Origin of the sequence: Anabaena azotica SJ-1 (assembly GCF_047275885.1) — a bacterium.
Classification (GTDB): Bacteria; Cyanobacteriota; Cyanobacteriia; order Cyanobacteriales; family Nostocaceae; genus Trichormus_B; species Trichormus_B azotica_A.
The window spans coordinates 2,478,703-2,709,388 of sequence record NZ_CP178454.1 but is presented as its reverse complement, the minus strand read 5'-3'; the positions used below and the strand labels follow the sequence as shown (position 1 = coordinate 2,709,388).

General features: G+C 38.3%; 200 protein-coding genes, 1 tRNA gene and 3 pseudogenes (1 of these 204 cut by a window edge). 102 read left to right on the top strand and 102 right to left on the bottom strand.

The genetic code is table 11. From position 1 onward, the window contains the following. The 12 genes from ACLLO5_RS11930 to rpmB form a co-directional block, all read right to left on the bottom strand. On the bottom strand, positions 1 to 352 hold the 5' portion of the coding sequence (locus tag ACLLO5_RS11930; RefSeq protein ID WP_413175660.1) for an HpsJ family protein. 485 nt of this gene lie to the left of the window's left edge; 352 of the gene's 837 nt are visible here — the first part of the coding sequence; its start codon is at positions 350 to 352; its stop codon lies beyond the left edge, outside the window. A 376-nt stretch (positions 353 to 728) separates the two neighbouring features. Continuing rightward, entirely contained in the window at positions 729 to 1,370 is a 642-nt protein-coding gene (locus tag ACLLO5_RS11925; protein ID WP_413175659.1) for a TIGR04282 family arsenosugar biosynthesis glycosyltransferase, read from the bottom strand. 8 nt (positions 1,371 to 1,378) lie between these two features. Then, a complete protein-coding gene (locus ACLLO5_RS11920) occupies positions 1,379 to 1,921 on the bottom strand; it encodes a Tfp pilus assembly protein FimT/FimU (RefSeq protein WP_413175658.1) in 543 nt (180 codons plus the stop codon). A gap of 136 nt (positions 1,922 to 2,057) precedes the next feature. Next, on the bottom strand, positions 2,058 to 3,080 hold the full coding sequence (hpsC, locus tag ACLLO5_RS11915; protein ID WP_413175657.1) for a hormogonium polysaccharide secretion pseudopilin HpsC: 1,023 nt from the start codon (positions 3,078 to 3,080) through the stop codon (positions 2,058 to 2,060). Between the two features lie 50 nt (positions 3,081 to 3,130). After that, the gene (gene hpsB / locus ACLLO5_RS11910; protein ID WP_413175656.1) at positions 3,131 to 3,838 is read right to left on the bottom strand and encodes a hormogonium polysaccharide secretion pseudopilin HpsB; all 708 of its coding nucleotides are present in this window, start codon (positions 3,836 to 3,838) and stop codon (positions 3,131 to 3,133) included. A 4-nt stretch (positions 3,839 to 3,842) separates the two neighbouring features. Then, the gene (gene hpsA, locus ACLLO5_RS11905) at positions 3,843 to 8,327 is read right to left on the bottom strand and encodes a hormogonium polysaccharide biosynthesis protein HpsA (RefSeq protein WP_413175655.1); all 4,485 of its coding nucleotides are present in this window, start codon (positions 8,325 to 8,327) and stop codon (positions 3,843 to 3,845) included. 431 nt (positions 8,328 to 8,758) lie between these two features. Beyond that, the gene (locus ACLLO5_RS11900; protein ID WP_413175654.1) at positions 8,759 to 9,487 is read right to left on the bottom strand and encodes a type II secretion system protein J; all 729 of its coding nucleotides are present in this window, start codon (positions 9,485 to 9,487) and stop codon (positions 8,759 to 8,761) included. 55 nt (positions 9,488 to 9,542) lie between these two features. Continuing rightward, a complete protein-coding gene (locus tag ACLLO5_RS11895; RefSeq protein WP_413175653.1) occupies positions 9,543 to 10,043 on the bottom strand; it encodes a Tfp pilus assembly protein FimT/FimU in 501 nt (166 codons plus the stop codon). Continuing rightward, a complete protein-coding gene (locus tag ACLLO5_RS11890) occupies positions 10,018 to 10,794 on the bottom strand; it encodes a type IV pilus modification PilV family protein (protein WP_413175651.1) in 777 nt (258 codons plus the stop codon). Before ACLLO5_RS11890 ends, ACLLO5_RS11895 begins: the two co-directional genes overlap by 26 nt. A 40-nt stretch (positions 10,795 to 10,834) precedes the next feature. Then, on the bottom strand, positions 10,835 to 12,337 hold the full coding sequence (locus tag ACLLO5_RS11885) for a hypothetical protein (RefSeq protein ID WP_413175650.1): 1,503 nt from the start codon (positions 12,335 to 12,337) through the stop codon (positions 10,835 to 10,837). A gap of 708 nt (positions 12,338 to 13,045) precedes the next feature. Next, positions 13,046 to 13,717, bottom strand: a complete 672-nt coding sequence (locus tag ACLLO5_RS11880) for a hypothetical protein (protein ID WP_413175649.1) — start codon at positions 13,715 to 13,717, stop codon at positions 13,046 to 13,048. A 505-nt stretch (positions 13,718 to 14,222) separates the two neighbouring features. Next, a complete protein-coding gene (gene rpmB, locus ACLLO5_RS11875) occupies positions 14,223 to 14,459 on the bottom strand; it encodes a 50S ribosomal protein L28 (protein WP_200326366.1) in 237 nt (78 codons plus the stop codon). 229 nt (positions 14,460 to 14,688) lie between these two features. Here rpmB and ACLLO5_RS11870 point away from each other — a divergent pair, with 229 nt between their 5' ends. Beyond that, complete coding sequence (locus tag ACLLO5_RS11870; protein ID WP_413176074.1) at positions 14,689 to 15,510, top strand: alpha/beta hydrolase; 822 nt, start codon at positions 14,689 to 14,691, stop codon at positions 15,508 to 15,510. 399 nt (positions 15,511 to 15,909) lie between these two features. Here ACLLO5_RS11870 and ACLLO5_RS11865 read toward each other — a convergent pair whose 3' ends face one another. Both ACLLO5_RS11865 and ACLLO5_RS11860 read right to left on the bottom strand, forming a co-directional pair. Next, positions 15,910 to 16,968, bottom strand: coding sequence for a molecular chaperone DnaJ (locus ACLLO5_RS11865; RefSeq protein WP_413175648.1), 1,059 nt, complete (start codon positions 16,966 to 16,968; stop codon positions 15,910 to 15,912). A 272-nt stretch (positions 16,969 to 17,240) separates the two neighbouring features. Continuing rightward, positions 17,241 to 18,635 carry a carotenoid oxygenase family protein gene (locus ACLLO5_RS11860; protein ID WP_413175647.1) on the bottom strand — a complete coding sequence of 465 codons (1,395 nt, stop codon included), beginning with the start codon at positions 18,633 to 18,635 and terminating at the stop codon, positions 17,241 to 17,243. Positions 18,636 to 18,847: 212 nt separating this feature from the next. On the opposite strand from ACLLO5_RS11860, the gene era reads away from it, so the two are divergent. Then, a complete protein-coding gene (gene era, locus ACLLO5_RS11855) occupies positions 18,848 to 19,822 on the top strand; it encodes a GTPase Era (protein ID WP_413175646.1) in 975 nt (324 codons plus the stop codon). A gap of 6 nt (positions 19,823 to 19,828) precedes the next feature. Here the strand turns inward: era and ACLLO5_RS11850 are convergent, their stop codons facing one another. Next, positions 19,829 to 20,425, bottom strand: a complete 597-nt coding sequence (locus ACLLO5_RS11850; RefSeq protein ID WP_413175645.1) for a DUF3611 family protein — start codon at positions 20,423 to 20,425, stop codon at positions 19,829 to 19,831. Between the two features lie 350 nt (positions 20,426 to 20,775). Between ACLLO5_RS11850 and ACLLO5_RS11845 the strand changes: the two genes are divergently transcribed. The 7 genes from ACLLO5_RS11845 to ACLLO5_RS11815 all read left to right on the top strand — a co-directional run bounded on the left by ACLLO5_RS11845 (position 20,776) and on the right by ACLLO5_RS11815 (position 27,437). Next, positions 20,776 to 21,249, top strand: a complete 474-nt coding sequence (locus tag ACLLO5_RS11845; protein ID WP_413175644.1) for a TspO/MBR family protein — start codon at positions 20,776 to 20,778, stop codon at positions 21,247 to 21,249. A gap of 976 nt (positions 21,250 to 22,225) precedes the next feature. Then, positions 22,226 to 22,564, top strand: a complete 339-nt coding sequence (locus ACLLO5_RS11840) for a Mo-dependent nitrogenase C-terminal domain-containing protein (RefSeq protein WP_413175642.1) — start codon at positions 22,226 to 22,228, stop codon at positions 22,562 to 22,564. Positions 22,565 to 22,585: 21 nt separating this feature from the next. After that, a complete protein-coding gene (locus ACLLO5_RS11835; RefSeq protein WP_413175641.1) occupies positions 22,586 to 22,858 on the top strand; it encodes a cupin domain-containing protein in 273 nt (90 codons plus the stop codon). 312 nt (positions 22,859 to 23,170) lie between these two features. After that, positions 23,171 to 23,917: a creatininase family protein gene (locus ACLLO5_RS11830; protein ID WP_413175640.1), complete on the top strand. Its 747-nt coding sequence runs from the start codon at positions 23,171 to 23,173 to the stop codon at positions 23,915 to 23,917. Positions 23,918 to 24,075: 158 nt separating this feature from the next. After that, positions 24,076 to 25,191 carry a DUF262 domain-containing protein gene (locus ACLLO5_RS11825; protein WP_413175639.1) on the top strand — a complete coding sequence of 372 codons (1,116 nt, stop codon included), beginning with the start codon at positions 24,076 to 24,078 and terminating at the stop codon, positions 25,189 to 25,191. Between the two features lie 2 nt (positions 25,192 to 25,193). Then, positions 25,194 to 26,576 carry a DUF3696 domain-containing protein gene (locus ACLLO5_RS11820; RefSeq protein WP_413175638.1) on the top strand — a complete coding sequence of 461 codons (1,383 nt, stop codon included), beginning with the start codon at positions 25,194 to 25,196 and terminating at the stop codon, positions 26,574 to 26,576. Between the two features lie 3 nt (positions 26,577 to 26,579). Beyond that, positions 26,580 to 27,437: a hypothetical protein gene (locus ACLLO5_RS11815; protein ID WP_413175636.1), complete on the top strand. Its 858-nt coding sequence runs from the start codon at positions 26,580 to 26,582 to the stop codon at positions 27,435 to 27,437. Between the two features lie 239 nt (positions 27,438 to 27,676). Here the strand turns inward: ACLLO5_RS11815 and ACLLO5_RS11810 are convergent, their stop codons facing one another. From ACLLO5_RS11810 to ACLLO5_RS11795, 4 genes are all read right to left on the bottom strand, one after another. Beyond that, positions 27,677 to 28,144 carry a hypothetical protein gene (locus ACLLO5_RS11810; RefSeq protein WP_413175635.1) on the bottom strand — a complete coding sequence of 156 codons (468 nt, stop codon included), beginning with the start codon at positions 28,142 to 28,144 and terminating at the stop codon, positions 27,677 to 27,679. Between the two features lie 87 nt (positions 28,145 to 28,231). Continuing rightward, a complete protein-coding gene (locus ACLLO5_RS11805; protein WP_413175634.1) occupies positions 28,232 to 29,623 on the bottom strand; it encodes a malic enzyme-like NAD(P)-binding protein in 1,392 nt (463 codons plus the stop codon). Positions 29,624 to 29,977: 354 nt separating this feature from the next. Continuing rightward, positions 29,978 to 30,784 (bottom strand): Uma2 family endonuclease, encoded by an 807-nt coding sequence (locus ACLLO5_RS11800; protein WP_413175633.1) that lies wholly within the window; start codon positions 30,782 to 30,784, stop codon positions 29,978 to 29,980. 518 nt (positions 30,785 to 31,302) lie between these two features. Continuing rightward, positions 31,303 to 33,891, bottom strand: a complete 2,589-nt coding sequence (locus ACLLO5_RS11795; protein ID WP_413175631.1) for a beta strand repeat-containing protein — start codon at positions 33,889 to 33,891, stop codon at positions 31,303 to 31,305. A 145-nt stretch (positions 33,892 to 34,036) separates the two neighbouring features. On the opposite strand from ACLLO5_RS11795, the gene ACLLO5_RS11790 reads away from it, so the two are divergent. Continuing rightward, entirely contained in the window at positions 34,037 to 35,746 is a 1,710-nt protein-coding gene (locus ACLLO5_RS11790; RefSeq protein WP_413172145.1) for an IS66 family transposase, read from the top strand. On the opposite strand, the gene ACLLO5_RS11785 is transcribed toward ACLLO5_RS11790, so the two are convergent. Beyond that, positions 35,670 to 35,990 (bottom strand): hypothetical protein, encoded by a 321-nt coding sequence (locus ACLLO5_RS11785; RefSeq protein ID WP_413175630.1) that lies wholly within the window; start codon positions 35,988 to 35,990, stop codon positions 35,670 to 35,672. The two genes, ACLLO5_RS11790 and ACLLO5_RS11785, sit on opposite strands and share 77 nt — an antisense overlap. 231 nt (positions 35,991 to 36,221) lie before the next feature. On the opposite strand from ACLLO5_RS11785, the gene ACLLO5_RS11780 reads away from it, so the two are divergent. Next, a complete protein-coding gene (locus tag ACLLO5_RS11780; protein WP_413175629.1) occupies positions 36,222 to 36,509 on the top strand; it encodes a BrnT family toxin in 288 nt (95 codons plus the stop codon). Then, positions 36,490 to 36,711, top strand: a complete 222-nt coding sequence (locus ACLLO5_RS11775; RefSeq protein WP_413175628.1) for a hypothetical protein — start codon at positions 36,490 to 36,492, stop codon at positions 36,709 to 36,711. The genes ACLLO5_RS11780 and ACLLO5_RS11775 overlap by 20 nt, the downstream gene beginning before the upstream one ends. 14 nt (positions 36,712 to 36,725) lie before the next feature. Here ACLLO5_RS11775 and ACLLO5_RS11770 read toward each other — a convergent pair whose 3' ends face one another. The 3 genes from ACLLO5_RS11770 to pyrE form a co-directional block, all read right to left on the bottom strand. Beyond that, positions 36,726 to 36,995: a UPF0175 family protein gene (locus tag ACLLO5_RS11770; RefSeq protein WP_413175627.1), complete on the bottom strand. Its 270-nt coding sequence runs from the start codon at positions 36,993 to 36,995 to the stop codon at positions 36,726 to 36,728. A gap of 112 nt (positions 36,996 to 37,107) precedes the next feature. After that, positions 37,108 to 38,190, bottom strand: coding sequence for a photosystem II q(b) protein (psbA, locus tag ACLLO5_RS11765; protein WP_413173917.1), 1,083 nt, complete (start codon positions 38,188 to 38,190; stop codon positions 37,108 to 37,110). A gap of 302 nt (positions 38,191 to 38,492) precedes the next feature. Further along, positions 38,493 to 39,119 (bottom strand): orotate phosphoribosyltransferase, encoded by a 627-nt coding sequence (gene pyrE, locus ACLLO5_RS11760; RefSeq protein ID WP_413175626.1) that lies wholly within the window; start codon positions 39,117 to 39,119, stop codon positions 38,493 to 38,495. Positions 39,120 to 39,220: 101 nt separating this feature from the next. Here pyrE and ACLLO5_RS11755 point away from each other — a divergent pair, with 101 nt between their 5' ends. Next, on the top strand, positions 39,221 to 39,655 hold the full coding sequence (locus ACLLO5_RS11755; RefSeq protein ID WP_413175625.1) for a hypothetical protein: 435 nt from the start codon (positions 39,221 to 39,223) through the stop codon (positions 39,653 to 39,655). A 139-nt stretch (positions 39,656 to 39,794) separates the two neighbouring features. On the opposite strand, the gene ACLLO5_RS11750 is transcribed toward ACLLO5_RS11755, so the two are convergent. Both ACLLO5_RS11750 and ACLLO5_RS11745 read right to left on the bottom strand, forming a co-directional pair. Continuing rightward, entirely contained in the window at positions 39,795 to 40,298 is a 504-nt protein-coding gene (locus ACLLO5_RS11750) for an N-acetyltransferase family protein (RefSeq protein WP_413175624.1), read from the bottom strand. A 105-nt stretch (positions 40,299 to 40,403) separates the two neighbouring features. After that, positions 40,404 to 40,526, bottom strand: a complete 123-nt coding sequence (locus ACLLO5_RS11745; RefSeq protein ID WP_413175623.1) for a hypothetical protein — start codon at positions 40,524 to 40,526, stop codon at positions 40,404 to 40,406. A gap of 10 nt (positions 40,527 to 40,536) precedes the next feature. On the opposite strand from ACLLO5_RS11745, the pseudogene ACLLO5_RS11740 reads away from it, so the two are divergent. Next, a pseudogene (locus ACLLO5_RS11740) lies at positions 40,537 to 41,073 on the top strand (penicillin-binding transpeptidase domain-containing protein); the annotation flags it as partial. 16 nt (positions 41,074 to 41,089) lie between these two features. On the opposite strand, the gene ACLLO5_RS11735 reads toward ACLLO5_RS11740, so the two are convergent. Then, complete coding sequence (locus ACLLO5_RS11735; protein WP_413175622.1) at positions 41,090 to 41,809, bottom strand: class I SAM-dependent methyltransferase; 720 nt, start codon at positions 41,807 to 41,809, stop codon at positions 41,090 to 41,092. A 74-nt stretch (positions 41,810 to 41,883) separates the two neighbouring features. After that, positions 41,884 to 43,527 (bottom strand): dipeptide ABC transporter ATP-binding protein, encoded by a 1,644-nt coding sequence (locus ACLLO5_RS11730; protein WP_413175620.1) that lies wholly within the window; start codon positions 43,525 to 43,527, stop codon positions 41,884 to 41,886. A 385-nt stretch (positions 43,528 to 43,912) separates the two neighbouring features. Between ACLLO5_RS11730 and mtnA the strand changes: the two genes are divergently transcribed. The 4 genes from mtnA to ACLLO5_RS11710 all read left to right on the top strand — a co-directional run bounded on the left by mtnA (position 43,913) and on the right by ACLLO5_RS11710 (position 47,306). Further along, entirely contained in the window at positions 43,913 to 44,953 is a 1,041-nt protein-coding gene (mtnA, locus tag ACLLO5_RS11725; RefSeq protein WP_413175619.1) for an S-methyl-5-thioribose-1-phosphate isomerase, read from the top strand. A gap of 109 nt (positions 44,954 to 45,062) precedes the next feature. Then, on the top strand, positions 45,063 to 45,506 hold the full coding sequence (locus ACLLO5_RS11720; RefSeq protein WP_413175617.1) for a GNAT family N-acetyltransferase: 444 nt from the start codon (positions 45,063 to 45,065) through the stop codon (positions 45,504 to 45,506). A gap of 117 nt (positions 45,507 to 45,623) precedes the next feature. Next, positions 45,624 to 46,523, top strand: a complete 900-nt coding sequence (locus ACLLO5_RS11715) for a hypothetical protein (protein WP_413175616.1) — start codon at positions 45,624 to 45,626, stop codon at positions 46,521 to 46,523. A 249-nt stretch (positions 46,524 to 46,772) separates the two neighbouring features. Then, complete coding sequence (locus ACLLO5_RS11710; RefSeq protein WP_413175615.1) at positions 46,773 to 47,306, top strand: DUF4330 domain-containing protein; 534 nt, start codon at positions 46,773 to 46,775, stop codon at positions 47,304 to 47,306. A 122-nt stretch (positions 47,307 to 47,428) separates the two neighbouring features. Here ACLLO5_RS11710 and ACLLO5_RS11705 read toward each other — a convergent pair whose 3' ends face one another. Continuing rightward, positions 47,429 to 48,325, bottom strand: a complete 897-nt coding sequence (locus tag ACLLO5_RS11705) for an alpha/beta fold hydrolase (RefSeq protein WP_413175614.1) — start codon at positions 48,323 to 48,325, stop codon at positions 47,429 to 47,431. 441 nt (positions 48,326 to 48,766) lie between these two features. Here ACLLO5_RS11705 and ACLLO5_RS11700 point away from each other — a divergent pair, with 441 nt between their 5' ends. Both ACLLO5_RS11700 and ACLLO5_RS11695 read left to right on the top strand, forming a co-directional pair. Further along, complete coding sequence (locus tag ACLLO5_RS11700) at positions 48,767 to 49,357, top strand: hypothetical protein (protein WP_413175613.1); 591 nt, start codon at positions 48,767 to 48,769, stop codon at positions 49,355 to 49,357. Between the two features lie 285 nt (positions 49,358 to 49,642). Beyond that, on the top strand, positions 49,643 to 50,359 hold the full coding sequence (locus ACLLO5_RS11695) for an armadillo-type fold-containing protein (RefSeq protein ID WP_413175612.1): 717 nt from the start codon (positions 49,643 to 49,645) through the stop codon (positions 50,357 to 50,359). A 61-nt stretch (positions 50,360 to 50,420) separates the two neighbouring features. Here the strand turns inward: ACLLO5_RS11695 and tkt are convergent, their stop codons facing one another. The 3 genes from tkt to acpP form a co-directional block, all read right to left on the bottom strand. After that, positions 50,421 to 52,433 carry a transketolase gene (gene tkt, locus ACLLO5_RS11690; RefSeq protein WP_413175611.1) on the bottom strand — a complete coding sequence of 671 codons (2,013 nt, stop codon included), beginning with the start codon at positions 52,431 to 52,433 and terminating at the stop codon, positions 50,421 to 50,423. Positions 52,434 to 52,756: 323 nt separating this feature from the next. Continuing rightward, entirely contained in the window at positions 52,757 to 54,004 is a 1,248-nt protein-coding gene (fabF, locus tag ACLLO5_RS11685) for a beta-ketoacyl-ACP synthase II (RefSeq protein WP_413175610.1), read from the bottom strand. 167 nt (positions 54,005 to 54,171) lie between these two features. Beyond that, positions 54,172 to 54,426 (bottom strand): acyl carrier protein, encoded by a 255-nt coding sequence (gene acpP, locus ACLLO5_RS11680; protein ID WP_413175609.1) that lies wholly within the window; start codon positions 54,424 to 54,426, stop codon positions 54,172 to 54,174. Between the two features lie 209 nt (positions 54,427 to 54,635). Between acpP and ACLLO5_RS11675 the strand changes: the two genes are divergently transcribed. Continuing rightward, positions 54,636 to 55,541, top strand: coding sequence for a CoB--CoM heterodisulfide reductase iron-sulfur subunit B family protein (locus tag ACLLO5_RS11675; protein WP_413175608.1), 906 nt, complete (start codon positions 54,636 to 54,638; stop codon positions 55,539 to 55,541). A 180-nt stretch (positions 55,542 to 55,721) separates the two neighbouring features. Then, positions 55,722 to 57,011 (top strand): phosphopyruvate hydratase, encoded by a 1,290-nt coding sequence (eno, locus tag ACLLO5_RS11670; protein WP_413175607.1) that lies wholly within the window; start codon positions 55,722 to 55,724, stop codon positions 57,009 to 57,011. Between the two features lie 107 nt (positions 57,012 to 57,118). On the opposite strand, the gene argC is transcribed toward eno, so the two are convergent. Continuing rightward, entirely contained in the window at positions 57,119 to 58,177 is a 1,059-nt protein-coding gene (gene argC, locus ACLLO5_RS11665) for an N-acetyl-gamma-glutamyl-phosphate reductase (RefSeq protein ID WP_413175606.1), read from the bottom strand. Between the two features lie 211 nt (positions 58,178 to 58,388). On the opposite strand from argC, the gene ACLLO5_RS11660 reads away from it, so the two are divergent. From ACLLO5_RS11660 to ACLLO5_RS11645, 4 genes and pseudogenes are all read left to right on the top strand, one after another. Further along, on the top strand, positions 58,389 to 58,610 hold the full coding sequence (locus ACLLO5_RS11660; protein ID WP_413175605.1) for a helix-turn-helix domain-containing protein: 222 nt from the start codon (positions 58,389 to 58,391) through the stop codon (positions 58,608 to 58,610). Further along, positions 58,611 to 59,033 carry a ScaI family restriction endonuclease gene (locus tag ACLLO5_RS11655; RefSeq protein ID WP_413175604.1) on the top strand — a complete coding sequence of 141 codons (423 nt, stop codon included), beginning with the start codon at positions 58,611 to 58,613 and terminating at the stop codon, positions 59,031 to 59,033. It abuts the gene before it with no gap. Next, positions 59,015 to 59,089, top strand: a pseudogene (locus ACLLO5_RS11650) (hypothetical protein); the annotation flags it as partial. The gene ACLLO5_RS11655 and the pseudogene ACLLO5_RS11650, both read left to right, overlap by 19 nt. Continuing rightward, entirely contained in the window at positions 59,086 to 59,235 is a 150-nt protein-coding gene (locus tag ACLLO5_RS11645) for a ScaI family restriction endonuclease (RefSeq protein ID WP_413175603.1), read from the top strand. The pseudogene ACLLO5_RS11650 and the gene ACLLO5_RS11645, both read left to right, overlap by 4 nt. A gap of 61 nt (positions 59,236 to 59,296) precedes the next feature. On the opposite strand, the gene ACLLO5_RS11640 is transcribed toward ACLLO5_RS11645, so the two are convergent. Beyond that, entirely contained in the window at positions 59,297 to 59,458 is a 162-nt protein-coding gene (locus ACLLO5_RS11640) for a DNA methyltransferase (protein WP_413175602.1), read from the bottom strand. Between the two features lie 264 nt (positions 59,459 to 59,722). Here ACLLO5_RS11640 and ribBA point away from each other — a divergent pair, with 264 nt between their 5' ends. From ribBA to ACLLO5_RS11625, 3 genes and pseudogenes are all read left to right on the top strand, one after another. After that, positions 59,723 to 61,396, top strand: a complete 1,674-nt coding sequence (gene ribBA, locus ACLLO5_RS11635; RefSeq protein ID WP_413175601.1) for a bifunctional 3,4-dihydroxy-2-butanone-4-phosphate synthase/GTP cyclohydrolase II — start codon at positions 59,723 to 59,725, stop codon at positions 61,394 to 61,396. 221 nt (positions 61,397 to 61,617) lie between these two features. Then, positions 61,618 to 62,934, top strand: a complete 1,317-nt coding sequence (locus ACLLO5_RS11630; protein ID WP_413175600.1) for an AAA family ATPase — start codon at positions 61,618 to 61,620, stop codon at positions 62,932 to 62,934. Positions 62,935 to 63,050: 116 nt separating this feature from the next. Continuing rightward, positions 63,051 to 63,617 (top strand): annotated as a pseudogene (locus tag ACLLO5_RS11625) (RloB family protein); the annotation flags it as partial. Between the two features lie 14 nt (positions 63,618 to 63,631). Here ACLLO5_RS11625 and ACLLO5_RS11620 read toward each other — a convergent pair. Further along, complete coding sequence (locus ACLLO5_RS11620; protein WP_413176073.1) at positions 63,632 to 64,513, bottom strand: peptidoglycan recognition family protein; 882 nt, start codon at positions 64,511 to 64,513, stop codon at positions 63,632 to 63,634. Positions 64,514 to 64,843: 330 nt separating this feature from the next. On the opposite strand from ACLLO5_RS11620, the gene metH reads away from it, so the two are divergent. The 12 genes from metH to ACLLO5_RS11560 all read left to right on the top strand — a co-directional run bounded on the left by metH (position 64,844) and on the right by ACLLO5_RS11560 (position 84,605). After that, positions 64,844 to 68,374, top strand: a complete 3,531-nt coding sequence (gene metH, locus ACLLO5_RS11615) for a methionine synthase (protein WP_413175599.1) — start codon at positions 64,844 to 64,846, stop codon at positions 68,372 to 68,374. 808 nt (positions 68,375 to 69,182) lie between these two features. Next, complete coding sequence (locus ACLLO5_RS11610; RefSeq protein WP_413175598.1) at positions 69,183 to 69,521, top strand: hypothetical protein; 339 nt, start codon at positions 69,183 to 69,185, stop codon at positions 69,519 to 69,521. Next, positions 69,508 to 71,490 (top strand): ATP-binding protein, encoded by a 1,983-nt coding sequence (locus tag ACLLO5_RS11605; protein WP_413175597.1) that lies wholly within the window; start codon positions 69,508 to 69,510, stop codon positions 71,488 to 71,490. The genes ACLLO5_RS11610 and ACLLO5_RS11605 overlap by 14 nt, the downstream gene beginning before the upstream one ends. A 62-nt stretch (positions 71,491 to 71,552) precedes the next feature. Beyond that, positions 71,553 to 74,510 carry an ATP-binding protein gene (locus ACLLO5_RS11600; RefSeq protein ID WP_413175596.1) on the top strand — a complete coding sequence of 986 codons (2,958 nt, stop codon included), beginning with the start codon at positions 71,553 to 71,555 and terminating at the stop codon, positions 74,508 to 74,510. A gap of 94 nt (positions 74,511 to 74,604) precedes the next feature. Beyond that, positions 74,605 to 74,994 carry a response regulator transcription factor gene (locus tag ACLLO5_RS11595; protein WP_413175595.1) on the top strand — a complete coding sequence of 130 codons (390 nt, stop codon included), beginning with the start codon at positions 74,605 to 74,607 and terminating at the stop codon, positions 74,992 to 74,994. A 231-nt stretch (positions 74,995 to 75,225) separates the two neighbouring features. After that, positions 75,226 to 76,626: a hypothetical protein gene (locus tag ACLLO5_RS11590; protein WP_413175594.1), complete on the top strand. Its 1,401-nt coding sequence runs from the start codon at positions 75,226 to 75,228 to the stop codon at positions 76,624 to 76,626. 264 nt (positions 76,627 to 76,890) lie between these two features. Continuing rightward, entirely contained in the window at positions 76,891 to 78,360 is a 1,470-nt protein-coding gene (gene glcD / locus ACLLO5_RS11585; RefSeq protein WP_413175593.1) for a glycolate oxidase subunit GlcD, read from the top strand. 189 nt (positions 78,361 to 78,549) lie between these two features. Beyond that, positions 78,550 to 79,815, top strand: coding sequence for a glycoside hydrolase family 10 protein (locus ACLLO5_RS11580; protein WP_413175592.1), 1,266 nt, complete (start codon positions 78,550 to 78,552; stop codon positions 79,813 to 79,815). Next, positions 79,815 to 80,399, top strand: coding sequence for a hypothetical protein (locus tag ACLLO5_RS11575; protein WP_413175591.1), 585 nt, complete (start codon positions 79,815 to 79,817; stop codon positions 80,397 to 80,399). Before ACLLO5_RS11580 ends, ACLLO5_RS11575 begins: the two co-directional genes overlap by 1 nt. A 369-nt stretch (positions 80,400 to 80,768) precedes the next feature. Beyond that, positions 80,769 to 83,030, top strand: coding sequence for a GAF domain-containing protein (locus ACLLO5_RS11570; protein WP_413175590.1), 2,262 nt, complete (start codon positions 80,769 to 80,771; stop codon positions 83,028 to 83,030). A gap of 50 nt (positions 83,031 to 83,080) precedes the next feature. Further along, positions 83,081 to 83,152 (top strand) — tRNA-Lys (locus ACLLO5_RS11565). A gap of 355 nt (positions 83,153 to 83,507) precedes the next feature. Next, on the top strand, positions 83,508 to 84,605 hold the full coding sequence (locus ACLLO5_RS11560; RefSeq protein WP_413175589.1) for a glycosyltransferase family 1 protein: 1,098 nt from the start codon (positions 83,508 to 83,510) through the stop codon (positions 84,603 to 84,605). Between the two features lie 75 nt (positions 84,606 to 84,680). Here the strand turns inward: ACLLO5_RS11560 and ACLLO5_RS11555 are convergent, their stop codons facing one another. After that, positions 84,681 to 85,352 (bottom strand): ABC transporter ATP-binding protein, encoded by a 672-nt coding sequence (locus ACLLO5_RS11555; RefSeq protein ID WP_413175588.1) that lies wholly within the window; start codon positions 85,350 to 85,352, stop codon positions 84,681 to 84,683. Positions 85,353 to 85,652: 300 nt separating this feature from the next. Here ACLLO5_RS11555 and ACLLO5_RS11550 point away from each other — a divergent pair, with 300 nt between their 5' ends. The 4 genes from ACLLO5_RS11550 to ACLLO5_RS11535 all read left to right on the top strand — a co-directional run bounded on the left by ACLLO5_RS11550 (position 85,653) and on the right by ACLLO5_RS11535 (position 88,230). Next, entirely contained in the window at positions 85,653 to 86,585 is a 933-nt protein-coding gene (locus ACLLO5_RS11550; RefSeq protein ID WP_413175587.1) for a Sll0314/Alr1548 family TPR repeat-containing protein, read from the top strand. Positions 86,586 to 86,692: 107 nt separating this feature from the next. Then, positions 86,693 to 87,145 carry a DUF3531 family protein gene (locus ACLLO5_RS11545; RefSeq protein WP_413175585.1) on the top strand — a complete coding sequence of 151 codons (453 nt, stop codon included), beginning with the start codon at positions 86,693 to 86,695 and terminating at the stop codon, positions 87,143 to 87,145. An 18-nt stretch (positions 87,146 to 87,163) separates the two neighbouring features. Further along, entirely contained in the window at positions 87,164 to 87,595 is a 432-nt protein-coding gene (locus ACLLO5_RS11540) for an NUDIX hydrolase (RefSeq protein ID WP_413175584.1), read from the top strand. Between the two features lie 74 nt (positions 87,596 to 87,669). After that, positions 87,670 to 88,230, top strand: a complete 561-nt coding sequence (locus ACLLO5_RS11535) for a Uma2 family endonuclease (protein ID WP_413175583.1) — start codon at positions 87,670 to 87,672, stop codon at positions 88,228 to 88,230. Between the two features lie 23 nt (positions 88,231 to 88,253). Here ACLLO5_RS11535 and ACLLO5_RS11530 read toward each other — a convergent pair whose 3' ends face one another. Both ACLLO5_RS11530 and ACLLO5_RS11525 read right to left on the bottom strand, forming a co-directional pair. Further along, on the bottom strand, positions 88,254 to 88,586 hold the full coding sequence (locus tag ACLLO5_RS11530) for a hypothetical protein (RefSeq protein WP_413175582.1): 333 nt from the start codon (positions 88,584 to 88,586) through the stop codon (positions 88,254 to 88,256). Next, positions 88,586 to 88,975, bottom strand: a complete 390-nt coding sequence (locus ACLLO5_RS11525) for a hypothetical protein (protein WP_413175581.1) — start codon at positions 88,973 to 88,975, stop codon at positions 88,586 to 88,588. Before ACLLO5_RS11525 ends, ACLLO5_RS11530 begins: the two co-directional genes overlap by 1 nt. Before the next feature lie 162 nt (positions 88,976 to 89,137). Between ACLLO5_RS11525 and ACLLO5_RS11520 the strand changes: the two genes are divergently transcribed. Next, positions 89,138 to 90,583: a DUF3370 domain-containing protein gene (locus ACLLO5_RS11520; protein WP_413175580.1), complete on the top strand. Its 1,446-nt coding sequence runs from the start codon at positions 89,138 to 89,140 to the stop codon at positions 90,581 to 90,583. A 129-nt stretch (positions 90,584 to 90,712) separates the two neighbouring features. Here the strand turns inward: ACLLO5_RS11520 and ACLLO5_RS11515 are convergent, their stop codons facing one another. Continuing rightward, entirely contained in the window at positions 90,713 to 91,018 is a 306-nt protein-coding gene (locus ACLLO5_RS11515) for a DUF4090 family protein (protein ID WP_413175579.1), read from the bottom strand. A 278-nt stretch (positions 91,019 to 91,296) separates the two neighbouring features. Between ACLLO5_RS11515 and ACLLO5_RS11510 the strand changes: the two genes are divergently transcribed. Further along, positions 91,297 to 91,680 (top strand): hypothetical protein, encoded by a 384-nt coding sequence (locus ACLLO5_RS11510; RefSeq protein WP_413175578.1) that lies wholly within the window; start codon positions 91,297 to 91,299, stop codon positions 91,678 to 91,680. Between the two features lie 78 nt (positions 91,681 to 91,758). Here ACLLO5_RS11510 and ACLLO5_RS11505 read toward each other — a convergent pair whose 3' ends face one another. The 3 genes from ACLLO5_RS11505 to ACLLO5_RS11495 form a co-directional block, all read right to left on the bottom strand. After that, entirely contained in the window at positions 91,759 to 92,019 is a 261-nt protein-coding gene (locus ACLLO5_RS11505; RefSeq protein ID WP_413175577.1) for a hypothetical protein, read from the bottom strand. 137 nt (positions 92,020 to 92,156) lie between these two features. Next, the gene (gene ppc, locus ACLLO5_RS11500) at positions 92,157 to 95,210 is read right to left on the bottom strand and encodes a phosphoenolpyruvate carboxylase (protein ID WP_413175576.1); all 3,054 of its coding nucleotides are present in this window, start codon (positions 95,208 to 95,210) and stop codon (positions 92,157 to 92,159) included. A 104-nt stretch (positions 95,211 to 95,314) separates the two neighbouring features. Then, positions 95,315 to 95,560: a hypothetical protein gene (locus tag ACLLO5_RS11495; RefSeq protein WP_413175575.1), complete on the bottom strand. Its 246-nt coding sequence runs from the start codon at positions 95,558 to 95,560 to the stop codon at positions 95,315 to 95,317. A gap of 354 nt (positions 95,561 to 95,914) precedes the next feature. Here ACLLO5_RS11495 and ACLLO5_RS11490 point away from each other — a divergent pair, with 354 nt between their 5' ends. From ACLLO5_RS11490 to ACLLO5_RS11480, 3 genes are all read left to right on the top strand, one after another. Continuing rightward, a complete protein-coding gene (locus ACLLO5_RS11490; protein WP_413175574.1) occupies positions 95,915 to 98,941 on the top strand; it encodes a DUF1574 domain-containing protein in 3,027 nt (1,008 codons plus the stop codon). A 69-nt stretch (positions 98,942 to 99,010) separates the two neighbouring features. After that, a complete protein-coding gene (locus tag ACLLO5_RS11485) occupies positions 99,011 to 100,510 on the top strand; it encodes an MBOAT family O-acyltransferase (RefSeq protein WP_413175573.1) in 1,500 nt (499 codons plus the stop codon). 109 nt (positions 100,511 to 100,619) lie between these two features. Next, entirely contained in the window at positions 100,620 to 101,336 is a 717-nt protein-coding gene (locus ACLLO5_RS11480) for a pirin family protein (protein ID WP_413175572.1), read from the top strand. Between the two features lie 82 nt (positions 101,337 to 101,418). Here the strand turns inward: ACLLO5_RS11480 and ACLLO5_RS11475 are convergent, their stop codons facing one another. The 3 genes from ACLLO5_RS11475 to petB all read right to left on the bottom strand — a co-directional run bounded on the left by ACLLO5_RS11475 (position 101,419) and on the right by petB (position 103,656). Further along, complete coding sequence (locus ACLLO5_RS11475) at positions 101,419 to 101,862, bottom strand: ATP-binding protein (RefSeq protein ID WP_413175571.1); 444 nt, start codon at positions 101,860 to 101,862, stop codon at positions 101,419 to 101,421. 280 nt (positions 101,863 to 102,142) lie between these two features. Continuing rightward, positions 102,143 to 102,625, bottom strand: coding sequence for a cytochrome b6-f complex subunit IV (gene petD, locus ACLLO5_RS11470; RefSeq protein WP_413175570.1), 483 nt, complete (start codon positions 102,623 to 102,625; stop codon positions 102,143 to 102,145). A 383-nt stretch (positions 102,626 to 103,008) separates the two neighbouring features. Then, positions 103,009 to 103,656: a cytochrome b6 gene (gene petB / locus ACLLO5_RS11465; protein WP_013190871.1), complete on the bottom strand. Its 648-nt coding sequence runs from the start codon at positions 103,654 to 103,656 to the stop codon at positions 103,009 to 103,011. A gap of 350 nt (positions 103,657 to 104,006) precedes the next feature. On the opposite strand from petB, the gene ctpA reads away from it, so the two are divergent. Continuing rightward, positions 104,007 to 105,248, top strand: a complete 1,242-nt coding sequence (ctpA, locus tag ACLLO5_RS11460; RefSeq protein ID WP_413175569.1) for a carboxyl-terminal processing protease CtpA — start codon at positions 104,007 to 104,009, stop codon at positions 105,246 to 105,248. Here the strand turns inward: ctpA and ACLLO5_RS11455 are convergent, their stop codons facing one another. Then, positions 105,249 to 106,040: an MBL fold metallo-hydrolase gene (locus ACLLO5_RS11455; protein WP_413175568.1), complete on the bottom strand. Its 792-nt coding sequence runs from the start codon at positions 106,038 to 106,040 to the stop codon at positions 105,249 to 105,251. It abuts the gene before it with no gap. A 266-nt stretch (positions 106,041 to 106,306) separates the two neighbouring features. On the opposite strand from ACLLO5_RS11455, the gene ACLLO5_RS11450 reads away from it, so the two are divergent. Beyond that, a complete protein-coding gene (locus ACLLO5_RS11450) occupies positions 106,307 to 107,782 on the top strand; it encodes a site-2 protease family protein (RefSeq protein ID WP_413175567.1) in 1,476 nt (491 codons plus the stop codon). Between the two features lie 178 nt (positions 107,783 to 107,960). Here the strand turns inward: ACLLO5_RS11450 and ACLLO5_RS11445 are convergent, their stop codons facing one another. Continuing rightward, positions 107,961 to 108,536: a phycobiliprotein lyase gene (locus ACLLO5_RS11445; RefSeq protein WP_413175566.1), complete on the bottom strand. Its 576-nt coding sequence runs from the start codon at positions 108,534 to 108,536 to the stop codon at positions 107,961 to 107,963. Positions 108,537 to 108,611: 75 nt separating this feature from the next. After that, positions 108,612 to 109,292, bottom strand: coding sequence for a HEAT repeat domain-containing protein (locus tag ACLLO5_RS11440; protein WP_413175565.1), 681 nt, complete (start codon positions 109,290 to 109,292; stop codon positions 108,612 to 108,614). Between the two features lie 235 nt (positions 109,293 to 109,527). Between ACLLO5_RS11440 and ACLLO5_RS11435 the strand changes: the two genes are divergently transcribed. Then, entirely contained in the window at positions 109,528 to 110,079 is a 552-nt protein-coding gene (locus tag ACLLO5_RS11435; protein ID WP_413175564.1) for a ferritin-like domain-containing protein, read from the top strand. 229 nt (positions 110,080 to 110,308) lie between these two features. On the opposite strand, the gene ACLLO5_RS11430 is transcribed toward ACLLO5_RS11435, so the two are convergent. From ACLLO5_RS11430 to ACLLO5_RS11420, 3 genes are all read right to left on the bottom strand, one after another. Further along, on the bottom strand, positions 110,309 to 111,154 hold the full coding sequence (locus ACLLO5_RS11430) for a fasciclin domain-containing protein (protein WP_413175563.1): 846 nt from the start codon (positions 111,152 to 111,154) through the stop codon (positions 110,309 to 110,311). Positions 111,155 to 111,452: 298 nt separating this feature from the next. Then, positions 111,453 to 114,017, bottom strand: a complete 2,565-nt coding sequence (gene glgP, locus ACLLO5_RS11425; protein ID WP_413175562.1) for an alpha-glucan family phosphorylase — start codon at positions 114,015 to 114,017, stop codon at positions 111,453 to 111,455. A gap of 564 nt (positions 114,018 to 114,581) precedes the next feature. Beyond that, complete coding sequence (locus ACLLO5_RS11420) at positions 114,582 to 114,905, bottom strand: hypothetical protein (RefSeq protein WP_413175561.1); 324 nt, start codon at positions 114,903 to 114,905, stop codon at positions 114,582 to 114,584. Between the two features lie 442 nt (positions 114,906 to 115,347). Here ACLLO5_RS11420 and ACLLO5_RS11415 point away from each other — a divergent pair, with 442 nt between their 5' ends. From ACLLO5_RS11415 to ACLLO5_RS11400, 4 genes are all read left to right on the top strand, one after another. Further along, positions 115,348 to 115,476 carry a hypothetical protein gene (locus ACLLO5_RS11415; protein ID WP_413175560.1) on the top strand — a complete coding sequence of 43 codons (129 nt, stop codon included), beginning with the start codon at positions 115,348 to 115,350 and terminating at the stop codon, positions 115,474 to 115,476. An 883-nt stretch (positions 115,477 to 116,359) separates the two neighbouring features. After that, positions 116,360 to 117,058 carry an acyltransferase gene (locus ACLLO5_RS11410; RefSeq protein WP_413175559.1) on the top strand — a complete coding sequence of 233 codons (699 nt, stop codon included), beginning with the start codon at positions 116,360 to 116,362 and terminating at the stop codon, positions 117,056 to 117,058. 167 nt (positions 117,059 to 117,225) lie between these two features. Beyond that, positions 117,226 to 117,342 (top strand): photosystem II reaction center protein I, encoded by a 117-nt coding sequence (locus ACLLO5_RS11405; protein WP_013190888.1) that lies wholly within the window; start codon positions 117,226 to 117,228, stop codon positions 117,340 to 117,342. A 306-nt stretch (positions 117,343 to 117,648) separates the two neighbouring features. Further along, entirely contained in the window at positions 117,649 to 120,150 is a 2,502-nt protein-coding gene (locus ACLLO5_RS11400) for a DUF3769 domain-containing protein (RefSeq protein WP_413175558.1), read from the top strand. 23 nt (positions 120,151 to 120,173) lie between these two features. Here ACLLO5_RS11400 and ACLLO5_RS11395 read toward each other — a convergent pair whose 3' ends face one another. Then, positions 120,174 to 121,679: an ATP-binding protein gene (locus ACLLO5_RS11395; protein ID WP_413175557.1), complete on the bottom strand. Its 1,506-nt coding sequence runs from the start codon at positions 121,677 to 121,679 to the stop codon at positions 120,174 to 120,176. Then, a complete protein-coding gene (locus ACLLO5_RS11390) occupies positions 121,666 to 124,107 on the bottom strand; it encodes a GAF domain-containing protein (RefSeq protein ID WP_413175556.1) in 2,442 nt (813 codons plus the stop codon). Before ACLLO5_RS11390 ends, ACLLO5_RS11395 begins: the two co-directional genes overlap by 14 nt. 165 nt (positions 124,108 to 124,272) lie before the next feature. On the opposite strand from ACLLO5_RS11390, the gene ACLLO5_RS11385 reads away from it, so the two are divergent. Next, the gene (locus ACLLO5_RS11385; protein WP_413175555.1) at positions 124,273 to 125,880 is read left to right on the top strand and encodes an alkaline phosphatase D family protein; all 1,608 of its coding nucleotides are present in this window, start codon (positions 124,273 to 124,275) and stop codon (positions 125,878 to 125,880) included. 104 nt (positions 125,881 to 125,984) lie between these two features. On the opposite strand, the gene ACLLO5_RS11380 is transcribed toward ACLLO5_RS11385, so the two are convergent. Then, entirely contained in the window at positions 125,985 to 127,517 is a 1,533-nt protein-coding gene (locus ACLLO5_RS11380) for a SagB/ThcOx family dehydrogenase (RefSeq protein ID WP_413176072.1), read from the bottom strand. 196 nt (positions 127,518 to 127,713) lie between these two features. On the opposite strand from ACLLO5_RS11380, the gene ACLLO5_RS11375 reads away from it, so the two are divergent. The 4 genes from ACLLO5_RS11375 to ACLLO5_RS11360 all read left to right on the top strand — a co-directional run bounded on the left by ACLLO5_RS11375 (position 127,714) and on the right by ACLLO5_RS11360 (position 131,623). Continuing rightward, positions 127,714 to 128,517 carry an alpha/beta fold hydrolase gene (locus ACLLO5_RS11375; protein WP_413175553.1) on the top strand — a complete coding sequence of 268 codons (804 nt, stop codon included), beginning with the start codon at positions 127,714 to 127,716 and terminating at the stop codon, positions 128,515 to 128,517. 64 nt (positions 128,518 to 128,581) lie between these two features. Beyond that, complete coding sequence (locus tag ACLLO5_RS11370; RefSeq protein ID WP_413175551.1) at positions 128,582 to 130,291, top strand: protein kinase domain-containing protein; 1,710 nt, start codon at positions 128,582 to 128,584, stop codon at positions 130,289 to 130,291. Positions 130,292 to 130,331: 40 nt separating this feature from the next. Continuing rightward, a complete protein-coding gene (locus tag ACLLO5_RS11365) occupies positions 130,332 to 131,198 on the top strand; it encodes an Rpn family recombination-promoting nuclease/putative transposase (protein WP_413175550.1) in 867 nt (288 codons plus the stop codon). A 155-nt stretch (positions 131,199 to 131,353) separates the two neighbouring features. After that, positions 131,354 to 131,623: a hypothetical protein gene (locus ACLLO5_RS11360; RefSeq protein ID WP_413175549.1), complete on the top strand. Its 270-nt coding sequence runs from the start codon at positions 131,354 to 131,356 to the stop codon at positions 131,621 to 131,623. Between the two features lie 30 nt (positions 131,624 to 131,653). On the opposite strand, the gene ACLLO5_RS11355 is transcribed toward ACLLO5_RS11360, so the two are convergent. The 4 genes from ACLLO5_RS11355 to ACLLO5_RS11340 form a co-directional block, all read right to left on the bottom strand. Continuing rightward, positions 131,654 to 132,442, bottom strand: coding sequence for an ABC transporter permease (locus tag ACLLO5_RS11355; RefSeq protein ID WP_413175547.1), 789 nt, complete (start codon positions 132,440 to 132,442; stop codon positions 131,654 to 131,656). Between the two features lie 23 nt (positions 132,443 to 132,465). Then, positions 132,466 to 133,446, bottom strand: coding sequence for an ATP-binding cassette domain-containing protein (locus ACLLO5_RS11350; RefSeq protein WP_413175546.1), 981 nt, complete (start codon positions 133,444 to 133,446; stop codon positions 132,466 to 132,468). 6 nt (positions 133,447 to 133,452) lie between these two features. Next, positions 133,453 to 135,096 carry an ABC1 kinase family protein gene (locus tag ACLLO5_RS11345; RefSeq protein ID WP_413175545.1) on the bottom strand — a complete coding sequence of 548 codons (1,644 nt, stop codon included), beginning with the start codon at positions 135,094 to 135,096 and terminating at the stop codon, positions 133,453 to 133,455. 260 nt (positions 135,097 to 135,356) lie between these two features. Continuing rightward, complete coding sequence (locus ACLLO5_RS11340) at positions 135,357 to 136,421, bottom strand: mannose-1-phosphate guanylyltransferase (RefSeq protein WP_413175544.1); 1,065 nt, start codon at positions 136,419 to 136,421, stop codon at positions 135,357 to 135,359. 216 nt (positions 136,422 to 136,637) lie between these two features. Between ACLLO5_RS11340 and ACLLO5_RS11335 the strand changes: the two genes are divergently transcribed. Together ACLLO5_RS11335 and ACLLO5_RS11330 are read left to right on the top strand one after the other, a co-directional pair. Next, positions 136,638 to 138,143 (top strand): LCP family protein, encoded by a 1,506-nt coding sequence (locus tag ACLLO5_RS11335; protein WP_413175543.1) that lies wholly within the window; start codon positions 136,638 to 136,640, stop codon positions 138,141 to 138,143. Between the two features lie 172 nt (positions 138,144 to 138,315). After that, positions 138,316 to 138,822 carry a pentapeptide repeat-containing protein gene (locus tag ACLLO5_RS11330; RefSeq protein ID WP_413175542.1) on the top strand — a complete coding sequence of 169 codons (507 nt, stop codon included), beginning with the start codon at positions 138,316 to 138,318 and terminating at the stop codon, positions 138,820 to 138,822. 115 nt (positions 138,823 to 138,937) lie between these two features. On the opposite strand, the gene ACLLO5_RS11325 is transcribed toward ACLLO5_RS11330, so the two are convergent. Next, positions 138,938 to 139,078, bottom strand: coding sequence for a hypothetical protein (locus tag ACLLO5_RS11325; protein ID WP_413175541.1), 141 nt, complete (start codon positions 139,076 to 139,078; stop codon positions 138,938 to 138,940). 511 nt (positions 139,079 to 139,589) lie between these two features. On the opposite strand from ACLLO5_RS11325, the gene murJ reads away from it, so the two are divergent. Then, positions 139,590 to 141,197, top strand: a complete 1,608-nt coding sequence (murJ, locus tag ACLLO5_RS11320) for a murein biosynthesis integral membrane protein MurJ (protein WP_413175540.1) — start codon at positions 139,590 to 139,592, stop codon at positions 141,195 to 141,197. Between the two features lie 233 nt (positions 141,198 to 141,430). Here murJ and ACLLO5_RS11315 read toward each other — a convergent pair whose 3' ends face one another. After that, a complete protein-coding gene (locus ACLLO5_RS11315) occupies positions 141,431 to 141,700 on the bottom strand; it encodes a hypothetical protein (protein WP_413175539.1) in 270 nt (89 codons plus the stop codon). Continuing rightward, the gene (locus tag ACLLO5_RS11310; RefSeq protein ID WP_413175538.1) at positions 141,697 to 141,915 is read right to left on the bottom strand and encodes a hypothetical protein; all 219 of its coding nucleotides are present in this window, start codon (positions 141,913 to 141,915) and stop codon (positions 141,697 to 141,699) included. Before ACLLO5_RS11310 ends, ACLLO5_RS11315 begins: the two co-directional genes overlap by 4 nt. Positions 141,916 to 142,110: 195 nt before the next feature. On the opposite strand from ACLLO5_RS11310, the gene ACLLO5_RS11305 reads away from it, so the two are divergent. After that, positions 142,111 to 142,362, top strand: a complete 252-nt coding sequence (locus ACLLO5_RS11305; RefSeq protein WP_413175537.1) for a hypothetical protein — start codon at positions 142,111 to 142,113, stop codon at positions 142,360 to 142,362. A gap of 65 nt (positions 142,363 to 142,427) precedes the next feature. On the opposite strand, the gene ACLLO5_RS11300 is transcribed toward ACLLO5_RS11305, so the two are convergent. The 6 genes from ACLLO5_RS11300 to ACLLO5_RS11275 all read right to left on the bottom strand — a co-directional run bounded on the left by ACLLO5_RS11300 (position 142,428) and on the right by ACLLO5_RS11275 (position 146,401). Beyond that, entirely contained in the window at positions 142,428 to 142,715 is a 288-nt protein-coding gene (locus ACLLO5_RS11300) for a hypothetical protein (protein ID WP_413175536.1), read from the bottom strand. Between the two features lie 17 nt (positions 142,716 to 142,732). Then, the gene (locus ACLLO5_RS11295) at positions 142,733 to 143,065 is read right to left on the bottom strand and encodes a DUF5615 family PIN-like protein (RefSeq protein ID WP_413175535.1); all 333 of its coding nucleotides are present in this window, start codon (positions 143,063 to 143,065) and stop codon (positions 142,733 to 142,735) included. Then, a complete protein-coding gene (locus tag ACLLO5_RS11290; RefSeq protein WP_413175533.1) occupies positions 143,062 to 143,286 on the bottom strand; it encodes a DUF433 domain-containing protein in 225 nt (74 codons plus the stop codon). The genes ACLLO5_RS11295 and ACLLO5_RS11290 overlap by 4 nt, the downstream gene beginning before the upstream one ends. A 352-nt stretch (positions 143,287 to 143,638) precedes the next feature. Further along, the gene (locus ACLLO5_RS11285; protein WP_413175532.1) at positions 143,639 to 144,316 is read right to left on the bottom strand and encodes a Uma2 family endonuclease; all 678 of its coding nucleotides are present in this window, start codon (positions 144,314 to 144,316) and stop codon (positions 143,639 to 143,641) included. Between the two features lie 173 nt (positions 144,317 to 144,489). Beyond that, positions 144,490 to 144,759 carry a LapA family protein gene (locus tag ACLLO5_RS11280; RefSeq protein WP_413175531.1) on the bottom strand — a complete coding sequence of 90 codons (270 nt, stop codon included), beginning with the start codon at positions 144,757 to 144,759 and terminating at the stop codon, positions 144,490 to 144,492. 214 nt (positions 144,760 to 144,973) lie between these two features. Beyond that, positions 144,974 to 146,401 (bottom strand): phosphoglucomutase/phosphomannomutase family protein, encoded by a 1,428-nt coding sequence (locus ACLLO5_RS11275; protein ID WP_413175530.1) that lies wholly within the window; start codon positions 146,399 to 146,401, stop codon positions 144,974 to 144,976. A 116-nt stretch (positions 146,402 to 146,517) separates the two neighbouring features. Between ACLLO5_RS11275 and ACLLO5_RS11270 the strand changes: the two genes are divergently transcribed. After that, entirely contained in the window at positions 146,518 to 147,372 is an 855-nt protein-coding gene (locus ACLLO5_RS11270) for a PD-(D/E)XK nuclease family protein (RefSeq protein ID WP_413175529.1), read from the top strand. A gap of 24 nt (positions 147,373 to 147,396) precedes the next feature. Here the strand turns inward: ACLLO5_RS11270 and ACLLO5_RS11265 are convergent, their stop codons facing one another. Further along, positions 147,397 to 148,758, bottom strand: a complete 1,362-nt coding sequence (locus tag ACLLO5_RS11265; RefSeq protein ID WP_413175528.1) for a hypothetical protein — start codon at positions 148,756 to 148,758, stop codon at positions 147,397 to 147,399. 334 nt (positions 148,759 to 149,092) lie between these two features. Beyond that, positions 149,093 to 150,763 (bottom strand): transglutaminase domain-containing protein, encoded by a 1,671-nt coding sequence (locus ACLLO5_RS11260; RefSeq protein WP_413175526.1) that lies wholly within the window; start codon positions 150,761 to 150,763, stop codon positions 149,093 to 149,095. Positions 150,764 to 150,977: 214 nt separating this feature from the next. On the opposite strand from ACLLO5_RS11260, the gene ACLLO5_RS11255 reads away from it, so the two are divergent. The 3 genes from ACLLO5_RS11255 to ACLLO5_RS11245 all read left to right on the top strand — a co-directional run bounded on the left by ACLLO5_RS11255 (position 150,978) and on the right by ACLLO5_RS11245 (position 155,652). Next, positions 150,978 to 153,839, top strand: a complete 2,862-nt coding sequence (locus ACLLO5_RS11255; protein WP_413175525.1) for a cation-translocating P-type ATPase — start codon at positions 150,978 to 150,980, stop codon at positions 153,837 to 153,839. Between the two features lie 180 nt (positions 153,840 to 154,019). Continuing rightward, complete coding sequence (recF, locus tag ACLLO5_RS11250) at positions 154,020 to 155,135, top strand: DNA replication/repair protein RecF (protein ID WP_413175524.1); 1,116 nt, start codon at positions 154,020 to 154,022, stop codon at positions 155,133 to 155,135. A 106-nt stretch (positions 155,136 to 155,241) separates the two neighbouring features. Beyond that, positions 155,242 to 155,652, top strand: a complete 411-nt coding sequence (locus ACLLO5_RS11245; protein WP_413175523.1) for a hypothetical protein — start codon at positions 155,242 to 155,244, stop codon at positions 155,650 to 155,652. Between the two features lie 193 nt (positions 155,653 to 155,845). Here ACLLO5_RS11245 and ACLLO5_RS11240 read toward each other — a convergent pair whose 3' ends face one another. Then, entirely contained in the window at positions 155,846 to 156,304 is a 459-nt protein-coding gene (locus ACLLO5_RS11240) for an MgtC/SapB family protein (protein WP_413175522.1), read from the bottom strand. A 276-nt stretch (positions 156,305 to 156,580) separates the two neighbouring features. Here ACLLO5_RS11240 and ACLLO5_RS11235 point away from each other — a divergent pair, with 276 nt between their 5' ends. Continuing rightward, the gene (locus ACLLO5_RS11235; RefSeq protein WP_413175521.1) at positions 156,581 to 158,923 is read left to right on the top strand and encodes a putative PEP-binding protein; all 2,343 of its coding nucleotides are present in this window, start codon (positions 156,581 to 156,583) and stop codon (positions 158,921 to 158,923) included. A gap of 87 nt (positions 158,924 to 159,010) precedes the next feature. On the opposite strand, the gene ACLLO5_RS11230 is transcribed toward ACLLO5_RS11235, so the two are convergent. The 8 genes from ACLLO5_RS11230 to ACLLO5_RS11195 form a co-directional block, all read right to left on the bottom strand. Continuing rightward, complete coding sequence (locus ACLLO5_RS11230; protein WP_413175520.1) at positions 159,011 to 160,180, bottom strand: hypothetical protein; 1,170 nt, start codon at positions 160,178 to 160,180, stop codon at positions 159,011 to 159,013. A 122-nt stretch (positions 160,181 to 160,302) separates the two neighbouring features. Then, on the bottom strand, positions 160,303 to 160,956 hold the full coding sequence (locus ACLLO5_RS11225) for a DUF1361 domain-containing protein (RefSeq protein WP_413175519.1): 654 nt from the start codon (positions 160,954 to 160,956) through the stop codon (positions 160,303 to 160,305). A gap of 152 nt (positions 160,957 to 161,108) precedes the next feature. Further along, the gene (locus ACLLO5_RS11220; protein WP_413175518.1) at positions 161,109 to 161,528 is read right to left on the bottom strand and encodes a hypothetical protein; all 420 of its coding nucleotides are present in this window, start codon (positions 161,526 to 161,528) and stop codon (positions 161,109 to 161,111) included. 228 nt (positions 161,529 to 161,756) lie between these two features. Next, on the bottom strand, positions 161,757 to 162,521 hold the full coding sequence (locus tag ACLLO5_RS11215) for an energy-coupling factor ABC transporter ATP-binding protein (protein ID WP_413175517.1): 765 nt from the start codon (positions 162,519 to 162,521) through the stop codon (positions 161,757 to 161,759). Positions 162,522 to 162,601: 80 nt separating this feature from the next. Further along, positions 162,602 to 163,252 (bottom strand): energy-coupling factor transporter transmembrane component T family protein, encoded by a 651-nt coding sequence (locus ACLLO5_RS11210; protein WP_413175515.1) that lies wholly within the window; start codon positions 163,250 to 163,252, stop codon positions 162,602 to 162,604. Beyond that, a complete protein-coding gene (locus tag ACLLO5_RS11205; protein WP_413175514.1) occupies positions 163,245 to 164,168 on the bottom strand; it encodes an energy-coupling factor ABC transporter permease in 924 nt (307 codons plus the stop codon). Before ACLLO5_RS11205 ends, ACLLO5_RS11210 begins: the two co-directional genes overlap by 8 nt. A 308-nt stretch (positions 164,169 to 164,476) precedes the next feature. Beyond that, the gene (locus ACLLO5_RS11200; protein WP_413175513.1) at positions 164,477 to 165,625 is read right to left on the bottom strand and encodes a hypothetical protein; all 1,149 of its coding nucleotides are present in this window, start codon (positions 165,623 to 165,625) and stop codon (positions 164,477 to 164,479) included. Positions 165,626 to 165,878: 253 nt separating this feature from the next. Then, positions 165,879 to 166,070, bottom strand: coding sequence for a CbtB domain-containing protein (locus tag ACLLO5_RS11195; protein ID WP_413175512.1), 192 nt, complete (start codon positions 166,068 to 166,070; stop codon positions 165,879 to 165,881). Between the two features lie 339 nt (positions 166,071 to 166,409). On the opposite strand from ACLLO5_RS11195, the gene ACLLO5_RS11190 reads away from it, so the two are divergent. From ACLLO5_RS11190 to ACLLO5_RS11170, 5 genes are all read left to right on the top strand, one after another. Next, positions 166,410 to 167,435: a multicopper oxidase domain-containing protein gene (locus tag ACLLO5_RS11190; RefSeq protein WP_413175511.1), complete on the top strand. Its 1,026-nt coding sequence runs from the start codon at positions 166,410 to 166,412 to the stop codon at positions 167,433 to 167,435. 145 nt (positions 167,436 to 167,580) lie between these two features. After that, positions 167,581 to 168,024: a transposase family protein gene (locus ACLLO5_RS11185; RefSeq protein ID WP_413175510.1), complete on the top strand. Its 444-nt coding sequence runs from the start codon at positions 167,581 to 167,583 to the stop codon at positions 168,022 to 168,024. Between the two features lie 201 nt (positions 168,025 to 168,225). Next, positions 168,226 to 169,254: a ComEA family DNA-binding protein gene (locus ACLLO5_RS11180; protein WP_413175509.1), complete on the top strand. Its 1,029-nt coding sequence runs from the start codon at positions 168,226 to 168,228 to the stop codon at positions 169,252 to 169,254. Between the two features lie 180 nt (positions 169,255 to 169,434). Next, positions 169,435 to 169,869, top strand: a complete 435-nt coding sequence (locus tag ACLLO5_RS11175) for a ferritin-like domain-containing protein (RefSeq protein ID WP_413175508.1) — start codon at positions 169,435 to 169,437, stop codon at positions 169,867 to 169,869. Positions 169,870 to 169,945: 76 nt separating this feature from the next. Then, the gene (locus tag ACLLO5_RS11170; RefSeq protein WP_413175507.1) at positions 169,946 to 170,893 is read left to right on the top strand and encodes an FTR1 family iron permease; all 948 of its coding nucleotides are present in this window, start codon (positions 169,946 to 169,948) and stop codon (positions 170,891 to 170,893) included. 99 nt (positions 170,894 to 170,992) lie between these two features. Here ACLLO5_RS11170 and ACLLO5_RS11165 read toward each other — a convergent pair whose 3' ends face one another. Further along, positions 170,993 to 171,862 carry an ABC transporter substrate-binding protein gene (locus tag ACLLO5_RS11165; RefSeq protein WP_413175506.1) on the bottom strand — a complete coding sequence of 290 codons (870 nt, stop codon included), beginning with the start codon at positions 171,860 to 171,862 and terminating at the stop codon, positions 170,993 to 170,995. Positions 171,863 to 171,947: 85 nt separating this feature from the next. Beyond that, positions 171,948 to 172,532, bottom strand: a complete 585-nt coding sequence (locus ACLLO5_RS11160; RefSeq protein WP_413175505.1) for a molybdenum cofactor guanylyltransferase — start codon at positions 172,530 to 172,532, stop codon at positions 171,948 to 171,950. 336 nt (positions 172,533 to 172,868) lie between these two features. On the opposite strand from ACLLO5_RS11160, the gene ACLLO5_RS11155 reads away from it, so the two are divergent. Further along, positions 172,869 to 173,225, top strand: coding sequence for a tetratricopeptide repeat protein (locus tag ACLLO5_RS11155; RefSeq protein WP_413175504.1), 357 nt, complete (start codon positions 172,869 to 172,871; stop codon positions 173,223 to 173,225). 113 nt (positions 173,226 to 173,338) lie between these two features. Here the strand turns inward: ACLLO5_RS11155 and ACLLO5_RS11150 are convergent, their stop codons facing one another. Together ACLLO5_RS11150 and ACLLO5_RS11145 are read right to left on the bottom strand one after the other, a co-directional pair. Continuing rightward, the gene (locus ACLLO5_RS11150; protein WP_413175503.1) at positions 173,339 to 175,396 is read right to left on the bottom strand and encodes a thioredoxin domain-containing protein; all 2,058 of its coding nucleotides are present in this window, start codon (positions 175,394 to 175,396) and stop codon (positions 173,339 to 173,341) included. Between the two features lie 188 nt (positions 175,397 to 175,584). Then, positions 175,585 to 175,740 carry a hypothetical protein gene (locus ACLLO5_RS11145; RefSeq protein ID WP_413175502.1) on the bottom strand — a complete coding sequence of 52 codons (156 nt, stop codon included), beginning with the start codon at positions 175,738 to 175,740 and terminating at the stop codon, positions 175,585 to 175,587. Between the two features lie 732 nt (positions 175,741 to 176,472). On the opposite strand from ACLLO5_RS11145, the gene clpP reads away from it, so the two are divergent. Further along, a complete protein-coding gene (gene clpP, locus ACLLO5_RS11140) occupies positions 176,473 to 177,078 on the top strand; it encodes an ATP-dependent Clp endopeptidase proteolytic subunit ClpP (RefSeq protein ID WP_413175501.1) in 606 nt (201 codons plus the stop codon). A gap of 156 nt (positions 177,079 to 177,234) precedes the next feature. Here clpP and ACLLO5_RS11135 read toward each other — a convergent pair whose 3' ends face one another. Beyond that, on the bottom strand, positions 177,235 to 178,053 hold the full coding sequence (locus ACLLO5_RS11135; protein ID WP_413176071.1) for a hypothetical protein: 819 nt from the start codon (positions 178,051 to 178,053) through the stop codon (positions 177,235 to 177,237). A gap of 739 nt (positions 178,054 to 178,792) precedes the next feature. Between ACLLO5_RS11135 and ACLLO5_RS11130 the strand changes: the two genes are divergently transcribed. From ACLLO5_RS11130 to ACLLO5_RS11120, 3 genes are all read left to right on the top strand, one after another. Then, positions 178,793 to 181,147: a ribonuclease R family protein gene (locus ACLLO5_RS11130; protein WP_413175500.1), complete on the top strand. Its 2,355-nt coding sequence runs from the start codon at positions 178,793 to 178,795 to the stop codon at positions 181,145 to 181,147. Positions 181,148 to 181,168: 21 nt separating this feature from the next. Continuing rightward, on the top strand, positions 181,169 to 181,789 hold the full coding sequence (locus tag ACLLO5_RS11125) for a flavin prenyltransferase UbiX (protein ID WP_413175499.1): 621 nt from the start codon (positions 181,169 to 181,171) through the stop codon (positions 181,787 to 181,789). A gap of 107 nt (positions 181,790 to 181,896) precedes the next feature. After that, positions 181,897 to 182,559 (top strand): LapA family protein, encoded by a 663-nt coding sequence (locus ACLLO5_RS11120; protein WP_413175498.1) that lies wholly within the window; start codon positions 181,897 to 181,899, stop codon positions 182,557 to 182,559. Between the two features lie 60 nt (positions 182,560 to 182,619). Here ACLLO5_RS11120 and ACLLO5_RS11115 read toward each other — a convergent pair whose 3' ends face one another. After that, positions 182,620 to 182,841 carry a hypothetical protein gene (locus tag ACLLO5_RS11115; protein WP_413175497.1) on the bottom strand — a complete coding sequence of 74 codons (222 nt, stop codon included), beginning with the start codon at positions 182,839 to 182,841 and terminating at the stop codon, positions 182,620 to 182,622. 278 nt (positions 182,842 to 183,119) lie between these two features. Here ACLLO5_RS11115 and ACLLO5_RS11110 point away from each other — a divergent pair, with 278 nt between their 5' ends. The 5 genes from ACLLO5_RS11110 (at position 183,120) to ACLLO5_RS11090 (ending at position 187,991) form a co-directional block, all read left to right on the top strand. After that, positions 183,120 to 184,712 (top strand): NB-ARC domain-containing protein, encoded by a 1,593-nt coding sequence (locus ACLLO5_RS11110; protein ID WP_413175496.1) that lies wholly within the window; start codon positions 183,120 to 183,122, stop codon positions 184,710 to 184,712. A gap of 71 nt (positions 184,713 to 184,783) precedes the next feature. After that, positions 184,784 to 185,329 carry a shikimate kinase gene (locus ACLLO5_RS11105; protein ID WP_413175495.1) on the top strand — a complete coding sequence of 182 codons (546 nt, stop codon included), beginning with the start codon at positions 184,784 to 184,786 and terminating at the stop codon, positions 185,327 to 185,329. 83 nt (positions 185,330 to 185,412) lie between these two features. After that, complete coding sequence (gene argB, locus ACLLO5_RS11100; protein ID WP_413175494.1) at positions 185,413 to 186,303, top strand: acetylglutamate kinase; 891 nt, start codon at positions 185,413 to 185,415, stop codon at positions 186,301 to 186,303. 238 nt (positions 186,304 to 186,541) lie between these two features. Continuing rightward, complete coding sequence (locus ACLLO5_RS11095) at positions 186,542 to 187,063, top strand: hypothetical protein (protein WP_413175493.1); 522 nt, start codon at positions 186,542 to 186,544, stop codon at positions 187,061 to 187,063. 103 nt (positions 187,064 to 187,166) lie between these two features. Continuing rightward, positions 187,167 to 187,991, top strand: coding sequence for a DUF3153 domain-containing protein (locus tag ACLLO5_RS11090; protein WP_413175492.1), 825 nt, complete (start codon positions 187,167 to 187,169; stop codon positions 187,989 to 187,991). A gap of 805 nt (positions 187,992 to 188,796) precedes the next feature. Here the strand turns inward: ACLLO5_RS11090 and pdxH are convergent. Continuing rightward, complete coding sequence (gene pdxH, locus ACLLO5_RS11085) at positions 188,797 to 189,441, bottom strand: pyridoxamine 5'-phosphate oxidase (RefSeq protein WP_413175491.1); 645 nt, start codon at positions 189,439 to 189,441, stop codon at positions 188,797 to 188,799. Between the two features lie 231 nt (positions 189,442 to 189,672). Between pdxH and ACLLO5_RS11080 the strand changes: the two genes are divergently transcribed. From ACLLO5_RS11080 to ACLLO5_RS11070, 3 genes are all read left to right on the top strand, one after another. Continuing rightward, positions 189,673 to 190,770, top strand: coding sequence for an AI-2E family transporter (locus ACLLO5_RS11080; protein WP_413175489.1), 1,098 nt, complete (start codon positions 189,673 to 189,675; stop codon positions 190,768 to 190,770). 88 nt (positions 190,771 to 190,858) lie between these two features. After that, positions 190,859 to 191,659, top strand: coding sequence for a segregation/condensation protein A (locus ACLLO5_RS11075; RefSeq protein ID WP_413175488.1), 801 nt, complete (start codon positions 190,859 to 190,861; stop codon positions 191,657 to 191,659). A gap of 299 nt (positions 191,660 to 191,958) precedes the next feature. Beyond that, positions 191,959 to 193,128: a sugar phosphate nucleotidyltransferase gene (locus ACLLO5_RS11070; protein WP_413175487.1), complete on the top strand. Its 1,170-nt coding sequence runs from the start codon at positions 191,959 to 191,961 to the stop codon at positions 193,126 to 193,128. 67 nt (positions 193,129 to 193,195) lie between these two features. Here the strand turns inward: ACLLO5_RS11070 and speA are convergent, their stop codons facing one another. After that, a complete protein-coding gene (speA, locus tag ACLLO5_RS11065) occupies positions 193,196 to 195,208 on the bottom strand; it encodes a biosynthetic arginine decarboxylase (RefSeq protein ID WP_413175486.1) in 2,013 nt (670 codons plus the stop codon). Between the two features lie 292 nt (positions 195,209 to 195,500). On the opposite strand from speA, the gene ndk reads away from it, so the two are divergent. Further along, complete coding sequence (ndk, locus tag ACLLO5_RS11060) at positions 195,501 to 195,950, top strand: nucleoside-diphosphate kinase (protein WP_413175485.1); 450 nt, start codon at positions 195,501 to 195,503, stop codon at positions 195,948 to 195,950. 158 nt (positions 195,951 to 196,108) lie between these two features. Here ndk and ACLLO5_RS11055 read toward each other — a convergent pair whose 3' ends face one another. Next, positions 196,109 to 196,840, bottom strand: a complete 732-nt coding sequence (locus ACLLO5_RS11055; RefSeq protein WP_413175484.1) for a TerC family protein — start codon at positions 196,838 to 196,840, stop codon at positions 196,109 to 196,111. Positions 196,841 to 196,947: 107 nt separating this feature from the next. Here ACLLO5_RS11055 and ACLLO5_RS11050 point away from each other — a divergent pair, with 107 nt between their 5' ends. The 11 genes from ACLLO5_RS11050 to ACLLO5_RS11000 all read left to right on the top strand — a co-directional run bounded on the left by ACLLO5_RS11050 (position 196,948) and on the right by ACLLO5_RS11000 (position 213,604). Next, the gene (locus ACLLO5_RS11050) at positions 196,948 to 197,718 is read left to right on the top strand and encodes a COP23 domain-containing protein (protein WP_413175483.1); all 771 of its coding nucleotides are present in this window, start codon (positions 196,948 to 196,950) and stop codon (positions 197,716 to 197,718) included. 303 nt (positions 197,719 to 198,021) lie between these two features. After that, entirely contained in the window at positions 198,022 to 199,998 is a 1,977-nt protein-coding gene (locus ACLLO5_RS11045; protein WP_413175482.1) for an FG-GAP-like repeat-containing protein, read from the top strand. Positions 199,999 to 200,499: 501 nt separating this feature from the next. Then, positions 200,500 to 201,231, top strand: coding sequence for a peptidylprolyl isomerase (locus ACLLO5_RS11040; RefSeq protein ID WP_413175481.1), 732 nt, complete (start codon positions 200,500 to 200,502; stop codon positions 201,229 to 201,231). Between the two features lie 303 nt (positions 201,232 to 201,534). Then, entirely contained in the window at positions 201,535 to 204,540 is a 3,006-nt protein-coding gene (locus ACLLO5_RS11035) for a peptidase domain-containing ABC transporter (protein WP_413175480.1), read from the top strand. A 203-nt stretch (positions 204,541 to 204,743) separates the two neighbouring features. Next, the gene (locus tag ACLLO5_RS11030; protein ID WP_413175479.1) at positions 204,744 to 206,312 is read left to right on the top strand and encodes an HlyD family efflux transporter periplasmic adaptor subunit; all 1,569 of its coding nucleotides are present in this window, start codon (positions 204,744 to 204,746) and stop codon (positions 206,310 to 206,312) included. A 155-nt stretch (positions 206,313 to 206,467) separates the two neighbouring features. Next, positions 206,468 to 207,316 carry a glycine-rich domain-containing protein gene (locus ACLLO5_RS11025; protein WP_413175477.1) on the top strand — a complete coding sequence of 283 codons (849 nt, stop codon included), beginning with the start codon at positions 206,468 to 206,470 and terminating at the stop codon, positions 207,314 to 207,316. 122 nt (positions 207,317 to 207,438) lie between these two features. Next, positions 207,439 to 208,191: a DUF2207 domain-containing protein gene (locus ACLLO5_RS11020; RefSeq protein ID WP_413175475.1), complete on the top strand. Its 753-nt coding sequence runs from the start codon at positions 207,439 to 207,441 to the stop codon at positions 208,189 to 208,191. A gap of 100 nt (positions 208,192 to 208,291) precedes the next feature. Then, positions 208,292 to 209,131 carry a tetratricopeptide repeat protein gene (locus tag ACLLO5_RS11015; protein WP_413175474.1) on the top strand — a complete coding sequence of 280 codons (840 nt, stop codon included), beginning with the start codon at positions 208,292 to 208,294 and terminating at the stop codon, positions 209,129 to 209,131. 162 nt (positions 209,132 to 209,293) lie between these two features. Then, positions 209,294 to 209,962, top strand: coding sequence for a sigma-70 family RNA polymerase sigma factor (locus ACLLO5_RS11010; protein ID WP_413175473.1), 669 nt, complete (start codon positions 209,294 to 209,296; stop codon positions 209,960 to 209,962). A gap of 3 nt (positions 209,963 to 209,965) precedes the next feature. Then, positions 209,966 to 211,135: a DUF1822 family protein gene (locus tag ACLLO5_RS11005; RefSeq protein ID WP_413175472.1), complete on the top strand. Its 1,170-nt coding sequence runs from the start codon at positions 209,966 to 209,968 to the stop codon at positions 211,133 to 211,135. 27 nt (positions 211,136 to 211,162) lie between these two features. After that, positions 211,163 to 213,604: an ABC transporter substrate-binding protein gene (locus tag ACLLO5_RS11000; RefSeq protein WP_413175471.1), complete on the top strand. Its 2,442-nt coding sequence runs from the start codon at positions 211,163 to 211,165 to the stop codon at positions 213,602 to 213,604. A 169-nt stretch (positions 213,605 to 213,773) separates the two neighbouring features. Here the strand turns inward: ACLLO5_RS11000 and ACLLO5_RS10995 are convergent, their stop codons facing one another. From ACLLO5_RS10995 to ACLLO5_RS10920, 16 genes are all read right to left on the bottom strand, one after another. Beyond that, positions 213,774 to 217,319, bottom strand: coding sequence for a tetratricopeptide repeat protein (locus tag ACLLO5_RS10995; protein ID WP_413175470.1), 3,546 nt, complete (start codon positions 217,317 to 217,319; stop codon positions 213,774 to 213,776). A gap of 79 nt (positions 217,320 to 217,398) precedes the next feature. Then, a complete protein-coding gene (locus tag ACLLO5_RS10990; RefSeq protein ID WP_413175469.1) occupies positions 217,399 to 217,797 on the bottom strand; it encodes a hypothetical protein in 399 nt (132 codons plus the stop codon). 425 nt (positions 217,798 to 218,222) lie between these two features. Then, complete coding sequence (locus ACLLO5_RS10985; protein WP_413175468.1) at positions 218,223 to 219,227, bottom strand: transaldolase; 1,005 nt, start codon at positions 219,225 to 219,227, stop codon at positions 218,223 to 218,225. A 165-nt stretch (positions 219,228 to 219,392) separates the two neighbouring features. Continuing rightward, complete coding sequence (gene pyk, locus ACLLO5_RS10980; protein ID WP_413175466.1) at positions 219,393 to 220,823, bottom strand: pyruvate kinase; 1,431 nt, start codon at positions 220,821 to 220,823, stop codon at positions 219,393 to 219,395. A gap of 190 nt (positions 220,824 to 221,013) precedes the next feature. Continuing rightward, positions 221,014 to 222,030 (bottom strand): type I glyceraldehyde-3-phosphate dehydrogenase, encoded by a 1,017-nt coding sequence (gap, locus tag ACLLO5_RS10975; RefSeq protein WP_413175464.1) that lies wholly within the window; start codon positions 222,028 to 222,030, stop codon positions 221,014 to 221,016. A gap of 213 nt (positions 222,031 to 222,243) precedes the next feature. After that, entirely contained in the window at positions 222,244 to 222,762 is a 519-nt protein-coding gene (locus ACLLO5_RS10970) for a DUF29 family protein (protein WP_413176070.1), read from the bottom strand. A 13-nt stretch (positions 222,763 to 222,775) separates the two neighbouring features. Beyond that, positions 222,776 to 223,294 (bottom strand): DUF29 family protein, encoded by a 519-nt coding sequence (locus ACLLO5_RS10965; RefSeq protein ID WP_413175463.1) that lies wholly within the window; start codon positions 223,292 to 223,294, stop codon positions 222,776 to 222,778. A 142-nt stretch (positions 223,295 to 223,436) separates the two neighbouring features. After that, on the bottom strand, positions 223,437 to 225,818 hold the full coding sequence (locus ACLLO5_RS10960; RefSeq protein WP_413175462.1) for a phosphoketolase: 2,382 nt from the start codon (positions 225,816 to 225,818) through the stop codon (positions 223,437 to 223,439). Positions 225,819 to 226,103: 285 nt separating this feature from the next. Beyond that, positions 226,104 to 226,553 carry a helix-turn-helix domain-containing protein gene (locus tag ACLLO5_RS10955; protein WP_413175461.1) on the bottom strand — a complete coding sequence of 150 codons (450 nt, stop codon included), beginning with the start codon at positions 226,551 to 226,553 and terminating at the stop codon, positions 226,104 to 226,106. Continuing rightward, a complete protein-coding gene (locus ACLLO5_RS10950) occupies positions 226,513 to 226,617 on the bottom strand; it encodes a type II toxin-antitoxin system HigB family toxin (protein ID WP_413176069.1) in 105 nt (34 codons plus the stop codon). Before ACLLO5_RS10950 ends, ACLLO5_RS10955 begins: the two co-directional genes overlap by 41 nt. Positions 226,618 to 226,763: 146 nt before the next feature. Next, complete coding sequence (gene brnA, locus ACLLO5_RS10945) at positions 226,764 to 226,889, bottom strand: type II toxin-antitoxin system BrnA family antitoxin (RefSeq protein ID WP_413175460.1); 126 nt, start codon at positions 226,887 to 226,889, stop codon at positions 226,764 to 226,766. A gap of 94 nt (positions 226,890 to 226,983) precedes the next feature. Beyond that, positions 226,984 to 227,313 (bottom strand): helix-turn-helix domain-containing protein, encoded by a 330-nt coding sequence (locus tag ACLLO5_RS10940; protein ID WP_413175458.1) that lies wholly within the window; start codon positions 227,311 to 227,313, stop codon positions 226,984 to 226,986. A gap of 16 nt (positions 227,314 to 227,329) precedes the next feature. Continuing rightward, positions 227,330 to 227,455, bottom strand: a complete 126-nt coding sequence (locus tag ACLLO5_RS10935) for a type II toxin-antitoxin system RelE/ParE family toxin (RefSeq protein ID WP_413176068.1) — start codon at positions 227,453 to 227,455, stop codon at positions 227,330 to 227,332. Between the two features lie 23 nt (positions 227,456 to 227,478). Next, entirely contained in the window at positions 227,479 to 227,835 is a 357-nt protein-coding gene (locus ACLLO5_RS10930; RefSeq protein ID WP_413175457.1) for a hypothetical protein, read from the bottom strand. Continuing rightward, complete coding sequence (locus tag ACLLO5_RS10925; protein ID WP_413175456.1) at positions 227,816 to 228,100, bottom strand: BrnT family toxin; 285 nt, start codon at positions 228,098 to 228,100, stop codon at positions 227,816 to 227,818. Before ACLLO5_RS10925 ends, ACLLO5_RS10930 begins: the two co-directional genes overlap by 20 nt. 114 nt (positions 228,101 to 228,214) lie before the next feature. Continuing rightward, on the bottom strand, positions 228,215 to 229,726 hold the full coding sequence (locus ACLLO5_RS10920) for a tetratricopeptide repeat protein (RefSeq protein WP_413175455.1): 1,512 nt from the start codon (positions 229,724 to 229,726) through the stop codon (positions 228,215 to 228,217). A gap of 165 nt (positions 229,727 to 229,891) precedes the next feature. Here ACLLO5_RS10920 and ACLLO5_RS10915 point away from each other — a divergent pair, with 165 nt between their 5' ends. Next, complete coding sequence (locus ACLLO5_RS10915; protein ID WP_413175454.1) at positions 229,892 to 230,632, top strand: dienelactone hydrolase family protein; 741 nt, start codon at positions 229,892 to 229,894, stop codon at positions 230,630 to 230,632. The last annotated feature ends 54 nt before the right edge of the window (positions 230,633 to 230,686 follow it).

Here is a 230,686-nt window from a genome sequence, read left to right as displayed (position 1 = left end):
TAACTCTTTGGGTGCTGGCTTGGCGTACATTATTCAGGTGTAGAGGAAACATCAGCAGGAACATCAACCCAAAAACGCTGGCAAGAATTAAGGCTGGTAATCTTAAATCTAAACCTTGGGGGCGATCTTCAGCACTATTCATCCAAGAGCTAGCAAATATTGCACCTATTCCCAATAGCGGGACTATTCCTCGATCAACTATGGCTGTCACCAAACCAATTTGTAATTGTTTATTAGTAGGGCTGAAATCCAGTAACAAAACCCCAAAATCCACGAAAAAAGATAAAATGCAGACTATACCAATGACCTTCAGTACAAGGGCAGTATTTGAGGAAGCAACACGGTTAACCATATTTTTGTAAATTAGTTGTGAATAAAACAGATTGCCATTTATAAAGTTACAACTCTTGGAGCATAAAACTCATTCGATTGAGAGAAGTTGGGAAAAGGGTAATAGACAAAGGAGAAGGGGCAAAAATTTGCCTTTACCATTGAATTTTTCAGTTTTTCCCCATACTGGCAAGAGTACCGTATGCAATATTGTCTGCTTTTAACTTTATTTGTTTGTGTCTGAGCATCAAACTTCATTAATAGCCAACCTAGAATCATTTTGACAGTCTCTTGGTTTTAAAATATACCATATAAATAACTGTAGTGTATGTTATTTTCGTAAAATACTGAACTATGATATCAGTAGTTATCTGTAAAAATTCAGTTTTTTCTTTTACTTACCCTACACCCTTCCATGTTTGTTGCCAAACTGGTAAATCTTCAGGGCGGTCAACGTCAGCTAAAGTAGTTAAGTACACCGATGATAAATTAATTTTCTGAGCAATTTCTACAGTTTGTGAAAATACTTGAGCCGTTCCCCACTGGATTTGATAGAACAACTCTGGTATTAGTTTTCGTAAACCGATCAAGTAATAACCACCATCAAGGGCGGGTCCTAGAACCAAGTCAAAACTCTGTATTTGCTCGAAAGCTGTGGTTAAGATTTGCGAATTCAAGCCAGGACAGTCTGTGCCAATTATAATGACATCTTCTGCACTATTGTCAAAAGCATCAGCAAGCGATCGCATCATCCGTTCACCCAAATCCCCTTCCCCTTGAGTTTTATACACAAAATCCAGACCCAACCAATTTTGCATTAGTTCCCCATTCCCACCAGCAAACCGAACTTCTACGGTTATAGCAGATGTCTTTTGTAATTTATTTACCTGCAAAATAGTATGCTCTGTCATCTGTTTTTGCAGATTAGCAGCACCAATATCACCCAACGCAGGTATCAATCTAGTCTTTGTTTTCCCTGCTGCTGGATAGCGGGTAAAAATAATTAAATGCTGTTTCCGAATTTTCTGCAATTTCAACACACCCAATCTTAATAACAATACCTACCATTATCTGCTGTTGGACGCTCTTTTGCAGTTCGCATTGCCCCTAAAATTGTGGAAACAAACACACAACGTTTTGCTTTACCACCAGATTTACTGGATAGGGTAATCCTCCCTAACGGTGGTTGTCTAACACTACCCAAATAATCAAACTGGATACTTCTAACTCCATCAGACTCCTGTAAAGTTGTCTCTTCATCTAAACGGACAGTAGAATCTAAATTATTCCATACAGCATTAGTGACAATAACTGTAGCTGGATGAACAGCCCATTGGACTATACCATTTTGTTCCCGAAAACTAATTTGCCAAGCCAATTTCTCCTTTTTAGCCTGGCTTTGTACTTGACGCATAGCTTGATAAACCTCACTTTGAGCAGCATTAAGACGACGATTATTAATAAAAGTCAACCAACTAGGAATTAGAATTGCTGCTAATATCCCTATCATTAAAAGAATAACTAAATTTTCCAATAAAGTGAATCCGCTACTAGATTTATCAAAAGATAATTGGCTCTTTGTTTTTTTCATGATCAATAATATGAGAATTTTAATTTTACTAATTACGAATTACAGCAGATTGCAGATCAATCAGGTACAGAATCTAAATTGAAACCTAGACAGCAAGAGAGTTTTACTTTTGACTCCTGACTCCTGCTGTAACGATTTACTTATACAAATAACCGCGACCTTGTACTTTAATACTTCCAGTAGGAAAATAAGATTTGCGTTCAGAACTATAATTGATACCTGCATTATTATTGATCCGAGCCAGTGCATTACCTCGAATAAATACCTGTGCTATCGTATTTACTCTATCAACACAAACATAAAATCCTGTCATTTTACCAGTATTAATATTATTAAAGCTGGGTGGTGGTACTTTTGACCAAGTAATTAAATTTTGAGTAGAATCATCAGGATTTTGCACATTTTCAGGACAAGTAGCTGGCGGTATATTCGTAATAGTTTGATCAATATAATCTATCAATACTACAATATCATTTGTATAAGCTACTGTATTTTTTATCCATCTATTCATCTTTTGTTCTAAAGTACCGTGTTGAGTTATATCAAAAAGACTAAAACCTGGACTTGGACAATAATTTCTGACATACTTGCTGCCAGGATATCCAGTACAATCTACACCAGTAGAATCATTACTACTAGTGGTTACACCATCTTTAATTTGCCACCTGCCAATACGAGCAGCTTTAGACCAAGTAGAACTACTATCCTTAATTAAATAATATGCAACTAAAGAGTACACAAAAGTATCATCTCTGACCGCATCTGCCACTAATTCTCGCTTCCAAAAAACCATCACAGGGACTCTATCTCTAGCAGATGAACTAGGCAATTGAGTTCTAATAGCATCTATTCCAGCAGCATCATAAATATAGACTGCTTCCTGTAAATCACGGGAAATATAATCTAAAGCTGCTTGAATTTCTTGTTCAGATATTGCCTTGGCTTGCTCATTTTTTTCTGTATTCATCACACTGATCATAAATCCTAACAAAGAGGAGATGATAATAGCTGCCATTCCCAAACCAACTAAAATTTCAATGAGAGTAAACCCAGGGCTATTTTGTTCAGAATGACGATTTTCAATGTTTTTTCTAAATTGGGATGCTCGCCATAAACGCAGATAAACGCAGATTAAGACGGATAAATCAATTAATTTCATTATTCTGTGGAGCCTCACATAAAATTAGTATGAGTCATTAAAAATCATGTTTATTGACAAACTACTGGTGTGGGTGTCGCTGTTGGTTCTGGTGTAACTAATGGAGTACCTAACCTCTGACATAAAGCCTGAAATGTAGTGCTACTATTAGCTATATCAGTGGTGATTTCTATTAATGGTGCTTGTTTATCACCCAATCTTCCATTGATAGTTGATGTAGTTTGTTTAATAGTTGAATCTGTATTGATTTTTACGGGTTTAGTAAAATCTATATCTGCTCTATAAACTCTGATTGCTAAACGATAACCATCATTTATTTCGTTGGTTTGAACAATTCGACCCGCTTGAATGTAAAACCGATTATTGACACAACTTGTAGCACTAATAATACCATTTTCTAAATAGCAATACATACCAGTTGCTGATGAAGGTGCTGGCATTTCTGTAGCATTGATAAAATAATCATCAGGACTGCTAGAAATATTTCTAGGTGAAGCAATAGTAGCAACAGAGAGTTGAGATATTATTTCTGGTGCTGTAATTGAACCGACTCTCACACCATCAATAAATGTTCTAGCTGCTTGCGATGCAATTTCCACTCGTCTAGCTTGAACTCTGATGGCTGTTGACATAACTAATATCGGTGCTATGGCAGCTAATAAAAGACAAGCGACAAGCATTCCTACCAGTGATTCAAGAATTGAAAAACCACCATTATCTAGAAATATAATTTTTTGCTGTTTTTTTGATTTCATCATTTACTTATGATTGACAAATAGCCGGACGTTGATTTTTATCAATAGCATAATTATTTGTTGTTATTTCTGCACATAATAAACGTTCTATCCATTTATCATCTCGTCCAACTTCTCGAAAATACTCATCTGGTAGTTCAGCAGGTATTTTTAGTAATTTTTGGGAAAATAGGTCAGATGATTGAGATAAAAGTCCGACATCATAATTCCATTGTTTCGCTGGAGGAATATAGCCGGAAGACATACCAGAATTGAGGCTAATTTTATATTTAAAATCACTGGTTTGATTGATTATAGATGTGGCATAACTCGCGGTTGAATATGCACTTTTTTTCATTTGCATAAACGCACCACTAATTTTAACGGCAACAGGACTACGGCTAGGACTCCAGTTTTCCATAAAGCGAACAAAGTTTTCTAAACCCCCGTTATCTTCCGTGGGACGACTGGGATTATCACCCGCAGCGATGACCAAGTTAAATGTAGTTTGTGTAGCTATTTGTAACCAATTATTGTGGTTTTCAGGACTAATATTAACTGTGTTATTGGGGTCTGTAGGTGTGGCAAAGGGTTGGTTAATTTGCAGAACAGGTTGCCAAATTCCGTTGTTGTCAGGTATTAACCAAGGGATAAAAAAGGGGTTGTTCTGTTTATCTTTTGCTAATCTAGGTAATGTTATTCCTGATATTGGAAATGCCTGTATTTTATTGTCATCATCTACACCGTAAACGGAAGTAGGAGTTGTTAATTCACCAGTTGTAATATCTCGTTTAAAAGCTATTCTTTTGGGTAAATTTGGGTCATCCCAATTATTTGATGGAGGGTTAGCAGAACCCAATGAACCGGTTTTGATCGCACTCATTGGTAGCCCTTCAATATTACCACCTCCATTGCGCCAATTATTCTGTCCTTGTCCGTTGTATGCGTTATAAGGAACATTAGTAATTACCCATTTTTTGGGGTCACTATTACACACATTAATATCAGTTACATAACAAACTTCAAATACATATTCTCTGGCTCGTATTTGTTTGACAATTGGTGTCACAAAGTTGTGAAAATAAGAACTTCCCTGAAATCCATCCACATTGGAGTCAAGGTCTATATTGGGGATACCATTACTGTCATAATTTGTTGTTACTGTTGGGGCGTAGGTATTATATTTGAAGTAGGTGGGACGGCTGTTGAGTGAGGTGGCATCACCTGAATTATTATTCCAGTCATAATCTCCTTCGCTGCGGAAACCAAATCGAAAGTTGTTAGAAAGTAAGGTAACGGAATCTGCTAAAATTACCGCAGGTCGCCATTCATCACCTGTTGTACAATTTGAAAATTTTGGATCACCAGGACGACAAGCAAAATTGGTATTTATGTTGCTGCGAGTGTAGAAGTTATCCCAATTAGATGATAATGATGTTGAAAATTCTTCTTGGGTGTGTGGATTAAAGTCGCCTTTAATATAAACAGGTAAATTGGTAGCAAGAATTAAACCTTTTTCTCTTTCTCTGAAGGTATTGCTTGTACCACGAAATATTTTTGTGGGACTGTTGCTACTCATGACCATAATCCCGTTAGGACGACGGGTAGAATCTAGTTTAAAATCTACCGGACTTTCTAGTTTGGCTGCTTCTGTAATACCTGCACTAGCATCAGGTAGGGCATCATCACGAGTAGCGTAGATAATGCCGCTATTTGGTAGTAAATATTCTTGTGTTGGTGTTGTTCCACCAATTGTAGTTGTCCGTAATTGATTTAAGTCTAATACGGTGGCGCGAATTTCTAAGGGTTGTCTGTCTTGGAGTGGTAAATTGTAGGATAAATCAGAATCTAAAGTATTTGTTTGATTGGCTTTAATTTGTCGAGAATCCAAAAATGCAATTTCTCTAATTGCACCATGAGGAATAGCTGGACTGGTCGTAACTGGTGCAATGCTACCATCCATAATTTGTAGAGCGCATAAAGCTGCATCAATGGCTGATTTTTCTGAGAGTGTGAGTTGTGTTTTTCCTAATGCATTTCTGAGTGGTTCATTTACCCAGCGTCCATTGGGATACTGTAAATCTTTTTGATAATTCAGTAAGTTTGTGTAATTGCTGATGGTTTTGGTTGGTGGTGGATAAACTATACCGTTGTTAGATATGCCGTTAGTATCTTTTTCTATGCCTACAGCATTTGGTAATGTATTAATATTTTTGGCTGTGGTGCTATTTGTAGGTATGTAAAAGCTACTGATACAAGCTATAGGTGCAGGATTGTTTTGATTATAATTAGCTGATTTGTAGTGATAAACAACTGTAGCCCTCATTTTTAAATAAGGGGTAGTTATGTCACTTTCAAGCAGCTTAGGTAAATGAAATTGTAGTGATGGGTCATAAATTGAATATGATTGTATAGTTGGTGCTGGTGCTGGGGCTTGTGGTATTGGCAACATATCCGACCAAATTTGTACAGATGCATCAGTAAAGTCTGTAGTTGCACCATCTGCATTTCTGGGTAAATAAATACCTGCACCTGTGACTACTCTTAAGCCACCAATGGGTGTTTGTGGATTTTCTGGTATTTGTGCTGCTGCATATTCCCAGTCTCCATCTCTATCTGTGGCTGCTAAATCTGCTAGTGTTTGGATGGTGGAACGACGGGTTCTTGTTCCAGTTCCCAAATCCCAATTAATGCCTGTAATATTTTGGGTATCATCCAAATTTGCACCGACAAACCGATTTTTATTGCTATCCCACCACAGTTCTGGTAAGTTGTTACCAACTAAAGTCCTGTCTCCTAAAAATTGCTCTACACCAACTAATTCTTTTTGTAGTTTCTTAATTGGTTCTGTAGCACTGGGTTTTAATAAATTGCCACTAATATTAAGTGTCAGTTGACTATAACCTGTTTCTGTTTTCCCATCACTGGGGTCAAAAGGATAAACCCACGCATCTATGGGGCGGAGATTATCACCGCTACTACCAGTTTGGAAGGGATTTGTTACCCCATTTACATCTGTTTGTTCATTTCCAAAGGCAACTTCTTTAAAAGGTACGCGACGGGTACGTTTTTTAAAATAAAGTTCTAATTGTTTACGGCGAATCCCATCATATCTATCTGTGCTGTATGCTGTATCAAGCTGTCTTTGTTGTTTAATAATTCCGTCTTTTACTTCTTGAGGATCTGTACTAATCGCATTAGCAAATTGAGTATTAACTAATTTATTTATACGTTTAATATAAGCTAGGTTATTGTAAGCTAATTCACTGGGTGCATCTGTAACTGATTTGTTAGTTTTGACTTGAGGGTTATAACCAGTCACACCTTCTGGATTGGTTCTTTTGTCTTTGTATAAATCTACTGTAGTTGCTGTGGCTAAATCATCATCATCTATAAATCTTCCTGCACCTAAATTACCACCAACTATAATTTTGGCATTTTCATCTTCATAAAAGCAGGAGTTGGGACTGCTAACTTGATAAAAACGAACTGTAGAACTTTCTGATCCAGTGAGTAAGTTACTGTTAGTAAAAATTCGTCCATTGATTTTGAAGTCGCTGTCTGGAGTAATTTCTAAGTCGTCTTCATAAATGATGACATGATTAGTAGGTGGTATTTGTACACGGTCTTGTTGATATTCTAACGCCGAAAAACCTTTAGAACCTCTGTATATTTCATACTTAGTTTGAATATCAGTAGGAATAGTATTCGTTGTAGTGATAGGAACTATAGCAGTGTAGACAAAAAAGGACTTTTTCAATTTACCGCCAACTTGAAACCAACCATTAATATCTACGAGACTGGCATTTATATTGAATATACTTTTACAAGCTTCACTCAGTTGACCAGAATTCATGGGTGGAGTTCTAGCTTCTAAGGGAGTTCTAGCACGAATGTATCTATTATTATTTACCGGAGGATTTCTAAAGTAAATACCATATAAGTTATAACTATCAAATTTACCATTGTTATCTGTGTCTAGTGGAAATCTCCAAGCAGTTTCTAGGGTTTCATATTCTTCTATTGGTGTATTGTTGTTTGGTTCTTCGATGCTACCATTACCATTAATGTCAAACTTTATTTTTAATAAGGATTCATCACCAAAGGTATATTCATTGATGTTATTTACTAAGTTAGTATATAATTCCTGATCTAATGGGGAATTCTTTGGTAATCTTTTATCTTGAAATAGTTTGTTAATTTTTGCTCTAGCTCGGTCAATTGCTGGTGTAGCTGCATTAATTACTATCTGATTAACACGGACGTTATTTGCGTGTTTAGCCCGTTCAAATGAGCGAAACATAATAGCCAGGGTTAATAATACAACTACCATAGAAACCATTGCTACTGTTGGCAATACGAACCCAGTATTGATGGATATTCGCTTTTTTTGACGGCTAAAAATAGCTCTTAATAGTCGAGTTATTATTTTTTGTACTGCATACAGAAATTTGAGGATTATCTTTTGGAAAATCCTGGTTTTAGCCTTAATAGGCTGATATTTTTTGGACATAGATGCTACCCTGTCAAGTAATTGGCAGGTATGGATAATGTTCTTATTGACCTCTGTAGAGACTCTGATATGAATGTCTTTACAGGGGTTTAGAGATAGTAGTTATTTTTATATATTTGAAATGCTTTATATAGCGTATTTATACGTATTTTTTATTTTTGAATATTTACTTAAATTAAGTATTTAATCGTAAGCATTTAGCTAATTCCTATAGCTTGTGTGACGACGTAGGAGTAATACAGAACGCTACGCGTTAACGTAGTTCCTCTGAAAGAGGCAGAGTGGTCAGCAGTCAGATGAAACCGAGTTTTAAACTGATTTTAGGGGTTTTGAATCGGGGAGACTTTAATCAGGAAACAAAAATCAGAATACTTATCTGTTCTTTCTTTTGCTGATAGCTGACGGCTGAATGCTTACATTTAATGACTTTATTAATTGGTTCTGGTAAATACTGTACTTTTGACTTCATAAGTTCTTGTATCAGTTGAAGCATTTGATAATGTGCCATACAAGTAAAGGTCAACTTTTTTTGCAGCCGGAGAGATAGTAGGATCTGGATATATACAAGCATAAAAACCATTACCTCCTGAGCGTGTACCACCACTTGAACAAGTAGGGAGGGTAGATGGAGCTTTAATACCATCAACTAAAAAATAACTGTCATTAGGACTAGGAGAAGGCACTGAAGTTACAGTAGCAGGAGTAGGAGTAGGAGTAACAGGAACAGGAATAGGAACGTTTGAATAGCGGTTAATTGAACTAGGATTTTTCCAACCGTTAGAACTAGTGGATGTATAATATACAACTGTATATGTTCGAGTAATATTACCTATAGTGTAAGGAATTGTTAACCGCAAAACCCCTGTACCTGAAGGTATAGTTGTTGATGGAATTGTAGTGGGAGTTGGAGATGGAGTAGCAACGTGTATTGTTCTTGCCATTCTAACTTCATTAGCAATATAATCTAAGGCACGATTTAAGTTAGTACGCCTCTGGCTTTCAAATTCTGCTTTACGGTTTTGTTGCAGTATTCCTACAAAAGCAGTTCCCGCTAGAGCAACAACAACTGACATAATTGCTGCTGCTACTATGACTTCTATTAAAGTAAATCCTTGGTCAATATCAAAATTAGATCTAATTTTTTTTGTCAAGTATTTCATTTTTTCACCTAAACCTAAATAATCACTACCATTTTGTCTCAAATAAGCTATGTTTTTATGAGTTACATCTGCTAGAGTCCGTTAAAGCAGCAGTGCCAGTGTAGTTACCAGTTCTGATTAATCCTAGTGGTTGAGATAAAACCAGACATCTTTTCAGATTAGTATTTGTAGTATGAGTTACAACAACTGTGACACTAGTTAAGGCATTTCCTGAAAAATCAATGTTTAGTGATGTGGGTGATGCTTCCAAAGTTACACCGGTTAGTTCACGACTACCTGTCACAAGACAGTTACCACTGGTAGTGCTTCTAACTTGTGGAGGTGAAGAAGCTGCATCAAATGTTACATTGCAAGTGCGTGATTGAGCGATCGCCTGTCTTTGCGCTTCTTTTATCGCTCCCTCAATGCTAGAGATTGCAGAATCTACTTTCTTTCTCTGAGACCATGCTAAGTAACTGGGAGCAGAAAAAGCGAAAATGATACCAACAATTACTACTACTATCAATGCTTCTAAAATTGTAAATCCATGATCATCTGATACATTGTAAGGACGCATAGGGTATGACCTCGCTGGAAAGTTTGGCTATAACGTTGTTAGATGGAGTGTTGTTATTATCTGTGACAACTACATAATCTATCCTTAAAACATCATAAGGCTCAACAGAACCAGTAAAGTTATAACTGTCATTTCGCATGAGCCAAATTTTATTCCGTGTATTTGTTAAGGTAAAAGGATTACCAACAACGGGTTTGTAGGTGATACTTGAAATACTGACTGTTGGTGAACTGTTTACAGTACTTTGTATGCTGTTGAGCAAATCGTTACCCAGTCCTATATCTGCATTTGCGAGTTTAGCACTGCATGATGTTTTACTGACAACTGTATTACCAATTGCTGGCCTTGGTGATACCGTCATCGCAGGTGATATTATAATAGTCGGGGTATTTGAGGGGATTGGGTTAGGTGTTTGGATGGTATAAATTTGCGGGAATCCATCAAACTGGATCTTATCCCCTGCGTTTAATCCGTTGCCAGATGACAATACTAAACTAGTTGCAGATGGACTAGGAGTAGGAGAAGCGAGTGTAGGAAATCTATATTGATCAGCTAAATTCCTAACATTTTCCAAGTCTGCTTCTATTAAAGTAGTTGCTGTGGTGTACTGTTTAGCTTTAGATTTAAAAGCAGCAGAAATTACCATCATTTGCATTGCCACTGTGGTAAAAAAAGTTACTATCAAAATCGCAACTAAAACTTCGAGTAAACTAAAGCCTGTGTCTGGATTACATTTTAGCTTTTTCATCATTAGCTATATTGGGAGCTGTTATTTAGAACTGTGATTTAATTTAATTCACATTTTGCCGTTTCCATTCACGTATAGGAGAAAGGGGTGGCTGAAGATTCCTTGGTGTTAAATCACCCAAGTCATTCCATGATCCGGTTTGTTGCACAGCGAGGTTACTGGTATTGGAATCACAACTCTCAGAAGTTGTATCAGTATTAGGATTTCTCCAAATTTTTGCCCAAACATTACCTCTTATTGCCGGATTGGCTGCTGCTCCAGCAACCCCTACTGAGTAGGTAGGAGCTAAAATAAAAGCTTCAAGAGTTCTGTTACCATTAATACATATACTACCAGAAGATCCAGTGCCAAAAATTTTGAAATTCAAAGGGTTACAACCAGCGGCACGAGTACCAGTCGTCTTATCAGTACAATAATCTATGTTGGTATTCTTATAGATACTTCCTGACATGAAGATAACTACTTTATATCGGGGGTCAATAGTTAAGTCTATGTTACCACCACCACTACTACCTATATCTCCTACTGAATATACATAAGTGTCATTAATTCCTCCCATAAAACTTGTAGGCGTATCTGTGGGATTATTTATGTTTGTACCCGGAACTTTGCCAACTGAGGGCTGGGTGAGGCGGGGGAGAGTGGTGTCGCTAGTTATGTTGCCTAATTGAATAGTTCCGTTAGTTATAACATTAGTAGTATTTCCACTGACAGAAGTTGTTCGATCAGCAGGCATTGCCGGAACATTTGGCATCCCCATATCTGTGTAATTAGCAGAATAATTTGCGGAAGTCCTTACATTTAGAGTGCTAAGATCGAGATTACAATTATTGACTAATACATCAGCTGCAATTTCATTGCGACCTGTAGCATCAGGATCTTCAGCATTAGAACCACCAATCCATACTCCTGGGATGGGAATATTGTCAATCGCAGGTTTTCTGACAGGAATATCTGCTTGTACCCTACTAATAGATTTATTCGTATTACTATTTCCCTGTGGATTAATCCGACCCTCAACGGTTAATCTTCCAGTTCCTAAAAATACAGTATCAGAACGAGAAATATACTGGTAAGAAACTAGTCTAAATTGTCCTTGGCTGTTGTCACTGGAATTTACGTTTTGCCAATCTGTTGAAGCATAAACACTCTCTATATTACCTGTACTGGTGGTTCTGCTACAAGCTGATGCAATTTCAGGAATCTTGGATGCATTTGACCAACTCATTTGACTTACAGCAGTGGGATTTGCTGGATCACTACAGGCTTGACCTGCTCTAGTGCGTGTTGTTCTACAATCTGGATATGTAGACAATAGTCGATTGGAGTTGATAAATGCTTGATAATAGGTAACACCCTTCTCCGCAGCCGCTAATGCTCTCTCGGTGTTTTTTTGCGTTGAGGATGCTACTTGATCTTCTTGAGACCTCATTGTCATGGTTAACCCTACCAAGATCATAATTAACCCTAGTGATATAGCAATTACTAGAGCAAATCCTGATTCGCCAGAGTGGAGAAGCAATGCCATTTTAAATCTAGTATTCATAACCTTGTGTTCAAGTGACGGTTAATTATTTGACGATAGCAGATATATAAATCAATGCCTGATGGCTTACGAGTCAGTTGCTACTTTTATACTGAATTTAATAAAATTGTTGGAAATGAATGATTGCTTCATAAAACATTTTATCCAAGTATCGAGGGAGCTTTAGTGATCGAAGGCTCTATAAAACTGTGATCACAGAACAAAGCCGGAAGTGTTAATTTATTCCTAGTGTACCCTATATTATTGTTAGTTGTTGCAGTGATTATATTGAATTTTGAAGTTTAAGTAAAGATTGAAGAATACATTTTCTCAATAATTTTACTGTGTTGTGTTATTAGCGTTAAATGATCCAAAAAAGTAAAATTCCCTGTAGCTTGCGAGATTATATTGACACTTCCGCAATACCTTGTCCATTTTCTGTAGGTTGGGTTAAGCGACAGCACAACTCAACCGATTTGTTGGGTTTCATGCTTCAACCCTCGCTACAAATCAAGGCTTTTTCCAATTTGGACAAGGTATTGTTCCGAGAACTTCTTTCAGAAGTCGAATATCTAAATGGATGGTTATTTACACACAAAAAAACAGCAGAACCCTAAATGAATGCCCTACCGTTTTTCACAGAAAAATGTCTTTCATTTTTCCAAAATTTTATTTATAGTCACTGTCCTTTGCTTCTCATATTAGGAGCAATTGCGTGAGATAATAAACTTATGCTTTTTTTACTAGCTTTAATTTACGCTGACAAGCTAAGAAGCCAGCAGTTGCTAGTACACCAAACATAGCAGAAGGTTCGGGAACACTTCTACCGTTGAGAGATCCTATCACAGCAAGAGACGGAACTGTTTGAAGAGGGGTTTTATTATCTAGCCCAATAATTAAATCATATATGAAACCGCCTGAAGCGATTCCAAAATCATCCAAGTTTATAGTAGCTACGTTGATAATATCATCATCTACACCCCCAGTAGAATATCCAGTATCAGCAGTTGAGTAAATCTTTTGAACATTATTTATTGTTACACTGAATGCATCAGCAATACCTAAATCAAATAATGCTAAGTCATCTCCTAAAGCATTTATTACTCCATTGCTAAAACCCAATTTAACAAATGCACCTGGAGTGAATGAATAGGCATAAGTAGCGACATCTTGATCTAGCAGTACACTTTGTAATGTTCCACCTGATGTAGTGAAGTTGCCATAGGTTGCTAGTAACTGATCCGCTGTCTCATTTAATTCATACCCTGCTATCGTAACAGCACTTGCAGGTTTAGCAAAAGCACCCAATCCCAGCATAATGCTACTTACCGCCACACCTGCACTCAAGGAGCGTAAAGCTTTTTGAGAGAATAATTGACCTAACTTGTTGAATGTACTCATCTGAATTCTTCCTAATTCTATAGTGGGGTTGTTTTCGCTTGATTGATGTGTTGTGATGTAGCTATACAATGAGCAGTACCAGTATTATCATAAACACTAACCAATAAGCTGGTGCATCAGTGCAAATACTATAAAAATGCACTTGTGTACTAGTATAAACAATAATAATTCCACTTATGTAAACATCGTCATGATTAGGGCTAAACTTCATGAAATCTTTACAGAAAAAAGCCTGGTTACTGCGTTAGGAAGAATATTCTGGCTGAAATTAATGCTGACTTGGAAAGCTCTACTTTGTTTGGATTACTTATGGACGCTGTATAATTAAATTATCTCAGGCTTTTTTAAAGCACGGTTTTTACAATATATTTTGTTTGCAAAGATAGCTGAAAATATATCTTTGGGTAGATGTAATATGGTGTTACATCTGCATTGTCGTGAATAATGGATTTAACTGTGAGTAGAGGGAGCATACAATCAAACTCCCTCTTCACCTTAGCTGAATTTAGTAATGATTCAGATTGATACCTGCTTCTTTAGCCATTGCTTCTAAACCTTTAGTTTCCAAGGTTTTGATAGCTTTTGTGGAAAGTTTTAGTCTTACCCAGCGATTACCGCCTGCCCACCAAACGCGCTTGCTTTGCAGATTAGCGTGTTGTAAACGCTTGGTGCGACGGTGGGAGTGAGAAACAGCCATTGCATTATTGGCTTTTTTACCGGTGAGTTCACAACGACGGGACATTATTAGTTATCTCCAAAAGTCTATATCATACAACCTTTCCATTGTATAGGCATAAAAGCCTTGGTGATGGTCATTGGATTTTGGGTTTTGGACGTTCGCAAACCTCTGTCGAAGGATTTTGCGATTGATTACACTGATTTTGGGGTCTGATAGAAGCATATCACTTGGGGTGAAAGCGCGATATGGTTAATACTTTAGATTCAGCAAAGCCCAACTTTTCATGTCAATCATGGATAAACAACGTCTCAAAAAACTGCTCATCGGTGATTTTACTTGGAAACGGATGATCAACTCCGTGGTTTTCATCTATGTCTTATTTGCAGCCTACGTATATTTTCGGGCTGATAGCATGATTTTTCTGCCTCAACCGTCCAGCTATCAAGATACTAAAGACACTATTAAACTGAAAACTACGGAAAATCAACTGCTTTCCGCAATTTATTTGCCAAATCCGACGGCTAAGTACACAATTATGTATATTCACGGAAATGCGGAAGACTTGGGCGATATTCAGGAAATATTAAAACAACTACAAAATTTAGGCTTTAGCGTCTTTGCTTACGATTATCGCGGTTATGGTACGAGTCAGGGAACACCTACAGAGAAGTATGCTTATAAAGATATTGATACCGCTTACAATTATTTAACTGAGAATTTAAATATTAAACCAGAGCAGATAATAGTTTATGGGCGTTCCGTTGGGGGTGGTTCAGCAGTAGATTTAGCTTCCCGGAAACCGGTAGCTGGTTTAATTATTGAAAGTGCTTTTACTTCAGCTTTTCGGGTAGTTGTACCTTTTCCGATTTTACCTTTTGATAAATTTAATAACTTGGATAAAATCAAAAAGGTAAAATGTCCTGTTTTAGTGATGCACGGTAAATTAGATGATATTATCCCTTTTGAGCATGGTGAAAAGTTGTTTGCGGTTATAAATTCACCTAAGCTTTCTCTGTGGGTAGAGGATGCAAATCATAATGATTTATCTTCTGTTGCAGGAAAAAACTATGGAAAAATTTTGCGCGAGTTTGCTGATTTAGTATCGCGAAATTAGAGGATATATCAGAGGGTGTTTGAAAACTTTTTTTGGTGGGATATAATACTTGTATTATCCCCCTAAATCCCCCTTAAAAAGGGGGACTTTGATGGATTTATACCCTATCTGAATTTGGCAATGTTCAGAAATCAAATATGATTGCTATATATATTATTTAGGGTTTGCTGAAAAAGTTATCTGTGAGGGCTAGGAGTTCAGGAGTTCAGGAGTATGGCTAACGCCACGCTTCGCTATCAGGAGTTCAGGAGAATTTAGAAGCAGTTAGGAGTAGTATCGAGCCTGGAAAAGTGGTCGGTTTTTGATGCTATCATCCTTTTTTCCTTGCACTTTATTCGTATTTTATCCCCCTGTATCCCTTGATTTATCTAGGTTTTACATTTATTCAGCAAGCCCTATTTAAAAAATAATTACACCCCCAAATTCTTCCATCATTTCTTCTAGTAATTCTTCCATCATTTCTTCTCTCATGGAGCGCAAACTGGGTGGACCGGCAAGAAAGTCTTTGATTGTAATTTTTTGTTCACGAAAATCTTTGATAAAATCACGAATGTCAGCAATAATATTAATCTGAGATTCGAGTTGTTTCAACATTATACCAGTAGAATCAATTCCTTGTTTGGCAGCTTTACGAGAATCAGAAACCATTGCACCTTCGGGAGTATTTTTAGCTAGACGTAGTTCCTGTTTTAATTTTTCATATTGAGTTTTGAGAATTTCATTTTGTTTTTCTAGATTTGTACATCTGCGAGTTACATCATCTTCACTACTATTATCAATTGTTTCACCTAGCTGATGCTGTCGCTCGATTTCTAGAAGTCTGGCTAAATCCCCTTCTTGATAGGCTTTATTTATTTCTTTCATGATTTCTGTATGAGACTTATGGGTTTCACTGTCTTGTACTTTATCTGGATGAAAGATTTCTGCTAATTTCAAAAATGTCTGGCGAATTTTTCTAGAATCTTCTGTTCTACTAGCGGAAGTGGATTGTATTTCCTGTTGTGAGTCCCAATATTGATGACGGTTTCTATTGGTTTCATTTTCTTCTGCTTCTGGGTTTTCAAATAATTCGTCTAGTTCTGAATCTTCTTCATCTTCTTCATGAGCAGATTTTGGACTAATTATTCCTGTCATTTGCAGGTTCAAGTAAAGTGATTCTATACTTTTTTTTGTTTGTTTACCAAATTTTCTAGTAGTGAAAATTTCATTGAACAGAGCATGAATTTCTTGATCTAGGTCTGCCATTTTTTTAAAGCTGGGAGTGGCTTTCTGAAATATTTCTGTGGCTAGAGAACGCATTTGTTCGACAAAGTTATTTAACTCTGTCCGTTTTCTCTTAATTTGTTTGAGGAGTGACTGGTGTTCTTTTTCTAGAGCCGATAAATGTATATGCAGATCGGAAAGTGCTAATGTTGTGCTGGAGGATGTTGGTGATGCAGACTTGGTTTTTTTAGGCATGACAAAGGTAAGTAAGTTTAAGGTTTACAAGATATCAGTAAGTAGACAGATGTAATTATTATGATTTAGTAAATTGATATTTTTATTTTACTATTTTTTGAGTAGGTATTTATGTTAAATAAATTTAATCTATCTAGTGGTCTATTTCATATCTTGGAGTGTAAGAATTCAGGAGTCAGGAATCAGAATATTTGAGAAATTGGTTGATTTGTGGATGGGCGTTGCCCACCCTACTTTATTGTGAATTGAGCAAGATTTCAATATTTGATGAATTAGAGAATATTGCTCAATTGTACTTCTGATATCCAAGTACCGTGGAAACCATAGGGTACTCTTTGGGGAATAATTACTCGTGCAGTAGGTTCACTGGTAACATCTTGAGCATTTATAACTACTAATTCAGAAGTTTCTAAATTTTGATCATGAACAAAGGTGATCAGCCAGCCATCATCTTCTGTTGTTGCACCAAAACGAGGCGCAAACACGGCTTCACCTCCGTAACGCCGTTGCCCAAATTCATGGGTTTGGGATTTGCCACTGATGAAATTATATTTAATTATGCCGTCAAATAATGGCAGAGAACCTTTGGCCATTTTAGCTGCGTAGCCGTATTGGGTTTTTCTTCCCAGCAGGTTTTCGTTAATACGGGGAAATTCCGCTGGTACGTCGTTTAGCATTTCTTCTGTGACTGCACCTGTGCTGAGGTTAAATCGCCAACGATGTAATAGGGGAATATCGGCTGTGGGATCTGTTGATGACCCACTCTCTAATACGGTAGTGGAACTCATGCGACAAGCAATGAGTATTACTTCTTCTCCTTCTTCGTAGGCGTTAAGGGTGTGGAAGACGTAGCAGGAAGGACTTTCAAACCAACGGATGTTGCTGTTGTCTCCATGACGTGGGACAATACCAAAACGACTGGGGCGATCGCTCTCAAACATCATCATCGGTTCTCCCCTTTGCATCCTTTCTGGGCTGAATGTCAGGGGTAAATCCATGAAAATGGTGTAATTTTCCGTAATGGCAAAATCATGCATCATTACGGCCATTGGTATTTCAATGGGTACAGTTCGCAATAATTCACCTTGAGAGGAAACTACCCCATATTGTACGTAAGGTGGTGCGAAGGAGTAGCCAAAGAAGATCATTTCCCCGGTGACTGGATCTACTTTAGGATGGGCGGTAAAAGGGGAAGTTAGTTTGTTGTTGAAGCTGTATTCACCAATGGTTTTTAATTCAGGAAGTCTTATATTGTGGGGCGCTCCTCCTTCCCACAGTGCTAAAAATTGTCCGGCGTGCCATACTAAGGCAGTATTGGCGGTGTTTTTACCTGGGCCGTATGGGTTGTCAGGTTGAGGTGGTTCTAAAAGTCCACTCCAAACCGCTTTACCTGTTTCGTGTTCAATATTCCAGCCTCTAGTGCGGACGTAACGGTTGCGATAGATGGCTTGACCGTTGTTAATTTCAACGCCATGTAACATTCCATCACCATCAAACCAGTGATACTGACCAATGGGTGAATGTTGGGGGTTTGGTCCATTGCGGACAAACATTCCGGAAAGGTCGGGGGGTAGTTCACCAATAACTTTGAGGGTTTCTGTAGAGATTTCTTGGTTAACTGGGGAAAAGTTGCCATCAAGATATGGATTTACTGCGGTTGTTACCATTGTTATTGTTGAGTTTTATGACCGTACTTTCTTTAATATAGCGATACCAGATTATCTACTTAGATCCCCAAATAGCAAAATTGAACTGAAATTTTTGAATGCTGAATTTGCAATTTCTTGTTGGGTTATTGCTGATCTTGTTTTGAGAATATAAGAAAATCTATTCAGTAATAGATTAAACTAATAATAAGAATTTATCCTAACTGTGAAATATGAAGGTGGAGTCTAAGGTGAGTAGTAGTGATAATTATAGCTTCTCGTTTTCAGGAGAAGTAACAATTCCCCAAGCTCCTCCTGAGTTTAAATCTGGTTTTATCGGCATTATTGGCCGTCCCAATGTCGGTAAATCTACTTTGATGAATAAATTAGTAGGACAAAAAATTGCTATTACATCTCCCATAGCTCAAACTACTAGAAATCGGTTACGGGGGATTTTAACTACAGATAAAGCGCAGTTAATTTTTGTTGATACACCAGGTATTCATAAACCTCATCATCAATTAGGAGAAGTCCTGGTAAAAAATGCCAGAATTGCAATTGATTCGGTAGATGTGATTTTGTTTGTAGTTGATGGAACAGCGGCTTGTGGTGGAGGCGATCGCTTTATTACTGAGTTACTTACTCGTAGTCAAACACCAGTAATATTGGGAATTAACAAAATTGATGAACAACCATTAGATGCTGGAAAACTGGATGATACTTATATTCAGTTGGCTAAAGAACATCAATGGCAAACTATCAAGTTTTCGGCTGTAACTGGTGTCGGATTACCAGAACTGCAAGAATTATTAATTGAAAATTTAGAACCTGGGCCTTTTTATTATCCACCAGATTTAGTTACAGACCAGCCAGAACGGTTTATTATGGGGGAATTAATCCGGGAACAGATTTTGTTGTTAACCCGTGAAGAAGTACCTCATTCCGTAGCGATCGCTATTGATTTAGTAGAAGAAACTCCAAGCATTACCCGTGTACTCGCAACTATCCACGTCGAAAGAGATTCCCAAAAAGGAATTTTAATCGGTAAAGGTGGCGCAATGCTGAAAGCTATTGGTAGTGCCGCTCGTGAACAAATCCAAAAACTGATTGCTGGTAAAGTTTACCTAGAATTATTTGTAAAAGTGCAACCCAAATGGCGACATTCGCGAGTGAGGTTAGCAGAATTAGGATATCGAGTGGAAGAATAATTCAAATTAAACGTGATGGACTTTTTCTAGCAACCACAGAGAAGCCACAGTACCCAGAAAATGAGCCACGATTCCATTAATATTCGCAACTTCCACAAATACATCCATAGCACGAATGATTCTATAAGGGTCAGTAATTGCCACTCCTGGGGGTTGGGAGACAGATTTGGCTACTAGCACCCCTACCGTCGCACCTGCACCCAAGATGCTGATTAAAATGCCCACCAAACCCACCATTATTCCCAGTCGAATAGCTCTAACGGTTTCTGCCTTACTGGGGTGTAAAGTTGGATTGGGGTTTGCTAGGCGTTTACTCAAGCGTGTGTAGCGAAAATTCCAATAAACACTAAATAACAACACTAAAATTCCGCACACACCCCAAAATATGCCAACTCCTAGACCTGTATTTTGTTGTTGAGCAAAATCACGACCAGTTGCAGCAAACAACAATGCCAAGCAGCTGACTATCACTAGTGCCAATTGTACCCAGACAGTGATCCAACCAGTAAAATTAATAGTTTTAGCGATATCTTGTAGCTTGGGTGCAAGCGATGGCTGATCATGGTGATGCGATCGCACTTCCGATTCAGTGTGCATATTCATTGACTGATTACTTGTTATATCCCCCACCTGCAAAGCTTAGTTCCATCAACTGACTATATACACCCACCTCCAGACATATAGCAGGAGGCAGAAGGCAGGAGGCAGAGGACAGAGGGCAGGAGGCAGGAGGCAGGAGGCAGAAGGCAGAAGGCAGGAGGCAGAGGACAGAGGGCAGGAAGCAGGAGGATAAAGCCTTGTTCCAAATATTCAGGATTAGATCAAGCTTGGAGATAGGAAAAGAATAAATCTCTTCCCAGGATTCAATTCCTGATATGTAAAATTAACACATGATTTACTGATAGAATTACTGTGTTATTCTTCAGGAAAGTCAGCACCAAGGATAGGAAACTATGATTAAATCTTGGATGGTAATTGGAGGTGTGGCTTTCCTAGTAGCCTTTGTGAGTACCAGGATTACACCAAGCGATCGCCAGTGGTTCAGGCACTTACAAAGACCCAGATGGCTGACTTTTGAAGGCGCAATTCCGTTAATCTGGACAGCAATCTTTATTTGTGGCGCTTGGTCAGCTTATATAATCTGGGAACACAATCCTGGTAGTGGTACAACCTGGTTAATGATGGGTTTATACCTGCTGCTAGAAATATTTACCATTGCTTACACACCCGTCATGTTTAGGTTACGTAGTCTCAAAGTAGGCACAATTCTTGGTGGAACAGGTTTTATCATCTGTCTTTTAGTCACTTTCGCAGTTTTATCTGTTTCCATTTGGGCAGCATTATTGCTAGTTCCTTATTTATTGTGGAGTCCCATTGGCACATATACAACTTGGGAAATGATTCACCTCAACCGACAAAATATTTGACTGAATAATTACATGATTTCTGGTTTTATGAAGCACGTGCTGATTTTAAAAAAGAAACAGATCCTGTCAACATTCAAATCAGCGTTCAATTTGAAAGTCCAGGCATACTGTTAATTCGAGATATTGAATTATTACAAGCTCCTGTAAAAGCCAAATAATAAAATATTATATATAACCATTATATCATATTTGTGAGGCAAAAGAATAGGTAATAAGAAATAGATATTTCTCAAATTATTTATAACTGCTATGGAATTTTTATTTAATCTTTGTGAAGCTCAGTAGACTGTTTTTTTTCTTTTTTGTTCCCCTGCTGATGATGCCTTCTAGGCTACGGCGAAACCGCCTACATGAAAACCAACGACCGCAGTGGCTACCCTGTTCACTTTTCCTTACCTCTATGAATAATTTTAGGCATCTAACTATATTCCTATATTCAGTTCTTATCAGCTAATTTTACAAATTAGTTAATTTGTACTTATCAGAGGCATACTTGTTACTAGTTAAATAATATTTAGGTTGGCTTATGTAATATATACAACATTCTTATCAAGATAATCCGTTTTACAATTGAGTTATAGAATGGGCAAACATTTGGCAAACCTTGATACTGCTCAGATGCAGCTATATTTTAAGTTTTACATTTACGCTTTGTAGCACCATATACTTTTCTTACCAAGCTTTTGGGATTGATATATGGGATCGCAATATTCGATATCAGTAATTAATAAGTTAAGGTAATACCATTTTTATTATTTCTTTGTTATTTTGTATTTAACGGGACAGTTCTTCAACATCCGGTGAGTTTAAATAGCAATTAGTTGAATGATGTCTCTGCTGATTCCATGTAAGATATCTAAATCAGAATTGTCTTCACCATAATTACCAAGACAACGCAGATTTATGCAACAAATTGCATGGACAACAGTTAAATTTGTAAAATTTCATCCATCTAAAGACAACAGGATTTAGAACTATGATCACCACAAATAGTCAACCGATTATTCTTCCTACTTTAATTAGCCCTCTTGGAGAAAATCATCAAACAAGTAATAAATCTGATTTACTGCAACCAATCCGTCAATGGTTAGATGAAATTGAAATTCACAACCGTAAACTCGCTAAATTTATAGCCAAACTGATTCCTGCTCAATGCCCTTTTGAACGTGATATCATGTTCTTAGGTCACAAAGTCGCTCACATCCCTCCAATGTGCAAGCTAAATCCACTGTATGATCAATTAGTTGGCTTGCGTTTTCGCGCATTATGTTATTTAGTAGATCAATGTGGAGAGGATATCCAATCCTACTGCTAAATGTAACTAGATTTAATACAGATGGAAATTAAGATCGAGCATCAACCTAGTCAAGAGAGCCTCAACCAATTAGGTGTATACAAATGGGCAATTTGGCAAAAAGAAGCATCCAAATTCCCGTGGACTTATGATTCTCAAGAAACTTGCTACTTTTTAGAAGGTAATGTAATTGTGACTCCTGATGGCGGACAAGCAGTGGAAATGGGTAAAGGAGATTTAGTAACTTTTCCTGCTGGTATGTCTTGTATATGGGAAATTACCCAAGACGTAAAAAAACATTATTGCTTTGATTAATTCGACACCAAGAGTAAACACTGATTATCTTTTTGTCCTGGTATAATTAACAATCCAGAAAACAAACATCTCATCATTTACTTGGAGTAGGTTTTGTTTGGAGGTTCGCAACAAGTATCATTAACTAAAGTTGTAGTATCGGTAAATTGTTTAAATCTGTAGGGTTCAAAACTTGTTGCGACTCCATCCCCATCAATTAAAAATTTAAAATTTTAAAATTTAATTAAAACCAGATTTTAGGATTATATTGTTCCTAAATTATATAGAATTACTTTAAAATAAAATTTTGTAAGATTTTGATATATACATAAAATGCTATTACATCTCAGCACCTGGCCAGAAGTCGAAACGTATTTACAAAAATCGCAAGGAATTATTCTTCCTCTTGGTTCTACAGAACAACATGGTCCTACTGGTTTAATTGGAACTGATGCTATTTGTGCAGAAGTTATATCCCGTGGTGTTGGAGAAGCAACTCAAGCAATGGTTGCACCAACAATCAATGTCGGCATGGCATTACATCATACTGCTTTTCCAGGGACAATTAGTTTACGTCCAAGTACCTTAATTCAAGTAGTGCGAGATTATATAACTTGTTTAGCGAAAGCAGGTTTTACCAAGTTTTATTTTATTAATGGACACGGTGGAAATATTGCTACGTTCAAAGCTGCATTTTCCGAGACATACTCTCATTTAGAAGATTTGCAAATTCCTATTGCGTCAAAGGTACAATGTCAAATTGCGAATTGGTTTATGTGCGGTTCTGTGTACAGACTTGCCAAAGAATTATATGGTGAACAAGAAGGTTCTCATGCTACTCCTAGTGAAGTAGCTGTGACTCAATATGTTTATCCAGAAGCAATAAAAAAAGCCTATCTGTCTCCAGAAGTTGCTTCTGGACATAGAATTTATGGTGCTGTTGATTTTCGTTCACATTATCCAGATGGCCGCATGGGTTCAAATCCTGATTTAGCTACTCCTGAACATGGGAAGCAGTTTTATGATTTGGCTGTTGAGGAATTAAGTAAAGGTTATTTGGAGTTTGTAAGTCAGGAATAAATCCTGTAGAGATGATTCACGAATCGTCTCTATATTCAAATAAATCAAAGTTGCTGTATAATAAATTTATTTATAATTAGCAAAAACTAATTTTCTTTTTTAAGAAGATGTCATAATTAAATTTTTCAGCATTTTAGACAATAAAAGGAGTATAAAATATGTCTGCTCAATTAGAAGATAGCGATGTAATTGAGAAAGATGAAGATACTGCTGAAGAAGAAAGAGATGATAACGGAGGGTTATATCCTTATGATCCCACTAAAGCAGATATTGATATTAGAGAAGAACCGCAAACAGTTTTCGAGTTAATGAGAAAATATGATAATGGTAAACTGATTATTGATCCTGATTTCCAACGTAATCTAGTTTGGAAACCAGAACAAAAAAGTAAATTTATTGAATCAGTTATTCTTAACTTTCCCTTACCTCCTTGGTATGTTAATCAAACCGTAGAAGGTAAATATATTATTGTAGATGGTTTACAACGAACATCAACTTTACATGAGTTTGTTAATGATGAATTTAAACTAAAAAGTTTAGAAGCTTTAACTGATTTGAATGGATATAATTTTTCAGGACTCAAAAAACTCCCTGGTGACTATCAAACCAGAATAGAAGATAAAAAACTTAATCTATATTTGATCAGACCTTCTGTACCAGCTAAAGTTGTCTATGATATTTTTAATAGAATCAATACTGGTGGTACAAAACTTGAACGTCAAGAAGTTAGAAATTGTATATTTTCGGGAAAATCTACTCAATTACTCAAAGAATTATCAGAAACAGACTATTTCAAAAGAGCTATTGATTATGGAATATCTGCTACAAGAATGAAAGATAGAGAAGTTATTTTGCGCTATTTAGCGTTTAGAATTTTTGATTATGAAAAAGAATATCAGAATGATTTAAGTGATTTTGTTGAAAATGCAATGAAAAAGATTAATTTAATGTCAAACGAAGAAATGGATGCTTTAAAAAATGATTTTAAGAGAGTTATGAATTTGACTTTTGAGTTTTTTGGTAATAAAAATTTTCGTTTACCCGCAGGAAAAAGCAGAGGAAAAATAAATATAGCTATTTTTGAATCTGTTTCTTATTTCTTTTCTATTAATAACAATAATTTCTTAGAAGACAATAAAAAATCTATTCAAGATAATTTTTACAACTTACTAGAAAATCCAGAATATATTGATGCAGTAAAATATGCGACAAATAGTAGAAAGAAAGTTATTATTAGATTTAAATTAGCACAAGAAATTTTAGGGACTGTATAGATATGCTAACTCAAATTGAATTAGAAAATTTTAAATGCTTTAAAGAAAGAACAGCTTTTCCTCTAGGACAATTAACACTGCTTACAGGAATAAATGGTTGTGGTAAGTCAACTTTGCTTCAGTCTTTGCTTTTAATGAGACAATCTATAGAGCATAATGAAAATACTGATAAAATTTTGCTAAATGGTAATTGTGTAAGTTTAAATAGTTTTAATGATATTAGAAATATAAATAATTCAAGAAATGAAGACATTATTTTTCAATATTGTTACAATAAATTAGTTAAAATTTATGATACAAGAAATCCTAATAAATATACTAAATTCAACATAAGTGGATATGCTAAATACTTTTTGAGTGAAAATTCAGAAGATGACATGGTAGGGAAAATTCAGAAAATTCAATTTTACGATGAATTAGAATTAAATTTTTTGCAAGGTGAGCATATTAATAAAAGTGATTTATATAAAATAATTTCTGTTTATGAACCTCGGTTAAGTAATTTTTTAAACAAATTTATAGTTCATTATAATATTAACATTATAGATAAAAATAATAATACAAATTCATATAGTGGAGGTACTCTTATAAATAATTTAATACCTGAACAACATTATCTTATGGTTGATTATATTGATAATATATATCAGAAAATAGCATCAGAGTGGTTACATAAATCTTTAAACTTTAGTCACATTCACTACATTTCCGCAGACCGTTTAGGACCTCAAGAATATTATTTAAAATCTACCATCAACAAATTTCCTAACGTGGGTGCAAAAGGTGAATTTACAGTTAACGTACTTTATAAAAAAAGAGATGACTTAGTTAATGATAAATTATGCTTAGGTGAAGATGCAAAAACACTAGCTACCCAAACCGAAGAATGGCTTAACGAAATATTTAATGGTGCAAAAGTTGAAGTTCCCAGTTCTCAAAGTAATATACTCGAACTTTTATTTAATACTAGCACATCAAAAGACCGATTTAAACCAGCTAATGTGGGATTTGGATATAGTTACATTTTACCTATTGTTGTTTCAGGTTTGATTGCTAAGGAAGGAGAAATATTAATAGTAGAAAATCCTGAAGCACATTTACATCCAAAAGCACAATCACGACTAGCTAAATTTTTAGCTAAAGTGAGTAGTTGTGGTGTACAAGTTTTTATTGAATCCCATAGTGATCATATTTTAAATGCCTTGCGAATCGCTGTTCTTGATGATATTATTACTCACGAAGACTTAAGTATATTATATTTTCAACAAGATCCAGAACAGCCAGTTGTGCAAATTCCTGTTCAACCTAATGGGGGAATTGAAGAATGGCCAGAAGGATTTTTTGACCAAATGGATAAAGATTTTGCACGACTTTTCGGGATGTAAGAAATGGAAATATTTATCAATGAGGTGTCTCTAGAGGGTCAGTATCTTAACGAAGCAGAATTTCGAGATGCAGTAAAAACGTTCACTGCTATTTTTGTGTTAATTAATGCGAAAATTCAAGAAAAGAAGCTTTACAAAGAAGAAAGTGATAGAATTAAAATCTATGAGGCAATTAGAGATTCTAATTTTCCTACCAGTCTTAATCAAATTAAAGACAAATCTTTAAAAACAGCTTTTATTAACATAGTTTTTAATAAATCAAATCCCCAAGAATGGCGTACAGAAAAACTACATTCTTCAGAAGATTTATTTGATTGTTTCATTGGTTCTGATAATTATAAAGATGTGAGTGATACTTCATTAGCTGAAGTTACAGAACGAAAATTACAAAATCCTGATAGTGAATATTTACTGATTAATTTTCCAAATTCTAGTTTTAAAATAGCGCATCCTGATATCAGGAATATTTGTTTAATTACGATTATTAAAAATAATGATGAAATCAATTTGATATGTTTAGATGGTATAGACAGTAAATTATCACTAGAATGTTGGTTAGAAAATAAGTTAAATTTAAGTCAATTAGAATATTCATTAGATAGTAAAGAACCTCCAAGGGATGAACAAACAATTTTAAGAGACAGCATAAGATTTAAAAAAACATCGAGTAGGTGTCAAGAAAGAGTTATTTACTGTGAATTGACTACAGGACGTTATTGGTATGTAGATAATTTGCATAATGGCAAAGCGGCTCATTTAGAAGTCTTTGATAAAACAGGTAAAAATCACCTTGGAGAAGCCGATTTAAATGGAAATATTAATTATTCTGAAAGCGATTCAAATAAAACTATAGATGTTTAGTCAATAAATTTACGATACCAGTAGTGTGTTCATGATAAAGGATTCTCAAAAAGTAATTTATAACCAGATGCTGTATTTTTATCTATAAAAGCAAATTGCCCAGACAGCATCTGGGGAATTCAGTTTTTCACTTTAGCTGCAAAGTTTCATTATTTGTATTTCTATAAACTAGATACCCAACTTCTGATATTTATCATATATTTACAAAATCAACCAAAAAGTCGGGTATCTACATGAAATTAATTCTTGAAATTGCGTTTTCCTTTATAACCAGATATCTGAGATAAGGTTTCTAAAGATTGTCTTCCTGGATAGAATTTACCTTTTATTTCCCAAGTTGGAAAACCTGTGATTTTAGCTTTTTGACATAAATCAGGACGGGGATTTGTGCCTTTAGGATCACATTCAATATATGTAATTGTTGTCCATGCTTGTTTCCCAAAAAGTTCTTTTTGGTGGTGACAATGTGAACACCAAAACGCACCATACATTTTTGCTTTAATGCTTTTGAGATGTTGTGCTAAAGAGATTTCTGCTGCTCCTGATGAGTTCTTGAGAGGTGGACTTTTTTGATTCTTTAATATTTTATTGGTGATGGAATTTTGGGAATTAGGAGAAAATGCTAATGGTGCTTCTTTTGCTGTAGCAATGCTGGTAGATAAAGTCAAACTTACGGCTAGTAAACCTGTAATAATTGAGTATTTCATGGGTGAATTGGGATTTAGTAAAAAACAATGATATTGCTAAGGTAAAGATGAAAATTGCAAACCCACATTAGTGGGTTTTTAGTATGATTAACTCTGAGCAATTCCTTCTTCCCGTGCGGCCTGTTGTACAGCAGCAGCAACAGCAGTAGCTACACGACTATCAAAAACGGAAGGAATAATATGTTCTCGATTTAAGTCGGAGGGTTTAACTAAAGATGCGATCGCACTGGCAGCTTCTAAACACATGGTGGTAGTAATCGTACTAGCCCGACAATCTAATGCCCCACGAAACACCCCTGGAAACGCCAAGACGTTATTAATTTGGTTGGGGTAATCACTCCTACCTGTAGCCATAACTGCCACGTTTTTAGGGGCTAATTCGGGTTGGATTTCGGGGATGGGATTAGCCATTGCAAATACAATTGCATCCTTTGTCATTCCTTGTACCATTTCTGGTGTCAAAACTCCGGGGGCGCTGACACCGATAAATACATCTGCACCTTGGGTTGCACCTGCTAAAGTACCTTGGGCTTTAACGGCAAATTCCAGTTTTTCTTCGTTCAAATCTGTGCGATTAGTGGATATAATGCCTTTGGAGTCGCACATCAAGATGGTTTCAGCCCCGGCTTTGCGGAGTAAACGTGCGATCGCTACCCCAGCGGCACCAGCACCATTAATGACAATGCGGATATCTGCAATTGATTTATTGACTAATTTTAAAGCATTAAACAATGCTGCTAAGGTGACAATGGCTGTACCATGCTGGTCATCGTGAAACACTGGTATATCTAATGCTTGGCGCAGTCTTTTTTCAATTTCAAAACAGCGTGGTGCAGCAATATCTTCTAGATTCACACCACCAAATACAGGGGCGATATTTTTCACTGCTTTAACAATTTCATCTGTATCTTGGGTAGCAAGACAGATAGGGAACGCATCAAGCCCTGCAAATTCTTTAAATAACATGGCTTTACCTTCCATCACGGGTAAAGCAGCACCAGGACCCAAATTTCCCAAACCTAATACAGCACTACCATCGGTGACGATCGCGACAGTGTTTTGTTTGATAGTAAGATTGTATACTTCCTCTGGATTTTGGGCGATCGCAGTACAAATTCTCCCTACTCCTGGAGTATAAGCCATTGCTAAATCAGAAACACTTTTGAGAGGAATTCTACTAGCAATGCTGATTTTGCCACCACGATGTAAATTAAAAGTCCGGTCGTAAACACTGATCACCTTGATATCAGGTAATGCTTTTACAGACTGGACAATAGTTTCTGCGTGTTCGGTACTAGCAGCATCAACTGTAATATCACGGACGGATTCTTTGCGAGTTTGTTCAATTAAATCAATTTGTCCTAGATTACCACCACTGAGTGCGATCGCCTGTGTTACAGAAGCCAACATCCCCACCCGGTTGGGAATCTGCAAGCGTAGAGTCACACTGAAACTAGAATTAGGAGTTAGATTTGCCATTGTGCTTTGCGCGATTTTAAATTTTAGATTCTATAGTGAATTGCTTATAAAAATTCCATTTTGATCAGAAAAATATGACATTTAATGTATAGACATCAGTATTTTAACTTATCAAGTAGTTAAATTATGTTTTAAATTACACTATTGTGAATCAGGATTTACAGTATGCCGATGATTAATGATACACCATTAAATAGAGCTAAATAGAGCGATCGCACTTAAAACGATCAGATTACATAATCAAAACCAGAAACATCAGATTAAGAAACTCTGGTAAAACTACTAATTTAAGATTTTCCCAACAAATATCAATCCCCAACTTGTTGAAAAAGTCGGGGATATTATTGCGAGTTATTAGCTTTTAGGTAAATTATTGATATCAATACCTTGGGAAACTAAATAAGCTATTAATCTCTCCTTTTCTTGTCGTTCCTGTTCTGCACGTTGTCGTTCCTGTTCTGCACGCTGTCGTTCCTGTTCTGCAACTTCTTTTTCCTTAGCAATTTGTTCTAGACCCCAAGGTAACAAATTACCATTTTTATCCCACCATCTTAACCAATAACCGGATCTACCTTCTTTTTCACCTTGCCAAGTTCCTAAAAATAACCCCATTTTTTCAATCCAATTACGACCATTTTCATCTGGTAATTGCAATTGATATCGGTCATTTTTTAATTCATAAAATTCCAACAAACCCCCATTAGGTTCAAAAATAACATAAATAGGAACTTGTAAAACCTGTTCATAAAAAAACCATTTTCCAGGAGGATAACTACGTTTAACAGAATATTCTCCACCATCATTATGAGATAAAAATTCCATCACTATTAATGGTAATTCACCTTCTAAGTATGATGTATAACTTCTACGTTCTTGTAAAACCTCTTTCACAGTTGGTATATATAACCAATCTGGTGCTTTGACAATAATTTCATCATTAACTGTCGCACAAAGTCCAAAATTAGAAACTATTAGCATTTCTGGTTTAATAAAACCTGCTATTTCTAAACTTTCCCGTAATGCACCTGCTAAAAGTGGTTGTCCTGTATTTTCCACTGGTTCATCCTCTAACTGAAAATCATCGGGTAAAGCTTCCCAAGAGATTACCAGTTCTTTTACTGTTTTGGGTGCAGTTTTTGGTTCACTAAGTTGGGTTGCCATTTAGATTACCTCTGGTCGATTTATTTTTATTGTATAGCAGGATTTCAGGATTTACAGGATGTGATTATTTGTAGGTTGGGTTGACGCTAGGAAACCCAACATTATTTGTCAGAATCAGGATATCCAGGATTTTAGGATGTACAGGATGTATTTTATCAGTTGTTTTTTGGTGTTTAAGATTTTTATTTTTCTGAATCAGGATGTACAGGATATATAATTTATCAGTTGTTTTTTGGTGTTTAATGTTTTTATTTGTCTGAATCAGGATGTTCAGGATTATAGGATTTACAGGATATAATTTATCAGTTTTTTTTGGTGTTTAATGTTTTATTTGTCTGATATATTATTGATATTTTTGTATAATATGAAAATTTAGAAATTAGTAAAATTACATCTTACTTAATTTTTAAAATTGACAAAAACCAACATCTGTAAATCCTTAAATCCCAAAAATCAAAATTCCCACAAAAAAATCATATCCTGTAAATCCTATAATCCTGGATATCCTGATTCTGACTTTAAGCAACCAAAATAAAATCTCCAGCGGTCAAATTTGTAGGTATGTTAAATAAATTAGCAAAAGCTGCACCAGTTCCTAAACCATCAGTAATACCATTCTGGTTATAGAACAAATTCCCACTGCTACTACTATAGACAATTACAGCCCCTTGAGTAGCTACCAAACTATCATCACCGACAACAGCAAAATTACTAGACTGACTAAAACCATTTCCCACCACACTGGTAATAGCGGTAAACGTAGCTTTACTTAAAACGATTTTGTCACTTCCTACAGTAAAATCAAAAATCGTATCTGTACCCAAATCAGTAGTAACAAAAGCCTTACCACTGCTGTAAATAAACTGGTCATTCCCAGCATCACCTGAGAGAATGTCATTACCTGCACCACCAGTCAAACTATCAGCACCGTCACCACCGCGCAGAGTGTCATTACCCAATCCTCCCGTCAGGCTATTACTAATAACGTTACCAGTAAAGTTGTCAGCACCATTTCCACCGATAATATTTTCAATCACGTTATTAGCGGAAAGCGTCAGACTCAGATTAGTAGTAACAACGGTTTGAGTAGTAGTCAGTCCTAAATTTAAAGTTGCAGCCGCAGTTGTTCCTGTAAAATCAATGATATCAATTCCACCAGTTGCGGTTTCTTGGATAGTATCACTACCTAAAACAGAAGTAGCAGTAAAGCGATAAGTATCGCTACCATCACTACCAGCCAGGATATTATTAGCACTATTACCAGTAAGGATATTGCTATCTGTATTACCAGTTCCATTAATAGCCGCAGTACCTGTGAGTTGGAGATTTTCCACACCAGCAGGTAAGGTAACGGTTGTAATACTTTGGCGTGTATCAGTAATAGTAATGATAGCAGTTGTATTACTCAGCGCCACACCTACAGGATTAGATAATACCAAATTAAATGTTTCGTTGGCTTCGTTGGTAGTGTTATTGATGATGGGGATAGAAACAGTACCAGTTAGGGTATTAGCAGGAATGGTTAAAGTGCCACTCACAGGAGTATAATCACTGTTGGCTGCGGCTGTTCCGGCTGTGGTGGTGTAGTTGACGCTTACGGCTTGATTAAGAAGACCACTGAGAGTAAAAGTAACAATTGCGTTGTTATCAAGTCCTTCCACGACTGTCACATTATTAACCGTCAAAGTGGGAATTTCATCATTAGTAATTGTGCCAATTCCTTCTCCATCGGCTATGGTGGCATTAGTAGGAGTATTCAAAGTAACTCTAAAAGTTTCGTCACTTTCAGTTACCGTATCTCCATTAATTACCACGCTGACAGTTTTACTGGTTTCACCGGGATTAAATGTGATTGTTCCGGTTTGGGCAATATAATCAGAACCAGCAGTTGCAGTTATATTACCAGTTTGATAAGCGACGGTAATTGTTTGGGTGCTGGGGTTGGAAAGTGTGACAGCAAAGTTAGCGGTTTTTGTACCACTGTTGCCTTCGGTTAAAGTAACATCATTAATGCTTATTCGCGGTTGAGTTTCATTATCGGCGATAGTAATTGTGCTGCTATTGCTTGCGCCTACAGTATAACCTGTACCTGTCAACAGATTTAGGGTTGCGGTTTCGTTACCTTCAAAAATTATGTCTTCAGTGGGATTGACAAAAATAATTGCTGTACTACTGCCTATGGCAAAGTTAGCGATACCATTTAATGCAGCGTAATCTGTTCCGTTGGTTGCCGTTCCTGATAAGCTGTAGTTAATGTTGAGAGCTTTACTTGTGCTACCAGTGCGGTTGAGTTGGAAAATACCGGGAACTCCTGACTCGGTGGCTTGGGTATAGATGGAAGTAATGGTTACACTTGGTAAGTCATCATTTCTAATAATGCCGATACCTTCATTTTTAACTAAGGTGGCGTTAACAGCATTACTCAAGAGAACATTAAAGGCTTCGTTAATTTCACCGACTGTATCACCATTAATGGTAATGGGTAGGGTTTGGGTTGTTTGTCCGGGGGTGAAAGTAATAGTTCCGGTTTTTGCTACATAGTCATTATTCGCGGTGGTAGCATCATCATCAACGGTTTGGTAATTGACGGTAACAGTTCTGGTGCTGGGGTTGGAGAGGGTGAGAATAAAGTTAGCATTTCTTGTCCCGCTATTGCCTTCGGTGATGGTGACATCGTTTATGGAGAGTTGTGGAATAGCGTCGTTATCTGCAATGATGACTGTGGCAGTTTTCGCAGTTCCCAGATTATAACCAGTACCATTGGTAAGGGTGAGAATTACAGTTTCGTTTCCTTCAAAGATGAAGTCGTCGGTAGGTGTGACGGTGATGGTGGTGGTGGTGCTTCCTGGTGCAAAGGTAGCAGTACCGGTTAATTGTAGATAGTCTGTACCGTTGGCTGCTGTGCCGGTGATGGTATAGTTTACGGTGGGGTTGACATCGCTGGCAGTGCGGGTGAAGGTAAAAACGCCTGGGTTGGGAGTACCTGTTATGGTTTCTGCGGCGTTTGCATCTGTGGCAGTTACGGTGATGGTGGGTAGGGTTCTAGGTGGTAGGGTGGCTTGATAAATTTCCTTGGAATTCCAATCATATCCACCAGTCCAAACCACATTGTTTCCAGAGATTCGGGGATCATCATCTCTGTAACTATTATTGGTTAGTTGAATTGTACTTGTACCGTATCCGCTCAATAAGTAGGGGTAGGAGAAAAAAATAAAGTTAGCGAGGGACACGCAATATAATAAAATATGACACATGACGCAAAAACTAGATTCGAGTAAGAAATCAGGAGAAGAGATACTGCAAACCATAGAGCCAAAAGGGATTGCAGACGAATCAATGCGTCGGACAGTAGAAATATTACTGAACTTAATAGAACAATTACAAGCAGAAGTTAAAGAATTACGAGCAGAAAATCAACAGTTAAAAGATGAAAACAACCTTCTCAAAGGAGAAAAAGGTAAGCCAGACATCAAAGCCAACAAGAAAGGGTTCACCAACAATCACTCATCCGAAAAAGAGCGAAAAATCCCAAAAAAGCACAGCAAAGGCAGTAAGAACGAGACTATAAAAATAGATAGAGAAGAAATAGTAAAATACCCCCAAGATAAACTGCCAGCAGACGCAGAGTTTAAAGGGTATCAAGAAGTAATCATCCAAGACATCACCCTTGCAACTGACAACATACTATTCCGAAAAGAGAAATACTACTCACCCTCAGCAGGAAAAACCTATTTAGCCGAACTGCCTTGTGGTTACGAAGGAGAATTCGGTCCAGGAATAAAAGCCTTAGTAATTAGCCTATACTACGGGGGCAACATGACCCAAGGCAAATTATTAGAGTTTTTAGAAGATATTGGGATATCCATATCAGCCGGATATCTATCGAACCTACTAATTAAAAACCAAGTTGAGTTTGAAACAGAGAAAAATGAAGTATATGCGTCAGGACTAGAGAGCAGTCCTTGGCAACACTTCGACCAAACTGGTGCGCGGGTGGGTGGAGTGAACTACACCACTAATGTAGTCTGCAACCCTTTATATACAATCTACTTAACCACTGCCAAAAAAGACAGATTGAGTGTAGTCAAAGTATTGCAAAATGCCACAGAACTGGAGTTGATTCTCAATCAACTTACAGACAATTTACTGGAGACTTTCCAAATTCCCACTAAATGGAAAAATGCGCTGAAACTATTACCTCAAGAAACTGTGTTGAGTGAAGCAGAGTTTAATGCCCTACTTGATACATATCTACCACTACTGGGTTCTCAACACCGGACTCGGATTATAGAAGCAGCAGCGATTGCGTTCTATCATCAACAAACTGATTGGCCAGTAGTGCAAACCCTGGTTTGTGATGATGCTCCTCAGTTCAAATTACTGACTGAGAATATTACTTTGTGTTGGGTGCATGAGGGAAGACATTATAAGAAGTTGACTCCTTATGTTGCTTGTCACCAAAAAGCTCTTGATAAATTCCTGGGTGATTTCTGGGATTACTACCGAGACTTGCTGGCTTACAAAGATGCACCCAGTCAACAAACCGCAGAAAAACTCCGGTCTGAGTTTTGGAAACTTTTTGATACTAAAAGCGGTTATCAACAGTTGGATGAGCGCAAACAATTAACGTTGCTGAAAATTTCGGAGTTGCTTTTAGTCTTGGAGCATCCTGAATTGCCTTTGCATAATAATCCTGCTGAGTTAGCTGCTAGGACGATGGTGCAGCGACGTAATATTAGTTATGCTACTCAAACTCAAGAAGGTACTCAGGCTTGGGATACTTTTATGTCCCTTGTTGCTACTACTCGTAAGTTAGGAATTAGCTTTTTTGAGTATGTTCGTGACCGTATTTCTCATCTTGGGAATATTCCCTCTTTGGCAACTATTATTCGTGAGCAGTCTTCTCTTCATTCCTTTGGTTATTCATTGATGCCAGAATCACTCCTGACCCCGATATATTGAGGGGATACGTATTATTTGTAGCTGCAAAAGCACCAAAAGCACCGTTTATTTGACTAGAAGCAATAATTTCTAAGTTTGGTAATGTGCCAAATTTTCCTGCTAACCAAGCCTGTTGGAGTTCACCAGTTTGAATATCAGCGCCAAATACTTGTTTGAGAGAGGTGTCAAAATCAGCACGACGGGCAAATTTACGCAGTTTAGCCAGTGCAGATTTCAGGATGGGTTGCCAAGTATTGTTAAGCATGATGGTAGACACCTGATACGTTGTTAATATCCTATGCTGGTATCTACTAATTTGGCAAGCTGTATATTTACTGATAAACATCTGAATCAGGATATCCAGGATTTAAGGATTTATGGCTTTAGCTTGCGTGACGAGGTAGGGATACAGGATTTTTCTTGAAGTGTGATAATTAATTTATGGAACTCTCATGAAATACAATTTTAATTATAGTAATTTTAAAAATAGGTTTTTATGAGGATAGAATTTGAATGGGATGAAAATAAAGCACAAATAAACTTAGATAAACATGGAGTAAGTTTTGAGGAATCAAAATCTGTATTTTATGATCCTTTTGCTTTGATATTTGATGATTTAGCTCATTCTTTCGGTGAAAAAAGAGAGATTATTATTGGTTATTCAAATCAACATCACTTACTTTTAGTTTGTTTTACCGAAAGAAAAAGTAATTTAATTCGTATTTTTAGTTCTCGTTTAGCTACTAAAAAAGAAAGACAAGATTATGAACAAAACACCAATTAATCAACAAGACAATTTTGATGCAGATGATTTATTACCTGAGTATAATTTTGATTATACTAAAGCTCGTCCTAATCGTTTTGCTACTACCTCAGAAAATAGAATTACTGTAATTCTTGATCCTGATGTTGCTCAAGTTTTTCAAACATCAGAAGCAGTGAATCGTGCTTTGCGTTGTTTATTATCTGCTATTCCTGAAAAATAAAGTAATTACATCATTTAATATGGTTGATATTCTGTTAAAGATGCAATTTCTTCGGCTAATTCTTCAGCAGTATATTGAAATGGAGAAACTTTGTAACGAATGAGAATATTCATAAATTCTATTCTGTTTAACCCTGCTATTTCTGCGGCTTTACCTTGAGATATTTCTCCCAATTCATACCATTTGACAGCAGCAGCTATTTTCATTTCTCTAACTAATTCATCGGGTTCTTTCCCCAGTGTGGAAAAAACACTGTCTGGTAATTCTATAGATATAGTTGTCATCTTCAGATACCTTGAAAAAGACCACTCATTTATTTTAACCCAAAACAAAAATACCCCCCATTTCTGGAGGGCATTTTTCATTTAACTAAGCTTATTAAACCCAGTTGAAATATTAGCCGTTGATTGCAGGAGCAGTCAAAGCAACAGGAGCAACTTCACCAGCAGCTAAGTCTAAGGGGAAGTTGTGAGCGTTACGCTCGTGCATTACTTCCATACCCAAGTTAGCGCGGTTGATTACATCAGCCCAAGTACCGATGACACGACCTTGAGAATCAATGATGGATTGGTTGAAGTTGAAACCGTTCAAGTTGAACGCCATTGTGCTTACACCCAAAGCGGTAAACCAAATACCGATTACAGGCCAAGCAGCTAGGAAGAAGTGAAGTGAACGGCTGTTGTTGAAGGAAGCGTATTGGAAAATCAAGCGACCGAAGTAACCGTGTGCTGCAACAATGTTGTAGGTTTCTTCTTCTTGACCGAATTTGTAACCGTAGTTTTGAGATTCGGTTTCGGTTGTTTCACGAACCAAAGAGGAAGTTACCAAAGAACCGTGCATTGCAGAGAACAAGGAACCACCGAATACACCAGCTACACCCAACATGTGGAAGGGGTGCATCAAGATGTTGTGTTCAGCTTGGAACACGATCATGAAGTTGAATGTTCCGGAGATACCCAAAGGCATACCATCGGAGAATGAACCTTGACCAATTGGGTAGATCAAGAATACTGCTGTAGCAGATGCCAAAGGTGCAGAGTAAGCTACGCAGATCCAAGGACGCATACCTAAGCGGTAAGACAATTCCCACTGACGACCTAAGTAGCAAGCGCAACCGATCAAGAAGTGGAAAATTACCAATTGGTAAGGACCGCCGTTGTACAACCACTCATCTAAGGAAGCTGCTTCCCAGATTGGGTAGAAGTGCAAACCAATAGCGTTAGAAGAAGGAACAACCGCACCGGAGATGATGTTGTTTCCGTAGATTAAAGAACCTGCAACTGGCTCACGGATACCGTCGATGTCAACGGGAGGCGCAGCGATGAAGGCGATGATGAAGCAGGTGGTAGCAGCTAACAGGGTAGGAATCATCAATACGCCGAACCAACCGATGTAGATACGGTTTTCGGTGCTGGTGATCCACTCGCAGAAGCGATCCCATACGTTAGCGGTTGAACGCTGTTGTAAGGTTGTGGTCATTTTATAAGTGCTTTATTTTTTTATGATGTTGATAGGTTTTTTTGCCTACCTTCCCTCCAACATTAAAATATAAGTTGATTTTTGTAAAGATAAATAAAATAAGTATTAGTTATATGAGGTATATGTTTTGATAATATATTGAGATTGACAGAATTTGAAGTCAGGAGTCAGGAGTCAGGAGTCAGGAGTCAGGAGTCAGGAGTCAGGAGTCAGGAGTCAGGAGTCAGGAGTCAGGTTGCACAGGAGAAGATTTTTCCCCTTGCTCCCTGCTTGCTATCTAAACCTCACGCCCCATCCTAACGTCACCTGTCACTTACTATTTTGCGATACTCTTGTTGAAGATCCTGAATTGAAAACAGCGCATCAAACTGCAAGCCAGCAGATTTATATAACTCTGCGCCCCCTTGTAGTCTGTCTATCAAAGAAATTACTCTATCTACGGTATAACCTGCTGCTTGCAGACGTTCAACCGCTTTCAATGCAGACTGCCCAGTGGTAACAACATCTTCTAGTACCACTACTTTTGCACCTGCTGGTAAGGTTGGTCCTTCAATATAAGCCATTGTTCCATGACCTTTAGCTTCTTTACGAATTATCAACGCGGGTATGGGTCGATTTTCATAAACAGAAACTACGCTGACTGCGGAAACGATGGGATCAGCACCCAGTGTTAGACCTGCTACAGCTTCTGTATCTATTGGGAGGAGATGTAACAGCAATCGTCCTACGGACAAAGCACCTTGAGGATGGAGTGTTACCTGTTTTCCATTAATATAGTAAGAACTACGTTGTCCAGAAGATAGAACAAAATCACCTTCTTGATAAGCAAGTCGGCAAAATAAATCTAGTAACTTCTGACGCAAGCTGGTTAAATCCGTAGTAGTTGCCCAAATGTCTGATTGATTAGATGTTTCAGTAGAATAAGACATTACAAATCATTAAAAGTTGTGCTACACCAAAGGTTGAACTCATGAGAGTTCTGAAATTAAGCATAAATTAAGATTCGCCCAAAAATTGAGGAGTCGTGAACATGAGTATAAATTGGCAAGGCTTGAGTGGGTTATTGGTGCTGCTAGTTAGTAGTGCAAGTTTTCCTATGGTTGCAGTTGCTCAGATGCAAGCAGAAAATTATGAAACAATTACTGATGCTGTAGAAAGAGCTTATTTTCGCTATGACCCTAATTTTTATAACAATGGCAGTTTAAAGCGTCAGGTAGATTCTTTATTCGGTCCTGGGGGTAAGTTCGGAACAACTTTCCCTGATAATGAAATCGCTAAAGATGCTGAGTTGGTAAATACTGTTTATCATGATGTTCTTACCCAACAAGCTATGAATGATCCTTATCTTCGTACTCCTGATTTACCAAATCCTTACGATTCTTCTTTATTGATGTCTCCTCGCTATAATGCTAATAAGCTAAAAGTCGGTATTGAATACCACTTTGACAGTTTAACATCTCGTTAATGTGGGTATTGAATGCATTAGGTTTGAGAGACGTTCCGTGGAACGTCTCTATAATAGTAGAAGTTTAATTTTTGTGTTTCATGGGGCTGATAAATTCTGGATTTTGGATGCTTTAATTTGTTGATTGTTAATTTTTTGATTATGAATTTAGTGTTCCAACTCGCAATCCCATAATAATTAAATCTCTTTCTACACTATCTAAATCGGCTATTTTGGGCAAATGTCCCCAATGTTGAAAACCAAATTTTTCAAAGAGTTTTAAACTGGGGTGATTATGGGCAAAAATGAAGCTGACTAAAGTTTTTAAACCTAAATTTGGACTTTCGGTAATTGCTTTAGTTAACAGTTGTTTTCCTAAACCTTGGTGTTGAAAATCTGGGGAAATGTAAATACTAATTTCGGCTGTGGAATGATAGGCGGGTCTGCCATAAAATGATTGAAAACTCAACCACCCGCCAATTACACCATCTACCTCAATTATCCATAGAGGACGTTGTGAGGGTACTCGTCCTTGAAACCAAGCCATGCGACTTTCCACAGACACAGGTTCTAAATCGGCGGTGGCCATGCGGCTAGGCACCGCAGCGTTATAAATTTCTACAATTGTTGGTAAGTCTGTTTCGGTGGCATGGCGGATGATCATTGCGGCTTTCTGGGCAAATTCTTGGTAAAATATTTACAAATAATACACTTTGACATACTCACCGACCTGAAGGCAAGGTGATTCTTGACGCTTCACCGACTGACGCTAACTGTTGCTAGTCTGATTCTGTCTCTGCGTCCGTTTAGAGTCGTGGCAATGCCCTATCCCGACTTTATTGATATTTTTTGCGGCGTTCTCATCTCGGTCGTGTTCAGTCCCACAATTCAAGCATCGAACTGACCTGGCTGTTCTGACTTGGGATGGAATTTATCGAGATTTTGAAGGTTGGAATCAGGACACAAATTTGCGTCAAGGGTTCAAAAATTCAACTGTTTGGTTTTACCAAGTTTTAGCACGCAAAATTGGATATGTACGAATGCAGCAATGGATTGATAAAGTCGGTTATGGCAACCGTCAAATTGGTACGTCCACAGATATTGATCGTTTTTGGTTGCAAAGACCATTAAAAATTACACCCAAAGCGCAAATTGATTTTTTGCAACGTTTGTATCAAGGTAATTTACCGTTTTCAAAACGGACAATGGATGTTGTTAAAGATATTATGGTGCGTGAACAAACTCCAGATTACACACTGCGGGCTAAAACGAGATGGTTAAGTAGTAATAAACCGCAAATAGGTTGGTTTGTTGGTTATTTGGAAAGAAACAACAATGTCTACTTTTTTGCTACAAATATTGATATCAATAAACCAGATGATTTACCTGCCCGAATCGAGATTACACGCAGCATTTTAAAGTATTTGGGTTTATCATAATGTTATGAATTTGTGTTCAAAATCGGATTTTGTATAACTCGAATAATTCTCCTAATTGACGTTTTACTATTTTAGCACCTGCGGTTTTAATAGTTTTTTCCCATTCAGATACAGGTTCTAGAAATACTTCAGCACCTAAATAAGTTTCCAAAACTGCCCAATCTTCGGCTAAAGGTTGTGCTGAATTCAGAATGTCAAATACAAAATGTCCTCCAGGTTTTAATACCCGTTTAACTTCTAGTAATACAAGACTCCAATATTCTAGGGGAAAATAACAACTAAATCCGGTAGCTATTACTAAATCAAATTGTTCGGCAGGATGGTTTAAGTGGTGTGCTGTCCCTAATTCTACACCTTTGAAAAGTTTTGAGTTCAATTGTGAACCGCGGGAATTGAGAGTATCACGTGCTATGTTGCTAATTTCTTGCCCATAGAAATATGCTTGCCAATCTCGCCAAGGATATATTAAAAAACTGACACCGCAACCGATATCTAAGCAGTATTGGTTTTTTTGAGGTTGGGCAATTTCCCAGAATGGTGAAACAATTCTACTATTTAATATGCCTGTATTCCATTCTTGAAATATTGGCATTGCTTTTACTTCATCTGGTACTTCAAAGGGTTGATTTTGATATTGTTTATTGAAGCGATATGCTACTTGGGTTATTATTTCTTGCCATTTATCGGAGTGGTTTATATTCGTTGTGTAAGGTTTTGATGTGGAATTTTTAGACATTATTTAATTTGGTAATGGGTAATGGGTAATGGGTAATGGGTAATGGATGAGAATTTTACCTATGACTAATGATATTAAACCTTGGCTAATAAAGGTGCAGCAGCTAGGAGGGTTTTTGTGTAGGGATGTTGGGGATTGGCGAAAATTTCTTTGGTGCGACCTAGTTCAACTATTTTACCACCATTCATAACGGCGATGCGATCGCACAAAAATCTCGCTAACCATAAGTCATGGGTGATAAACAAGTAAGTTAACTCGAATTCGGCTTTGAGTTGCAACATCAAATCTAGCACTTGTGTCTGTACACTGGCATCTAACATACTCACAGGTTCGTCACATATTACTAGTTTAGGATGAGTAATTAAAGCCCGTGCGATCGCAACTCGTTGTTGTTGTCCTCCAGATAAATCGGCGGGATAACGTTGATAATATAGTTCTGCTGGTGTTAATCCCACTTTTTCTAACATCCACATCACCTTTTCTTTGGCTTTTTCAGCATTCGCTAAATTGTGAATTAATAAAGGATCACCTATACTTTGTCCCACGGTCATGGCTGGATTTAAGCAAGCATGGGGATCTTGAAATATCATTTGAATTTGTCTGCGAGAAGAACGAATTTCTTGACGAGATATTTTAGTTAATTCTTGTCCTAGAAATTCAACTTTTCCAGATGTAGGACGAATTAATTGTAAGATTGTTCTGGAAAGTGTACTTTTCCCACAACCTGATTCTCCTACTAATCCTAATATTTCGCCTGGATATAATTCTAAATCAATGCCATCTACAGCTTTAATTGTTTGACCTGTTCCTTTAAATAGCCGTTCAATAAAATTCGGTTCAATGGTGTAATGTTGTTTGAGTTCTGTAATTTTTAAAATGGGATTTGCCGTTTCTATTCCCTGTTCCCTGTTAAGAGTTCCCTCTTCTTTTTGAATATGTAAAGCTGCTTTTAATAGGGATTGGGTATATTCATGTTGGGGATTACTAAATACAGATGATGTTTTTCCCATTTCTACCATTTTGCCTTGATACATGACACCAATGCGATCGCAATATTCGGCTACCATTGCCAAATCATGGGAAATTAATAATAATCCCATGTTGTCCTCTGCACACAATCGCGTCAATTCTTGTAAAATCTGGGCAGAGACGGTTACATCCAAGCTAGTTGTGGGTTCATCAGCAACAATTAGTTTAGGATTAAGAAGTAAAGCGAGTGCGATCGCAACCCGTTGACGCATCCCTCCGCTAAACTCATGGGGGTACTGATTCCAGCGATTAGCAGGAATTTTCACCTTTTCTAAAGTTGCTAAAGCTTTTTCCTTTGCTTGCTGTGTGGATAATTCCGGCGAATGTGCTTGTAGAGTTTCTAGACAATGATTGCCAATGGTCATCAACGGATCAAGGCGTGTCATCGGGTCTTGAAAAATTAAAGCGACAGCTTCACCGCGAAATTTCCTTAATTGAATAGGCGTTAAATTTAATACAGATTCTCCCTGAAAAATTACTTTTCCTTCTACCTGACTGGAGGAAGGCAACAAACGCATTACTGCCCGTCCAATGGTAGATTTACCACAACCAGACTCTCCCACCAAACCCATCCGTTCACCAGTTTTGAGAGTAAAAGATACATCATCAACCGCCCAACTTACTTCTTCTCTGTGACGTTGTGGATAAGCTACGCGCAAATTTTCAATACTAAATAAGGATTCACTCATAAATATTTACCAACTTTAATAAATTCCTGGACGGGAGAATTTGCCTAATTTGTAAAAATATATCCAATAATTGTTACCAAAGGGGTTTGTGTTTTGAAAAGCTACTAGATATTTTAGTAGAGTAACAACAGCTTACCTAAAAAATATCTATGAAAGCAGATGTTGTTAGGTTTTTCCTAACTTTACACTAGCCACAACCTTAGCCACTTGGTCATATCCCCGAAGCGATCGCACATAATCACCCTAAAGTTGCTATGATGATCGCGTATTTCCCTCAGTAGTAGGAAATAGGGAATAAGGAATAGGTAGAATTTATTATTCTTCTAACTCCTGACTTCTTTCTAATTCTTCCTCCTGACTCCTAACTCCTGACTCCTTCTAAATTATGCTTTACCCCGTTGTTTGGAAAAATAACTCAGTTTTACTAATCGACCAAACCCGCTTACCAAATGAGTATACTGTGGTAGAAATTAACCGCAGTGAAGACATGGCTGAAGCAATCAGAACTATGATTGTCAGAGGTGCGCCGGCGATTGGTGTAGCAGCGGCTTATGGTATATATTTAGGTGCCAGAGAAATAGAAACCAGCGACAGACAAGAATTTTTAAACCGATTAGAAAAAGTTGCCCAGTTATTGCGTTCTACCCGTCCCACAGCAGTAAACTTATTTTGGGCTATAGGTAGAATGATGCAAACCGCCTATGAAACTTTAGGAACAATCGCAGAAATTAAACAAATACTCCTAGAAACTGCCCAAACTATCAACGCTGAAGATATCCAAACCTGTCAACAAATAGGTGATCATGGTTTACAAGCTTTACCAAAAACTCCCGAAAAGTTAACCATACTTACTCACTGTAACGCCGGTGCTTTAGCAACTGCTGGTTATGGTACTGCATTAGGTGTAGTGCGTTCAGCTTGGAGAGAAGGAAGATTAACACGAGTATTTGCAGATGAAACTCGTCCGCGTTTACAAGGCGCAAAACTCACCGCTTGGGAATGTGTACAAGAAGGAATTCCTGTAACACTTATTACTGATAATATGGCCGCACACTGCATGAAACAAGGTTTAATTGATGCAGTTGTCGTCGGTGCTGATAGAATTGCCGCAAATGGGGACACTGCTAATAAAATCGGAACTTACAGTTTAGCCATTGTTGCTAAAGCCCATAATATTCCATTCTTCGTTGCAGCACCTATTTCTACCATTGATTTTGCTTTAGCTAAAGGTAGTCAAATTCCCATTGAAGAACGTCATTCAGCAGAAATTTATCAAGTTGGCGACACTATTATTACACCTTCAGGAGTGGAATTTTATAACCCAGCCTTTGATGTCACTCCCGCAGATTTAATAACAGCCATTATTACAGAAAATGGTGCTTTTGCTCCTGGTGAGTTGGTAAAATGCCATACTATTTTTCAATAAAGACTCAATAAATTATGGACGTTTTTTAGTTATAGTCTATTCAGCAACAGAAGACGACACTAAAACAACATCACCAAATTTATAATTAAATTCTTGATGAAGAAAATCAATGGAAGTTTTCTTGGCTAATATTAATCATCTTGAAAGTGTTTCGATACTATTTGATAAGTATCGTGTTTTTTACAATCAGCCATCAAACCTTGAAGCTGCCAAAAATTTTCTCAAAGAACGTTTCAATAATAATGACTCAGTTGTGTTTGCTGCTAATGACAATGGGAAATTAGTGGGATTTACTCAACTTTATCCCAGCTTTTCTTCAGTGTCGATGAAACAAGTATGGATCTTAAACGATTTATATGTAGAAGAGTTGTATCGTCGGAGAGGAATTGCAAATTTATTGATGAATGTAGCAGAAGAATACGCAAAAAAAAGTGGAGCTATTAGAGTAAGTTTAGCTACTCAAATTTCTAACGTAACCGCGCAAAAGCTCTATGAATCTAGAGATTACATTAAAGATGAAGAATTTTACCATTATGCTTTGGGGTTACATTAGTGGCATAAAACTCAATGCTAGATGTAACCTTAAATATCTTAAATATATAGATTAAACAGAAGTATCACATTCTGTCAAAAAAGTGAATCTAGCATTTACAAAGTGGAAAAACTTCCCATGAAAAAATTAATTTCTAAACTTTCCTTAATTCTTTCCTGCATCTCTTTTGTTAGTTGCACTAATTCACCAACTAATACTGCTGCACAATCTCAACCAGAAACCTCTACAAAATCTGTAAGAGAAACTCAAACGAATACAGAAACAGAAACTCCAGTTGAAACAAAATCCCCATCTCCAAGTATTAGCAATACGACCATAAAAAATCCTAAGCCTATTAGGAAATTACCAAAACAGCCACAAATTGGGACGGTTAAAGAATTAGTAAATGGTGATTTACTATGTTACGTCACCCTAGTAGATAAAAAAGGTATTGAAAATCAAGTTGGTGCAAGTTTTGATATTTGTGCAGAAGAAGGAAAATTTTTAAATAAGCAAGTACGCGCTGTTTACACAATAGAATCAGTAAATGATTGTCAAAGTGCTGAACCATGCGGCAAAACTCGCCAAGAATCTATAATCACAAAAATGGAAGTTTTAGATGAGAAAACATCGTCTGAACCTAAAAATGTTACATCAGCAAGTATGATCTTGGGAAATGAAATTATCAGTGGAGAAGTAACCACAGAAAAATCTCCGTCTGCAAGTAATCAAACCCAAACTATAAGTAATGGTGAATGGACAATTACGACAGGTAATCATGACTCTTGGACAGGAGTTAATAATACAGGAAATATTAGTTATAAAGGATGTGATATCAAAGGTAAATGTATTGAATTAACAGGTGGTAAAATTTCTTGTCGAGATGGTCAATGTGTTACAGGGTGGACAAATGGAGATTATATCTATATTTTAGAACAACCAATTACAGAAGACGGAAATGCTGAATCAATACTAATCGTCAAAAAAGGTGATACGGAAATTCTTAAAGCTACAGGATTGAAAGCTGGTAACAGGTGATAATTGACAAATAAAAAAGCTCACGAGAGTTTGGAAACCCAGTGGCTCCTAGTCCTGAGAGAAAAACGACACAGCGGGCTTTAGCCTACAGTATCCTTAATCCCTGCTATCATGGTTCTCAGCTTATTTTTTTATAACCATAAATTCACAGACGTGATAAACTTTCGCATAACTGCACAGTCCAGGCGTTTTGAGTTATTACCAAATCAAGCCTGAGTTTACTTAACTTTAAATTCCCAAAAACTTGTTATGCCTATTTTAGATTCCAAAGGTCGGTTATTCGGCAAAATCAACTTACTCGATTTAGGTGCTGCGCTGGTAATCTTGCTAGTGATAATTGGTATCTTTATTTTTCCCGGAACTTCCGGTTCTGTAGCTCAAGTCGGTACAAAAACACTACCTATAGAAGTAGACTTAGTAGTGCGTGGTTTAAACATCCGCGATCCTGAACAATTATTTAAACAAGGATTTAGCAAAGGCGGTAAAACAAATGTCATCATCCGCAATCAACCCTATGGTCAAATAGGGATTAAATCCATTCAACAACTAGAAAGAACAATTACTGTTCCTCAACCAGATGGTTCAGTCAAAGAATTAGCAGATCCTAGAGTAAATAATTTTAGTACAGATTTTCTCTTGACTTTAGAAGGAAAAGCTCAAGTTACCGACAACGGACCAGTTTTAGGTAATAGTAAAGTAAAAATCGGGATGCCTTTTGAATTAGAAGGTTTTAACTATAACTTCAACGCTTCCGTAATTGATATTCGCTTAAAAGATAAATAATATTTTGGTGAGTGGTGATTGGTGATTAGGAAAATTACTTCCTCATCTCCCTCATCTCCCTCATCTCCCTCATCTCCCTCATCTCCCTCATCTCCCTCATCTCCCCAATCCCCATTCCCCAATTACCCATCTAATAAAGTTAAAAATTTACGAATTAATCCAATTGTTACCGCTGGTAATTCTAATTGCGGTGTTAATCCCACATTTTCCAAAGGTTGAAAATATCGAATAGCTTGGGGATTAATTTCTGCAAATCGCCGACCAATTTCTGGCCCAGTAAATTGTGATTTTTGTCCCCAAATAATAGCAGTGGGAGTTGTTAACTGTTGAATGTAAAGAGACAAATCAAAGCACAAATCTCCACGGACAAAAGATAGTGCTGCATATTCAGCATTCGGTTGTTGGGCAGATTGTAAATAGGCATCTACTAACTCTTGATAGACTCGATTAGAGTAGGCAAATTGTCGCTGCTCTAAAAAACTGCGAATCCCTGCATCAGTAGCAATTCCCGTACTATACAGTAATCGGTCAACCAAAGGCACGCTAACTAACTGGGCAAAAAAACTGCGGGAGTAGTCTTGTCCAAAATCCGAAAGTCCAGCAGGACTAATTAGAATTAAAGATTTAAATAAATCAGGATGGGAAATTGCCACTCTAATCACAAATGCTGCCGTCAGAGAAGAAGCTACAACCGTCACCCTTCCTGTGCAGGTTTGTTCAATAAACTCCCGAATTGTCGTTAAATAATCTTCAATTTTGTAATTGCGTTGTGGATGTTCAGACTCACCCCAACCAATTAAATCTGGTGCAATCACCCGATATTCAGCCGCAAAAGCAGGAAATACTTTCGACCATTCATAAGCAGAAGACCCACCACCAAAACCATGTAAAAACAGCAAAGTTTCTCTGTCAGGTTTTGTACTTCTATCCTGCCAAGGTGTGTCAGTAGCACTATTATATACCATTTTACCTAATGAGGTATTGATGAAGCGTTGCTCAAATCCCAGTAATTGCAACATAAGTATTTATTGTGGTTGTTTTGACTAAATAGCATTTGTAGCACTGAGGTTGAGCCAAAGTGCTGACTGACGGTAAACTCCTAACTCTTATTGATTATCAGCCAACTAACCACAGTAGAACTTCTGACTTTTGTTAGATTAAGAAAATGTAAAATTACGAGATTACTTTTAAAGATTTTGTGTTGATTTTTTGATGATACAGATAAATTATGTTGAAACTACCAGTCAATAAAGTTTTTTGATAGGACTGGATATAACAATACTGATGAACACCTATGTGGTTTTTATGGTAATCTAACAGGAAAATCACCGTTAACTCTGAGCGTTAAAGATAGCTGGAAAGCTGAAATAAATCGGCATTACTGATTCTATTTGTATATGCTAAAACAAGAGCTTTTTTATTGACGTGGTTACTGTCTAGGAATGGTAAAGCAGGGTGTCATGGTAAATCAAGCTACTCTTCAATTAGAACAAGTACAAAAGCTGGAAAAGACTAACTTTCAGCTTGATAGCTCTGATGTACCTAACCAAATTGTTACTTCTGTAGGACAGGATCAAGTTGATGAAGATTTTGATGCCAAGCAGGTAATTTTACCCAGATGCATTCGTTTAAATTTGGATCATTTGAAATCTTATGAAATAGTAGACAACCAATTTAAACGATACGGCATTATTTTTAATAATTGTTTAGCTGTACAACCTTCAAATCCAGCTTTTCCAAGGCACTCAGGACTAAACCTTTTAATGGGATCTCCCAAAAATGGATTATTAGAAGTTGCTTTCTTACGTCCTGTTAACTGGGTTAGTGCCTTAGTGACTAGCTCACAGCGATTAGTTGTTGATGCCTACGACGAAGATGATAAATTACTGGATGAATCAGTTCTCCCCGCTGGTAATGTTGTAAATTCTGGGTCGGACATACCTCCAAATACTATGCTATCCGTAACAGCAAATTACATTCAAAAAGTAAGCTTCTGTTGTTTTGATGGACACTTCACCCTTGATGAATTTAAGTTTTGTTTTTCTCACTGACCAAAAGTAGGGTGTGGGTTGTAGGGAAAGATAGTTTTTCCCGCACACCACACACTTAAAAGTACAAGTCCAGATACCTCACTTCGTTCAGGACGCTTGACGATTTATTGATGGAGAAAAAATGTAGTTCGAGAAGCGTAGCACGAGAAATACAGTGTGCTGATTTGAACCCTGATTTTAATTATCGGGTTCCCTACACCCCTTTAATCTGAGCAATTAAATGAGGGAATAGTGAAGAGACTAATAACTGATTAAGTAGTTTTGTAATCAAATAGGTAAAAAATTGTGGTACAGGCTTCGTCTTCTTGGCGGCAATTAATTAACCAGTTTCCAGATTTCAAGGTAGGAAGCCAAAAGCAGCGAAATTTAAAACGTTTCTCTGAACCTGGAAGCATTCTTGGTTTCTTGACAATCGTTGTTACTATGCTGTTTTGGAACTGGAAGTTGTTGTTAGCACTTGCCGTTGGTATTCTAGTAATGCTTGTGGCTTACTCAATACCTAAATGGAACTGGCAACTAAGTTGGTTAGAAATACGCAGGTTTTTAAATAGTGCCAATAGTCGGTTGGCTTTAGCTGTAACCAGTGGCGGTATTGCGACTGTAATTAGTTATATAGCTGCTGAAATCTGGGTTGATTCCCCAAGTCATTGGCTGGCTGTTGCAACTATTGTCCAAGGTGTGGGGACACTGCTGACTTTAGTTTTGTTGGTTTGGCAAATCTTCAGCCTTCAAGGAAATCGAGAGGAAGAATATTTTGAGCAGTTGTTGAATAATTTAACAGAAACAGATTCCTTAAAGCGGTTGATTGCTGTGCGGCAACTGGCTAAATTTAGCACTCGTAAACAAGTTAATCCTTCAGTACAGAAAGAAGTTGTTGAATGCTTAGGACTTTTATTGAGTAGGGAAGAAGAAGCAGTAATTCGGGAAGCGGCTTTAAATAGTTTGCAAACTTTGGATGGATTGCAAATGCTAGTCTCCAGCAGTAGCAAATCTCTTATTTGACTAAAAAAAGGTGAGCCATTTGGCCCACCCTAAAAAAATAAGAGAAATAAACTATTGCTAATTAACCCAACAATGCGATCGCTTTAGCTAATACATTATCAACAGTGAAGCCAAATTTTTCCATACAAGTACCACCAGGAGCAGAAGCACCAAAACGATCAATGCTCACAGTATCACCTTCGGTGCCGACATATTTATGCCAACCGAAACTGCTGGCAGCTTCTACAGAAAGACGCTTGGTAACTGCTTTAGGTAGAACAGATTCTTTGTAAGCAGCATCTTGGGCATCAAATAAATCCGTGGAAGGCATGGAAACAACACGGACTTTTTTACCTTGTGCTGTTAACTTTTCAGCAGCACTTACACATAGGCTTAATTCTGAACCAGTACCAATCAAGATGAGGTCAGGTGTACCAGCACAATCTACAACAGTATATGCGCCTTTTTTCACGCCTTCAACTGATGTACCTGCTAAGTTAGGAACATTTTGACGGGTGAATGCCAACAAAGTAGAAGCTTGTGCCTTAGACTTCTCAATTGCGACTGTGTAAGCTCCTGAACATTCGTTTCCGTCTGCGGGACGAATTACGGTTAAATCAGGAATAGCTCGCAGAGAAGCTAGTGTTTCAATGGGTTGGTGAGTCGGTCCATCTTCACCTTGTCCGATGGAATCGTGAGTCATTACCCAAATTGACCCAGCTTGAGACAAAGCAGCCAAACGAATGGCAGCACGCATATAGTCGGTAAAAATTAGGAAGGTTGCACCGTAGGGAATCAATCCCGAACCGTGTAGCGCCATCCCGTTACAGATTGCGCCCATACCATGTTCCCGCACCCCAAAGTGAATGTTACGGTTTTGGTATTGTCCCTTTTGGAAATCACCAGAACCCTTGAGTTCGGTGAGGTTAGAGTGGGTTAAATCTGCTGAACCACCGATTAATTCAGGTAAAACAGCTGCCAATTTATTCAGGCAGGTTTCTGAATGTTTACGGGTGGGTAGTGGCTTATCTTCTGGGGTGTAGGTGGGTAGAACTTTATCCCAACCTTCGGGTAATTTACCACTGATGAAACGCTCAAATTCAGCAGCTTCGGCGGGATACTTAGCTTTGTAATTAGTTAAGGCTTTGTTCCAGTCACTTTCGTAATCGGCACCACGTTCTACGGCTTTGCGTGTGTGGTTGAGGACATCGCTGGGGATTTCAAATGGTGCATATTCCCAACCTAAGTTTTTACGAGTCAAGGCTGTTTCATCTCCACCCAAAGCGGCACCGTGAATACCAGCGGTGTTTTGCTTGTTGGGAGAACCATAACCAATGGTGGTTGTCACCTTAATCATGGTGGGCTTGTCGGTGACAGCTTTGGCAGCTTCGACGGCTTTGGAGATTGCGTCTAAATCGGTGTTACCATCTTTAACGTGGAGGACGTGCCAACCGTAAGCTTCAAATCGTTTAGAAACATCTTCTGTGAATGCTACATCTGTAGAACCATCAATAGAAATATGGTTATCGTCGTACAGAGCAATCAGCTTACCTAAGCCATAGTGACCGGCTAAGGAAGCAGCTTCACCGGAAATACCTTCCATGTTGCAACCATCACCAAGAATTACATAGGTGTAGTGGTCTACAATCTTGGCATCGGGTTTGTTGAATTTAGCGGCTAGATGTGCCTCAGCCATAGCCAAACCGACGGCGTTAGCGATACCTTGACCCAATGGTCCAGTGGTTACTTCCACACCAGCGGTTTCAAAGTTTTCTGGATGTCCAGGAGTTCTAGAACCCCATTGCCGGAATTGTTTGATATCTTCGATGGTGACGCTATCGTAGCCTGTCAGGTACAGCATGGCATACTGCAACATACAGCCGTGACCAGCAGATAGGACAAAGCGATCGCGGTTGAACCATTTGGGATTTTTGGGGTTATAGCGCATGAAGCGATCCCAAAGGACAAAAGCCATTGGAGCCGCGCCCATCGGCAATCCGGGGTGTCCCGATTTGGATTTTTCTATGGCATCAACAGCCAAAAAGCGGATCGAGTTAATACAAAGTTCTTCGAGGGATTGGGTTGCAACAGCCATAATCTCTTGTTTTTAACGACGGGTTAGCACTCTTTGTAGCTTTCTAATTCTGGGGTCATTATAAAGTGATCCCACCATTCTCATCATCCCATTCCTACTTGTAGATGGACAAGCGGGATCTTCTGAGTTTCTGGTGATGAATAGAGCTAATAATTGGGTTATGCCGAACCCTTGGTTCAGCTGGGAATGATATATATAATACTTTCCGCAGGTTCACTTCAGGAGGCAGCAGGCAAGGAGTAGGGAGCAGGGAGCAGGGAGCAGGGAAAGGAGGGGAAGCAGATTTTTATCAATGTCTAATTCCCCATGCCCAATTCCCAAAATTATTGGTATTTCTTAAAGGCTAGGGTAACATTATGACCACCAAATCCAAAGGAATTGGATAGTGCTACATCTACTTGTTGAGCGCGGCTAACATGGGGTACATAATCTAAGTCACAACCATCATCAGGATGATCTAGATGGATGGTTGGGGGAATTCGGTCATTTGCGATCGCTAAAACTGTAGCTACTGCTTCAATCCCACCTGAACCTCCTAACAAATGACCTGTCATGGATTTGGTGGAACTAATTGCTATCTTATAAGCATGAGCGCCCAAAGCTTTTTTAATTGCTGCTGTTTCTGTGACATCATTGGCTGGGGTGCTAGTTCCATGAGCATTGATGTAACTAATCATTTCTGGAGTCAGTTTAGCGTCTTTGAGCGCCAGTTCCATCGCTCTGGCTGCACCTAAGCCACCGGGTACTGGGGATGTCATATGGTAAGCATCACAGGTCATACCATAACCGATCATTTCTCCATAAATACGAGCGCCGCGTTGGAGAGCGTGTTCTAATTCTTCCAGAATTAAAATTCCCGAACCTTCACCCATAACAAAGCCATCCCGATCTTTGTCAAATGGACGACAAGCCGTATCGGGGTTATTTTTTGTGGAAAGCGCCCTGGCTGCGGCAAATCCAGCTACAGACAATGGTGTAATGGCAGCTTCTGACCCCCCACAAATCATGGCTTGAGCATAGCCGTTTTGAATCAAACGAAAAGCATCACCGATAGCGTTTGAACCAGCCGCGCAAGCTGTTACAGAACAGGAATTAGGCCCTTTAGCTCCGGTGTGAATTGCTGTTAATCCTGCTGCCATGTTGGCAATCATCATGGGAATCATGAATGGACTACAGCGGTCTGGACCCCGATTGAGGTAGACTGTTTGCTGATCTTCTAATACTTTAATGCCACCAACACCTGAACCGATCATGACACCTATCTGTTCAGCATTGAGGTCATTGATAATTAATTGCGCGTCTGATATAGCCTGTTTAGCAGTTGCGATCGCAAATTGGGCAAACCGATCCGTGCGCTTGGCTTCTTTGCGCTCCATATATTTATGAGGATCAAAGTTTTTCACTTCCCCCGCAATCCGACAGTCATGTTTAGACGCATCAAAAGCTGTGATCTGGTTTATACCATTGCGTCCACTTAACAATCCTTCCCAATATTCAGATGATGTGTTACCAATAGGTGTAATCGCGCCAACACCCGTTACAACAACGCGTTTACGTTTATAGTCTGTCATGATTCAGTTAAAGGTGGCGAAAAAGCAGCAGGCAGAACAATGCAGAACAGTATAGAGGCTGGGAACAGTGAACAGTGAATATTGAACAGCGACCAGTAAATAGTGATAACCGATAACTGACTCATCTCCCCAGTCCCCAGTTCCTAATCCCCAGTCCCTAAGAACTTTTAGGCAGATGTAGCAACGTGAGCGTTGATGTAGTCTACAACCTCTTGTACTGTTAAAATCTTTTCGGCATCTTCATCAGGAATTTCGATCTCAAATTCTTCTTCCAAAGCCATTACCAATTCCACTATATCTAGAGAATCAGCGTTTAAATCTTCTGTAAATGAGGCATTTGGAACTACTTTAGTCTTATCGTCAATATCTAGCTGTTCGATGACGATGTCCTTTACTTTTTCAAAAATATCAGCTTGGCTCATAGATAAAAGTCCTTAACAAGTTGCTATGATCTGCTCTTTATGGGAGATGATTTTTTGAGCATATACATCTTATCGGAAAGCGTGATCCTCAGTACAGTTATTAGTAATTAGCGGAAAAAAACAGGAAGTAGGAGGCAGAAAAGCTGCTTTTATAAGCTATTCATTTTAGATAAACATGGACATATAAGCTCTAAAACAAATATAATCTTATGCTATCACCAATGCTAAAATACGCTTACTACCCCGGTTGTGTTGCTCAAGGAGCCTGTCGGGAACTGTATTTATCAACTCAGGCGCTCACACACGCACTCGGTATTGAATTAATTGAACTCAAAAAAGCTTCTTGCTGTGGTTCAGGTACATTTAAAGAAGACTCCCAATTGCTGGAAGATACAGTTAACGCCAGGAATATTGCTTTAGCAGAAGAATTAAATCTACCACTTTTGACACATTGTAGCACTTGTCAGGGTGTTATTGGTCATGTTGACGAACGTTTGAAAGAATCCCAATCAACCAACCCCGCTTATTTGAATCAGGTTAATGGACTGTTAGCAAAAGAAGGTTGTTCACCTTATCAGGGAAGCACAGAAGTTAAACATCTGCTTTATGCCTTAGTAACAGATTATGGCTTAGAGAAAATTAGCCAGCGTGTTACCCGCAAGTTAAGTGGAATCAAGTGTGCAGCGTTTTATGGCTGTTATCTCCTCCGCGCTCAAACATCCATGCCCTATGATGATCCATTCCAACCAGAAGCTATGGAAAATGTCTTTCGGGCAGTAGGTGCAACACCTATTTATTATCGTGGACGCACTCAATGTTGTGGTTGGCCTTTATCTAGCTATGCCACTACAGAATCTTTCAAAATGGCAGGTATGCACATTCAAGAAGCATTAGTCGCTGGTGCTGATTGTATTGTTACACCTTGTCCCTTATGCCATTTAAACTTAGATTCTCGTCAGCCAGAAGTAGAAAAAGTAATTGAGAAAAGGTTGGGTTTACCAGTATTACATTTACCTCAATTAATTGCTTTGGCACTGGGAGTTAGTCCCAAAGAACTTGGTTTAGAACGTCATATTGTTTCGACAAAACCATTATTAGAGAAATTGGGATTTTAGTTTAGCCGTAACCTATGTTCTGTTTATTACTCAATAGGTTTGCTTTAACCCTTCATGATTGGAAATCTTCTTTAATCTCAGCCTATTTCGCCTCAGAAACGCATAAACTAACGGTTGGTTCAGAACTCAACTGAAAAGTCTGAACCCTTAAACACGATACAAACAAAGGACGAAGCAGAAATGACAAAATTTCTGGATACCGCTATTGAAGCTATTGTCGCCCGCGAAATTCTTGACTCACGGGGAAGACCAACTATTGAAGCTGAAGTACATTTGGCTAATGGTGCAGTAGGACTAGCGCAAGTTCCTAGCGGTGCTTCGACAGGTACTTTTGAAGCCCACGAACTGCGAGATGGTGATAAAAGCCGTTATGGTGGCAAAGGGGTACTCAAAGCAGTACAGAATGTGAAAGAAGCATTAGCACCCCAATTGTTAGGCTTGGATGCCCTAGACCAAGAATCATTAGATAAAATGATGATTTCTTTGGATGGTTCACCCAATAAAGCTAATCTAGGTGCAAATGCAATTTTGTCGATTTCACTAGCAGCTGCTAAAGCTGGTGCTGAGTCTTTGGGAATTCCTTTGTATCGCTATTTGGGTGGTCCTTTGGCAAATTTGCTACCTGTACCTTTGATGAATGTGATCAATGGTGGGGCGCACGCAGCTAATAATGTCGATTTCCAAGAGTTTATGATTGTACCCGTCGGTGCGCCTTCGTTCCAGGAAGCTTTGCGTTGGGGTGCGGAAGTGTTTGCAACTCTCAGTAAGGTTTTGGATGATAAAGGTTTGCTAACAGGTGTTGGTGATGAAGGTGGTTTTGCACCTAACCTGGAATCTAACCAAGTGGCTTTAGAATTATTGGTAGCTGCTATTAAACAAGCTGGTTACAAGCCTGGGGAAGAAGTTGCTTTAGCTTTAGATGTGGCAGCAAGTGAGTTTTACAAAAATGGGCAGTATGTTTATGATGGTAAACCCCATAGCCCAGTTGAGTTTATTGATTATTTAGGGCAGTTGGTTGACCAATATCCGATTGTTTCCATTGAAGATGGTTTACATGAGGAAGATTGGCAAAGCTGGCAATTACTGACTCAGAAGTTGGGTTCACGAGTGCAGTTGGTGGGTGATGATTTATTTGTTACTAATGCTACTCGCTTACAAAAAGGGATTGAGCAAAAAGCAGGTAATTCGATTTTGATTAAGTTGAATCAAATCGGTTCACTGACTGAAACTTTAGAAACCATTGATTTAGCTACTCGCAACGGTTTCCGGTCAGTCATTAGCCACCGTTCTGGTGAAACAGAGGATACAACCATTGCTGATTTGGCTGTAGCTACTCGCGCAGGTCAAATTAAAACTGGTTCTCTTTGTCGTAGTGAACGGGTAGCAAAATACAATCGTTTACTCAGAATTGAAGATGAATTAGGCGATCGCGCTGTTTATGCTGGTACTGTGGGTTTAGGACCGAAATAGGTGACAGGTGACAGGTGACAGGTGACAGGTGACAGTGAAGAAAGCAGGGGTGTAGGGGGAGAATATTAACTTTTGCCTTCTGCCTCCTGCCTTCTGCCTCCTGCCTCCTATGGATAAAATCCGACTTTGGGCAATCCCAAAGTTTCATCCCAGCCTAGCATCAGGTTCATACACTGAATTGCTTGTCCAGCTTGACCTTTAATCAGGTTGTCAATGGCTGACATGACGATGACGCGGCCTGTGCGTGGGTCTACTTCTATGCCGATATAGCAAGCGTTACTGCCACAAGCCCATTTAGTTTGGGGGTAAGTGCCACTATTACAGATTTTTACCCATGGAGAATTACGGTAAAAAGCGGTGTAAATTGTGATTAAATCATCACGAACTAAACCGGGATCTCGCAGTGTAGCGTAGACGGTGGCTAATATTCCCCGCACCATAGGAATGAGATGGGGTGTAAATTGGATTGTGACTTCGTGTCCTGCTAAGTCGCTACAAATTTGCTCGATTTCTGGGGTGTGGCGGTGACGGGCGACGTTATAAGCCCCTAGAGAGTTGTCTGCTTCGGCTAATAAGAGGTTAATTTTACCTTGTCTACCACCGCCAGATGTGCCAGATTTAGCGTCAATTATCGCTGTTTCTGGGACAATTAAGCCTTGTTTCAGGAGTGGTGAAAGGGCGAGTAGGCTGGCTGTGGGATAGCAACCAGGACAGCCAATGAGTTGAGATTCGGCGATGCGATCGCGGTACAATTCTGGTAATCCATAAACTGCTGTAGCTGCAATGCTGCGATCGCTTCTTTGTGTACCATACCAAGTTATATAAGTTGCTAAGTCACTGAATCTGTAATCTGCACTCAGATCCAGCACTTTACATCCTTTTTCTATAAGTTGGGGAGTGATTTGACAGGCTAAACCATTGGGTAAGGACAGAAACACCACTTCACATCTACTAGCAATGATTTCTGGATCTACCGCTTCAATTTTTAGGTTAATTATATTACCCAGATGGGGGTAAAGATCAGCAAAGGTTTTGCCGGCGCTGCTTTCACCACCTAAATAAACCAATTCAACTTCTGGATGATCCATCAAGAGTCGAACTAGTTGCACTCCGCCATAACCTGACGCGCCAACAATTCCAACTGGTACGCGCCTTAAATTACCCATGATCTGAAATCCTTATCCGCTTTTGGTTAATTCATTATCAACTATCAACAATCGAGCTATTAGCTCATTGGTGATCACCTATTTATTATTGAACTTTCGCTGCATTTTATAGCAAATAGCTGCTTTTAGTGTACTTATGAATTGATCTTTATCAAAAAATCACACTTATAGTGTGTAGAAATCTCTTACCAGTAAACATTATGTTCTTTATGTGACTGAAGATTCTCAACTCCAACAATTTGGCGAAACCGTTCGCAAAGTCAGAAAAGCCAAGGGTCTTTCCCAAGAACAGTTAGCAGAACTAGCAGGACTACATCGCAACTACATAGGTGGTGTTGAACGTGGTGAAAGAAATATTGCGTTGTTGAATATTATTCTGATTGCCCATGCTTTGGGAATGTCACCCAGTGAATTATTGCAAGGCTTAGATTAGATGGTATCTCCTTATTCTGGCATTCCCTTTGAAAAGTGGGCAGATAAAACTAAAGAACTGATAGCACAACATCCCCTAGATGTTAATGAGATTTATGAAATCATTCTTGATGTGTGGGATGAAATATTTGATTCTAGTATTACCAGTCGCGGATATAAAATAGGAAAAGATATATTTCCTAGTCCGCAAATTATTGGTTCACTATTACATGAATTGATTCCATTGGAATTATTTAGTAGATATCCTCATCTATGGCGACGAGAACAAAATACTACAGAAAAAGATTTAGTTTATATCCCAGATGACAGTTTTTCTATTGAAATTAAAACTTCTTCCAGTCCTCGTGGTTTTTTGGAAATAGGAGTTATGCACAAGAAAGCACTACTGGCAAAACCAAGAAGAGTAAATCAGTATACTATCTAATTATCAATTTTGATAATATAAAAAAGAAAACAAAAAAAATGGTAATTTATCGTTGACTCAGCCAAAAATAAGGCTTGTCCGTTTTGGGTGGATAGATCAAGAAGACTGGCAAGGACAAACAACTAAAACTGGACAACAAGCCAGATCAAGTTTAGATGTAAAACGCTACAAATTATTTGATTTACCTTTATCAAATAAGTGATAACTGTTTAAATGTACTCTTATTCTCACTCAAAAAATTATCAATTCTATTAGCAGCAATATCACAATAATCTTGACGAAGTGAGACGATAGACTTCATGTATCCATTTTTCACACCAATTTATATAATCATCTAATGGTAATGTATTTTTATATTCTTTACCAATATTATAAGGCGGGCTGGTAACAGTTAAATCAATTAATTCATCTGGTAAAAATGCCATTGCCTCTAAACAATCTAAATTATAAATAAGACAATTAGGGGCTTAAAAATAGGGTTTACCTAACAATTTAACTATCTCAGCACAATCCATAGCTTTAGACTCTGTGTATCTTAAGATTTTATACTTATATAGTATATATGAACTATTTTCTGTTAAGCAAAAGATAGATTAGTTATCTAGGACAATATCTGGTTTCGATAAACAAGCTACAATTTACAATAAGAAATTGTTAAAAAAATTTACGTTGGTAGCTGGAAATTTTCTGTGTCACAGCCTAAGACTAGCCAAGCCTTTGAATTTGATTCTATTGATGCCGCTTTAGCCGACCTGAAAGCTGGTCGTGTCATTGTGGTGGTAGATGACGAAAATCGAGAAAATGAAGGCGATTTAATTTGTGCTGCCCAATTTGCTACTCCTGACATGATAAATTTCATGGCGGTAGAAGCCAGAGGGCTAATTTGTCTAGCCATGACGGGCGATCGCCTGGACGAACTAGACTTACCATTAATGGTGAGTAACATTACAGATACTAACCAGACTGCTTTTACTGTCAGTATTGACGCTGGGCCTCACTTGGGCGTTAGCACTGGCATTTCCGCAGAAGACCGCGCCCGTACTATTCAAGTTACCCTCAATCCTGCCACACAGCCGCTGGATTTACGTCGTCCTGGGCATATTTTCCCGATTCGGGCTAAAGCTGGAGGTGTACTCAAACGCGCAGGACACACAGAAGCAGCAGTAGATTTAGCAAGATTAGCAGGATTATACCCCGCTGGGGTAATCTGTGAAATTCAAAATCCTGATGGTTCAATGGCAAGATTACAGCAGTTAATCGAATATGCTAAAACCCATAAACTTAAAATTATTAGCATTGCCGATCTGATCAGCTATCGTCTCCAAAACGATCGCTTGGTATATCGAGAAATAGTTACCAAGCTACCCAGTCAATTTGGTCAATTTGATATTTATGGCTACCGCCACACCTTAGATAATACTGACCATGTAGCGATCGTCAAGGGCGACCCAGCAAATTTCCGAGATGAGGCTGTGATGGTGCGGATGCATTCGGAATGTTTAACGGGTGATGCTTTAGGTTCTTTGCGCTGTGACTGTAGAATGCAGTTAAATTCCGCATTGAAAATGATTGAAAATGCTGGTCAAGGTGTGGTTGTTTACCTGCGTCAAGAAGGACGGGGTATCGGCTTGATTAATAAACTCAAGGCTTATTCTTTGCAAGATATGGGACTGGATACAGTCGAAGCAAATGAACGTTTGGGTTTTCCTGCTGATTTGCGCGACTATGGAATGGGGGCGCAAATACTTATGGATTTGGGGATTAAAAAAATTCGCCTAATTACCAATAATCCTCGTAAAATTGCTGGTGTGAAGGGCTACGGCTTGGAAGTTGTAGATCGAGTGCCTTTATTGATTGAAGCTAATGATTACAACTCTTATTACTTAGCAACTAAAGCCAAAAAGTTGGGACATATGTTGCTACAAACTTATCTGGTGACAGTAGCATTACATTGGGAAGATGAACCGGAATTAGTCACACAACGTTATGAGCGTTTAGAAAAATTGCGTCATTTAGCAAAAAATAATCATTTGCTGTTACAGGAAGAAGCTCGTCCGTTAGGAATCGCTCTATTTGATCAACCATCTTTAACTGTTCATTTAGGATTTGATCAGCCAAATATTGCCGATACTGATTGGTATGAACAGAAGGGGCATCCTTATTTACAAGCTATTTGTCAAATTTTGGATCAAATACTGAATTTACCCTATGTCCAGAAGTTAGATTTCTTAGTTTCTTCTGGTAGTGATCCTCTGACTAATTTGCAAGTACAGCTAGATCGTCAGGCTTTTAGTTCTGATGTACTACCCTCTTCTTTGAGCGATCGCTTGCAGACACAACAGATTTATAGTTTTAGTAAGTAGGATTGGCTAAATTTAAAAACATTGATAAAGCTCTAGCTTTACAGCTAGAGCTATTTGTTTATTTTTGTTTATTATTTCTGTATGCTTGAGTCATCCCACAAATAAAAGTAGATTGTTGAGAATTTACTATAAACTAGGCATTATTCTGTAATAAAATGTATAACTTATCCTGTTTGTAACAATTTGTGGGTAAGTGCAGATAGCGAATTAATCATAAAGTCATGCTTGTAGAATTTAGCGTAGAAAATTATCGTTCTTTTCAAGAAAAGCAAACATTAAGTATGGTAGCTGCTGAAGATGAAACCATGCTAAATAGTAACACTTTTCCTATGCCAAACACTGATAATTTACGCTTGGTTAAAAGTGCTGTAATTTATGGTTCAAATGCTTCAGGTAAAAGTAATTTACTCAAAGCTATGCAAACCCTGAAAAATCTTGTAATTAATTCGGCTAGTAGGATGCAATCTGGTGATAAATTACCTATTGAACCATTTAAATTAAATAGTGAATCTCCGAAACAACCCACCACATTTGAAGTAATTTTCATTCATAAAGGTACACGCTATGAATATGGGGTTTCTGCCAATCAAGAAAGAATTTATGAAGAATGGTTAATTGCATATCCAAATGAACGACAACAAAACTGGTTTTCTCGTCAATCTATGCCTGATAATTCAGAACTACAAATAGATGAATTATATCAATGGTCTTTTGGTAAAGGACTGAAGGGAGAGAAAAAAATTATTAGTAAATTTGTGCGGTATAATTCTTTATTTTTATCTCATGCTGCACAGAATAACCATCCTCAATTAACCGAAATATTTAAATTTTTTAGTGACCAGATAAATTTTCTTATCCATGGGTATACTGATATAGGTTTTCCCCTTAGTATTTTGAATAAAGATAGTTCTTTAAAACAGAAATTTGCTAAATTAATCACAGAGGCAGATATTGGCATTTCAAATATTGAGATTCAGATTGACCCCAGATTGACATCTGAAGAATTAAGTAAAATGAATCCTTTTCATCTCCAATTTATTAATCAAAAAGCTGACCTCCAATATATGGCTGAAGAAACTCTTGATACTCTTGAGGAATTTGATGTTATAACAATTCATAAAATGAATGATTCTGAAGAAGAAATAGAATTTGATATAACGGAAGAATCTACAGGAACACAACGTTTATTTGAAATAGCAGGATATTGGTTATATGTTTTACAAAAAGGAGAAATATTAATAATAGATGAACTAGATACAAGTCTGCATCCAGTTCTTTCTAAAGCATTAGTAAAAATGTTTAATGATCCAGAAATTAATAAAAATAATGCCCAACTAATATTTACAACCCATGATACATCTCTTTTAGATGCTGAGATATTTAGACCGGATCAAATTTGGTTGACCGAAAAAGATAAAAGTATGACAAAACTATATTCATTACTAGATTTTCGACCACGTGAAGATGAATCATTACAAAAAGGTTACTTACTAGGTCGTTATGGTGCTATTCCTTTTATTAATGGTTTAAGTATTTAGAGATTTAAAAAAATATGCCACGGGGAAAATCTACCAATAATCTAAAAAGAAGTTCAAGAAATCTAGAATCTAGAAGCTACTTTTTAATTGTAGTTGAAGGGTAAGAAACAGAATATAACTATTTTAAGTCTTTGGAACGTGAACTTAAATTATCAACAACTGATGTTAAAATAGTTTCTGCTTCTGGTGGTGATCCTCTTGAAATTGTTAATCAAGCTTATATATTATATCAAGAAAAACAACAGCAAAGTGATAAATTAGGTAAGCCAAAATATGATCAAGTATTTTGTGTATTTGATGATGATAACAAACCAGAGAAATATAAAAAAGCTCTCAGCACTGCAAAGAAATATAATTTTACTCCTATTACATCAATACCCTGTTTTGAATTTTGGTTTTTACTGCATTATTGCTACACTACCAGTCCATTTACTAGTTATAAAGAATTACGTCCCAAACTAGAATCAGAAATGAGAACAGCAGGTATTCTCAAGCAGGGAAAAAATTATGATAAAAGTGATAAGTCGCTATATGAAAAGTTAAAACCCAACCAAAAAACAGCAATTAATCACGCGATTAAATTAGAACAAAAACACCCTAACGAAGATGGATGTACAAACCCATCAACAAAAGTACATCTTCTAATTGAAGAACTAGAAAAACAAAAAGACTTTAAACCTTAAAATAAATATCTTATTTACCTTGTCGCAGTATTAACAGTTCTTAACTTACGAAAACTATGCAACTTATTAAAAAACTTATCAAAATCAAAACTTAACGGATCAACTTTCCCATTAGCAATATCTACAGCGCGATGGGTTGTTATTCTATCATCTGAAACTTGACTTTGAGCAATTAACCAAGCTAAAGAATTATATTGAACCTCAGTATAACCGCTGTGTTCCTCGATATTAGTTTTTCCCCAAGCATCACGAGGAGTTTCTAAGGAAACATGATAAGCAAAATTATTTACAGATGGTGGTAAGTGGGGATTAGTCTGTACAGTTTCCACACCATTAACACCCTTAAAAACAGAATTACCTGCACCAAAGGCGCGTTTGTCTGGAGGTACTAAATAAATTACTGTGCCATCGAGTGTAATTAACGCATGATAACTTGCTTGTACATCTTCATCATCGTGTGGTGTCTGAAAAAAATTAACTGCACTAGAAGCAGAATTAGTAGTTTCATGGAGTACGATCAGAGGCTGATTATTGAGTGGTACACCATTAGCATCTTTGGGATATCGTTCTCCATAATTGCTAGGGTCTACTTCAGCCCTGGCTAAATTGGGCTTATACTGGGAAAAAGCGGCAGTAGTGACGTATTGGGTATTAATTTTATTAATTTGATTTTGATTATTAACAGGTGCTTTAGATAAAGTTTGCTTTTTTTCCTCTGTGGTTATTACTGACTGAAATTGTGCTTGTGGATATTGACTTCCAACAGACGCTTCTGAAGTGGAAGCATTGCTATGACTTTGTATCTGTCTCGACCCACTCATAAATACTACCAAAATCAGAGTAGCAAACATTAAAAAAATGAGCGTGACTCTAGATGCCCAATCCCTAAATCTCATATATCTAAATAATGATAAAATTACTGGCATGAATAGTAATATTTCGATGTGCAACAAAAAGTATAATGATATACTAAAAATCAGCTTAGATAATTTTTTTTACCTCTCCCTCTGTCTGTAGATTTATTTTAACCTTCTCAATATTCAGGTTGTGGTAGATACAAAATAAAATTACCAGTAAAAACCTATTGCAACGTGGTTGTGCTAAAAGGCTCTTTTAAGCATTAAGATATTTTATTTATGTCGATTTTACCTCCAGTATCAAAATTTTGGAAAATAATAAATATACGTCTATTATTACCAGATTAACTAAATTGTTTCTCAGACAATATGACACATCCCTTCCTAGAACGGCTACATAGTCCAGAACGTCCCGTTATCGTTTTTGACGGTGCGATGGGAACTAACCTACAAACCCAAAACCTGACAGCAGAAGATTTTGGTGGCGCACAGTATGAAGGTTGTAACGAATATTTGGTTCACAGTAAACCGGAAGCTGTAGCCCAAGTTCACCGTGACTTTCTATCCGCTGGTGCTGATGTTATTGAAACTGACACCTTTGGGGCTATGTCCATAGTTCTGGCAGAATACGACTTAGCAGACCAAGCTTATTATCTCAGTAAGAAAGCGGCAGAATTAGCTAAAAGCGTTGCGGCTGAATTTTCTACCCCTGAAAAACCCCGCTTTGTTGCTGGTTCTATTGGTCCTACTACCAAACTCCCTACCTTGGGACATATTGATTTTGACACCATGAAAGCTTCGTTTGCTGAACAAGCGGAAGCTTTGTTTGATGGTGGTGTTGATTTATTTTTGGTGGAAACTTGCCAAGATGTGCTGCAAATTAAAGCTGCTTTGAATGCTATTGAGGAAGTTTTTGCTAAAAAAAGTGAAAGAAGACCCTTAATGGTTTCCGTGACTATGGAAAGCATGGGGACAATGCTGGTAGGTACGGAAATTGCTGCTGTTTTGACGATTTTAGCACCTTATCCCATTGATATTCTCGGCTTAAACTGTGCCACTGGTCCCGACTTGATGAAACCACATATCAAGTATTTATCAGAACATTCGCCTTTTGTTGTTTCCTGTATTCCCAATGCGGGTTTACCGGAAAATATTGGTGGTCAAGCACATTACAAACTTACGCCTGTGGAATTACGCATGGCGTTAATGCATTTTGTTGAAGATTTGGGTGTCCAAGTGATTGGGGGTTGCTGTGGGACAAGACCTGAACATATTCAACAGTTAGCAGAAATTGCCAAGGATTTAAAACCGAAAGTTAGACAACCGAGTTTAGAACCAGCGGCAGCTTCAATTTATACTACTCAGCCATACACCCAAGATAATTCTTTCTTGATAGTCGGTGAACGTCTTAACGCCAGTGGGTCTAAAAAATGTCGTGATTTACTGAACGCGGAAGATTGGGATGGTTTGGTGTCGATGGCGCGATCGCAAGTTAAAGAAGGCGCACACATTTTAGATGTTAACGTTGATTATGTAGGGCGTGATGGCGTGCGTGATATGCACGAGTTGGTTTCCCGCATTGTCAATAATGTGACTTTACCATTAATGCTCGATTCCACCGAATGGGAAAAAATGGAAGCGGGGTTAAAAGTTGCTGGTGGTAAATGTTTACTCAATTCTACCAACTATGAAGACGGCGAACCGCGCTTTTTGAAGGTGCTAGAATTAGCCAAAAAATATGGTGCTGGTGTCATTATTGGTACAATTGATGAAGATGGCATGGCACGAACAGCAGAGCAAAAATTTCAAATTGCTCAACGTGCTTATCGCCAAGCAGTAGAGTATGGTATTGCTCCCACAGAAATATTTTTTGATACTCTGGCTTTACCAATTTCTACGGGGATTGAAGAAGACCGGAAAAATGGCAAAGCCACAATTGAGTCAATTCGCCGTATTCGTCAAGAATTGCCTGGATGTCATGTAATTTTGGGTGTTTCTAACATATCTTTTGGTTTAAACCCAGCATCGCGAATTGTCTTGAACTCAATGTTTTTGCATGAAGCAATGACAGCGGGAATGGATGCAGCAATTGTTAGCGCCAGTAAAATTTTACCACTAGCTAAAATTGAACCTCAGCATCAAGAAGTTTGTCGTCAGTTAATCTACGATGAACGAAAATTTGATGGTGATGTCTGCATTTATGATCCTTTAGGAGAACTAACAACCATTTTTGCAGGAGTCAAAACTAAACGTAGCACCGGCGTTGATGAAAGTTTACCAATAGAAGAACGTTTGAAACGGCATATTATCGACGGAGAACGGATTGGTTTAGAAACACAATTGACAAAAGCTTTAGAACAATATCCTCCCTTAGAAATCATCAATACTTTCCTGTTAGATGGAATGAAAGTTGTAGGTGAATTGTTCGGTTCAGGACAAATGCAACTTCCTTTTGTTTTACAATCAGCGGAAACCATGAAAGCTGCGGTTGCTTATCTTGAACCGTTTATGGAAAAATCAGAATCTGGTAATAATGCTAAGGGAACTTTTGTTATTGCGACGGTAAAAGGAGATGTTCACGACATTGGTAAAAACCTGGTAGATATCATCTTGTCCAATAATGGTTACAAGGTGATTAATTTGGGAATTAAGCAATCCGTAGAAAACATCATTCAAGCTTACGAACAGTATAAACCTGATTGTATTGCCATGAGTGGTTTGCTGGTAAAATCTACCGCTTTCATGAAAGAAAACTTGCAGGTTTTTAACGAAAAAGGAATTACTGTACCTGTAATTTTAGGTGGTGCGGCTTTAACTCCTAAATTTGTAACTCAAGATTGCCAAGGAACTTATAAAGGTAAAGTTGTTTATGGCAAAGATGCTTTTTCTGATTTGCATTTCATGGATAAATTAATGCCAGCAAAAATGGCAGGTGATTGGGATGATTTAAAGGGATTTTTGGATGAAGTAGAAGAATTTGCCGAATTAAATAATGGTCATCAAGAAACAGTAGATAATTCTGTTAAAGATCAAGTAGCTGCTGAACCAAAGGAAATAGATACCCGTCGTTCTGAAGCTGTAGAAATAGATATTGAGCGTCCTCGACCACCTTTTTGGGGTACACAATTTTTACAACCTGACGATATCTCTCTAGAGCAATTATTCTGGTATTTGGATTTGCAAGCTTTGGTGGCTGGACAGTGGCAATTCCGCAAACCAAAGGAACAATCTAAGGAGGAATATCAGGCATTTCTAGCTGAGAAGGTTTATCCGATTTTAGAAGATTGGAAACATCGAATTATTGAGGAAAAACTATTGCATCCTCAAGTAATTTATGGGTATTTTCCTTGTCAGTCTGAGGGCAATTCTCTACATATATATGATCTGGAAAATCAATCACAACAAATTGCTAGTTTTGAGTTTCCCCGTCAACGTTCTGGGAAGAGATATTGTATTGCAGATTTCTTTGCACCGAAGGAGTCGGGAATAATTGATGTTTTCCCAATGCAAGCGGTGACTGTGGGGGAAGTAGCGACAGAGTTCGCACAAAAGTTATTTGCTGATAATCAATACACTGATTATCTGTATTTTCATGGTATGGCGGTGCAGGTAGCTGAGGCTTTAGCGGAATGGACTCACGCTAGAATTCGCCGGGAGTTGGGGTTTGCTGACGCTGAACCGGATAATATTCGGGATATGTTGGCGCAGCGTTATCAAGGTTCTCGGTATAGTTTTGGCTATCCTGCTTGTCCGAATATTCAGGATCAGTTTAAGCAGTTGGAGTTATTGGGAACTGACAGGATGAAGATGTTCATGGATGAAAGTGAACAGTTATATCCTGAACAGTCTACAACGGCAATAATTACTTATCACCCTGTAGCGAAGTATTTCACTGCTTAACCTTTTCACCCCCTTTGTCATGAGATGGAGGGGATAAATTTTTATACTCTTTTAACTCAAGATTTGTAACCCCATTGTCACACGGTTATAATACTAATAAAGTAGTATAAAAAGGCTAATAACTAGAAAGACTTAATGCAAATAATTATCATTAAATGGTGTTGCTGAGGAAGAAGGGGCGTTTTGTCACTAAGAAGCAAAGGGGGCAAAATTAGAAATACTCAAGTTTAGAAAAATTAGTTGATCACAACAAGTGCAACTAAAAAATAGCGATAGTCAGTCGTGGCTAATCGCTTTGTGGCAGAAGGATTTGAGAATTAGACAAGATAAGAATTAATGGTAGAATCACCACAATAATTAGCATCAATTAAGATGTAGTATGTTTTAAGTTTATGTTTATAAGCATAGGTTCTTCTTAATAAGAATCAATATATTATTAAGTATAGTTATTTATTTATCAGAGTAGAATAAATTGGCTCTTATTTTTATTGCAGTTTATTGAGAATAAAGCTTAGTATCATTGTAAGATATTCATGACCGAATCAAATGTTTTTTTGGCATTAAATTTGTATATTTTTATACTTTTTATATTTTTATCAACAGTGATTACCGCTTGTAAGAATCAGGTGCGGAATGTGGGCTTTAACAGATTGATCTGTATTTTTCTTTCTCTTTTAGACTACTTCTAAATAACTTTAAGTAGTTATACTCGTTGAAAAAAATTGTTTTTATCTTAAATTGTGACCAATGAATACTCACTAATTTTGCTGTTAGGTAAAAGTAATATTATTAACTGGAGAAAAGTAGGATGACACATAAATGGGCGTTTTTAGTAGAAATCAATTGCTATACTTACCAATTCTTAGTGGCTATTAAAAAGCATAAAAAAGTATTTACAAGCGATGTCTGCAACTGGCAAAGCCTGGGTGCTGAAATCCTCAACCTGTTCTGCGCTCAAGTCCAATCTTTAGAATATGGAAGGCTGGAACAACAAGCTCGACTGCCAGGTGTGCCAAATGATAAAATGTCCAAAATATTACGGGGATGTCTGGTGGCAGAAGTAGCGGATAAAATTGATTACCTGCTTAGTTTGAATACAGTCAAGTTGCCACCTGCTCTAGATGAGGTGTTTCATGTCCACGATTAGCCTCAGAAAGATTATTAACAAAAAAGAGTTGTCTTCACTGGTTCAGGATTTAGTGCAACAGTTGAAGATTGCCATTGATGTTGAATTAGTAGACGGCACAAAACTGATCAGCATTGGAACACAAACGGAAGAAAACCGATATCCCATTGAGGTATCAGGAGAAATTATTGGTTGGGTTGTTGGGGGAGAACAGGCCACTACATTAGCAAGTTTGCTGTCATTTCTGGCAAAACAGGAAGCAGAGAAGAAAGAACTGGCGAAGGAATTACTGGAGAGGTATCAAGAAATTGATTTGTTTGAGGATATATCTACTCAACTGACAACGAGTTTGGATAGACGACAGATAGCCCAACTAGTGCTTCAGCAAATGAATCAATTGATTGAATCGTCTGCGGGGATGATTCTGCTGCTCAATCCGGATACAAATGAATTTGAAATCATTGCTGAATTTGGAATGTTTTTTCATGACAATCAGCTGAAACTGGGTCAGGGAATTATTGGACAGATTGTGGCATCTGGTCGAGCAGAACTCATCAATAATGTACAAGCCGATGCTCGATTATGGAAAGAGAAAAACGTTAATGCCTTGATTTGTGTACCGTTGAGAGCCAAAGAGCGGGTATTGGGTGCGATCGCCATTGGCACATCTAAAACCGAAGCATACAAAGCTGAACACCTCAAGTTGATGAATATGTTTGCCTCTCAAACAGCGATCGCCATTGAAAAAGCTATGCTGTACGAACAAAGTATGCATATAGCTACCCAGGCACAAGTACAAGCCCAGAAGCTTCAGCAAACTCTTTATGAATTGCAACTAGCACAAATCCAATTAATCCAAAGCGAGAAAATGTCGAGTCTGGGACAACTTGTGGCTGGAGTTGCCCACGAAATCAATAATCCACTGAACTTCATTTGTGGCAATTTAAGATATGTAGCCGACTACGCACTGGACTTATTACATCTGCTGCAAGACTATCAGAAATTTTTCCCCGTTGTTCCGTTCGATTTGCAATCAAATATAGAGACTGTAGATTTGGAATTTATTATCCAGGATCTCCCCAAACTACTGGATTCGATGAAACTGGGTGCGAATCGCATCGCGGAAATTGTGCAATCTCTGAAAAATTTCTCCCGTCATGACGAATCGGAAATGAAAGCCGTCAACATCCACGAAGGCATTGACGGGACGCTGATGATTCTTCACCATCGCCTAAAAGCAGCTATTGACCGTCCTGTAATTGAAATTGTTAAAGACTATGGCAAACTGCCCCTGATTGAATGTTACCCAGGACAGTTAAATCAGTTGTTTATGAACATCCTTTCCAATGCCATTGATGCACTGGAGAAAGAAATGGCGAATAGGGAAACATCTACATATACTCCTCAAATCATTATCCATACTCAAATCCTCGATCACCAGTGGGTAGTGATCCGCATTATTGACAACGGACAGGGGATGAACGAGGAAGTAATGCAACGGATCTATGATCCCTTCTTCACCACAAAGGACGTGGGCAAAGGAACAGGGTTAGGCATGGCAATCAGCCACCAAATAGTTGTGGATAGACACAAAGGTCTGATTAAGTGTTGTTCTCAGCCGGGTAAAGGGACAGAATTTTGGATTCAGATTCCAATTAATTGTCCAGTGAACACCAGTTCTCAAGAGCAGAATGGCAGAATCTCAGCCCCTACAATAGCTATCACTCCGCCGACTACCAAAACTCAATCATCCATCACTCCTGATGCAAATGGATTCTTTCCCTCAAAAGCTCCAATGCTCAAACCAAAGGACTTACTCATCCTTCACGCTCAATTGATTCGACGACTTGCGTTGCAAAATATAGAAGTCGCCACTAAATCACCTGAACACATTTACCAGATGTTTCAACAGTATCCTGTTGTACTCAAGCTTTACGCCACCTTGTTATTCAACTTATCTTCTCCTAACTATCCTCATATAGACCAATAAAGAAATTTCCATATTGACTTCAGTTCACATTTCCATCAATGAAACTTCTAGATATATCTCTTATGCAAAGCAACTTTCAATTCCTCAAAATTGGTCATCAAGGATTCCTCAAGCAATTCTTGATCACCTTCTTACCTCTGTCTGTTCTGCTTGGGGGCGTGTTGTTGATCATTCATCGGGCAGAAAGCAAAGCTGAAGAGGTGGCAATCTCTATCAACGAAATCCGTAACGTTAACTTGCAGGCTAAAACCGCTGCCAATGACTTCAATTTGATTAAGTCTGACTTAATGTTTTTGGCTACCCAGAACGAGTTACAAACCATGCTCAACCAACCTTTAGGTGCGGCGGAAATATTGGCGTTGAGGCAGGCGATCGCTAAAGAGTATCTTTCCATGTCTGAGCATAAGCAACTCTACGACCAAATTCGGTTTCTGGACACAACTGGCAAAGAAATTGTCAGAGTCAACTTTAATCAAGGTCAGCCCAGCGTTGTACCTGACAACAAACTGCAAGTCCAGGCAAAACGCTACTGGTTTAAGGACACCATCACCCTCCAATCAGGGGAAGTCTTTGTTTCACCGCTGGATTTAAATATTGAGCGGGGCAAGGTTGAAAAACCTCTCAAACCCATGATCCGTTTTGGCACCCCTGTATTTGATTTCCAGGGGCAGAAACGAGGAATTGTTGTTCTTAACTATCTGGGTGAGAAATTCATCAACAACTTAAAAAAAGACAACTCTACAAGTTTAGGCGAAACCCTGCTGATCAACACCAATGGCTATTGGCTCAAGGGTTCAAAGCCAGAGGATGAATGGGGCTTCATGTACGAAGACCGTAAAGACCGGACTTTTGCAAAAGCTTACCCTCGTGTCTGGCAGAAAATCAGCACCCAGGATTCAGGACAGTTGCAAACGATAGATGGGTTATTCACATTTACAACCATATATCCGCTGCTGGAAGTCCAGGGGGCTAAATCCAGTACAGGGGCAGCCCGCGCTTTCGATTCCAGTCAGGGAAGGGTAGATGCCAAATCTTATAGTTGGAAAATTATTACCCATGTTCCCTATACTTTATTGAATGCGCGATCGCAGAGATCCTTTAATCAACTTTTCTTCTTATATATTGTTTTGAGTCTGTTGATAGGGGTAGGAACATGGTTAGTAACCCTATCCCGCTTACGACGGCAAGAGGCAGACGCAGAACTGCAAACAACATTTGCAGACCTAACCGCCATTATTGACAATCTCGCCGATGGACTACTTGTTACGGATATTAACGGACAAATTACACGATTTAATCCAGCTTTACTAAAGATGTTCCGATTAGGCGACATTGACCTCAAAGGCAAAGACTATAGAGAAATTTCTCAATCTGAAATCGCCGATTTAGTCAAGGCAACTCACAAGCGGTCACAAGAAATCTTTAGTGCAGAAGTCGATCTAGCAGCAGGAAAAATCGGTCAAGCTATAGCAACTACCATCTTCAAAAAAGCATCTAAGGATGCACCAGCAGAGTGGATAGGCTCAGTCATCCTCATTCGGGATGTCACAGCAGAAAAAGAAATCGACAAAATGAAAACCGATTTCATCTCCACAGTTTCCCACGAGTTACGCACACCACTAACTTCTGTCCTCGGTTTTACATCGATTATCAAAGAAAAACTAGAAACCGATTTGTTTCCCATAATTTCCAGTGAAGACCGCAAACTTCAGAAAACAATCAAGCGAGTGAGTGACAATCTCAACATCATTGTCTCAGAAGCAGAACGACTCACATCTTTAATTAACGATGTCCTAGACATTGCCAAAATGGAAGCAGGGAAAGTGGAATGGCAAATGCAGCCCCTTGATGTCAGCGACTTAATAGATTGGGCCACCAATTCCACCGCAGGGTTATTTAAAACCCATGACTTGCAGTTAGTCTGTGAAATTGAACCAGAACTACCGCAAATAGTAGGCGATCGCTATAGGTTACTGCAAGTCCTCATCAACCTCATTTCCAACGCCGTTAAATTCACCGAATTCGGTTCAGTCACCTGCCGCGTCAAACAAGAACAAGAAGGTGTTTGCATCAGTGTCATCGACACAGGCGTTGGCATCGCACCAGAAGACCAGCCTAAAGTATTCGAGAAATTCCGACAAGTAGGTGACACCCTCACCGACAAACCCAAAGGCACAGGGTTAGGACTACCCATTTGCAAACAAATCATCGATCATCATGGCGGTAAAATCTGGGTAGAAAGTGAGCTAGGCAAAGGCAGCACATTCTCTTTCATCATTCCTACCAGCATCAGCGATGCCAACCCCGACCAAATAACTTCTCCCACCAATGTCAATTTGAATCTGGATACCCAGGTCAAACAACTCAAAAAATACTCCATCACCACAAACCCTATACCGAATGAAAACTACAAAACCATTCTGGTAGTAGATGATGATGCCAACATTCGGGAACTACTGCGTCAACAACTGGAAAAGGAAGGTTACAACGTTCAAGAAGCAAAAGATGGCATGGATACAATTCATCAAATCAAAACAGTTCATCCCGATCTCATTCTTCTAGACGTAATGATGCCCCAAATCAACGGCTTCGACGTAGCAGCTGTGATCAAAAATGATCCCCAGACAGCTGACATTCCCATTATCATTCTTTCAATTATTGAAAATAAGGAACGGGGCTACCACAGTGGTATTGATCGCTATCTCACCAAACCCATTAATACAGAAAAACTTCTCAATGAAATTCGTTCCCTACTTTCCCAAGGTGCTTCTAGTAAAAAAGTTGTAGTTGTCGATAAAAATGCCTCAACCTTAACAACCATATCGGATATACTACAAACTCAGGGATACAACGTCATAGAAGCCTTTGCTCCACAAGAATTTATCAATAAAGCCCTGTCAGTTAAATCTGACATGATCATCATTGATTCTATTTTTTCTCCACAAGGCAACCTGGTTAAAGCCCTAAGATTTGAGAAAGAATTAGAGAATATATTCTTCATCATGCTCTCCGATTGCTAATTCTTTACACCTACTTCAACAGATAATTTTCCTTAACTTAACCTTATTATCCTCTATATCACTTCTTAATCCCCAATCCCCAATCCAAAATAGTATGACTCAAAAAATCCTCATTGTTGATGATGAACCCAATATCTTAATTTTGATGGAACAAGTTCTAGAAGAATTAGAAGATGAAGGGGTTGAACTCCTAACAGCCAGAAATGGAGAAGAAGCTCTCGAAACCATTAAAACAGAAAAACCAAACCTAGTCTTTCTCGATGTAATGATGCCTAAAATGAGTGGTCTGCAAGTCTGTCAAATTGTTAAACAAGACTTACAAATGAATGACATCTACATTGCGATACTGACAGCTAAGGGACAGGAATTTGATAAACAAAAAGGAATTGAAGTTGGCGCAGACTTATATCTGACTAAACCTTTTCGCCCTAAAGAGGTACTTGAAAAATCAAAGCAAGTGTTGGGACTTTGTAAAAATATCTAAAACCCAAACCAGTTTTCAAAGCTACGAGTATTATTCAAGTCATAATTTCTCCATCTTAGTAAGAATTCAGGAGTTCAGGAGTTCAGGAGTTCAGAATGAAGGATGAAGAACATTTTTCTTTTATCTTCCCTGTTCCCTGTTCCCTGTTCCCTGTTCCCTGTTCCCTGAATCCTTACCCATCTTATACCCGGAAATCAAGCATTGTTATTGGAGTTTATAATCCTTAAATCAATGAACAACAACTTACCAAAAAACAAAAAAATCAGTATTCTTCTAGACAAATTAACTTTAATACTTGCCAATAAGAATATTTGGGTTGCGACCTTTATCATATTCCTTGGTCTGCTGGTAACTACTGCATTCTGGTTTAAATCCAGATATGATATTGATAATCAAATGACAGTTAAACTCCAAGAATTATCTAATTTTGAATATCCGGCAAACCCTGCTCTATTAGGCAAAAATTTTCAAAGATACACCAAACGGAAATTAACAATTATCAAAAAAGATGAAAATAACTTTGATTTTGTCTTAGAACCAACCAATGAAAAAACAGCAAAGATAGTTATCAAAAATGTTGATCTAACCCTATTAGTACCTAAAGCACCAGAATGGGTAAAAAAAGATCAAGGCTTAGAAGTAATAGCCTTTACAAATCGGGAATGGAACAGACAACAAATTAGCTTTCCAACCAATTCTAAAAACATAGAAATTACCGGAGGAGATGGTTTTGAAAAGCAGAATATTGTAGAAATTGCTTTGGCTAATAATTGCTTAAATGCCGGATTTTGGGAAATTTTACTTTTTACTAAAGAAGATGATAATAAAACACTTTATTATCAAGGTTGGTTTACATTCCCCATGGGACATTATAAAAATGCCTTTGAAAAGAATAACAATATGTCCTATTGGAAACATTGGTGGAAATTAGAACACTGGCAAGATCCAAGCGGCACTTTTGTTAATACTAATTTGCTGAGGAATGTAATTGATCAAAAACAAATAGTTGCTCAATTTCCACTGGATGAAAAAATAATTTCAGCTGGAGAGCAAAGCAGGAAAATGAGAATTACACTAGCAACTAACGTAACTACTTGGAGAGATATTTACAGCGGAAAACATAAAATTGAGTTTGCAAGTTTTATCCAACCAGGATTCTATGATCCCGATAAACCTTGGGGAAATGAATACTGGCGAATAGGTAAATTTGAAAAAGCGGTTTTAAGAAATATTAAACCTATCGGTGTTCAACAAAATTTACAGGAAATAGAATTGGTACTAGGAGATACAAAAACAGGGGAGCAGAATAAATTACTCATCAGTGGTATCAATATCCAAGATATTCCTCAACTACCTGTAAAAAACTATTCTAAAGGCTTGTATATGCCCCTGGGAATTGGGATACCTCCTTTTTTTCAAAGTTACGAAGACTTAACAAAATCTCATCCAGATAAAAGCCCTTACTTCAGTTTGTTACTAGATTCAAAAGATAGATCGATAGAGCATCACAGTTTAGGACTTGCTGGTGTAGTAATGCATAGAGATGAGAACAACCCAAATCTTTTACATCTTTATTTACTTTCTTATGAAAGGAGTACTTTAATTGCTCATTTCTTCCTCTATTTGAAATAAGACGCATTACAGCAGAATATGGCTTACGCCACGCTACGCTATCAGAAATCAGGAGTGAAACTGGCTTTTTGTATAGGTTTCAATTTTGATGCTGTACCCCATTGATCTGCAATCTGCTGTAAATTTCTAGGAGTAGCTACTTATTTATTCCCCCTTAAGCTGCATAAAAAAAGGGGGGTAAAACTGGTATTGTTATTGTTATACTTAGTCAAGTAATTATAACCTTGTCACCCGTTAAGGTAAATCACTAATAATCAAAACTCTATGCTTACCCAAGATAAAAAACAAATCGACTGGAAACCCATCATCAAAAAATTTATCGCTGTCCTGGGAGAAAAAGGTGTAGTTAAACGTAAAGAAGAACTCCTCACTTATGAATGTGACGGTTTAACCAGCTATCGTCAAATTCCTCCAGTAGCAGTTTTACCCAGAACTACAGAACAGGTAGCGGAAGTTGTAAAAATATGTAATCAATACTCCGTTCCTTTCATTGCACGAGGTTCTGGTACGGGTTTATCTGGTGGTGCTTTACCATCAGAAAATTCAGTGTTAATCGTCACTTCTTTAATGCGACAAATCCTCAGCATTGATTTAGAAAATCACCTTGCTGTTGTTCAACCAGGGGTAATTAATAGCTGGGTGACACAAGCTGTAAGCGGTGCTGGTTTTTACTTTGCACCTGACCCTTCTAGTCAAATAATTTGTTCTATTGGTGGGAATATTGCCGAAAATTCCGGGGGAGTACATTGTTTAAAATACGGTGTGACTACTAATCATGTTTTGGGTTTAAAACTCGTACTTCCTGATGGTTCTATTGTTGATGTCGGGGGACAAATTCCCGAAATGCCTGGTTATGATTTACCTGGTGTATTTGTCGGTTCGGAAGGAACTTTAGGAATTGCGACAGAAATAACTTTGAAAATTCTCAAAAGTGCTGAATCAATTTGTGTCCTTTTGGCAGACTTTAATAGTGTTGATGCTGCGGCTGCAAGTGTTTCTGATATTATCAGTGCCGGCATTATTCCTGGTGGCATGGAAATGATGGATAATATTAGTATTAATGCTGTTGAAGATGTTGTCGCTACTAATTGTTATCCTCGTGATGCAGCAGCAATCTTATTAGTGGAAATAGATGGTTTAGAAGTAGAAGTTGCAGTCAATAAACAGCGAGTAGCAGAAATTTGTCAAAAAAATGGAGCGCGTAATATTACTTCTGCTGCTGACCCAGAAACCAGATTAAAATTATGGAAGGGCAGAAAAGCTGCTTTTGCTGCTGCGGGACATATCAGCCCTGATTATTATGTTCAAGATGGTGTAATTCCTCGGACGCAATTACCTTATGTATTAAAGGAAATTGAAGCTATCAGCCAAAAATATGGTTATCAGATTGCGAATGTATTTCATGCTGGTGATGGAAATCTTCATCCCTTGATTTTATTTAATAATTCTATACCGGGAGAGTTAGAAAAAGTTGAAGAAGCAGGGGGAGAAATTCTCAAACTTTGTGTAAAAGTAGGTGGTAGTATTTCTGGTGAACATGGTATTGGTGCTGATAAAAAATGCTATATGCCAGATATGTTTAGTGAGGCTGATTTAGAAACTATGCAATGGGTAAAGCAAGTTTTTAATCCTCAAGGTTTGGCTAATCCTGGTAAAATTTTTCCTACACCACGTACTTGTGGAGAAGCTGCAAAAGCATCAGTTCAGCAGTTTGCAGGTGTGGAAAAATTTTGATTTGATACTAAAGTATAGGCACATTACCTAAGCATTGAGGATAGTGCTTGATGCCTGAATGATTACTATATCTATTTTGTGCCTTGTTGATTTCTTTTCAAAAAGTCTTCATATCATTACATAATCCTGACACATATAATTTGATTTTGTAGTTATATATAGTAGGACAATCGTAAGTTTAAGTTGCAAATGAAGAGGGTGTTCCGTCGTTGTTTTTTATTTTGTCTGTGTTTAGGATTGGTCTTCAGTTTAACAGCATTTCCAATTTCTTCTACTTCTGTTTCTTCTCAAAAAATAAGTGCTTTGACTACAGAAATTCGTGGTGTTTGGCTAACTAATGTTGCCAGTGGTGTGCTTTTTGTCCCTTGGGGTATTCACCGTGCTATTGATCAATTAGCATCGTTGAATTTTAATACTATTTATCCGGTAGTCTGGAACAGAGGTTACACTTTTTATAAAAGTGCTGTTGCTCAAACTATTACAGGTGATGAAATTCAACCTTTTCTAAATTTTATGCATGGTGGTAAGGATGTTTTAGAAAAGTTGGTAAAGCTGTCAAAAAGTAAAGATATAAGTATTATTCCTTGGTTTGAATATGGGTTCATGACTCCACCTAATTCTGCATTGGCAAAGTTACACCCAGAATGGTTAACAACTGGGCAACAAGGTATAAATTCTATTAATGAAATTCTGCCGGAAGAAATTGAGAATAATGGTGTTTTTAATCGACAAGTTTGGTTAAATCCTCTTCATCCCCAGGTGCAGGAATTTATTCAAAATTTAATTTTAGAAGTTGTTAGAAATTATGATGTGGATGGGATTCAGGTTGATGACCATTTTGGTATGCCGGTACAATTTGGTTATGATACATATACTATTAAACTTTACCAAAATGAGCATTTAGGGAAGAATCCACCTGATGATCCTTTTGCAGCCGAATGGATGCGGTGGCGGGCAAATAAAATTACTGATTTTATGGTAAGAATCAATCAAGCTGTTAAAGCAATTAAACCCCATTTGAAAATATCTCTTTCTCCTAATTCTCAGTATTATGCCTATAAATATTATTTGCAAGATTGGGAAAATTGGGTAAATAAAGGTTTGGTGGATGAGTTGATTTTGCAGGTATATCGAGATGATAAAGACTCTTTTATTGCGGAGATAAAAAAACCTGCGGTACAATATGCAATGACTAAAATTCCTGTTAGTATTGGGATTTCAACGGGAACTACTATCAGTCCTGTGAATATTAACCGAATTCAAGAACAGGTGCAAATTGTGCGTGATGGAATTCACTCCAGTGAAGGGGATAGAAATTTTGCAGGTTTTTCTTTTTTCTATTGGGAAAGTTTATGGGGTTATATTGCTCCTGAATCTCCTCAAAAGCGGCGTAAGGCTTTTTTAGATATGTTTTCTACAAAAGCAGTTCAACCTTTACAGTTCAAAAAATTGTGATGCAAGTAGCATTTTTCAAAACTAAATTTAATATTTTCACTTTTACTTTACTGTGGAGTTTCACTACTTTCAGTGGTTTCTTCTTAAGTTTATTTTTGATTGAAATTGGTGAAAAGCCAGATGTGGGAATGCTAGAAGCTGTTGTGGGTGGATTGGCGATCGCACTCCCTCAAAGTTATATACTCAGACAAACTATCTTTCCTTTCGGCTGGATACTCTCAACAGTCTTAGGTTGGGTACTAATTACCGCCATTGGTGCAGGTACTATAGGCTGGTATGTACCATCAACAGAATTATTAACTTTTAGAATCGTCTTTGGAATTATTTCCGGGGGTATTGGCGGCTTAGTGATTGGAGTGGCACAATGGTGGTTAGCAATTCCTTCATCACTCCACTGGGGATGGTCTTGGATGTTCCTGAATTCAGCAATTTGGGCTCTGGCTTTACCAGTTGGTTCAATTATAGGTATATTTTTGCGCCGCTTCACACAGTTATTTTTAGGGGAAGTTGTCGGTTTGGCTATTACTTGGTTGATTGTAGGAGTCCTTACAGGAATCACCGCTTATAAGTTGTTTCGTTCATAGGTGACAGATGACAGAAAGATAATTCTAATTACCCATTACGAAGATTCGGGGAAATATGAAGAATTTTAACAATTATGAAAATTTTTCTGATTTATAACTCAGTATATGCAAGAATCTTAAAACATTATTGACAACAACTTCAGTAGAGTTCTACACAAGTGAGATGACTTTTTGTCTGTAACCAGCAGGAATGCTTGCGTTTACGCCTATTCCCTTACCGATATTTCGGTTAAGAATTAGAGTAAAGATATAAATATCCATGAGTCAAATCTGAACAATACTTAGCTTTAGGCGCTAGGGGGTTTTTGTCACCAAAATTAATACCAAGAGAGCGCCTATAAGAGTCAGAAATATTAAATAAGGACTCTCATGAAAATCAATTCGGTTGAATCTATCCCCAAGTTAAAAAACACAGCACCCACGCAGATTTTTTTCGGTACAGAACTTGATGAAACAAGCAGTAGTGAGCAGTTTCTAGCAAGTATGTACGATTCTGTGCAGACATCTATATTTGTTGTTGATGTTTTGGAAGATGGGGATTTTCGGTATCTAGCACTTAATCCCACCCATGAGAGATGGGTTGGTCTTCCATCAGAGGAACTGCGTGGTAAGAAACCAGAGGATATTCTTTCTCCTGTAGATGCTGCTAGGGTGCGGAAACATTATGCTGATTGTGTGCGGTTGGGAAAAACTATTTCCTATAAACAATGTTTGCAGTTACAAGGTGTCAATACTTGGTGGAGTACCACTTTAACTCCATTGCGGGATCGGAATTCTAGAATTTACAGATTGATTGGTACTAGCAGCAACATTACTTCTTCAAAGCTATTAGAAAAAGCTGGAAGAATGACAGCAGAAAAGCAGAGATTACTAGAAGGAATTGCCCATAAGATTAGTAAATGTGAAGATTTAGAAAATATTCTCCAGCAAACAGTTACCAACATTCGTCATGTAATGGATTGCGATCGCATCCTAATTTACCATTTTCAAACTGAAAATAGTGGAGTATTTATAGCTGAATCAACAATTATGGATGGCAATTCCCTACTAGGTCGAAAAATCCAAGATTATTTTGTTGATATTCAGCTTCAAGAATCTTATAAACGTGGTTATGTTCATGTTATTGAAGATATTTATACCACAGGCTTACACCCTTGCCAAAGAGATTTTTTCGCCTCTATGCAGGTGCGATCTAATTTAGTAGTCCCAATTTTATTACAGCAAAATTTATGGGGACTGTTAATTGCTCAACAATGCCGAGAAATGCGAAAATGGCGACAAGAAGAAATTGATATATTCAAACAAATTGCTTTGCAACTTGGTATTGCCATTCAGCAAGCAGAACTACAAAAACAAGTAAATTATCTACAAAAACAACTAGAATTACAAAAACAACAGCACAGATCACAATTAAATCAGACGCAGAATTTTCAAGCAATTGTGCGAAAAATTACTGAGAAAATCTGTAATCATCTGGATGTTCACCAAGTCCTACAAACCGCAGTTCAAGAATTAGCTCAATTATTAGAACTAGAACGATGTCAAATCGAACTGTATAATCTTTGTCAAACATCAGTTACAGTTACCAGTGAATATAGTTCTAATTTGCCAGATGGACGGGGATTAACTAGAGAAATTTTAGACTTTCCCCAAGTTTATCAGTCATTATTACAAAAACAAGTTTTCCAATCTTTAGAAATCCTTCCTGGCTGGAATTCACAAATAAAAGTCGTTTCCCAGCTTGCTTGTCCAATTTTTGATGCCCAAGGCATTTTAGGCAATATTTGGTTAATCAAATCGACAGAAGAAACATTCGAGCAATTGGAGATATCCTTAGTACAGGAAATAGCTAATGAATGTGCGATCGCAATTCGTCAATCTCAACTCCAGGAAAAAACCAAAGCACAAGTAAAAGAACTAGCACAACGAGAACAGCACAAAAACGAATTCCTTAAAACCCTTTCCCAAGAACTTCGCACACCCGTTACTAGTATTAGTCTTGCGGCTCAAACTTTAGAAAGTTTGCTCACTCCCAATGGTATTTTAGATATTGAATTAGTACCACAACTCTTACAGATTTTACATAACGAATGTGGACGCGAAAACAAATTAATCAACGATTTGCTCACACTAACATATCTAAACATTGAACCCGAACCCCCAACATTAATCGCCATTGACTTACAAACTTGGCTAACTCCCATTGTTGAATCCTTTCGGGATGTTGCCAATTGTCAGAAACAAAACTTCAACTTAAATATTGCCGCAAACCTACCACCTTTAGAAACAGACATTACTGATCTTGAACGAATTATCACAGAATTGCTCAACAATGCTTGCAAATTCACACCCGCAGGTGAATCAATTACCATCTCTGCTAATTTGAGTGCAGATACGGTAGAGTTAAAAATCTGTTATTCCGGTGTCGAAATTCCCAACCATGAATTAACAAGAGTTTTTCAGCCATTTTATCGTTTTACCAACAATGCTCCTTGGAAATCCAGCGATTCTGGACTAGAACTGGCTTTGGTGAAAGCAATGATGGAGCGTTTGAACGGCTCAATTGATGTTGAAAGCGCAGATAATCACATCACTTTCACGATCAAATTCCCGCTTCAACCAGTTTTTTAACTGCAACACTAGCGGCAGCGTCAAAAGTCTGCTATTATGGCTTTTAGTAAGGGTGACTAGCTCAACGGCAGAGCATCGGACTCTTAATCCGCTGGTTCTGAGTTCGAATCTCAGGTCACCCACTAACCGTTATCAAGTCATAAAAAAATATTCTATCACTTACGGTGCGTTATGTGGTTTTTAACGCACCATTAATATTATTCAGATAATTAATCAAGTTTTAATGACATTTCTACAACCTTAAACGTTGAAGCATCTACCAGACTTTTAAGCTACTGATAAATATCCTGTTCCATGGAACACAGAATAGAAAAATTGAATTAAGGCTATTTGAAAAAAGCCGCTGATGATCAACAGAACACAATAGCAGTATTGATACTTTTGAGTGGAACTTTTATCTACTTTCAAACCAAATCAAATATTGTGTTTGTGATCTCAATTACTCACGTAAATTCTGACAACTCTTCGCAAACTTTAATGACAGTAATTAACGCTCTTGCTAACCAGTATTATCTCTATATCAGCAAAGATCAAAAACCATTTTTCTGGGATATATACGATACTAAGCCACCAATTGAATTCAGTTTAACTACTTATTTTGGCAAGGTGTTTCAGGCTATAGAAAAAAGTTCTGTTATCAGCGGCTTAGTCTTTTATGTCACCTGGAATGAAATTGATGAATTGCCTTCCTATGGTCAAAATGTTGTTGTTTTCATACTTGGAGATGAATGGTATCGAATCCCCAAATATGCTCACAAAGTTAGGGCTGTATTTAAGTGTGTAGGTACAAGTTCAATCCTGGGATGTAATCCTCTTCTTCAACCTTCGTTGTTAAACTTGCTGACGCTAATTCAGTTTTTAAGAATTTTAGTTGTGGGTGTACCAGGTTGGATAAATTATCATTGGCATAAATTCAAAAATTTGGTATTAGGTAAAGGTCAAATTACTCCCGTTTATGATATTCCTTTGGGTTATCATAATTCTAAGGATTTGCCTATCAAAAATATTGAATCTCGTCTCTATGATACTTATTTTTCAGGGAGTGTGATTCACAGACAATATTCTGTATGGTCTGTAAAATCCTGGTTAGGAACTCCGAAAGCTTTGTCTCGAAAACTGATGATAGCGATTTTAAATCAATTCCAAAAAAAACATCCTGAATTTAAAGTTGAATTATCAATTACTGGTGGTTATCACGATAGGACTAGTGATGATGAACGCAGCTATTGTGAAATTATGATGGACACAAAAATATGTCTTGTTCCAAGAGGCACATCTTTTGAAACAACTCGTTTATTTGAGGGGATGAAATATGGTTGTGTTCTTGTAACAGAAGCTTTGCCTTCACGATGGTATTTAGATGGTGCGCCTGTGATTCAAATCCAGAATTGGCAAGAGTTACCATGGATATTAAAAAATCTGCTAGAAAATAAGCAACTCATGGCTGAAATGCACCATAAATCTTTAAATTGGTGGCAGGATAAATGTTCAGAAAATGTTGTGGGAGAGTACATTATTGCAAAACTGAAGAGAGAATTTTCTAGAAATTCGGAGATTAATTTAGATCCGCCCTAGCCTAACAATGAGAAAATAAACTTCTGAGGAACAAGGGTAAGGTTTAAAGTGAATCTTCCCTTTTTCCTCTTAATTTTACTTTATAACTGCTTCTTTTACTTTATGTTCTAATGTTTTGGGGTCAACTGTTTCTAATTCACCGTGATTGAGTGTCCAACAATGGTCTGCTATTGGCAACATATCTCCAGCGTCGTGTGTTACAACTAATAATGTCCAATCTTTTTTTAGTTTCGCTAATAAATTTACTAGTTGACGACGCATTGACCAATCTAACCCGGCTGTGGGTTCATCTAGTAGTAAGAGATTAGGTTGACGAATTAATTGTACTGCTAAAGCTAAACGCCTTTGCTGTCCGCCGCTTAAAACATGGGGTGGTGTAGATAGGGATAAATGATCTAATCCTACTTCGCTTAATGCTTGGTGAACTCGCTCTGCTCCTAATTCGGGATGCCCTAAACGCAGTTCTTCTAAAATTGTACCGCCACAAAAGTGCCTTTCTGGAAACTGAAATACTATCCCAGCTAATTGTTGTAGTTGTTCAGCTATTAGTTGTTGTTCTCGCCAAAAAGCTGCACCAGAGGTGGGTTCAGCAAGTCCAGATAAGATTTCTAGTAATGTGCTTTTACCAGAACCACTAGGGCCAATAATTAGACCTAGTTGCTGGGGTGGTAATTCTAGGTTAATGGATTTGAGAATTGCTGTGGGACAGGCTGTGGGGTGATAAGTTAAATTTCTGAGATAGAGCATTTGTTAAAATTACCAAAAAGTCAGCGAATAACTAATAAACTAGACCCAAAGCAACTGGCAAATTCTGCAAAGTTCCATAATGAAAAGCCTAATCTAGCAGCAAGAGTCATTCACTTTTTTCTATTGTGGCAGACTTATAGTGGAAAATCGCTACCAGCAGAGAGAAAACTTGAATTGTTCACTACAGTCTACATGAAGTAGAAATTTTGGCCCTAGTAAAGCCATTTTTTAGTTAACTACTTTTTTGTATTTTAAGTAAGATATAAGACAATTTCAACCGTAATTATTCTGTGAGTTCCCATGTCCACAAGATTTTTGATTCCTAAATTGATGATGTTTTTTCGATTTCCTGTTCTTGTTAAAGTTACTTTTGCTACTGCAATCACTGTGATTTCTCTGGTAAATCCCGCTGATGCTGGTGATCCATTTCGGAGTAGTGAACCCCATAAAATAGGCGATCGCACTGAAGCCGCTTTTAAAGCAATTTTTCAAGAGGGAAATTATCCAGCAGCGGAGGATTATCTCAAAAAGGCTATCTCTGATGAACCAAATGAACCTCTAGCTTATGCGATGCAGGCTGCTTTAGCTTATGGAAATCAGGATTTAGCTGGCTTAGATAGGTACAGCAAAAAAACTTTGGAGGCTGGACAAAAGCTAATTGCTAGTGATCCTTTACGTGGAAATTTATACACGGGTGTGGGCAATTTTTTAGAGGGTGCAGTCATTCTCCTCCGTGATGGTGGTGTTAATGGTGTATCAAAAGCTTTAAGCCGATTAACAAAGGTCTATGAATATTTAGACAAAGCAGAAGAAATTGCAGCTAATGATCCAGAGTTAAATTTAATCCGGGGCTATATGAATTTAATGTTAGCTGTTAATTTACCTTTTACCAGCCCAGATCAAGCCATTGAAAAGTTGGAAAAAAATGCTGCACCGGAATATTTGGTCAACCGGGGTATTGCTTTGGCGTATAGGGATTTGAAAAAATACTCTCAGGCCTTAGATTATGTCAATCGTGCTTTAAAAGCTACAGCGGATAACCCAGAAATTTATTATCTTAAAGCCCAAATTCTCCACGAAAAGGGGAAAAAGGAAAAAAGCCAGGATTTGATTAAGGATGCGATCGCTCATTTTGACAAAGCTTTAACTAAAAAAGCCCAACTTTCCGCCAGTTTAGTCAAACAAATCGAATATGAACGCAATCAGGCTATGAATCGGCTCAATAATCTATGATAATGAGTCCAAAGAAGGGAACAGGGAACAGGGAATAGGGAATAGGGAACAGGGAATAGGGAAGACGAATCAGCCAATCACCAATCACCAATTAAAAATTACAAAAAATGTACATTGAATTCCGCGAATTTAATCCCTTTGATGTTTGGATTTGGTTAAAATTCAGTAACGTTCCCTCTGAACGGGAAAAACAATATGTGGAAGAAGTCTTCAATTCCTGGTTTTATCTAGGTAAATTAGGAGCCTTTAACGCTGAGAATCTGCAAGTGCAAGACACTGGTTTAGACATCAGCTACATGGATTATGATCCTAGTGGCTATAACAAAAGCTTTCTGGCTTTGATGCACAACATGAGCGAGTTTGAGTATGAGGGAGAATGGGGAAGATGTTGGTTTGATTTAGGAACAAGTGATGCGATCGCATTAGATATTTTACTCAATTCTCTCACCCAATTAAGCGAAGAATACGTCACCATAGAAATTTTATATATTGGTGGTGAAAATTCAGATTGGCCAGTTGAAGATAGTGAAGTTCATGCCAACTCCATTTATGATAATTAATCATCACTAATAGCCACAATGCATAAACCAGGTGAAATTCGAGTCATAGTTTTAGCACTAATTCGAGATGGTGAACGAATTTTTGTTTCTGAAGGATACGATCCCACCAAACAATCAAACTTTTACCGTGCATTAGGTGGTGGCGTAGAATTCGGCGAACCTAGTCAGGTAGCTTTAGAAAGAGAATTTCAAGAAGAAATTCAAGCAGAATTAACCAACATTCGCTATTTGACTTGTATAGAAAACCTATTTATCTTCAATGGTAAACAGGGACATGAAATCATCCAACTTTATCAATGCGATTTTGCAGATCCCAAATTTTACCAAATCGAAAGTTTAACTTTTTCCGAAACACCAGAACGTAAACATCGCGCTTTATGGATAGATATTGCCAAATTTAAATCAGGAGAATTAAGATTAGTACCAGAAGTATTTTTTGATTATTTGTAAACTCAAAATAGCAATCCTCAAAATCCAACAGGATTGCTATAGTTAAACTATGAAGTCAAACTAGGAGAATCATCATGGTTGTACAATTAGCAAAACGACGTTTTAATATTTTCCAGTACCACCAAATGAATAAAGCTGGTATTCTTTTAGAAGATGACAGAGTAGAATTAATCAACGGAGAAATTATTGAAATGTCACCAATTGGTAGAAGACACGCAGCTTGTGTAGACAGACTGAATTATTTACTAGCTATTTTGTTAGGTACAAGAGTAATTATCCGAGTTCAAAATCCAATTATCTTAAATAATCTATCAGAACCACAACCAGATATTGCATTACTCAAACCCCGCGCAGATTTCTATGAAGCTGGACATCCCCAACCACAGGATATATTACTATTAATTGAAGTTGCAGATAGCAGTTTAGAATATGACCGAGATGTAAAAATACCTCTCTATGCAAATAGTGGTATTTTAGAAGTTTGGTTAGTTGATATTCTTGAACAAACGATTACAGTTTATCGTCAACCTAGAGAAAATGGTTATAGTGAAGTCAAAACCTTTCAACGTGGTGAAATTTTAGATATCCTGGCATTCACAGAAATGAAAATCACCGTTGATAGTATTTTAGGCTAAAATTAGCTATCAACTATCAACTATTAATCATATCTATCCTTTTTTAACTTAATCACTTCAATCACATTATCGTGATATTGACCACCAATAATATCTTTGAGGTGAATTTTTCCTTCAATATACTGTAAATGAATACGCCAACCTGATATTTTATCAATATCAGCACGATAGATAGCTTGTTTAATACCTGTCACCTTATGTAATCTCGTTTTCGGAAACGTTCTTGTTCTGTGACATTCATTATCTTCTAATTCAGCCAAAGCTTCTAGAAAATCAATTTTCAACTCGTCTGGCAAAATTTTCATCGCTTCATGAATCACACCATATTCATCTAGAAGAGGTTTAATTTGTGGCATTAACAACAATGAATTTCTAAATCTTGATTTTCTTCTACCGTGAAATCCTGATAAATAAACTCTGCAATAGCGTTATATGCTTGTTGTGCTTCTTCTGAATTAACTAATCTAAATAAAGTGATTAATATACAACCAAAAATCGGATCATCATCTATAGTTAAAATTATTCTTTGTTCTTCATTAATTTTTAAACAAAATATAGTAGAATCATAATCATGATTTAGTTTAATATTTCTGAGTTGTTCGCTGTGTTCATAAAAAGAGTTATTTTCCGATGAGAGAAGTTCAAAATTACGATTCATTTCTTTAATAATTCTAAACTTCTCCGTATCTGTAAATTTTTCTAAATCTTTCTCAAAATCCTTTGTCGATTCAATGAGTATATCCATCAATTTAACTCCTGACTCGAAATTACAAGGCTAATTTAAATTTACCCTAATTACAGAAAATTGCAGATAGTAATTGTGAAATAATCAGAAATTAACTTTTCGGAACTTGTATCTATAAACTGAACTTTTGCAACCCAATAGCTTTCTGGAAAATTCAGACTTATGCAAATTAGTCAGCTAAGAAATAAAATCATTAAACCTGTATTCATAGTCATATCAGGACTTGCTATTACTCACAGCATCGGATGTACAAAATTTAATTCAAATTATAACGAAAATATAGCAGATGCCCAAACGCCACCTAAATCAGCACCTCAAGAAATTGTCCAAGCTGGAGAAGTGCGTCCTTTACCTGGTAGCTTAGATAAAATACCCGTTTTTAACAGCAACAGTCCTGAATGGATCAAAACTGAAGGGATTTTACTTTCTACTTTTACATCTGAGGGGAAAAAAGTTCCAGCAGCACATCTGAATTTTCCCTTTCAAGGAAGATTTGATTTATTTGCTCACCACTATACCCACACTCCCAAGGATTTGCAAACCCTTTATTTGGGTGTAATATTGCATAACCCTGGTAAAAAACCTATCACTGTAGATATTTTACAAGGTGCAAGTTATTTGATGGTAGATGCACCTTTTGTAACTTTAGCGCCATACATTGAAAATAATGATGGTAAAGTATTTTCAGGCCCAGGAGCCAGGGCTGTAGCTGATGTATTGCGAGGAGTGCGTCAAAAGGATTTTCCGGCTAAATTGGTAATTCCTGCTGGGGGAAGTCGGATGTTATTAAATCATCCCATTCCAGTGCGAAATTTAGAAAAGCCTGTAAATGGTCGGTCTAGTTTTTTCCGTTTGCGTAGTAGTGGTAAAGTTTATACTGCTAGTTTAGCCATGTTTGCTAAGAAAAATGCTGAAGGTAATGACCGTGCGCCAACTTTAGCCGAATGGCAAGATTTATTAAAGAGTGGTACTTTTGCTGCTCCAAGAGATAAAATTCCTACACCACCTGATGCTAAAGGGGGTCAATTAATTTATGGAAGGGTAGCTGGTGTATCTGAAGGTGCGACTTGGAAAGCAAATCTGGTAGATAATCCTAAAACCCAAACCCTGACTATTCCCGAACCTGGTAAAGCTATTTCTTATGCGATCGCCACTTTACGAAGTGGTAGATTAGGAACTGAACAAAGCCAAACTGCAAAAATGTTGGTACGCTATGCAGATACGGCTTATGAAGCGCATGGTAATTATGGGGTTGAATATAATCTCAGCTTGCCGTTAAGTAATAACACTAATAAAGACCAGCCCGTAACCGTCACTTTAGAAACACCTTTGAAAGAAGATAAATTAGCTCAAAAAGGTGTGCGTTTCCGAAAACCATCCCTAGATTTTCCCTTTTTTCGGGGTACTGTGCGGCTAAAATATACTGATGATAATGGGAAACAACAGACGCGCTATGTACATTTATGGCATCGTACAGGACAGGTTTTAGATCCTTTGGTGAAAGTGGTGCTAAAACCGGGGACTAAACGCATGGTACAGCTAGATGTAATTTATCCGCCTGATTCTACACCCCCACAAGTAGTGACAATAAGAACTTTGGAAAAATAAATTATGAGAAAGTTTACGTAGGTTGGTTGACAGAAGGAAACCCAAAATTGCCAAAGTTATTAAAATTCTTGTTGGGTTATTACGACTTTACCCAACCTACGATTCTAAAATCCAAAATCTAAAATGGAATTACTTACCGCCGTAGAAAAAAGCGACTTCTTTTTCTTTTAAAGGTGCAAAACCTGCTTCTACAAGCTTTTGGTCTAAATCTGTTTGGGGGATATGCTTGGCACCGATGCGAACAATACGAGAACGCATGGTATTAGATACACCGCTACGTTGTCTACCTGCTTCTAATCCCATGACTTGGTGATATAACTCTAATTTAGCTGGAGGAATAGGAGAACCATCAAAGTCTATCCCCTGTGCGATCGCAACATCAATAGCATCAGCACCTGTGGTAGTTTGATTCCCTACATTAGTTTCGGTAGTCATGGCCATATATTCTCAAGTTTATAGGTATATTTTACCAGACAGGAGGCAGAAGAAGAAGCAGAGGGGCAGGGGAGCAGGGGAGCAGAGGGGCAGGGGAGAATAATAATTAATGTATTGATAATCTATTCCCTATTCCCTATTCCCTATTCCCTATTCCCTATTCCCTCTTAACTGTCACCTGTCACCTGTCACCTGTAACCTCTTCTCCATTCAGACTTGCCACTTTTGGAAATTTTGGTTTAATCTCAAACCAGCGGTATAGCAATTTAGGTGATGCTATGTCTGACCCCCACACTCCTCGTAATAAAGACCGCAGCCTCGAACAAGCTCTAACTAACAAAATTATCGACGATTATTTCGAGAATTCTGAAAGTTGGCTGAGAGCAATTTTGCGGATGTGTATTTTCTCCCTCGCTAAAATTAATGGAGAATCTGTGTTTATCGTCGAATGTCCGAATCAAGCCGTAGCAAAGCGCCTTAGTCGGAAAACTTATCCGTTTCGAGGAATGGTGTACTTTTTAACTGATAATTTTGATGATCGCGATCGCAGCTTATTTTGCTATAAAGACGAACGTAAAGGAAAATGGCGCTGTTTTGATACCAGCACAAACACTTGGGAATACCTGAGTGATTTACAGTCATCTATTACGCCAAGTGAATAGTGACTGGGGACTGAGGGCTGATTGAGGAAGATGGGGAGGATAGGGAAGTAATTTTCCCAATGTCCCATGTCCAATCACTTATGACCTATGACTCGATTTGTGTGTAATTGAACCACCAACAAACGCCCCTAATATTGTGCCTGTCCAGACTCCAGCTATGCTACCTTGCCATATTGCTCCTGGTGTCACCAAAGTATTGCATATCTGTTGGAAACCCCAAGCTTGATTTTGGCACTTCTGACTGTGAAGCATTGAGGTGATTTGTACACCCATCAAACCACCAAAAAATCCAGATGACAATGCCACAAAAGTACAAATTAGAATCGGTTTCTTAGTCATAGTGATTGGGGAGCAGAGGGGCAGAGGGGCAGGGGAGCAGGGGAGCAGGGGAGAATAATGTATTGATAATCTATCCCTATTCCCTCTTAACTGTCACCTGTCACCTGTCACCTGTCACCTGTCACCTGTCACCTTCTTCAACCTGTATTTCTCATTCCTGCGGCAATACCATTAATGGTTAACAATGCGCCTCTGAGCAACTCGCCTTTGCTGTAACGGGAGTGAATTACTCCAGAGGTCGAGGTGTTTTTGTACTGTCGTAAACGCTTCAGGATAGAAACTTGGATAAATCCTAACGGTACAATTGTGCCGTTACGTAACTGTACAGAACGCTGCAAGATGGGATCACCATCTAAAAGTCGTTGGTGTCCAGTGATATTTAAGACCAAATCCCTAGTGAGATAAAATTCACTAGCAATTTGCTCAAATACTTTATCAAACCGGGCTTTATCTTCGGGGTTGGACAGTTCCTGGACGTAATGACGTGCCATTTCCATGTCTACTTTTGCCAAGGTCATTTCCGCTTTAGAAATTGCCATTTTGAAGAAAGGCCATTTCACATAAAAGTAACGCAGCAACTTGAGATGTTCTTCTGGTTGTTCATTCAAGAACTCTTGTAAAGCTGTACCTACGCCATACCAAGAAGGTAACAAAAATCGGGTTTGTGTCCAGCTAAATACCCAGGGAATAGCCCGCAAACTGCTTAAATCTTTTTTACCAGATGGTCGTCGGGCTGGACGGGAACTAATTTGCAGTTGGCTGATTTCTTCAATGGGGGTGACTTGGTGGAAGAAGTCGATAAAATCGGGTTGTTCGTAAATGAGGGCGCGATAATGTTGGCGCGATCGCATTGACAACTCTTCCATGATCTCATTCCATGGTTCAATATCATCAAACCCTGTCCGCAACAAACTAGCTTGAACTACCGCAGTGGTGATGGTTTCTACATGATATAAAGCCAAGTCTAGTAAGGAATACTTAGAAGCTAAAACTTCCCCTTGTTCAGTAATTTTGATGCGTCCATTAATACTGTTACCAGGTTGAGCCAAAATCGCCTCATAAGCAGGGCCACCACCCCGACCGACAGAACCGCCGCGTCCGTGGAAAATCCGCAGGTGTAAGCCATATTGTTCGGCAATTTTCTGAAGTGATTTTTGGGCTTTGTGAATTTCCCAGTTGCTGCTTAAGAAACCAGAATCTTTGTTGCTGTCAGAATACCCCAGCATCACTTCTTGCAAATTGGGGTTAAGGGTAGGGGAAGATGGGGAGTTGGGGGCTTGGGGTTCTGAGGGGGTGTTTTCGGAGTTAAGTGCTTCATAGCCACCAGCTAAGAAGGCGCGATATAGGGGGAGTTCAAAAAGTTCTTTCATCACGCTTCTAGACCGTTGTAAGTCTTCTACAGTCTCAAATAGCGGGACTACTCGAATTGAACCTACAGCGATCGCCGGATCAAATAGTCTGGCTTCTTTGGCTAAGAGCAGAACTTCCAACACATCGCTGACTTCCCGGCACATACTGATAATGTAAGTTTGACAGATGTTGATGCCAAATTCTTGTTGTAGCGATCGCACTACCCGGAAGGTTTCAATTACATCATTGGTTTTTTCTGAAAATGGCAATTCTCCAGGAATTAACGGCCGTCTGGTTTGCAGTTCCCCTGTTAACCAAGCCACTCTTTGGGCTTCTGATAGTTGGTTATAAGATAGGGGTAAAACTTGCAGGTATTCGAGAATCTCATTTAGCGCATCAGAATGACGAGATGATTCTTGGCGAATATCTAGCTGAGTCAGGTTAAAGTCGAAAATTTCCACTTGACAGATGAGATTTTCCAGTTCTCGACAACTTAAACCCGTTTCTGTCAAATTGCGTTGAACTAACCGCAGTTCTGATAAAAATTCAGCCCCCGAACGGTACATGGGGGAATCTTCATTTGCTGGTGTTTCTCGACTATATAAAGCCAGATTGCGATCGCGTGTATTTTCCAATCTTCTCAGCACATACGCTAACTTTAAGCGATATGGTTCTTGTCTATAGCGCAACGCCAGAGCATCATAGACATCACTCATCGTAGACTGATCTAACTCTAGTGACTCCAGCAAATCTGGCAACACATCACTCCACTGCATGGACACACTTAATAATTCAATCAGCTGCTTCACCGACTGAATGTATCTTTCCAGAACCATTTTCCGCTGATAACAAGCGGTTTTCCATGTAACTTCTGGTGTCACTGACGGATTTCCATCCCTGTCTGAACCTACCCAAGAACCAAAGGAACAGAAATTTTTACTAGGTGGTTCTAACCAAGGAAATGTTTGTTCTAAGGAATATTTGAGACGTTTATACAGTTGGGGAATACCATCAAATAAGACTTCTTGGAAATAGTGCAGAGCATAATCTACTTCATCCAGCACCGTAGGTTTGAACTGGTGCAACTCATCTGTACGCCACCACAGGCGGATTTCTTCCAACAAACGCTCTTTCACCTCTTGAGCTTCCCAAGGATAGCCACCAGAGTGACTTTCCAAGCTATCTAGCTGCTGTAAGAGGTCTACTACCTGTCGCTGTTTATCCCGAATCGTATGACGGACAATTTCCGTAGGGTGCGCTGTGAAAACTAGGCGAACATCTAGTTGAGAAATCAGCCGTTGAATTTGCTGGGGTGGTACATTCAGTTTAAACAACAGGGGAAATAAAGCTGCAAATGTGCCTTTTTGTTTAATTGGCGTAGTGTCTGTCCAACTTTGTGATAAGGAATCTGCTCCTAGTTCCTTAGTGACAGGTAAATCGTCTTCTCTTTGGTTAGTCGAATAAATTATATTGGCCAGATGTTCCTGATCGATCGTGCCTGAATCAGAATAGCGGGTTAACTGCTGCTTTTGTTCGTATTCCTGCTCTATGATATTAATCAACTGAAAATAAAGAGCAAAAGCACGAGCAGCACGGATAGCTTCGTTGATATTCAGTTGTTCAATTAACTCCACAGCAGAGGAGGTTTGGTCATGAGTAGCTTGTCCTTCTGGGGAACACAAATCGCGCAGTTGTCGCAATAGATCCACCATTTTTTGACCACATTCTTGCCGAAGAACTGACTCCCACAATTCCTCTACTACCTGTAGACGATGACGCAGGAATAATTCCGAGGGGTAAAGATTCACTGCTGGGGATGAAGAGTATAAAAGGGAACCCATATTCTTCGCTCTTATAAAGCCAATTACTGTTGACAATTCTAGTTTTTTACTCGTAGCTCTATAGGATTAACCAGAGCTAATAAATAAATGGTTATATATAATGGTTAGCTTTGGTTTAATTCCTGTTGATCTTGTTGATCTCCAAAGTGGAGAATAGGAAGGCGATCGCCTCTAAATACTTCTTCACTGGCTTCCCCTAAAGCTATCAATCCCTTACTAGTTGCTTTCTCTGCTATCAGTAGAAGTAGCATAGACGCAGTACCTATTTGCAGGAGACATGATTGGGGAATCCCAAATAAAGCCAGATTTAGTCCGTTGGTTGGTGAAGGGTTTTGAGTGACAAGTGACATTGCTAATTCTTGATAATTGGCAGATAAGTAGAATAGGAGGAAGCAGAAGGTAGGAGTTTAGGAGTTACATGAGTATGGCTATTGCCACGCTATGCCTACGACACACTGAGTGTAGCTTGCTTTTCGTAGGTTACGCTATCAGCAGCTACAGAAATTACAGGAGTTAAAAATAAGAAATAGCCCCACACCCTACACCCGATTTCGGCTCATAAGACTATCTTTGCCCATTTTGCAAGCTCCAAAGGTAACAAAATTGTTAAAAAAAAACTGCAAAATGTGATAAATCTATGTTTCTAGTTTACAAGTACAGGCAAAATCCCCCAATACTCGCTTCCTGTTAAAGTTGACTTCATAATGAAAACATTATTACTAGATCGCCAGCAAACCTTAGTACAGTGGGTAAGCCAAGCAACAGGAATCAACACTTTCGGGGTGAAAGTCCGGTTGTTGGGAAATGACCTACATATCCTTTGTGAAGGCACAGACTGTCCACAACGTTGGCTAACTCTGTCTGACTTGCTACAAGCACTACAGCAAACAGATTTGGATAGCTTAACCAGTGAAGAACAATCCCCAATATACCAAGTATTGGTTTACGGGCGGAAAAAAGGAGAACATCGTCCTCAATGGTGTCATCGGGTCTACTTAAATCAGTTAGATCGGCATCTAGAGCAGGTACAGGAGGCACTGTTAACAGAAGCAGCCAAATCTAAACCCATTGGGGTTAGTGGGGCGCTAATTGTCTCTAATGAAAGTTTGGCACGTCAGGGCAATCCGGATGCTATTGCTCGCTATCTTAGCGAAAACCTCAGTCAATTGGGTGTAGCAGTCCAAGTTAAAAATCGACCCTATGATTCCAAAGCCAACTCTCAAAAAATAGGTAATCGTCTGTGGATTTTTTGTCAGTCCAGTTATAGCCCTGATGCGACCTTGTTAGCAGAACCAATAGCCCAACAGTTGAGACATCTCAAGCTGTCTGGCTATGAGGATGCAGTCATTGTTTCCCAAGTCCGGGGAGAGCATGATCCTGATTGGCGGTTGCGGGTGGATTTGACACCACCAGAAACAATGCTCAAAGAATGGGCGCGTTGGGGAGATGTGCAAGCGATCGCTCTATTATTAACTGAGGTCTTGTCAGATTTGCAAATCTCTGTTCAAGCTACTCTCAAAGAATTTACTCTACACATCTTTTGCACTCCAGCCGTTGACCCGTTAAAAACTGCTCCTGCTCCTGGAAAGGAAACTTGTTTACCAGTTATTTTATCTCAGCTAGAAGCGATCGCACCTCAAGGTATTCTCGCCGCTGCTATCTATGGACAAAAAACAGGTGATTTACAACCCGCTTGGGTAGATTGGGTATCCCTACCTGCTTCGATACATCCAGCTTTAGCAACATCCACACTAGCATTAGGTAGTTCTGGTGACGAACCAGCCCTAATTTTTTTACTAGAACGTCTGCTCAATCAGGACATGGATTGGCGGTTAAAAACAGGTGGTATTCGCGTTTTACTACTTCGCAAAGGTGATTTACTGCACGTCATGTGTGATGCACCCAATTGTCCCACACGCCAACAAGTAGCCACCAAAGTCACCCAATTTATTCGCCAACTTAACATTATTGGTATTGTTGGTGTAAGAGTTTACGGTCGTCGTGCCGGTGATAATGAACCAGTTTGGCATCATGGACTAGATTTTGAGCAACGCCACCGCTTAGTGCCAGAAGCAACACCAGAATTTGCTGCTACTGCTCAATATGTTGATGATTTACTCACCAACGAAACCGACGAACCAATTGTGCGTCCTGATTTAACAACCCAGGAAGTTCAAAGTTTCGTCACTGAAGCCGCACAACATTGGCTGGAAACGGCTCACAAACAAGTCAAAAATTTGTTAGTGGGAACTCAACTGTTTGCAGAAACTCACCAATCAATTGAACAAAACCCTAATGAACAAGGAGTAGCGGGAAGTTTAATTTGGGTAGCTTTGGGATTAATCCTCACACTTCAAAGTGATTGGATGTTGGGTTACGTCATTACTAGTATTCAAAATTCACCCAAAGGTGCTAGTATCTTATCCTCATCATCCTCACAGACCCAGGCATCTTTGACATCACGCACAGAACCAACTCAAAACACAGCATTTTTTACCAGCAGTAACAATATAAAGCCTTCTGAGTCCAGTAATTCTGCCTTTAATGCCTCTGGTTTTACCCAAAATGATGGGGCTGAAAATTTACCAGATGCACCATTGAAACAAAAAGCTAATTCCACTGCTATTCTTTTAGCAGCACGCTCTCAAATGCCAAGCTTTGGAGCAAGACAACTAGACGAACAATTAGCACTTTATAAACAACGTTTAGCAACAACAGGCAAACCACCAGATATTTTAATTATTGGTTCATCTCGTGCCTTGAGAGGAGTTGATCCTGTAGCCCTTTCTAAATCCTTATCAACTCAAGGTTATGCCAAAATAGATGTCTTTAACTTTGGTATTAATGGTGCTACAGCGCAAGTTGTAGACTTTATTATTCGCCAAGTTTTACAACCATCAGAATTACCAAAACTGATTATTTGGGCAGATGGTTCTAGAGCTTTTAACAGCGGTCGTGAAGATATCACCTTTAACTCTATTGCCGCATCAAAAGGCTATCAAGAAATTTTAAAAAGAACTACAAAGCCAGAAAATAACAATAAATTATCCCCAGCAACAACAAATAAAACAGAAGATAAAAAAATCATCAATGAAACGCCAGCTATTAACAGCTACGAAGCTGCTAATGAATGGTTAAATCAAATTTTAGTCGGTATATCTGCTACCTACAAAAACCGTGATCACATTAAAACTTTATTGCAAAAACAATTACACCATCTACCATTTAGTAGCGACAGTCAGACCATTACATCAAACAACAAATTAACAACCGATCCACAAGAAGATAATACTCAATTATCAGTTGATTTCGATGGCTTTTTACCCCTAACTATTCGTTTCAATCCCACCACATATTATCAAAAACATCCCAAAGTATCTGGAAGTTACGACAACGATTATAAATCTTTTCAACTAATAGGAAACCAAGAAGTTGCTTTAAAATCAGTAATTGAGTTTGCAAAAACTCAACAAATACCAATTGTGTTTGTGAATATGCCCCTCACCGCAGATTATTTAGATCCAGCGCGGACTAAATATGAACAACAATTTCAACAATATATGCTAAATGCTTCCACTACAAATGCCAACTTTATCTACCGAGATTTAAGCCAAATCTGGCTCAAAGGACATGAATACTTTTCTGATCCTAGTCATCTTAACCGCTATGGAGCTTATGAAATCTCTAAAAAGCTGGCTATTGATCCCATGATTCCCTGGACTGTTAAATAAATTAGGGAATGGGGAAGATGGGGAAGTAATTTTTCTCATGATTAATGACCAATGACCAATGACTAAAAAATGAAGTTTATATCAATTTTTTACGGACTTTTTTTACTGAGCATTTTGGTAATTTACTGGACTGTAGCTGAACAAAAGTTACGATTGTGGATTCTGCTGATAGCCAGTATTGTATTTTATTCATCTTGGCATATTCAATATCTGCCATTACTATTAGTTCTGACTTTTATCAATTTTCGTCTAGGCCTAGAAATTGGTAAAAATACCTCCCCAGGAAAACACACCCAAGACTGGAAAATTTCCAATGAAGATTGGCAAATTGCTCAATCTGACTGGAATCAAAATCGGTTGAAGATTTTATGGTTCGGTGTAATTTTAAATGTCGGACTTTTATTGAGTTTTAAATATTTACCTATCATCATTAAATGGATATTTAACATACCTGTAAACTCACCAGATGCTCCTTTTAAATTAGTAACTCCTTTAGGAATTTCTTTTTTTACATTTGAGTGTATAGCTTATTTAATAGATGTCTATCGTGGTGCGCCAGCAACTGAGAAGTTTTTGAAATTTGCTACCTATAAATTATTTTTCGCCAAACTAATCTCTGGTCCAATTACTCGCTACCATAATTTAGCTGTTCAATTCAATACGCTCCAATTTCCCAATGTTGATAGATTAGCAGAAGGGTTGTGGTTAATTGCCAGAGGTGCGGTTAAAAAAGGGATTCTTGCAGACAATCTGGGAATTTTTGTAGATTTATGTTTTGGTAATTTGCAAAGAGCAGGTAGTACAGATTTGTGGTTAGCTACCTTTGCTTATGGCTTACAATTATATTTAGATTTTAATGGTTACGTAGATATTGCTCGTGGTAGTGCTTTACTTTTTGGTTTAGTTTTACCAGAAAATTTTGATTTTCCTTACTTTAGTACCAGCATTGCAGATTTTTGGCGACGTTGGCATATGACTCTGGGTGATTGGTTGCGTAATTATCTATACTTCCCTTTGGGTGGTTCCCGTCAGGGTTTGATGCGTACCTGCGGAAACTTATTGATAGTTATGTTAGTGGCTGGTATCTGGCATGGTTCAGCCTGGGGGTTTATCATTTGGGGAATACTGCACGGAGTAGCTTTAGTAGTTCATCGTCTCACAGATGCTATGAGCGATCGCTCCAAAATTTTAACCCTATTTTGGCAAAACCCTGTTGGTATAATATTCGCTTGGTTGTTAACTCAAATCATGGTTTTCACATCTTGGATTTGGTTTCGTCTCCCCAATGTCCAAGATTCTGCTTTAGTTATACAACACCTCTGGGGTCATACTGCTGATGCCCAGTTTGCCGAAAAAGTCTATGTAGAAGCCCTAAATATCAGTCAATATCAACTCTCCTATTTACTCCTGGGACTCGCTATAATCATGAGTATAATTTACGGCTTTAAACGACTGATGAAGTTAGAGTTCAGTTGGCCTATCAAACTTGTTTTTGTCCCTTTATGTTTCTACGCCGTTTGGATACTAGCACCTGAAGGTGGCTTACCTTATATCTACTTTGATTTTTAGAAACTCTTGTAGGATAAAATTTGGTTAATTCATTACCTTTTTAATTGCAAAATAACAACAAAACAGATTATTTACAAATTAAATACAAATCCTTAAAGAGGTGAAATCTATGTCTCAAAATACCATTAACCAAATCATTCATGACCGAAATTCACGGGGTCATAGTCAAATTGATTGGCTTGATAGTTACCATACTTTTTCCTTCAGTCATTTTTATGATCCCAACCGAATGGGATTTCGTTCTCTCAGAGTAATTAACGATGATCGTATTGCACCAGGAGCAGGATTCGCTACTCATGGACATCGGGATATGGAAATATTCACTTATGTATTATCCGGTGCAGTCGAACATAAAGATAGTTTGGGTACAGGTTCAGTAATTCGTCCTGGTGAAGCACAGATTATGAGTGCTGGTACTGGGATCATGCACAGCGAATTTAATCACTCGCAAACAGAAGCATTGCACTTGCTACAAATATGGATTTTGCCAGACCAACAAGGATTAACACCAAGATATGACCAAAAAACTTTTCCTGTAGAAGAAAAACAGGGAAAACTGCGTTTAATTGCTGCTAAAGATGGACGCGATGGTGCTGTAACTATTCACCAAGATGTTGATTTATACACATCCATTTTAGAAAAGGGTGATCTCGTAACTTATCATGTCCAACCCCATCGTTATGCCTGGTTGCAAATAGCCACAGGTGAAGCAACGTTAAATGGTCAGGAACTCATAGCAGGTGACGGAGTACAAATTACTGGAGAAGAGAAGTTAGAAATTAGTACAAATCTCAAGGCGGAAATTTTGCTTTTCGACTTGGCTTAAAAAAAAATTAATCCCAGTCCCAACAATTCATGAACGGACTGGTGATTTGTTGATGCACAATATAACGGTATGCTGCTATCCATTAATGTTGTCCTTCCAAAAAATATTTGACAATTAATAGACAATTTCTGCTGTCAGAATCACGTTCATAAACAAAATGATCTGCGACACGCCGAATGATTACCCATCCATACCCATGATCTTGTAGATTATCTGGTTTTGGTTCAGGAATCTCATTCGGATCAAAAGGTTTACCATAATCCCAAATTCTCATCTCTAGTCTGTCAATCCACAGACTCAATTCAATCTCTATCTTTGTTTCTGGTGGTAAAGACAAATGAGCGTGACGAACTGCGTTGGTAAATCCTTCTACCAATGCTAAGTTGAGGCGATAAAGTTGACTTTTTGACCAGCCTCGTTGAATTAAATATTGGAGGGAAAATTTTTCAAACCATTGTTGCACTTGGTTGAAGAACTTAAGATCGCTCTTCACCGTCAGATGGTCTTGCTGCACTATGGTAAGCATTGACCTTGACTAGAATATAAAGTAAGTGAGAAATGTTACTATTATTGATTTTTTGGGCTGAGATTTTGGAATAGGTTTGATTTTACATCCAAAACTTAAAATACCAGATAAAGTGTGAATTATGAAAGCTAACGCCTTGATTTTCAAAAGCATATAAGCCAGAAATATAAGCAGCTAATGGGCTGTCTAGGTCTTACGGCTAATCATCATTATACCGCTAACTTCGGTATATGCTTTTGAAACTCACAGACGTTACAGCACTTTCTGGAAACTAAATTAATTAGAAAAGTCCCAAAGTCAGAGATTTATCCAATGGCAATGCAGCGCCAATACCTAACCAGATAGTGACAAGAGTACCAAACAAAAATACTGTTGTTGCTACTGGGCGGCGGAAGGGGTTTTGGAATTTATTAACGTTCTCAATGAAGGGAACGAGAATTAGCCCCAAGGGAACGGAAGCCATAGCTAATACTCCTAACAGTTTGTTAGGGAGTGAGCGTAAAATTTGGAAAACCGGATACAGATACCACTCCGGCAGAATTTCTAAAGGAGTAGCAAAAGGATTAGCAGGTTCACCAGTGATTGCGGGATCTAGAACAGCTAGAGCCACAATACAAGCGAATGAACCCATAATCACGATGGGGAATACATAGAGCAAATCGTTAGGCCAAGCAGGTTCACCATAGTAGTTGTGACCCATGCCTTTGGCTAATTTAGCTCTTAACTGAGGATCGCTCAGATCCGGTTTTTTTTGCGTTGACATTTTGAAATGCGCTCTCCTGCTTAGGTTAAGTTAAAGCATTTGTGAAAGCTATCAGCTATTTAGGTAAGCCGCACGCTTTGGCGTTTGGTGGTAAGCCACAAATTTAGTATGACACTAAGTTTCGCTTTGTTGGTTGAAGTAAGTGTCTATAGTCTTTAGGGCTTACAGCTTTCAGATAATAGTGTCTGTTTTTCACTTAAATGTTACTAGTACAACACGGCGTAAATAAAATGGCCATTCTCAATCGCCAAAAAGCTAACTCTACATTATTTTTGACTTTTGACTTTTGACTTTTGACTTCCGCCCTGCGGTACTAGCCCTAAGTTTAAAACAAACTACTTTGATCTGGAAACAGTTTTTACCTATTCACTGATAACTTTAGATTACAAGGGTCCAGAAATACCTTGCTTGCGGATCATTAAGAAGTGGAACAGCATGAATACTGCAATCAGCCAAGGTAGGACGAAGGTGTGGGCGCTATAGTAGCGAGTTAGTGTAGCTTGACCGACACTGGAACCACCACGTAGTAAGTCAGAAATCAGAACACCAACTACTGGAATTGCTTCTGGTACACCACTAACGATTTTTACAGCCCAATAACCAACTTGATCCCAAGGTAGGGAGTAGCCAGTCACACCAAAGGAAACTGTGATGACAGCGAGGATGACACCGCTGACCCAAGTTAGTTCACGGGGTTTTTTGAAGCCACCGGTGAGATAAACCCGGAAGACGTGCAGAATCATCATTAGCACCATCATGCTGGCAGACCAGCGGTGAATGGAGCGAATCAGCCAACCGAAGTTGACTTCATTCATGATGTACTGTACGGAGGAATAAGCTTCCGCTACTGTGGGCTTGTAGTAGAATGTCATTGCAAATCCAGTGGCAAACTGGATTAGGAAGCAAACTAGGGTAATTCCACCCAAGCAGTAAAAAATATTGACGTGGGGAGGTACGTACTTACTGGTTACATCTTCAGCGATCGCTTCAAGGTCTAAGCGTTCCTCAAACCAGTCATAAACGTTGGCCATACAATCTCAAGTTCCTAAAAATCAGTTGCGGTTGATATATCTCCCAATAGAAATTTTGGGATTTTCACAAAGAGTAGCTTTGTCGAAGAATCGTTAAGGTTTTCAGAAACTTAACATTCTGTAAATATGGAATATATTGCGATCTCTTTGCAAGCCAACGCTGAAAATGTTGGTGACAAAGAAGATTTTATCGTTTTTGAGGAGGGATATGCTAACCATCTGTTGCTTAACAATTTAATGAGAGCAATGCACCTCTTCTATAAAAAAAGTAACATAATCGAGAGATAGATTTCATCAAAAATGTGGTAACTGGTCAGTTCTAGTTAGTTTGGGTTGACATGGAATGGAAAATGGGGTTCATGAACAAACAGGTTTTTCGGTTGGGATTTTCATTACTTTTGGCTTTTTGGTTGGGTTTTGGCTCACTTGTTTCACCTGCAATGGCTTTGACACAGGAGCAAAAGCTGGTTTCTGAGGTTTGGCGAATTGTGAATCGCTCTTATCTAGATGAAACATTTAATCATCAAAACTGGGCTGATGTACGTCAACAGGCGCTAAAAAAACCGTTGCCAAATGACCAAGCAGCATACACGGCTATTCAGAAGATGCTAAAAAGTCTTGATGACCCTTTTACCAGGTTTTTAGACCCAGAGCAATATCGCAGTTTGCAGGTGAATACTTCTGGAGAACTGACGGGAGTTGGTTTACAAATTGCGCTCAATGCCCAGACGGGTGGATTGGAGGTAATTACACCTATAGAGGGTTCACCAGCAGAGAAAGCAGGGTTAAGGCCGCGCGATCGCATCTTGAAAATCGAAGGATTATCTACAGAAAATCTGACTCTTGATGAAGCAGCGACAAGGATGCGCGGTCCGGTTGGTAGTGTTGTAACTCTCTTGATTGCACGAGAGGGAGACCAAGACAAAGAAGTAATATTAGTGCGCGATCGCATAGAACTTAATCCTGTCGTAGCTGATTTGCGTTTATCCCCCGCAGGAAAACCCATTGGCTACTTACGTTTAACTCAATTTAATGCTAATGCGGCAATGGAGTTGGCACACGCTATTAATAGTCTAGAAAAAAAAGGCGCAGTTGCCTACATTCTTGATTTGCGAAATAATCCTGGGGGGCTATTACAAGCGGGAATTGAAATCGCCCGTCAGTGGCTAGATTCAGGCACAATTGTCTACACTGTCAATCGTCAAGGGATTCAGGGCAATTTTGAAGCCTTTGGCCCAGCTTTAACACAAGATCCTTTGGTGATTTTGGTGAATCAAGGAACTGCTAGTGCTAGTGAAATTCTTGCTGGTGCGCTACAAGACAATAAACGCGCTCAGTTAGTAGGTGAAACTACTTTTGGTAAAGGTCTAATTCAATCTTTATTTGAATTATCCGATGGTTCAGGTTTAGCGGTGACAATTGCTAAATATGAAACTCCTAACCACCGAGATATTAACAAACTAGGTATTAAGCCGGACACAGTAATTCCCCAATTACCAATCACACGCGAGCAGATTGGGACAGATGCAGATGGTCAATATCAAGCTGCAATGGAACTGCTGACTAAAGATTCGGTTTTAGCTGGTTCTTAATCAGTTATCAGTTTGTTGACTGTTACCTATTGCTAAAGCATCTAAATCTAATGATGTGAGTTTCTGGTAAGCTTGGTCTATGATGCGCTTGCCTCGGAGAAAACCTATATTAGCACCGGGGCAAATGTATTGTAGAGTTTCTGGTGTAAAGCGATCGCACAAAGCTTGAGTGCTTTTAATTTGTCTTGGCCAGTGAAAAGTTTTTGCAGTGCGGAATGGTATCGGCTCACCTTGGAGGTTGGGGACTAAATGCCGTCCTGAAAAAAGAACTCCCCCAAATTCACGATAGTATAGACATGAAGAGCCAGGAGAATGGCCTGGTGTCCAGATAATTTGTGTGGTGGCATCAAGATTGAATTCTTGACCAAAGGTAGTGACAGTTAAACCAGGTAATAAATAAGCTTCTTGCTCTTGAATCACAATCTCACAACCAAGAGCTTGCTGAATTTCTGCTGTTTTGCCAATAGCACCGCGATGAGTAATAAACAACCAACGCACACCTGCTTGCTTTCCGTTAACCTGTGGCAGGCATTCCCAAAAATCCTCATTTATTTGCTCTGGGGCTGGGCAGTCGATGAGAATATTACCTTCACTTCTTACAATAAGATAAGAAGTCCCTCCTAATGTATCTCGATTTGGTGGAAAGGCAAAAATTTTGCTGATGCTCAAATCGGTAGATGGTACTTCTGTTGCCGTCGAAGTAGAAAGAATTTCTCCTACTGGCATTTGACCAGAAAGTACAATCTGTGGGGGCTTAATTGTATAACTTGGTTGTTGAGGTGGGGGAGACATAAATCAAAGGATTTCAAAATCAAGAATTCTTATTTGGTTGTAGGTTTCTTTAACAGAAGTACCCCTACCTGAAGAGAATTTTTGGGTGGATACGGCGTTTTCAATGTCCAGAATAACCCATATCCATCAGAGAAAAGGAGTTGAGGAACTAAGACATCACTCAACCACAAGAAATTTTCGGGAAGTAAGAAAAACCTTTACGGTTCAACAGTCTTTGTTTCCCTACACCCCACACCCTGTTTTCGGTCAACATTAGTGAACATAACATGGCACTTTGGTTTCTCCTCTTTATGGGGCTTACTTATCTCATAGTTCAGCGTAGTGTTTCTCACATTACCAGAACACCAGTTTGGTTGCTGTGGCTGGTATTAATGACACCAGCATTTATCTTGATTGGTTGGACGCTGATCTATGGTGCAAAACAACCACCCCCACCAGCACTGATTATTTGGCCTTTATTTATCTGTCTGCTGTTATACTGGATATTATTTCAGTCGGGTCGTCAAGTACCAAAAGATACCCAGACTCAAACCCAAGCTACAGGATCTCAATTGGCTAATCATTCTCACGCAGAACCATTACCTGTTCGTCCTATTGAGGCAACAGAAGAGACTAATCTGCGAAATTGTTTCCCTTGGTCTGTATACTATATTCAAAATATTGAATATCGACCCCAAGCTGTGATTTGTCGGGGTCAGCTAAGAACTGGTGCTAGTCAGGCTTACCAGCAAATTAAAACTAATATAGAAGGGCAATTTGGCGATCGCTTCTTGGTAATATTTCAAGAAGGTATGGATGGTAAACCATTCTTTGTCCTCGTTCCTAATACTCAAGCTGGTAAACAAAATACAAAACGCGGTCTAGAAAATTTGACTCAAGCAGGAACGGCGCTTTTTCTGCTGTTCCTGACTTTAATCACTACTACTTTGATGGGGTCGCAAATTGAGGGAGTGGAATTAACAAAACTCAAATCTGACTTCACTCTGCTGGCAAATGGTTTACCCTACGCTTTAGGGTTAATTACTATTTTAGGAATCCATGAACTTGGTCACTATTTTACAGCGCGATTCCATAAAATTCGCTCGACCCTGCCCTATTTTATTCCTGTACCTTTTTTCTTAGGAACTTTTGGTGCATTTATTCAAATGCGAAGTCCCATCCCCAACCGCAAAGCTTTATTTGATGTAAGTATTGCCGGACCAATTGCTGGTTTTATTGCTACTTTGCCGTTACTTTTATGGGGTTTATCTCATTCTGAGGTAGTCTCTTTAAACGACAAAACGGGACTGTTAAATCCCAATGCCCTTAATCCTAAATATTCAATTTTATTAGCTTTACTTTCCAAGTTAGCCTTGGGTAGTGAATTAACTGCTAAATCCGCTCTTGATTTGCATCCCCTGGCAATAGCTGGATTTTTGGGTTTGATTGTGACAGCATTGAATTTGATGCCCGTGGGACAACTAGATGGTGGTCATATTGTTCATGCCATGTTTGGACAACGTACAGCAGTTGTGATTGGTCAAATTGCTCGCTTGTTGTTACTATTATTGTCTTTTGTCCGGCAGGAATTTTTATTGTGGGCAATTTTGTTATTATTTATTCCCTTAATTGATGAACCCACCCTCAACGATGTCACAGAACTAGACAACAAACGGGATGTTTTAGGTTTACTAGCAATAGCATTGTTATTGTTAATTGTATTGCCACTTCCGGAAGCGATCGCTCGCGTATTACAGATATGAACTACCCTTTGTTAACGCTGAGGAAGGGGAATTACGCGAAGTTTGTTAAAAGCTAGGGGGAGTTTATTTATCTGAAATTATGTATCAAGTGTGTGAAAATTGCTGATTTTAGTAATTCTGCCAAAAATGGGTAAGGGTTTAGCAATTCTAAACCCCTACTTTCCAAATTAAAAAGCGTTTAACCTGCGGTTGCTTGAACTGCATTAGCCGCTTCAGTAGCTTTTGTTGATGCAGGAGTGCTACCCATACGAATTTCAGAAGTGAAGGAAGCCATACTAAAGCCACCAAACCGCTTAAGGACACTTACACGCATCCGTAAGTTGGGACTAGCAAACCATAACCTTTCCTCAGACCACATGGTTTCATACTCAGTAATCAGAGTTAAAGCCCCATCTTCACCAATTTTGTAGGTTCCTGCTACGGGTGCTTTTTCTGCATAACCCATTTCTCTCAGTAACTTACCTTCACCGGGTTTATCTGCATCCGGTACTGTCACCAACACGGTAGAACCTTCGTGTTTTTCTTCGTCCCATTCCATAGTTCCCTTCCAGGTAACTCTCGCACCACAGGAAGCTGCACTAGGATGAACTTCATACTGTTCACACAGTTTCACTACTTCTGGATGATCTGCGGCCAGCGTCTCAATTACGATGTCTGATTTACCATCTTCCGCTTGCTTAAAGGCTAAATGGTGACTGGTGCGATGGGAAAACCATTTACCAGCACTTAACTCAAAAAATTCTTCAATATTCATGAATCAAATTATCCTGGATCGAAATACAAAAAAATCCCACTTTATATTATTAAAAGGTAACAGGAAGCGTTTATCTTAAATTTGATTACCTGTTTCTTCAAGTCTCTGAAGAGAAATCCTTGCGGATTCTGCAACGTGGGGATGACCGTCTTTTTCTAGGTATTTCAAAGCGGAGATGGTTTTGGGTGTGGGGAGATTACCCAAAGCTTCTGCAAGACGTTGACGCACTAACCAATCCTCTGCTTGGGCAAAGCGCAGGATATGATCTACAGATTCAAGGGATTTAATTTCTCCCAAGGCTGAAATAGCAGCTTGTTGGATAACTACTTCTTTGCTATCCAGTGCTTGGATGAGGATATTGTATGCGCGAGAGTCTTTAATATTGCCTAAAGAAACAGCCGCACTAAATCTAACTAGCCAATCAGTATCTTCATAAAAGGCTCGTGATAGTGCTTCAACTGCTCTATTATCACCTAAATATCCTAAAGCACCAGCAGCGTCAGCACGGATACCATAATCAGGGTCAGTTTCCAAAATTCTGACCAAGATGGGATAACATTCTGATGTTTGCTTGATACCTAGAGCAAATATGGCCATTGAACGCAGTTGCAGAGATTCATCATCTAATACCTTTTTAATCAAAGGCACTGCCTCTTCTGCTGATATATGTCGTAAGCTGGCAAGGGCTACCATGCGATCGCGCAAATTGGGACTTTCTAACTGAGTAGAAATTGTCTCTAAGCTGGGAGCAGTCATTATATTTTAAATCACATTCTTTACTTATCTTTACTTTAACTGATTCACCCCAGACTCAACAGATAAAAAAGTGATTTATTGATATCTATCTTAAGTCCCATATCTATGTATTCATGTTGATAGCCAAACATAACATTGAAACTGTATCTCAGGCATGACGAGAACACTGAAGGCTAAACGTAGGGTTAAAAGGTACGAATTTAGATTACAGGGTCAAACCTTTAGGAGAATCACAATGGTTCAACTTAGCGAACGTCCAGGGGTTAAAAAAATCACCAACTTGCAAGATAAATTTATCTATGAAGTTGGTGCAATGTACGATGCAGAAAATCGCTTTTTAGAAGCACAGCAAGTGATGTGGCAATCTTGTCAAAACAATCAATTTAAGTCTTTAATTGAGACACACATCCGTGAAACTGAGCAGCAAATTAGAAACTTAGAGCAGGTTTTTAGTACCTTGGGACAGCAGCCACAACGGGTAACTTGTGATGCTGCTGCTGGTGTGATTAGTGATGGTCAAAAACTCATGCTACTGGCTGCGGATAATCCCACAATTTTGGACTTGGGTTTAATAGGAGGACAGTCAAAAGTTGAGCATTTCGAGATTGCCTGTTATCGTGGCTTGGTCAAAGGTGCTGAACAGATGGGACAACGAGAAGTAGTGCAGTTGCTACAACAAAACCTCCAACAGGAAGAACAGACAGCCCAAAAATTAGAGCAGTTGCTACCACAGTTGCTTCAAGAAACAAAATCTGGAGATGGTAAAACTACTACAAAATCTCGCTAATTTATAACCTATTGCATAGCAATAAACCACTTTGTAGAGACGTTTTATGTAACTGTTCTACAGTTATACAAGAGAGGTTTTACAGAAAATATGCAATAGTAAACCCCTTGTAAATCTAATTTCAAGGGGTTAGTTCCAATATGGTTCAGATGATCCTATTTCTCTCCCGATGTTTCCCCTACTTGCGTGAACAGATAATTTTCCTTAACTGAATCCTATTGGATTAGTTCTACAAACTAGGTGGCAAAATCAAATTATCAATTTGATGAATAACACCGTTACTGGCTGGAATATCTGCCTTTGTTACTTTAGCATCATTGACCAATATACCTTGAGCAGGATCGATTTTCACACTAATTGGATCACCTTGTAAGCTAGTGACTTGACCTGCTTTCAAATCACTGGAAAGGACTTTACCAGCTACTACATGATAAGTTAAAACTTTGACCAATACTTCTTTGTTTTCTGGCTTTAACAAATCTTGCACCGCATCTTGCGGTAATTTAGCAAAAGCTTCATCAGTGGGAGCAAAAACTGTAAACGGTCCGTTTCCTTGCAAAACTTCTGTCAATCCAGCGGCTTGTAAGGCTTTGATGAGGGTTTTAAAAGAACCCGCTGATTGAGCTACTTCTATGATGTTTTTGCTTGATGTTGCTCCTGCGGGTGGTATTGTTGGTTTAGGTGCGGTTATTTCAGGTTTTTGATTTCCTGGAGTGCTTGGTACTTTAGTGGGTGGCTTAACGGGTAGGGTTTCGCTGGGTGCAGTGCGTCCGTTATAGGGAGGTTCGTTGAAAATGCTTGGTTTAGGGTTAAGTATATTACCGCCGCTGGATTGTGCTAACTGTGTTTTAGTTTTATTGTTGCCCTTTTCTGTTGCTAAAGCCTGTTCACTAGAGATGGAACGAGAATTTGCTTGAATACCTTGATCCCGATTATAGGGAGCTTCTTGGAAAATATGAGGATGAGGATTGAGGACTTCTTTTGCTGGCGATGGTAAAGTAATCAGGAGACTGACGCTAGTTAATCCTAGTATGCCAGTGATTTGGGTCAATAATTTGTCGTAATTAGGCTTCATAAATTTTGTTTGTCTAGATTTTTCGTAAGCTACATAAAAACTTATAACATTTTGCTAACCTAAAATATAACTGCTACAGGAAGTAAGATTTATTTGGCAAAAATTAGATGTTGCTGTTAAGATAAAATTTGACAAATTTATTGCTCTCAATTATCACCTTCAGATTTTAAACCGCAGAGCATTTGAAAATCTCTAGATTTTTGATTTTTACAATATTTAAACGTCCTGCATTGACAAAACCACGATCATAAAAGGCGTTGCCGACCTCAATCAGCAACGCCCAATTTTAAGGCATTAACTACTCAGCCCAAGCGATTAACCTGGGTTCATAAGGAGTAGAAAGATATTGGTTTTGTGGTAACACTCGCAAAGATAAACCTTGCAAACCAGAGGTGGTGTAAGTGATATCGGCTGTATAAACACTTAAACCTTGGCTATCCTGTCCTTGATAATCCATGACCACAGGTACAGCGTTAACAATTTCGCCATTAGCATCAATGGAACCCTGATATAATTCCACGCGCACATCATCATTTCCTAAAGTGGCTAAATCAACCTTAGCTTTCACTGCCACAGTTTGATTAACCTCAATTTCTGAGGCTGCGGATACATCAATATCTTTGATTTTGATGTTAAACCAGTGTTCACCTAATTTTGCTTTCCACGCTGCTAATTCTTTAGCTGGGGCGTAGTTATCAACTGTGAGAGTATGATAGCGATCGCTTGCTGGGAAATAAGCTCTCTGTGCATATTCCCGCACCATCCGGGCTGTATTAAAGAAAGGACAATTCAAACGAATTGCATCTTTCATTTTATCCACCCATTGACGGGGTAAACCATCGCCATCACGGTGATCATAGAATAGGGGTACAACTTCTTTCTCTAGTAACTCATAGAGAGCGTTAGCTTCTACCTCATCCTGATAATTAGGATCTTCGTAATTTTCACCATGTCCTATAGCCCAACCGGTGCGGACATAATCAGCTTCATCCCACCAGCCATCGAGTACGCTTAAATTAGGCAAGCCATTCATAGCTGCTTTCATCCCACTAGTACCAGAAGCTTCACGGGGACGACGGGGAGTATTTAGCCAGATATCACAACCTGCTACCATCAAGCGGGCAATGTGAATATCGTAATTAGGAACAAACACCACCTGTTTTTCCAAGTGTTGTTCGCGGATAAAATGATTGATATCCCGAATCAATTCTTTACCGGGAATATCTTTAGGGTGTGCTTTTCCAGCAATTACAAATTGCACCTTGCGGTGTTTATTCCCCAATAAAATCCGCTTAATTCTTTCCAAATCACGCATCCATAAAGTAGCGCGTTTGTAGGTAGCAAAACGACGAGCAAAACCAATGGTCAAAACATTGGGATCGAGAACTTCTTGAGCTTGGGCAATGTCAGAAGCAGAAGCACCGCGATCGCGCAAATGCTTCACCAAATGCTCCCGGACATATAGAATCATATCTAGCCGACAGCGTTCGTGATTACGCCATAGCTCTTCATCAGGAATAGAATCCATCCGTTCCCACAACTGACTATCTGGTGCTGCTGATGACCAGTTGGGTCCAAGATAGCGATCGTACAACTCTTGAGTTGATTTAGCCACACAACTGCGAGCATGAACACCATTGGTAATTGCCGCAATTGGTACTTCTTCAACTGGTACTTTCTTCCACAAACCTTGGAACATTTGCCGTGAGACAACACCGTGCAGTTGTGCCACACCATTAGAAAATGTTGCCATTTTCAGAGCCAGCACCGCCATACTGAAAGGACCCGATAAATCCCCAGTATTTTCTCGACCCAGTCCTAAAAACTGTTCTTTAGGCAAACTAAAGATATCTGCGTAGTAACCCAGATAATACAAAATCTTATCAGGAGCAAACAAATCAATACCTGCTGGTACAGGGGTGTGGGTAGTAAAAATATTACTAGAAGCCACTACCTGTCTAGCTTGAGCATAACTCAAACCCTCTTCCTGAATTAGAATCCGGATGCGTTCTAAAGCCGAGAAAGCCGCATGACCTTCATTCATGTGGTAAGCGGTGACTTCATACCCCAATGCTTTCAACATCTGCACACCACCGATACCCAGCATAATTTCCTGGTGGATACGCATATCAATATCACCACCATACAACTGATCAGTGATATCGTGATCGTAAGCCTTGTTCGGTTCGATATTGGTGTCCAGCATATACAGGGGAACTGTTCCCACCTGCACACGCCACACCCTGGCGTATACCTTGCGTCCTGGATAATCTACCGCAATCCGCAGCTCAGAGCCATCAGGATTACGCTCCAAATGCAAGGGCATATTATAAAAATCGTTGATGGGGTAGCGTTCCTGTTGCCAACCATCAGCATTCAGATACTGGGCAAAGTAACCTTGTTGATACAACAAGCCCACACCAACCAGGGGTAATCCCAAATCACTAGCAGACTTGAGGTGATCCCCCGCTAGTACACCTAGACCACCTGAATAAACAGGTAGACAATCTACCAGTCCAAACTCAGCGGAAAAATAAGCATAACATTCCTTTTGTTTCTGACCGCGCTGTTTGTGATACCAAGTGCGCTCTTGCAAATAATCCTCTAATTGACGAGCCGCACGATCCATTTGTGCCAGGAAGCCTTCATCTTCTACAACTTCCAATAACCGCCCTTGACTAATAGTACCCAGCATTAACACCGGGTTATGATGGCTAGATTCCCATAAATCAGGGTCTAATCGACGAAATAAGTCTTTACTCTCAACATTCCAATCAAAGTGCAGATTGTATGCTAGTTTCCGCAGTGGTTCTAGTCTTTGGGGTATGGAAGGAGAAACGTTAAAAGTGCGAATTGGCTGCATAGTTTGACAAAAATTCAAATTCAGATATGGTTATTGTTTACTGTCTTTACCCAATGTTGCCAATTCTTTATACTAAGTTTGTGAGTTTTTGATGACTTTGTTAAGCATTGAGAATAATTCTCTCACTCTTTGCTAGACTTTACACCAAAAAAAGTTATCGGTCTATGGGTTTCTTTCACTAATTTCCTACCATGAGTAATCAAAAAAGTACAAAATTTAGTGACAAAGATATACAAAAAGAGAATTTTACTAGTGACTACTGATGGCTATTAGCGCACATAATGATGCTATGTACATCTATACCACCAACAGAAAAAAATTAATTATTTCTTAATAAGTTAATTATTATATCTAGTAGGAAAGAAAAACTTGTGTAATTCCTATTTATATGGGGATAAACAGCTAAAATTTGTTCAATTCAACAGTTCAGCCAGAAATTTTCACAACCAACTTTTAGCAGAGGTCAGTGTTTGCACGATTACACTCAGCTTGGCAAAAATTAAGCAAAAATTAAGCAAAAATTAATTTTATGCTCAAAAATAAATTAAAATGTCATCAATGATGCTATGCACCTACAGAAGGCTGATCATGGGAATTATGTGGCATGGTTAGAGCCAGCGCAGCCGCAAAAGCCATCTCAGCAGCGACTTGATAAGCAAGTTTAATATTTGATGAAGCATCCTTATCTTTAACAGAACGGTAATTTTTTTGTCCGAGTGACTCTTTCTTGACCTCACCTGCCACAATAGAACGGTGTAGAATAATCAAAGCATCTAAGTCTTCTGAGTCATAATTAGTTTGCATAAGTTTACGGATCTGGTTTTGTGCCATAACGCTCAAATAGCCAGTAGTTAAAGCTTGCTGCACAATTTCTTTAATTGCCATCATAAGCCAACCATCTGTTTCAGTTAAAAGGCATATTTTACTCTGTAATTTGGTTTTTGTCTTGTAAAATTTTCTAACCAAGAAAACGGACGAATTTGGAAACATACCTATCAGCGAGTAAGGGATTTTCCCAGATAGTTGTATCTAGGGTCAGGGAAGTCATTAGCTGATAGGGCAATACTTAAGAAATTATTTATTTTCTGGGTTCTAGCAGAGGCAGTTCATGATAGCTACTTACGAAAATTAGACATATTTTTTAGATATATATGAAAACTAGACTTATATTAATTGTTACAGATACCAATCCTAGAGAATCGACGGATTTTTTTAGAGAAAGTTGTCTATTAAAAATAAAGTATGTTATGGTTAAAGTCAATTATAACTATAAGCCGCTAATGTCATTAAAAGCGTGATTTTGTTAGCCTGTAAATCATTTGTGTGCGACATGATTAGAGCCACTTACTCCAGAAATTTCTTGTCAGAAAGCCGTCATAGCTGTCGGGGAAGTGCTTACTTGTTTGCACCTATGCTAAACTTTAACGTCATGGCAGAAGTTGGTGACACTCCACCCTAGTTTTTATACTTATAAATACTAAATTATCATTCAACAAAAATTACATGGCACGTTAAGTAAAAAGGTGAATATAGTTCTAGAAAACCTTAATTACTAAATGTAGTTTTGTTGTTACATAGCCTATTGATATCAGTTGATTGCAAAAGTACCAAAACCTTCTAATAGAAAGTATTTAACGGAAATATAACTGTATCAATAGTTGCATAAAAAGCTTTTCCAATTTTGTCGATGTACTCTTATCGTCTCATGCTTGCTGACTATTACTAGGCTAGTACCGCAGGGCAAAAATCAAAATCAACACGGTGTGAGCTTTTCAGAAATTTGGACTGGTTGGTTTCTTTACGCCAATCTGTACTAGTAGTTAAAGCTGATTGCAGATCAATGAGGTACAGAATCTAAATTGAAACTTAGACAGCAAGAGAGTTTTACTCCTGACTCTTGACTACTGTTGTATATCATATCCGTTTTGATACTTATCATATCTATCAGGTCTGGTAATTGGGAAAAATCAATTAGTAGCCATTACACCTGTCTTATAAGTAAGTAGCTGGACTTGATATTAAGTATCTGGCTTCTTTAACTCTTTGAAAAATATAAACTAGGGCATTCTAGCTGGATCTCTTTACTTTCAGCAAGCCCTAGATAGAAGGAAATGGATACAAGAGTTATTTAACGCAGGTTACTAGCTATTGAATAAAGACTGGGAAAAATCATTTATTTCAGGGATTGAGACGACTTATGACTGTCGTTGAACTAGCCTATTGGCTTCATGCTGAATGCTAACTAATTAACAGCATCTTAATGAAAAGACCACAAGCAAAAATACAAAGTTAGATCAATTTTTAACCTTGTCCAAAACAATTTATTGGAGATATTTTGAGCCATGATTAGCCAGCAATATTCAGCCAAATTAGCACGATTTCAAGAACTGTTTATAACTACCTTATTAGGAGATATTCCTACTATTGGTTTAGGTCCTCATTTGAGAAGGTTACTATATCGGCGTATTTTTGCGTCTATGGGCGAAAAAGTTTACATTCAGCATGGTGCGGAATTTATTTCTACTGCTGGTATTGAAATAGGTAATGGGGTACACATATTTAAAAATGTCCGTTTAGATGCCAAAGGACACCCAAGCAATAGAATTTATCTAGGAAATGGAGTAGCGATTGAGCGCAACGTGGATATAGGTGCTATGGAGAATACATACATCCATATTGATGATGATACGTTTATTGCCCCTAACGTCTGTATTGCAGGGCCAGGAGACATCAGAATTGGTAAGCAATGTATGATTGCATCTCATACTGGTATATATGCTAACAATCATAATTTTGCGGATTCATTATCACCGATAAAAGAGCAAGGCGTGACTCGTCAAGGAATTGTTATTGAAGATAATTGTTGGTTAGGACATGGAGTAACGGTATTAGATGGTGTAATTATTGGTCAGGGTAGTGTAGTTGGTGCAGGAGCGGTTGTCAATAAAGATATTCCTCCTTACTCTGTTGCAGTGGGTACACCGGCAAAAGTGATCAAAAACCGAAATGCTAAGGATTTGGTGGAAAAAATCAGGGTGTAGGGAAGATGAGGGAGATAAGGGAAATATTTTCTTCTACAAAAGTCCTGAACTCCTGCCTGGAAACATACCTCCAAAAAAGAACCAGATGTGGGTAAGATAGAAAAGCTATCTTTTCTGCGTAGCTGTTTGCTGAGAACTTTTTTGTCATACCCCTGGGAGATATTTCTATGGTGACTTTAAAAATCGCTGTTTATATTGTTGTTGCTTTCTTCGTAGGAATTTTTGTGTTTGGATTTTTATCAAATGACCCGGCTCGTAACCCTGGCCGTCGGGATTTAGAATAAGAATACAAGAAATTATCTGCAACTGCTGGAAGGCGGAAGACACTAAACGCCCGAAACCTGGCGACTAATCTGGAACAATGATACAGTGTCCTCGTCTTGGCGGCTTACTGCAAATCAGCAGAAGGCGAAAGTCGGAAGGCAAATGTGTAATCAAGTCCTTCCGGCTGTATATCTGCCTTTTCGTTAGCTTGATTTTCCTAAGATATGCTTCATCCAGTTTTGCCACCTGACTCACCCCCGATTGTTGAATATATAAAACCAGTCCAGTCACTTTCTTCTGCTTCAGTTGTAGAGGCTGAAACTGGTATGGAAAAACTGATAAATTCAAGAAATATTGATATTTCTCAAGGTGTACCAACTCCTACAATAGCTGCTGAAAAGACCAATGAAGATGACTCAGGAGTTTCTGAACCCTTATCTTTGTCACCTCAGTTGGAGAATGTACGCCCAGAATTTTCTCCTCAACAGACTGGGGGGAATGCTGCTGTTTTGGGAACGGGTTTAGAAGTTGGATATCCCCAGACTCAATCGGTTGTGGCTGAGGAAAATGTTGCTGTTTTGGGAATGGGTTTGGATGTTGATCATCCCCAGACAGAAACTGTTATTGCAGAAAAAACACCAGATGCTAGTTCAGCAAAACTTTCTGGGGAAGTTGCCAATACAAATAATCTAAATAATGCATGGTTGTCTGAGGCACCAGTTGTCATCAAAACATCAGCGCCAGTACAACATAAAAATTATGTGAATTTACATAAATCAGGGGATAAAATTAATCTTAGTGGTGAGACAGAAACGGCACAAAATCCACCAAGTTCTTTGCCAGTCCAAAATATTATTGAGTTTAAGCCGCGTAATGCTAATAACCAACCGTCAACTTCTACTACTGTAGAATTTCCTCCAACCCCAGAAACTACAGCACAACCTTCAACAAATACTTCACAAGTCAGACAACGAATTGTGGAGGTGATTGCCGATCGCCAGGAGTATGATGAACAAAAGCGAATTGTTACCGCTGAAGGTAATGTGGTGGTGCGATTTGATGGGGCGATAGTAGATGCTGATAGATTACAGGTAAACTTGGATAATTTGATTGCGGTGGGAGACGGTAATGTTGCTTTAACTAGGGGGAATCAGGTATTAAGGGGACAACGTTTTACCTATAATTTTATCCAAGACAGTGGGGATTTGGAAAATGGCAGGGGAGAAATTTACGTTCCCACAACTCAAACAGATTTGGCTTTTTCACCTTCTGCAACCACAGATATTACTGCTGGTGGTGTGCCTAGTCGTCCACCAAGCGATCGCATTCGTGCTAATCAACCTGTAAGTAATATTAGCAGTCCCGGAGGAATTAATGTTACCATCGGTGGTCAAGCAGATGCGAGAAATATTCCCCCACCAAAAACAGGTGGTGTTGTCAAACGGTTGCGATTTGAAGCCCAACGCATTGACTTTTATCCCAATGGTTGGCAAGCGGAGGATGTAAGAATTACTAATGATCCTTTTTCACCGCCTGAATTAGAATTACGGGCTTCTAAGGTGACTATGACCAGAGAAGCGCCTTTGGTAGACCGTGTTAATACTCAGCGTCAACGTTTAGTATTTGACCAAAAATTTATTTTACCAATTCCCATTGATAACCAAAAAATTGACCGTCGGGAACGGGATGTGAATCCATTCATTGTCTCTCCAGGATTTGATGGTAGTAAGCGGGGTGGTTTTTTTGTTGAACGTAATTTTTCAGCTATAAATAATGATCAGACTCGCTGGAGCATTACACCTCAGTTTTTTGTGCAGAAGGCTTTTGAGGGTAGTGGTAATGTTGCAGATTTGTTTGGTATAAAAAGTAAGTTGAATTCTGTTTTAGGCCCCAAAACTACTGTTGAAGGCAAGGGAGAATTAACAAGTCTCGATTTTAACAAAGTAGAAAATAATTTACGAGGGAGTTTACGGTTGCGTCAGGCTTTGGGTGAGGTAAATCCCCACACATTGAATCTAGAATATAGTTATCGCGATCGCCTTTATAATGGTACTCTCGGCTTTCAAACAGTTCAGAGTAGTTTTGGTGGAGTTATTACTTCCCCGATTATTCCCTTGGGTCAAAGTGGGATTAATCTTAGCTATCAAGCAGGCGCTCAGTATATAGATGCTAATACGGATCGCCAAGATTTACTAGAGCCTCAGCGCAAGAATGACCGCATTTCTTTAGGTCGCTTACAAGGAAGTGCTTCTCTGAGTAAGGGGTTTTTACTGTGGCAAGGAAAACCATTACCACCAACTGCCACGGAAGGATTAAAATATACACCTAATCCAGTTATACCTTATTTGCAAGCGATCGCAGGTGTAACTGGTACTACAAGTTATTACACTAATGGCGATAATCAAAGCACCTTAATTGGAACAATCGGTTTAGTTGGGCAGCTTGGTCATTTTTCTCGACCATTTTTAGATTACACAGCTTTTAATATCAGTTATTCCCAAGGCTTCAACAGCGGATTATCACCCTTTTTGTTTGATCGCTCCGTAGATAATAAAGTTATAAGTGCTGGGATTTCACAGCAAATATATGGACCATTTCGCTTAGGGCTGCAAACATCTATAAACCTCGATACAGGACAAGAAAGCAGCACAGACTACACTGTAGAATATAATCGCCGCACCTACGGAATTATTTTGCGTTACAATCCAGTGTTGGAATTAGGCGGTTTCACCATCCGCATTAGTGATTTTAACTGGACAGGTGGTACTGATCCATTTTCTTCAGATGAAGTTAAGCCAGTTGTAGGTGGTGTGCGTCAGGATAATTAGGTGGCAGGTGACAGTAATAACTGTTAACTGTCCACTGGTAACTGATTTAACGGTAAGGTGACAGTAAATATTGTCCCCATACCCTCTTGACTACTGATATTAATTTCACCATTGTGAGCATCCACACATCTTTTTACAATTACCAGACCGAGTCCGTTACCATGAATTGATTGGACATTTGAGGCTCGAAAAAAAGAATCAAAAATTCGATTTTGGTCTAATTTGGGAATACCAATTCCTTGGTCTTGAACTTCAAAAATTGCTACTCCTGCTATTAAATCACAAGAGAGGTTAAATACAATTTCACTACCAGGATGAGAATATTTAACAGCGTTAGAAAGTAAATTTATGAATAAATAATGTAATAATCTTTCATCCATCATAGCATCTGTATGATGACTGTTACAATTAAAAACAATTTTATGAGAGCTATTTTTAATAATAGTAAATTCCTCAATTAAATTTCGACAAAAATTATCTAATTTAATTGATACAGGATTATAACCCAGGTAGTCTGCCTCAGCTTTACCCATGAATAATACATCTTCCATGAGTTTTTCCATTGATTGTACAGCATCATAAATACGGTTAAAATAAGTATTTTTTTTAGTTTCAGTTAAATTTTTGCCTTGAATCTCTATTAGTTCTACCGCTGTTTGAATCATTGCCAAAGGATTACGAAACTCATGGGAAACTGTAGAAATAAATAGAGACTTGAGACGATTTAGTTCTTGTTCTTTTTTTAAAGCTTGTTCCAAATATTCTTTTTGACGGCGTTCGCTGATATCCCAAAAAACCACTACTGCACCACTAATTTCATTATTTAGTTTGAGTGGTGAAACACTATGACCAATTGGTATTCTTTTTCCGTTTTTATTAATTAAAGATTTAAATTCCCCTAAACAAACAACCTGTTGCTGCTGTAAAACTTTAGCAATAAGATTTTCTGTAATTTCTTCAGTCACATCATCAATAATTTTGAGGATATCTGAGATATTATGTCCCAAAGCTTCTTCCTGTTTCCAACCAGTTAAATTCTGTGCTACAGGATTCATAAATGTCACCATTCCCCGCTCATTTATAGCAACTACCGCATCATTCATACAATTTAATAGGGTTGCTAACTGGTCTCTATTTTCCCGCAATTCGCGTTCTAATTTGTGTTGTGATAGAGCTATTTCAATAGCTATACGTAAGTCTGTAATGGTGAATGGTTTGACAACATAACCAAAAGGCTGAGTAATTTTGGCACGTTTTAAAGTCTGGTCATCCCCATAAGCAGTTAGAAAAATTATGGGTATATCTAAGTTTTTACGAATATTACGAGCAGCAGTAATTCCATCCATTTCTCCTTTGAGAATAATATCCATTAAAACTAATCCTGGCTGAGTTTCTAATGCTTTAGAAATGGCAGCTTTACCAGAAGAGGCTGTACCTGTAACAATGTAACCTAATTGATGTAATTGGTTAGAAATAGTTCTAGCCACAATGATTTCGTCTTCAACTACTAAAATTTTAGCTTGCTCCATTTGCTATTAATTTATGCAAAGTTAACTGTGGAAATTGAATGTGGAATAATGTTCCGTGATTACGTTCTACAATAATATTACCTTCTAGTTGTTCTGTAACTAAATCATAAACTAATGACAGCCCCAAAGAATTATTATTTTTCCAATCTAAGTCATTTGGCAAGCCAATACCATTGTCTTGAACAACTAATTGAATATAGTTATTTATATTATGTAAACTAATATTAATCATACCTTTTTGTTTATTAGGGAAAGCGTGCTTGATAGCGTTAGAGATTAATTCATTAACCACTAAACCACAAGCAATAGCTTCATCAACATTTAAGTTAACTGCATCTATATTGGTTTGGAGGCTAATATGACCAGGAACTATCTGATAGGACATCAGCAGACCTGAAGCCAAATTATTAATATATTCAGCAATATCTAACTGACCAATATTAGGAGAAGTATATAAATTTTTATGAATTAAAGATATTGACTCAATCCGATTTTGGCTTTCTTGGATAGCTCTGATAATTTCGGGAGATTGGAGTGTTTGTGCTTGCAGTTGCAACAAACTAGATACAATTTGCAAGTTATTTTTAACACGATGATGAATTTCTTTTAACAGGACTTCTTTTTCAGCTAATGCACTTCTGAGTTCAACTTCTGCTTGTTGTCTTTGAGTAAGTTCAATTTGAGACTGTTCAAATATACTCGATTGTTGAATAGCTATGGCAATTTGCACCGTCAGTTGCTCTAGCAAATCTAATTGATTTTCTTCCCACTCACGAGGTGCTGAACATTGATGAGCAATTAATAAACCCCACAAACAAGCAACGCAATTTTCTTCTCCTGTTTTTAACAAAATTGGCACAATTAAGTTGGCTTTGACTTGAAACTGTGCCAATAAATTAAGATGACATTCGCTCAATTCTGCCGTGTAAATATTAGAAATTGCTCGTCTGCGTCCTTGATGATACTCTAATCCTGCGCCCGATGTAAAACAAGTATCTTTAATTTCTGAACCCAAAGAAATTGTCCATCCAGGTGTTACCGATTCCGCCATAATTTTACCGCTCATGTCTCGGTCAAACTTATAAACTATGACTCTATCTACCTGCAACAAATCTTGCACTTCTTTAACTGTTGCATTTAAAATATCTTCAAGATTCAAAGATTGTCGAATGCGTTGTGCAATAGTTCGCATCAATTTTTCTCGTTCAATTTGAGCATTTAAAGCCTGTTCACTTTGTTTGCGTGCTGTAATATCTTTACCAATACCGAGAATTTGACCATTGGGAAGGTAGACATTAGTCCAAGATGTATCTAGTATCGAACCATCCTGCAAATGACATTTCAGGTCATTCCAAACTGGTTGTGCAAACTTCATCAAGTCAATCACACACTGACGATATTCGGTTCGAGGATATAGTTTTGCAAAAATATCATGAGTTTGGAAATCCTCTAAAGTCCAGCCTAGAGTTTTTTCCAAATAATGGTTTACCCACTGTACTTTTCCGTTGATATCATTCAATGCAATCATCAAGGGAATATTTTTGAATATTGATTGTAAAAATTCATTTTGCTCTTGCAGTTTAGTTTCAGAATTTTTCCGATTAGTAATATCATAAAAAACAATTAATATTACATTCTCATTATTAATTTTTAAATATTGTAATGAAGTTATTACCCATAAAGAAGAACCATTTTTTTTATGAAAAAGAATTTCTTGATTAGGGGGATAATTATTGTTGAATAAATTTACTATCAATGAATTTAATTCATAAATTTCATCGTATAAATTTGAGATATGGATATTATATAATTTTTCGGCATCAATCTGAAATGTTTGCATAAATTCTGGATTAGCATACAAAATTAATCCATCAGATACACGCAAAATAATTAATGGTAAGGGAATGGCTTGAATAATATCTCGAATTATGATGTTGTCAGCTTTTTTCTGGAGATTTAACTCTAAATGCCTGGTGACTAGTGTTGCTAAACCTTGTAAGGCTTTTATCTCCTTAATGGCTAATTCACGTGGTACAAAATCCATAACACTCAAACAACCTAAAGCCAAGCCTCTGGAATTAATGAGGGGAATTCCTGCATAAAAACGAAAATAAGGATTTGAGATGACAATAGGATAAGCTGCAAACCTTTGATCCTGTAATGTATCAGGGATGATAAATATTTCAGATTCCAGAATAGTATATCTGCCAAAGGCAAAATTTAGCGGAACTTCTGATATGGTGATACCAATTTTTGCCTTAAACCATTCTCGTTCACTATCAATTAAACTAATTACCGCAACTGGTGTTTCACAAAAATCAGCTGCTAGTTGAACTAAATCATTAAAAATTTCTTCAGATTGTGGGTTTATATTTTGATAATCCTGTAATATCTGTAGCCACTGGTTTTCATTGTTAGATAATTGCATAGACGCACTGTTTATACAAATAGTGTTAAGTAAATCCTGTAAGAGTGAGGTTTAAAATTCGTTTGATACTTGATAGCACAGCGTGACATACATAAGCCATTTTTGAATTGAAATCTTGTGCTTCATTGATCCGCAACACACTGTAAATAAATAATGAGTAGCTTTATGAAACCAAACATTTCACCAAAACTGAAACGTCGGCAATTTTTGCTGCAAGCTGCTATGAGTAGTAGCAGCATCCTGGGAATAAACATATGCTCAAAGTCAGGTTTAGCACAAACACCAGCATTGATCACATCAGATAAAAATCGTCCTTCTATACCTTACGGAGTCGCTAGTGGTGATATCAACAGCAATAGTGCGGTAATTTGGAGTCGGAGCGATTCTTACGGGAGACTACGCAATTCCCAGATGATTATAGAATATGCTACTAACGAGAATTTCCGCAATAGTCGCCGCATTATTGGACAAGTTGCTTCGGAAAACACGGATTTCACAGCCCGGACGTATCTGAATAATTTACCACCAGGTCAAGATATATTTTACAAAGTTACCTTTCAGGATTTAGCGGATACTAACGTCTATAGCGCCCCTGTCATGGGACATTTAAAAACTGCACCCCAAGGAAAGGGAAAAGATATATTTTTTGCTTGGTCTGGAGATACAGCAGGTCAAGGTTGGGGAATTAATCCAGAATGGGGTGGGATGAAAATTTACGAATCTATTAGAAAATTAAACCCTGATTTTTTTATTCATTCAGGTGATTATATTTATGCTGATAATCCTATTAAATCAGAAGTGATACTAGATGATGGCAGGATCTGGAAAAATATTACCACAGAAGAAAAATCAAAGGTTGCAGAAACACTAAAGGAATTTCGTGGTAACTATATTTACAACTTGCTAGATGAAAATGTGCGCCGCTTTAATGCCCAAGTGCCTCAATTGGTACAATGGGATGATCATGAAGTCAGAAATAATTGGTATCCGGGGCAAATATTGGATGATGATAGATACAAAATTAAGGATGTTGATTTATTAGCATCGAGGGCAAAACAAGCATTTTTAGAATATACGCCTATTCGATTTGATTCTAAAGATCCAAAACGTATTTATCGTAATTTCAATTATGGTGAATCGCTGGAAATTTTTATGTTGGATGAAAGAAGCTATCGTGGTAAAAACTCTCCTAATAACCAAACAGTATTAAGTGCGGAAACTGCATTTTTAGGTAATTCCCAATTACGTTGGTTAAAGAGTCAATTGAAAAAATCAAAAGCTACGTGGAAAATTATCGCTAGTGATATGCCGATTGGTTTGATAATACGTGATGGTGAAACCAATTTTGAAAATGCTGCTAATGGTGATGAAAAACCATTAGGAAGAGAGTTAGAATTTGCTGAGTTATTCCGGTTTATTAAGCAAAATAATATCAAAAATGTGGTTTGGTTAACTGCTGATGTACATTATGCCGCAGCCCATTATTATGATCCAAATAAGGCGCAATTTACAGACTTTAAACCTTTTTGGGAATTTGTTGCAGGTCCTCTTAATGCTGGAAATTTTGGACCTGCCCTGTTAGATAATACTTTTGGACCAGAAGTGAGGTTTAAAACTGCATCTATTGATATCAAATTAAATCAACCACCCAGTTCAGGATTACAATTTTTTGGAACTGTGAAAATTGATGGAAAAACGGAAGTTTTAACTGTGAGTTTACATAACTTGGAGGGTAATAAAATCTACAGTGTAGATTTGCAACCAGAGGTTTAGATATTGGGGTGATTGTAGAGGCAGAACTTCTGTGATAACATTCCCAGTTGGAAACTAGGAACGAGATAATATCATTCTGCCTCCTGCTTCCTGCCTCTTGACAACTACCTTGGTCTTCCCAAAGTAGTGATATAAAGAACGGCTTCATCAGCAGGAATACCTAATACATCATTAACTTGATCATCAAAGAATCCTCCGATACCACTAACACCTATATTTAAGCGAATGGCTGCTAAATTAAGCTTTTGTCCTAAATGACCAGCATCCAGATGTAAATAACGGTAAACGCGATCGCCATATTGAGCGATCGCTGTTTTCAAATCAGCGGTATGAAATATCACTGCTCCCGCATCCCTTCCTAATTCCTGTCCCAAACAAAGGAAGTGTAACTCACGGCGAAAATTCTTAAAGCGTATTTGTCTTAATTCTTGTGCTTTAGGTGCATAATAGTAACAACCTGAATCAAGTCCTTTAACACCAGAAACAGCAATAAATGTTTCAATTAAATTCAGGTCAAAGTAATCGGGACAATTATCTAAATTTTGGTCAATATAATTTTGTGACTGATAGGTAAAATCAAGCAAAGCTTTAAGTTCATCAAAAGTTAAATTTTCACCACTATAAGCGCGAGTAGAACGACGTTTATAGATAGTATTTTCTAAATCTAAAAGATTTTCTCCCCAGTCAATTGGTGTAGTAACAGTAGAAATTTTGTCACAAAAAGGAAAATTATATTTATCTTCTAAGGTGTTTTCTGGTTTTATTGTTGTTAAATTTTTATCTACAGTTCCGCCAGATTGAATTTGGGTATGAAAATGAAAATATTTTAGCAGTTCACCATCAGGAATTGAGGGATAATTAGTGTCAATAGTCGAAGGCAATGCAGTTTTTCCCAAAGGCAAATTTTGCTTAACATCTAATAAATCTGCCAATGCTATAACAACAGTTGCGCCTTCTTGTTCCGGATCAATATAAAGTAGGTCATTGACGGCTTCATCAACAAAGCCACCGATTAAATGGGGGCGATAATCAGTAATTGCTCCAGCTAATTCAATGTTGCCTAAAAGATGTCCTGTATCTAGAAAAATTCGACGGTAAGCCCTATCTTCATAACGCCATACTGAACGATAAAAAACAGCAGTAGTAATGATAGCCAGTTGGGTATTTTCTAAAGTAGGATGCCAAAAACAAGCAGCTTGTAAAGCTTGCCAAACATCATTTTCCCAATACTGCATGAGAGAATGAGTCCGACACTGATAATTGTAGAGTCCAGCAGGTAACAATGGCGTACCACGGGAAAGCAAATATACCTCAGCCGGATATAAACCCCCCGCACTGGGTGCAGAGCGTAAATATACCGCACTTCCCATAGAAGGCATTTTTGCAGTTAGTCCGTAGCTGTGAAATAGTAGTTGGGAAAGTCTCTGCCACCATTTAGCATCTGGATTATTAGCAAAAGACTCTGCTTGCTGTTGCAAATAGGGTTTCAGGTCATAATCAGAGCCGATTTTGTATTCTTTAAACGGTACTGGCTGTTTAGCCCAGTCTAACCTCTGACTTTTAGAAGCCAGTGTTTCAGGGTCGTATTTAGTACGCTCATGGTAATGTTGGGCGATTGATTGGTATATTTCTGGCATAGTAATTTTAATATCCTCAAGGAGTGCTATTTCTTGATCTTGACATTCATCTGCCTTATTATTTCGTGCTAATGGGTACAATCCTTGAATCAGTTATCAGTTATCAGTTTCTTGAGTTTTCACCATTCCCTGTTCCTAATTATCAATTATGAATTACCAAAGCATACCTGTACGTAAAAGCATAACAATAGAGGATATGGAAATTTCTTACCTAGAATGGAACCAAGGTGAAAAACCATTGCTGTTATTACATGGTATGGCTGATAATGCCTTAGTTTGGTCTAGCTTGGGAGATTATTTAGCGGCAAATTACCATATAGTTGCGCCAGATATGCGTGGTCATGGAGAGAGTAGTAAACCTGAAAGAGATTATAGTTTTGAGAGTGCGATCGCAGACCTGGAAACATTAATGGATAAACTGGGATGGTCGGCTGCTCATATTGTCAGTCATTCTTGGACAGGTAAATTAGCAGCCATTTGGGCTAGACAAAACCCAAAACGCTTACGCAGTATCACCTTGGTAGATCCAATTTTTATATGGAAAATGCCCAAATTCTTGAAATTAACTTTTCCCCTGTTATACAGCGTTTTACCTTTCCTGAAAAGTATGGGACCATTTGCCACTTACGAAGAAGCTGAACAAAAAATCAGACAACTCAGTCAATATAAAAACTGGAGTTCCATACAACAGCAAGTTTTCCAAACTGGAATTGAACAAAAACCCGATAGAAGTTGGGGTAGCAAATTTACCATCGCTGCCCGTGACGGCATTTTTGACGCAGTTATGCAAGTACCAGGTTTTATCACCCCAATTGATATTCCTGCCCTCTTTATACAACCAGAAAAAGGAGTAAACCGCCAAAATTGGCAAATTCAACCCTACAAAACCAACCTCAAAAACCTCACCCTCAAGAAAGTCCCCGGAAATCATTGGCCATTTTTAACCAAACCAGAAGAATTTAATCAAACAGTCGCCGAATTCTTAGCAGAACAAAAATGAATTTTTGGTAATTTACTTACCTAATACTTCTCTGTCACCCGTCACCTGTTCACTGTCACCTATTATGAGTCTCTGTATTAACCCAGTTTGTCCTCAACCTAACCACCCCGACAACGACGAAAACCGCTTTTGTCAAAGTTGTGGTTCTCAATTGGAATTATTAGGATGTTATCGGGTGCTGCGATTATTGAGTGATAAAACAGGGTTTAGCAAAGTCTATGAAGGATATCAACAAGACATACCAAAAATCATCAAAATTCTCAAACCAGAATTAGCCAATGATCACAAAGCTATCTCACTATTTCAGCAAGAAATAAATGTCCTAGAACAATTACATCATCCTGGCATTCCCCAAGCAGAAGGGTATTTCCCATATCAAACTAGATCAGGTTTAACCTTGCATTGCATAGTGATGGAAAAAATTGAAGGACCCAATTTAGAACAATGGCTAAAACAACAACAAAACCGCCCCATTTCTGAAGGACAAGCTATAGCTTGGTTAAAACAATTAGCAGAAATTTTAGACTTAGTTCATAACAAACAATATCTGCATCGAGATATTAAACCAGCCAATATTATGATTCGCCTAGATGGGCAATTAGTATTAATTGATTTTGGCACAGCCAGAGAAATTACTAAAACTTATATAGCTAATAATGGCGGTATGACATCCATTTCATCATCTGGTTATAGTCCCAGAGAACAAATGCATGGTCAAGCCATTCCCCAATCAGATTTTTTTGCATTAGGACGCACCTTTGTATTTTTATTAACGGGATGTCAACCTGCTCAATTATATGACTCTCACCTGGATATTTTAAAATGGCGACATTTAGCAAATCATGTTTCCCCATCACTATTAGATTTTATTGATTGGTTAATGGCAAATGAAATTAATCAACGTCCTGAGAATGCCAGAGAAATCTTAGATAAATTAACAAAACTGGAAAATATATATACAGGAAGTAACGTAGCCACAATGAATGTAGTGGGTGGTTTAAACACAGCAATAGTTACACCAACAACCACAACCAAAAATACAATTAAACCTCCAGACAAACAACCAGAAAAATTACCCTTATTAGCCTTATTTGCTGCCTTAATATGTTCCTTATTATTGCTGTGGACAGTAGCACTAGCAAACCGAAATAATAAATTTACAGTTCTACCTGCCGACTATGGACAAACGCCAGTTAAAAAAGGCAAAGTCGATTATTTTCCTTATGAAGAAGGCAAAGATAGTCAAGGAAGAGTAGCAGAATTTAACATAGCAGTTTTATCAGTAGAATATAAATGGCAATTAGGCAGCACTTATCAAATTAGATATAACGACCAAACTATTACTCTCGACTCCTTAAAATCAAACTTAGAACAAGAAGGTATCCAGAAAATAATGGAAAATCCTAGTGAAATTATTTCTGTAGGAACAGCTTCTTGTGAAGGTGATGTAACAGCCGAACAAAGTCGTGCTTTAGAACGTTCCAAGCAAATTCAATTATTAGCCAAAAAGATATTTAGTAGCACACCCAGTGTAAAAGGTTATCGCTTATTAAACCTGGGACAATTTCAGAGAAAAGATTGTCAAGCAAGTCAAGATTCAACCGCCTATCAACGTAGTATTATTATCATTGGAGTCAAGAAACAAGCGGAAGGAGTCATTTTAGATGAAGCCTTAAGAGATAGATTAGAGAAAAAACCCTTTGCTGATTTTAAATTAGAAGATTATTCATTAGGTTCAGCAGATAAATTTAAAACTACACCAAGTAACTTGTAATATTTCTCGTTCTCTGCATGAAATAAATCTGATTCCCCTTATGGTCAAAAAAGCAGATATCAGCACCAAAAAACTCATCAGCCTCGCACCCGAAAATTGGGTAAAATGGGTGACACAAATTCCCGACATTATCACCGGAGAAATCATCAACTCAGAATTTCAATGGATAAGCCGAGAAAGTGATGTATTAGTTAAAGCCACCAGTCCAAAGTACGGTGAATTTCTTGTACTCAACGAGTTACAATTACGATATAAACCAGAAATTCCCAAACGAATGCGGGCTTATACAGCATTAGCAGAAGAAAAATATGATCTTCCCACCTACCCAGTATTAATTAATATTCTCAAAGAAAGCGAAGCAGAAATTCCTACCCGCTACGAATCAGAATTTGCGGGTTTACAAACGCGTCAAGACTACCGGGTGATAAATCGGTGGGAAGTTGATGTGGAAATAGCTTTAAGTCAACCCATTCCTTCCCTACTTCCCTTTGTACCAATTCTCAAAGGTGGTGGTGAAGAAGCGACCGTCAGACAAGCCTTACAAATGCTCCGTGCAGATGAGCAATTAAGCCAATTAGAAACAGTCATGGCTTTTTTTGCTCCCTTCGTATTAGATAGCGTGTTAGTTCAGCAAATCATGAGGTGGGATATGGTGGTATTACGCGAGTCTCCCTGGTATCAACAGATTTTAAAAGAAGGTGAACAAAGAGGTGAACTAAAAGGTGAAAAACGGGGTATAGTTTCAGCCATTGAACTGAGTTTAGAAATCAAATTCGGTCAAGAAGGTTTACAACTAATGCCGGAAATATCACAAATTGCTGATTTAGAACAGTTAAAAACTATTCAAAGAGGCATTCTGACTATCAATAATATTGATGAGTTGCAAGAATTTATGCAGAGAATTTAAAATTACTCTAGTGAGATTTACAGCAATTTTCAGGTGTTCAAACAGATTTTAGTAAAAATTTAGCGCAAAGGAGCAAAGGAAGAAATGAATTAATTTTGAATGGAGTTTAAATACATGAAAACTGCTGTAAAGAAATTATTAGGTGGAGGTTTAAAGTGTTAGAAAAATCTTTTTTTTATCAGGAAATTCTGCACAAAGGTATAGAAGAAGGACGGCTAAAAGAGAGGCTATCAGGGATTGAGTTGGCTTTAGATGTTAAATTCGGTGCTGAAGGGTTGGAACTGATACCAGAAATATCACAAATTTCTGATTTGGAACTTTTAAAAAATATTCAAAAAGGAGTTTTAACTGTAAATACTCTCGATGAATTGCAAAAATTGATGCAAAATATTAACTCTACTCAAAATGATATTAATCAAGATTAATGAACCAGCTTAAATATATCTTTGAATTTTTCATGCTCCCATTCCCGAATACCGCTTTAATCCTGCACGCCATAATAAACGATTAGCACCTAAAAATATCATAAACCAACCTAAAATTGATAAAAATCCCCTTGTTAAATCCACTGGTAAACCTACCAAAATACTGGCAGGAAAATTAATTAAATAAGGGAATGGTGTAAACATTACTACATTTCTCACTTCTGGTGGAAAGACTTCTAAAGGCGCAATCATGCCTGATAAAAACAGAAAAAACAGAAACCAAACATTTTCTAAGGCTGTTGCTCTTTCTGTCCAAAATGCTAACATTGCCAGCGTGTACTGAATTAAAAAACGTAAAGCAAAAGCCAGCACCGCAGCCAAGGTAAAAAACACTAAATTTGCTAAACTAGGCACCCAAAAAGCTTGGGGATATAATAGAAAAAATAATCCTACTAATAGAAATACAAAAGGCATCCGGGCAAATCTTTCAGCAATATGGTTGGACAGATGGTGAATTACTGGGTCTATAGGTTGTAATAGTCGGGGTGATAGTTTACCTTCTACTACTTCTCTTTCAAATTCATAAATTACCCAAGCAACGGTAAGTTGTTTAACCAGAAAAACAGCAAAAAAATAACGCGCAAAATCCACTGCTGTTAATTCAAAATTTCCTCCTTCTGCTGCTTTTATCCAGACACCCATGAGAATAATGGGTAAAGAACCAGACAAAACCCATAAGATGAGTTCTGATCGATATTCCAGCATATAGCTATAATATACTGTGAGTAAAGTCAGGACTTTTTTGAACCAATTTTTCATATTTTTTTATTCCCTATTACCTTTTAAACAACACCAGATTTAAAAACTCTGCCAATTACTTCTTCTACTGGTGGTTCAGTTACTGTTAAATCAATCACGTCTAAATCAGCTAAAATTTGTGATACTGTGCGAGTGAGTGCTTCTCTCTGGACTATAAACCGCACTGCTCGTCCTTCTAAAAGTTGAATATCACCATAGGACATTAATTGTTCTGCTGGTAATGGTTGAGCTAATTCGACATAAATTTCTCGGTAAGGTGCGAAGTTTTCTAATAGTCCATCTAATCTCCCATCATACATTAGCTTGCCGTGGTAAATTAATAGCACTCGTTGACATAAAGCTGTGATATCTGCCATATAATGGCTTGTTAATAATACTGTTGCTTGATATAGCTGATTGTATTCTCGTAAAAAGTCACGTACTCCAACTTGAGCATTTACGTCTAGTCCTAAAGTTGGTTCATCTAAAAATAAAACTTGGGGACGGTGTAAAAGTGCGGCTAACAGTTCGGCTTTCATTCTTTCACCTAATGAAAGTTTTCTGACTGGTTGATTTAGCTTTCCTCCTAGAGATAGCATTTCTGTTAATTCACCAACTCGCCGATGAAACTCTTTATCAGAAATACTGTAAACGGCGGCGTTAATTTTTAAGGAATCTATTGCTGGTAAGTCCCAAATTAATTGCTGTTTCTGCCCCATAATTAGGGTGATTTTTTGTAAGAAAGCTTCTTGACGACGAAAGGGATCATATCCAGCCACTTTGACTGTGCCACTGGAAGGATGAATTAATCCTGTGAGCATTTTTAATGTAGTAGTTTTTCCAGCACCATTGGGTCCTAAAAAACCGACTACTTCGCCAGGTTCAATATTAAAAGAGACATCCTGAACAGCATTAATATCGCGATATGTACGGCGAAAAAAGTGGGTAAGAGTCCCACGAATACCAGGTTCTTTAATTGCTACTGGATAGGATTTACTCAGGTTTTCTGCTATAATAATTGACATACTATTTCACCTTAAACGCCCTGAGCGTAAAATACTAATTATTAACCATAAGCCTAACAAACTAGCAGCAGCAAAGAGGACACTACTAACATAAGATAATTGTGATGTTGTAGCTCGGTTAGAAATAATAGCCGCTCCCATTATTAATGAACCTACTAAAATGCTAAAAGAAAGCCGGTTAGCGGCATCATCCATTGTTCGACGTACACCGTCTAAACCCCTTAGTGATAGATTCCATTGTAAAGTTTCTGAGGTTACACGGTCTAATAATAGTTCAATTTGGCGGGGAGATTGTAAGGATAGACTTTTGATATCTAGGGCAGTACGCAGGAGGGAACGAACCGGATTATCTCCTAATAACTGACGACTAAATAAGTCGGTAATGAGTGGTTTAATTTCATCGAATAAATTAACTTCTGGGTTAAAAGTACGCGCTACTCCTTCTAAGTTTGCTAAAGTTTTGGCATATAAACCCATATTGCTGGGTAAGCGAATTTTATTATTGCGGGCAATTTGTAAAATTTCATAGATTATTTGACTGAAATTTATTTCGGTCAGGCTGACATTATAATATTTTCGCAGCATTCGCTCATAATCATTTTCTAAGCGAGATAAAATTACTGGTTGGGCAGAATCTGAGAGTTGCAAAGTTAATTGAGCGCATCTTTGAGCATCTAAATCAACAATTGCTAACAACATTTCGGTGAGAATTTGCTGGGTGCGGGGATCAAGTCTGCCTACCATGCCACAATCTAAAAGAGCAACACGCCCATCTATAAGATAAAATAAGTTGCCGGGATGGGGGTCAGCATGAAAGAAGCCATCAATATATAGTTGCTGAAAAAATACTCTAAATAGTAAGGTAGTTATTTCTTTGCGTTTAGCGATCGCATTTTGACCATTTTCATTACTCAATTCTGCTGTTAACAGCGGAACACCATCTAACCATTCCATTACCAGTAATTTTTCTGTAGTCAGATGCCAGTAAATTTCCGCAACTACAATCTGTGTGGGATCATACCAACGACTCTGGGATAAATTGCGTCGTAGTTGGTCTGTATGTCCAGCTTCTCTTGTAAAATCTAATTCTGCTTCTAAAGCTTTAGTAAATTCCTCAGCAATAGCTTTTATATCATAAGTTTGTCCAAAATCAGTCCGCGCCACTAAATCCGCGATACCTTGAATTAAGGCGATATCCTGGGCAATGGTAATATCGATTCCCGGTCTTTGTACTTTGAGAGCTACTTCCCTTCCATCTGCTAGAGTAGCGCGATGTGTTTGGGCAATAGATCCCGCAGCCACAGGGAAATGATTAACTATCCGAAAAGTTTCTTCCAGCGGGCGTTTTAGCTGCTTGCGGATCACTATTTCCACTTCTGACCAAGGAACAGGTGGTACTTCATCTTGTAGAGTTGACAGTTCTTCAATATAAGCAGCACTTAATAAATCTGGACGGGTGGAAAGTAGCTGGCCAAGTTTGACATATACCGGACCCAAATCCACTAAAATATTTTTTAATACAGCTGGTGTAGGTAATTGGGGTTCATCTGTTTTACCACCAGTAAGCAGCCTTCGCATATAGTCCCAGCCATTGCGGAGGACTACTTCAATAATTTCTCGTTGTCTGGGTACAGTCTGGGTTAAGAACATTTTCTGGAAATGAATTCAGGATTAAAATTAAAAAAGATTAAAAAAAATTAAAAATTACAGAAAAAACATTGATTCTGGGTTCATCACTAAGTCTTGTTGATTAAGAAATATACTTTTAGTTAAAAAATATTAAATTTAATAGCGATCCCCTTGACTACAGGCTCAAAATTGTTGATTAACCTAAATGTCACAGAATACAATAGACAATCTAGTTATAATTGGTAACAAGACTTTTGAGCCTCTACCAAGGGTTCTAACTTTTACAGCAGGTGAGTAAATCGGGGATCACTTTGCAGGGTTTTGAGGATCTGCTTAATTTCCTGAGTACGTTCCTTTTTAACTATCAGGGTAACATTGCGATCGCGCACAATCACCACATCCTCTAACCCAATAGTCACAACTAAATCATCGGGATTGGAAGCATAAACAATCGCCCCTTGGGTATCTAGCCCTACATGGGTAGCTAATTCCACATTAGGATTATCTGCTTTTTGATGTAAGCGAGCGATCGCATTCCAATCGCCTAGATCATCCCAACCAAATTCCACGGGTAAAACGTATGCTAGACTTGTCTTTTCCATCAACGCATAATCTATACTTTTTTTAGGCAACTGGGGATAAATATCAGGGCCATGTTGTTCTAAAGGTTCGATAATTTCAGAGGCATGGGTACGCAGTTCCTCTAGAACCACCCCAGCCCGAAAAACGAACATACCACTATTCCAGCTAAAACGTCCTGTACGTAAAAAAGTCTCTGCTGTTTCACAGTCGGGCTTTTCAGTAAAGCGGTTGACGTGATAAGCTGGCAACTCATTAAAGCAACCAATCTTTTCACCTTGTTCAATGTAACCGTAACCAGTTGATGGGAAAACAGGCTTGATCCCCAAAGTGACAATCGCTGCTGTGCTAGCTGCTAACTGAGTAGCCGCACTTAAGGTATGTGCAAACACATCTTGATCGGCAATCCAGTGATCAGCAGGGAAAAAGCCAATCACAGCGTCTTCTCCATAACGCTTTTTAATTTCCAAACTTGCCCAAGCAACAGCGGCTGCGGTGTCTCTTCCCTCTAATTCGATCAGCAAATTTTGAGATGGCAGATCGGGTAATTGTTCTTTAACTCCTTGAGCTATTTGACTAGAAGTGATGACCCACAAGTTATCCCAACCGCCAGCGAATGTTAACAATCGATCAGCGGTAGCTTGGAGTAGGCTTCTAGAACTGCCATCAAGACTTAAAAATTGCTTGGGTCTATCCCGGCGACTCAGAGGCCAAAAACGCTCACCTTTGCCGCCAGCAAGAATTACAGGGATCAGTGAACTACTCATGTTGTCCTATACACCTACTTCAGAACAATACCAAGTGTACATTCATTCAATTTTGGATTTTAGATTTTAGATTTGGTATTGTTTGCGAAAATGTTGAATTTATGACTTAGTTCTCAGTAGGAAATTGCAATAGCCCAAAAAAAAATCTAAAAATCTGGCAAGATTTGCAGCTTGCACTAACATACCTTTAGGGAGTGGTTGAGTGGGGAGAGAATTGTGATAAAACAAGTTCAATGGTCAGATAATCAGGTCATACCTCAGCAAGTACCAGCCTCAGAGCAAGAGGGAAGACCACAACAATTTCAACGAACGGAAAATCAGGTCATACCGACCCCAATACCAGGATCAGGGGAAGCGGTTAAACCAAAACAGCCAACAAATAATTCCCTAAACGTCGTTGAGACCGTGGGTGCTATCCCCAACGAACTCTATGAACGCTTAGGTTTGACAATGCCTCGCTGGCTGTTGTGGATCTTAACCTTTGTCGTCGGTATCATTTTATCTGGCTTACTAGTATCAGCTTTGGCTTTGTGGACTCCACTATGGAGTAATTTAGATCAAGCTAAAGATGATGATTTTGGATCTACCACCAAAGACCAAGTAAAAGTACCAGGGGATTTATGGAATAAACTTTCCCAGTACCAACTATCAAAACCCATGAATATTTTAGTCATGGGAATTGAACCAGTTAAAGGCACTGTTGACGGTTCTCCAGAAAGCTTTGCTGGTAGCAGTGATACCATGTTGTTGATCCGACTAGATCCCAGCAATAAATCTATTCGCGTGCTTTCAATTCCCAGAGGGACAATGATTTCCCTCCCAGAACAGGGATTAACCAAGGTATCCGAAGCTAACGCCAAAGGTGGTCCAGTATTAGCTGCACGGGTAGTTAGTCGTACCTTAAGCAATGCCCCCATAGATCGCTATATTCGCATTTCTACCAGCGGCTTGCGGCAATTAGTTGATCAATTAGGTGGGGTAGATATATTTGTACCCCAAGCGATGAATTATCAAGATAACGCTGGTGGTTTGTCGATAAATTTAGTCAGCGGCTGGCAAACACTCAAAGGTGAACAAGCAGAATTATTTGCCCGTTTCCGGGAATCAAGTGTAGGTGATATACCAAGAGTGCAGCGACAACAAGCACTAATAACAGCTTTAGTTCAACGTTTAAATAGTCCCACAGTTTTACCCAGGCTGCCTCAAATTACTCGCATTATGCGAAAATATTTTGACACCAACCTGAAAATGGAAGAAATGATGGCATTGGCGAATTTTTCCGTAAATGTAGAACGGGATAATTTCCAAATGACCATGCTACCCGGTACATTTAGTAAATTCAGTAAAGATCCAGATAGCTATTGGTTGAATCTCACTGGACAACAAAGTTTATTGAATGATTATGTTGGGGTAGATGTACCTGGTTTAAAATCAGATTTACGACCAGTATCTCGTCTCAAAATTGCTATTCAAAACGCTTCCAATCAACCTCAGTTAACGGAAAAAGTTGTTACTTATCTCAAATCAAAAGGTTTTACAAATATTTACACAATTCCCGATTGGCCTGATACCCAGCGCCAAACTCAGATAGTTGTCCAGAAAGGAAACCCAAAACCAGGAGTGGAACTGCAAGAATTTTTAGGCTTGGGTCAAATTGAAGTTTCTGCAAATGGAGATTTAGAATCTGATCTCACCATTCGTATTGGGAAAGATTGGAAATAATCATCCGATTTTAGATTTTGGATTTTCTCGTTCCCATACTCTGTATGGGAATGAATTTTATAAGACTCTGTCTTATATTAGAGTAAATAAAGTAGAGGCAGAGCCTCTGTAATGGCATTCCTAGTCAGAGACTAGGAACGAGATAAATAAAAATTAAATAATTAATAGAACTATGAAAAAAAATTTATTGAGATTATTAAGTTTAATTGTAATTTTGATTTTGGCTTGGTTGTGGGTAATTATTAATCCTCAACCTGCTTTCGCTCAAATTAACACCATTAACTATAACAACGCTTCTTTAGAAAATCGAGACTTTTCTCATCTTGATTTAACAGGAGTGAATTTTGTAGCCGCAGAAATGCGCGGGGCAAATTTTCAAGGTGCGAATTTAACTAACACTATTTTAACTAAAGGTGTGTTACTCAAGGCAAATTTACAAGATGCTAATTTAACAGGTGCTTTAGTTGATCGAGTGACGTTAGATGGTGCTAATCTAAAGAACGCTATTTTCACAGAAGCCACTTTAACCCGTAGCCGTTTTTATGATGCGGATATCACTGGTGCTGATTTTACAGATGCTTTAATTGACCGTTATCAGGTATCGCTATTGTGTGAAAGGGCTGATGGTGTTAATCCTGTAACAGGGATTTCTACACGGGATAGTTTGGGGTGTAAGTAGTTGTGAGATGACGGTAAGTATAGTAGCTAACTATCCTCACAATAAATCTTTCTGAAACACACTGCCTAAAGCGAGATGTTCAGAAAGCAAATTATTCTCTTAGGCATTTAACTACTTAGATAGATTCAGGGTCAGCACCCATAAATCCTACATTAATTCCAGCAGCTTTTAAAGCGTTAATAGCTTGACTATGGAGATAAAGCAATATTAACAAAGATAGAAGTGGTACAAATAAACAGACAAAGAGGAAAATCATTAAGACAACTGAAAACTTTAGGGATCTTCCCAACTTGTACAGTGCAAATATTTGAAAGCCCGCTGATGCCAAGTAGACAGGCAATATTATAGAATTATTGCTCACAGCCAATCCGATTAAATTAATCAGTATATTCACTAGGATAGACCACAAAAGCAACTTGTGAGACTGAGCAATTTTTCTTAACTCTGGGGTTGTATAGGTGGTTATGCTCATAAATTACTTAATTTATTACAGTACCCTGGCGATCTCCTAGATTTTGAGGAGATTTAACCACAAACTTATGTAAGTATATATCTTAGTATAAAGCTAATAGTCAAGTTAATAAGCTAATTTTTCAGATTCTGTCCATCCCCTGTTACCAGGGTATTAAAATCAAATATTGATAGGTGAATTTCAAAATCTTAAAACTCAAAAATCCATTTCTTCAAAAGTTACCTGACAGATGTTAATATTTGAGGTTAAATGTTTTCAAATATGTACTTTGTAAGAGGTTTATAGGTATTATTTCGTGTCCGAACAACAACAAGAAAAACCCTCTCGTTCTTTCGCTGGCATTGCTGGTATTGTTGCCGCAGCAACCTTAATTAGTAAAGTATTTGGTTTAATTAGACAACAAGCAATAGCCGCTGCTTTTGGTGTTGGTGCTGCTGCTACCGCTTACAGTTACGCCTATATTATCCCTGGTTTTCTGTTAATTTTACTAGGTGGTGTCAATGGACCCTTACATAGTGCCATTGTTAGCGTTTTAGCCAAGCGTAAACGAGAGGAAGCCGCACCTTTAGTAGAAACGGTGACAACCATAGTCGGTGGCTTGCTGTTGGTGGTGACAGTTGCTCAGATTTTTTTGGCAGAACCAATCATTGATATAGTTGGTTATGGTTTAGAGCCTACCACGAGAGCGATCGCTATTCGTCAACTGCAAATAATGGCTCCCATGGCCTTATTCTCCGGTTTAATTGGCATTGGTTTCGGCACTCTCAACGCAGCAAATCAATATTGGTTACTTTCAATTAGTCCTTTATTATCCAGTATTACCGTAATTGCAGGTATTGGAATTTTGGCTTTGCAATATGGCAAAGATATCATCAAGCCAGAATTCGCTTTAATTGGTGGCATGGTATTAGCTTGGGGAACTTTAGCCGGAGCAATTCTGCAATGGTCAGTACAATTAATTGTCCAGTGGCGGTTAGGTTTAGGAACATTAAAACTGAGATTTGATTTTAAATCTCCCGCTGTGCAAGAAGTAATTAAAATCATGACTCCGGCAACAGTTTCTTCGGGAATGATGCCGATTAATGTCGCCACAGACTTATATTTTGCTAGTCCAATTAAAGGTGCAGCCGCAGGATTTAACTATGCTAATTTATTAGTACAAACTCCGTTAGGAATTATTTCTAATATTATTTTACTGCCTTTATTACCTATATTTGCCAAATTAGCAGAACCAGAAAATTGGCCTGATTTAAAATTACGCATTCGTCAAGGACTGTTATTAACTGCTGTCACCATGCTACCTTTAGGTGCATTAATGATAGCTTTATCTGATCCTATTGTACAGGTAATTTATCAAAGAGGTGCATTTAAACAAGAAGCTACTGAGTTAGTTTCTTCTTTATTAATTGCTTATGGTATTGGGATGTTTGTCTATTTAGGTCGTGATGTTTTGGTAAGGGTATTTTATGCTTTAGGTGATGGACAAACACCTTTTAAAATTAGCATTTTTAATATTTTACTGAATGCTGGTTTAGATTTTATTTTGGTTAAACCCTTTGGTGCGCCTGGTTTAGTATTAGCTACAGTTGGTGTAAATTGCAGTTCAACTTTAATGTTGTTGTGGTTGTTAAACCGTAAATTGAATGGTTTACCTTTGGGGGAATGGAGTTTACCAATTTTCGGTTTAACTGCGGGTAGTGTGGTTGCTGGGGTTGCTAGTTATGGGACTTTAGTTGCTTGTCAACAGGTTTTGGGGAATAAGGGTTTAGTAATTTTAATAATTGAATTGTGTATTTCTGGTGCGGTGGGAATTTCTGTATTTGCAGTTATTGCGGGGATGATGAGAATACCGGAGGTGAATAATTTTGTGGTGAAGATGCGGCAGAAGTTTTTAAAGAGGTAGATTCAGCTAAAAGCAAAGGTTGGTTAAACCCAACCATAAAAAATCTCTTCTTCCTCTTGATGCCTCTGCGTGAGAAATAATATTTTGATATTGCATAGTGTTGAAAAGCTAAAGTTAGGTTTTGTTATCTATTTTAATGGTATTGAGTTTTTACCGCAGGAATCGCTTTTTTTGTTTCACGTAAAGGAGCAAAGGTGCAAAGAAGGAAAGGAAAATAAGAGTTTTTGCGGTAATTATAACTGAGATAATAGTTTGTCATACTCTGCATGAGTACCAATCCAAAACCAGATGATACTGCTTTCGTTTCGTACACCTACAGCACGATAATTTTTACTCACACGATCAGAATAAATAGGTAAGTTGGGATGCACTGACTTGAAACGTAGGCTAGGATGCCAGGGATCTTCTTTAAATTGTCGATAAGCTGCACGTGCTTGCTGCTGTACTTGCGGGGGAAGATCAGCGTATAAGTTACGAAATTGAATAGTTGTTTTCGACTTCACAGGTTTTCTGGATCTAATTCTAAAGTTTTACCTGCTTGATCTTCTGCTAATGCTACTGCTGCAAGTTTGACAAGTACATCATGAGATTTTGCAAATGCTTGATCCCATCGGCTTTCGTCTTCTATTTCTTCGAGGATGAGTAAGGCAATTCTATCTTGTTCACTATCAGGAAGTTGTTTTATTTGTGCGATCGCTTTTTCTAGTAATTGAGTCATAGCTAGTAAGCTGCTGTGAATAGGGCTTTGTAATTATTTTACTGTAGTTAAAGGGTGTTGGTGCGATCGCTAGGCTAACCGTATATATGGTATTTTAACTTACATTTATCAAAAATTTTTACCCTATTTACAAGTATTTTTGTACTAAAATAGAATAAATGTGATATTCTCAATTTTTCAATAGGAGTAAATTGTATGTCAAATCATAGCGGTAGCTATATGTTAAATGAAGTAATTACAATTTTGAGACGTGAGCATTGTTTTGATCATTTGGATCAAGAAAAGAAGCAAAATTTGATTGAACAAATTGTCATACTAGCTCGTTATGAGGATGATTGTAATTCGGGGGAAATTTTAGAAGGACATACAGATTATTTTCAGATATGTTATTGTTGTTTAGCGAAAACTAATGATCTAGAATCAGGTCTTTGTGTAAAATGCAGGTGATAGGTTATGGTCAAATAATAACTACTCATCTTGATTTACAGGGTTAGCTTTAACATATCCATAATTTAAACTAATTGTAAAGAAAAAGATGTAATCTCAAGTTGATCTTCTTCTGTCCAAGTATCACTATCATCAATAATAGATACACCTTTCTCAACTAAATTATTTTCTAAAGCATTAAGAATAAATCTAGCAATCATATCTTGTTCAGTTTCAGGAAGCTGCTTTATTTGTGCAATGGCTTTTTCTAGTAGTTGAGTCATAGCTGTTAAGCTGATTTGAATAGGTGCTGTTAGTTGTTGTAAGTTATTTAAAAGTTGTCGGTGCAATAAATCTTTTTTTGTTTCACTCAAAATCGTATTAAATTAGTTTAGTAAAGTGTCAAAACTCCTAAATCCGAATTTTCAGCAAAGGCTTGGATATGCTCTAAATGTACTCGCAAAATTTCCTCTATTTGATTTGTTGAACAATTACCACGTCTAACCCAAATCACTTTAGGCGGATATCCACGCAGTATACTTAATTCATTAAAATCAGCATCTCTGGTAACTATTATAAATTCATGTTGTTTTGCAAATTCCCACAAAATTTTATCATCCGCTTGATCTAAACCTAAGAGAAAAACGTGCTGAGAATTGGGGTAAATAGCAGCGAGTTTATCTACTAACCGGGGTGATAGATTATGGTCAAATAATAACTTCATGCTTGCACCATCAACATTTGTCTTTCTCTATCAGCAGCATAGCTAAGACAAGCTAAAATATCTTCTTGTGTTAAATAAGGAAAATCAGTCAGTATTTCCTCATAAGTCATGCCAGATGCAAGATATGATAATACATCGTATACTGTAATTCTCATGCCCCGAATACAAGGTTTACCTCCTCGTTTTCCTGGTTCGATGGTAATTATATTTTGATATTGCATATTGTTTCAAAGGTGGTTATTTTTTCTATTTTAGCGTTTGAGGTGATGCTCTTTTTATATTTCACGCAAAGGCGCAATAGATATCCTTATGCTGTATGTTTAGTATCTAAAATTACATTTTTAAGAATTGGTTACGCTATTTACAAGTACATTTGTTCTGTATTAGAATAATATGATATTCTCAATTTGCTAAGAAAACAATGATTTTGTAACTATAGAGAATATAATTACTGAAAATAAAGAATATATAATTCATGGCTAGAGCTTGACATCTTCTTAAAAATAGCCAGAAAATAAATTAAGAGTCTAAAAACAAAAGTCGGTTTTAAGCGACTATTTTTGTTTTTTATTATCACTCTAATTCATCAGGATTCACACCTAAAGCCTTTAATTTTTCAGCTAAAAGTTGTGTTTTTCTCCTTTCTGCGGCTAAAGCTGTTTCTGCTTGTTCCAGAAGTTGAGAAATTTCCAGATATGAAGAAAACTTATTCCCATCAGGACGATAAATTTGTAATTCTTCCCCTGATAAATCAAACTTAATTCCTAACCTGGGACTAACCCAATTTTCTATTTCCGAGATGACATCTAAACCATCTTCCGTTCTGAACCATCCTGTCAACTGATTATTTTGAGGATTATAAATATAATATTCTTCTACTCCATATCTTTCATAAAATATCAATTTCCTCTCCATTTCGGTTTGAGAATTACTAGGAGAAAGAATTTCAAAAACTACCTGGGGTGCAATATTATTTTCTTGCCATTGTAAATAAGAACCGCGTTTACCTTTTGGTCGTCCAAATACAACCATAACATCTGGTGCATTGACTATATAATTTTTCCCTTCGATGGGATACCAAAATAAATCACCAGCTACAAAAACATCAGGGTTATCTGCAAATAACCAATCTAAATTTTGTTGAATAACTAATATCCAACGAAACTGTTCTGTATTATTAGCCATTGGTTGTCCATCACTGTCTGGGTAGATGACCTCTGATGCATTTAGGGGTAGAGGTTGAGTAACCATAACTTTAAATTAGTTAGTTGTTTACTTTACCAATATCTTAGCACTAAACAATAGATACCTTAATTCTTAATAAAAACTAGGGAATAAATTAAGAATCTAAAAGCAAAAGTCGGTTAAAACCGACTCACAAAAAAACTCATTTCCTCCTCTCTGCGACTTTGCGTGATAAAAACCTAAAAATCCTCATCATCAATAAAAAACTCCGCCTCTTCATCAACCCTAGATTTCGACTCACCCAAACCCCAAAGCGGCTGTAAAATTGCCACACCAACCAAACCCACAGCTACACAAAACGCCAACACCAAACCAAAAGGAACTTGTATTGATTGAAAAACCAAAAACCGTAAAGATACAGGTGTAGCATTCTGCACAGAAATTAGTGCGATCGCCAACACCCAACCAGCTATAACTATAGATATAAATAAATTCACAAAATTTTTCATAATTTTATATATAAAAATTTAGTAGGGGCGAAGCATTTGGGTGATAAATTATCAGTTTTTACCAAAGGATATATTCCGAATGCTTCGCCCGTACAGGAGTCAGAAGGAGAAAATGAGGGGGAGATATCAAGTCAAAAGTCAAAATTGGTAACTTCTGACTTTTGCCTTTTGCCTCTTGCCTTCTTACTGTCACCTGTCACCTGTCACTTGTCACCTATGCTAACTTAGCAATTTCCGCTTCCATGGTTGCTGCAATCTGACTTAGTTTTGCTGGTGAGTTGGTTTCCATGTACACCCTCACCAAAGGTTCTGTACCAGAAGGACGCAGCAACACCCAGCTACCCTCTTCCAAATACAGCTTAATGCCATCCTTCCTTCCCACTTCTTTCACCTTAATTCCTGCCACTTCCGAAGGAGGATTTTTGGTATAGGAATCAATCACAGCATTTTTGTGAGACTCGGTAAGATGTAAATCCAAGCGGTTGTTATACAGAGGCCCATCGGCTTCAGCAATAGCTTCCTGTACCAACACACTCAAAGGCTTACCTTCATAAGCGATCGCCTCAGCCACCAGCATATCAGCCAAAACACCATCCTTTTCAGGAATATGGCCAATAACACTTAAACCACCAGATTCCTCACCACCAATCAAAACAGCGGTTTCCCGCATTTTTTCACCAATGTATTTAAAACCAACAGCAGTTTCATAAATTTGCAAACCATATTTAGCCGCAAAATTATCTAACAAATGAGTAGTCGCCACAGTTCTCACAATTGCGCCAGTTTTACCCTTGTTTTTTATTAAATGCCGTGCTAAAACTAACAGCACTGTATTGGGAGTGAGGACATTACCTTGTTCATCAACAATACCAAAGCGATCGCTATCGCCATCAGTTGCCAAACCCAAATCAGCCTTATCGGCCTTAACAGCTTCCACCAACTCAACTAACTGCTCCCCCTTGGGTTCAGGCATACCACCGCCAAAAAGAACATCCCTCCAAGTATGGAAACTTTCTAACTGAGTTCCGCAATGTTCCAACACCTCATCTAAATAGCCACGAGAGGTAGAATAGAGAGCATCGTACTTAACCTTTAAATTCGCACTTTTAATTTTTTCCACATCCAGCAAGGTGTAGATAAAATGCAAATAATCGGGCTTCGGATCAAAAGTAGAAATAGTACCTGATGGGTTACTTCCGGGCAACTCATCGGATGCAGTTTCTATATTTGCCACAATAGTATCAGTAATTTCTGGAGTAGCAGGACCAGCATAGTCTGGAATATATTTAATCCCACAATAGGGTGCAGGATTATGACTAGCAGTAAACATCAACGCCCCTGCGGAATTGAGGTGACGCGCATTGTAGGCAATTACTGGTGTGGGACAATCCCGATCAGTAATTTTCACATTCCAACCCAAATCTGCTAAAACCGCAGCAGATGTCCGCGCAAACTCGTCAGCTAAAAACCTTGTATCGTAGGCGATTAAAACTGGTCTGTCTTTGCTATAGGCAGTTTCCAGATAACTAGCTATTGCCCTGGTTACTTTCCGCACATTGGGAAAAGTAAAATCATCGGCAATAATACCCCGCCATCCATCAGTACCAAATTTTATCTTACCTGAACTGCTAGGATTACTCATTTTGCCACTCTCTCCCGTGCATCATCATTACTATTAGGAAGCAACCCGCAAAGCCTGTGGAACAGCCACTGTGCCGCAAGTATCCCCAAGGTAATTTCTCTCACTCTACCTGAGCAATGTCAACCCCCGATAGACCCTTTGCCAGTTACCACCTTTGGTCTTTAGTTGCCCCCGCTAGAGGGCAAGAACATTGGCATTGCCAAATGAGAAGAGGATTTATTAAAGCTAGACAACATGAACCAGCGGTCAAAGCTTTATTAGCAAAAGCTACTCCACCTCAACACATTGGCATACTTGCCCAAAAAGGTGTGTATGAATTTCACCATCATCTAAATTGGTTAACTCAGTCCGATGGTGTGGAAAAAGTAGCCCAGTTACTGAAATTAAGTAATTTTACTATTCAGGTCAAAGAACGGGTACTACAAATTTTACAAAAATATCAAAAATCGCCTTTACTGTTGGGTAAACGGATCATCCAATTAACGTCTGGTGATGAAGGATTTCCCAAACCAATTGTCATTGAACAAGCTAATTATTGTTTTCGTTTATATGCGGCTATGGATTGTGTATTTATTGAATCCGATAGCACTTTACATATTTTAGATTTTAAAACGGGTAAATCTGCTTTTGATAAACGACAAGCATTAGTTTATTTATTAGCAGCCCGTTATCTTTATCCCGGAAAACTTGCTGTAGCGTCATTCTATAATTTAGAAATTTGCCAAAAGTCTGAATTAATTACTATTAATAATAACGAGTTAGCATCTCTAGAATCTGAGTTGGCTAATATAGCTCACAAGCACCAACTAGATTTACAAAAATATCAAGCAACTAGCAGCAATTTTAGTAAAATATTTCCCCCTAATCCTGGGCATCACTGCCATTTCTGTCCATTTAATTCAATTTGTGAGTTCTCTCAGCTTCAGTCTGATAAATCCCACTCTATGCCAATTACTAAAAATCGTCCTTAATTCGCTCAACTTTAGTCTCGATTTTCAACAAAATCTCTTAAAAAATGATAAATCAATATCGCCAAAATGAATACTCATAGCAATATTTAGTTGTTCTAATGTTCCCACTAACCAATCAATACCATCCGTAGTCGCGGTTTCATAGTGGTTAAATAAAATTGCAAATCTTTTTTCTAAATACGGTTTAACTTTACGACAAATTAACACAACTTTCATTAACAAACCAATAGTTGGTAAAGAACCTTGATTACTAATCAAATCTAGAAAAGTTGAATGTTGTGGTGATGCTTGGCTGTTGACAACTAAAAAATTCAATAACTGACTACAAGTTCTCACAAGTAAGAAATCATTAGGTATTAAATCGTTAGCATCGGGTAATGTATTTTGTAAATGATTATATAAACGTTGATTAAATAGGCCTTTGCCATAGTGTCCATCAACAGAGGATATTAGATAATCATATAAATCATCTTTAAAATCATGAAATTTGGTAGTTTGACTACTATATTTTAAGAACTGCTGCGCTTTTTCTTGATAAGTACAGTTACCTTCACTTTTACCAATAAATTGCTTCAAGGTACTATAGAGATCGCGATCGCTCAATAATGTAGGATTATTCACAGGTTGTAAAATCCGATGCGCCTCAAACTCTGAATATTTCTGAGAAATCTGCACACTCCGGACTTTATAAGTTACGTAGCGCGACAGATCAATTTCAAATTTTTTCTGCACCTGCACCTGAAAACTTCTGACAGTTTCTTGTTGTTCAAAAGTAGAGTCTTCACTAATTAAACAATGCTCATATAAATAAGGGTAGCGTCTAATTAAATTTACCAAAGGCTGCTTATAGGCGCGGTTATTCGACTTGTAAGTGGGATTCACTAGTTGAATAAATCGCCGCAAAATTATATACTGATCACTTTCTGTAAAAATGTGCAACAATTCCCGCAAGCGCCTAATTTCTCGCAGACGGAAAGAATTTCCTGTCAATCTGCTAGGTGGTGTATCAAATAATTTAATTAAATCAATAATTGCGTAATGCAACTGGGGTTGTATATACCAACGGTTAATTAAAATATGACAACAACGGTTGAGGAAAAATTTAAAATCCTCAGATGCTGTCTTAGAAGCAGTAATTTTATCTAAAATAGGGATAATTTCCGGCTCAGGATAATTCGCACGTTCAATAAATAGAGAGCGAAACCTTTCAATCATTTGGTCTGGAGATTCCATTTGTACCAAATGAAGTAAATGCTGATATATTAACTGTTCTTCTTGATAACAGTCATGATAATTATGTACGTATTCTCCTCTACCACCATGAACTTTTGCCAATGGTGTTTGTTCTACAGTTTTTTCAGATTCAGCACTTGTCCAATTTTTCACCGTTGATTACCGTTTACAAACTGGAATATATAAGTCATTTTTGGTACACAATTATAAGCTTGTCAACCGAATTTATACGGCTTAAACAATACTTAACAAAATTATATTCTCCATAATTATATGGAAGAATATCCTTTCAACATCTTACAGGTTAAGCCGAAAAATTACTTAGTTTTTCGTTAAAGCGGACATAAATCTTTGCTGCCTCAATTTAAATTTTTGATTAAGGTAGGGAGGGAATTTGCACCAAGAGAGGAATTTGGAACAAATTCAGCAATGATTTCGCCTAATACCCCATTATCCAGCTACAAGTTCCCAATTCTGAATTTCCAGATTAAACAGGTGGTAATTCTTTAAGAATTGTAAACCGAATATGATTAATGGCCAATTCGCCAATGGAAATGTCTTCTTTTGTTAACCGATCGCCATTACTGGTTAAAGTTTCAAAAGAAACTCCCTTGCCAATTTCAATGTGATACCAGCATAATCCCATAAAAAAGCGGGTGGGATAGTGACCAGTATCACCTATATCATCAGGATTTGATTCCATTGGCACCCAACCAAAATTGGGGATATAGAACTCTAGCCAAACATGATTAAAATCGGGTTGTAGCGGAACTCCCTGTTGTTCAGGAAATGGGGGACATTTATATCTACCTACAGTCCGGCAAGGAATACCATTCAAACGGCACAAAGCCAATAATACTCCTACATATTCGCCACATGAACCAACTCCCCGTTCTAAAACGATATCTGGCGTATCTATATAGGGTTTAATTCCATAAGACAACTCATCATAAACATAGTTGCGGATACTGTACATTTTTCGCAACATATTTGTTTCCGAACCGACCGCTTCACGGGCTGCACGATTGACAATGGCAGTATTCATTGCCAAGTCATCATCATCTACTAAATAGCGGCTTTGCAGTTCTGGTGTGAGTTCCGGCAGAATTTCTACATCTTTAGGAGTAATGCGATACTTAATCCCCCGAACTTCCAAAAGTGCTTTCCAGCCAAATATATGACGTTCTCCAGGAGTGAGAGAATCAAACTTGAATACGGCTATCCGTTGTCCATCAATAATTTCTTCTGTGAATGGTAAACCAATGGGTTCAACTTGTTTGACCTTTTGGCGTTCTGTTTCTGATGGTAGGGCGATACGCCATTCTACATTAGGTAAATAAACTTCCTCCAAGGGAGAAATTTCCTCTACATAGGACATTTCTACCAGATAACCATTAGATAGGGCGTAGCGTTTATCTGGCTCGTAATGATAATACAGGGGATGAATAAAAGTTATATCTCGGTATGTTAGCTCATGACTAGGGTCAGCATTGGGGTTATCACGAATATAAGGCTCTTCTGTGGAGTAGGAAACATAGAGAATATCCTTACCTGTTGAATCTTGGCTATGAATAGCGATACCTGTGGGAGAAGCAAAAGGTGTAAGAACACTAAAACGAAGTTCTCCAGTTGCCCGATCCATAGAATAGACTGTTTGTTCAGTGCGATCGCAAATCCACAAAGTTTCCTGACTAACAGCTAAATTTTCTATACCAACACCAGGAGCATAAAATCTAGTAATTTCTTTGCGTGTATCGCGGTCAAAAACGATAATACAGCCTAGTCTTTGGCAACTAACATAGATCGTTGATTCCCAAACACCAACACCATCAGCGGTATAAGGTAAAGTAACAAAATGCTCCAGACCCAAGGAGGTCAAGTTACACAAATAAATACCATGACCACGACTAATCCACAGTGTATCTTCCCACACTGCTAAACCACTAACATCCTGAAATTCTTTGACTTGGTGGGGATTGAGAATTTTACTGTTATCAGAGATGGGGTCAATCTCCAACAGATGACCTTTAATTGTGTCGATAGCAATCAGTTTATCTTTGATGAAAGCAATACCATAAATCGTAGCAGCCGTAAGTGGTCGGATTGTTTTTTGCCCAAACATCTGGCTAACAGTCAAACTAGAGAATGCAGAACTCATATTAATTTATTAGTCATTGGTCATTGGTCATTGGTCATTGGTCATTGGTCATGAGGAAAATTACTTCCCCATCTCCCTCATCTCCCTCATCTCCCTCATCTCCCTCATCTCCCCATTTCCCAGTCCCCTGTCCCCAATGTAACTTTGGTTAATGGAATTCCAGGCATTACTCAATTATGATCAAATTTTGTAACCATTTCCTGTAACTTACACGATGTCTGCTCATTCTTTACCTGAAGGTGCCGCAGTTTGGCATAGTTTAGAAGTTGATAAAGCTTTAGACCTGCTTGATAGCAATGCAGACAGCGGCTTAACACCCCAAGAAGTTGAACAACGTTTACAAAAATACGGACCCAATGAACTAGAAGAACAGGGCGGCCGTAGCCCTTGGGAGATTTTGCTAGATCAGTTCACTAACATTATGTTATTGATGCTGATCGGTGTCGCCCTAATTTCTGGTTTCCTAGATTTTATGGCTTGGCAACAAGGCACCTTAAAACCTGGTGAAGTGCCATTTAAAGACACAATTGCAATTATGGCGATTGTGATTCTCAATGGCATTTTGGGTTATGTGCAGGAAAGCCGTGCGGAAAAAGCCCTAGCAGCACTGAAAAAACTATCCTCTCCCTTAGTCCGTATTATCCGTGATGGTAAACTTGCGGATGTGGCAGCTAAGGAACTAGTCCCAGGGGATGTGATGCTTCTGGAAGCTGGTGTGCAATTAGCTGCCGATGGACGCTTAATAGAACAGTCTAATTTGCAAGTGCGGGAGTCGGCACTGACAGGTGAAGCTGAAGCTGTAAATAAGCAGGCAATACTCACATTACCAGAAGATACGGCTTTAGGCGATCGCATTAATTTAGTTTTTCAAGGAACAGAAGTAGTCCAAGGACGGGCTAAGGTTCTGGTGACAAATACTGGCATGACAACGGAACTGGGCAAAATTGCCACGATGTTGCAGTCGGTGGAAAGTGAACCTACACCCCTCCAGCAACGCATGACTCAACTGGGTAATGTGTTGGTGACGGGTTCTTTGGTACTAGTAGCAATTGTGGTTGTCGGTGGTATTATCCAAGCCAGGGGTTTTAGTAATTTACAAGATCTTTTGGAAGTTTCCCTGAGTATGGCGGTGGCTGTAGTTCCTGAAGGTTTACCAGCCGTTATTACCGTTACTCTAGCACTGGGAACCCAGCGGATGGTGCGCCACAACGCCTTGATTCGTAAACTTCCAGCGGTGGAAACTCTCGGTTCTGTAACTACCATCTGTTCTGATAAAACCGGGACTCTGACTCAAAATAAAATGGTGGTGCAGTTAGTCTACACCAATCAGAAAAATTTCCGAGTCACGGGAGAAGGTTATGCTCCGGTTGGGGATTTTCAGCTAGATGGCCAAAAAGTTGCCCCAGATGACAATCCAGAAATATCCGCTTTGTTAGTTGCTTGTGCTGTGTGTAATGACTCTGTACTGCAAAAAGAAGCCGGAGAATGGGCAATTTTAGGCGACCCCACAGAAGGTGCTTTGGTGACACTAGCGGGTAAAGCTGGCATTGAAAGGGATCAATGGCATAGTAAATTACCCCGTGTGTCTGAGTTTCCCTTTTCCTCAGAACGGAAACGTATGAGTGTAATTTGTCAAGTTGAAGAAGTTGCTACAGGTGATCCGGCAATGAGTGGGGTTGACCCAGTAATAGCAGGATTTGTAGCATCTGAATCATATTTGATGTTTACCAAAGGTTCACCAGAATTAACTTTGGCACGTTGTAATCGAATATATGTTGGCGATCGCTCTATCTCCATCAACGAAGAACAACGCACTCAAATTTTGGCAGCCAATGATTACATGGCCAGTCAAGGGTTACGGGTGTTGGGTTTTGCCTATAAACCTCTCATGGAAGTGCCACCAGATGCTTCAGAAGACGCTTCTGAACAAGATTTGGTCTGGTTGGGCTTAGTGGGAATGCTGGATGCACCACGCCCAGAAGTGAGGGATGCTGTAAAAGAATGTCGTCAGGCGGGTATTCGTCCGGTGATGATTACTGGCGATCATCAATTAACGGCACGGGCGATCGCTGTAGACTTGGGTATAGCTGATGCAGATGCCAGAGTCCTCACCGGGCAAGAATTACAACGCATGAGTGACACCGAACTGGAGGAACAAGTTGATTTAGTTAGTATTTACGCCAGAGTATCCCCAGAACACAAACTCAGAATTGTTCAAGCCTTACAACGTCGCGGTAGATTTGTCGCCATGACAGGAGATGGTGTTAATGATGCACCAGCCTTGAAACAAGCTGATATTGGTATCGCTATGGGTATCACTGGTACAGATGTGAGTAAAGAAGCCAGCGATATGGTGCTATTAGATGATAACTTTGCTACCATTGTCGCCGCTACTAAAGAAGGTAGAGTTGTTTATACCAACATTCGGCGCTTTATCAAATACATCTTGGGGAGTAATATTGGTGAAGTTCTCACCATCGCAGCTGCACCAATTTTGGGATTGGGAGGCGTTCCCCTCACACCTCTGCAAATTCTCTGGATGAATTTGGTAACAGATGGTTTACCGGCTTTAGCATTAGCTGTAGAACCTCCAGAACCAGACGTAATGCAACGTCCTCCTTTTAGTCCCCGTGAAAGCATTTTTGCCAGGGGTTTAGGTTCTTACATGGTTCGCATTGGCATTGTCTTTGCCATCATTACAATTATTCTGATGGAATGGGCATATTATCACGTCAAAGCAGTCACAGGAGAAGGTCTAGATCCCGAACGTTGGAAAACAATGGTTTTCACTTCTCTGTGTCTAGCTCAAATGGGTCATGCGATCGCCATTCGTTCTAATAATCAACTCACAATTGAGATGAATGCTTTTTCTAATCCATTCGTATTGGGGGCTGTAATCGCTACTACGATTTTACAGTTGATGCTAGTATATGTTCCACCTCTACAAGCTTTTTTTGGAACTCATTACCTACCTCTAGATGAGTTACTAGTTTGTATCGGTTTTAGCGCCTTGATGTTTGTCTGGATTGAAGGGGAAAAAATATTCTTCCGTTTGATGGGCAAAAGGAGTGTCTAGCAATTCAAAATTCAAAATTCAAAATTCAAATTTTGTGGATTTTAATTTTTGATTAGGAATTCAGAATTTACTAGGGGTTTAGCACCGCTAAACCCCTACATAGGGTTTTCATTTTTAATTATTGATTTAATTATTGAAAAAATTCCTACAAGAAAATTTTTTAAGTTTTAATTTTTGTATATGTATCTTAAAACTCTACACCTCCGACAGTTTCGGAATTACCAAGACCAAAAAGTTGAATTTACTGCACCGAAAACTATTTTAGTGGGTAATAATGCTCAGGGAAAATCGAATTTGTTGGAGGCTGTAGAATTGTTGGCAACATTGCGATCGCACAGATTGGCACGCGATCGCGATTTAATTAGAGATGGAGAAGCTATCGCTCAAATTAATGCCACTCTAGAACGAGCCGTAGGTACAATAGATTTATCCATAACTCTACACCGTCATGCTCGCCGCCGTGTAGCCATCAACAGCGAAACAGTCCGCCGCCAAATGGATTTTCTCGGCGTTCTCAATGCAGTTGAATTTTCCAGTTTAGATTTAGAATTAGTAAGGGGCAGTCCTGAAAATCGTCGTAACTGGTTAGATACCCTTTTAATTCAACTCGAACCAGTTTATGCTCACATTTTGCAGCAATATAACCAAGTTCTACGTCAACGAAATGCTTTTCTGAAAAAGAGTCAGGAGTCAGGAGTTAAAAGTCAAGAGTCACAACTTTCCATCTGGGATGCACAGTTAGTCACCGCAGGGACAAGACTCATTATTAGACGTGACAGAGCTATTCAAAGATTAGCACCCATCGCCGCAGCCTGGCACGCTAGTATAAGTGGTAGTACAGAAGTTCTACAAATCCAGTATGCTCCTAATGTACCCCTAGTAAAAAACCATGCAGAAGAAGTGCAGCAAGCTTTTTTCGGCAAAATTCAACAGCGAACGGCGGCTGAACTGCACCGAGGCACTACCTTAGTTGGACCTCACCGCGACGAAGTAGAATTAAGCATCAATCAAACACCTGCACGTCAATATGGTTCTCAAGGACAACAAAGAACTTTAGTTCTGGCTTTAAAATTAGCCGAATTACAATTAATTGAAGAAGTAATTAATGAATCCCCATTACTTCTTTTAGATGATGTCTTAGCTGAGTTAGATCCATTTCGTCAAAATCAATTACTTGATGCCATCCAAGACCGATTTCAAACCCTAATCACTACCACTCATTTAGGTGCTTTTGATTCTCAGTGGCTAAAATCTTCACAAATTTTATATGTCCAAACAGGAACAATTACAAATTAAATATAGCGGTATGCACTTGAATGAGATACACAATTAACGTCAAAAATCCATACACTAAAAGACTTTCAACTCTGTTCCCTATTCCCTGTTTCCTGTTCCCTGCTATATGAATTATAGAAACCATATATTAGATAAAAATGAGATCGCATCTTTAGGTGCTTCCTTAAGAGCAATTGAACCAACATTATTGAAACAAAGTTCCCAGGAAGGTATAAAGAGAATTTGGTTTCAAGGAGGAGAACCTTATTTTGATATCTTTTTTGAATTAAATAATCAAGAAATTACTTGGTTTCAATTTACATTGCGAGGTAAATCTCTATCTTGGTGTAGTAAACAACCAATCTTAAAAACTGGCATTACAAATGAACTAGTAGTTGATGATATCAGTTTTTATGCAGCTAGTAAAATAGTGAAAAATGATCAGGATACGGATCAAGAATTTATTGATTTAGTCAAATCAATTTTGCAAACTAGACCAGAAGTGGAAATTTTCATCAAAACATTAGTTCTATTCTAAGAATTCAGGAGTCAGAAGGTAGAATTCTTAATCAGAGCCTTATACTAACTGGGAATAGCTCTCCCCTGGCTAAAGCTGAGGGGATTCTAAGAAGTTGTTCCGAGCGAGGCTAAAAGCCACTGGGTTTCCATAAATCGGGATTTTATCACCCATTGCCCATTACCAGTTTCAACCAGATGACTAGCAACTGGAGTTAATAAAATTTTTCTAATTTTTTAAATAAATTCAGAACTAAAACAGTTAAGAAAGTAGCAATTAACCCTAGCTGCCATAAACCACACCCAGAGGTAATGCCTAAAGCAGCTGCCACCCAGATAGCTGCGGCGGAAGTTAAACCATGAATTTGAATTGATTGTGATTGTTGAGAGGATTCGCGCAAAATTTCTCCAGCACCCAGAAATCCCATCCCAGCAGCAATTCCTTGAACAACGCGGCTCATAGCGTCAGCACTGATTTCTTGTCCACCGAATTGGATAGCAGTAATAGTAAATACAGCAGAACCCAAACTGACTAACATATGAGTTCTTAAACCTGCTGGTTTATGCCTGATTTGGCGTTCTAAGCCAATTATGCCGCCAATGAGCAATGCTAGACAAAGGCGAAAAGAGATGTTTAGCCAATCATTGCTGGCAATATAATAAGGGTTTGTCAATTAATTATAATTTATGAGCAACAATATAGCGGTATGCAATTGAGTGAAATACAGTCATTAAATCGCAAAATTAGTAGTTTCTTTGCCCTCCATTGTATTTCATCCGACCCATAACTTAGGCTTTTCGTCTGTTTTAAATGGTTGCTCTATTTACGCTGTACTAGTACAGTACGGCATAATAAAAAAATACACCCTTTCTATTTTACCATAGGGTCAGCGGGTCGATAACTGACAACTGAGTCCGAACACTTGAATAAATGATACCTAACAAATTGAGTGGATAAATTCTACTGGCTTGACCAGATTAAACTCCAAGATCGTGCCAAAGTGGGTGAAAAAGCGTTTTATTTGAGTAAAATAAAACAACTAGGCTACCCTGTTGTGCCGGGTTTTGTGGTATCTGGTGAAGTTTTGCAAGAATTTCTAGAAAGCCTAAATAGTTCAGAGGCGTTGGTTGCGGACTTACCTCATTCTTCATTACATTTGGATGTAGAGAATTGGCGACAACTTCAACAGGTAGCTGGCCGCTTACGTCAGGAAATTATCACGGCTGATGTCGCACCTGATTGGGTAAGTAGAATTTTTCAAGCTGCTAGACAATGGGGAAATAATAGTTTAATTTTGCGTCCAAGTCTGGCATTACCCAATACTAGCAAGGGTGAGAAGAATCTTTCTGGTTTATTGGAGTCGGTATTTTGTGCTTGTAATGAAGAGGCGATCGCACAAGCATTAAAATTAACTTGGAGTCAGTTGTTTCGTGCGAGAAGTTTACTGTACTGGCAGCGTGTAGGTATTAACGTACAACAAATTAATTTAGCTGTATTAGTGCAACCTGTGGAAAATGCGATCGCCTCCGGTTTATTCCACACCAACAAATCAGGATGGGAAATTGAAGCTACTTGGGGATTAGGATTAGCAATTACTAACGGGGAAGTATTACCGGATGTTTACTACATCCATGAAAAAACAGGAGTTGTCAAGGAAAAACACTTAGGAAATAAAATTCTTGCCTATCGTGTTGATGATTCTGGGGTTGCTGCTGCTGAAGAATCTCACACTTCATCATTGTTGATGCAAGATCACAACTGTTTATCTACTTACCTACTGAGTGAGCATGAACAAAAACAGTATGCTTTATCAGAAGAATACTTACAACAACTAATTGGGTTAGGAAATCAATTAGTTAGTGAACTAGGTACAAAGGTAAAGATGAAATGGACTCTTGCTAAAGAGCATCAAACCCCCAAATTCTACATTACTCAAGTTAGCCATCCCCAATCTATTATTACCAATTTCCAATTCGTCAAAGGAATAGGAGCATCTAGAGGTAGGGTGATGGCCACTGCTTATGTAATTACTAATTCCCAACAAAAACCAGAACACATACCCAAGGGAGTAATTTTAATTGCGCCATCTGTCACTCCTGATTGGTTGCCTTTACTACATCAAGTGGGAGGAATTGTTACAGAACGGGGTGGATTAACGAGTCATGGGGCTATTTTATCAAGAGAATTGGGGATACCAGCGGTAGTTAGTGCCGTAAGTGCTACAAAGCTGATTCAAACGGGGGAAAGATTACTGCTTGATGGTGACAGAGGTGAAGTTTATCCTCATAGAGGGGATGGAGAAGAAGCCAGGGGAGCAGATGAGCAGATGAGCAGAGGGAATGAATTCAAAAGCTCTTTTACACCCCTAACTCCTCAAATACCTATGATTTCTACTCAACTATTGGTTAACTTGAGTCAGTCTAGCCTGATTTCGCAAGTGCAAAGTTTACCTGTAGATGGGGTGGGATTGTTACGTTCAGAATTGATGGTGTTAAATATTTTGCAGGGACAAAATCCCCATGCTTGGCTTTTGGATGGGAAAAAGACGGAATTATTAGAACGATGGTCACAAGAAATCAGGAAATTTGCCTGTTCTTTTGCACCAAGAGCAGTTTTTTATCGATCTTTGGATTGGCGATCGCCTGATTTGCCATCATGGAATGATAATTCATCATCTTTAGTACAATCTATGTTGGGTGAACGAGGTACTTTAAGTTATGTACGCAATCCCACCATTTTTGAATTGGAACTGAAAGCTTTAGCAACTGTACAACAAGCTGGTTTTAGTAATATTCACCTGATGTTACCGTTTGTGCGGACGGTGGAAGAATTTGTATTTTGTCGTCGTAAAGTTGAGGAAGCTGGTTTAACTCAAGATTGCCATTTTCAATTATGGATGATGGCAGAAGTTCCCAGTGTGCTGTTTTTATTACCTGAATATATTAAAGCTGGTGTAGCGGGTATTTCTATAGGCACAAATGACCTAACGCAATTAATTTTAGGAGTAGATCGGGAGCAAGGAGAACTAGCCAAAATCTTTGATGAACGTCATCCGGCTGTGATGGGTGCGATCGCACAATTAATTAAGATGGCTAAAGATGGGGGTATTCCTTGTTCAATTTGCGGTCAAGCGCCAGTTCTTTATCCAGAAATCATTGATAAATTGGTAGAATGGGGCATTAGCTCTATTTCTGTAGAACCAGAAGCAGTGGAAAGGACTTATGGTGCGATCGCACGTGCAGAACAACGTATTATTTTAGCAGCAGCGCGGAAGCAACTGGGCAATTTGTAAATTGAATTTTACCAAAAAATTATGCTCTTGGGTATGCACCGATATTGTAGGGTGCATCGTCTAGCGATGACAACACACCATTAAAAATTAATATCTAAAAATTGCTGCCACTATTGCCCCACTTGGCATATCTTCAGATTCTAGAGTATAAACTCTGCCACCATTTAACATTGTGTGAACAGCAGCAAAATCTAACATATCTTCATCATCTGGTTCTGGTTCGGGGTGTAAATCCACAGTCGTTGTTTCTGCATCAAATTTTCCCCATTTCTGCTCACCTACCGCTACAAACAAAGAATCAACCCTCTGATAGTAAGCCGCTGGAATAATTTCTCTGATATCATCAGTAGCCTTTCCAGTACCTTCACCAACTAATTGTTCATACAATTCTATCGCTGCCCTTTTATCTTCTTGAAATGAAGGTGCAACAATTCGCCAAGCCTCATCATGTAATTGTTCTGGATTGATAATTTCTGGATTACCATTAATGCTTTCCGCTAACAAATGGGGATAAGTATTTGCTTCTTGGTAAATTGGAAACAGATACTCCACTCCTGCTAATACTAAAGGCGATTTTTCCTCCCTTAATTGATCATGTAATGCGGTATCAACAGCATAGCAGAATTGTAAAATATCTTCTTCGTGTTTTTCCCTATCAGGGCTACCTTGTCCATGAACTGAACCTGGATGTTGAGCAGGATTACCATTTCCGCCTCTAGGTGTACCAACACGATGCTGTACACCTTTTTGCAACTCGTCTTCCAGGAGAGTTTCTACTAGACGATGTGGCATATTTTCTACTTGAACTTCGTTGAAGCTATGACCTGTCCCTGCAAAAAATTTGACATCTTTTTGACTCAAAGCCAAAACGTAGAAATTACCATCATTGTTAATTAAATGTAGCAATGGTTTGATGTGAAATTGCTTACCTACTACTACTAATTCTGGAAATTCAATTGGTACACAATAGTAATGAAAGAGATGTGGGGAAATAAAAATTACCAATCCCTCATCTTGATGTTCCCAGAAATCACCCCTATCCAGTTCCATCGCTGGCTGGAGAAAATTAATTGCTTCAGTGTGGCGTATTCCTATCGCATCTAACCGTTCCTCAGCTTCCCGAATTAAATTTTTGAAGCGAATGGGATTTTGTCGAATTTCTGCCCCTGCTTTCTGTGTAGGCATATATAGAGATACACAGGGAGGTTGGGGATTTGCGACTAATTTTTTAAGTTCATCAATAGACAAGATCGCCATATATTTAATCCACGTCCATAAATTTGCATAATCTAGATTTATTTGAAACCCAGACGTGGTATTTTTGCATCTTTCTTTTGATAAACAATTACCGATTTATATTCCCTTCTTTAGATGGATAATTAGCCAGCTTTAGGAATGTGAGGGTTAGATTCTGAATTGATATTTTTATTCATAAACCCTAAAGTGACTCGTTTCATCAACCAGTACAATCCCCAAAGAATCACAAAGCTAATAGTTATAATTACTAAGGGTTGTTTACCGAGAAGTTCTTCAACTCCTTTAGTCAGTATGGCATCTGGTTGAGTAATAAAATCCCAACTGTTGAAACGCAAGAACCTTCCCCAATAAATACCTATAGCATTGAGAGCATGAGTTATCAACTCAATGCCAAAAATCCATTTACTCTTACCAATACGATGTAAATAATGACCTAAATTTATGAGCGAAATTACATAAGCTTCAAATCCAGCTAGAATTACTAGGAAATAAACAGGAAATAAGACTAATGTAATTATCCATATTGATTGAATTCTGCGGATATCATCTATTAAGTGAATCACATCAGTTAATAAATAAGGTGCATTGGGTAAAAAAGCATAGAAAACTAAGAAACCAAACCACCAAACCCAAGAGCGTCCGCGTTTGTGACGAAACAGCCAAACACTCAAACCTAAAGGAATAAAAGCCAGAAATAAATTCCAAGTCATCCAACGAATATTGATTTGTAATACCTGGATAACTATGGCTATTAATTCTGTTAATTCTGTTTTCATATCTAATAACTTTTCAGAGTAAGGGAATAGGGAATAGGAAACAGAAAGTAAGGTAGAACTTACCCACAATGTGAGCCAAAACCAGATTATTGCGTAGGGGCAATTTATGAATTACCCCTACACTCCTGCACTCCTACACCCCGGCTACTTCTTTATTGGGATTGACTACAATATTCATTCAACTTATTCCCGAAAGTATCTGATTGTTTACCAACGGTTTTTGCGGCGGCTGTCAAGCCTGAATCAATATCTATTCTGGCTTGTTGGATTTTTTCTCTACCAGCGGAGGATGCTTCGGCTGTCTTGGTTGAACCAAGAGCTTTACCTGCTTTGCCAATGACTTGACTGAGATTGTCAAAAACTTTGGCAAAACTGGTTTGAAATTCCTGGAGTTTAGGGTCTGTTAATTTTAAGTCTTGAATTGATTTGGTGACAGTTTGCAAATCTTTGGATAGTTGCAAACTGGTTGTTACTTGTTTTCCTTTGTTGTTGTCAATCAAAGATGTTCCTTGATTAACGGTTTTAACCAATCGTTGACACTGGGAGATTTTACTCTCGCTACAACCAGTCATTAACAAAGCTATACTCAGGCTTAGAGGAGCAATAATGGTATACTTACACACAATAAATAGAACTATCCCAACAGCAGTAAAATTCCATTCATATTAGCGCAAGTTGCTAATTAGGGAACAGGTGACAGGTGACAGGTGACAGGTGACAGGTGACAGATGACAGGTGACAGGTGACAGGGAAGAGAAAGCAGGGAGAGATAAGTGAAAACCGCTATAATTAATTGCCCATTACCAATCTATTGGTAAACCTAATCTTTCTAAGTTTGTGCCATCTTTTAACAATGGTTGAATATGGCTGTCTATTTGAATGCTACCACCGGACAGGACTAGGGCGCGTTGAGTGACTTTTCCTAACCAGTGAAGATCATGGGAGGCTATTAATATAACTTGCACTGGTAATTTTAATAATATTTGGGCTAAATGTTTTCGCCAGGCTGGGTCTAGTCCGTTGGTGGGTTCGTCTAAGATGAGAATGGCTGGATCTAGGGCTAAGATGGCTGCTAGGGCTGCTAGTCGTCTTTGTCCTCCGGAAAGTTCGTGGGCGGAACGGTGGGCGTATTTTTCTAGTCCAAATTCGGCTAATAGTTGCTGTGCCTTGTCTTTGGCAGCTGCGGGGGAAATGCCATAGTTACGGGGACCGAAGGTGATGTCTTCTAGGATGGTGGGCATAAATAATTGGTCGTTGGCATCTTGGAAGCTGAAACCTATTTGTCGCCGAATTTGGGGTAGGGTGTTTGGTGCTATGGGAATACCATTGATGGTAATTTTGCCGCTTTGAGGCTGTTTGAGTCCGATGAGGTTTTCTAGGAGTGTGCTTTTTCCTGAACCGGTTGCACCAATTAAGGCGACGCGATCGCCTACATTTAATGTAAAGGAAATTTCTGTTAATACTGGTTGTTGCTGAGGATAGGCATATACAAGATTTTGTACTTCAACTACAGATGTATGCGGTTGAGAAATGGAAATTTGGGGATGAGAAGTTAAGGATGTCAAGATTAGTAACTCAAAATATTAACGGTTTTGCGTGGGGGATGTTGTTTAGGCACTTGTTGTTTGGGATAGGGAGAATAAACCTACAAATAAGAACTAACGGTGATACAAGTCGCAACTACTCCCCCTGTTATTAGGATAAAGCGTTCTTTGGGGTTGAGGGGGGAATCTAGGGGTAATTTTCCGTTATAACCACGAGTTAACATTGCTGTGTATACTCTTTCGGCTCTATCTAAGGTACGCAAATATAATGCACCTATCATGGATGCACTGGCATAACGTAGCCATCCTCCTGTACCATTTAAACCTCGTAATTGTGCGCCGCGCTGCATTCGTGTTACTTCTGAGAGTAATATTTCTAGGTATTGTCCAGCTAGGATTAGGTTTTCTTTTAATGCTGCGGGTATGGGTAGACTTTTTAAGGCAATGCCAAAACTGTGAGGGGGTAGGGTCAATAAAAAGCTGTTCATGGTAATGAGACAAATGAGGGAACGCAGAAGTAAAAAACTGGCTCGTTCCCATCCCAAGGGTAGGGCGACTAGAGAAAGGAAAATTAATTCTGAGCCTAGTAAACGGCTTAATTTGGGAATAGATACTTGTAAAGACCAAGTCCAAATCAGTGCGATCGCCGCATATCCAATTAAGTTATACCAAGCATGATATTTTAACAACGCTGTCCCAATCACAATTATTAGGGACACTTGCAACCGTAAAGGCAATGAAAGATTAAACATTATGTGTTTTCACAACTTTGGCAATTCCAAAGGCTACTCCAAAGCATAACCCTGATCCTAATAACCCAGCAATACTTGTACCTATTTGCCCTAAACCTGCAATTCCATAATCTGCAAATGGTGTAGGTACATTCACTCTTACTACTTCTGCTAAGTTAATAAAACCTACAGTTTCAGCAACTTTTTCTAATCCATCTGGCCATGCGGAAGCAAATAGGGAAAGTACACCAGCTATGAGAAAAATGCTCACAATGGGAACTAACCAACCCTGAAATTTTTGTTCTTCTCCGGGTAATAAATCTGGTCTGGTTGTGGCTAAATAACTTAATACACCACCAGTAATTAAACCTTCTCCTATGCCAATTAAAATATGTACTCCTGTCATAGTTGGTAAAACAACTGTAGCTGGTGCTGTTCCTGATAAGGCTAATTCAATGGCACAAGCTATAGCAGCAGCAACAACACTAAAAGCAGCAGCAATACCCCCCACTAAGGGTAGGCGTTTTTGAGAACCTCCTAGCAGTTTTTGTAAGGTTTGGGTTAATATCCAACCCGTCCAAACTCCAATCACTGCCATGTTAAGAATATTTGCACCTAAAGCAGTAATTCCACCATCAGCAAATAGTACAGCTTGAATAATTAATACTGTAGCTATACATAACATTCCCGCCCAAGGACTACCTAAAATAATGGCGGCTAATGTTCCTCCTAACAGGTGTCCACTAGTGCCTCCTGCAACTGGAAAATTAATCATTTGGGCGGCGAAAATAAAGGCTGTGGTTAAGCCTAATATGGGGGCGCGACGAATACCAAATGCTGTTTGCGATCGCTTGACGGCGATAAATAAAGCTACCACACTGGCTAAACTGGTAGCACCTGCTACGGGTACAGAAACGAATCCATCCGGTATATGCATGAAAATCCCTATTTTTGTGTTTTCTTTACACTAATTTAAGCAAGAGAATTACTCTTTTCTCTTGTTTATACCATGACTTATTTAATGATTTTTTGGGTGTTACTTAGGGAATATTTATGATAAAAAATACTGTGAATCTTGTATTTATTTTTTTTATTGTTAATATTTGTGAGTTTGTATAGTAGGTCACAATTTATGTAAGAAAAACTGAATCATAACAGAAGAGTGCGATCGCTCATCTCACCTCAATGAATAATTAAAAGGGTTTAGCATTGCTAAACCCCTATTTTTCGCATATTTATAAATTTCTAAATTCCCCTCAATTGTCGTTTTCTCAATTCCTGCATTACCAAACCAATTATCATACCTATTCCCACAATTGCAGTCAAGTAAAATAAACTAATTAACCGTGTTAACATCGGTGGTTGTATTCCTTCAACTTCCACCAATTGCGCTACTTTAACAGGTAAAAATTGACTACTACTGACTTCTACCTCTACTTTATGAGGTGCGCCATCAAAAAATTGCGATCGCCATACTAATTTACCTTCTTGATTGGTAAATCCTTTATAAGCAAAAACCGTTAAATCATTCTCTAAAGCGATGGATTTCACATCTAAAATCACATCTTTAATCGGCTTTCCATTGTTATCTTTGACTTCAACAGATAAACTCGCCAATTTCCCTACAGTTGCATTTTTATCACCGTCAATTTTCACATCTAAATCCTGTGATTTTACGACTGCTGGGGCAATATTTTCTATTTTATGATCATGCTCACTTCCATGAGCTTGAGCCACTTCCGCAGTGATATTAATAAATAACAATGTCACTATGGCAATTACAGTTAACCCACTTAATAACAACCGTACAGATTGAGGAGCAATCTCTCCATCCCTCAATTCTTCCTGTCCACCAATGACCCAACCACCTAATAATCCCATTGATAATAAAATTGCTGCCAATATCGCAAAATATTTATATTTAACAGGATTTTCTCGGACATGAAATTTTAAATCTTCTTGATAAGGAGCAAAAGCATTAGCTACCAAAGGAGCAACTTTTACTAACATTTCATAATTGCCACGAATTGGTAGAACCTGCTGAAATTCTAGTTTACCTCTTAGGGCAGCTACTTCCAATTCTAACAACTTCGTTCCTTCCACCATTGGGAAATCTGTTGTTAACCAAGGAGTCGTTTTTGGTGTAGATATTTCTAAATTAATTACAGCATTTTCTAAAGGTTTACCACTAGCATCAACAGCTTCTAAAGTAAACATTACCGGAGATTGTGCTTTTTCTGTTGCCGCTTCAAATGGAAAAATACGCTCTAACGGTGGATTAGTGGAAAGTATCACTTTAGATTTAGGAGTTTGGGAAACACCAACTAAAGAATAAAGAATTGATAAGCTAATGCAAACAGCACTGATAGCTACAAAAAGTCGATATTTTTTCATGGTTAATTAGATATGAAGCGTAGATAAACACAGATAAATACTAAAGCTGCGTGTCACACCAAAAATCTGTTTATTTACTAGATTTACGCAGTCTAAAGCACCTTACCAATGAGCCAGTTGTGTAAGTCCTGACAGATAAAAGCAGAAGAATATTTTAGTTACAGCAAATTACATATCAATGAAGTCATATCTAATGTTAACTGTAGGGGTTTAGCATTGCTAAACCCTCATAAATTCTGCTGTCTAATATGTTTTAGTGACAGCCAATACCTAACGTATGATGACGTACTGAGTGTGTTGCATTATGAGCCGCAGGATAAGTAGAAAACAAAGCAGTCCAAATTACTAAGGAAGATAACAACATATAAAGAGTTACCTGTACTGGCTTGGATAAGGTAATACCTGCTGTTTTCTGTAATACTGAGCTAGAAGAAAAAACTGTCATTTTTGAACTCCCGTAACTAATGAAAGCTAATTTATCAAATTAAAGTCTATTTTGTCGTTAAGTGACAATCAAGATACAACAGATTGCAAGTGCATTAGGTACAAGCTATAGCTATAAGCCATGCGGCGCTGTCAAACATCAAGCGGCTTTTACTCCTGAGTTCTGCTATGTATCCTTAACCCAACCAATATCCACAAATCCTAACACTTTCTTTGCTTTGCATCGTTTTCACATTTCTGTTTCCAACTTATTGACAAAAATTCCTATTTTTTATACTATGCATAAAACTAATTGCTAATTATTCGCAATTTACTGCTAGATTGTATCCCTATTAACCTCATGTCTGATCACTTTACTCAGAGTAAAGATAAACTTTGGAATCGTCGTCAAGTCCTGAAACTAGGACTATTTGCTGGTGGAGTAGCAGGTACAGGAGCATTATTGCAATTCCTCAATGTAAAAGATGGTGCTTCTGTGAGAATACCACCAATGGAAATGCCTGATTCTCATGATGCTACTAACCCCATGCAAGTATTACGAAGCTTTGATTATGGGACTATTAAGCGTGAAAATGGACGTACTATTCGAGAATTTCAGTTAACGGCTGGTACTTCTACTATTCAGATTAACAGTGCTGTTTCATACAATATTTGGGACTTAAATGGACGCATCCCCGGTCCAACATTACGAGCTAAAGAAGGCGAAAGAATAAGAATACTTTTTCTCAATAAAGCTGGACATTCCCATTCTTTGCATTTTCATGGTGTACATCCTTCAGAAATGGATGGGGTACGTCCGATTAGTAATGGTAAAGCAACTATATATGAATTTGATGCCGAACCCTATGGCATTCATTTATATCACTGTCATGTCGAACCTGTAACTCGTCACATTGCCAAGGGGTTATATGGAATGTTTATTATTGATCCTCCTAAACCTCGTCCACCTGCGGATGAAATAGTTTTAATCATGTCAGGATATGACATAAATGATGATAACCAGAATGAATATTATGCATTTAATGGATTGCCACATCATTATATGCACAATCCTATTCAAATTTATCAAAATCAATTAATTCGTTTATATGTTCTGAATATGATTGAATTTGACCATGCTGTAACGTTTCACCTCCACGCTAACTTTTTTGATGTTTATCGTTCTGGAATGACTATGACTCCCAGCGAGAAAACCGATGTTTTGACTATGGGTGTCGCAGAAAGGCATATTTTGGAATTTGCGTTTCGTTATCCGGGTAAGTATATGTTTCATCCGCATCAGGATGTTTTGGCGGAAAACGGATGTATGGGACAGTTTGAAGTCATAGCCGAAAAAGATATTACAACTCCCGTCAAGCAAACCTGACCTAACTTTCAAGTATCCTTGCCAATAAATAAATATTCTTGTTTCTCAATTTTGAGAATTATTTGCATTTATATAAGCAAATATTAATTGGGCATACTTATAGTAATTTAAACCAGGGTGTTCATTCCTAAGAAAAAAGGTGAAGATGGAAGAAAATTTAAGCAATTTACTAAACTTACCAGGAGTAACAGTAGAATCTTGGCATTATTCAGACAGTTCAGTTAGTTTTAATTTGAGCATTATCGTCTCAGGAATTCACTGTCCCCATTGCCGTAAATATACAGCAGAATTACATCAAGTTAGACCTATTTTAGTTAGAGATTTACCCACTTTTGGTAAACAAGTTTACTTGAATTTACCACGTCGTCAGTTTTATTGTCGATTTTGTCAACGTTATGTCACAGAACAACTTGAATTTATTAATTGGCGCAGAAAGTACACAAAAAGATACGAAGAAATGATTTACTATCTAGTTCATAATTCCAGTATTGAACAAGTTAGTAAACAAGAAGACCTCAGTAGTGAACAAGTGAAGAATATTGTTAATCACCTTAGACACCAGGAAAAGACTAACATGGCTTTTAGTTAAGTTTCAATGCTATAAATTTAGGGCATTAATTAGGGTATTAATTTTAAAAAATAATTAAATTATACTCGATGTTCAAGAAAATAGTTGATAAATACTTGCATTTATGATAAATACCTATAAATGACTACTGTAAATATTTATCAGTTTTTTGACTGACGTACCAGAAACAAATTTTACTCAATTCCCAATCCTGGAGAAAAAATGATCAAATCCCGGTACATATTTTTGTCTATTGCTGCTTGTTTCATTGTTTCTCTAAGTTCTTGTAGTGGAGAAACACCATCAGCGGACATTAAATCAACATCAAGTCCAGCAATAGTTACAGAAACTACCACCCACGATGGTCACGGTAGTAAAGCCAAAATTAATATTAATAGTGCTATTTTGTCAGAATTGGATAAATTTGAAGCTAAACTAGGTGTTCCAGCCTTATCTAACAAAATTCAAGCTAGTCGTCCTTATGCCTCTCCAGAAGATTTAGTTGCCAAAAAAGTAATTACTCAGCAACAGTTTGACCAAATTAAAGATATGGTAACTGTAGAGGAAGTGGTTCTGTCAGGAGAAGCTAAAGATGTTGACTACATGACAAAATTGGGATTAATGAAGGGTCATCTTTTAGTAGCAAAAGAACTCCTAGAACAGAATCAGCCGAAACAAGCTGAACCTCATATTGGACACCCAGTTGAGGAGATTTATGTTGATGTTGAAGAACAACTCAATGAGCGCAAGGTCAAGGAATTTAAAACCAATTTGGTGAGTTTGACTAACTTAGTCAAGTCTAATCCTAAAGATGCCAAAATTAAAACTAATTTTACTACCTCGATGGCAGATTTGGATGGTGCGATCGCAGCCTTACCAGCTGAACAACGCTCAAAACCAGAATTTGTACTACAGGTAATCAACGGGTTGTTAGATTCAGCTAACGCCGAATATGGCGCAGCTGTAGCCAGTGGCAAGATTAGCGCCCCAATAGAATATCAGGATTCTCGCGGCTTTGTAATCTACTCCCATGAACTATATAAAACCATCTCCAGCCCAATGTTACAAGCGCATCCTGAAGCGCACAAAGCTATAGACACTACTTTAACTGAACTATTAAAAGTTTGGCCAGCTGCTATCCCACCCGCACAAGCAGTTAAAACTCCTGATGATGTTACCAAACTAGTGAAAACTATAGAGGAAAACACTCAAAAAGTATTGGAAAAAACTAATACTAAAGCACAAATTTAGTATTTATTCACCCTTGGAAACACAGAATAACAAGTTTAAAATGAGTGAGAAGAGACGAAACAGTTAGAAGTTAAGAGTCAGGATAGTTTAATTTTTCAATACATAAGAAAAGTGTAGCTTCTAACTCATAACTGATAACTAATCAATCTTCATTTGTAATTTTGCTTATCTTAACAACTGATGCAAGAACTCGACCACCAAAAAACAATTGACATACTCAACTCCATCATGGAATTTGAACTAGCTGGGGTAGTCCGCTACACCCATTATTCATTGATGGTAACTGGTCCAAACCGCATCCCAATTGTAGCTTTTTTCAAAGCCCAAGCTAGTGAATCCCTGCTTCATGCTCAACAAGTAGGAGAAATTCTCACAGGTTTAGAGGGACATCCTACACTGAGAATCGCCCCAATGGAAGAAACTTTCAAACATACAGTTAAGGATATCTTGACAGAAAGTTTATCCCATGAAAAGAAAGCACTAGATATGTACAAAAGTCTTCTAGAAACAGTTACTGATGCCAGCATCTATCTAGAAGAATTTGCTCGCGGCATGATTGGACAAGAAGAGATGCACAATCTCGAGCTGAAAAAAATGTTACGCGATTTTAGCTAATATTTCCAAGTTATTGGTCACTAGTTCAAGGACTAATGACCAATGACTAATGACCAATGATCAATGACTAATAACTATGAACTTTAGTACCGCCTTACCTACTTTTGTAATTACCCTGCGAGAAGGAGTAGAAGCAGCCCTTGTAGTAGGTATTGTCCTAGCTTTGTTAAAAAAAGCTAAACAATCCCGACTCAATTTTTGGGTATACGCTGGTGTTGCTGTTGGTATCTTCGTCAGTGCTTTGATAGGTGTTTTATTCACTTGGCTAATTAAAATACTCGGCTCAATTAATCCTCAATACACTTCTGTAGTTGAACCAATTTTAGAAGGGGTATTTAGTTTATTAGCAATAGTCATGCTCAGTTGGATGCTGATCTGGATGACGAAACAAGCCAGATTTATGAAAGCACAAGTTGAAGGAGCAGTTACAGAAGCATTAACACAAAATTCAAATGCTGGCTGGGGAGTGTTTAGTTTAGTTTTAGTAGCCGTTATCCGAGAAGGATTTGAAACGGTTTTATTTGTAGCCGCAAATTTTCAACAAGGTTTATTACCCAGTTTAGGTGCAATTGGTGGTTTAGGAGTAGCAGCAGCAATGGGTGTCTTATTATTTAAATGGGGTGTAAAAATTAATATTCGCCAATTCTTCCAAGTAATGGGCATTTTATTAGTTTTAATTGTGGCTGGTTTAGTAGTTTCAGCTTTACAAAGTTTTGATGTAGCTACAGCTAATCTTGCCCTGAGCAGTCGCTCCTCAGAAAATCTTTGTTTCTATTATGAACACTTTACCAAAGTTCACTCTTGCATCTTAGGTCCAATAGTTTGGAATACTTCCAAAATATTACCTGATGAGCAGTTCCCTGGAATTATTCTTAGGTCTTTATTTGGTTACAGAGATAAACTTTATATAGTGCAAGCAGTAGGATATTTGGGGTTTTTATTAAGCATTGGTGGGTTGTATTTCCGTAGCATTATGGGTGGAAAAAGTCAAAATCAGAAACGCTTTCCTCTGGTTCAAAAATAAAAATATTTTGTTGTGCAAACCAAAGAAAAGCGGAAAAGTATTGTATGATTTTTAAAAAATCAAAGCTGACTCATGATTCTTGTAATTATGACATTTTATTCAAAATACTTTCTTCAACTCCTGACAAGCTTTTTCAATGGCATTTAGACTACCTGGGTTTACAAGTCCATAATAATCAAACACATAAACTCGATTGTTTTTAGTGGCTTTTAATTGCTGCCAAAAAGCTTCTTTTTTCAAAGAATTTAATAGATTTGGTTCAGCATTCACAATAATTAAAACATCTGGATTTGCTTCTAAAACTTTTTCAGCAGAAAGTGTCACATATCCACCAATGGGACTATTACCTTGTAATTCTGAAGCTATATTTTTCGCTCCAAATTTGGAAATTAAATCTCCAGCCCAACTATATTTATTAGGTGTTAGAATTGGTTGACGACTTACCAGAATTAAAGTAGAAATATTTTGCTTTTGATTAGCAGGTAAAAAGTTTTTGTAACGATTTAATAATGGCTGGGGATCTACATCTATTTTTTTAGCAAGTGTTTTAGTTAATTCTTCTAAAGATTCCCAGCTATTTACTTTCGTGGATAAAGTCGGTATTTTTAATTGCTGAAGTTTTTGCAAAGGTACATTAGAAAATCCTGTTGCACCAATTACTAAATCTGGTTTTAAAGAAACAATTTTTTCTAAATTTGGCGCATTTTGTCCCTCACTAATACGAGGAATATCTTGCAATCTTGACTCATTTTTAAATAAATAGCTACCAGGAATTCCTACCAGTTTTGTTTGATCAAGTTGAGAGATAATGTCAGCAGCAAGAGATGAAAGTGCGACAACTCTTTTGGCTGATGTTTGTTGTTCTGTAATGATATTTGATTTTGTTGGTGATGTTTGAGTTTTGGCTGTGCTACAGGAGCATAAGAGGAGAGTTAAGAGGAGTGCTATCACAGATGATTTCCAGCGCATAATTATTTTTTCAACGCAGAGTAACGCGGAGGTAACGCAGAGGTTTTTGGAGGTGAAGAGGAGAGGGGTGTATTTTTATTATGGCTTAATTAGCTAAAATTTGCTGTAAATCTTCTGGGGTATTACAGTTAAATAGCATATCTGGTTCTGATAATGGTAAATGTGCAACTGGATATGGCTTTAGCCACTTTTGAAATGAGCGTCCCCCTTGGTTTATAAAATCTAATAATAAAGGCAAGGATTGACTGCGATAAAAACCGCACAGAGGTTCCCACCCTTCAGTATTTTTTACTAAACAGGCAATATTTTCTGCTGCTACATTATCTAGTCTATTTACCCAATCTTGTAACACTTCTATTCGCAAGTTGGGTAAGTCGCAAGCTAATAATAATACCCATTCTGTTTTTACTTTGTCTAGTGCTTGTGCAAAGCCTACTAGTGGTCCTTGTGTTTGAAGTGAGTTCTCTTGTATAAATTCACATTTAGGTAAGTGTAAGTGTTGATATCTTTCTGTCCAAGGTGTGACTATATATATGGTATCTGTACAACTTTGAGCGACAGTACAAACTTTTTCCAATAAGGGTATACCCTGAATAGGAATTAAGGCTTTATCCTCTCCCATGCGAGAACTTTTACCACCTGCTAGGACTATGGTGCTTAATGTAGTCATAGGAACAAAATATTTTTTGCTACGTCTTCTCACGAATCTGTTGTCACTATCATACTGTCACAATATATAGATTTGTAGCAAATTAGTTACCAGATTATTTCAGTGAATGATAAAGCATATATTGTCCGGATTTAGAGCTTTAACTCCAGGGTACATCCTGAAAATCCTTAAATGCTGGACATCCTGATTCTGATTAAAAAAATACAGGTAATTATTATGACTGTACAGTAAACATCAAATCTTTACATTAACAAGTATATAATTTACACTTATTTTGCGGATATTTACAATGAAAAATGTATTATTTATTATCCAACATGAAAATATCTAACTGCCATGTCTAATCATAATCAAGTAGTTGCTAAAGATACCAAAAGTTTAGCAGCTATCAATAATATAGGGTTCATTAAATATGAACAGGGTGATAAAGAAACAGCGATTCAACAATGGCAACAAGCTATAAAAATTAATAGTCAATCTGCGGAAGCTACCTTTGCTTTAGCTGTGGCTTTATATGTTACAGGTCAACAACAACAGGCTTATCAGTTAGCAGAAAAAGCATTAATGTTAGACAAAAATTTTGCTGATTTCTATTGTATGAAAAAGCATTTATGGGGTCAAAGCATAATGACAGATGCTCAGAAATTTCTATCTACTTCCCAGATGCGAACCTTGTTATCAAAGTTGCGTTAATATTCACAAGTAAGTACCTGGGCAAAATTAATTAAACAAAAGATTAGAAAACAGGGAAAAGGTAATCAGGAATCAAAAGATCCCAATTTATTACCTTTCCCTTTCACTTGCTATTAACCTCTGTTTTGACTGCGCTGTACTTGTTCTAACAAATGTTCTACACTTTCTGGTGCGGGAAGACATTTCAACCCTTGACAAACCAAACCCACAGTTCCTTCTGGTAAATCTGATACCGCTGCAAAAACTGTTGTTGATAGATATTTAGGCATCAATGACTTTATTTGATCAGTGGTGCTACGGATCAAAGTAGAATTACGATACCAGTCTAAGGCAGTAAATAAACTGGGACAAGCTTGGGGAGATTCACTCATTACACCTTTAAAGGCTTTTAATCCAGCTTCAGCTAAATCAAGATAATGTAGATTATCAGTCAGCAAAGACAGACGCACTAAATTAGCGATCGCAATCCCATTGGCTGAAGGTGTAGCATTATCTAGATAACTACGCTCCCGCACAATTAAATCTTGACTATTATCCTTAGATGTGTTAAAATAACCCCCTAATTCAACACTCCAGAGAAATTCATTAAATTCTTCTTGGAGAGCAACAGCTTTTTCCAACCAATCAGCATTATCAACAGCCGCTTGGTGTAAATCCAGCAATGCTTTAATAAAAAAAGCGTAATCTTCAGATTGAGCCAAAACCGTCGCTTCACCTTCATAATTCAGTCGGTGAAAACGTCCATCTATAAATTGATGATCCCAAATAAACTTAGTCGCTTGTGCTGCTAACTCCAGATAACTTGGTTGTTGGAAAACCTCAGCCGCCCTAGCCAAACCAGAAATCATCAAGCTATTCCAGGCTACAATCATCTTAGTATCAGTCACAGCCGGTATACGACCAGGCCATTTAGTAGTTTTCGCCTCCTGATTATCTCGCGCTGGGGGGAAAGTTGGCAGAGAATTAGGTTCAGCACCATAACGCACAACAAACAACTTACTCAAAGCAATTTCTAGAGTTTGACTCAGTTCACTAGGATGCAGTCTTTGCAAAACATTGTTACCTTCAAAATTCCCATGAGGAGTGACAGTAAACTGCTGTTGTAATTCCCTTAACTCTTCAGTTGTTAGCAGTTCTTGTAATTCCCTGTAACTCCAGACATAAAAAGCACCTTCCTCCGGTTCTGCATCTGTGGAATGAATGAAGCTATCCGCATCTTGAGCAGCATAAAAATAACCAGTTGGTGCAGTCATTTCCCGTTGTAACCATTGTACAGTTCCAGCGATCGCCCTTTCAAAAGCCGATTCTTGAATTCCCTCACTCCACAAATCAGCCAGATACTCGACAATCTGACCATTATCGTAAAGCATCTTTTCAAAATGGGGGACTGTCCAAGTTGGGTCAACAGTGTAGCGATGAAAACCACCAGCTATATGGTCATAAATCCCACCCAAAGCTAAATCCAGTCCTCGTTGTCTACAAACCTGTTGTCCATCATACCGGGATGGAAAATGAAACCGAGTTCCCCGCAAAGCGAACTCACAATAGGGGATCATCGGAAAACTATTACCAACCTGCTTAGGATTGATAATTCTCGTGCAGGTTTCCCAACCTTTTTGTAATAACTGATGATCTTCAACCTCCTGACTCGCACCGTTTTGTAATACCGCAGATGTCAGCAAAGCCTCAACAATTACCGCCTTCCGTTGGCGTAACTCCTCTTTTTCCGTATCGTAGTAATTGCGTAAAGCTTGTAAAACCTGCAAAAATCCCGGACGACCATAGCGGGGATCAACTGGGAAATAAGTTCCAGCGTAAAACGGCACCAAATCATCTGGAGACAGAAAAGCATTGAGAGGCCAACCCCCTTGACCACTCATGATTTGCAAACTCTGCATATAGATACTATCCAGGTCTGGTCGTTCTTCTCGGTCTACCTTGATAGGGAGAAAATTAGCATTCATATATTGGGCAATTTCCAAATTAGAAAACGCCTCCCCTTCCATCACCGTACACCAGTGACAACTAGAGTAGCCAATAGAGAGAAAAATCGGTTTATTTTGCGCCCTTGCAGTTTCCAATGCTTCATCACACCAAGGCCACCAATCAATCGGGTTTTCAGCGTGTTTGCGAAGATAAAGGCTTCTCGTTTCAGCAAGGCGATTAGTCATAATTACAGTTTCCCACCCTTCACTGTCAGTCTAGCGTTTCCACAGTGTACACAGTTAACTGTTTCTTTGCTGTCCGTAGATTATTGGTAATGGGTAATTGGTAATTAATTGGTAATTGGGAAGAAAAAATAAACTCTTGCCTTTTGCCTCTTGCCTCTTGCCTTCTTTCTGTCACCTGTCACCTGATGTCATTTAAACCAGCGTACTGTTGAACCCAGGACAGGTGCTGGCATTTCTGATACAGGTGATACCGACTTTTGACGAATTTGATGACTAGTATTTAGTCCGGCGATTAAGTGCAGCAAAAAAGTGATTAAAGCAGCTTGCATAAGTCTTTCCAGCATAGTACTTCTCTCTGTTAATCAATAAGATTTCAAGTAAAACTGGTTATTCTAAATACACCTCATACTCCCGATTTACCGGATTTGCAAAATATGTCCGGATAATTAACCAGAAAAAAAAATAACCTGTGAAAAAAGTTACTAATACCTGAAAAAGAATTTCAACTAAGCTATAGTTGCCAAATACAGGCAAGCCAAGTTATACCTGATTTCGATTGTGGATTGATTTCAAGGACAAATCCGGGAGCTTGAACCATCAAATATTGGTCAATATTTAAGGACTTGTGTAGAAAGGTGAGAATAGGACTTAATCTGGCGTTGATTAACCATTCGTTTAACCCTTTTTTCACATCACCATAGTTACTTAGACTGCAATTCGCCTCAAAAAGTGCCGGTAAAAAAAATTTTGATTTGAAATATCTGATTTTAAACTTTTCCCACGGATGAATCTGCTTGCTAAGAACCGATATGCAGCAGAATTCAGGAGTCAGGAGTCAGGAGTCAGGAGTCAGGAGTCAGAATTCAGGAGTATGGCTAACGCCACGCTTCGCTATCAGGAGTTCAGGAGTCAGGAGTCAGGAGTCAGAAGAAAGAAGAAGGAATTAATCTTTCCCCCCTGCTCCCCTGCTCCCCTACACCTTATATTGCACACTCCACACGGTTCTTTTTACTCCTAATTCCCAACTAGCAACTTGCGTTAGATAGAATAAATGACAAATAGCTACAAACACGCTCATGATTCCTATCGTTATTGAACAATCGGGTCGAGGTGAACGCGCCTTTGATATCTACTCACGGCTGTTACGTGAGCGCATTATCTTTTTGGGACAACAGGTGGATAGCGGTCTAGCTAACTTGATTGTTGCCCAATTGTTGTTTTTAGATGCTGAAGACCCGGAGAAAGACATTTATATGTATATCAATTCTCCTGGTGGTTCAGTGACGGCGGGGATGGGCATTTTTGACACCATGAAAAATATTCGCCCTGATGTCTGTACCATTTGTACCGGACTGGCAGCGAGTATGGGGGCTTTCCTTCTTAGTGCTGGAACTAAAGGCAAGCGGATGAGTTTGCCGCATTCACGAATTATGATTCACCAACCTTTAGGTGGCGCACAAGGACAAGCGACTGATATTGAAATCCAGGCGCGGGAAATTTTATACCACAAGCGCAAGCTGAATGGTTATTTAGCCGAACACACAGGTCAGCCACTTGAGCGTATTGCTGAAGATACAGAACGTGACTTCTTCATGTCTCCAGAAGAAGCCAGAGAATACGGCTTAATTGACCAAGTAATTGACCGTCACGCCGCCGGTAGCCGTCCAATGGTTGTAGTTTAGGTGACAGGGGACAGGGAACAGGTGACAGTAAGAAGGGAAGAGGTAAGAGGTAAAAGTTCTTTAATTTTGACTTTTGACTGTTAATTTTCCTACCCTGCTTCCTCATCTTCCCTGTTCCCTATTCCCTATCACTGTCACCTGTCACCTGTCACCTTCTTAAAATCCAGCTATGGGATCAGGTTGGGATTTGAGGTAGTTGAGAAAATCCAGTAATTCTTCTTCGCTAAGTAAAGAACGCCCTAACTTACCATAGGTTTTTTTAAGATGTTCTCTTCCTTGTTCTTTTGTCCAGCTTAAACGCTCTATCTGCACGTCCGTTTGGGCAATGACATCGGATAAATTTACTGGTTCGTTTTTTTTGTTCCTTTTGGCGATCGCTGACTGTGAGCTAATATCCTGGGTAGGAGAATAACTGCGTGGTGTAAATGGTGTGACGTTGCTTGCACTAATTGACGGTAAAGGTTGGGGTTCAGGTTCTGGACTAGATAACATCTCTATTTCGGGTGCTGAAGTATAAAGTTCTTGATCTCTGGTATTAGTTCCAGAAAAACTTTGACTTAAGACTGGGTTATAGGTATCTCTGGTTGTGTTGTTGTTCTGTCTAATTGCGGGGGGTGGAGTTGTTTCTGTGTTACTAGTTAGTGACCATTGACTACTGACAACTTCACTTGATGCAGAGACAGATTCATTTAATATACTTGTAGTATTTACGGCAGGGTTTACTTGACCTGAAGAAATAGGTTTTGGCGAAAATGGCACTGTTTCCCCGGTATTAGTAATCCCCAAAACCATTAGCGCCCGATTTCTGGCTTGGTCTTCGGCAGCTTCTACAGTTTCTGCTGCTGACATACCAGTAGCACGGGTGACACCTTCAATTTGTACACTAACTCGAACGATATATTTGCCTTGAAAAATCTGTACCAATTCGGAAATAATGCTGCCGTTGGTATACAAGCTCTGGAATTGAGCCAACATCATACTGCCACCAATCTAAATCTGTTTAACTTTATTTGTACTTGATAGGACTTCCTGGTACTTTTCGCGCTATGATCATCTGTCACGATTGTAGCAGCAGTAAATTGTTGCATAATCATAAGCATCAATTTTAGCTACTGCTGACTCACTCAGGGTGTTCTTCCTTTCAATGCTATACTAATTACCCAAATCAATATCTAGAAGTATTTTCTGGAAGTGCGCTCTAAATCTACAATAATAAAGATAAGGTTCGCCCTCATTGCTTGTTAAGCTGCTTACCTGATTGTTACCGATTCTACAGATGGGAAAATTGGGTTTATCGGCAGTTTCTCCTAGTTAAAACTCAGATTCTCATGGCGTAAAATTACCTGAAATCTAAACAATCGAACACCTGTTTCTTGCCTTGTGTAGGAGTTTGTAGGTGAAATGGAGAGTTCTATAAACCAAATCTCTCAAAAACCACGAGCAACATTACTAGGTAGAAATCGAGTATCAGGAGTGCTGTGTAAGATTGGTTAGGTGAAGAAAGTTGAACCCAGGTGAATTCTGAGAGTGTCGTGCAGTGAGAAGTCCGAGCAGAGGGTTCCTCTGATAGGAACTTCGGCAGCCTTGCCTTCTCTACGAGACGCTATGCAAACGGGTAATTCGTTGGCAACAGGTGTCTGTAGGCTGTGAGGATATACAGGGAAGAACCAGATTACACGAAAAATGATGTTTTGACCAAAGGTCGGTTCACTGCATGGAATTTTCAATCGCTACACTCCTTGCCAATTTTACTGATGATAAATTGGTAGCTCGGAAGGTTTTGGAAAAAAAACTGGGTTGTGAGGATGAAGACAGTTTAGAAAAACTTCACATTGCTTTGGAGGTGCTAGAAAAAACTGGGCTGTTAGTAAAAGAACGTGGTAAGTATCGTCGTGTATCAGAAGAGGGGCTAATTGAAGCTAAACTCCGCTGTTCTAGTAAGGGGTTTTGCTTTGCAATTCAGGATGTGGAAGGCTCTGAGGATATTTACATCCGGGAAAGTCATCTTAGTAATGCCTGGAATGGCGATCGCGTTTTGGTCAGAGTCCTAAAAGAAGGTAGTCGTCGGCGTTCTCCTGAAGGTGAAGTGAAGTTGATTCTGGAGCGTTCCAATCACACTTTACTGGCACGGATTAAGCAAGTAGAAGGGGGTTTCCGTGCTGTTCCTTTAGATGATCGTCTGCTGTTTGAATTGAAATTGTTAACAAACGGCATGAAATTAGAAGAAGCTATCGACCACCTGGCTCATGTAGAAGTTCTGCGTTATCCTTTAGCTCAGTATCCACCTCTGGGGCGGGTGGTACAAATACTGGGTAGTGATGCAGAAGCTGCTGCTGATATAGATTTGGTAACTTGTAAACACGATTTATCTCGGAATTTTTCGGAAAACGTATTGGATACAGCCGCCAAGTTGCCCAAAAAGTTACTGAAAGCAGATTTGAAAGATCGCGTAGATTTACGTAGCTTGTTTACTCTGACCATAGAAGGGGTGAACGGTGATGATAGGGTAATAGAAAATGCTTTGAGCTTGGAAAAAAATCCCAGTGGTCCATGGCGGTTGATTGTCCATGTCACTGATTTATCTCACTATATTCAGGCTGATGAGATATTAGACCGAGAAGCACTCAAGCGGGGGAGATCAGTATATCTCGGAGAATTAATTCTGCCGATGTTACCTGATGCTGTAGGAGAACGTTGTTCTTTGATACCAGGTAGCGATCGCCTCTGTCTCTCTTTTGTGATTGCTATTGATCCCCAGTCGGGAGAAGTGTTGGAATGGGAAATTCAACCCAGTGTGATTAATGTCGATCAGGCCATCAGCAAACAACAAGTACAAGCAATTCTCACAGGTGAATCCACAAAAGCATCTGCCCAAAGTATCGAGATATTACAGAACCTAGCAACTTTGGCTCAAGCAGCTAAACAAGCTCGGTTGTCTCGCGGTAGCTTACAATTGAATCTACCACCTAGCCAAAATCCTTACCATGATGAGGGGATCATGGGGGCTGTGGTACTGAATGACTCACCAGTGCGATCGCTGATCACAGAGTATGTACTGTTAATCAATGAACTGATGGCAGATCACCTCAGCGCCTTGGGAGTTCCCGCTATTTGGCGAGTTCAAGGGACACCCGATCCTGAAGATGTTCAGGAAATGCTGAAATTAGCCATTAATTTAGGTGTGGAGTTAACACTCGATCCAGAGTTGGAAATTCAACCTCTAGATTATCAACACTTAACTAGAGCTTTTACTGAATCCCCATCAGAACAAGTCCTCACCTACTTGTTACAAGATACTCTCAAGCCATCTGTATACAGCACTACCAAAGGTACACACTTTGGTTTAGCTTTGCCACAGTACCTTCACTTTAGTTCTCCCTTACGGCGTTATCCAGATTTATTAATGCAAAGGGTGTATCATGCTCTACTGGAATATGGACGCGATCGCCGCAATACCCGTGTTAAAGAGCGTGTTAACTTGCGTCACTCTGCTTCCCATCTGGAAATTAACTGGAATGTTCTTCCTCCAGAACTCCAACAAGAACTGCAAAGCGATTTAACCAGAGTGCTTGTTCAAATTAATGACAGAGAAAAAGAAGTTCAAGAAGCTGAAGCTGATTTAGCTGGACTGCAAAAAGCCCAACTGATGAAACAGCGAATCGGTCAAGTCTTTCCCGGTGTCATTACTGGGGTTCAATCCTACGGCTTCTTTGTCGAAATTGAAGTTCCCGCCACTGAGTTAGAAATCGGTTCCAAGCTAAGTACACCTCTACGGGTAGAAGGACTGGTTCACGTCAGTTCCCTCAAAGATGACTGGTATGAATACCGCGCTCGACAGCAAGCCCTGTTTGGCCGCAAAAATCGTGCTTCCTATCGACTAGGCGATCGCGTAGCTGTACAAGTCAAAAGTGTCGATTACTATCGCCAGCAAATTGATTTAGTCACAGTTGGTGCTGATGGTGTAGCCAAAGGCTTAGGAGTGGGAGCAGGAAATCAAGATACATCAGATTCTTACTTGGAAGATCAGACAGACTCTCTTGATTTAGATTTATACGATGAGGATGAGTAAATTTCCCAGATAATTAATTCCGTGTCAACTAGCCCAAAACCACTTATCTTAGGTATATCAGGCGCATCTGGTCTGATTTATGCCGTTCGCGCTCTAAAATTTCTTTTAGCAGCAGAGTATACAATTGAACTCGTTGCTTCCAAATCAACTTACATGGTTTGGCAGGCCGAGCAAGATATTCGTATGCCAGCAGACCCCGAAGCACAAGAGAAATTTTGGCGACAGCAAGCCGGAGTTCCCCTACTTGGTAAACTCCGCTGTCATCCTTGGAGTGATGTTGGTGCTGGCATCGCTAGTGGTTCTTTTAAAACTCTGGGGATGATCATCATGCCATGCAGCATGAGTACAGTGGCCAAACTAGCCGTAGGGATGAGTTCCGACTTGTTAGAAAGAGCAGCAGATGTCCAAATTAAAGAAGGACGTAAGCTGGTTATCGTCCCCAGAGAAACTCCTTTTAGCCTGATTCACCTACGGAACTTAACAACCTTAGCAGAAACAGGAGTGAGAGTAGTTCCCGCTATTCCGGCTTGGTATCACAACCCTCAAACCATCGAAGATTTAGTTGATTTTGTCATTGCTCGTGCTTTAGATCAGCTAGATATTGACTGTATACCTATTCAACGTTGGCAAGGTCATCTTTAAATCAGTTATCAGTGGAAGAAGGCAAAAGGCAAGAGGCAAGAATTGATTGATTTTCCCCTGCCCAATGCCCTATTCCCTATTCCCTAACATCTAACATATATATAAAAATGGCTATAATTCGCTTAATTTTGTTAGTGGTAACACTGGGAGGACTAACACTATTATTAGTCCAAAATTTTTCCCCTGCCCTTCCCCTAGTATTTTTGGGTATGCGGACTCAACCATTACCATTAAGTTTATGGATTTTATTTAGCATCGTGGCTGGTGGTTTTACATCTTTTTTAATCGCTACCTTGTTGAAACTTGGTAATTATTTTGCTCAACAACCATCAACAACCTCAGTCAAATCGACTGCAACAGCACCACGCACCAAAACAAATGCAAGGGGAGAAAATAAACAAACTTCTCAAACCTCACACCAGCAAACAAGTACAACTGATGACAATACTAATAACGAGTTTGATGATTGGGACACAGATCGTAATCAAAACAGCGATTGGGATTTTGACGAATCACCACAGACACCAAGCTCAAAAACCTCCACACCTCAGCAACCACGCAACAATACTTCTGATTCTGTTTACTCCTACAGTTCCCAAGAACCCAAAAATACTGGAGTGGGAAAAACTGAATCCATTTATGATGCTGATTATCGAGTAATTATCCCTCCTTATCAACCACCAACTACTGACCAAACAAATGATGATGATGATTGGGATTTTTTTGAAGATGAAGATTTGGAGGATGATAACAAACCTACTCGACGGTAGAAACAACCAAAATCAATATAAATTTTACCCCTTAGCCTTTTCCCAACTTCAGCAATAACTCTATATCCTGCACCCTTGACTCTGTAACTTGCACTTGTCTCTGTATTCCCGCGATTCTTGTCTGATTTCACCCATCATTGCCGCTTCCTGTAAAGCCATGAAGGCATTAAAATCTTCAAAATCATATCGAGCAGATAAAAGTTGTCTGAGTTGGTTTTCTGCCTGCAAAGTCAAATAGCCCGTTGTTAAAGCTGTTTGGACAATGTCTCGGATTTGAGTCATCGTTGATACCTCATCCCTACCATATTAATTAATGAAAGCTTCTTCATTAGTTATGTGAAACTCATTGAACTTTCTAATGTGGACAAAATTTATTTCCTTAAAGTTTCCAACAAGTTATATAAAATTTCCGTTAAGTTTAAGCATACCTAAGTAGTAAAGAAAAATGCACCTAACACTTGTTATTAAATTCGTTAATAATTTATCGTTAGTTTATTCAGGCTTTATAGAATAAGCGTTAGTATATCGCTAACGTTACAGTAAATCCACTAATAACAATAATGGCGGTAGTAGATTCCCCACCAATCGAAGAAGAATTTCTAGAGGCTCAAAAAAATTGGAATTTAGACAAATTATATGTAGATTTAGCTTCTGCCAAAAGAAAAGCTCTCACACCTGTGGAAAAGAAATTACTGAGAGGTTTGCTTTGTGGTTGTAGCCCTGCGGAAATAGCCAAAAAAGTTTATCAAAGTAGCAGTAGCAGCACTGTCAGAGTTTATCTTTCTAATGGATTATATAAATACATAGAAGATATGCTGAGTAATCAGGCAGGATGCTTAATTAAGGTAAAAAACTGGAGTCATGTAACTCATTTATTAGAAAAAGCTGGGTATAAAAAAAACTGGTTTCAAATACCACCAATAACCACGTTGATGACAAATACCAGGGAGGAAGCAACTGATTTACCAAAAGTTGAAGCAACCAAAATTCAAGATTGGGGTGAAGCTGTTGATATCAGTGGCTTCTGTGGAAGAAAGACAGAATTAACCAGAGTTTCTGAATGGATTGTTAATCAGCGTTGTCGGTTGGTTGTGGTTTTGGGAATGGGTGGAATTGGTAAAACTGCTTTTTCTATCAAGTTAGCGCAGGAGATTGAAGATCAGTTTGATTATGTGATCTGGCGATCGCTCCATCTATGCCCTAAGATAGATGCAATACTGCTAGAACTAATGCAGACATTAAAACCAGACTTGCAGACAGACGAAACCACATCTCTAAATACCAAAATTTCCCAACTGATTCATGCTTTACGCAAAGTTCGTTGTCTGTTGGTGTTAGATAACATAGACTCGATTTTATCTAGCAATGGTGACAATTCTGTAGCCATGAGTAAGCCTGATCCACTTTCACAAATTCAGTATCTTCCTGGTTATGAAGGTTATGGTGAGTTAATTAAAAGGATAGGAGAATCTCAACACCAAAGCTGCTTGTTAATAACTAGTCGGGAAAAACCGCCAGAAATTACAGAGATAGAAGGAGAAAAACTCCCTGTTCACTCCTTAAAATTAACTGGTTTAAGCAAAATAGAAAGCTTGGGTATCCTTCAAGTTAAAGGAATAGCCGAATTAGACCATAGAGAAGCTTGTATATTGATTGATTCCTATGCTGGTAATCCGTTATTTTTGAAATTAGTTGCTACCACCATTCAAGATTTATTTGCTGGTAGTATTTATCAGTTTCTAGCGCAAGATACTTTGGTTTTTGGTGATATTCGCAGGATTTTAGACCAGCAGTTTAATCGCTTGTCTGAGTTAGAAAAATATATAATGTATTGGTTGGTACTTAATCCAGAGTATAATTCTGTCCTCGCTTTAACAAGTCACATCATACCCGGACAATCACCACGATTAGGAAAAAGACTAATTTTAGAAGCTCTAGAATTACTCCAACGACGATTATTTATTGATATACAAACAGATAGTTTATCTCCTAGTAAAGTGTGGAGAGATTATATAATTGAACGCTTCAAAGAAAAAGATTTTCAATCTACTACTGAACCCGATAGCAGTTTATTAATGAATGATCCCATTTTAGTAGCCCAATTAAAAAACGTCAGAATTCAGCAGTCAGGAGTCAATAATCAGAATCTTTGAGCAGGGAGATATTGAATATATGGTGTGAATTCAGATAAAATCAAGGACTGTTAACGGGAGTCAAGAGACCAGTGAATAACTTATTAAAAGGAGTCAACCTTTATTTAATTGGGATGATGGGTGTTGGTAAAACCACAGTTGGACGCTTATTAGCACATCAACTTGGTTATGGTTTTATAGATACTGATGATGTAATAGTTAAAGCTGCGGGAAAATCTATCAATGAGATATTTACCGAAGAGGGAGAAGCCGCATTTCGACAGTTAGAAAGTGATGTTTTAGGTCAAGTTTGTGCTTATACTAAGTTGACTATAGCCACTGGTGGGGGAATTGTCCTGCGACAAGAAAATTGGGGCTATCTGCGTCACGGGTTAATAGTGTGGCTTGATGCGCCAGTGCAAGTCTTGTTAAAACGGTTAGCAGAGGATGAAACAAGACCACTTTTACAAGATTCTGACCCTGAAGACAAATTGAGATCGCTTCTCCAACAACGTCAACCGCTTTATTCCCAAGCAGACTTACACATTACCATCACTGATAACCAAACACCAGAAGAAATTGCTACACGCATCCTAGAAGCAATTCCCAGTGTTCTGAAAAATCAAAACCAAAATTGATCTGAGGAAATTTTGTCATAGAAAGTTGCTTTCATGTTTTGATCATGTAAAAACCTTGTCTTCAAAATTGACAGATTCTCAAAATGATCAACGATACCGAGTATATCAGGCAAACTGAAGCTAATCGCGTAGAAATACTCAGCGAAGCACTACCTTACATTCAACAGTTCGCAGGTCGCACCGTTGTGGTCAAATACGGAGGTGCAGCCATGAAAGATAGCACCCTCAAAGATAAAGTTATCCGCGATATCGTATTTTTATCCTGCGTCGGCTTGCGACCAATTTTAGTACATGGCGGTGGGCCAGAAATTAACAGTTGGTTAGGTAAACTAGGAATTGAAGCCCAGTTTAAGAATGGTTTGCGCGTCACTGATGCAGCAACAATGGATGTGGTGGAAATGGTGTTAGTCGGTAGAGTCAATAAAGAAATTGTCTCCCTGATTAACCAAGCTGGTGGTATGGCTGTGGGACTTTGTGGTAAGGATGGACACTTAATTACCGCCCGTCCTCAAGGTGATGAAGCTATCGGTTTTGTTGGGGAAGTTAGTAATGTCAATATCAAGATTTTAGAAACTCTCTCTAGTAATGGCTATATTCCTGTAGTTTCCAGCGTTGCTGCTGACGATAGCGGACAGGCTTACAATATTAATGCTGATACTGTAGCTGGGGAAATAGCAGCGGCTTTGGGAGCGGAAAAGTTAATTTTGCTGACTGATACACGCGGTATCTTAACAGATTACAAAGATCCATCAACTTTAATTCCCAAAGTAGATATTCCTGAAGCTCGTCAATTGATTAACGATGGCGTGGTTAGTGGAGGTATGATTCCTAAAGTAACTTGTTGTGTGCGATCGCTCGCCCAAGGAGTCAAAGCCGCACACATCATTGATGGTCGTATTCCCCACGCCTTGCTTTTAGAAATCTTTACCGATGTAGGGATTGGAACAATGATTCTCGGTTCTCAATTTAAATAATAATTTTGGTAATTGGTGATTGGAAGAAGATGAAGAAAAAATACAGCAGGAGTCAGAAGTCAGGAGTCAGGAGTCAGGAGTAAAACTCTCTTGCTGTCTAGGTTTCAATTTAGATTCTGTACCTCATTGATCTGCAATCTGCCGTAAGTCCTTTCTTATTTCTTCTTCTTTCTCCTGATAGCGCAGCGTGGCGTAAGCCATACTCTTGAACTCCTCAACTACTGAACTCCTACCTTCGATGACTACAGAAAGTTTAGAAATTGCTAAATCTCGCTACCAAGTTGGAAAAGCAGCTTTTGAAAATGGACAATATCGGGAATCTGTGGAAAATTTAGAAAAAGCCAGCGCCTTATTAGCCAAGAATACACGCTTTGCTGGTGAAGTCGATATTTGGTTAGTAAATGCTTATGAAGCGGCTGGACGTTCTGAAGATGCGATCGCACTTTGTCAAAAACTTTGTCGTCATCCTCACTACGAAACCAAGTCACAAGCAAAGCGGTTAATTTATATTTTAAAAGCACCCAAACTGAAAAGACCAAAGGAGTGGATGACAGAAATTCCCGATTTTGGTGCTATTGCTGACAACAAATCAAAAATCCTTGTCACCACTAAACTCCAGACATCTAACTTAAAACAGAAGCCTGTAGAACCAGAATATGTTGATCTTAGTCAAGTCAATACAAAAGATAATCGTTTTATTTGGGTAGCCTTGATTTTTGTGGGTCTAACAATTTCCTATCTAGTTTGGTTAAGTGTGTGAAGGCAGGAGGCAGGAGGGAAGAGGGTTTGGGGCAACTTTACTTTTAGTTACATACTTCGTTTTTTTTACGCCTTTCTACTTAGATAAATGGAGAAAAATTTATATGCAAAAATCTAATTTTCCAAAATTTTTATTATCACAGGTTAAAACAAGGAATTTTAGAATTCCCAAAATCAAAAAATTGCATCTGCCAAAACCTTTTATTTTCTTATTAATCTGTGCATCTTTAATGTTAACAAGTTGTGTAAAATATGATTTGGGAATTAATTTTAATAATACCAACAACGGCGAACTAGTACAACATATTAAATTATCTGAAAACTTAACCAGTTTTAGTGGAGATTATGTTTACGATTGGTTAAATAGTCTAGAACATCGCGCCCGAAAATTAGACGGTTCAGCAAAGCGTATTTCTCCAGAAGAAATAATTGTCAAAATTCCCTTCACTAACGGTCAAGAATTACAAGAAAAATTTAGTGGATTTTTCAACTATCGCACATCTCAAACACCGGATGTAATTTCCAATGATCAAGAACTACCAAATATTGCTTCCAACTTAATCGTAGAAGATAATAACTTCTTGCTTCTATCAAGAAATCGCTTAATTTATGATTTAGATTTGCGTTCCCTTTCTGTACTTACCAGCAAAGGAAACGTTTTATCAGGTACAGGTTCAATTCTCAATTTAGACTTTAGCTTACAGACACCTTGGGGAGTTAAAAATATTCAACAAACCGAAGATACTATTCAACCAGAAAAAAATGGTAAACAACTTATATGGAAACTTAACCCAGGTAAATTAAACCATATAGAAGTAATTTTTTGGTTGCCTAACTTATTAGGTATTGGTACTTTGATAATTATTCTATTTATTTGGGGTGGTTTTTATCTGAGATATACATTATTAGCATCAGGATTAAAGGATTAAAAGAATTTTATTATTTGTGAAGGATATTGCATCTTGGCGAGAAACTTGTAGGGGCGAAGCATTCGAGTGATAACCTATCGCTGAAACCATTGATATTCTGTCCGAATGCTTTGCCCTTACTGAATCAAGATATCCAGGATTGACAGGATTTTAGCGATCGCAATTTTTCGACTTGACAAGCTGTAAATAATTTTTTACACTTATGTTATGAGTGGAAATCTGTGGGCGCAATATATATAGGGTCTTAAATTATTTGAGTGAAGATTTTCGGAACGCAGATAGACGCAGATTGTTTAAATAAGGATTCTGAAAATCCAAAATCCCCAACTTCTAACCAACCATCATTAAATAACATCCTGAAAATCCTAAAATCCGGGATATCCTGATTCAGACAATATAAACCCCTTGGATTATTTTCAAAACCATCATAACATGACCCTGTAAGAAGTCAAGACCCTTGTAATTGCGTTGAGCTTATTGACGCTATTCTCAATATTTTTTGAGGTAAAACCCTTGATCCGGCTTTTTTGGGTAAATGGGGTTAAGAATTGTTAAGGTGGCTAACCAAACACGGGAAGAAGCAAATACTTGATGACACTATTCAGTAATAATTGACCTCTATAATCTGCTAAAAATGCTTTCCACTCTATCCTTTTTACTCTTTTCCCTTTCCCTATAGCCTTCTGTCAGAATCAGGATGTCCAGGATTTTCAGGATAAGAACGCGGATGAACGCTTAAGAGAATTTCTCAAACTCCCAGAAACTATTCCCTGTCACCTTGAATTTATTTATTTATATTTATTCATTAAGGAGACAACCGTTCTATCTTCCAACCCCCATCATCCAAACGAGTATAAAGCAACCGGTCATGTAAACGACTAGAACGTCCTTGCCAAAACTCGATTTCCTGGGGAATTACCCGAAAACCTCCCCAATGAGGTGGTCTAGGTACTTCCTGATTTTCATATTTGCGTTGAAATTCTTCTAATTGTTGCTCTAGCACTTCCCTACTAGTAATTACCTCGCTTTGATTAGAAGCCCATGCACCCAAGCGACTCTTAGGTGGACGCACCTCAAAATAACCATCTGATTCCTCTGAGGAAATCTTTTCTACAGTTCCCACAATTCTCACTTGACGTTCTAGTTCAGCCCACCAGAAAACTAATGCAGCATGGGGGTTTGCAGCTAGTTCTTGTCCTTTGTGACTATTGTAGTTGGTAAATAAAACAAAGCCCCTTTCATCAAAATTCTTTAACAGTACCATTCTCGCCGAAGGTTGACCATCTGGGGTAGATGTAGCCAGAGTCATGGCGTTAGGTTCAGGTAATTGTGCTGCTAGAGCCTGATCAAACCAGAATTTAAATTGTATAAAAGGATTAGGGTTAATGTCCTTTTCACTCAAATCTTGCAAAGTATAATCTTTGCGAAGGTCAGCTATATCTTTATCCATTGGTAATTGGTAATTGGTAATTGGTAATTGGTAATTGATAATTGATAATTAGTAATTACTTTAATTATTCACTGTCACCTGTCACCTGTCACCTGTCACCTGTCACCTGTCACCTGTCACCTGTCACCTGTCACCTGTCACCTGTCACCCATCACCTATCACCTGTCACCTGTCACCTATCACCTATCACCTGTCACCTGTCACCTGTCACCTGCCTATACATTAAATCAGATGCGCCGTTCAGCCTCTCTTCAAAGTTTGTTAATTTATGGTCTGAGTGGCCCGATTATCGCTCTCAATGTCTGGCTACTGTCGCTACTGTTTCGTTATTTCCAGCACCCCATCACCATTCTAAGTATTGCGGCTATTTTAGCGTTTTTACTCAATTACCCGGTTAAATTATTAGAAAAAGCTAGGATTACTCGTACTCAGGCGGTGATCTTAGTTTTAATTATCACTTTGGCTTTGTTAGGAATTCTATGTGTTACCCTTGTACCAATGGTAATTGACCAAACTATCCAACTTTTAAATAAGATTCCTGATTGGTTAGCTTCCAGTCAAGACAATCTGGGGAAATTGCAGGTAGTGGCACGTCAAAGACGGATAAATATAGACTTTAGCCTAGTAACTAATCAAATCAATGCGAATATTCAAAACTTAGTACAACAGATAGCTTCCAGTGCAGTGGGGTTTGCTGGTACCCTGTTATCGGGATTACTGAACTTAGTGTTAGTAGTCGTATTAGCTTTCTATATGCTGCTATATGGCGATCGCGTATGGTATGGTCTAATCAATCTCCTGCCCTCTAATATTGGCATCCCTTTCAACAAGTCATTACAGTTAAATTTCCAGAACTTTTTCCTCAGTCAACTATTGCTGGGACTTTTCATGGTAGTAGTCCTTACTCCCATTTTCCTATTTTTGAGAGTACCATTCGCCCTGTTATTTGCCATTGTTATTGGTCTTTCTGAACTGATTCCCTTTGTCGGAGCGACATTAGGCATTAGTTTAGTCACAATGTTGGTATTACTGCAAAATTGGTGGTTAGCATTTCCAGTAGCAACGGTAGCAATTATCCTCCAACAAATTAAGGATAATCTCTTGGCACCTAAGCTACTAGGTAACTTTATTGGACTCAACCCAATCTGGATTTTTGTATCTATTTTAATGGGATTTGAAATTGCGGGTTTATTGGGAACACTTGTGGCTGTGCCAATTGCTGGAACTATCAAAGGCACCTTTGACGCTATTAAAAGTAATAAGCACAATGATTATGTCTCAAATTTTACGGTCACTTATGAATCAAAATCTGGTGAAAATGATAAATAGGGTGTTGGGTATTGGGCATGGGAAAATTAATCAACTCTTGCCTCTTTCCTTCTGCTGCTGATAACTGATAACTGATAATTGATAACTGATGGATGCTAACCAGCTATTAGAAACAATTACACATCTCATTGAACAAGCCGAAAAAGGGGAAATAGACCCTTGGGATGTGCAAGTGATTGAGGTGATTGACCGCTACTTAGAACTAATGGCACCAGAGGCAACAGCAAGAGGTTACGAGGCTGACTTGTCCCAATCTGGACAGGCATTTCTATCAGCATCCCTGCTCGTATTATTCAAAGCTAATACCTTAATGCATTTGTCAACAGTAGATAATATTATAGATAATGTGTCTGATGATTCAATGTTAGAAGGTGAAGATGGGGGGTTATATCCCATTCAGCGGCTGCAATTAGAGCGACAGTTACGCCGCCGTCCAGCCGCAATGCCACCACCAAAGCGTCGTGTGACTCTACAAGAGTTAATCACACAATTGCAGATTATGGCTAACCAGCTAAAACGGGTAGAGAAATCTAACAAACCTCACCGTCCTAAGCGTCAGCCTAGTATGCAAACCATGAGGGAAGCACTAGAATTAGCTCACCAAGAAAATCTGACAGAAGTAGCTTTAGAACTAGAGCAGGTATTGCATCTTTCTGTAAGGGATCTAAATTTAGAGGAAGAATGTTTGAATCTAGAAGAACTGGTAAAGTTGTGGACAAAAACAAAGCAGCCACAAAAAAAAGGTGAGTACCATGAATCAGAACATGGTGACATAGTGAGCGTTTTTTGGGCATTACTACTGCTGTCTGCTCAATCTAAGGTAGAGCTATTTCAAGAAGAATTTTACCAGGAGATAAAAATCCGTTTACCAACTTCAGCCAGCAGCTAGAACCCAATCAACTGAACTTTTGTGTCAGCAAAACCCAAAATCCTATTGAAAAGATAACTGACTGATGATCATCTAGCTATACCTTTAAGTTAGAAGAGAAATAAAAACTGATGATTAAGTAGTAAGTAGGTGGAAAAATTTATAACTATGTCATTGCGGACGGAGTGAATCAAAGTGAAACAATTATAAGGGTTTCAATTCTTTTAAATTTCGTTACATAGTTTAGTTTATTTTGTGCCTACCTGCTTAACAATCTCTCGATGAAAGTAAACTGGCTTGTGGCTGAGGAATAAAATTTAATGAAAGCAATGATTCTCGCAGCGGGTAAAGGTACTCGTGTACGTCCTATTACTTATACAATTCCCAAACCGATGATTCCTATCCTGCAAAAGCCGGTGATGGAATTTTTGCTGGAATTGCTGCGTCAACATGGATTTGACGAAATTATGGTCAATGTTAGCCATTTGGCTGAGGAAATAGAAAATTATTTCCGTGATGGTCAAAGGTTTGGTGTACAGATTGGCTATTCTTTTGAAGGAAAAATTGACGACGACGGTAAACTTGTCGGAGAAGCGATTGGTTCTGCTGGAGGAATGCGGCGTATCCAAGACTTTTCTCCTTTTTTTGATGACACTTTTGTGGTGTTATGCGGTGATGCTTTGATAGATTTAGATTTAACGGCTGCGGTGAAGTGGCATAAAGCTAAGGGTTCAATTGCTACTATCATTACGAAATCTGTTCCACGGGAAGAAGTTTCTAGTTATGGTGTGGTAGTGACAGATGATGATAATCGGGTCAAAGCTTTCCAAGAAAAACCCTCAACCGAAGAAGCACTCAGCACTAATATCAATACGGGTATTTATATTTTTGAGCCAGAGGTGTTTAACTATATTCCCTCTGGGATAGAGTATGACATTGGAGGTGATTTATTTCCTAAACTTGTGGAAATTAATGCACCTTTTTATGCTATCCCGATGGATTTTGAATGGGTAGATATTGGTAAAGTACCAGATTATTGGCGGGCAATTCGTGGTGTATTGCTGGGTGAAATTAAAAATGTGCAGATTCCTGGACATGAAGTTGCTCCTGGTATTTACACTGGCTTAAATGTAGCAGTGAATTGGGATAAGGTAGATATTACTGGCCCAGTGTACATTGGTGGTATGACCAGAATCGAAGATGGCGCAAAAATTGTTGGCCCGGCGATGATTGGTCCTAATTGCTGGATTTGTAGTGGTGTAACTGTGGACAACAGCGTGATTTTTGAATGGTCGCGTTTGGGTCCGGGTGTGCGATTGGTGGATAAGCTGGTATTCGGACGTTACTGTGTGGACAAGACTGGGGCGGCGATAGATGTCCAAGCTGCGGCTTTAGATTGGCTGATTACTGATGCTCGTCAAGCTCCTCCCGCTGATACTCCTATTGAACGCCAAGCGATCGCAGAATTGTTAGGTACAAATTCAATTTAGGTAATGGGTAATAGGTAATAGGTAATAGCTTTTCCAATTACCAATTACCAATTACCAATTACCAATCCTAACTATTCAAATACGTATATCTCCTCAGACTTTGCTCGTAGGTTTGTAATAGTCGTTGAGATTCAGCTAGGGTGATACGATTTTCTTCTAAGGCTTTTTCACAACGCTGGCGGATGTTTTCTACCATATCTTCGGAGTCATACTGCACGTAGCTAACTACTTCACTCATGGTATCACCCTTAACAACGTGTTCAATTTGATAGCCTTTGGGTGTTAATTGGATGTGAACGGCGTTGGTGTCACCAAATAGGTTGTGTAAATTGCCCATGATTTCTTGGTAAGCTCCATTGAGGAACATTCCTAGATAATAGGGTTGATCTGGTTTGAATTTATGCAGTTCTAACACTGATTTGACATCCCGTAGATCAATAAATCGGTCGATTTTACCATCGCTATCACAGGTGAGGTCAGCCAAAATTCCTCGTTGTGTGGGTTCTTGATCTAGCTTATGTATGGGCATAATGGGAAATAGTTGATCAATTGCCCAACAATCTGGTGCTGATTGAAACACGGAAAGATTAATGTAATAGATGGAAGCCATGATTTTTTCCAGGTCTTCCAATTCATCGGGTACGTATTCCTGCTGTCTGGTAATATCTAGAATTTTGCTGCAACAAGCCCAGTAAAGTCGCTCGGCTTTAGCTCGTTCTTTAAGTCTTAAAATTCCTAAATTAAAGCGGCTTATGGCTTCTTCTTTAAATTGCGCCGCGTCGTGGTAGAACTCCTGATAGTTCTCTTTGTTGATCGATTGGTAGGTTTCCCACAGGTAATTGATGATTGGTGATTCTCCCTCTTGTGGTGGGTCTGGGAGTTCGAGGGGGACATCGCTGGTGCTGAGAACGTCAAAGATGAGGACTGATTGATGGGATGCGATCGCTCTACCACTTTCGCTAATCAGTGTAGGTACGGTAATTTGACGCTCTGCACAGGTATCTTTTAACTCTGCCACAATATCATTGGCATAGTTTTGCATATTGTAGTTTTTGGAGGCGTAGAAATTAGTTTGAGAACCGTCGTAATCTACACCCAAGCCACCACCAACATCCAGATATTTCATATCTGCGCCTAACATCGCCAACTCTACATAAATGCGACTGGCTTCTTGGATGGCATCTTTAATGACATTGATGGCGGAAATTTGTGAGCCGATATGGAAGTGTAACAACTGCAAGCAATCGAGTAAATTAGCTTCCCTTAACTTATCAACCGCTTCCATTATTTCGGGAATTGTTAGCCCAAATTTAGCGCGATCGCCTGTGGAAGTTCCCCAACGTCCCATTCCTTGGGTGCTTAATTTTGCCCGTACCCCCAAAATGGGTTTAATTCCTAATTGCAAGTTAGCTGCAATCACCAAATCGACTTCTTCAATTTGTTCTATAACAATGATTGCCGTTTGTCCTAACCTTTGAGATAACATTGCTGTTTCAATGTATTCTCGGTCTTTGTAACCGTTGCAAACTAACAATGCACCAGGGGTATCCAATAAAGCCAGCGCAATCATTAATTCTGGCTTAGACCCGGCTTCTAGCCCAAATTGATGAGGTTTGCCAAAACGTACCAAATCTTCAATTAAGTGCCTTTCCTGATTACATTTGACGGGAAATACACCACGATAAACACCAGGATAGTTATAACGAGCGATCGCTTTGGCAAAACAAGCGTTTAAGCGTTCAATTCGGTCTTCTAGAATATCCGAAAAGCGAATCAGCAGAGGAAGCCCCAAATTACGTTGCTTTAAAGCATTAACTAATTCAAACAAATCTAAAGAACCACCGCGATCTCCCTTGGGAGAAACTGTTACATTCCCTGCCGCATTAATGGAAAAATAAGGTCTTCCCCAACCTTCAATTCGGTAAAGGTCTTCGCTGTCCTCAATTTTCCAAGCACGAGGCAAATCTCCTGTCGTGGTAATTGGTGGTAGCAATTTCTTGTGCTTTTGGCTTTTTAATTCGGATTTATGCCCATTAGGAGGCACTTTGACAATTTCATCAGCAGTTGATTCAACACCCATTTATTACTGACCTCTGTTTTTCGCCCACGAACAACAATTTAACAAATTAGCCTGGTCACGGATATGCACGTAGCAAGAATTTTTGATTAGTTAGAAAAAAGGAGGCAGAAGGCAGGAGGCAGAATTTCAGGAAGAAAAAAGAAAAAAGAATTAATTTTTACTCTGCTCCACCTCTCCCCTGCTCCTCTGCTCCCTTGCCTCCTGAGTAAATATTCTGCAACTACTGGACAAAATACATAAAAACGGCTGACAATTAACGCATAAAAACTTTATTAAGTTTTGGGAGATAGCTTTGGAACGCACATTTTTAGCAATTAAGCCTGATGGAGTCCAGCGCGGACTGGTGGGTGAAATTATCCGTCGCTTTGAAACTAAAGGCTTTACCCTTGTTGGCTTGAAGTTTCAAAAAGTCAGCCGGGAATTAGCTGAACAACATTATGGTGTTCACCGGGAAAGACCCTTTTTCCCTAGTTTGGTAGAATTTATCACTTCTGGGCCTGTTGTAGCGATGGTTTGGGAAGGTGATGGTGTTATTGCTTCTGCCAGAAAAATTATTGGCGCAACAAACCCCTTAAACTCAGAACCAGGAACAATTCGTGGCGATTTTGGTATTAATGTTGGCCGCAACTTAATCCACGGTTCTGATGCTCCTGAAACTGCACAAACGGAAATTGCTCTGTGGTTTAAGGATGAAGAACTAGTAGCTTGGCAACCACACTTAACTCCTTGGTTACATGAGTAATAGGGAATAGGGAACGGGGAATAGGGAATAGGGAATAGGCAATAGGCAATAGGCAATAGGCAATAGGCAATAGGGAACAGAAAAGAAATGATTATTTATTCTCCTCTGCTCCTCTGCTCCTCTGCTCCCCTGCTCCCCTGCTCCCCATCTCCCCCTCTCTACTTTGATACTTCACTTTTTTCAGGTTCTTCGGTGGCTTCTTGGGGTAATTTTTCAGCAGAGCGTTTGGAAAATCCCCAGGCTAAGATGATGGCGATCGCACTAACCATGATCCATTGGGGTGGAACTAAATCATCGTTAATGACTTTGAGTAGCAGACGTAAACCCACAAAGGCTACAGTAATATAACCAGCATCTTCTAAGTTTTCATATTCATCCAACCAGCGAATAAATAATCCAGCCATAAAGCGGAGTGCCACAATACCGATAGTTGTGCCTGTAATTACTAACCACCATTCTTGAGAAACAGCGATCGCAGTGGTTACACTATCCAAGGAAAACGCCAAATCGGTGAAAGCAATTACAGGTATAGCTTGCCATAAAGAATTAAAACGCGGTCCGTGATGGTGATTTTCTTCGTCTTCTTGGGATGTAAAGTGTTGGAATACTAACCACAGCAGGTAAGCAGCACCCAGTAATTCAAATTGCCAGAATTTTTGTACCCATGTAGCTGTTAGTAACAGCGTGATTCGTAGGACATAGGCAAAAACTAACCCGATGTTTAGGGCTTGACGTTCTAGTTTTTTGTCTTCCAGTCCTTGAGCGATAGCAGCGAGGGCGATCGCATTATCAGCAGATAGCACCGCTTCTAGGAAAATCAAGATTAGCAATACTATCAGGGCTTCAATGCTGAAATGAAACTGTAAATAATCAAAAATGTGGTCTAACATTCCAATTTCTCAAGCAGGGAAAATTTTAAAATAACAGGAACAAAGATGAATCAAAAAATAAAATTCTTCGTCATGGTAAACATGAATATATATTTAGAGCTTGAATTATGCCATCACAATCAGTTCAGTTATTATTGTTGAGTAGTCTGAGTATATCGTTACTTGTGGGTAATTCTGTAGCTTTTGCCCAAACTGATAGCGTTGTTGTTCCCACTGTACCATCAGGCTCATCAACCACTGTACCATCAGGTTCACCCACCAATATACCGACTTCCACAACCGTGGATAGTAGCAAAAGATTTAGTTGTCAATATTATAACGGTCAATATACCGTCATGTACCAGCCCCAAAGTCAACCAGGTCAATTTTTTGCTTGGGCTGCACCACAAAACATGGGTGGTGGTTGGGATGCTCAAAAACGATGTGATGCGATCGCCAATCGGTTAGAAATATATCGTCCAGATGGTTTACAAGAACTCCAGATAGCTGTTGAAAATAACGAAAATATAATCTGTGTCACTACTGAGGCTAACCCCGGCTGTCGCATTGTACTGACAGTGCCTCGTGGCAAAGATCCTTATGCTATCCGCAGTAGTGTTTTCAATAACTTAGCTAGTGCTGATAACGGACAACAAACCGTAGCTGTTAACACTTATACTAATCGCAACCAAGGAGGATCTAACGAATTATATAATTTAGGACGCAGCCTTTTAGGTGGTAATAATCGTGCTAGCTCATCCAAAAACGGAATTAATTTGAAACCATTCCTAGATCCCAAAGATGGCGGCACAGCCAGTAAACTGCGAAATGGAGTATCAATTCGTCGTCAGTCCCAACCACAAAATCGTACTATCCTCAACCCGCGGTTATTCCGCTGATGTATCATCTATTTTAGTTAGGGTTGTAGCGGAAAATTAATGATTAATAAATATGGTCTTGGCTTCTTTGTAAGTATTTACAAGGAGGCTTTGTCCTGTGATTATTTTATAGACTTAAGAATATAAATTTTCCGTAAAAATATAGGATCACTTCTCTAATAGTTTAAATTTTCAGATTACAGTAATTGATGAGAATTTCACAAAAAATAGTATTTGTCAGCAAATGGAAGTGATCCTGATCCGGACAAATGCTGAAATTTTCAGTTTAGATAGATACAAAGTAGTATTTTACAACAAATAATCATGGCAATCTCATTTAACACACCCAATGATATTACCGTCGGAAATGGACCCTATTCTGTAGCAGTGGGAGATTTCAATAAAGATGGCAAACTCGATGCAATAGTAGCAAACTCTAGTAGTGGCAATGTTTCGGTTTTATTTGGTAAGGGTTTAGGTGATTTCGATACTCCAGTTAACTATACAATGGGGTCATTTCCGGTTTCTGTATCCGTTGGAGACTTCAATGGAGATGGCAAACTAGACTTCGCAACAGCAAACTTTATTAGTAACAATATCTCTATTCGATTAGGCAATGGTGCAGGCGGTTTTGGCAGCACCACCAACTATACTTTTACTAATCCTAATCCTACTCTCTATCCTAATCTCCGTCCTATCACCGTGGCAGACTTTAATGGTGATGGCAAACTAGACTTAGCTGCGGGTAGTTTAAATAATGCTGATGTACTGATATTCCCCGGAACTGCCTTGGGTACGTTCGGCACTCCCCTCAACTATACAGTTGGGATTGACACTCGTGCGATCGCAGTTGCTGATTTTAACGATGATGGCATTTTCGATTTTGCACAGGTCAAATCCAATCAAAGCAAGGTTTTTGTGCAAATAGGGTTAACTGAAGATATCTCAGGTAATACAACTTCCTTTGATCCTGCCACTGAGTTTAGCGTGGGATTACAACCCCGGTCAGTCACTGTAACCGACATCAACAAAGACGGCAAATTAGACTTATTAGTCGCAAACAGTGATGATGATAACGTTTCCTTGTTATTAGGTGATGGCACAGGCAAATTCGTCACTGCTATCAACTATTCTGCTGGAAATGGTTCTCGTGCTGTAGGAGTGGGAGACTTTAACAGTGATGGCAGAACTGATTTAATGGTAGCTAACGAACTAGCAGGAACTGTTTCCGTGCTGTTGAATACATCTTTAGGAGACACATTTGTTGGTAGTTCAGCCCCCAACACTTTCATAATTGATGATGTGAATGACACCATTATTGAAGAGAGTTTAACTGGGATAGATACAGTTAAATCCTCTATCACCTACACATTAGGGGATAACCTGGAACGTTTATTTTTAATTGGAACTGATAATATCGACGGTACAGGTAACGAACTCAATAACAACATCAAAGGTAATAGTGGTAATAATACCCTCGATGGTGGTGATGGCAAAGATGCCCTCAGTGGTGGTGATGGCGATGACACATTAATTGGTGGGGATGGTAACGATAACCTCAATGGGGGTACAGGTGCTGACAGTTTAACTGGTGGCGATGGCAATGATACTTATACCGTTGATAATGGGGGTGACACAGTTAATGAAGTTGGTACTACGGGGATAGATACAGTTAGATCCTCTATCGATTTCATCTTAGGGACTAACCTAGAAAATCTGATTTTAACTGGAACTGATAATATCGACGGTACAGGTAATTTACTAAATAACAACATCAAAGGTAATAGTGGCAATAATACCCTCAATGGTGGTGATGGCAACGATAACCTCAATGGTGGTGATGGTGCTGACACCTTAATTGGAGGGGATGGCAACGATATCTTCAATGGTGGTGATGGTGCTGACACCCTAACAGGCGGTATTGGTAATGACACCCTAACAGGAGGTCTTGGTAATGACACCCTAACAGGCGGTGTTGGTAATGACATTTTCCGTTTTAATGCTCAGAATGAAGGGATTGATACAATTCAAGACTTTACAGTTGGAGAGGACAAAATTCGGATATCTGCTAGTGGGTTTAGTAATGCTCTAAGTATAGGTACTCTAGCTAGTTCTGCTTTCCTTTCCGGTGCTGGTATAACAACAGCTAGTGATACCTTCCAACGGTTAATTTACAACTCTACCAATGGTGCGTTGTTCTTTGATGCTGATGGTAGTGTTAATGCATTCTCTGCTATTCAGATAGCCACTCTCTCAGGAGTACCGGCTCTCACTGCTGCTTCCATTACTGTAATCGGCTAAGGTATTGTCAAAAATAAATTACCTACCCACAAATTTTAGGGTGGGTAAAACAAGATTACTCAGTCAAACATCAGGATGTGAGTTGGTTGGGGGAATGGTTAAAGATTTTTTCCTTCCCTTTCCCCCTTCTCTTTTCACCCTCAACTGAGCAGTATTGGAGTTCTCTTAGTGACGAAGGCGTAACCCGCCATTATCCCTTAACAGACTGAATTTCAAAGTTTTTTTGCCAGACTGCCAGTTTAAGGTTGCAAATTCAAAAAATTATGATAGTTTGGTACGATATATGCAAATAGATACCTTTGTTACTAGCGTTGACAAGAGCATATTCGGTTTATGCCATGATGTTTAGTAACTATCTATCCACATACAGAAAGAGCTAAAGATGAAGGAGTAGGTTGTAAAACATTTGCTAACTTAACCTTTAGATAAACTAACTACAATCTATTTCGATTACGTTCTTAAAAACGATTGATAACGGTGGTAAATCTGCTCACAAGTGATATGAATCCAGTTCTGCAATTTGGCGATGCCTCCGGCGAGCAAAGCTCTCACGTACTCACAGCCCCAGAAGTTTTGGAATTACTGGGCAAATACCAATTAATTCCTCCATTACTCAAAGAGGTAGTCATTGACCAAGCGATCGCACAAATTGAGTGTACGCCACAAGAAGAACAACTTGCCTGTGAACAGTTAGCTCAACAATATCAAGGGCGACAAGAACAGAATATAACTTCTGAACAATTAAATACAATGGCAATTCGCCAACTCAAACTGGAGAAGTTCAAAGAAGCTACCTGGGGTCAAGATTTAGACTCTTACTTTTTCCAGCGCAAATCCCAGTTAGATCGAGTTATATACTCCCTAATCACTACCTCTGAAATTGGTATTGCCCAAGAAATTTATTTCCGCATCCAAGAAGGAGAACAATCTTTTGCTCAATTAGCACGGGAATACGCCCAAGGGCCGGAAGCTCAAACAGATGGTTTAGTAGGCCCAGTAGAATTACAATCTCTCCATCCACGTTTGATACAAATCTTGTCTGTGAGCCAACCACAGCAACTTTCACCACCCAATCAAATAGGAGAATGGATAGTAATTGTCCGTCTAGAAAAGTTGCTACCTGCCCAATTGGATCGTCCTATGCGTCAGCGATTGCTCAATGAGCGGTTTCAGAGTTGGCTACAAGCACAAATAGCCTCACAAAACTGGCAAATTAAGCAATCAGATGTGTGAGTTGTCAGGAAGATGAAGCATAACAAAATCTTATAGAGCGTATGTAATATCAAGCTTGGTTGATTCGTTATTATTCCTGCATCCGTAAAAAAAAATCTGAAATATCCCTGATACTCTCATGTGTCAATGATAAATCTAGAATCAGAAATGATATTGCATTTGCCAGGGTAATGAGTACCAGCCCAAAAGTTCAATTTTTTATCATCCAGGTCAAAGTTGTCACAAATTGGATGCTGGTAACAAACATCAACCAGTCAATTAATTTCCCATAACTGACAGTAAATTAAATAGTTTTCATAAAACATGACTTATAGTAATAACGCCTTTACCGAATTTCTCAATACCGTTGACGGATTTGAACTACTATCGACAGCGGAAAAAAATAATTTACTTTCACAACAACAAGCTTTACGCTACCGTATAGGTCAAAAAATTATTGGTAAAGAAAAACTACCTGATCGCATAGCAATTCTTTATGAAGGAAGAGTGCGGTTATTAGCATATCACCCTCAAACCCAATTGCCAATTACTTTAAAAATCCTAGAACCCGGTGCAATAATTGGCGAGATTAGTTTATTAAGACATATTTCTTGTGAAACAGCGATCGCATCCACCGAAGTCATCTGTTTAACCTTCAGCACAGCCGATTACTTAGGTTTACTTGCCCAAAATTCAGCATTTGCCAATGCGCGTCAGAACGTGAGTAATTTAATCGAAATATTCGACGTTCTCAGTCCGCAGTTAGCCCTACAAGCCAATGCTAGTTTAAATTTAAAAGAAATTACCCAACACATTGTATCAAGTGTAAAAATTCAGCACCTACCACCAGGAAAAACTTCCTTTAACCAACTGGAAAGCGATCGCATCTGGTTCGTCAGCGGTGGTGGGACAATAAATAATTTTCCCCCTGGTTCTCAATTAGAATCTAATAACTTCAGAGATATTGTAGAGATAACTGGTAACGCTCCAGCAAGGTTGGTAGGGATAGATCCCGCAGATTTATTATTCTTGAATAATGATCACATAGAAGCAGAACTCCCAGATCATCAAGAACAAATCAGAGATGAATTAGAGATTCCCTACGCATCAACAGAAGAAGTATTTGCCGCACCAAACCAGACATCACAAGTTAAACAAAAAAATCGAGAATATCCATTTTTTCGTGGACAGGGTGAATTAAATTCTACTCTAGCCTGTTTCCAAATGCTGGCCAAGCACTTAGAAATTCCCTTGCGTAAAGAAGTAATCCGTAGGATTTTAAACGAGCAAATTAAACGCCAAGGTGTCATATCTTTTCAACTTTGCGCTTATTTAGGAGAATTAATTGGCCTCAAATCCCAATTAGTAGATGTTCCTGCTACCTCTATTACACGCATCCCCACACCAGCATTAATTCAATATAGAGATAGTTTTGCTGTCATCTATGCAGTAGAAGCAAACACAGTAGTATTAGCTATTCCATCAAAAGGTATCATCAATTGCAAACCAGGCAAACTACTGGAAGAATTAGAAACTGATGAAACCAATTTACAGCCACAACTAAGGGTACTATTATTCAGTGCAACACAAGAAACACCCCAACAACGCTTTGGTTTAAGCTGGTTTTTACCATATCTATCACGTTACCGTCGAGTCTTAATAGAAGTATTCATTGCGTCATTTTTTGTACAACTGGCAGCATTAGCCAATCCTCTAGTTATTCAGTTAATCATTGATAAAGTCATTGTTCAAAATAGTATTAGTACCCTGAATATTTTAGGAGTTTTACTATTAGCCGTTGGTGTATTTGAAGCAATTCTCACCACATTACGAACTTACTTATTTGTAGATACAACTAATCGGATTGATATGAGTCTGGGGTCACAAATTATTGACCACTTACTCAGATTACCATTACGCTATTTTGAACGCCGACCTGTAGGTGAACTTTCTACTCGGATCAATGAATTAGAAAATATCCGTCAGTTCCTTACAGGTACAGCTTTAACAGTGGGATTAGATGCAGTATTCTCGGTGGTTTATATCATCGTGATGCTGTTTTATAGTTGGCAACTGACCTTAGTCGGGTTAGGGACAATCCCTCTATTTGTGGTGATTACATTAATTGCCGCCCCCACAGTCAGCCGACAGCTACGAGCCAAAGCAGAACGTAACGCAGAAACTCAATCGTATTTAGTTGAGGTCATGTCCGGGATACAAACAGTGAAAGCGCAAAATATTGAATTGCGATCGCGTTTTTCCTGGCAAGAACGTTATGCAAGGTTTGTGGCCGCAGGGTTTAAAACTGTGATCACATCCACTTTGGCTAATTCCACCAGTCAGTTTCTCAATAAACTCAGCAGCTTATTAGTTTTGTGGGTAGGAGCTTATTTAGTATTACAAAAAGAGTTAACTTTAGGGGAATTAATCGCCTTTAGAATTATCTCCAGTTACGTTACTAGCCCCATCTTGCGTTTAGCACAAATCTGGCAAAACTTCCAAGAAACAGGATTATCTTTAGAACGATTAAGCGATATTGTTGATACACCAAGAGAAGCAGAATTAGACAAAGACAATATCCCCTTACCTGCAATAGTTGGGGCTGTAACGTATGACAACGTTTCTTTCCGATTTGCACCTAGCGGACCGCTGCAACTCAATAATGTGAGCCTCGATTTTCCGGCGGGTAGATTTGTGGGCATTGTTGGTCAAAGTGGCTCAGGTAAAAGCACAATGATGAAATTACTGCTCAGACTTTACAACGTCGAGTCTGGCAGAATTTTAATTGATGGTTATGACATCAGCAAAGTCGAACTTTATTCTGTGCGTAGGCAGATTGGTGTCGTTCCCCAAGACCCACTATTGTTTGATGGCACAGTTCAGGAAAACATTGCCCTGACAAATCCTGATGCCACAACAGAAGAAATTATCGAAGCTGCCCGGATTGCCGTTGCTCACGAATTTATCATGAACCTGCCCAATGGTTATAACACCAGAGTTGGAGAAAGAGGTTCAGCCCTTTCTGGAGGACAAAGACAGAGAATTGCGATCGCACGTTCAATTTTACAAAAACCTAAATTATTAGTCTTGGACGAAGCCACCAGCGCCTTAGATTATCCCACCGAAAGACAAATATGTCTCAACTTAGCTAGAGCATTTCAAGGAACAACCGTCTTCTTTATTACTCACCGTCTCAATACTGTTAGTAATGCCAATACAATTGTTGTCATGGATGGTGGTCGCGTAATTGAGCAAGGTAGTCATCAAGAATTAATGTCTTCTAAAGGTCATTATTTCTACCTTTATCAACAACAAGAAGTTAATTTGTAATTAATTCAGTTATCAGTTGATAAAACTAACTAACAATTGATAACTGAATAATAGATAAAAAATTTAATTATCCATTAGTAAATTTTCACTTCAAAACTACAACGGAGCAAAGTCAACCCAGTATCAATCTTAAATAATCTCCAACTTACTCTCCTTAAATCTCCTAGTCTTCAAATCCTGCGTCAAAAAAAACTAAACTTGTTATGACTCAACTTAATGCTAACCAAATCAATGGCAACGGCAACGGAAAAAATCAAAATTTACAGTTGCTGACACCTCCCAAAAAAGCTAAAACAGAATCCTCAAATAATTCCTATAAGCAAGATGAATTTGAACAATCTATAGTCTTACGTCAATCACCAATATGGTCACGTACCATCATGATTACCTTGATGGTTGTAGCCTGTTTTGGAGTTGGGTGGGCTTATTTTGCAAAAATTGAACAAGTAGTTCCAGCAACAGGTCAATTAAAGCCAGAAGGTGCAGTCAAAGAAGTACAAGCTCCCATTAATGGAGTTGTAAAATCTGTTTATGTAAAAGATGGGGAATCCGTAGAAAAAGGAAAATTGCTCTTAACATTTGAATCAGTTGCTACTTTAGCTGAATTAAGTTCCTTAAATAAAATTCGTGTTGCTTTAAACAAAGAAAACGATATTTATCGTCGCTTGATGGGAGCAAGCACAGGTATCAACTCAGAATTGGACTTTTTACGTAGTAACTTGCCACCGGAATCTGCTTTTCTCCTTAAAAATCGAGCATCATTAGTAGCAGAAAACGAACTACTACGTTCTCAATTAAAAAATACTGCACCAGAAAACGGCAACGGAATTGATGAACAAGAACGCCTCATAGCAGCTAAGAGAGAATTAGATTCCCGATCTGGCGCAGCTAAATTAGAAGTTGAAAAAATTAGAAAGCAACTATCTCAAACCGTAGTCAAACTAAGAGATACACAAGATAGTTTAGCTATTCAAACACTGATTTTAGATAAACTCAAAATATTAGCTGTCGAAGGTGGAATTTCTCAACTGCAATATCTGAATCAGCAACAACAAGTACAAACTTTAAAAGCAGAAATATCACAATTAATTGAAGAAGAAAAACGCCTCCAATTTGATATTCAAAAAGGACAGCAGGAAGTAACTAATACAGTAGCAGTTACTGATAAAAACGTTCTAGATCAGATAGCTAACAACAAAAAGCGAATTGCCGAAATAGACAGCCAATTTATGAGAATTATTCTGGATAATGAGCAGAGATTGGCAGATATTAATAGTAAAATTTCCCAAACTCAATTAAATGTCAGATATCAAGAAGTCCGCGCTCCTATAGCAGGGACAGTGTTCGATATGCAAGCAAAAAATCCTGGTTTTGTAGCGAACGCCACGCAAAAATTATTGCAAATTGTACCTAACGATAAATATGTTGCTGAAGTATTTATCACCAATAAAGATATTGGATTTGTCAAGGCAGGTATGAACGTAGATGTGAGAATTGATTCCTTTCCTTTTAGCGAATTTGGAGATATTAAAGGTCAGGTTATTGATATAGGTTCAGATGCTTTACCCCCAGATCAAATTCATCAATTTTATAGATTTCCAGCCAGAGTTAGCTTGGATAAACAAAAACTAGAAACTCAAGGGAAAAAGATCGCATTACAGTCTGGTATGTCAATTACCGCTAATATTAAAGTCCGCGAGGAGCGTACTGTACTTAGTTTGTTTACAGAGATGTTTACCAAGCAAGTAGAGAGCTTGAACGAAGTGCGTTAATCTCTAAACCTTCTACATATCCCCGACTTCTTCACGAGGTTGGGGATATTTTTTCTAATGCTCCCAAATATATTGTAAAGATTTGTAACAAAATAGAAAATACTATTCTGTTCTGACAGAAGAACACATAGAACCAAGGCTCAACCCTAAAATCTATGAATCTTCAGCAAGTAGAACTATATCAACATCTCCAAGAGTTTTCTTTAGATGAAAAAAATGTTTCTTTCTCTTTTAGTCAGAGACTAGCAAAAGAGAATAACTGGACTGATGAATATACTCAGCGTGTAATAGATGAATATAAAAAATTTGCTGTTCTTGCGGTTTTTGCAGGACATCCAGTTACACCCTCTGACCAAATAGACCAAGTTTGGCATTTACATTTAACATATACCCAATCTTATTGGCATGATTTTTGTGGAATTTTAGGTACACAACTACATCATGGACCCACTCGTGGCGGTAATAAAGAATATAATAAATTTAATAATTGGTATTTAAATACCATAGCTAGTTACGAACAGTTTTTTGGACACACTCCACCCACAGATATTTGGCCAGCACCTCATATTCGGTTTGATGTAAACGCTAATTTTCAGCGTGTAGATACTAATAAACATTGGGTTTTACCAAAACCTAACTTGACGTTTTCTAATATCAATATTTCTGGTTTTATGCCTCAGCAATTTTATTTAGCATTGCTGTTTACCTTGACATTAATACTCACAAACTCTCAGATTTTATTAGCTTCCAATAACAACAATTCTCAAAGTTCCCAAAGTTACGCAAATTCTATAGGATTCTGGTTTTTCTTGATAGTAGTTGGTTCTGTGATCTTTGTGATAGTTACATCTGGTAGAAGTGGTGGAAGTAGTGGTGGTGGAAGTAGTGGTGGTGGAAGTAGTGGTGGTGGTTGCGGTGGTGGTGGCTGCGGTGGTGGTGGCTGCGGTGGTGGTGGCTGCGGTGGTGGTGGTTGCGGTGGTGGTGGTTGCGGTGGTGGTGGCTGATTCGCTTATAGATTTCAGGACTTATGCATGAGTCACAGAATATCAAACCACAAAGAACACAGATGAATCAGAGTTTAGGAGATTTTTTGCGTAAGTTCTGGACACACAGAGAAAAGGAAAATATGAGAAATATTTCGATAAGAAGAATTGGGTTTTGCTTAATTGTTATCTTGGTAACAATTCTGATTACATTTACTCATGCTGTTGCTGAGGAAGTCCCATTTTATTGGGACTATATTAACGTTAATATTGACGTACAAACTAACGGAGATATGTTAGTTAGGGAAGAACAAAAATATGTGTTTAAATCAAATTATTCTAATCAACGATATCGTTATATCCGGTTGGATAAAGTTGATGGAATTAAGGATGTAACGGTTCAAGAGAATAATCAAATTATTCCTAGTGAAACCGGAATTGAAAATGATAAAATCTGGATTCGTTGGCAACATCCATTAAAACCACCTGAAGCTCATACTTTTGTTTTAAAATATCGTGTAGTTGGTGGATTGCATATCAATAGCGATAATACTCAGATTTACTGGAAAGCGATTTTTGCTGACCGTAAAGCTCCAATTCAAGCCGCAAAAGTTCGAGTACAACTACCGGAAGCTTTATCAGGTAAAGTTACCTCTTTTACTAATTTTAGTACTCCAGCTACAGCACGTCAAATAAATCCTACAACCTTTGAGTTTGTTGCGAATCAGCCTATTCAACCACAACAATATTTAGAAGCTCAGGTGACATTTCCTAGTGAGATTATCAAGATTAATCAACCTAATTGGCAACAAGGTAACTTCTGGGACAATTGGCAAATTATACTGGCTGGGATATTTGTGCTGGTTTTTTTTTTCAAAAATAATTTTAGCAATTAATAATCGCCAATGTCCTCAATGCCAAAAATTTACGTTCAATTGGACTTATAAGGAGTTTATTGTCACAACGATTAAAGGACAGCAAAGAGTCATCCGATTTATGCAGGAGTGCAAAAACTGTTCTGAGCATAATAAGTATGAAAAAGCAGTTCCATTAGTTAGTGAAAGTAGTAGTGTTTGTGAAAATAGCGGTAATATCAATACTCAATCTGGTGATATAAAGGCTATTAAAGATTATAATCAAACCTTAGCTCTTAATCCCAATCTTGCAGAAAGCTACTATAATCAAGGTAATACTTGCGCTCAATCTGGTGATATGAAGGGGGCAATGGAATATTACAATCAAGCCCTAATTATTAATTCCAATTTTGCAGAAGCTTATCTCAATCGAGGTAATACCCGCAGTGAATTGGGAGATATACAAGGAGCAATGGAAGATTATCATCAAGCCCTAATTATTAATCCTAATCTGGCAGAAGTATATATCGGACGAGGTAGTATTCGCAGTGAATTGGGAGATGTAAAAGGAGCGATGAAAGATTATAACCAAGCCCTAACTATTAATCCTAATTTTGGAGAAACTTACAGCAATCGAGGTCTTCTGCGCGCTCAATTGAAAGATATAAAAGGAGCAATAAAAGATTATAGCCAAGCCCTAATTATTAATCCTAATCTGGCAGAAACTTACAGCAACCGAGGTCTTCTGCGCGCTCAATTAAGAGATATGAAAAGAGCAATGGAAGATTATAACCAAGCCCTAATTATTAATCCTAACCTGGCAGAAGCTTATGCTAATAGAGGTCTTATTTTCGCTCAATTGGAAAATTTTAAAAGGGCTATTACCGATTTGCAAAAAGCATCTGAATTATTTCAAAAACAAGGGAAAATTACCGAATATCAAAATGTTGTCGAGTTATTGATGAAGATAAACAATAGGTAACTCTTCAGGATATTTTCTTCAAAGCTTCGTTTTATCAAGAATGTCACCAAACGAAATATCTACAAATGTTCAACTATTTCAAACAATTCTTGAAGAAAGAATAAAACTCTAAATATTAATCCTGATTAGTATTATGCATCACAATTAAATTAACCGAATCAAATGGATGAATTAGAAGCGAAAATCCTCCTACTTGTTCAAGAAATCTGTCAATATCCTAGTCGTAGTATTGCCCGTCAAAAAGGACTCAATCAGATTATTTTATTGATTCAAAAAACAGGTAAATTGTTACGCGGTACAGGTATACCTGATGCTGAGGAAGCTTTACAAGAAACTTGGTGGTATTTTTGCCGCAATCTTTGTGAAGCAACTACAGCTAAAGAACCCTTTAATCCTGAAAAAAGTAGCGTGATTACTTGGATTAACAGTTACTTAAGTTATCGGTTGCAAGATAAACGCATTAGTTCTTATGAACAAAAAAATAAATTTAATGTAATTCCAGAAAAAGATGAACAACCAATAGATCCATCTGATTTAATTCCTGCACCGTCAGAACCAAGACCAATATTAAATGACATTCAGGAATGGTTAGAAACAAACTCCTCAGAACTGAAACGTATCCATATACGCGGTCGTCCAGATGTTAATAGTTACGTTTTAATTTGCCGTCGTTTACCACCAGAAACATCTTGGGTTGATTTATCAAAGGAGTTTGATTTACCCATATCAACTCTTGCTAATTTCTATCAACGTCGATGTTTTCCCCTTCTTTTAAATTTTGGTAAATCCCAAGCTTATTTTGATAGCGAAGGTTATTTTGATATAGAGTGAGTCATGAATTATTCAACTGAAGAACAAAGCATTTGTATTCCTATTCCGGCAAGCTTTCGAGATACAGCATTAAAATTTGCCCAGGAACAACCAAATAAATCAAAAGCTAAACAAGTCTATCTGAATACTTTAGCTGTTCAAGTAGTTAATAGCTATTTGCAAATGTTAGATATTCCTACCACAATAAAAGCTAGTTATAGCTGGGATTCCTGGGGAAGAATATTTGCAGATGTCGCAGATTTAGTTTTAACTGGAATTGGACATTTAGAATGTCGATATATCAGAACAGGTGATTTAGTTTGTTATATTCCTCCTGAAGTTTGGTCTAATCGTTTTGGTTATGTAGTTGTAGAAATTAATCAAACTTGTGAAGAGGCTAAAATTAGAGGTTTTTTACAACAAGTAACGGCAACAGAGATCAATTTAGAACAGTTACAACCATTAGAAGCATTCATAGAATATTACCATCAATTTTCTGGTGTGGGATTGCGACAATGGTTAGAAGGTATATATACTAACCAATGGCAAAGTATGGAGGAATTAAATTCACAAAGAAGCACTCAATTAGCCTTTCGCTCCCCAAAAATCAGGGGGTTTGAAGTTGATACCCCAGAAAAAGTATTACAAATAATTGAACAATTATATCCCTATAATATCTGGGAAGAAAAATTACTTATAGAATTTTTAGGTAAAATCTCTGAAGTGCGTAATAATAATTTTCAAGCATCTCTTCCTACTGATCAAAATTTGGGATTGTTTGATGTTATAGTTCATCTTTTACAAACCACTGAAGATGAAGAAATTCGTTGGACTTTGGCAGAAATTTTATGGGTAATAGAACCTAAACATCCTGTAATTCGAGGTAGAAGAATTATGGATTTAGGAATGCAATTAGCTGGAAATCCTATAGCCTTAATGGTGGCAATTCTGCCCAAAATAGACAAAACCTTTGCCATTCTTCTGCGGGTATATCCAATGGGTAATCAGCCTTATTTACCACCAGGGTTAAAATTATCAGGATTATATGAAAATGGACAACCGTTTTTAGAAGTCCAATCCAGACAACAAAGAGACGATTACATTCAATTAAAATTCTGTGCTGAAGTGGGTGAAAAATTTCAAGTTCAAGTTAGCATCAATGATGTCATAATTAGAGAAACATTTTTCATTTAATCAGACCAAATATTTACAGGAACAACAGTGGAGAAGCTGGTTATCTTCGAGATTGGAGAGGGGAATTTTGAAAAAGGCTTTCCTGTCAAAGTGAGAATAAGGGAAGTTGAAAAATCTCATTGGACAGAATTTGCTGGTAGATTACCTGCTTCCTCCATAATTCCTCAACAATACTCTGAATGGCAATCAGTTTATCATAATTTACCAGGTAATTGGTTAATTACTATTCCTAAAACTCAAATTACTCACGTTTCCACTAAGGAAGCTTGTTATCATGCTGCACAAAAATTTCAATCTGTTTTTAATGAATGGTTAAATCAACCATCTGTGCGACAATTAGAACGTCAATTTCTCCCTCAAATTGGTAATTGGCAAAATGTAAGGTTTATTTTACAAACTCAAGACTCTCTATTGCGTCGGCTTCCTTGGCATCTTTGGGATATTTTTCATATCAATGATATTCAGCCAGAAATTATTATTGCTTCTGAATATAAACCATCAAAACAACAGTTAAAAACTCCAGTCAAAATTTTAGCAGTTATCGGTAATAGTCAAGGTATAGATATTCAAAAAGATTTGCAAGCCTTAACTGCAAAATTACCAGGTGCAATTATTGAACCTTTAATAGAACCATCGCGTCGAGAACTGGTAGATAAATTATGGCATCAACCTTGGGACATTTTATTTTTTGCTGGACATAGTTGTAGTCAAAAAGATGATACTTGGGGAGAAATTCAAATTAATGCTAGTGAAAGTTTATCACTTTTAAAATTGCGTCATACTCTGCGTTATGCAGTACAGAAAGGATTGAAATTAGCAATTTTTAATTCTTGTGATGGATTAGGATTAGCACGTAATTTAGCTGATTTACGCATACCTTATATCATTGTGATGCGAGAACCTGTTCCTGATGTAGTAGCACAACATTTTTGGGAATATTTTCTGACAGTATTTGCGGCTGGAGAGTCTTTATATACCGCTGTTCAACAAGCTAGGTTACGCTTGCAGGAAGAATTGGAAGATGAATATCCTTGTGCTTCTTGGCTACCTGTGATTTTTCAAAATCCAGCAGCAGCAGTTCTCAAATATCCCCAACCTCGTCATTGGCAAAAAATAGGATTACAGACAGGAATAATTGCTATTTCTCTAGGATTTTTAGGGGGAATTTTCTGGTGGAGTATTGATGAATTTAAGTTTCGTAATCGTTTTAGTTATGGGGATAAAGTATTAGTTAATTTTGGAAATAATATAGATAAAGAAGAGGCAGTGAAAGCATTTGCTTGGAAAAATTATCAGTTGGTAATTCAAAAATTAACAACTTATTTACAGAAATATCCTAATGATGTAGAAGCGCGAATTTATTTAGAAAATGCCAAAATTATTAATAAACAAAATATCAAAATTGGCGTTCCTGTACCGATTGGTAGTAATCCAAATGTGGCTTTAGAAATTTTACGGGGAGTAGCACAAGCACAACAAGAAATAAATAATCAGGGTGGTGTAAATGGGAGATTTATAAAGGTACAAATTGCTGATGATGATAATCAACCAGAAATAGCTAAAAAAGTCGCTCAAAGATTTGTCAAAAATCAGGAAATTTTAGCGGTAGTTGGCCATAACAGTAGTGATGCTAGTGTTCCTGCATCTGATATATATCAAGCAGGTAAATTAGTTATGATTTCACCTACTAGCAGTTCTACTAAATTAACTGACCGTCAAGACCGGACAGATGGTAATTATATTTTTAGAACCGTAATTAGTTTTACGATTAGTGCTGATACTCTGGTTGAATATGCTAAAATAAATGGTAAAAATAATATTGTTATTTGTAGTGATTCTAAAGCTGTAGATCAGTCTTTTGAACAGGCATTTGTGAATGCAATCAATAATAAAAGCTTGCAGCTAATTAACGATGTTAATTGTGATTTCGCGGCTAAAAATTTTCAAGGTGAAGCGATTATAAAAAATGCCATTGAAAAAAATGCAGATGCTATTTTATTGAATCCACAAGTTGATAGAATTACTCCAGCTTTTGAAGTGGCTAAAGCTAATCAAGGCAGGATGTTATTATTAGGTAATCCCAGTTTACAAACTCAAAAAACTTTGGATGCTGGTAATATCATCAATGGTATGGTGTTAGCAGTTCCTTGGCAAGCGGCTGTTTCACCTAATAAAGAATTTGTAGAGAATGCAAATAAAATTTGGACTGAACCGGGTTTAATTACTTGGCGTACAGCTACTGCTTTTGATGCTACTCAAATAATTGCTGCGGCTATAGAAAAAAAGGGTAGTAGGAGAATAGATGTTCAACAAGCTTTAAGTCATAATTTTGCTTTTTCAGGTGCGACGGGAACAATTAAGTTTTTACATTATGGTGATAGAACAGGGGATAGAATTGGGAAGGCGGTGTTAGTGCAAGTACAGCCACATCCTCAAATTGTTAATAGATATATATTTGTGCCTAAATAGTAGAGTGGGTATTAATAATGTAAGTTGCTGTCTGAATCAGGATGTCCAGGATTAAAGGATTTACAGGATGAGAACTGGCATTTTATTACCAATTACCAGCCTCAACCAGATAACTGGCAATTTGGGTTAATAATACTAATTGAAAAATCTAAAAAATGACTGTACCCAACTAACGACGCAACCAACGCCAGAAAAATTTAACGATGGGTTTTATCAACAGCCACAACAGGTAAAAAGGCATTCTTAAAACCACTAACAACCTATCAAAAACCGACATACATTTTTGCCATTGTCGCAACAGACGCAAATTCTCTCTCACTGTAACTGTAGAAGGATGGTTAACCCCTAACACCCTTTCAAACATTTCTAAAGCTTGAATGAAGAGAGGTTCGGCCCCTGTGTACCTGCCCTGGCTATTGTAGAGGTCTGCTAAATTATTCAAGCTTTGTGCAATATCAGGATGGTCGCCTGTAAATAGCCGCTGTCTCATCTCTAAAGCTTGAATGAAGAGAGGTTCGGCTGCTGCGTACCTGCCTTGGCTTTTGTAGAGTGCTGCTAAATTATTCAAGCCAGCAGCAACATCAGGATGGTCCCCTGTAAATAGCCTCTGTTTCATCTCTAAAGATTGAATGTAGAGAGGTTCGGCTTCTGTGTACCTGCCCTGGCTTTTGTAGAGTTCTGCTAAATTATTCAAGCTATTAGCAACGTTGGGATTGTCTCCTGTAAATAGCCGCTTATACATCTCTAAAGCTAGAATGTAGATAGGTTTAGCTTCTGTGTACCTCCCTTGGCTATGGTAGAGTGCTGCTAAATTATTCAAGCCAGCAGCAACATCAGGATGGTCGCCTGTAAATAGCCTCTGTCTCATCTCTAAAGCTTGAATGAAGAGAGATTCGGCTTCTGTGTACCTGCCTTGGCTTTTGTAGAGTGCTGCTAAATTATTCAAGTTAGTAGCAAAATCAGGATGGTCGCCTGTCAATAGCCGCTGTCTCATCTCTAAAGCTTGAATGAAGAGAGATTCGGCTTCTGTGTACCTGCCTTGGCTTTTGTAGAGTGCTGCTAAATTATTCAAGTTAGTAGCAAAATCAGGATGGTCGCCTGTCAATAGCCGCTGTCTCATCTCTAAAACTTGAATGTAGAGAGGTTCTGCTTCTGTGTACCTGCCTTGGTTTCTGTAGAGTTCTGCTAAATTATTCAAGCCAGCAGCAACATCAGGATGGTCGCCTGTAAATAGCCTCTGTTTCATCTCTAAAGATTGAATGTAGAGAGGTTCGGCTTCTGTGTACCTGCCCTGGCTATTGTAGAGTGCTGCTAAATTATTCAAGTTAGTAGCAAAATCAGGATGGTCGCCTGTAAATAGCCTCTTATACATCTCTAAAGATTGAAGATAGAGAGGTTCGGCTTCTGTGTAACTGCCTTGGCTTTTGTAGAGTGCTGCTAAATTATTCAAGTTAGTAGCAAAATCAGGATGGTCGCCTGGAAATATTCGCTTATACATCTCTAAAGCTTGAAGGTAGAGACGTTTGGCTTCTGTGTACCTGCCCTGGCTTTTGTAGAGTGCTGCTAAATTATTCAAGCTTTGTGCAACATCAGGATGGTCGCCTGTAAATAGCCTCTGTCTCATCTCTAAAGCTTGAATGTAGAGAGGTTCGGCTTCTGTGTACCTCCCTTGGCTATGGTAGAGGTCTGCTAAGTTATTCAAGCTTCGTGCAACATGAGGATTGTCGTCTGGAAATAGCCGCTGTCTCATCTCTAAAGCTTCAAGATAGAGAGGTTCGGCTTCTGTGTACCTCCCTTGGCTATGGTAGAGGTCTGCTAAGTTATTCAAGCTTCGTGCAACATGAGGATTGTCGTCTGGAAATAGCCGCTGTCTCATCTCTAAAGCTTCAAGATAGCGAGGTTCGGCTTCTGTGTACCTCCCTTGCTCATAGTAAAATAATCCTAAATTACTCAAGTAAGTAGCAACGAAGTGATTATCGCCTGGAAATAGCCGCTGTCTCATCTCTAAAGCTTCAAGATAGCGAGGTTCAGCTTCTGTGTACCTCCCTTGTCTTTTGTAGAGTTGGGCTAAATTATTCAAAGTAGTAGCAATGTAGACATGGTCGCCTGGAAATAGCCGCTTTCTCATCTGCAAAGCTTCAAGATAGAGAGGTTCAGCTTCTGCGTATCTTTCTTGTTGCCAGTAGACTAATGCTAAATTATTCAAGCCTTGTGCAACATCAGCATGGTCGCCTGTAAATAAAGTCTGGTAAATTTCTACACAGCCTTGATAGGCAGGTTCCGCTAAATTGTATAGTCCTTGTCCATCGTAAAATTTCCCCACACCCACAAATACCCCAATAATTTCATCTGCCAGGATGGATGCTGGTAAGTTGGTCTGTGGTTCTGTATTTTCTTTAATTTCATCTCTTAACCGGTTTCCCAGGTCTTCCCAATGGTCAACGATATATCTAAAATTTTCAATATCTTTAGAACTAGGTGACTCAGGAATTTGTGAAGCCAGATATATCATTGGAGTGATGAAGGTTCTTTCTAAAACTGTTTGCATTGCCCCCAATTCTGTTAACTTTTCCTGCCAGAACCAACGTAGTAAATTATGAATTTTATAAGCTTCTGCTGTTTCTATTTCTGGTTTTTCTGTTTCTGTAACTAACTGTAGTAGACTGCGCTGATAAAGTTGTTTTTTGGCGGTGTTTAGTTCTGTTTCTGACCAAGTTAAGCTTTGTTCCTCATTTTCTCCTGAAAAATTCAGACAATACACTACCAATTCCCAAACTATCAACTGTGGTGAAAATAAACTTAAAAATGCACCTAATTGTTGAGATTGGATATCCAATTTTTCCCAAGTTAAATCAAAGGCTGCTTTTACTCCCAATTCAGTTTGTTTAATATTTTCCCTGTCCTGTAAAGATTCTGCTGCTAATTTGCGCTGTTGTAATTCTGCTAACATCTTAGTTAGAGATAGTCCTGGATCATTGAATAAATAACCAGCAACTAAAATTATTCCCAAAGGTAAATATTCTAAACATTTACATATTTCTTGGGCTGTTTCTGATTCTCTAGAAATGCGTTTATCTTGGTTTCCTAGTGGTTTTTGTAAAAGTTCTAAAGCTTGATTTTCGGGAAGAAGTTCTAGGCGTAATGATTGAATAAGATTAGGGTCTAAATTTTGTGTGCGAGTTGTCACCAAAACCCGGAAACGGTTATCACTGGGAAGAATTTCCTGCAATTGTGCTAATTCAGTGACATCATCACAAATAATTAAAATAGGTTTTTCAGAATCAGGATATTGTAACCAACACCAGGCAATTTGTTCTCGTAAAGTTAACAGTTTTCCCCCTCGTTTCTGGGGAATTTCTAACTGAGAACTAAAAAACTTCAAAACTTCCTCAGCAAGATTATTTCCCCTAGCATTAAACCAAGTAATTCCCCCATAATCATTTTTATATCTTGTTGCATATTGGATAGCTAATTCAGTTTTACCCAAACCACCCATCCCAGAAATAGCTACATAATCTCCCCGTTGTAAGTCTTCGTGTAAAGTTATCAGTTCTATTTCTCGTCCAACAAAATGTACAGAACCGCGATAAGGTATGTGTTTTTTTAGTTTTAGTTGTGGTTTTTCTTGCATGATTTGTTTGTCAACATTAACTTGACTACAAGGGGCAGCATAAACACCTATTTTATCAGCAAATTTGGAATATTCATCCGGCATAAACTGATTAGATACTTCCAGTTAAATATGAACAAGATAGGCTAGAAGCCCGTCCCACCAAAATTAGAATTAATTGTGATTAAAAACTCATAGTTTGAATATTTCCTGTACCTCCTGGCATGACAACCTGACCTATTTTGTCTGCTAATTTTTCTAGGTTAGGCATGGCCAGAATTTCTGCTAATTTGGGATTTGGTTCAGCTTTTGCTGCTGCTGTTAATTCCTCTATAGGTTGATTAACCTTAGGCTCTGCTTTTGCTGCTGCTTCTACTTCTAATGCAGCCTGACCATAATCTAATGGTTGTTCTGGTGCTTTCTCAATAGCGGTAACAGTGTCAGGCTTTTGTTTTTTCAAGGCTTCGAGAAACTGCTTAGTTTTGTTAGATAAACTATCACCAATATTTTCGCCAATTTTTTCCAGTGCTTTGGTAGCGAGGACAGTACCAATTGCAACTGCGCCTGTGGTTAATGGTTCCATCGGTTAAATACTGTAAAGTATTATTTTTGTCTTTTATCCTTTAAAATTATAGTATAAACATGGAAAAATCTGCAAGATTAAGGTAAGTTTTTAGTTAAATACATTGTCTGAATCAGGATGTCCAGGATTAAAGGATTTACAGGATGAAGACAGGAATTTTATCACCCATTACCAGCCTCAACTATATAACTAGCAACTTGAGTTAATCAGGTAATTGTAATGTGTAATATAGCAATCCTAAATTATTCATGAACAGTTGTTCCCTTCCCTAACTGATAAGTTCTCAACTCAAATAGGATTGTTATGAAATCCCAGTTTTAATCCTGTAAATCCTCAAATCCTGGACATCCTGATTCAGACAAAATAGGGTGAGCAATGCCCACCCCAAATGTATCAAAAATGTATCAAATTATTGGTTAATTTTCCTAACCAGCAGCTACCATTTCACTCTCTAAACGAGCTAATCTTTCAGCCAATAATTGCTCTAAAGTAATTAAAGCCTTGGTAAAGCCATCAATACCTTCAGAAAGTTTATCAGATGCCATCCGGTCAGCAGCGTGCATCTTATCAAAGGTGGCTTTATCAACAGAGATTTTTTCAATTGACAAACCTGCTACCTTTGCGGGGTCAAGTTTGCGTGGTAATTCAGCAACAGTATTTTGCAATTCAGTTAATAAACCCGGAGAAATAGTCAACAAATCACAACCAGCAAGTTCGGTAATTTCGCCGATGTTACGGAAGCTTGCACCCATAACTTCAGTTTTATAACCGAATTTCTTGTAGTAGTTATAGATTTTAGTGACAGACAATACACCTGGGTCTTCAGCAGCTGGATAGCTATCGCGTCCGGTATCTTTTTTATACCAGTCGAGGATGCGGCCAACAAAGGGAGAAATCAGGGTGATACCAGCTTCAGCACAGGCGATCGCTTGGTGGACACCAAATAGTAAAGTTAAGTTACAGTGAATACCTTCTTTTTCCAAAATTTCCGCAGCTTTGATACCTTCCCAAGTAGCGGCAATTTTAATCAAAACCCGTTCTTTAGCAATACCAGCCGCCTTATACTGAGCAATCAAATCCCGTGCTTTAGCTACAGTAGCATCTGTATCATAAGATAACCGTGCATCTACTTCAGTAGACACCCGACCGGGGATAATTTGCAAAATCTTTAACCCAAAGGATACCGCCAAACGGTCAAAAGCTAGAGAAACTACCTGTGCTTGGGTAGCTTGAGAACCTGCATCTTTTTTCGCTTTGATTAAAGTTTGGTCAACAATATCCTGATATTCTGGCATTTGTGCCGCAGCAGTAATCAGTGAAGGATTGGTAGTAGCATCTTGGGGTTTAAACTTTTCAATTGCTTGGATATCCCCAGTATCAGCCACGACAACGGTTACTTCCCGCAACTGTTCCAGTAAATTCTTAGGCATAACATACTCCGTGAATTTTTTTGGTGTAGGATTTACCAATCCCCAATTATTTAAACTCTTTGATCTTCCACATAATTCCGATTCTGGCAATTTTTCTTAACGATTGCCTAATGAAAGCTAGTCGAGGAAAGCAAAAACCGCTTCCTTAGCCCCATTTTAGATGTCTCATGCTGTAATTGGCTGTCCAATTGAATGCACTTTGATTAAACTAGTTGTTCCTGATTGACCAACTGGGACACCAGAAGTAATTACCACCTTGTCACCTTTTTTGACAAAACCCCTGTCAACAACGCTGTCTACCACATTGGTAAACATCTCCTCTGCATGATGAACAGGTTGAATTAGCAAAGGTTCTACACCCCAAGATAAAGCTAACTGACGATAAGCAATGGCCTCAGAAGTGAGGGTGATAATCGGAGTCAAGGGACGATATTTAGAAATCAGTCTGGCTGTATTCCCGGAAGTAGTATTACAAAGAATGGCTTTAGCACCTGTTTCATAAGCAATCCGACAAACTGCTTGTGCTACTGATTCAGTGACGCTAAGACAACCCGCTTCACTATTCCAGGTATGTTTAGCACCCTCCTCCAGCACCTTTTCTGTTTCCATAGCGATATTGTGCATCGTCTGCACAGCCGCAATTGGATATTCACCCACAGCAGTTTCTCCCGACAGCATCACCGCATCCGTACCGTCCAAGATAGAATTCGCAACGTCAGTGGCTTCAGCGCGGGTAGGGTCAGGGGCGCTAATCATCGACTCTAACATTTGAGTAGCAGTAATTACTGGCTTCCCAGCAATATTACAGCGACGGGTGATATCTTTTTGAATCAGAGGAACTTCGTGAATAGGCATTTCAACACCTAAATCACCCCGCGCAATCATAATTGCATCAGCGACTTTAAGGATGTCATCTAACTGTGCGACAGCTTCAGGGCGTTCAATTTTAGCAATGACGCGAATTTTTGCACCAGCAGCTTCAATCATCCGTTGTGCAGGTTCTAAATCTTGGGGCGATCGCACAAAAGAAACTGCCACCCAGTCTACACCCAACTGAATCCCAAACCGCAAATCCATCAAATCCTTTTCCGTGATTGAACTCAAAGGTAAAGGAGTAGCAGGTAAATTCACACCCTTATGAGTAGAAATCAACCCCCCAATATGGACATGGGCGCGAATTTTATCAGCATCACGACTCGTCACCGTCAACTTCACCCGACCATCATTAATTAAAATTGGTTCACCAGGTCGCATCATCGCGAATAAAGTTGGTAGCGGTAGGGGAATTTCATCAATACTTTCACCCTTTTCTTGCAAAACAAAAGTCACCTCACTACCCTGTTCCAGCATCAACCCTTCCGGTGGTAGCTTCCCCAAACGAATCTTTGGACCACATAAATCTTGCAGAATAGCCACCGGTTTTTGTAACTCACTACTAATGCGCCGCAAATGGTGAAAAGTTTGGGCGTGGACTTCATAAGCCCCATGAGAAAAATTCAACCTTGCTACATTCATTCCCGCTTCTACCAAAGCTTGCAGCTTTTCAGGTGCAGAAGTAGCAGGGCCAACAGTACAGATAATTTTAGTTCGACGCATAAAAAAGTAGGGGATAACGGTAAAGTAGCGCACCCCGTTAAGCCCAGGAAGAAGCAGGGGAGCAGGGGAGCAGGGGAGCAGGGGAGCAGAGGAGCAGGGGAGCAGAGGAGAAGAGGAGAAGATTTTCCCCCTTGCACCCTGCTCCTTGTCCTCTTCACTGTCACCTGTCACCTGTTCCCTGTCACCTAAATCACTCTTTCTGTGCCATTGACAACATCAAATCAATAACACGGTTGGAATAACCCCACTCGTTGTCATACCAAGAGACAGCCTTAAAGAAATTGGAATTCAATTCAATTCCTGCACCCGCGTCGAAAATACTGGAATGGGTATCACCTTGAAAATCAGTAGATACCACTTCCTCATCGGTGTAACCCAAAACACCTGCCAATTCACCCGCAGAAGCCTTTTTCATCGCCGCACAGATTTCTTTGTAACTGGTAGCCTTAGCAGTTTTGAAAGTCAAGTCAACCACCGAGACATCCGGTGTGGGAACTCGGAAAGCCATACCAGTTAACTTACCCTTCAACTCTGGTAACACCAAAGCCACAGCCTTAGCCGCACCTGTGGAAGAAGGAATAATATTTTGCGCCGCACCACGTCCACCGCGCCAGTCTTTTTTACTAGGTCCATCTACCGTGGGTTGAGTAGCTGTCATCGCGTGAACTGTAGTCATCAACCCTTCAGTTAAACCAAAGTTATCATTAATAACTTTAGCAATGGGGGCTAAACAATTTGTAGTACAACTAGCATTGGAAACAATTAAATCCTTTGCTGGATCAAACAACTGATGATTTACACCCATCACCATTGTTTTTACCTTGTCTGGTTCTTTGGTAGGTGCAGAAATTACAACTCGCTTTGCACCTGCTTTCAGATGGTTTTCAGCCCCAGCATAATCGGTGAAGAGTCCCGTAGATTCAACAACATAATCTACACCTAATTTACCCCAAGGCAGTTCCGCCGGATTTCTAACCGACACACAAGGGATAAAATGACCATCAATTATCATTCCATCTTCTCTAGCTTCTACCTTACCTTTTAACTTACCGTGTGTAGAGTCGTACTTTAAAAGATAAGCAAGATTATCAGGTGGAACTAAATCATTAATCCCCACAAATTCGATGTTAGGGTTATTAATACCCGCCCGCAGTACCAAACGGCCGATACGACCAAATCCATTGATACCAACTTTCAACTTCGCCACAATTTAACCTCCTGTATTTAGAGATTCAACCAAGGATTATTGGCCGGGTCAATTCTACTCTGACTTAGCTGATTCTTACAGTTAAAAAAGGCATAAAGCCGATTTAGCTGGCATCTTTTAAGGTTTAGTTATTCGTTATTGGTAATTAGTGATTATTGGATACACTGTTTCAATAATCGCATATCTGTGTTAAAAATATATCTGTTGATAATCTTACCTTTTACCTAATTTCCAATCTTCCCCACCGGGTAATTGAATTATAGTTCCTATAATAGCTTTTGCTAAGTCTTTAACAGAATGTGCATAAGTCAATTCTAGAAAGTTCAAAGCCGTGGAAATTATCTGATTTTTATCTACTATTTCTATTAGTTGAAATTCATTGTAAACACCATTCATAACTTCTAGACTTGCATCAGCTATTGCCAACTCAATTTCTTCTTCTAAATAACTATCCCATTCATTTTGATTAATGTAATAGGATTTTTTATTTTCTTTGAGATTGATTTTCTTGATCTCTACGAGAGAATTACGAATAGAAGCTACCCAAGAATTTGTTAAACATTGTTCTATTTGATTTTTAATCAAATGAATTAAAAACACTCTTAAAAATGATTGAATATTCCGTAAAATAGCCTGTTTACTCATCCCCTCTAACTCGTCAACCATTGCCAAAGCATCCTCATAACGTCCCGCTAAAATACTATTTCTCAAATCTATTAATTCCTGAGTGATATTTGATCACCTCTTATCTTTTACCTAATCGCCAATCTTCACCACCAGGTAAATGTATGACAGCATTGTTAATAATTACTGTTAATTCGCTACTGGGATAATTATATGTTAATTGTAAGAATTTCTGAGCTTCATTGATGATTTGTTGTTTATTCACAATTTCTGCTAGTTGAAATGGAGTATACGTACCATTTGCAACTTCTATACTTGCATCAGAAATTGCGGCTTCTATCTCGTCATGTAACCATGTATCCCATTCATTTTGATTAATGTAATAGGATTTTTTATTTTCTTTTAAATTGATATCTTGAATTTCCACTAAAGCATTGCGAATAGATGCAACCCAAGAATTTGTTAATCTTCGTTCAATTTGATTTTTGATCAAATGTATTAATAACACCTTAAAAAAAGATTTAATTTGTCGTAAAATAGCTTTTTTACTCATCCCCTCTAACTCATCAACAATAGCCAAAGCATCCTCATAACGTCCCGCCAAAATACTATTTCTCAAATCTATTAACTCCTGAGTCATCACCATTCACCTCCAACCCAACTAACCTCAATATAACAAAAACCTCAGCGAACCTCCGCGTTTACCTCCGCGTCCCTCTGCGTTTAAATCTTTCCTCCCAAAAAATAGAGACGCTTGTATAAAACGTCCCTACATTCCTCTTTTAATACGGCCAAGTCCAATCTCGAATTTCCGGCATATCTTCGCCGTGTTTCTGGATGTAATGCTTATGTTCAATCAACGTATCTTGTAATTTTTGCTTCACATAAGCCGCTTTATAACCCAACTTAGGTACACGGTCAATTACATCCATGACCAGATGGAATCTATCTAGATCATTCATCACCACCATATCAAAAGGTGTGGTTGTTGTTCCCTCTTCTTTGTAACCACGGACATGAAGATTTTTGTGGTTAGTATGACGATAGGTGAGACGATGAATTAACCAAGGATAACCATGAAAAGCAAAGATGATAGGTTTGTCAGTGGTGAAAATCGTATCAAAATCTTTGCTGCTTAAACCGTGGGGATGTTCACTTTGTGGCTGTAGTTTCATTAAATTAACTACGTTCACTACGCGCACTTTTAATTCTGGAAAATGCTGACGTAAAATATCCACTGCTGCTAAGGTTTCTAACGTAGGAATATCCCCAGCACAAGCCATGACTACATCAGTTTCACCATCTTGATCACTACTAGCCCATTCCCAAATACCTAAACCTTTGGTACAGTGTTTAATGGCTGCATCCATGTCTAAATATTGTAATGCTGGTTGTTTTCCAGCGACAATGACATTGATGTAATGACGACTTCTTAAACAGTGGTTAGTTACTGATAGTAAAGTGTTAGCATCAGGTGGTAGATAAACACGAATAATTTCGGCTTTTTTGTTAATTACATGATCAAGAAAACCAGGGTCTTGGTGAGAGAAACCGTTATGATCTTGTCGCCAAACGTGGGAAGTGAGAAGATAGTTTAACGATGCAATTGGTCTTCTCCAGGGAATTTCACGAGTCGTTTTTAACCATTTAGCGTGTTGGTTAAACATGGAGTCAATGATATGAATAAATGCTTCATAACAGGAGAAGAAACCATGACGACCGGTAAGCAGATATCCTTCTAACCATCCTTGACAGTTGGTTTCACTCAGCATTTCCATAACTCGACCATTTGGTGATAAATGGTCATCTTCAGGGAGAGTTTCAGCAACCCAAGTACGATCTGTGACTTCTAATACTGGATCTATGCGATTTGATGCGGTTTCATCGGGTCCAAAAACGCGGAAGTTGCGGCTTTCTTCGTTCAGTTTCATGATATCCCGCAGGAACTTACCACTAACTTTGGTGGCTTCAGCGTTAACTGTACCAGGTTTGGGAACTTCTACTGCATAGTTGCAAAAGTCTGGCATGATTAAATCACGCAGCAAGATCCCGCCGTTAGCGTGGGGGTTGTCTCCCATGCGACGCTGACCTTTAGGTGCGAGTTCTGCGAGTTCGGGAAGGAGTTGACCGTTTGCGTCAAAGAGTTCTTCAGGTTTGTAACTTTTTAACCAATCTTCTAATAGTTGCAGATGTTCTGGTTTACCAGCTATATCACTAAAGGGGACTTGGTGCGATCGCCAATAATCTTCTGTTTTCTTCCCGTCCACCTCCTTTGGCCCAGTCCAACCTTTAGGAGTTCGTAATATTATCATCGGCCATGGCGATCGCTCTTTGAATCCATGTACCCGCGCTTCTCTTTGGATACCTTGAATTTCAGCAATCACTGTATCTAAAGTTGCCGCCATTTTTTGGTGAACATCCGCAGGGTCAGAACCTTCTACAAAGTAAGGTTTATAACCATAGCCAATAAACAAACTTTCTAACTCTGCATGGGGTATCCGTGCTAAAACAGTAGGATTGGCAATCTTATACCCATTTAAATGCAAAATGGGAAGAACCGCACCATCAGTAACAGGGTTGAGGAATTTGTTAGAATGCCAACTGGTAGCTAAAGCGCCGGTTTCCGCTTCCCCATCACCGACAACAGCAGCGACAATCAAATCAGGGTTGTCAAAAGCAGCACCGTAGGCGTGAACTAAAGCATAACCCAGTTCTCCCCCTTCATGGATAGAACCAGGGGTTTCAGGTGCAACGTGACTGGGAATACCACCAGGAAAGGAGAATTGTTTAAACAGTTTTCTCATCCCCTCAGCATCTTGGGAGATGTTAGGGTAATATTCGCTGTATGTTCCTTCCAAGTAAGTATTAGCCACAAGTCCGGGTCCACCGTGTCCAGGCCCTGCTATGTAAATAGTGCTGATGTCGTATTTTTTAATAACCCGGTTCAGGTGGGCATATATTAAGTTTAGCCCTGGTGTTGTTCCCCAATGTCCTAACAAACGGGGTTTAACATGGTCTTGTTTTAGTGGTTCTTTCAGTAGGGGGTTATCGAGGAGGTATATTTGTCCGACTGAGAGATAATTGGCTGCACGCCAATAAGCGTTGATTTTCTGTAATTCTGTATCTGATAATGGCTTGATTTGTGGAGTGCTGGCTAATGTCATTTTAAACTCCGGTAAGAGGTATTTACACCAATGTTTAGTGTAATGGGTTGCTGTTTTGGTGTCATCTTACCTGTGATTAGTTTTTTCAGTAGAAAGTTAAATATTTTTTTTATCTCACGCAGACGTGCAGAGAGAGGGATGAGTGATTATAAGTTATTTTTTATAAACGCCAATTATCTAATATTAATGGTCAAGTAATGATTTTTCAGGTTTATGCATTTGTGATATTATGTCCTCTTTTCTCCATAGCTTCTGCAACTATTTCATCAACTATACTCAAAACGGCTAGAAATTTGACTTTTTGATAATACTAAATAACAAGTTCAAAGCCTCTCCCCGTGAACGGGGAGAGGTTTGGAGAGGGGTTCCATATTTAGTTAAACTATGAACCGTTTGCAGTATACTTCTGGAATATCGGCATATAATCCCATTAATGGGTATTAAATCTTGGGGTTGTAAATTTAATTCTTCTAGTAATACTTTTAATAAATTTACTCCATAAATATTAGGTACAGGATAATTTTTCTCTTCATATTCCGCTACTACTAATCCTAATAAATGCAGATAATCTCGTTCATCAGGCGTTAAAGTTTCTTGATCTAATAAGGAATCAATGATATTTTGAGTTGTAGCTAATTCTTCCTCTGAAGTAATTTTGCGGGGAGGAAAAGCGGTAATCAATTCTAGATAGGTTTTAGGTGTACCAAGGGTCTTGTTTCCAATTTTGTTTGTCATATTCTGCATGGGTAAGGATATGGCGAATATACACTTCTTGATATTGATAGTTTACTAAAGCAATTAATCGGTAATTATTACCACTAATATTAAAAAATGAAACTAACCAGTAATTACCTTTTTATCAAGACGTTCAGCAAGCCATAATTTAATAATAGAATCAGAAGTTACACCTAAACGTTTTGCTTCTTGTTCTAATGCTTCTATCATCTACACAGGAAAATCAATATTCACTCTTTTTTGTTCATAACCGGGACGACGTACTTGAGACAAGTCTAAAAACTCAGTTATATCTTCATCATTATCAAATTTAGTATCAAATTCTTCAGCTTTCATAAATATTTACTTCTTCAGTACGAGAACGACGAACAGAAATAATAAAAATTACTGGTTCAATTAGCAATACTGACACGGAATTATATTAATAATATTAGGCTATTTTCTGATAAACAACATTAATTTTAGGTTGAGATTTATCCGCTTGTTGATTTGTTACCATGATTTCTACATTTCGACCTAATTTGATTAAATAAGTTAATAAATTTTCAATAGTAAATTCTTTGAGAATACCATTGCTTAAATTATTGATTTGTACAAATTCTAAACCTAAAATTTGTCCAGCTTGTTCTGGTGTGATTTGTTGTTGTTCTAAGATATCCGCAATGACAGAAGCTAATTTAACTTTAGCTAGTTTTTCTTCTGCATTGGCAAATCCTAAATCTTGAAAGATATTGCCAGAACTGATTGTATAGTCTAACATAATCGTCTTTTTATAATTATCTAATTTGTGAAATTTTGATTGCTATTTGTAATCGCTGTTGAATTAAATCAATAGTTTGTTGAGATGTTTTGATCCCTTTGGGTGATTTTTTCTTGAAAGCGTGGAGAACATAAACTGGTATAAAATTCTTCAGCTTCCATATAACTACTCATCCATTAAATCAACAATTAGATGGTCATAAATATCTTGCCACAGGGTTAAATGTTCTTGAAAGTTGAGAATTACAGCTATCTTCTGACCTTGATTATCAGTTAAAAAATGAATATTACCAAGATGAGGATATTGATTAATTACTGTTTCCCAAAGTTGTTGATGATATAGTAAATCTATAAATACTCCTGTTCTTTTATTTTTTTTGTCTGTTAAAAATTGAATACCTTGTAATTTAGGTAAGTTATTATTTTGATATGGTTGATAATATTTACCTCTCACTCCTTGACTGAAATCATATTCATCTAACATTTCAGTATCTTGTGGTTGATTAATATTGGTTTTGTTCATAATCTTGCCTTTCTCTATTAGTTGCTGGACGTGCGCTGATAATACGAGTATTATAATCTCTTTCTGTGTGAACAACCACTAACAAACGATATCTATCAGAATAGCCGATAGTGATAAAGCGATCTTCCTCTTGGGAGTGTAAATTATCATAGTTGGTAATGGCTAATGGGTCACTAAAAACGGTAGCTGCTTCGATAAAGGAAATACCATGTTTTTGATAATTACTTTTGGCTTTTTCTTTATCCCAATCAAATTTAATTGTCATCTGTAATTAATGAGAAATTTTCAACATTTTAATAAACTATGTTACCTGTTTTATCTATTAAGTGTTCTTTGCCATTAATTTTTGCTTTTGCGATTTGCTTAAATCTGTTATTGACTAATTTAAACGCCCCAATTGATTTAATAACTTATTACGATTATTGATTGTTGGTTGATAATCTGGTTGAATACTAATTGCCTTTTCATAACATTTTAGTGCTTCTTCGTATTTTTGTAAGTTCGCTAGGTAATTACCCCGGTTATTCCAAGCTTTATGACAGTCAGGTTTAATAGCAATAGCTTTATCAAAAGATGCGATCGCTTCTTCGTATTTTTCTAATTCATCTAGGCAATTACCCCGGTTATTCCAAGCTTCATGAGAGTCAGGTTTAATAGCAATAGCTTTATCGTAAGATGCAATCGCTTCTTCATATTTTTGTAAATTCTGTAGAAAAAAACCCCGGTTATACCAAGCTTCATGATAATCAGGTTTAATAGCAATAGCTTTATCGTAAGATGCGATCGCTTTCCTGTATTCTTGTAATTTCGCTAGGGAATTACCCCGGTTAATCCAAACTTCATGATCGTCAGGTTTGATAGCAATAGCTTTATTGTAAGATGCAATCGCTTCTTTATATTTTTGTAAATTCTCTAGGGAAAACCCCCAGTTATACCAAGCTTCATGATAATCAGGTTTAATAGCAATAGCTTTATCGTAAGATGTGATCGCTTCTTCATATTTTTCTAAATCAAATAATTGATTGCCTTCCTCAAACCAATCTTCACTTGATTCATTTTGTAATTTAACAAATCCAAAAAGTTGATCCAATTCTTCCAATGCTTCATTAGCATTTATATAACGTTCTCTCCAGTCATAACGTACCATCTTAGAGATAACCTGCTCTAACTTATCACTTATTTCAACTTGATCAATCCAAAGAATTTCGCCATCATCATCTTCTGGTAATAAGCGTGGAGATAGATCAATTAATGCCTGAATTGCCATCATTCCTAAAGCATAAATATCACTACTAAATTTAGGTCTACCCATAGCCTGTTCTAAAGGCGTATATCCAGGTGTACCAATACGAATAGTTCGGGTAGTAGAGCCTGATTTCATGGCAATTGTAGTATTAATTTGTTTGATCGCACCAAAATCTATTAATACTAACTTCCCATCCTTACGGCGCATAATATTGTCTGGTTTAATATCCCGATGAATAACTTTATTGTCGTGGACATAAACCAATATTTCTAAAACATCTCGTAACAGTTGAATTACATCGCATTCACTCAACTTTTTGCCAGGGCTTATTTCATTAGTTAAATCTTTACCTTCAATAAATTCCTGAATTAAATAAAAGTCTTCACCTTCCTGAAAATGGGCATACAATTTAGGAATTTGATCGTGATTTTGGCCTAATTGATATAAAATTCTTGCTTCTTGTTCAAATAAACGGATACTATCTCGGTCAATTTCTGTAGGTTTTAACCGTTTAACCACACAAACAGGTTTAGGAGTCACGGGAATATCTAAATCTTCTGCGAGGTAAGTTTCCCCAAACCCACCTTTTTCTAATTCTAGTTCTTTGATAATCTTGTAACGTTGACGGAGGATACTACCAATCATAGAATGATGCTTTTATACCACTCGTTAATTATATTATATAGCACTCAGCAATTAGTCATCGGGTTTAGATCCCCGACTTGTTCACGAAGTTGGGAATCTGAAAAATTTACTGATTATTATAAAACCAGAAGAATTACAATTTAACACATTACCAAAAACCGAAAAATGCAAATTGTTAAACGCAATATCGAATTAAGAGTTGATGATAGTTTAATGCGGGTTTATGTCGCATCTCCTAAACCAGAGGGTAAATATCCAGGAATTGTTTTTTACAGTGATATTTATCAATTAGGTGATGCCATAATTCGGTTAGTTAATTATTTAGCTGGTTTTGGTTATGTTGTCGCAGCACCAGAGATTTTTCACCGGATTGAACCAGTGGGTTCTGTTATTGAACCTAATGATATTGGTAGAATGCGCGGTAATGATGATGCACGACGCACATTAATTTCTGAATATGATGCTGATACTCGTGCTGTCATTGATTTCCTCAAACAGGATGCTTCAGTGATTGCTGATAAAATTGGAACTTTGGGTTTTTGTATTGGTGGACATTTAGCTTTTCGCGCTGCTTTTGAAAGAGAAATTGAAGCTTGTGTTTCTTGTTATCCTACTGGTATTCCTAGCGGGAAATTAGGCAAAGGTGTAGCTGATACAATTCATAGATTGGAAGACATTAAGGGTGAAATGTTGTTGATTTTTGGCACTCAAGACCCGCATATTTCTGAACATGATAGACATACTATAATTAATGCTTTAGAAAATGCCAAAGTCCATCATCACTTTTTTGCTTATGAAGCGGAGCATACTTTTATGAGAGATGATGGTTATCGTTATGATGCTGTTGCGGCTACTTCAGCTTGGGAGCAAATTATCTCTTTCTTAGAACGGAAATTTAAAAGGTAATTATAAATATATATCCCCAATTTCTTTAAGAAGTAGGGGATATTCTTTTTCCTA

What these genes read in the sequence shown, in the direction of transcription:
- ACLLO5_RS11755 (WP_413175625.1), top strand. Translation starts at nt 39,221, where the DNA reads ATGAGTATAAATTGGCAAGGCTTGAGTGGGTTATTGGTGCTGCTAGTT.
- ACLLO5_RS11845 (WP_413175644.1), top strand. Translation starts at nt 20,776, where the DNA reads ATGATTAAATCTTGGATGGTAATTGGAGGTGTGGCTTTCCTAGTAGCC.
- ACLLO5_RS11920 (WP_413175658.1), bottom strand. Translation starts at nt 1,921, where the DNA reads ATGAAAAAAACAAAGAGCCAATTATCTTTTGATAAATCTAGTAGCGGA.
- ACLLO5_RS11040 (WP_413175481.1), top strand. Translation starts at nt 200,500, where the DNA reads ATGAATCCAGTTCTGCAATTTGGCGATGCCTCCGGCGAGCAAAGCTCT.
- ACLLO5_RS11840 (WP_413175642.1), top strand. Translation starts at nt 22,226, where the DNA reads ATGATCACCACAAATAGTCAACCGATTATTCTTCCTACTTTAATTAGC.
- ACLLO5_RS11340 (WP_413175544.1), bottom strand. Translation starts at nt 136,421, where the DNA reads ATGAGTAGTTCACTGATCCCTGTAATTCTTGCTGGCGGCAAAGGTGAG.
- rpmB (WP_200326366.1), bottom strand. Translation starts at nt 14,459, where the DNA reads ATGTCCCGTCGTTGTGAACTCACCGGTAAAAAAGCCAATAATGCAATG.
- ACLLO5_RS11595 (WP_413175595.1), top strand. Translation starts at nt 74,605, where the DNA reads ATGACTCAAAAAATCCTCATTGTTGATGATGAACCCAATATCTTAATT.
- ACLLO5_RS11860 (WP_413175647.1), bottom strand. Translation starts at nt 18,635, where the DNA reads ATGGTAACAACCGCAGTAAATCCATATCTTGATGGCAACTTTTCCCCA.
- ACLLO5_RS11225 (WP_413175519.1), bottom strand. Translation starts at nt 160,956, where the DNA reads ATGAAAACAGAATTAACAGAATTAATAGCCATAGTTATCCAGGTATTA.
- ACLLO5_RS11835 (WP_413175641.1), top strand. Translation starts at nt 22,586, where the DNA reads ATGGAAATTAAGATCGAGCATCAACCTAGTCAAGAGAGCCTCAACCAA.
- ACLLO5_RS11070 (WP_413175487.1), top strand. Translation starts at nt 191,959, where the DNA reads ATGAAAGCAATGATTCTCGCAGCGGGTAAAGGTACTCGTGTACGTCCT.
- glcD (WP_413175593.1), top strand. Translation starts at nt 76,891, where the DNA reads ATGCTTACCCAAGATAAAAAACAAATCGACTGGAAACCCATCATCAAA.
- ACLLO5_RS11815 (WP_413175636.1), top strand. Translation starts at nt 26,580, where the DNA reads ATGGAAATATTTATCAATGAGGTGTCTCTAGAGGGTCAGTATCTTAAC.
- ACLLO5_RS10985 (WP_413175468.1), bottom strand. Translation starts at nt 219,227, where the DNA reads ATGCCTAAGAATTTACTGGAACAGTTGCGGGAAGTAACCGTTGTCGTG.
- petB (WP_013190871.1), bottom strand. Translation starts at nt 103,656, where the DNA reads ATGGCCAACGTTTATGACTGGTTTGAGGAACGCTTAGACCTTGAAGCG.
- ACLLO5_RS11075 (WP_413175488.1), top strand. Translation starts at nt 190,859, where the DNA reads ATGGATGCTAACCAGCTATTAGAAACAATTACACATCTCATTGAACAA.
- ACLLO5_RS11395 (WP_413175557.1), bottom strand. Translation starts at nt 121,679, where the DNA reads ATGGAGCAAGCTAAAATTTTAGTAGTTGAAGACGAAATCATTGTGGCT.
- ACLLO5_RS11605 (WP_413175597.1), top strand. Translation starts at nt 69,508, where the DNA reads ATGTCCACGATTAGCCTCAGAAAGATTATTAACAAAAAAGAGTTGTCT.
- ACLLO5_RS11195 (WP_413175512.1), bottom strand. Translation starts at nt 166,070, where the DNA reads ATGACAGTTTTTTCTTCTAGCTCAGTATTACAGAAAACAGCAGGTATT.
- ACLLO5_RS10960 (WP_413175462.1), bottom strand. Translation starts at nt 225,818, where the DNA reads ATGACATTAGCCAGCACTCCACAAATCAAGCCATTATCAGATACAGAA.
- ACLLO5_RS11505 (WP_413175577.1), bottom strand. Translation starts at nt 92,019, where the DNA reads ATGACTAAGAAACCGATTCTAATTTGTACTTTTGTGGCATTGTCATCT.
- ACLLO5_RS10955 (WP_413175461.1), bottom strand. Translation starts at nt 226,553, where the DNA reads ATGACAAACAAAATTGGAAACAAGACCCTTGGTACACCTAAAACCTAT.
- ACLLO5_RS11130 (WP_413175500.1), top strand. Translation starts at nt 178,793, where the DNA reads ATGGAATTTTCAATCGCTACACTCCTTGCCAATTTTACTGATGATAAA.
- ACLLO5_RS11420 (WP_413175561.1), bottom strand. Translation starts at nt 114,905, where the DNA reads ATGATGGCAATTAAAGAAATTGTGCAGCAAGCTTTAACTACTGGCTAT.
- ACLLO5_RS11290 (WP_413175533.1), bottom strand. Translation starts at nt 143,286, where the DNA reads ATGCAATATCAAAATATAATTACCATCGAACCAGGAAAACGAGGAGGT.
- ACLLO5_RS11735 (WP_413175622.1), bottom strand. Translation starts at nt 41,809, where the DNA reads ATGTCTAAAAATTCCACATCAAAACCTTACACAACGAATATAAACCAC.
- ACLLO5_RS11120 (WP_413175498.1), top strand. Translation starts at nt 181,897, where the DNA reads ATGGCTATAATTCGCTTAATTTTGTTAGTGGTAACACTGGGAGGACTA.
- psbA (WP_413173917.1), bottom strand. Translation starts at nt 38,190, where the DNA reads ATGACCACAACCTTACAACAGCGTTCAACCGCTAACGTATGGGATCGC.
- metH (WP_413175599.1), top strand. Translation starts at nt 64,844, where the DNA reads ATGACACATCCCTTCCTAGAACGGCTACATAGTCCAGAACGTCCCGTT.
- ACLLO5_RS11015 (WP_413175474.1), top strand. Translation starts at nt 208,292, where the DNA reads ATGCAGGAGTGCAAAAACTGTTCTGAGCATAATAAGTATGAAAAAGCA.
- ACLLO5_RS11885 (WP_413175650.1), bottom strand. Translation starts at nt 12,337, where the DNA reads ATGAATACTAGATTTAAAATGGCATTGCTTCTCCACTCTGGCGAATCA.
- ACLLO5_RS11675 (WP_413175608.1), top strand. Translation starts at nt 54,636, where the DNA reads ATGCTATCACCAATGCTAAAATACGCTTACTACCCCGGTTGTGTTGCT.
- recF (WP_413175524.1), top strand. Translation starts at nt 154,020, where the DNA reads ATGTATCTTAAAACTCTACACCTCCGACAGTTTCGGAATTACCAAGAC.
- ACLLO5_RS11880 (WP_413175649.1), bottom strand. Translation starts at nt 13,717, where the DNA reads ATGAGTACATTCAACAAGTTAGGTCAATTATTCTCTCAAAAAGCTTTA.
- ppc (WP_413175576.1), bottom strand. Translation starts at nt 95,210, where the DNA reads ATGGGTTCCCTTTTATACTCTTCATCCCCAGCAGTGAATCTTTACCCC.
- ACLLO5_RS11200 (WP_413175513.1), bottom strand. Translation starts at nt 165,625, where the DNA reads ATGAAAAAATATCGACTTTTTGTAGCTATCAGTGCTGTTTGCATTAGC.
- ACLLO5_RS11210 (WP_413175515.1), bottom strand. Translation starts at nt 163,252, where the DNA reads ATGTTTAATCTTTCATTGCCTTTACGGTTGCAAGTGTCCCTAATAATT.
- ACLLO5_RS11375 (WP_413175553.1), top strand. Translation starts at nt 127,714, where the DNA reads ATGGAAATTTCTTACCTAGAATGGAACCAAGGTGAAAAACCATTGCTG.
- ACLLO5_RS10995 (WP_413175470.1), bottom strand. Translation starts at nt 217,319, where the DNA reads ATGCCGGATGAATATTCCAAATTTGCTGATAAAATAGGTGTTTATGCT.
- ACLLO5_RS11295 (WP_413175535.1), bottom strand. Translation starts at nt 143,065, where the DNA reads ATGAAGTTATTATTTGACCATAATCTATCACCCCGGTTAGTAGATAAA.
- ACLLO5_RS11485 (WP_413175573.1), top strand. Translation starts at nt 99,011, where the DNA reads ATGAAGTTTATATCAATTTTTTACGGACTTTTTTTACTGAGCATTTTG.
- ACLLO5_RS11445 (WP_413175566.1), bottom strand. Translation starts at nt 108,536, where the DNA reads ATGAATATTGAAGAATTTTTTGAGTTAAGTGCTGGTAAATGGTTTTCC.
- ACLLO5_RS11095 (WP_413175493.1), top strand. Translation starts at nt 186,542, where the DNA reads ATGACTACAGAAAGTTTAGAAATTGCTAAATCTCGCTACCAAGTTGGA.
- ACLLO5_RS11535 (WP_413175583.1), top strand. Translation starts at nt 87,670, where the DNA reads ATGGTTGTACAATTAGCAAAACGACGTTTTAATATTTTCCAGTACCAC.
- eno (WP_413175607.1), top strand. Translation starts at nt 55,722, where the DNA reads ATGACAAAATTTCTGGATACCGCTATTGAAGCTATTGTCGCCCGCGAA.
- ACLLO5_RS11790 (WP_413172145.1), top strand. Translation starts at nt 34,037, where the DNA reads ATGACGCAAAAACTAGATTCGAGTAAGAAATCAGGAGAAGAGATACTG.
- ACLLO5_RS10965 (WP_413175463.1), bottom strand. Translation starts at nt 223,294, where the DNA reads ATGACTCAGGAGTTAATAGATTTGAGAAATAGTATTTTGGCGGGACGT.
- acpP (WP_413175609.1), bottom strand. Translation starts at nt 54,426, where the DNA reads ATGAGCCAAGCTGATATTTTTGAAAAAGTAAAGGACATCGTCATCGAA.
- ACLLO5_RS11450 (WP_413175567.1), top strand. Translation starts at nt 106,307, where the DNA reads ATGGCACTTTGGTTTCTCCTCTTTATGGGGCTTACTTATCTCATAGTT.
- ACLLO5_RS11160 (WP_413175505.1), bottom strand. Translation starts at nt 172,532, where the DNA reads ATGACTACATTAAGCACCATAGTCCTAGCAGGTGGTAAAAGTTCTCGC.
- era (WP_413175646.1), top strand. Translation starts at nt 18,848, where the DNA reads ATGAAGGTGGAGTCTAAGGTGAGTAGTAGTGATAATTATAGCTTCTCG.
- ACLLO5_RS11495 (WP_413175575.1), bottom strand. Translation starts at nt 95,560, where the DNA reads ATGTCACTTGTCACTCAAAACCCTTCACCAACCAACGGACTAAATCTG.
- ACLLO5_RS11870 (WP_413176074.1), top strand. Translation starts at nt 14,689, where the DNA reads ATGGATAAACAACGTCTCAAAAAACTGCTCATCGGTGATTTTACTTGG.
- ACLLO5_RS11540 (WP_413175584.1), top strand. Translation starts at nt 87,164, where the DNA reads ATGCATAAACCAGGTGAAATTCGAGTCATAGTTTTAGCACTAATTCGA.
- ACLLO5_RS11270 (WP_413175529.1), top strand. Translation starts at nt 146,518, where the DNA reads ATGTCAACCCCCGATAGACCCTTTGCCAGTTACCACCTTTGGTCTTTA.
- ACLLO5_RS11620 (WP_413176073.1), bottom strand. Translation starts at nt 64,513, where the DNA reads ATGAGATTTAGGGATTGGGCATCTAGAGTCACGCTCATTTTTTTAATG.
- ACLLO5_RS11510 (WP_413175578.1), top strand. Translation starts at nt 91,297, where the DNA reads ATGTCTGACCCCCACACTCCTCGTAATAAAGACCGCAGCCTCGAACAA.
- ACLLO5_RS11135 (WP_413176071.1), bottom strand. Translation starts at nt 178,053, where the DNA reads ATGTTGGCTCAATTCCAGAGCTTGTATACCAACGGCAGCATTATTTCC.
- ACLLO5_RS11145 (WP_413175502.1), bottom strand. Translation starts at nt 175,740, where the DNA reads ATGCTGGAAAGACTTATGCAAGCTGCTTTAATCACTTTTTTGCTGCAC.
- ACLLO5_RS11205 (WP_413175514.1), bottom strand. Translation starts at nt 164,168, where the DNA reads ATGCATATACCGGATGGATTCGTTTCTGTACCCGTAGCAGGTGCTACC.
- ACLLO5_RS11180 (WP_413175509.1), top strand. Translation starts at nt 168,226, where the DNA reads ATGATCAAATCCCGGTACATATTTTTGTCTATTGCTGCTTGTTTCATT.
- ACLLO5_RS11580 (WP_413175592.1), top strand. Translation starts at nt 78,550, where the DNA reads ATGAAGAGGGTGTTCCGTCGTTGTTTTTTATTTTGTCTGTGTTTAGGA.
- ACLLO5_RS11530 (WP_413175582.1), bottom strand. Translation starts at nt 88,586, where the DNA reads ATGCCACAAATTAAACCTCTTCTAGATGAATATGGTGTGATTCATGAA.
- ACLLO5_RS11830 (WP_413175640.1), top strand. Translation starts at nt 23,171, where the DNA reads ATGCTATTACATCTCAGCACCTGGCCAGAAGTCGAAACGTATTTACAA.
- ACLLO5_RS11900 (WP_413175654.1), bottom strand. Translation starts at nt 9,487, where the DNA reads ATGAAATACTTGACAAAAAAAATTAGATCTAATTTTGATATTGACCAA.
- ACLLO5_RS11185 (WP_413175510.1), top strand. Translation starts at nt 167,581, where the DNA reads ATGGAAGAAAATTTAAGCAATTTACTAAACTTACCAGGAGTAACAGTA.
- hpsA (WP_413175655.1), bottom strand. Translation starts at nt 8,327, where the DNA reads ATGTCCAAAAAATATCAGCCTATTAAGGCTAAAACCAGGATTTTCCAA.
- ACLLO5_RS11165 (WP_413175506.1), bottom strand. Translation starts at nt 171,862, where the DNA reads ATGCGCTGGAAATCATCTGTGATAGCACTCCTCTTAACTCTCCTCTTA.
- mtnA (WP_413175619.1), top strand. Translation starts at nt 43,913, where the DNA reads ATGCTTTACCCCGTTGTTTGGAAAAATAACTCAGTTTTACTAATCGAC.
- ACLLO5_RS11710 (WP_413175615.1), top strand. Translation starts at nt 46,773, where the DNA reads ATGCCTATTTTAGATTCCAAAGGTCGGTTATTCGGCAAAATCAACTTA.
- ACLLO5_RS11230 (WP_413175520.1), bottom strand. Translation starts at nt 160,180, where the DNA reads ATGGCGATCTTGTCTATTGATGAACTTAAAAAATTAGTCGCAAATCCC.
- ACLLO5_RS11700 (WP_413175613.1), top strand. Translation starts at nt 48,767, where the DNA reads ATGGTAAATCAAGCTACTCTTCAATTAGAACAAGTACAAAAGCTGGAA.
- ACLLO5_RS11720 (WP_413175617.1), top strand. Translation starts at nt 45,063, where the DNA reads ATGGAAGTTTTCTTGGCTAATATTAATCATCTTGAAAGTGTTTCGATA.
- ACLLO5_RS11405 (WP_013190888.1), top strand. Translation starts at nt 117,226, where the DNA reads ATGGTGACTTTAAAAATCGCTGTTTATATTGTTGTTGCTTTCTTCGTA.
- ACLLO5_RS11895 (WP_413175653.1), bottom strand. Translation starts at nt 10,043, where the DNA reads ATGCGTCCTTACAATGTATCAGATGATCATGGATTTACAATTTTAGAA.
- ACLLO5_RS11805 (WP_413175634.1), bottom strand. Translation starts at nt 29,623, where the DNA reads ATGGCAAATCTAACTCCTAATTCTAGTTTCAGTGTGACTCTACGCTTG.
- ACLLO5_RS11355 (WP_413175547.1), bottom strand. Translation starts at nt 132,442, where the DNA reads ATGAAAAATTGGTTCAAAAAAGTCCTGACTTTACTCACAGTATATTAT.
- ACLLO5_RS11455 (WP_413175568.1), bottom strand. Translation starts at nt 106,040, where the DNA reads ATGTCTCCCCCACCTCAACAACCAAGTTATACAATTAAGCCCCCACAG.
- ACLLO5_RS11610 (WP_413175598.1), top strand. Translation starts at nt 69,183, where the DNA reads ATGACACATAAATGGGCGTTTTTAGTAGAAATCAATTGCTATACTTAC.
- ACLLO5_RS11150 (WP_413175503.1), bottom strand. Translation starts at nt 175,396, where the DNA reads ATGACTAATCGCCTTGCTGAAACGAGAAGCCTTTATCTTCGCAAACAC.
- ctpA (WP_413175569.1), top strand. Translation starts at nt 104,007, where the DNA reads ATGGGGTTCATGAACAAACAGGTTTTTCGGTTGGGATTTTCATTACTT.
- ACLLO5_RS11170 (WP_413175507.1), top strand. Translation starts at nt 169,946, where the DNA reads ATGAACTTTAGTACCGCCTTACCTACTTTTGTAATTACCCTGCGAGAA.
- ACLLO5_RS11255 (WP_413175525.1), top strand. Translation starts at nt 150,978, where the DNA reads ATGTCTGCTCATTCTTTACCTGAAGGTGCCGCAGTTTGGCATAGTTTA.
- ACLLO5_RS11005 (WP_413175472.1), top strand. Translation starts at nt 209,966, where the DNA reads ATGAATTATTCAACTGAAGAACAAAGCATTTGTATTCCTATTCCGGCA.
- ACLLO5_RS11750 (WP_413175624.1), bottom strand. Translation starts at nt 40,298, where the DNA reads ATGATCATCCGCCATGCCACCGAAACAGACTTACCAACAATTGTAGAA.
- ACLLO5_RS11220 (WP_413175518.1), bottom strand. Translation starts at nt 161,528, where the DNA reads ATGACTGGTTGTAGCGAGAGTAAAATCTCCCAGTGTCAACGATTGGTT.
- ACLLO5_RS11600 (WP_413175596.1), top strand. Translation starts at nt 71,553, where the DNA reads ATGCAAAGCAACTTTCAATTCCTCAAAATTGGTCATCAAGGATTCCTC.
- ACLLO5_RS11775 (WP_413175628.1), top strand. Translation starts at nt 36,490, where the DNA reads ATGAACAAAACACCAATTAATCAACAAGACAATTTTGATGCAGATGAT.
- ACLLO5_RS11080 (WP_413175489.1), top strand. Translation starts at nt 189,673, where the DNA reads ATGCGCCGTTCAGCCTCTCTTCAAAGTTTGTTAATTTATGGTCTGAGT.
- ACLLO5_RS11030 (WP_413175479.1), top strand. Translation starts at nt 204,744, where the DNA reads ATGACTCAACTTAATGCTAACCAAATCAATGGCAACGGCAACGGAAAA.
- ACLLO5_RS11705 (WP_413175614.1), bottom strand. Translation starts at nt 48,325, where the DNA reads ATGTTGCAATTACTGGGATTTGAGCAACGCTTCATCAATACCTCATTA.
- ACLLO5_RS11175 (WP_413175508.1), top strand. Translation starts at nt 169,435, where the DNA reads ATGCAAGAACTCGACCACCAAAAAACAATTGACATACTCAACTCCATC.
- ACLLO5_RS10915 (WP_413175454.1), top strand. Translation starts at nt 229,892, where the DNA reads ATGCAAATTGTTAAACGCAATATCGAATTAAGAGTTGATGATAGTTTA.
- ACLLO5_RS11280 (WP_413175531.1), bottom strand. Translation starts at nt 144,759, where the DNA reads ATGAAAAATTTTGTGAATTTATTTATATCTATAGTTATAGCTGGTTGG.
- ACLLO5_RS11025 (WP_413175477.1), top strand. Translation starts at nt 206,468, where the DNA reads ATGAATCTTCAGCAAGTAGAACTATATCAACATCTCCAAGAGTTTTCT.
- ACLLO5_RS11550 (WP_413175587.1), top strand. Translation starts at nt 85,653, where the DNA reads ATGTCCACAAGATTTTTGATTCCTAAATTGATGATGTTTTTTCGATTT.
- ACLLO5_RS11490 (WP_413175574.1), top strand. Translation starts at nt 95,915, where the DNA reads ATGAAAACATTATTACTAGATCGCCAGCAAACCTTAGTACAGTGGGTA.
- ACLLO5_RS10930 (WP_413175457.1), bottom strand. Translation starts at nt 227,835, where the DNA reads ATGAACAAAACCAATATTAATCAACCACAAGATACTGAAATGTTAGAT.
- speA (WP_413175486.1), bottom strand. Translation starts at nt 195,208, where the DNA reads ATGGGTGTTGAATCAACTGCTGATGAAATTGTCAAAGTGCCTCCTAAT.
- ACLLO5_RS11555 (WP_413175588.1), bottom strand. Translation starts at nt 85,352, where the DNA reads ATGCTCTATCTCAGAAATTTAACTTATCACCCCACAGCCTGTCCCACA.
- ACLLO5_RS10925 (WP_413175456.1), bottom strand. Translation starts at nt 228,100, where the DNA reads ATGACAATTAAATTTGATTGGGATAAAGAAAAAGCCAAAAGTAATTAT.
- petD (WP_413175570.1), bottom strand. Translation starts at nt 102,625, where the DNA reads ATGTCAACGCAAAAAAAACCGGATCTGAGCGATCCTCAGTTAAGAGCT.
- ACLLO5_RS11380 (WP_413176072.1), bottom strand. Translation starts at nt 127,517, where the DNA reads ATGCCAGAAATATACCAATCAATCGCCCAACATTACCATGAGCGTACT.
- ACLLO5_RS11155 (WP_413175504.1), top strand. Translation starts at nt 172,869, where the DNA reads ATGTCTAATCATAATCAAGTAGTTGCTAAAGATACCAAAAGTTTAGCA.
- ACLLO5_RS11785 (WP_413175630.1), bottom strand. Translation starts at nt 35,990, where the DNA reads ATGCTTAACAATACTTGGCAACCCATCCTGAAATCTGCACTGGCTAAA.
- hpsC (WP_413175657.1), bottom strand. Translation starts at nt 3,080, where the DNA reads ATGAAATTAATTGATTTATCCGTCTTAATCTGCGTTTATCTGCGTTTA.
- ACLLO5_RS11435 (WP_413175564.1), top strand. Translation starts at nt 109,528, where the DNA reads ATGGTTCAACTTAGCGAACGTCCAGGGGTTAAAAAAATCACCAACTTG.
- ACLLO5_RS11260 (WP_413175526.1), bottom strand. Translation starts at nt 150,763, where the DNA reads ATGAGTTCTGCATTCTCTAGTTTGACTGTTAGCCAGATGTTTGGGCAA.
- ACLLO5_RS11850 (WP_413175645.1), bottom strand. Translation starts at nt 20,425, where the DNA reads ATGAATATGCACACTGAATCGGAAGTGCGATCGCATCACCATGATCAG.
- ACLLO5_RS11520 (WP_413175580.1), top strand. Translation starts at nt 89,138, where the DNA reads ATGCAAATTAGTCAGCTAAGAAATAAAATCATTAAACCTGTATTCATA.
- ACLLO5_RS11570 (WP_413175590.1), top strand. Translation starts at nt 80,769, where the DNA reads ATGAAAATCAATTCGGTTGAATCTATCCCCAAGTTAAAAAACACAGCA.
- ACLLO5_RS11305 (WP_413175537.1), top strand. Translation starts at nt 142,111, where the DNA reads ATGTCAAATCATAGCGGTAGCTATATGTTAAATGAAGTAATTACAATT.
- ACLLO5_RS11050 (WP_413175483.1), top strand. Translation starts at nt 196,948, where the DNA reads ATGCCATCACAATCAGTTCAGTTATTATTGTTGAGTAGTCTGAGTATA.
- hpsB (WP_413175656.1), bottom strand. Translation starts at nt 3,838, where the DNA reads ATGATGAAATCAAAAAAACAGCAAAAAATTATATTTCTAGATAATGGT.
- ACLLO5_RS11390 (WP_413175556.1), bottom strand. Translation starts at nt 124,107, where the DNA reads ATGCAATTATCTAACAATGAAAACCAGTGGCTACAGATATTACAGGAT.
- glgP (WP_413175562.1), bottom strand. Translation starts at nt 114,017, where the DNA reads ATGCAGCCAATTCGCACTTTTAACGTTTCTCCTTCCATACCCCAAAGA.
- ACLLO5_RS11385 (WP_413175555.1), top strand. Translation starts at nt 124,273, where the DNA reads ATGAAACCAAACATTTCACCAAAACTGAAACGTCGGCAATTTTTGCTG.
- ACLLO5_RS11190 (WP_413175511.1), top strand. Translation starts at nt 166,410, where the DNA reads ATGTCTGATCACTTTACTCAGAGTAAAGATAAACTTTGGAATCGTCGT.
- ACLLO5_RS11545 (WP_413175585.1), top strand. Translation starts at nt 86,693, where the DNA reads ATGTACATTGAATTCCGCGAATTTAATCCCTTTGATGTTTGGATTTGG.
- ACLLO5_RS11010 (WP_413175473.1), top strand. Translation starts at nt 209,294, where the DNA reads ATGGATGAATTAGAAGCGAAAATCCTCCTACTTGTTCAAGAAATCTGT.
- tkt (WP_413175611.1), bottom strand. Translation starts at nt 52,433, where the DNA reads ATGGCTGTTGCAACCCAATCCCTCGAAGAACTTTGTATTAACTCGATC.
- pyrE (WP_413175626.1), bottom strand. Translation starts at nt 39,119, where the DNA reads ATGTCTTATTCTACTGAAACATCTAATCAATCAGACATTTGGGCAACT.
- ACLLO5_RS11090 (WP_413175492.1), top strand. Translation starts at nt 187,167, where the DNA reads ATGCAAAAATCTAATTTTCCAAAATTTTTATTATCACAGGTTAAAACA.
- ACLLO5_RS10940 (WP_413175458.1), bottom strand. Translation starts at nt 227,313, where the DNA reads ATGTTAGACTATACAATCAGTTCTGGCAATATCTTTCAAGATTTAGGA.
- ACLLO5_RS11115 (WP_413175497.1), bottom strand. Translation starts at nt 182,841, where the DNA reads ATGACTCAAATCCGAGACATTGTCCAAACAGCTTTAACAACGGGCTAT.
- ACLLO5_RS11020 (WP_413175475.1), top strand. Translation starts at nt 207,439, where the DNA reads ATGAGAAATATTTCGATAAGAAGAATTGGGTTTTGCTTAATTGTTATC.
- ACLLO5_RS11345 (WP_413175545.1), bottom strand. Translation starts at nt 135,096, where the DNA reads ATGTTCTTAACCCAGACTGTACCCAGACAACGAGAAATTATTGAAGTA.
- ACLLO5_RS11810 (WP_413175635.1), bottom strand. Translation starts at nt 28,144, where the DNA reads ATGAAATACTCAATTATTACAGGTTTACTAGCCGTAAGTTTGACTTTA.
- ACLLO5_RS11330 (WP_413175542.1), top strand. Translation starts at nt 138,316, where the DNA reads ATGAAAAAAAATTTATTGAGATTATTAAGTTTAATTGTAATTTTGATT.
- ACLLO5_RS11480 (WP_413175572.1), top strand. Translation starts at nt 100,620, where the DNA reads ATGTCTCAAAATACCATTAACCAAATCATTCATGACCGAAATTCACGG.
- ACLLO5_RS11325 (WP_413175541.1), bottom strand. Translation starts at nt 139,078, where the DNA reads ATGATTTTCCTCTTTGTCTGTTTATTTGTACCACTTCTATCTTTGTTA.
- ACLLO5_RS11370 (WP_413175551.1), top strand. Translation starts at nt 128,582, where the DNA reads ATGAGTCTCTGTATTAACCCAGTTTGTCCTCAACCTAACCACCCCGAC.
- pyk (WP_413175466.1), bottom strand. Translation starts at nt 220,823, where the DNA reads ATGCGTCGAACTAAAATTATCTGTACTGTTGGCCCTGCTACTTCTGCA.
- ACLLO5_RS11800 (WP_413175633.1), bottom strand. Translation starts at nt 30,784, where the DNA reads ATGGCAACCCAACTTAGTGAACCAAAAACTGCACCCAAAACAGTAAAA.
- brnA (WP_413175460.1), bottom strand. Translation starts at nt 226,889, where the DNA reads ATGAAAGCTGAAGAATTTGATACTAAATTTGATAATGATGAAGATATA.
- ACLLO5_RS11890 (WP_413175651.1), bottom strand. Translation starts at nt 10,794, where the DNA reads ATGATGAAAAAGCTAAAATGTAATCCAGACACAGGCTTTAGTTTACTC.
- ACLLO5_RS11475 (WP_413175571.1), bottom strand. Translation starts at nt 101,862, where the DNA reads ATGCTTACCATAGTGCAGCAAGACCATCTGACGGTGAAGAGCGATCTT.
- ACLLO5_RS11590 (WP_413175594.1), top strand. Translation starts at nt 75,226, where the DNA reads ATGAACAACAACTTACCAAAAAACAAAAAAATCAGTATTCTTCTAGAC.
- ACLLO5_RS11515 (WP_413175579.1), bottom strand. Translation starts at nt 91,018, where the DNA reads ATGACTACCGAAACTAATGTAGGGAATCAAACTACCACAGGTGCTGAT.
- ACLLO5_RS11365 (WP_413175550.1), top strand. Translation starts at nt 130,332, where the DNA reads ATGGTCAAAAAAGCAGATATCAGCACCAAAAAACTCATCAGCCTCGCA.
- ACLLO5_RS10920 (WP_413175455.1), bottom strand. Translation starts at nt 229,726, where the DNA reads ATGATTGGTAGTATCCTCCGTCAACGTTACAAGATTATCAAAGAACTA.
- ACLLO5_RS11560 (WP_413175589.1), top strand. Translation starts at nt 83,508, where the DNA reads ATGACAGTAATTAACGCTCTTGCTAACCAGTATTATCTCTATATCAGC.
- ACLLO5_RS11715 (WP_413175616.1), top strand. Translation starts at nt 45,624, where the DNA reads ATGAAAAAATTAATTTCTAAACTTTCCTTAATTCTTTCCTGCATCTCT.
- ACLLO5_RS11310 (WP_413175538.1), bottom strand. Translation starts at nt 141,915, where the DNA reads ATGACTCAATTACTAGAAAAAGCGATCGCACAAATAAAACAACTTCCT.
- ACLLO5_RS11440 (WP_413175565.1), bottom strand. Translation starts at nt 109,292, where the DNA reads ATGACTGCTCCCAGCTTAGAGACAATTTCTACTCAGTTAGAAAGTCCC.
- ACLLO5_RS11820 (WP_413175638.1), top strand. Translation starts at nt 25,194, where the DNA reads ATGCTAACTCAAATTGAATTAGAAAATTTTAAATGCTTTAAAGAAAGA.
- ACLLO5_RS11825 (WP_413175639.1), top strand. Translation starts at nt 24,076, where the DNA reads ATGTCTGCTCAATTAGAAGATAGCGATGTAATTGAGAAAGATGAAGAT.
- ACLLO5_RS11575 (WP_413175591.1), top strand. Translation starts at nt 79,815, where the DNA reads ATGCAAGTAGCATTTTTCAAAACTAAATTTAATATTTTCACTTTTACT.
- ACLLO5_RS11780 (WP_413175629.1), top strand. Translation starts at nt 36,222, where the DNA reads ATGAGGATAGAATTTGAATGGGATGAAAATAAAGCACAAATAAACTTA.
- ACLLO5_RS11285 (WP_413175532.1), bottom strand. Translation starts at nt 144,316, where the DNA reads ATGGTTACTCAACCTCTACCCCTAAATGCATCAGAGGTCATCTACCCA.
- fabF (WP_413175610.1), bottom strand. Translation starts at nt 54,004, where the DNA reads ATGACAGACTATAAACGTAAACGCGTTGTTGTAACGGGTGTTGGCGCG.
- ACLLO5_RS11730 (WP_413175620.1), bottom strand. Translation starts at nt 43,527, where the DNA reads ATGAGTGAATCCTTATTTAGTATTGAAAATTTGCGCGTAGCTTATCCA.
- ACLLO5_RS11045 (WP_413175482.1), top strand. Translation starts at nt 198,022, where the DNA reads ATGGCAATCTCATTTAACACACCCAATGATATTACCGTCGGAAATGGA.
- ACLLO5_RS10990 (WP_413175469.1), bottom strand. Translation starts at nt 217,797, where the DNA reads ATGGAACCATTAACCACAGGCGCAGTTGCAATTGGTACTGTCCTCGCT.
- ACLLO5_RS11430 (WP_413175563.1), bottom strand. Translation starts at nt 111,154, where the DNA reads ATGAAGCCTAATTACGACAAATTATTGACCCAAATCACTGGCATACTA.
- ACLLO5_RS11350 (WP_413175546.1), bottom strand. Translation starts at nt 133,446, where the DNA reads ATGTCAATTATTATAGCAGAAAACCTGAGTAAATCCTATCCAGTAGCA.
- ACLLO5_RS11410 (WP_413175559.1), top strand. Translation starts at nt 116,360, where the DNA reads ATGATTAGCCAGCAATATTCAGCCAAATTAGCACGATTTCAAGAACTG.
- pdxH (WP_413175491.1), bottom strand. Translation starts at nt 189,441, where the DNA reads ATGGATAAAGATATAGCTGACCTTCGCAAAGATTATACTTTGCAAGAT.
- ACLLO5_RS11035 (WP_413175480.1), top strand. Translation starts at nt 201,535, where the DNA reads ATGACTTATAGTAATAACGCCTTTACCGAATTTCTCAATACCGTTGAC.
- ACLLO5_RS11865 (WP_413175648.1), bottom strand. Translation starts at nt 16,968, where the DNA reads ATGCCTAAAAAAACCAAGTCTGCATCACCAACATCCTCCAGCACAACA.
- ACLLO5_RS11415 (WP_413175560.1), top strand. Translation starts at nt 115,348, where the DNA reads ATGATTAGAGCCACTTACTCCAGAAATTTCTTGTCAGAAAGCCGTCAT.
- ACLLO5_RS11655 (WP_413175604.1), top strand. Translation starts at nt 58,611, where the DNA reads ATGGTATCTCCTTATTCTGGCATTCCCTTTGAAAAGTGGGCAGATAAA.
- ACLLO5_RS11275 (WP_413175530.1), bottom strand. Translation starts at nt 146,401, where the DNA reads ATGAGTAATCCTAGCAGTTCAGGTAAGATAAAATTTGGTACTGATGGA.
- ACLLO5_RS11055 (WP_413175484.1), bottom strand. Translation starts at nt 196,840, where the DNA reads ATGTTAGACCACATTTTTGATTATTTACAGTTTCATTTCAGCATTGAA.
- argC (WP_413175606.1), bottom strand. Translation starts at nt 58,177, where the DNA reads ATGGGTAATTTAAGGCGCGTACCAGTTGGAATTGTTGGCGCGTCAGGT.
- clpP (WP_413175501.1), top strand. Translation starts at nt 176,473, where the DNA reads ATGATTCCTATCGTTATTGAACAATCGGGTCGAGGTGAACGCGCCTTT.
- ACLLO5_RS11110 (WP_413175496.1), top strand. Translation starts at nt 183,120, where the DNA reads ATGGCGGTAGTAGATTCCCCACCAATCGAAGAAGAATTTCTAGAGGCT.
- argB (WP_413175494.1), top strand. Translation starts at nt 185,413, where the DNA reads ATGATCAACGATACCGAGTATATCAGGCAAACTGAAGCTAATCGCGTA.
- ACLLO5_RS11245 (WP_413175523.1), top strand. Translation starts at nt 155,242, where the DNA reads ATGAATTATAGAAACCATATATTAGATAAAAATGAGATCGCATCTTTA.
- ACLLO5_RS11640 (WP_413175602.1), bottom strand. Translation starts at nt 59,458, where the DNA reads ATGGCATTTTTACCAGATGAATTAATTGATTTAACTGTTACCAGCCCG.
- ACLLO5_RS11400 (WP_413175558.1), top strand. Translation starts at nt 117,649, where the DNA reads ATGGAAAAACTGATAAATTCAAGAAATATTGATATTTCTCAAGGTGTA.
- ACLLO5_RS11525 (WP_413175581.1), bottom strand. Translation starts at nt 88,975, where the DNA reads ATGGATATACTCATTGAATCGACAAAGGATTTTGAGAAAGATTTAGAA.
- ACLLO5_RS11630 (WP_413175600.1), top strand. Translation starts at nt 61,618, where the DNA reads ATGCTTGTAGAATTTAGCGTAGAAAATTATCGTTCTTTTCAAGAAAAG.
- ACLLO5_RS11770 (WP_413175627.1), bottom strand. Translation starts at nt 36,995, where the DNA reads ATGACAACTATATCTATAGAATTACCAGACAGTGTTTTTTCCACACTG.